The 230,686-nt window shown below is 63.8% G+C and carries 194 protein-coding genes, 8 tRNA genes and 2 pseudogenes (2 of these 204 cut by a window edge); 84 read left to right on the top strand and 120 right to left on the bottom strand.

The features are described 5' to 3' along the window. The 3 genes from A3AC_RS0118065 to A3AC_RS0118055 all read left to right on the top strand — a co-directional run. On the top strand, positions 1–1,288 hold the 3' portion of the coding sequence (locus A3AC_RS0118065; RefSeq protein WP_025600587.1) for an O-acetylhomoserine aminocarboxypropyltransferase. The gene continues 83 nt to the left of window position 1, outside the view; the window shows 1,288 of its 1,371 coding nt (coding positions 84–1,371); the start codon falls outside the window, past its left edge; it ends in the stop codon at positions 1,286–1,288. After that, a complete protein-coding gene (locus A3AC_RS0118060; RefSeq protein WP_025600585.1) occupies positions 1,285–2,118 on the top strand; it encodes an alpha/beta fold hydrolase in 834 nt (277 codons plus the stop codon). Before A3AC_RS0118065 ends, A3AC_RS0118060 begins: the two co-directional genes overlap by 4 nt. A 253-nt stretch (positions 2,119–2,371) precedes the next feature. Continuing rightward, the gene (locus A3AC_RS0118055; RefSeq protein ID WP_025600584.1) at positions 2,372–2,692 is read left to right on the top strand and encodes an Mpo1-like protein; all 321 of its coding nucleotides are present in this window, start codon (positions 2,372–2,374) and stop codon (positions 2,690–2,692) included. 48 nt (positions 2,693–2,740) lie between these two features. Here the strand turns inward: A3AC_RS0118055 and A3AC_RS29300 are convergent. Further along, positions 2,741–4,052: pseudogene (locus A3AC_RS29300) on the bottom strand (YihY family inner membrane protein); the annotation flags it as partial. A 154-nt stretch (positions 4,053–4,206) separates the two neighbouring features. Here A3AC_RS29300 and wrbA point away from each other — a divergent pair. The 4 genes from wrbA (at position 4,207) to A3AC_RS0118030 (ending at position 7,709) form a co-directional block, all read left to right on the top strand. Continuing rightward, positions 4,207–4,809, top strand: a complete 603-nt coding sequence (gene wrbA, locus A3AC_RS0118045; protein ID WP_025600583.1) for an NAD(P)H:quinone oxidoreductase — start codon at positions 4,207–4,209, stop codon at positions 4,807–4,809. Further along, positions 4,806–5,228 (top strand): DUF2069 domain-containing protein, encoded by a 423-nt coding sequence (locus A3AC_RS0118040; protein WP_025600582.1) that lies wholly within the window; start codon positions 4,806–4,808, stop codon positions 5,226–5,228. The genes wrbA and A3AC_RS0118040 overlap by 4 nt, the downstream gene beginning before the upstream one ends. Before the next feature lie 196 nt (positions 5,229–5,424). Beyond that, positions 5,425–6,843, top strand: coding sequence for an FAD-binding oxidoreductase (locus A3AC_RS0118035; RefSeq protein ID WP_025600580.1), 1,419 nt, complete (start codon positions 5,425–5,427; stop codon positions 6,841–6,843). Positions 6,844–6,890: 47 nt separating this feature from the next. Next, positions 6,891–7,709, top strand: a complete 819-nt coding sequence (locus A3AC_RS0118030) for a metallophosphoesterase (RefSeq protein ID WP_025600578.1) — start codon at positions 6,891–6,893, stop codon at positions 7,707–7,709. 89 nt (positions 7,710–7,798) lie between these two features. On the opposite strand, the gene A3AC_RS30450 is transcribed toward A3AC_RS0118030, so the two are convergent. Next, on the bottom strand, positions 7,799–8,128 hold the full coding sequence (locus A3AC_RS30450) for a hypothetical protein (protein WP_156924633.1): 330 nt from the start codon (positions 8,126–8,128) through the stop codon (positions 7,799–7,801). A 13-nt stretch (positions 8,129–8,141) separates the two neighbouring features. Continuing rightward, the gene (locus tag A3AC_RS0118020; protein ID WP_025600577.1) at positions 8,142–9,080 is read right to left on the bottom strand and encodes a LysR family transcriptional regulator; all 939 of its coding nucleotides are present in this window, start codon (positions 9,078–9,080) and stop codon (positions 8,142–8,144) included. 176 nt (positions 9,081–9,256) lie between these two features. Here A3AC_RS0118020 and A3AC_RS0118015 point away from each other — a divergent pair, with 176 nt between their 5' ends. The 4 genes from A3AC_RS0118015 to A3AC_RS0118000 are packed head-to-tail and all read left to right on the top strand — an operon-like array spanning position 9,257 to position 14,216. Beyond that, on the top strand, positions 9,257–10,930 hold the full coding sequence (locus A3AC_RS0118015; protein WP_025600575.1) for an efflux transporter outer membrane subunit: 1,674 nt from the start codon (positions 9,257–9,259) through the stop codon (positions 10,928–10,930). An 11-nt stretch (positions 10,931–10,941) separates the two neighbouring features. Continuing rightward, entirely contained in the window at positions 10,942–13,152 is a 2,211-nt protein-coding gene (locus tag A3AC_RS0118010; protein WP_025600574.1) for an FUSC family protein, read from the top strand. Next, positions 13,142–13,342 carry a DUF1656 domain-containing protein gene (locus A3AC_RS0118005; RefSeq protein WP_025600573.1) on the top strand — a complete coding sequence of 67 codons (201 nt, stop codon included), beginning with the start codon at positions 13,142–13,144 and terminating at the stop codon, positions 13,340–13,342. The genes A3AC_RS0118010 and A3AC_RS0118005 overlap by 11 nt, the downstream gene beginning before the upstream one ends. Positions 13,343–13,355: 13 nt before the next feature. Further along, positions 13,356–14,216, top strand: coding sequence for an efflux RND transporter periplasmic adaptor subunit (locus tag A3AC_RS0118000; protein ID WP_025600572.1), 861 nt, complete (start codon positions 13,356–13,358; stop codon positions 14,214–14,216). A 76-nt stretch (positions 14,217–14,292) separates the two neighbouring features. Here the strand turns inward: A3AC_RS0118000 and A3AC_RS0117995 are convergent, their stop codons facing one another. After that, the gene (locus tag A3AC_RS0117995) at positions 14,293–15,969 is read right to left on the bottom strand and encodes a methyl-accepting chemotaxis protein (protein WP_025600570.1); all 1,677 of its coding nucleotides are present in this window, start codon (positions 15,967–15,969) and stop codon (positions 14,293–14,295) included. A 402-nt stretch (positions 15,970–16,371) separates the two neighbouring features. On the opposite strand from A3AC_RS0117995, the gene A3AC_RS0117990 reads away from it, so the two are divergent. Together A3AC_RS0117990 and A3AC_RS0117985 are read left to right on the top strand one after the other, a co-directional pair. Continuing rightward, positions 16,372–17,664, top strand: coding sequence for an MFS transporter (locus A3AC_RS0117990; RefSeq protein ID WP_025600569.1), 1,293 nt, complete (start codon positions 16,372–16,374; stop codon positions 17,662–17,664). 213 nt (positions 17,665–17,877) lie between these two features. Next, on the top strand, positions 17,878–19,770 hold the full coding sequence (locus A3AC_RS0117985; protein WP_025600568.1) for a propionate--CoA ligase: 1,893 nt from the start codon (positions 17,878–17,880) through the stop codon (positions 19,768–19,770). A gap of 76 nt (positions 19,771–19,846) precedes the next feature. Here the strand turns inward: A3AC_RS0117985 and A3AC_RS0117980 are convergent, their stop codons facing one another. The 8 genes from A3AC_RS0117980 to A3AC_RS0117940 form a co-directional block, all read right to left on the bottom strand. After that, positions 19,847–20,695, bottom strand: a complete 849-nt coding sequence (locus A3AC_RS0117980) for a 5'-methylthioadenosine/adenosylhomocysteine nucleosidase (RefSeq protein ID WP_025600567.1) — start codon at positions 20,693–20,695, stop codon at positions 19,847–19,849. After that, complete coding sequence (locus A3AC_RS0117975) at positions 20,692–23,055, bottom strand: UvrD-helicase domain-containing protein (protein WP_025600564.1); 2,364 nt, start codon at positions 23,053–23,055, stop codon at positions 20,692–20,694. Before A3AC_RS0117975 ends, A3AC_RS0117980 begins: the two co-directional genes overlap by 4 nt. Before the next feature lie 188 nt (positions 23,056–23,243). After that, the gene (locus A3AC_RS0117970; RefSeq protein ID WP_025600563.1) at positions 23,244–24,998 is read right to left on the bottom strand and encodes a ShlB/FhaC/HecB family hemolysin secretion/activation protein; all 1,755 of its coding nucleotides are present in this window, start codon (positions 24,996–24,998) and stop codon (positions 23,244–23,246) included. Between the two features lie 787 nt (positions 24,999–25,785). Beyond that, complete coding sequence (locus A3AC_RS0117960) at positions 25,786–26,043, bottom strand: hypothetical protein (protein WP_025600562.1); 258 nt, start codon at positions 26,041–26,043, stop codon at positions 25,786–25,788. A gap of 3 nt (positions 26,044–26,046) precedes the next feature. Next, the gene (locus tag A3AC_RS0117955; protein ID WP_156924632.1) at positions 26,047–26,484 is read right to left on the bottom strand and encodes a hypothetical protein; all 438 of its coding nucleotides are present in this window, start codon (positions 26,482–26,484) and stop codon (positions 26,047–26,049) included. 11 nt (positions 26,485–26,495) lie between these two features. After that, a complete protein-coding gene (locus A3AC_RS0117950) occupies positions 26,496–27,227 on the bottom strand; it encodes a hypothetical protein (protein ID WP_025600559.1) in 732 nt (243 codons plus the stop codon). Positions 27,228–27,273: 46 nt separating this feature from the next. Then, positions 27,274–27,714: a hypothetical protein gene (locus tag A3AC_RS0117945; protein WP_025600558.1), complete on the bottom strand. Its 441-nt coding sequence runs from the start codon at positions 27,712–27,714 to the stop codon at positions 27,274–27,276. 15 nt (positions 27,715–27,729) lie between these two features. Next, entirely contained in the window at positions 27,730–36,867 is a 9,138-nt protein-coding gene (locus tag A3AC_RS0117940) for a hemagglutinin repeat-containing protein (protein ID WP_025600556.1), read from the bottom strand. Between the two features lie 582 nt (positions 36,868–37,449). On the opposite strand from A3AC_RS0117940, the gene A3AC_RS0117930 reads away from it, so the two are divergent. Both A3AC_RS0117930 and galU read left to right on the top strand, forming a co-directional pair. Further along, positions 37,450–40,359, top strand: coding sequence for a valine--tRNA ligase (locus tag A3AC_RS0117930; protein ID WP_025600554.1), 2,910 nt, complete (start codon positions 37,450–37,452; stop codon positions 40,357–40,359). Between the two features lie 70 nt (positions 40,360–40,429). After that, positions 40,430–41,311, top strand: a complete 882-nt coding sequence (gene galU / locus A3AC_RS0117925; RefSeq protein WP_025600553.1) for a UTP--glucose-1-phosphate uridylyltransferase GalU — start codon at positions 40,430–40,432, stop codon at positions 41,309–41,311. 167 nt (positions 41,312–41,478) lie between these two features. On the opposite strand, the gene A3AC_RS0117920 is transcribed toward galU, so the two are convergent. The 4 genes from A3AC_RS0117920 to A3AC_RS0117905 form a co-directional block, all read right to left on the bottom strand. Further along, entirely contained in the window at positions 41,479–41,706 is a 228-nt protein-coding gene (locus A3AC_RS0117920) for a sulfurtransferase TusA family protein (protein WP_025600552.1), read from the bottom strand. 154 nt (positions 41,707–41,860) lie between these two features. Further along, the gene (locus A3AC_RS0117915; RefSeq protein WP_025600551.1) at positions 41,861–42,916 is read right to left on the bottom strand and encodes a Gfo/Idh/MocA family oxidoreductase; all 1,056 of its coding nucleotides are present in this window, start codon (positions 42,914–42,916) and stop codon (positions 41,861–41,863) included. Then, complete coding sequence (iolG, locus tag A3AC_RS0117910) at positions 42,913–43,932, bottom strand: inositol 2-dehydrogenase (protein ID WP_025600549.1); 1,020 nt, start codon at positions 43,930–43,932, stop codon at positions 42,913–42,915. The genes A3AC_RS0117915 and iolG overlap by 4 nt, the downstream gene beginning before the upstream one ends. Beyond that, on the bottom strand, positions 43,925–44,806 hold the full coding sequence (locus A3AC_RS0117905) for a MurR/RpiR family transcriptional regulator (RefSeq protein ID WP_025600547.1): 882 nt from the start codon (positions 44,804–44,806) through the stop codon (positions 43,925–43,927). The genes iolG and A3AC_RS0117905 overlap by 8 nt, the downstream gene beginning before the upstream one ends. Positions 44,807–45,050: 244 nt before the next feature. On the opposite strand from A3AC_RS0117905, the gene A3AC_RS0117900 reads away from it, so the two are divergent. The 7 genes from A3AC_RS0117900 to iolB all read left to right on the top strand — a co-directional run bounded on the left by A3AC_RS0117900 (position 45,051) and on the right by iolB (position 54,160). Beyond that, the gene (locus tag A3AC_RS0117900) at positions 45,051–46,097 is read left to right on the top strand and encodes a sugar ABC transporter substrate-binding protein (RefSeq protein ID WP_025600546.1); all 1,047 of its coding nucleotides are present in this window, start codon (positions 45,051–45,053) and stop codon (positions 46,095–46,097) included. Between the two features lie 139 nt (positions 46,098–46,236). Then, complete coding sequence (locus tag A3AC_RS0117895) at positions 46,237–47,400, top strand: ABC transporter permease (protein WP_025600544.1); 1,164 nt, start codon at positions 46,237–46,239, stop codon at positions 47,398–47,400. Positions 47,401–47,413: 13 nt separating this feature from the next. Further along, the gene (locus A3AC_RS0117890) at positions 47,414–48,256 is read left to right on the top strand and encodes an ATP-binding cassette domain-containing protein (protein ID WP_025600543.1); all 843 of its coding nucleotides are present in this window, start codon (positions 47,414–47,416) and stop codon (positions 48,254–48,256) included. Between the two features lie 63 nt (positions 48,257–48,319). Then, complete coding sequence (locus A3AC_RS0117885; protein ID WP_025600541.1) at positions 48,320–50,389, top strand: bifunctional 5-dehydro-2-deoxygluconokinase/5-dehydro-2-deoxyphosphogluconate aldolase; 2,070 nt, start codon at positions 48,320–48,322, stop codon at positions 50,387–50,389. Then, positions 50,386–52,413 (top strand): 3D-(3,5/4)-trihydroxycyclohexane-1,2-dione acylhydrolase (decyclizing), encoded by a 2,028-nt coding sequence (gene iolD / locus A3AC_RS0117880; RefSeq protein WP_025600539.1) that lies wholly within the window; start codon positions 50,386–50,388, stop codon positions 52,411–52,413. The genes A3AC_RS0117885 and iolD overlap by 4 nt, the downstream gene beginning before the upstream one ends. 11 nt (positions 52,414–52,424) lie before the next feature. Further along, positions 52,425–53,363, top strand: coding sequence for a myo-inosose-2 dehydratase (gene iolE / locus A3AC_RS0117875; protein ID WP_025600538.1), 939 nt, complete (start codon positions 52,425–52,427; stop codon positions 53,361–53,363). After that, positions 53,360–54,160 (top strand): 5-deoxy-glucuronate isomerase, encoded by an 801-nt coding sequence (iolB, locus tag A3AC_RS0117870; RefSeq protein ID WP_025600537.1) that lies wholly within the window; start codon positions 53,360–53,362, stop codon positions 54,158–54,160. The genes iolE and iolB overlap by 4 nt, the downstream gene beginning before the upstream one ends. A 25-nt stretch (positions 54,161–54,185) precedes the next feature. On the opposite strand, the gene A3AC_RS0117865 is transcribed toward iolB, so the two are convergent. From A3AC_RS0117865 to A3AC_RS0117825, 9 genes and pseudogenes are all read right to left on the bottom strand, one after another. Further along, complete coding sequence (locus tag A3AC_RS0117865; RefSeq protein WP_025600535.1) at positions 54,186–56,483, bottom strand: hypothetical protein; 2,298 nt, start codon at positions 56,481–56,483, stop codon at positions 54,186–54,188. A gap of 283 nt (positions 56,484–56,766) precedes the next feature. Continuing rightward, positions 56,767–57,492, bottom strand: coding sequence for an ABC transporter ATP-binding protein (locus A3AC_RS0117860; RefSeq protein WP_025600534.1), 726 nt, complete (start codon positions 57,490–57,492; stop codon positions 56,767–56,769). Continuing rightward, positions 57,489–58,253 (bottom strand): ABC transporter ATP-binding protein, encoded by a 765-nt coding sequence (locus tag A3AC_RS0117855; RefSeq protein ID WP_025600533.1) that lies wholly within the window; start codon positions 58,251–58,253, stop codon positions 57,489–57,491. The genes A3AC_RS0117860 and A3AC_RS0117855 overlap by 4 nt, the downstream gene beginning before the upstream one ends. Further along, entirely contained in the window at positions 58,250–59,602 is a 1,353-nt protein-coding gene (locus A3AC_RS0117850) for a branched-chain amino acid ABC transporter permease (protein WP_025600531.1), read from the bottom strand. The genes A3AC_RS0117855 and A3AC_RS0117850 overlap by 4 nt, the downstream gene beginning before the upstream one ends. Beyond that, positions 59,595–60,533 carry a branched-chain amino acid ABC transporter permease gene (locus tag A3AC_RS0117845; RefSeq protein ID WP_025600530.1) on the bottom strand — a complete coding sequence of 313 codons (939 nt, stop codon included), beginning with the start codon at positions 60,531–60,533 and terminating at the stop codon, positions 59,595–59,597. The genes A3AC_RS0117850 and A3AC_RS0117845 overlap by 8 nt, the downstream gene beginning before the upstream one ends. 4 nt (positions 60,534–60,537) lie before the next feature. Then, positions 60,538–60,993 (bottom strand): acyl-CoA thioesterase, encoded by a 456-nt coding sequence (locus A3AC_RS0117840; RefSeq protein ID WP_025600529.1) that lies wholly within the window; start codon positions 60,991–60,993, stop codon positions 60,538–60,540. A 128-nt stretch (positions 60,994–61,121) separates the two neighbouring features. Further along, a complete protein-coding gene (locus tag A3AC_RS0117835) occupies positions 61,122–61,652 on the bottom strand; it encodes an NUDIX domain-containing protein (RefSeq protein WP_025600528.1) in 531 nt (176 codons plus the stop codon). A 47-nt stretch (positions 61,653–61,699) separates the two neighbouring features. Then, positions 61,700–62,251 (bottom strand): annotated as a pseudogene (locus tag A3AC_RS29290) (hypothetical protein). 116 nt (positions 62,252–62,367) lie between these two features. Beyond that, positions 62,368–63,876 (bottom strand): YbfB/YjiJ family MFS transporter, encoded by a 1,509-nt coding sequence (locus A3AC_RS0117825; protein ID WP_025600527.1) that lies wholly within the window; start codon positions 63,874–63,876, stop codon positions 62,368–62,370. A gap of 195 nt (positions 63,877–64,071) precedes the next feature. Here A3AC_RS0117825 and A3AC_RS0117820 point away from each other — a divergent pair, with 195 nt between their 5' ends. Further along, entirely contained in the window at positions 64,072–65,025 is a 954-nt protein-coding gene (locus tag A3AC_RS0117820) for a LysR family transcriptional regulator (RefSeq protein ID WP_025600525.1), read from the top strand. A 259-nt stretch (positions 65,026–65,284) separates the two neighbouring features. Here the strand turns inward: A3AC_RS0117820 and alaS are convergent, their stop codons facing one another. Next, the gene (gene alaS, locus A3AC_RS0117815; protein ID WP_025600524.1) at positions 65,285–67,909 is read right to left on the bottom strand and encodes an alanine--tRNA ligase; all 2,625 of its coding nucleotides are present in this window, start codon (positions 67,907–67,909) and stop codon (positions 65,285–65,287) included. 451 nt (positions 67,910–68,360) lie between these two features. Between alaS and A3AC_RS0117810 the strand changes: the two genes are divergently transcribed. Next, entirely contained in the window at positions 68,361–69,581 is a 1,221-nt protein-coding gene (locus A3AC_RS0117810; RefSeq protein ID WP_025600523.1) for a CaiB/BaiF CoA transferase family protein, read from the top strand. A gap of 148 nt (positions 69,582–69,729) precedes the next feature. Here the strand turns inward: A3AC_RS0117810 and A3AC_RS0117805 are convergent, their stop codons facing one another. Both A3AC_RS0117805 and ggt read right to left on the bottom strand, forming a co-directional pair. Then, on the bottom strand, positions 69,730–70,299 hold the full coding sequence (locus A3AC_RS0117805; RefSeq protein WP_025600521.1) for an RBBP9/YdeN family alpha/beta hydrolase: 570 nt from the start codon (positions 70,297–70,299) through the stop codon (positions 69,730–69,732). Positions 70,300–70,386: 87 nt separating this feature from the next. Next, complete coding sequence (gene ggt / locus A3AC_RS0117800) at positions 70,387–72,144, bottom strand: gamma-glutamyltransferase (RefSeq protein WP_025600520.1); 1,758 nt, start codon at positions 72,142–72,144, stop codon at positions 70,387–70,389. A 374-nt stretch (positions 72,145–72,518) separates the two neighbouring features. Between ggt and A3AC_RS0117795 the strand changes: the two genes are divergently transcribed. Continuing rightward, complete coding sequence (locus A3AC_RS0117795; protein ID WP_025600518.1) at positions 72,519–74,228, top strand: glutamine--tRNA ligase/YqeY domain fusion protein; 1,710 nt, start codon at positions 72,519–72,521, stop codon at positions 74,226–74,228. 204 nt (positions 74,229–74,432) lie between these two features. Here A3AC_RS0117795 and A3AC_RS0117790 read toward each other — a convergent pair whose 3' ends face one another. Together A3AC_RS0117790 and A3AC_RS0117785 are read right to left on the bottom strand one after the other, a co-directional pair. Beyond that, positions 74,433–74,882, bottom strand: a complete 450-nt coding sequence (locus A3AC_RS0117790) for an NUDIX hydrolase (protein WP_025600517.1) — start codon at positions 74,880–74,882, stop codon at positions 74,433–74,435. An 82-nt stretch (positions 74,883–74,964) separates the two neighbouring features. Next, positions 74,965–75,354, bottom strand: coding sequence for an RT0821/Lpp0805 family surface protein (locus tag A3AC_RS0117785; protein ID WP_025600515.1), 390 nt, complete (start codon positions 75,352–75,354; stop codon positions 74,965–74,967). A gap of 250 nt (positions 75,355–75,604) precedes the next feature. On the opposite strand from A3AC_RS0117785, the gene A3AC_RS0117780 reads away from it, so the two are divergent. Then, positions 75,605–75,844, top strand: a complete 240-nt coding sequence (locus A3AC_RS0117780; RefSeq protein ID WP_025600514.1) for a hypothetical protein — start codon at positions 75,605–75,607, stop codon at positions 75,842–75,844. Positions 75,845–75,917: 73 nt separating this feature from the next. On the opposite strand, the gene A3AC_RS0117775 is transcribed toward A3AC_RS0117780, so the two are convergent. Beyond that, positions 75,918–77,366 (bottom strand): cytochrome-c peroxidase, encoded by a 1,449-nt coding sequence (locus tag A3AC_RS0117775; protein ID WP_025600511.1) that lies wholly within the window; start codon positions 77,364–77,366, stop codon positions 75,918–75,920. Between the two features lie 212 nt (positions 77,367–77,578). Between A3AC_RS0117775 and A3AC_RS0117770 the strand changes: the two genes are divergently transcribed. Further along, on the top strand, positions 77,579–79,156 hold the full coding sequence (locus A3AC_RS0117770) for an acid phosphatase (RefSeq protein WP_025600509.1): 1,578 nt from the start codon (positions 77,579–77,581) through the stop codon (positions 79,154–79,156). A 166-nt stretch (positions 79,157–79,322) separates the two neighbouring features. On the opposite strand, the gene A3AC_RS0117765 is transcribed toward A3AC_RS0117770, so the two are convergent. Both A3AC_RS0117765 and A3AC_RS0117760 read right to left on the bottom strand, forming a co-directional pair. Then, positions 79,323–79,399 (bottom strand) — tRNA-Arg (locus A3AC_RS0117765). A gap of 70 nt (positions 79,400–79,469) precedes the next feature. Next, the gene (locus A3AC_RS0117760; RefSeq protein WP_025600508.1) at positions 79,470–80,300 is read right to left on the bottom strand and encodes an undecaprenyl-diphosphate phosphatase; all 831 of its coding nucleotides are present in this window, start codon (positions 80,298–80,300) and stop codon (positions 79,470–79,472) included. Positions 80,301–81,023: 723 nt separating this feature from the next. Between A3AC_RS0117760 and A3AC_RS0117750 the strand changes: the two genes are divergently transcribed. The 5 genes from A3AC_RS0117750 (at position 81,024) to A3AC_RS0117725 (ending at position 86,104) form a co-directional block, all read left to right on the top strand. After that, a complete protein-coding gene (locus tag A3AC_RS0117750; RefSeq protein WP_025600506.1) occupies positions 81,024–81,932 on the top strand; it encodes an aldose epimerase family protein in 909 nt (302 codons plus the stop codon). 203 nt (positions 81,933–82,135) lie between these two features. Next, complete coding sequence (locus A3AC_RS0117745; RefSeq protein ID WP_025600505.1) at positions 82,136–82,846, top strand: peptidoglycan DD-metalloendopeptidase family protein; 711 nt, start codon at positions 82,136–82,138, stop codon at positions 82,844–82,846. A 274-nt stretch (positions 82,847–83,120) separates the two neighbouring features. Further along, on the top strand, positions 83,121–83,447 hold the full coding sequence (locus A3AC_RS0117740) for a hypothetical protein (RefSeq protein ID WP_025600504.1): 327 nt from the start codon (positions 83,121–83,123) through the stop codon (positions 83,445–83,447). 993 nt (positions 83,448–84,440) lie between these two features. After that, on the top strand, positions 84,441–84,749 hold the full coding sequence (locus A3AC_RS0117730) for a DUF2288 domain-containing protein (RefSeq protein WP_025600501.1): 309 nt from the start codon (positions 84,441–84,443) through the stop codon (positions 84,747–84,749). Beyond that, positions 84,746–86,104 carry an MATE family efflux transporter gene (locus tag A3AC_RS0117725; protein ID WP_025600500.1) on the top strand — a complete coding sequence of 453 codons (1,359 nt, stop codon included), beginning with the start codon at positions 84,746–84,748 and terminating at the stop codon, positions 86,102–86,104. Before A3AC_RS0117730 ends, A3AC_RS0117725 begins: the two co-directional genes overlap by 4 nt. Positions 86,105–86,192: 88 nt before the next feature. Here the strand turns inward: A3AC_RS0117725 and A3AC_RS30720 are convergent, their stop codons facing one another. Beyond that, positions 86,193–86,360, bottom strand: a complete 168-nt coding sequence (locus A3AC_RS30720) for a hypothetical protein (RefSeq protein WP_198018004.1) — start codon at positions 86,358–86,360, stop codon at positions 86,193–86,195. Between the two features lie 156 nt (positions 86,361–86,516). Between A3AC_RS30720 and A3AC_RS30715 the strand changes: the two genes are divergently transcribed. The 5 genes from A3AC_RS30715 to A3AC_RS0117695 all read left to right on the top strand — a co-directional run bounded on the left by A3AC_RS30715 (position 86,517) and on the right by A3AC_RS0117695 (position 89,029). Next, positions 86,517–86,693, top strand: coding sequence for a hypothetical protein (locus A3AC_RS30715; protein ID WP_198018003.1), 177 nt, complete (start codon positions 86,517–86,519; stop codon positions 86,691–86,693). Positions 86,694–86,920: 227 nt separating this feature from the next. Continuing rightward, positions 86,921–87,079, top strand: coding sequence for a DUF3309 family protein (locus A3AC_RS30095; RefSeq protein ID WP_006051997.1), 159 nt, complete (start codon positions 86,921–86,923; stop codon positions 87,077–87,079). 72 nt (positions 87,080–87,151) lie between these two features. Next, positions 87,152–87,228 (top strand) — tRNA-Pro (locus A3AC_RS0117705). Positions 87,229–87,527: 299 nt separating this feature from the next. After that, positions 87,528–87,986, top strand: coding sequence for a phosphohistidine phosphatase SixA (sixA, locus tag A3AC_RS0117700; protein ID WP_025600498.1), 459 nt, complete (start codon positions 87,528–87,530; stop codon positions 87,984–87,986). A gap of 239 nt (positions 87,987–88,225) precedes the next feature. Continuing rightward, positions 88,226–89,029: a GNAT family N-acetyltransferase gene (locus A3AC_RS0117695; protein ID WP_025600497.1), complete on the top strand. Its 804-nt coding sequence runs from the start codon at positions 88,226–88,228 to the stop codon at positions 89,027–89,029. A 127-nt stretch (positions 89,030–89,156) separates the two neighbouring features. Here A3AC_RS0117695 and ppx read toward each other — a convergent pair whose 3' ends face one another. Next, positions 89,157–90,782, bottom strand: a complete 1,626-nt coding sequence (gene ppx, locus A3AC_RS0117690; RefSeq protein ID WP_035475332.1) for an exopolyphosphatase — start codon at positions 90,780–90,782, stop codon at positions 89,157–89,159. 202 nt (positions 90,783–90,984) lie between these two features. On the opposite strand from ppx, the gene ppk1 reads away from it, so the two are divergent. Further along, complete coding sequence (gene ppk1, locus A3AC_RS0117685) at positions 90,985–93,048, top strand: polyphosphate kinase 1 (protein WP_025600494.1); 2,064 nt, start codon at positions 90,985–90,987, stop codon at positions 93,046–93,048. A gap of 117 nt (positions 93,049–93,165) precedes the next feature. Here the strand turns inward: ppk1 and phoR are convergent, their stop codons facing one another. From phoR to A3AC_RS0117630, 11 genes are all read right to left on the bottom strand, one after another. Then, positions 93,166–94,479, bottom strand: coding sequence for a phosphate regulon sensor histidine kinase PhoR (phoR, locus tag A3AC_RS0117680; RefSeq protein WP_025600493.1), 1,314 nt, complete (start codon positions 94,477–94,479; stop codon positions 93,166–93,168). Positions 94,480–94,524: 45 nt separating this feature from the next. Further along, positions 94,525–95,226, bottom strand: a complete 702-nt coding sequence (gene phoB / locus A3AC_RS0117675) for a phosphate regulon transcriptional regulator PhoB (protein WP_025600492.1) — start codon at positions 95,224–95,226, stop codon at positions 94,525–94,527. Between the two features lie 26 nt (positions 95,227–95,252). Next, positions 95,253–95,957, bottom strand: coding sequence for a phosphate signaling complex protein PhoU (phoU, locus tag A3AC_RS0117670; RefSeq protein ID WP_020069441.1), 705 nt, complete (start codon positions 95,955–95,957; stop codon positions 95,253–95,255). A 27-nt stretch (positions 95,958–95,984) separates the two neighbouring features. Beyond that, the gene (gene pstB / locus A3AC_RS0117665; RefSeq protein ID WP_025600491.1) at positions 95,985–96,833 is read right to left on the bottom strand and encodes a phosphate ABC transporter ATP-binding protein PstB; all 849 of its coding nucleotides are present in this window, start codon (positions 96,831–96,833) and stop codon (positions 95,985–95,987) included. 17 nt (positions 96,834–96,850) lie between these two features. Continuing rightward, positions 96,851–97,747: a phosphate ABC transporter permease PstA gene (pstA, locus tag A3AC_RS0117660; protein WP_025600489.1), complete on the bottom strand. Its 897-nt coding sequence runs from the start codon at positions 97,745–97,747 to the stop codon at positions 96,851–96,853. Next, entirely contained in the window at positions 97,744–98,745 is a 1,002-nt protein-coding gene (pstC, locus tag A3AC_RS0117655; protein ID WP_025600488.1) for a phosphate ABC transporter permease PstC, read from the bottom strand. Before pstC ends, pstA begins: the two co-directional genes overlap by 4 nt. 203 nt (positions 98,746–98,948) lie before the next feature. Next, positions 98,949–99,980, bottom strand: a complete 1,032-nt coding sequence (gene pstS, locus A3AC_RS0117650; RefSeq protein WP_025600486.1) for a phosphate ABC transporter substrate-binding protein PstS — start codon at positions 99,978–99,980, stop codon at positions 98,949–98,951. A 313-nt stretch (positions 99,981–100,293) separates the two neighbouring features. Next, positions 100,294–101,652 carry a phosphoglucosamine mutase gene (gene glmM / locus A3AC_RS0117645; protein WP_025600485.1) on the bottom strand — a complete coding sequence of 453 codons (1,359 nt, stop codon included), beginning with the start codon at positions 101,650–101,652 and terminating at the stop codon, positions 100,294–100,296. A 26-nt stretch (positions 101,653–101,678) separates the two neighbouring features. Then, a complete protein-coding gene (gene folP / locus A3AC_RS0117640; RefSeq protein WP_025600484.1) occupies positions 101,679–102,491 on the bottom strand; it encodes a dihydropteroate synthase in 813 nt (270 codons plus the stop codon). Between the two features lie 166 nt (positions 102,492–102,657). Next, positions 102,658–104,547 (bottom strand): ATP-dependent zinc metalloprotease FtsH, encoded by a 1,890-nt coding sequence (gene ftsH / locus A3AC_RS0117635; RefSeq protein WP_013340014.1) that lies wholly within the window; start codon positions 104,545–104,547, stop codon positions 102,658–102,660. Between the two features lie 136 nt (positions 104,548–104,683). Continuing rightward, a complete protein-coding gene (locus tag A3AC_RS0117630; RefSeq protein WP_013340015.1) occupies positions 104,684–105,346 on the bottom strand; it encodes an RlmE family RNA methyltransferase in 663 nt (220 codons plus the stop codon). A 214-nt stretch (positions 105,347–105,560) separates the two neighbouring features. Here A3AC_RS0117630 and A3AC_RS0117625 point away from each other — a divergent pair, with 214 nt between their 5' ends. Further along, positions 105,561–106,100 (top strand): YhbY family RNA-binding protein, encoded by a 540-nt coding sequence (locus A3AC_RS0117625; protein ID WP_025600482.1) that lies wholly within the window; start codon positions 105,561–105,563, stop codon positions 106,098–106,100. Between the two features lie 196 nt (positions 106,101–106,296). Here A3AC_RS0117625 and A3AC_RS0117620 read toward each other — a convergent pair whose 3' ends face one another. The 6 genes from A3AC_RS0117620 to gloB all read right to left on the bottom strand — a co-directional run bounded on the left by A3AC_RS0117620 (position 106,297) and on the right by gloB (position 115,272). Next, positions 106,297–106,806, bottom strand: coding sequence for a DUF4149 domain-containing protein (locus A3AC_RS0117620; protein WP_025600481.1), 510 nt, complete (start codon positions 106,804–106,806; stop codon positions 106,297–106,299). A 20-nt stretch (positions 106,807–106,826) separates the two neighbouring features. Continuing rightward, on the bottom strand, positions 106,827–107,303 hold the full coding sequence (gene greA / locus A3AC_RS0117615; RefSeq protein ID WP_013340018.1) for a transcription elongation factor GreA: 477 nt from the start codon (positions 107,301–107,303) through the stop codon (positions 106,827–106,829). Between the two features lie 230 nt (positions 107,304–107,533). Further along, positions 107,534–110,788: a carbamoyl-phosphate synthase large subunit gene (gene carB, locus A3AC_RS0117610; RefSeq protein WP_025600478.1), complete on the bottom strand. Its 3,255-nt coding sequence runs from the start codon at positions 110,786–110,788 to the stop codon at positions 107,534–107,536. Between the two features lie 105 nt (positions 110,789–110,893). Further along, entirely contained in the window at positions 110,894–112,048 is a 1,155-nt protein-coding gene (gene carA / locus A3AC_RS0117605; protein WP_025600477.1) for a glutamine-hydrolyzing carbamoyl-phosphate synthase small subunit, read from the bottom strand. 605 nt (positions 112,049–112,653) lie between these two features. Continuing rightward, positions 112,654–114,324 carry a transglycosylase SLT domain-containing protein gene (locus tag A3AC_RS0117600; RefSeq protein WP_025600475.1) on the bottom strand — a complete coding sequence of 557 codons (1,671 nt, stop codon included), beginning with the start codon at positions 114,322–114,324 and terminating at the stop codon, positions 112,654–112,656. Between the two features lie 156 nt (positions 114,325–114,480). After that, positions 114,481–115,272 (bottom strand): hydroxyacylglutathione hydrolase, encoded by a 792-nt coding sequence (gene gloB, locus A3AC_RS0117595; RefSeq protein ID WP_025600474.1) that lies wholly within the window; start codon positions 115,270–115,272, stop codon positions 114,481–114,483. Between the two features lie 19 nt (positions 115,273–115,291). Between gloB and A3AC_RS0117590 the strand changes: the two genes are divergently transcribed. The 5 genes from A3AC_RS0117590 to A3AC_RS0117570 all read left to right on the top strand — a co-directional run bounded on the left by A3AC_RS0117590 (position 115,292) and on the right by A3AC_RS0117570 (position 119,924). After that, on the top strand, positions 115,292–116,167 hold the full coding sequence (locus tag A3AC_RS0117590; protein ID WP_025600473.1) for a class I SAM-dependent methyltransferase: 876 nt from the start codon (positions 115,292–115,294) through the stop codon (positions 116,165–116,167). Beyond that, positions 116,164–116,610 (top strand): ribonuclease HI, encoded by a 447-nt coding sequence (gene rnhA / locus A3AC_RS0117585; protein ID WP_025600472.1) that lies wholly within the window; start codon positions 116,164–116,166, stop codon positions 116,608–116,610. The genes A3AC_RS0117590 and rnhA overlap by 4 nt, the downstream gene beginning before the upstream one ends. Before the next feature lie 77 nt (positions 116,611–116,687). Then, the gene (dnaQ, locus tag A3AC_RS0117580; RefSeq protein WP_025600470.1) at positions 116,688–117,422 is read left to right on the top strand and encodes a DNA polymerase III subunit epsilon; all 735 of its coding nucleotides are present in this window, start codon (positions 116,688–116,690) and stop codon (positions 117,420–117,422) included. A 48-nt stretch (positions 117,423–117,470) separates the two neighbouring features. Then, a tRNA-Val gene (locus A3AC_RS0117575) sits at positions 117,471–117,545 on the top strand. A gap of 498 nt (positions 117,546–118,043) precedes the next feature. After that, positions 118,044–119,924 carry an ABC transporter ATP-binding protein gene (locus tag A3AC_RS0117570; RefSeq protein WP_025600469.1) on the top strand — a complete coding sequence of 627 codons (1,881 nt, stop codon included), beginning with the start codon at positions 118,044–118,046 and terminating at the stop codon, positions 119,922–119,924. A gap of 72 nt (positions 119,925–119,996) precedes the next feature. Here the strand turns inward: A3AC_RS0117570 and A3AC_RS0117565 are convergent, their stop codons facing one another. The 3 genes from A3AC_RS0117565 to A3AC_RS0117555 all read right to left on the bottom strand — a co-directional run bounded on the left by A3AC_RS0117565 (position 119,997) and on the right by A3AC_RS0117555 (position 122,808). Then, the gene (locus A3AC_RS0117565; RefSeq protein WP_025600467.1) at positions 119,997–120,461 is read right to left on the bottom strand and encodes a DUF2214 family protein; all 465 of its coding nucleotides are present in this window, start codon (positions 120,459–120,461) and stop codon (positions 119,997–119,999) included. A 148-nt stretch (positions 120,462–120,609) separates the two neighbouring features. Further along, positions 120,610–121,464 (bottom strand): hypothetical protein, encoded by an 855-nt coding sequence (locus tag A3AC_RS0117560; RefSeq protein ID WP_025600466.1) that lies wholly within the window; start codon positions 121,462–121,464, stop codon positions 120,610–120,612. Positions 121,465–121,743: 279 nt separating this feature from the next. Beyond that, positions 121,744–122,808 carry a glycosyltransferase family 4 protein gene (locus tag A3AC_RS0117555; protein WP_025600464.1) on the bottom strand — a complete coding sequence of 355 codons (1,065 nt, stop codon included), beginning with the start codon at positions 122,806–122,808 and terminating at the stop codon, positions 121,744–121,746. 680 nt (positions 122,809–123,488) lie between these two features. On the opposite strand from A3AC_RS0117555, the gene A3AC_RS0117550 reads away from it, so the two are divergent. Beyond that, on the top strand, positions 123,489–125,360 hold the full coding sequence (locus A3AC_RS0117550; protein ID WP_198018002.1) for an ABC transporter ATP-binding protein: 1,872 nt from the start codon (positions 123,489–123,491) through the stop codon (positions 125,358–125,360). A gap of 100 nt (positions 125,361–125,460) precedes the next feature. Here A3AC_RS0117550 and otsA read toward each other — a convergent pair whose 3' ends face one another. Together otsA and otsB are read right to left on the bottom strand one after the other, a co-directional pair. Further along, a complete protein-coding gene (gene otsA, locus A3AC_RS0117545; RefSeq protein WP_025600462.1) occupies positions 125,461–126,921 on the bottom strand; it encodes an alpha,alpha-trehalose-phosphate synthase (UDP-forming) in 1,461 nt (486 codons plus the stop codon). A 94-nt stretch (positions 126,922–127,015) separates the two neighbouring features. After that, a complete protein-coding gene (otsB, locus tag A3AC_RS0117540) occupies positions 127,016–127,765 on the bottom strand; it encodes a trehalose-phosphatase (RefSeq protein ID WP_025600460.1) in 750 nt (249 codons plus the stop codon). Between the two features lie 496 nt (positions 127,766–128,261). Between otsB and A3AC_RS0117530 the strand changes: the two genes are divergently transcribed. The 3 genes from A3AC_RS0117530 to A3AC_RS0117520 are packed head-to-tail and all read left to right on the top strand — an operon-like array spanning position 128,262 to position 130,286. Further along, complete coding sequence (locus A3AC_RS0117530; RefSeq protein ID WP_035475327.1) at positions 128,262–128,840, top strand: SCO family protein; 579 nt, start codon at positions 128,262–128,264, stop codon at positions 128,838–128,840. A 9-nt stretch (positions 128,841–128,849) separates the two neighbouring features. Then, positions 128,850–129,326 carry a copper chaperone PCu(A)C gene (locus A3AC_RS0117525; protein WP_232231956.1) on the top strand — a complete coding sequence of 159 codons (477 nt, stop codon included), beginning with the start codon at positions 128,850–128,852 and terminating at the stop codon, positions 129,324–129,326. Positions 129,327–129,344: 18 nt separating this feature from the next. Beyond that, positions 129,345–130,286, top strand: a complete 942-nt coding sequence (locus tag A3AC_RS0117520; RefSeq protein WP_025600455.1) for a cytochrome c oxidase assembly protein — start codon at positions 129,345–129,347, stop codon at positions 130,284–130,286. Positions 130,287–130,337: 51 nt separating this feature from the next. Here A3AC_RS0117520 and A3AC_RS0117515 read toward each other — a convergent pair whose 3' ends face one another. The 7 genes from A3AC_RS0117515 to uvrC all read right to left on the bottom strand — a co-directional run bounded on the left by A3AC_RS0117515 (position 130,338) and on the right by uvrC (position 135,551). Beyond that, positions 130,338–130,862, bottom strand: a complete 525-nt coding sequence (locus tag A3AC_RS0117515) for a GNAT family N-acetyltransferase (RefSeq protein ID WP_025600454.1) — start codon at positions 130,860–130,862, stop codon at positions 130,338–130,340. A gap of 144 nt (positions 130,863–131,006) precedes the next feature. Continuing rightward, the gene (locus A3AC_RS0117510; RefSeq protein ID WP_025600453.1) at positions 131,007–131,765 is read right to left on the bottom strand and encodes a TraB/GumN family protein; all 759 of its coding nucleotides are present in this window, start codon (positions 131,763–131,765) and stop codon (positions 131,007–131,009) included. A 160-nt stretch (positions 131,766–131,925) separates the two neighbouring features. After that, a tRNA-Cys gene (locus A3AC_RS0117505) sits at positions 131,926–131,999 on the bottom strand. A 98-nt stretch (positions 132,000–132,097) separates the two neighbouring features. After that, positions 132,098–132,173, bottom strand: a tRNA-Gly gene (locus tag A3AC_RS0117500). Between the two features lie 76 nt (positions 132,174–132,249). After that, a tRNA-Gly gene (locus A3AC_RS0117495) sits at positions 132,250–132,325 on the bottom strand. Positions 132,326–132,584: 259 nt separating this feature from the next. Next, positions 132,585–133,178: a CDP-diacylglycerol--glycerol-3-phosphate 3-phosphatidyltransferase gene (pgsA, locus tag A3AC_RS0117490; RefSeq protein WP_025600452.1), complete on the bottom strand. Its 594-nt coding sequence runs from the start codon at positions 133,176–133,178 to the stop codon at positions 132,585–132,587. A gap of 165 nt (positions 133,179–133,343) precedes the next feature. Further along, positions 133,344–135,551, bottom strand: a complete 2,208-nt coding sequence (gene uvrC / locus A3AC_RS0117485) for an excinuclease ABC subunit UvrC (protein WP_025600450.1) — start codon at positions 135,549–135,551, stop codon at positions 133,344–133,346. Positions 135,552–135,700: 149 nt separating this feature from the next. Between uvrC and earP the strand changes: the two genes are divergently transcribed. The 4 genes from earP (at position 135,701) to A3AC_RS0117465 (ending at position 140,035) form a co-directional block, all read left to right on the top strand. Then, positions 135,701–136,903, top strand: a complete 1,203-nt coding sequence (gene earP, locus A3AC_RS0117480) for an elongation factor P maturation arginine rhamnosyltransferase EarP (RefSeq protein ID WP_025600448.1) — start codon at positions 135,701–135,703, stop codon at positions 136,901–136,903. A gap of 390 nt (positions 136,904–137,293) precedes the next feature. Further along, positions 137,294–137,851, top strand: a complete 558-nt coding sequence (gene efp / locus A3AC_RS0117475; RefSeq protein ID WP_013589144.1) for an elongation factor P — start codon at positions 137,294–137,296, stop codon at positions 137,849–137,851. A 260-nt stretch (positions 137,852–138,111) separates the two neighbouring features. Then, on the top strand, positions 138,112–138,318 hold the full coding sequence (locus A3AC_RS0117470; RefSeq protein ID WP_025600446.1) for a CsbD family protein: 207 nt from the start codon (positions 138,112–138,114) through the stop codon (positions 138,316–138,318). 334 nt (positions 138,319–138,652) lie between these two features. Continuing rightward, positions 138,653–140,035 (top strand): sigma-54-dependent transcriptional regulator, encoded by a 1,383-nt coding sequence (locus A3AC_RS0117465; RefSeq protein ID WP_025600444.1) that lies wholly within the window; start codon positions 138,653–138,655, stop codon positions 140,033–140,035. A gap of 81 nt (positions 140,036–140,116) precedes the next feature. Here the strand turns inward: A3AC_RS0117465 and nagZ are convergent, their stop codons facing one another. The 22 genes from nagZ to A3AC_RS0117355 all read right to left on the bottom strand — a co-directional run bounded on the left by nagZ (position 140,117) and on the right by A3AC_RS0117355 (position 160,416). Further along, positions 140,117–141,145, bottom strand: coding sequence for a beta-N-acetylhexosaminidase (gene nagZ / locus A3AC_RS0117460; protein WP_025600443.1), 1,029 nt, complete (start codon positions 141,143–141,145; stop codon positions 140,117–140,119). Positions 141,146–141,209: 64 nt separating this feature from the next. After that, the gene (acpS, locus tag A3AC_RS0117455) at positions 141,210–141,665 is read right to left on the bottom strand and encodes a holo-ACP synthase (protein WP_025600441.1); all 456 of its coding nucleotides are present in this window, start codon (positions 141,663–141,665) and stop codon (positions 141,210–141,212) included. Positions 141,666–141,691: 26 nt separating this feature from the next. Continuing rightward, the gene (pdxJ, locus tag A3AC_RS0117450) at positions 141,692–142,456 is read right to left on the bottom strand and encodes a pyridoxine 5'-phosphate synthase (RefSeq protein WP_025600439.1); all 765 of its coding nucleotides are present in this window, start codon (positions 142,454–142,456) and stop codon (positions 141,692–141,694) included. After that, positions 142,453–143,373, bottom strand: a complete 921-nt coding sequence (gene recO / locus A3AC_RS0117445) for a DNA repair protein RecO (RefSeq protein WP_025600438.1) — start codon at positions 143,371–143,373, stop codon at positions 142,453–142,455. The genes pdxJ and recO overlap by 4 nt, the downstream gene beginning before the upstream one ends. Beyond that, positions 143,360–144,259, bottom strand: a complete 900-nt coding sequence (era, locus tag A3AC_RS0117440) for a GTPase Era (protein WP_025600437.1) — start codon at positions 144,257–144,259, stop codon at positions 143,360–143,362. Before era ends, recO begins: the two co-directional genes overlap by 14 nt. Before the next feature lie 54 nt (positions 144,260–144,313). Then, a complete protein-coding gene (gene rnc / locus A3AC_RS0117435; RefSeq protein WP_025600435.1) occupies positions 144,314–145,531 on the bottom strand; it encodes a ribonuclease III in 1,218 nt (405 codons plus the stop codon). Between the two features lie 210 nt (positions 145,532–145,741). After that, positions 145,742–146,635, bottom strand: a complete 894-nt coding sequence (gene lepB, locus A3AC_RS0117430; RefSeq protein ID WP_025600434.1) for a signal peptidase I — start codon at positions 146,633–146,635, stop codon at positions 145,742–145,744. A gap of 18 nt (positions 146,636–146,653) precedes the next feature. Continuing rightward, a complete protein-coding gene (lepA, locus tag A3AC_RS0117425; protein WP_025600433.1) occupies positions 146,654–148,447 on the bottom strand; it encodes a translation elongation factor 4 in 1,794 nt (597 codons plus the stop codon). A 212-nt stretch (positions 148,448–148,659) separates the two neighbouring features. Further along, the gene (locus A3AC_RS0117420; RefSeq protein WP_025600432.1) at positions 148,660–148,935 is read right to left on the bottom strand and encodes a glutaredoxin family protein; all 276 of its coding nucleotides are present in this window, start codon (positions 148,933–148,935) and stop codon (positions 148,660–148,662) included. Beyond that, positions 148,932–150,440, bottom strand: coding sequence for a DegQ family serine endoprotease (locus A3AC_RS0117415; RefSeq protein WP_025600431.1), 1,509 nt, complete (start codon positions 150,438–150,440; stop codon positions 148,932–148,934). The genes A3AC_RS0117420 and A3AC_RS0117415 overlap by 4 nt, the downstream gene beginning before the upstream one ends. A gap of 35 nt (positions 150,441–150,475) precedes the next feature. Continuing rightward, on the bottom strand, positions 150,476–151,519 hold the full coding sequence (locus A3AC_RS0117410) for a MucB/RseB C-terminal domain-containing protein (RefSeq protein WP_025600430.1): 1,044 nt from the start codon (positions 151,517–151,519) through the stop codon (positions 150,476–150,478). 4 nt (positions 151,520–151,523) lie between these two features. Continuing rightward, positions 151,524–152,192, bottom strand: coding sequence for a sigma-E factor negative regulatory protein (locus A3AC_RS0117405; RefSeq protein ID WP_025600428.1), 669 nt, complete (start codon positions 152,190–152,192; stop codon positions 151,524–151,526). 81 nt (positions 152,193–152,273) lie between these two features. Next, on the bottom strand, positions 152,274–152,873 hold the full coding sequence (gene rpoE, locus A3AC_RS0117400) for an RNA polymerase sigma factor RpoE (protein ID WP_025600427.1): 600 nt from the start codon (positions 152,871–152,873) through the stop codon (positions 152,274–152,276). 115 nt (positions 152,874–152,988) lie between these two features. Continuing rightward, positions 152,989–153,420 (bottom strand): protein YgfX, encoded by a 432-nt coding sequence (locus tag A3AC_RS0117395; RefSeq protein WP_332261477.1) that lies wholly within the window; start codon positions 153,418–153,420, stop codon positions 152,989–152,991. Positions 153,421–153,487: 67 nt separating this feature from the next. After that, a complete protein-coding gene (fabF, locus tag A3AC_RS0117390; RefSeq protein WP_025600424.1) occupies positions 153,488–154,726 on the bottom strand; it encodes a beta-ketoacyl-ACP synthase II in 1,239 nt (412 codons plus the stop codon). 242 nt (positions 154,727–154,968) lie between these two features. Further along, on the bottom strand, positions 154,969–155,208 hold the full coding sequence (acpP, locus tag A3AC_RS0117385) for an acyl carrier protein (protein WP_004197638.1): 240 nt from the start codon (positions 155,206–155,208) through the stop codon (positions 154,969–154,971). A 150-nt stretch (positions 155,209–155,358) separates the two neighbouring features. Further along, a complete protein-coding gene (gene fabG / locus A3AC_RS0117380; RefSeq protein ID WP_025600406.1) occupies positions 155,359–156,108 on the bottom strand; it encodes a 3-oxoacyl-ACP reductase FabG in 750 nt (249 codons plus the stop codon). A gap of 72 nt (positions 156,109–156,180) precedes the next feature. Beyond that, complete coding sequence (fabD, locus tag A3AC_RS0117375) at positions 156,181–157,116, bottom strand: ACP S-malonyltransferase (RefSeq protein ID WP_025600405.1); 936 nt, start codon at positions 157,114–157,116, stop codon at positions 156,181–156,183. 97 nt (positions 157,117–157,213) lie between these two features. Beyond that, positions 157,214–158,203: a beta-ketoacyl-ACP synthase III gene (locus A3AC_RS0117370; RefSeq protein WP_025600403.1), complete on the bottom strand. Its 990-nt coding sequence runs from the start codon at positions 158,201–158,203 to the stop codon at positions 157,214–157,216. Further along, positions 158,203–159,309 carry a phosphate acyltransferase PlsX gene (plsX, locus tag A3AC_RS0117365; RefSeq protein WP_025600402.1) on the bottom strand — a complete coding sequence of 369 codons (1,107 nt, stop codon included), beginning with the start codon at positions 159,307–159,309 and terminating at the stop codon, positions 158,203–158,205. The genes A3AC_RS0117370 and plsX overlap by 1 nt, the downstream gene beginning before the upstream one ends. A gap of 172 nt (positions 159,310–159,481) precedes the next feature. Further along, the gene (gene rpmF, locus A3AC_RS0117360; RefSeq protein WP_006051932.1) at positions 159,482–159,661 is read right to left on the bottom strand and encodes a 50S ribosomal protein L32; all 180 of its coding nucleotides are present in this window, start codon (positions 159,659–159,661) and stop codon (positions 159,482–159,484) included. Positions 159,662–159,762: 101 nt separating this feature from the next. After that, positions 159,763–160,416 (bottom strand): DUF177 domain-containing protein, encoded by a 654-nt coding sequence (locus A3AC_RS0117355; protein WP_025600391.1) that lies wholly within the window; start codon positions 160,414–160,416, stop codon positions 159,763–159,765. Between the two features lie 368 nt (positions 160,417–160,784). Here A3AC_RS0117355 and A3AC_RS0117350 point away from each other — a divergent pair, with 368 nt between their 5' ends. Next, entirely contained in the window at positions 160,785–161,402 is a 618-nt protein-coding gene (locus A3AC_RS0117350) for a Maf-like protein (RefSeq protein WP_025600389.1), read from the top strand. Then, complete coding sequence (locus tag A3AC_RS0117345) at positions 161,399–162,118, top strand: SAM-dependent methyltransferase (RefSeq protein ID WP_025600388.1); 720 nt, start codon at positions 161,399–161,401, stop codon at positions 162,116–162,118. The genes A3AC_RS0117350 and A3AC_RS0117345 overlap by 4 nt, the downstream gene beginning before the upstream one ends. 177 nt (positions 162,119–162,295) lie before the next feature. Here A3AC_RS0117345 and A3AC_RS0117340 read toward each other — a convergent pair whose 3' ends face one another. The 4 genes from A3AC_RS0117340 to A3AC_RS0117325 are packed head-to-tail and all read right to left on the bottom strand — an operon-like array spanning position 162,296 to position 165,459. Then, a complete protein-coding gene (locus A3AC_RS0117340) occupies positions 162,296–163,300 on the bottom strand; it encodes a S49 family peptidase (RefSeq protein WP_025600386.1) in 1,005 nt (334 codons plus the stop codon). 50 nt (positions 163,301–163,350) lie between these two features. Further along, the gene (locus tag A3AC_RS0117335; protein WP_025600385.1) at positions 163,351–163,773 is read right to left on the bottom strand and encodes a Rieske (2Fe-2S) protein; all 423 of its coding nucleotides are present in this window, start codon (positions 163,771–163,773) and stop codon (positions 163,351–163,353) included. Next, positions 163,770–164,429 (bottom strand): HAD-IIIA family hydrolase, encoded by a 660-nt coding sequence (locus A3AC_RS0117330; protein WP_025600384.1) that lies wholly within the window; start codon positions 164,427–164,429, stop codon positions 163,770–163,772. The genes A3AC_RS0117335 and A3AC_RS0117330 overlap by 4 nt, the downstream gene beginning before the upstream one ends. After that, the gene (locus tag A3AC_RS0117325) at positions 164,422–165,459 is read right to left on the bottom strand and encodes an RluA family pseudouridine synthase (RefSeq protein ID WP_025600382.1); all 1,038 of its coding nucleotides are present in this window, start codon (positions 165,457–165,459) and stop codon (positions 164,422–164,424) included. The genes A3AC_RS0117330 and A3AC_RS0117325 overlap by 8 nt, the downstream gene beginning before the upstream one ends. A 726-nt stretch (positions 165,460–166,185) precedes the next feature. On the opposite strand from A3AC_RS0117325, the gene A3AC_RS0117320 reads away from it, so the two are divergent. From A3AC_RS0117320 to A3AC_RS0117300, 5 genes are all read left to right on the top strand, one after another. Beyond that, positions 166,186–169,500: an Rne/Rng family ribonuclease gene (locus A3AC_RS0117320; protein WP_025600381.1), complete on the top strand. Its 3,315-nt coding sequence runs from the start codon at positions 166,186–166,188 to the stop codon at positions 169,498–169,500. 193 nt (positions 169,501–169,693) lie between these two features. After that, positions 169,694–170,803 carry a GTP 3',8-cyclase MoaA gene (gene moaA / locus A3AC_RS0117315; protein ID WP_025600380.1) on the top strand — a complete coding sequence of 370 codons (1,110 nt, stop codon included), beginning with the start codon at positions 169,694–169,696 and terminating at the stop codon, positions 170,801–170,803. 9 nt (positions 170,804–170,812) lie between these two features. Further along, entirely contained in the window at positions 170,813–171,451 is a 639-nt protein-coding gene (gene mobA / locus A3AC_RS0117310) for a molybdenum cofactor guanylyltransferase MobA (protein WP_025600378.1), read from the top strand. A 62-nt stretch (positions 171,452–171,513) separates the two neighbouring features. Further along, positions 171,514–172,815, top strand: coding sequence for a molybdopterin molybdotransferase MoeA (moeA, locus tag A3AC_RS0117305; RefSeq protein WP_025600376.1), 1,302 nt, complete (start codon positions 171,514–171,516; stop codon positions 172,813–172,815). 88 nt (positions 172,816–172,903) lie between these two features. Further along, the gene (locus tag A3AC_RS0117300) at positions 172,904–173,179 is read left to right on the top strand and encodes a hypothetical protein (RefSeq protein WP_006053283.1); all 276 of its coding nucleotides are present in this window, start codon (positions 172,904–172,906) and stop codon (positions 173,177–173,179) included. A gap of 82 nt (positions 173,180–173,261) precedes the next feature. On the opposite strand, the gene A3AC_RS0117295 is transcribed toward A3AC_RS0117300, so the two are convergent. The 5 genes from A3AC_RS0117295 to pncB all read right to left on the bottom strand — a co-directional run bounded on the left by A3AC_RS0117295 (position 173,262) and on the right by pncB (position 179,325). Further along, entirely contained in the window at positions 173,262–174,719 is a 1,458-nt protein-coding gene (locus A3AC_RS0117295) for a DNA recombination protein RmuC (protein ID WP_025600373.1), read from the bottom strand. Continuing rightward, entirely contained in the window at positions 174,716–175,705 is a 990-nt protein-coding gene (locus tag A3AC_RS0117290; protein WP_025600372.1) for a 2-hydroxyacid dehydrogenase, read from the bottom strand. The genes A3AC_RS0117295 and A3AC_RS0117290 overlap by 4 nt, the downstream gene beginning before the upstream one ends. Before the next feature lie 54 nt (positions 175,706–175,759). Next, a complete protein-coding gene (locus A3AC_RS0117285) occupies positions 175,760–177,175 on the bottom strand; it encodes a sodium:proton antiporter (protein ID WP_442856511.1) in 1,416 nt (471 codons plus the stop codon). A 94-nt stretch (positions 177,176–177,269) separates the two neighbouring features. Then, on the bottom strand, positions 177,270–177,932 hold the full coding sequence (locus tag A3AC_RS0117280) for a LutC/YkgG family protein (RefSeq protein ID WP_025600369.1): 663 nt from the start codon (positions 177,930–177,932) through the stop codon (positions 177,270–177,272). Between the two features lie 196 nt (positions 177,933–178,128). Beyond that, a complete protein-coding gene (pncB, locus tag A3AC_RS0117275; RefSeq protein ID WP_025600367.1) occupies positions 178,129–179,325 on the bottom strand; it encodes a nicotinate phosphoribosyltransferase in 1,197 nt (398 codons plus the stop codon). A 298-nt stretch (positions 179,326–179,623) separates the two neighbouring features. Between pncB and fdxA the strand changes: the two genes are divergently transcribed. From fdxA to A3AC_RS0117230, 8 genes are all read left to right on the top strand, one after another. Next, positions 179,624–179,947, top strand: a complete 324-nt coding sequence (fdxA, locus tag A3AC_RS0117270; protein ID WP_006052862.1) for a ferredoxin FdxA — start codon at positions 179,624–179,626, stop codon at positions 179,945–179,947. Positions 179,948–180,062: 115 nt separating this feature from the next. Further along, a tRNA-Asn gene (locus tag A3AC_RS0117265) sits at positions 180,063–180,138 on the top strand. Between the two features lie 62 nt (positions 180,139–180,200). Then, positions 180,201–180,276, top strand: a tRNA-Asn gene (locus A3AC_RS0117260). Positions 180,277–180,567: 291 nt separating this feature from the next. Further along, positions 180,568–181,068, top strand: coding sequence for a CreA family protein (locus A3AC_RS0117255; RefSeq protein WP_025600366.1), 501 nt, complete (start codon positions 180,568–180,570; stop codon positions 181,066–181,068). Between the two features lie 139 nt (positions 181,069–181,207). Beyond that, positions 181,208–182,038, top strand: coding sequence for a helix-turn-helix transcriptional regulator (locus tag A3AC_RS0117250; RefSeq protein ID WP_025600364.1), 831 nt, complete (start codon positions 181,208–181,210; stop codon positions 182,036–182,038). A gap of 49 nt (positions 182,039–182,087) precedes the next feature. Beyond that, entirely contained in the window at positions 182,088–182,852 is a 765-nt protein-coding gene (locus A3AC_RS0117245; RefSeq protein ID WP_051361647.1) for an AzlC family ABC transporter permease, read from the top strand. After that, positions 182,849–183,178 carry an AzlD domain-containing protein gene (locus A3AC_RS0117240; RefSeq protein ID WP_025600362.1) on the top strand — a complete coding sequence of 110 codons (330 nt, stop codon included), beginning with the start codon at positions 182,849–182,851 and terminating at the stop codon, positions 183,176–183,178. The genes A3AC_RS0117245 and A3AC_RS0117240 overlap by 4 nt, the downstream gene beginning before the upstream one ends. Positions 183,179–183,536: 358 nt before the next feature. Further along, the gene (locus A3AC_RS0117230; RefSeq protein WP_025600360.1) at positions 183,537–184,301 is read left to right on the top strand and encodes a DUF4088 family protein; all 765 of its coding nucleotides are present in this window, start codon (positions 183,537–183,539) and stop codon (positions 184,299–184,301) included. A 76-nt stretch (positions 184,302–184,377) separates the two neighbouring features. Here the strand turns inward: A3AC_RS0117230 and A3AC_RS0117225 are convergent, their stop codons facing one another. The 3 genes from A3AC_RS0117225 to A3AC_RS0117215 all read right to left on the bottom strand — a co-directional run bounded on the left by A3AC_RS0117225 (position 184,378) and on the right by A3AC_RS0117215 (position 187,888). Continuing rightward, the gene (locus A3AC_RS0117225; RefSeq protein WP_025600358.1) at positions 184,378–186,531 is read right to left on the bottom strand and encodes an ATP-dependent helicase; all 2,154 of its coding nucleotides are present in this window, start codon (positions 186,529–186,531) and stop codon (positions 184,378–184,380) included. 487 nt (positions 186,532–187,018) lie between these two features. After that, the gene (locus A3AC_RS0117220; RefSeq protein ID WP_025600357.1) at positions 187,019–187,300 is read right to left on the bottom strand and encodes a hypothetical protein; all 282 of its coding nucleotides are present in this window, start codon (positions 187,298–187,300) and stop codon (positions 187,019–187,021) included. A gap of 102 nt (positions 187,301–187,402) precedes the next feature. Further along, positions 187,403–187,888, bottom strand: a complete 486-nt coding sequence (locus A3AC_RS0117215) for a hypothetical protein (protein ID WP_025600356.1) — start codon at positions 187,886–187,888, stop codon at positions 187,403–187,405. A 324-nt stretch (positions 187,889–188,212) separates the two neighbouring features. Here A3AC_RS0117215 and A3AC_RS0117210 point away from each other — a divergent pair, with 324 nt between their 5' ends. From A3AC_RS0117210 to fumC, 5 genes are all read left to right on the top strand, one after another. After that, positions 188,213–188,431: an RNA-binding S4 domain-containing protein gene (locus A3AC_RS0117210; RefSeq protein ID WP_025600354.1), complete on the top strand. Its 219-nt coding sequence runs from the start codon at positions 188,213–188,215 to the stop codon at positions 188,429–188,431. A 271-nt stretch (positions 188,432–188,702) separates the two neighbouring features. Beyond that, positions 188,703–190,115, top strand: a complete 1,413-nt coding sequence (locus tag A3AC_RS0117205) for an MATE family efflux transporter (protein WP_025600352.1) — start codon at positions 188,703–188,705, stop codon at positions 190,113–190,115. 509 nt (positions 190,116–190,624) lie between these two features. Beyond that, a complete protein-coding gene (gene panS, locus A3AC_RS0117200; protein ID WP_025600351.1) occupies positions 190,625–191,584 on the top strand; it encodes a ketopantoate/pantoate/pantothenate transporter PanS in 960 nt (319 codons plus the stop codon). A gap of 417 nt (positions 191,585–192,001) precedes the next feature. Further along, positions 192,002–193,618 (top strand): phospholipase D family protein, encoded by a 1,617-nt coding sequence (locus tag A3AC_RS0117195; RefSeq protein WP_051361646.1) that lies wholly within the window; start codon positions 192,002–192,004, stop codon positions 193,616–193,618. A gap of 13 nt (positions 193,619–193,631) precedes the next feature. Continuing rightward, on the top strand, positions 193,632–195,032 hold the full coding sequence (gene fumC, locus A3AC_RS0117190) for a class II fumarate hydratase (protein ID WP_025600348.1): 1,401 nt from the start codon (positions 193,632–193,634) through the stop codon (positions 195,030–195,032). Between the two features lie 173 nt (positions 195,033–195,205). Here the strand turns inward: fumC and A3AC_RS0117185 are convergent, their stop codons facing one another. The 4 genes from A3AC_RS0117185 to A3AC_RS31185 all read right to left on the bottom strand — a co-directional run bounded on the left by A3AC_RS0117185 (position 195,206) and on the right by A3AC_RS31185 (position 198,847). Then, positions 195,206–195,712, bottom strand: a complete 507-nt coding sequence (locus A3AC_RS0117185; RefSeq protein WP_025600346.1) for an acyl-CoA thioesterase — start codon at positions 195,710–195,712, stop codon at positions 195,206–195,208. Positions 195,713–195,850: 138 nt separating this feature from the next. Beyond that, positions 195,851–197,203: a GlxA family transcriptional regulator gene (locus A3AC_RS0117180; protein ID WP_025600345.1), complete on the bottom strand. Its 1,353-nt coding sequence runs from the start codon at positions 197,201–197,203 to the stop codon at positions 195,851–195,853. After that, the gene (locus tag A3AC_RS0117175) at positions 197,203–198,480 is read right to left on the bottom strand and encodes an MFS transporter (RefSeq protein WP_025600344.1); all 1,278 of its coding nucleotides are present in this window, start codon (positions 198,478–198,480) and stop codon (positions 197,203–197,205) included. The genes A3AC_RS0117180 and A3AC_RS0117175 overlap by 1 nt, the downstream gene beginning before the upstream one ends. Positions 198,481–198,715: 235 nt before the next feature. Next, the gene (locus tag A3AC_RS31185; protein WP_269664706.1) at positions 198,716–198,847 is read right to left on the bottom strand and encodes a hypothetical protein; all 132 of its coding nucleotides are present in this window, start codon (positions 198,845–198,847) and stop codon (positions 198,716–198,718) included. Between the two features lie 428 nt (positions 198,848–199,275). On the opposite strand from A3AC_RS31185, the gene A3AC_RS0117165 reads away from it, so the two are divergent. Together A3AC_RS0117165 and A3AC_RS0117160 are read left to right on the top strand one after the other, a co-directional pair. Next, the gene (locus A3AC_RS0117165; protein WP_025600343.1) at positions 199,276–199,989 is read left to right on the top strand and encodes an ArsR/SmtB family transcription factor; all 714 of its coding nucleotides are present in this window, start codon (positions 199,276–199,278) and stop codon (positions 199,987–199,989) included. 171 nt (positions 199,990–200,160) lie between these two features. Beyond that, entirely contained in the window at positions 200,161–202,797 is a 2,637-nt protein-coding gene (locus A3AC_RS0117160; RefSeq protein WP_025600341.1) for a DUF6600 domain-containing protein, read from the top strand. Positions 202,798–202,887: 90 nt separating this feature from the next. Here the strand turns inward: A3AC_RS0117160 and A3AC_RS0117155 are convergent, their stop codons facing one another. Continuing rightward, a complete protein-coding gene (locus A3AC_RS0117155) occupies positions 202,888–203,859 on the bottom strand; it encodes a thymidylate synthase (RefSeq protein ID WP_025600340.1) in 972 nt (323 codons plus the stop codon). Between the two features lie 270 nt (positions 203,860–204,129). After that, complete coding sequence (locus A3AC_RS0117150; protein ID WP_025600338.1) at positions 204,130–205,524, bottom strand: sigma-54 dependent transcriptional regulator; 1,395 nt, start codon at positions 205,522–205,524, stop codon at positions 204,130–204,132. Between the two features lie 937 nt (positions 205,525–206,461). Here A3AC_RS0117150 and A3AC_RS0117140 point away from each other — a divergent pair. Next, a complete protein-coding gene (locus A3AC_RS0117140; protein WP_025600335.1) occupies positions 206,462–206,962 on the top strand; it encodes a dihydrofolate reductase in 501 nt (166 codons plus the stop codon). Positions 206,963–207,121: 159 nt separating this feature from the next. Here the strand turns inward: A3AC_RS0117140 and pmbA are convergent, their stop codons facing one another. Further along, positions 207,122–208,492 (bottom strand): metalloprotease PmbA, encoded by a 1,371-nt coding sequence (gene pmbA, locus A3AC_RS0117135; protein WP_025600333.1) that lies wholly within the window; start codon positions 208,490–208,492, stop codon positions 207,122–207,124. A gap of 255 nt (positions 208,493–208,747) precedes the next feature. Here pmbA and yjgA point away from each other — a divergent pair, with 255 nt between their 5' ends. Both yjgA and mog read left to right on the top strand, forming a co-directional pair. Beyond that, positions 208,748–209,359, top strand: a complete 612-nt coding sequence (gene yjgA, locus A3AC_RS0117130; RefSeq protein WP_025600332.1) for a ribosome biogenesis factor YjgA — start codon at positions 208,748–208,750, stop codon at positions 209,357–209,359. Further along, positions 209,340–209,996, top strand: coding sequence for a molybdopterin adenylyltransferase (gene mog / locus A3AC_RS0117125; RefSeq protein WP_051361649.1), 657 nt, complete (start codon positions 209,340–209,342; stop codon positions 209,994–209,996). The genes yjgA and mog overlap by 20 nt, the downstream gene beginning before the upstream one ends. A gap of 15 nt (positions 209,997–210,011) precedes the next feature. Here mog and orn read toward each other — a convergent pair whose 3' ends face one another. Further along, a complete protein-coding gene (gene orn / locus A3AC_RS0117120) occupies positions 210,012–210,623 on the bottom strand; it encodes an oligoribonuclease (protein ID WP_025600327.1) in 612 nt (203 codons plus the stop codon). Between the two features lie 155 nt (positions 210,624–210,778). On the opposite strand from orn, the gene A3AC_RS0117115 reads away from it, so the two are divergent. Genes A3AC_RS0117115 through A3AC_RS0117105 form a run of 3 tightly spaced genes read left to right on the top strand, consistent with a single transcriptional unit; the run spans position 210,779 to position 213,322 of the window. Then, on the top strand, positions 210,779–212,038 hold the full coding sequence (locus tag A3AC_RS0117115; protein WP_025600326.1) for a M48 family metallopeptidase: 1,260 nt from the start codon (positions 210,779–210,781) through the stop codon (positions 212,036–212,038). Continuing rightward, positions 212,035–213,000: a ribosome small subunit-dependent GTPase A gene (gene rsgA / locus A3AC_RS0117110; protein WP_025600325.1), complete on the top strand. Its 966-nt coding sequence runs from the start codon at positions 212,035–212,037 to the stop codon at positions 212,998–213,000. The genes A3AC_RS0117115 and rsgA overlap by 4 nt, the downstream gene beginning before the upstream one ends. A gap of 1 nt (position 213,001) precedes the next feature. Further along, positions 213,002–213,322, top strand: a complete 321-nt coding sequence (locus A3AC_RS0117105) for a putative signal transducing protein (protein ID WP_025600324.1) — start codon at positions 213,002–213,004, stop codon at positions 213,320–213,322. 105 nt (positions 213,323–213,427) lie between these two features. Here A3AC_RS0117105 and A3AC_RS0117100 read toward each other — a convergent pair whose 3' ends face one another. The 6 genes from A3AC_RS0117100 to rpsP all read right to left on the bottom strand — a co-directional run bounded on the left by A3AC_RS0117100 (position 213,428) and on the right by rpsP (position 217,808). Beyond that, positions 213,428–214,366, bottom strand: a complete 939-nt coding sequence (locus A3AC_RS0117100; RefSeq protein WP_025600323.1) for a CobD/CbiB family protein — start codon at positions 214,364–214,366, stop codon at positions 213,428–213,430. Positions 214,367–214,481: 115 nt separating this feature from the next. Continuing rightward, positions 214,482–215,201, bottom strand: coding sequence for a CoA pyrophosphatase (locus A3AC_RS0117095; RefSeq protein ID WP_025600321.1), 720 nt, complete (start codon positions 215,199–215,201; stop codon positions 214,482–214,484). 91 nt (positions 215,202–215,292) lie between these two features. After that, complete coding sequence (rplS, locus tag A3AC_RS0117090; protein WP_013340112.1) at positions 215,293–215,679, bottom strand: 50S ribosomal protein L19; 387 nt, start codon at positions 215,677–215,679, stop codon at positions 215,293–215,295. Positions 215,680–215,819: 140 nt separating this feature from the next. Then, entirely contained in the window at positions 215,820–216,587 is a 768-nt protein-coding gene (gene trmD / locus A3AC_RS0117085; RefSeq protein WP_025600318.1) for a tRNA (guanosine(37)-N1)-methyltransferase TrmD, read from the bottom strand. A gap of 38 nt (positions 216,588–216,625) precedes the next feature. Beyond that, entirely contained in the window at positions 216,626–217,408 is a 783-nt protein-coding gene (gene rimM, locus A3AC_RS0117080) for a ribosome maturation factor RimM (RefSeq protein WP_025600316.1), read from the bottom strand. Between the two features lie 145 nt (positions 217,409–217,553). After that, entirely contained in the window at positions 217,554–217,808 is a 255-nt protein-coding gene (rpsP, locus tag A3AC_RS0117070) for a 30S ribosomal protein S16 (protein ID WP_025600315.1), read from the bottom strand. A gap of 165 nt (positions 217,809–217,973) precedes the next feature. Between rpsP and A3AC_RS0117065 the strand changes: the two genes are divergently transcribed. Both A3AC_RS0117065 and A3AC_RS0117060 read left to right on the top strand, forming a co-directional pair. Then, the gene (locus A3AC_RS0117065; RefSeq protein WP_035475316.1) at positions 217,974–219,164 is read left to right on the top strand and encodes a PQQ-dependent sugar dehydrogenase; all 1,191 of its coding nucleotides are present in this window, start codon (positions 217,974–217,976) and stop codon (positions 219,162–219,164) included. A 272-nt stretch (positions 219,165–219,436) separates the two neighbouring features. Beyond that, complete coding sequence (locus A3AC_RS0117060) at positions 219,437–219,904, top strand: NINE protein (RefSeq protein WP_025600312.1); 468 nt, start codon at positions 219,437–219,439, stop codon at positions 219,902–219,904. Between the two features lie 16 nt (positions 219,905–219,920). Here A3AC_RS0117060 and A3AC_RS0117055 read toward each other — a convergent pair whose 3' ends face one another. Together A3AC_RS0117055 and A3AC_RS0117050 are read right to left on the bottom strand one after the other, a co-directional pair. Beyond that, on the bottom strand, positions 219,921–221,066 hold the full coding sequence (locus tag A3AC_RS0117055) for a PA0069 family radical SAM protein (RefSeq protein ID WP_025600311.1): 1,146 nt from the start codon (positions 221,064–221,066) through the stop codon (positions 219,921–219,923). Between the two features lie 86 nt (positions 221,067–221,152). Beyond that, entirely contained in the window at positions 221,153–221,653 is a 501-nt protein-coding gene (locus A3AC_RS0117050) for an Lrp/AsnC ligand binding domain-containing protein (protein ID WP_025600309.1), read from the bottom strand. A gap of 167 nt (positions 221,654–221,820) precedes the next feature. On the opposite strand from A3AC_RS0117050, the gene A3AC_RS0117045 reads away from it, so the two are divergent. Then, a complete protein-coding gene (locus A3AC_RS0117045) occupies positions 221,821–223,107 on the top strand; it encodes a D-amino acid dehydrogenase (RefSeq protein WP_025600308.1) in 1,287 nt (428 codons plus the stop codon). A gap of 153 nt (positions 223,108–223,260) precedes the next feature. On the opposite strand, the gene A3AC_RS0117040 is transcribed toward A3AC_RS0117045, so the two are convergent. The 3 genes from A3AC_RS0117040 to A3AC_RS0117030 all read right to left on the bottom strand — a co-directional run bounded on the left by A3AC_RS0117040 (position 223,261) and on the right by A3AC_RS0117030 (position 227,459). Further along, positions 223,261–225,051 (bottom strand): acyl-CoA dehydrogenase, encoded by a 1,791-nt coding sequence (locus A3AC_RS0117040; RefSeq protein WP_025600307.1) that lies wholly within the window; start codon positions 225,049–225,051, stop codon positions 223,261–223,263. A 206-nt stretch (positions 225,052–225,257) separates the two neighbouring features. Further along, on the bottom strand, positions 225,258–226,268 hold the full coding sequence (locus A3AC_RS0117035; RefSeq protein ID WP_025600306.1) for an AraC family transcriptional regulator: 1,011 nt from the start codon (positions 226,266–226,268) through the stop codon (positions 225,258–225,260). A gap of 288 nt (positions 226,269–226,556) precedes the next feature. Further along, positions 226,557–227,459, bottom strand: coding sequence for a LysR family transcriptional regulator (locus A3AC_RS0117030; protein ID WP_025600304.1), 903 nt, complete (start codon positions 227,457–227,459; stop codon positions 226,557–226,559). 230 nt (positions 227,460–227,689) lie between these two features. Here A3AC_RS0117030 and A3AC_RS0117025 point away from each other — a divergent pair, with 230 nt between their 5' ends. Beyond that, positions 227,690–228,370, top strand: coding sequence for a hydrolase (locus A3AC_RS0117025; RefSeq protein WP_025600302.1), 681 nt, complete (start codon positions 227,690–227,692; stop codon positions 228,368–228,370). Between the two features lie 70 nt (positions 228,371–228,440). Here A3AC_RS0117025 and A3AC_RS0117020 read toward each other — a convergent pair whose 3' ends face one another. The 3 genes from A3AC_RS0117020 to A3AC_RS0117010 all read right to left on the bottom strand — a co-directional run. Next, entirely contained in the window at positions 228,441–229,283 is an 843-nt protein-coding gene (locus A3AC_RS0117020; RefSeq protein WP_025600301.1) for a fumarylacetoacetate hydrolase family protein, read from the bottom strand. 34 nt (positions 229,284–229,317) lie between these two features. Continuing rightward, positions 229,318–229,683 (bottom strand): BON domain-containing protein, encoded by a 366-nt coding sequence (locus A3AC_RS0117015; RefSeq protein WP_025600300.1) that lies wholly within the window; start codon positions 229,681–229,683, stop codon positions 229,318–229,320. An 87-nt stretch (positions 229,684–229,770) separates the two neighbouring features. Beyond that, positions 229,771–230,686: the 3' portion of a porin gene (locus tag A3AC_RS0117010; protein ID WP_025600299.1), read on the bottom strand. Its footprint extends 164 nt past the window's final position; the window shows 916 of its 1,080 coding nt (coding positions 165–1,080); its start codon lies off the right edge, out of view; it ends in the stop codon at positions 229,771–229,773.

Here is a 230,686-nt window from a genome sequence, read left to right as displayed (position 1 = left end):
TTACCAGACCACTTCGTTCTCGTTTCGCGACGCCGACCACGCCGCTGCGCTCTTCAATATGGAGCGCGCCGGCCACGTCTACTCGCGCATCTCGAATCCGACCGTGGCCGTGTTCGAAGAGCGTGTCGCGGCGCTCGAAAACGGCGCGGGCGCGATCGGCACGGCAAGCGGCCAGGCCGCCTTGCATCTGGCGATCGTCACGCTGATGGGCGCCGGCTCGCATATTGTCGCGTCGAGCGCGCTGTACGGCGGCTCACATAATCTGCTGCATTACACGTTGCGCCGCTTCGGCATCGAAACGACCTTCGTCAAACCCGGCGATATCGACGGATGGCGTGCGGCGCTGCGCCCGAACACCCGCCTGCTGTTCGGCGAAACGCTCGGCAATCCGGGCCTCGACGTGCTCGACATCGCCACTGTCGCGCAGATCGCTCACGAGCACCGCGTGCCGCTTCTTGTCGACTCCACCTTCACCACGCCCTATCTGCTCAAGCCATTCGAGCACGGCGCGGACTTCATCTATCACTCGGCCACGAAATTCCTGGGCGGCCACGGCACGACCATCGGCGGCGTGCTGGTGGACGGCGGCACGTTCGATTTCGACGCCTCCGGGCGCTTTCCCGAATTCACCGAGCCCTATGACGGCTTTCACGGCATGGTCTTCAGCGAGGAAAGCACGGTTGCGCCATTCCTGCTCCGCGCCCGCCGCGAAGGCTTGCGCGACTTCGGCGCGTGCCTGCATCCGCAAGCTGCGTGGCAGCTTCTGCAAGGCATCGAAACCCTGCCTCTGCGGATGGAGCGGCACGTCGCCAACACGCGCCGCGTGGTCGAGTTTCTCGCTGGCCATGCGGCGGTCGAAGCCGTCGCGTATCCCGAGCTTCCGACGCATCCCGATCACGCGCTCGCCCAACGCCTGCTGCCGCGCGGCGCGGGTGCCGTGTTCAGCTTCAATCTGCGTGGCGACCGCGACGCCGGCCGCCACTTCATAGAAGCGCTGTCGCTGTTCTCGCATCTGGCCAACGTCGGCGACGCGCGCTCGCTCGTGATTCATCCTGCTTCCACCACGCACTTCCGGATGGACGCCGCCGCGCTCGCCGCGGCAGGCATCGCGGAAGGCACGATCCGGCTCTCCATCGGTCTGGAAGACCCGGACGATCTCATCGACGACCTGAAGCGCGGTCTGAAAGCTTCACAGAAAGCCTCGCAAAATGCCTCACAGAAAGCAGCGCAGCAACCCTCGCCGACCGGCGGCACCCCCGCTTCGCAACCGCGCCCGGAGTCCGCATGATCCTGACCGTTCAAGGCAAGACCGCCTATGCCTACACCGGCGGCAAACCGTTCGACCGCAATCTGCCGACGGCAGTGTTTATCCACGGTGCGGAGCACGACCATAGCGTGTGGGCGCTGCAAACGCGCTACTTAGCGCACCACGGCTTCGGCGTGCTGGCCGTCGATCTGCCGGGACACTGCCGCAGCGCCGGCCCCGCGCTGCACACGATCGAAGCGCTCGCAGACTGGCTCGCCGCCCTGCTCGACGCCGCTAGCGTCGAGCGCGCATTCGTGGCGGGCCATAGCATGGGCTCGCTGGTCGCGCTCGACTTCGCCGGCCGCTATCCTGGGCGGACCACGCATCTCGCCCTGCTCGCCACCGCCTTGCCCATGGCGGTCTCCGACAGCTTGCTGGCAGCCGCGCTGAACAGCGAGCCCGAGGCCATCGGCATGGTCAACCAATGGTCGCACTCGACGCTCGCGGCGAAACCTTCGTGCCCCGGCCCGGGCTTCTGGCTCCACGGCATGAACCAGCGGCTCATGGAACGCGTGTCGGCAAAGGGTGAGACCCAGCTCTTTCACACCGATTTCACTGCCTGCAACAGCTATGCGGACGGCCTCGCGCGGGCCGCCCAGGTCCGCTGCGCGACGCGCCTCGTGCTCGGCCGCCGCGATGCGATGACGCCGCCGCGCGCGGCCAAAGCGCTCGCCGATGCACTGGCCCAGGCCGGCAATCCGGTCGACACGATCACGCTGGAAGCCGGCCACGCGCTGATGACCGAGCAGCCCGACGCGACGCTCGACGCGCTGTTCAACTTCGCCTCGCAACCGGCACGCGCCGCGGGCTAGCGCCGCTTCGCCCGCTTGTCGCCTGTTCCACGTCGCAGCGTTAGTGGACTCACGATAGCGGCAGCGAAGCGGCGGCGCCATCGTCCGATTGGCCAGGTTGCGCCAGGCACACGATAGCCGCACAATGGATCGGACCTGTCCCTGTTCCGGGCACCGCCAATACTCCAACGGGGCGACGGGCCGACTGGCCGCGAAAACCAGTACGTAGCGTGCGCTCACGCAATCACCTCGCGTAGCAATCCGGGAGGCCATCATGGCTCATACCGCACATACCGATCACTTCGCGAACTTCGCGGAGTTTTACCCGTACTACCTGAGCGAGCATCGCAACCTGGTCTCGCGACGGCTGCATTTCGTGGGGTCGCTAGGGGTTATAGGCTGCCTCGCCATGGCGCTCGCTACCGGCGACTGGCTGTGGCTGCCCGCTGCCGTCGTCTGCGGATACGGCTTTGCATGGGTCGGGCATTTTTTCTTCGAGAAAAACCGGCCGGCAACCTTCCGCCATCCGCTCTACAGCCTGATGGGCGACTGGGTGATGTTCAAGGACATCTGCGTGGGCAAGATTTCGTTGTAGCGAGCGGGCGTCCAGCAAGCCGCCGCCTCGCTCAATGCCCGCGCGCGAGGCCGCCTGATGCGGCATGGAGGGAAGTGCCGCGCTCGTTTTCTTCGGCCGCCGCCGCGCGCGCGGCGGCGCGGGCCGCGAGCAGCGTCGCAAGCGTCACCTTCAGCCTGTCGTTCTCGAGCGCGGCGAGCAGCGTGGCGCCGTCCACGCGGGTGGACGCGAGTTGAAGCTGATATTCCAGTTCGGCGCGATCCATGACGAAGAGATCGTACAGTTGCTGCACGGTGATCTGCGCCGGATGCGCGAGCAGCAGGAAGTGCGGGCGCGAGGCGTCTTCCTGCAACTGCGCGATCCATTCGACCTGTTCGAGCTTTTGCAGCAGAAAGACCGTGGTGTCCATATCGCGGCGAAGCATGCGCGAAAGTTCGGTCACCGTATAACCGCGCTTGCCGGCATCGCGCGCCTCGGAAAGCCGCGCCAGCAGTTCGAGCGAATCGAACAGGTTACTTCCCTCGAAAGTCGGGCGATGAAACTGGCCGATGCGAATGGCCGGCAACGCGGACGCGATCATCGCGCCCGCGAGCGTGATGAACCAGCACAGGTACATCCACAGCAAAAACAGCGGCACCGCCGAAAATGCACCGTACACCGCGGTGTACGTAGGCATGCGCCGCACGTAATAGCCGAAGCCGCGCTTGGCGAGTTCGAACGCGATTGCCGCCGTGACGCCGCCAATCACCGCATCGCGCCATTCCACGCGGCAGTTCGGCAAATACACGTAAAGAATCGTAAAAGCGAGCGCCGTGAGCGGTAATGCCGTGCCCGCGAGTGCCCATTCGATCACAGGCGTCATGCGCTGGGCGGCGCTGAAGGTCATGGACTGCGTGAACAGATAGGACGAGATGGATAGACTCACGCCGATCAGGATCGGACCGAGCGTGATGATCGCCCAGTACACGAGGATGCGCTGCGCGATAGGCCGCGCCTTGCGCACGCGCCAGATCACGTTGAACGCGGATTCGATAGTCATCATGGTCATGACGCCGGTGAGAAACAGCAGCACCATGCCGATGGTCGTCAAACCCTTCGCCTTCGCCGCGAACTGATTCAGATACTTGAAGATCTGACTGTTCAGTTGCGCGGGCATCAGGTGATCGGCGAGGAAAAACTGCAGCGACTCCTGGAACGAACTGAACAGCGGAAACGCGGTGAAAAGTGCGAACGCAACGGTGGCGAGCGGCACCAGCGCGAGCATCGTGGTGAACGTGAGGCTGCCGGCTACCTGCGCAATACGGTCTTCGCTGCTGCGCTTCGCGGCGAATTGCGCGAGCCGCTTGAGCGTGTCGAGATCGAAACGCACCCTGGACAACAAACCTGCCTCCTTGCTTCGTCGAACCGTGTTTCGGGACCGCATGGCACTGCCCCGAACGCACTTTGCGCGAGGCCTGGCCGAATGGCTATGAACGGCTGGGAACGGCCTGTAGAGCGGACCCAAGCCCTATAATACCCGTTCACCGATGAGGCTTATGAAAGACATTCTCGTGCTCTATTACAGCCGTCACGGCGCCACGCGCGAACTCGCGCTGGCGATCGCGCACGGCGTCGACAGCGTCCCCGGCATGCAGGCGCGCGTGCGCACCGTGCCGCCAGTCTCGACCGTCTGCGAGGCGACGCAGCCCGACATTCCCGCCGAAGGACCACCTTACGTCGAATTGCGCGACCTCGAGGAATGCGCCGGTCTCGCGCTCGGTTCGCCCACCCGCTTCGGCAACATGGCCGCTTCGCTCAAGTACTTTCTCGACGGCACCACGCCGCAGTGGCTCTCGGGCGCGCTCGCCGGCAAGCCGGCCTGCGTGTTCACGTCCACCGGCAGTCTGCACGGCGGTCAGGAATCCACGCTGTTGTCCATGATGTTGCCGCTGCTTCACCACGGCATGCTGATCGTCGGCATTCCGTACACGGAAACAGTGCTGAGCACCACGCAAACCGGCGGCACGCCCTACGGCGCGTCGCACTTCGCGCGCGCGGGCAGCGCGGCACAAGGCATTTCCGCCGACGAGAAAACGCTCGCCGTTGCGCTCGGCGCACGCGTCGCGCGCACGGCGGCATCCATGAGCGAAAGGCCGTGAGTACCCAGCCACCGTCGCCAAACCGCCTTGCAGCGCTCGGCGCGACGGTGTCTCTCGCCGCGCTGATTGTTTTGTCGATTGCGTGGGAGGTGTGGCTCGCGCCGCTGCGTCCTGGCGGCTCGGCGCTCGTGCTCAAGGCTGTGCCGCTGCTGCTCGCGCTGCCGGGCGTGTGGCGGCAGCGTCTCTATACGCTGCAATGGGCGTCGATGCTGATCCTGCTGTACTTCGCCGAGGGCGTCGTGCGCGGCTGGAGCGACCGTGGCCCGAGCGCCGGCTTGGCTTGGCTGGAGGCCGCGCTCGCCGGTGTCTTTTTCATCTCGACGCTCGCCTATGTGGCGCCGTTCAAACGCGCGGCAAAGCGCGCCGGAAAAAACGGGCCGAAGCGGCGCAGCGAACGTCCGGAAAGCGCGGACGTCTGAAAGTAACGCGCCGGACTCGCTGCCCGACTTCCAGCCCGACTTGCTGCCCGAACCTGCTGCCCGAACCTGCTGCCCGAACCTGCTGCCCGAACCTGCTGCCCGAACCTGCTGCCCGAACTTCCAGCCCGAACTTGCTGCCCCACTTCCAGCCCGACTTCCAGCCCACTTCCCCGCCCGAATCCGCTGACCGACTCACATGACCCAAACCGCTTTCCTCGCTGCCTGCCGCGACGCCATCGGCGCCGCCCATGTGCTGACCGATGCACACGACACGGCGCCCTACCTCACCGACTGGCGCGGCCGCTACACCGGTGCGGCCTGCGGGGTACTGTGCCCCGCGACGTCTGCCGAAGTCGCGGCGCTCGTCCGGCTCGCCGCCCAGCACCGCGTCCCGCTCGTGCCGCAAGGCGGCAACACCGGTCTTGCCGGCGGCGCCACGCCGGACGCGAGCGGCGCGCAGGCAGTCGTCAGCTTGCGGCGGCTCAACCGCGTGCGCGATATCGACCCGCACAACAACACGATTACCGTCGAAGCCGGCGTGATCCTCGCCGAAGTGCAAAAGCGCGCGGAAGAAGCCGGCCGCCTGTTCCCGCTGAGCCTCGCTGCCGAAGGCAGTTGCACGATCGGCGGCAATCTCGCGACCAACGCGGGCGGCACCGGCGTTCTGCGCTACGGCAACACGCGTGAGTTGTGCCTCGGCCTGGAAGTGGTCACGCCACAGGGCGAACTCTGGGACGGTCTGCGCGGGCTGCGCAAGGACAACACCGGCTATGATCTGCGCGACCTGTTCATCGGCGCGGAAGGCACGCTCGGCATCATTACCGCCGCCGTGCTGAAGCTGCACCCGCAGCCCGCCGCGCGCGTCACGGCGCTCGCCGCGCTCGCCTCGCCGCATGCCGCGCTCGACTTTCTGTCGCTGGCCCAAAGCATCGCAGGGCCGTTGCTCACCGGCTTTGAACTGATGTCGGATTTCTGCCTGCGGCTGGTAGGCCGGCATTTCGAGCAGATGCGCTATCCATTCGCCGAATCGCACGCGCAAATCGTGCTTCTCGAATTGTCCGACAGCGAGAGCGAGGAGCACGCGCGCGCACTCTTCGAGCGTCTGATGGAACAGGCGCTCGAAGACGGGGTGGTGCAGGACGCGGTGGTCGCGGAAAGCCTTGCGCAATCGCGGGCGTTCTGGAATCTGCGCGAACATATTCCGCTCGCGCAGGCCGAGGAAGGCCTGAACATCAAGCACGACATTGCGGTGCCGATTTCGCGCATCGCCCACTTCATCGAGGAAACAGACGCCGCGGTTGCGCAGGCGGCGCCCGGCGCGCGCATGGTGACGTTCGGGCATCTCGGCGACGGCAATCTGCACTACAACGTGCAGGCGCCCGAGGGTGTGGACGCGAAGGCGTTTCTCGCGCAATACCAGAGCCCGATCAACCAGATCGTGTATGACAGCGTGCATCGGCATCGCGGCAGCATCAGTGCGGAACACGGACTCGGGCAGTTGAAGATCGACGAAGCCATGCATTACAAGCAGGACGTCGAAGTTCAGATGATGCGCGCCGTGAAACGCGCGCTCGACCCGCTGAACCTGATGAACCCTGGCAAAGTGCTACGCTGAAAGCGTCAAGCGCCGGGTCGAAACCCAGCCCTCCAAGGAGCCCTTTCGTGAAAATTCGCGTGCTGTCCGATCTGCATCTCGAGAATGACGAGCCGGAACTGATCCCGCATGCGCAAGCGGATCTGATCGTGCTGGCCGGGGACATCCACAATCACGCGGCGGGTCCGCGCTGGGCCGCGCAAGCCTTTGACGGCGCGGCGCCGGTGGTCTACGTGCCGGGCAATCACGAGTACTACGACGGCGAATTCGGCGCGCTCGAAAGTGCCTTGTACGACGCGGCGGCGCAGGTCGACAACGTGCACGTGCTGAACAACGCCGCGCTCATCGATCCGCAGGGCCGCTGGCGCGTGCTCGGCACGACGTTGTGGACAGACTTTGCGCTGTTCGGCGCGGACAGCGCCGCGCTGGAAGAGTCGATCGAGGCGTCGCGGCGCGTCATGCTCGACTTTCGCGGCCTGATTCAGATGAACTGGCCGCACGATCTCGAAGACTGCGCACATGACCAGACGCGCGACTTCGCGCCGAGCGACGCCCTCGCTCTGCATCGCGAGGCGCGTGCGTGGCTCGCGCACGAGCTCGCCAAGCCGTTTGCCGGCCAGACGATCGTGGTCACGCATCACGCGCCGCATCGGTTGAGTCTGGCGGAACGTTTCGCACAGGACCGCGCGTCCGCCGGCTTCGTCAACCATCTGCCGGAACTTGTGCGGGCGCCCGTCGCGCTATGGATTCATGGGCACACGCACACGCCGTTCGACTACACGGTGAACGGCACGCGCGTGGTGTGCAATCCGCGGGGCTATTACGACCGGCGCAGCGGACAGTGGGAAAACCCGCTGTTCGCGTGGGACAAGGTTGTCGAGATCTAGCGCAGCGGCCACTGCTGCGGCTGCGGGACCCGGCAATTCAGCCACGGATGCGCGGCCAGCTCGAAGCCCGAAGCTCGAACGATGACGGGCTACCGCCCGCTTTGCTGCTTCCCGGCTTCAGGACGCTCAACCTTGACCGGCGCAAGTTGCGGCTGCTGCTCGCGCAGGCGGCGCAGCAGGTCGCGAGATGCGGCAATGCCAATCAGTCCAAACATGACGGCCACGCCGATCATCAGATGCGTATCCATGAAATCCTCGTCCTTCGGTGATTGCGGTTGCCGAACGGTGGCGGCGGAAACAATGCGCTCGTCAGAGGCCGCGCATTGACGACACGTTAGCAAATCGATCCGGACGCGAAAGTAAGGAAATGTTGCGGCGCGGCGCCGATGTAACAGGCCGAGCCCCGCTGTCACCGGCATCGCGCTGCGCCGCCTAAGTCCGCGCAAACTGCCGCAACTCGGCCTGATCGACCGCGAGCGTCGCCGGAAGCTCCTCGCGCAAGTGCTCGATCCATGTACGGATCTTCGCATCCAGATACTGCCGCGACGGATACAACGCGTACAGATTCATTTCCTGCGATGTGTACTCCGGCAGCAGCCGCACCAGATCGCCTTTGCGCAGGCCGCTGATCGCCGAATAGATCGGAATCAGGCCGATGCCCATGCTGTTCGTCACCGCGACGGCCATCGCCTCCGCCACGTTCACCTGGAACGTGGTCGGGCCGAGCGTGATGGTTTCCTCGCCGTTCGGACCGTCGAAGGTCCACTTGTCCGGCGGAAACACCGGCGTGACGATTTGCAGGCAGGTGTGATGCGCAAGATCGGAGGGCGTTTGCGGCACGCCGTGCTTTTCCAGATAGCCCGGCGAAGCGCACGCAATGCTGAACGCGCTGCCCAGCCGCTGCGAGACGAGCCCCGAATCGGGCAATCCCGTGGCGAGCGTCAGCGACACGTCGAAACCTTCGTCGAGAAGATCGGGCATACGCTGCGCGAGCGTCAACTCGACCTGCACCTCCGGGTAGCGCTCCTGATAGCGGCCCACGGCCGGCACCACATAGTGCTGGCCGAAGCTCGTCATTGCGTGAACCTTCAGCTTGCCGGACGGACGCGCGTGCGCGTCGCTCGCCTCGGCTTCCGCCTGATCGACATACGCGAGAATCTGCTCGCAGCGCTGCAAGTAGCGCTCGCCCGCCTCGGTCAGCGCGATCCGGCGCGTGGTGCGGTTCAGGAGCCGCGTGCGCAGATGCGCTTCCAGGTCCGACACTGCTCGCGACGCATACGCGGTCGTCGTGTTCAGGTGCTGCGCGGCACCGGTGAAACTGCCCGCTTCGACGACGCGGACAAATACGCGCATGTTCTGAAGCGTATCCATACCTTTTCCTTACCCTTCCGCCCGGGTTGCGATTGATCGGTGCGATTGTTACACGGTTCGCAAAGACGATTATCACAATCCTCGTAAAAATCCCTTGCATCTTTACCGGTTATTCCTCAATCCGTCGGAAAATATAATTGCCCGATCGCTTCTATCGTCGAATTGTGGAGGAAATCGTGCAGTCTCCGGTACCAAAAAGGATCGCCGCAACTGCGGCTCTTACGATCCTATTAACAATTGCCGGCTGTGCAAGTACCGGAGGCATCGCCCCGCAAGCAACCCGTACCGACCCAGCGTCACTCGACGCGGGCGACGCGATCCGCGCAGCTGACGCCGACGCCCAGTGGCCCCCGGCCGACTGGTGGCGCGCCTATCGGGATCCGCAACTCGACGCGTGGATAGAAGCCGCGCAGGCCAACAATCCGAGCCTCGCGGCCGCGCAGGCGCGCGTGCGCGAGGCCATGTCGATGGCGGGCGTCGCACGCGCGGCGCTGGCGCCGCAAGTGAACGGAGATCTGTCGATCAAACGTCAAAAATGGGCCGACAACCTGTACTACGGGCCGGGCTCGCTCGCCGGCGAGCAGTCGTGGAACAACACCGGCACGCTCGCGCTCTCCTATCACCTCGACCTGTGGGGCAAGGACCGCAACGCCGCCGAGCGCGCGCTTGACGCCGCGCACGCGCGCGCCGCCGACGCCCGCGCCGCGCAGCTCGAACTGCAGTCAAACGTGGTGCGCACCTACATCGAGATGTCGCTCAACTACGCGCTGCTCGACATTGCCCGCGCCACCTTGCAGCAACAGCAGCAAATCGCCGACCTGGCCAACCGGCGTCTGAAAGGCGGCATTGGCACGCAGCTCGAAGTGAGCCAGGCAGAAACGCCGCTGCCGGAATACGAGCGGCAAATCGATGCGCTCGAGGAAAAGATCGCGCTCGGCCGTAACCAGTTGGCGGCGCTGGCGGGCAAGGGCCCGGGCGCGGGCGACTCGATCGGGCGGCCGGTGCTCTCGCTCGCCGCGCCCGCCGGCCTGCCGAGCGCGCTGCCCGCCGAGCTGATCGGTCATCGGCCGGACGTGGTCGCCGCGCGCTGGACCGTCGCGGCGCAGGCGCGCGGCATCGACGTCGCGAAGGCCGGGTTTTATCCGGACATCGACCTGCTGGCGTCGATTGGCGGCTACGCGGCCATGGGTCCGCTGTTCCAGTTTCTGAAGAATCCGTCGCATAGCTGGAGCGCCGGGCCGGCGCTGTCCCTGCCGATTCTGGACGGCGGCCGCCTGCGCGCGCAGCTCGGCGCGGCGTCGGCCGGTTACGACGAGGCGGTGCAGCAGTACAACCAGTCGATTGTCGGCGCGCTGAAGGACATTTCCGACCAGGTGATCCGCATTCGTTCGCTGACCACGCAGGCACAGGACGCCGAGCGGTCCGTGGCCGCCGCGCGCAAGAATTACGACCTGTCGCGCGAAGGTTATCGGCGCGGTCTGACCGATTACGTCAACGTGCTGATTGCGCAAAACCAGTTGCTGCGCGCGCAGGAAGGCGTGGCGAAAGTTCAGGCGGAGCGGCTCGGCGCGCACGCGTCGCTGGTCACGGCCTTGGGCGGCGGCCTGGACGAGCCGGCCAACGGCCCGCAAGCCAGCGAGATCCTGCCGGGGCAAGGGAACAGTCAAGGCAAGGGGCAAGCCGAAGGCCAAGGACAGACGGGCGGGACGTCTGTCAACGCCGCGCCCGCACAAGCGCCGCGACAGACGCCCGGACACCCGCCCGGTGCGGTCCCGGCACACGCCGCAGCACGCACGGCAGCGGCCGCCCAGAACGGCGTCGCCGCAGCCAGCGCGTCGGCAGTCCACTGAGGAAGCCCGTCATGTCAGCCTCCCCTGCTTCCGCCTCGCGCCCCGCTTCGTTCGCCGCCTGGTACAGCGCCGCCTCGGATTGGGCGCGCACGGACGGCCTAACGTGGATCTACCTCTTCAAGGCGCTCGCCGCCTGCTTCCTCGCGCTCGGCATCGCGATGAAGCTCGACCTGCCGCAGCCGCGCACCGCGATGACTACCGTCTTCATCGTGATGCAGCCGCAAAGCGGGATGGTATTCGCGAAGAGCTTCTACCGGATCTGCGGCACGCTCGTCGGACTCGTCGTGATGCTGGCGCTGATCGGGCTTTTCGCGCAGCAGCCGGAAATGTTCATCGCGACGACGGCGATCTGGGTCGGCATCTGCACCGCCGGCGCCGCGCGCAACCGCAACTTCAGGTCCTACGGCTTCGTGCTGGCCGGCTATACGGCCGCGCTGATCGGCATTCCCACCTCGCAGCATCCGGACGGCGCGTTTCTCGCCGCGCTCACGCGCGTCGCGGAAGTCGTGCTCGGCATCGTCTGCGCGGGCGCGGTGAGCGGTCTCGTGTTCCCGCAGTTCGCCGGCTTGCAGATGCGCGGCGCCGTGCGCGCGCGCTTCTCGGCGTTTGTCGACTACGTGTCGGCGTCGCTGGCCGGCCGTAACGACCGCGCGCAGATCGAGGCGACCAATGCGCGCTTCGTCGCGGATATCGTCGGCTTCGAGGCGGCACGCAGCGTCGCCGTGTTCGAAGGCCCGGACTCGCGCATGCGCGGTGGGCGTCTCGCGCGCCTGAACAGCGAGTTCATGACCGCGTCGACGCGCTTTCACGCGCTGCATCAGCTGATGAACCGCTTGCGCAGCGCCGGCACGCATGGCGCGGGCATCGCCATCGACGCGCTCGAACCGTACTTCAGGGAAATTGCGCCGCTGCTCGCGAAGTCCGGCGAACCGGTGCTGAGCGCCGCCGACGCCGCCCACGCCGCCGCGCAGCTCGACGCGTACAAGGCCGCGTTGCCGCGCCGTGTGCGTGCGACGCGCGTCGCGCTCGAAACGCATGCGGATGCGCCGCTGCTCGACTTCGACACGGGCGCGGAACTGCTGTACCGCTTCATCGACGATCTGCATGCTTACGCGGCCACTTACGCGTCGCTGGCCGTGTACACGCACGAGCGCGAGCGCTGGGTGGCGCGCTACGAGCCGAAGACCAACGCGCTCGCGGCGGGCGTGGCTGGCCTGCGCGCCGCGCTTGTGATGATCGTGCTCGGCGCCTTCTGGATTGCGACCGCGTGGCCGAGCGGCTCGACGCTTACGCTGAACGCGGCGGCAGTGTGCGCGCTGGCGTCGTCGTCGCCGGATCCGAAGCGCACCGTGTTCCAGATGGCCGGCGGCACGCTCGCGGCCTCGGTGGCGGGCATGCTCGCGGTGTACGGCGTGTTTCCGCGCATCGACGGCTTTCCGCTGCTGTGCGTGGCGCTCGCGCCGTTCCTGCTGTTCGGCGTTTTCATGACGACGCGGCCCGCGCTCGCCGGCTACGGCATCGGCTATTGCATCTTCTTCTGCTTTCTCGCCGGGCCGGACAACGTGGTGCATTACGACCCGAGCGGCTTCATCAACGACGCGATCGCGCTCGTGCTGTCCATGCTGGTGTCGTCGGTCGCGTTCGCCGTATTGCTGCCGCCGTCCACGCCGTGGCTGCGCAACCGGCTGCTCGCCGATCTGCGCCGTCAGGTTGTGCTGGCGAGCCGCGCGCGCATGAGCCGCGTGCGTTCGCGCTTCGAGAGCGGCGCGCGCGATCTGATGTTCCAGATCAACGCGCTCGCGCAGAACGACCCGGCGGCGCGGCGCGAGACCTTGCGCTGGCTGTTTCCCGTGCTCGAAATCGGCAACGCGGTGATCGATCTGCGCCGCGAGGTGGCCACGCTGCCCGCCGACACACGCTACGCGAAGACGATGCCGTGGCGCGCTTCACTGCGCGCCATGCGCGACGCACTGACTGCATTGTTCGAGCGGCCGCGCGCCGAGCGCTTCGAGCGCGCGCTCGCCGCCACCGGCGAGGCGATCAGCGCCGTGCAGTCGCTGCTCGCGAGCTTCGCGGGCGCGCGCGAGGAGCGCCACCAGCTGCAGCGCATCCTGAGCCACCTGCATTTCATTCGTACCGCGTTGCTCGACCCGCAGTCGCCGCTCGCACCGTTGACGGGCGCGCCGGCCGACGCATCGCAAGGAGTTCCTCATGCCGCGTGACATTGCCGTTTTCGACGCCTACGTGCCCACCATCGTGCTGCTGTTCATCGCGGGTGCGGCGCTCACCTGGGTGCTGGATCGCGTGATCGCCTATACGGGCGTCTATCGCGTGGTGTGGCACCCGTCACTGTTCCGGGCCAGCCTGCTCGTCTGTGTGTGCGGCGTGCTGGGGCTCGCCGTTTATCGTTGATCAGAGTCGAAACATGACCATCCGAAATCTTGTTGGCTTCGTCGCGACAGCCATTGTTTTTATCGTCGCGATTTTGCTTGGACGCGTGCTGTGGATCCATTACATGGACAAACCGTGGACGCGCGACGCCCGCGTGCGCGCCGAAATCGTCAACGTGGCGCCGGACGTGTCGGGCGCCGTCGTCGAGTTGCCGGTCAAGGACAACCAACTGGTGAAGAAAGGCGATCTGCTGATGCAGATCGATCCGTCGCATTACCAGATCGCGGTCGAGCAGGCGCAGGCCGCGGTGGCCGCGCGCAAGGCCGAACTGCAGATGAGGCGCGACGACGCACGGCGTCGTGCGGATATGGATTCGCTCGTGGTGTCGAAAGAGAGCCAGGAGAACGCGGCGCATACGGCATCGGCGGCCGAGGCTGCCTATCAGCAGGCGCTCGCCGCGCTCGACGCCGCGCGCCTCAATCTCGCGCGCACTCGCGTCGTGTCGCCCGTCGACGGCTACGTGACGAACCTGACCGTGTTTCGCGGCGACTACGCGACGGCCGGCGCGGCGAAGCTCGCGATTGTCGACAGTCACTCGTTCTGGGTGTACGGCTACTTCGAGGAAACCAAGCTGCCGCACGTGCATATCGGCGACAAGGCCGAGGTCCGGCTGATGAGCGGCGGCACGCTGCAAGGCCATGTGGAAAGCATCTCGCGCGGCATTTACGACCGCGACAATCCGCAAAGCCGCGAACTGCTCGCCGACGTGAACCCGACGTTCAACTGGGTCCGGCTCGCGCAGCGCGTGCCGGTGCGCGTGAAAATCGACGCGGTGCCGGATGGCGTCGTGCTCGCGGCGGGACTGACCTGCACGGTGGTCGTCAAGGAAAGCTGACGCGGCGATGACGCAGCCGCCTACCGGCTTCACAGCAACACGGCAGGCCGCGCGCCCGCCTGCCTGTCGCTGCGTTTTACAGCCTGAACTTGCCGACCATCTGCTTGAGACCGTGCGCCTGATCGTCGAGCGATCTGGCGGCCGCGGTTGCCTGCTCGACGAGTGCCGCGTTCTGCTGGGTGCCTGAATCCATCTGCGCGACGGCGAGGTTGATCTCCTCGATACCAGCGCTCTGTTCCGACGAGGCCGCGGAAATCTCGCCCATGATGTCGGTCACGCGCTTCACGGCCTTGACCACTTCGTCCATGGTCTGGCCGGCGTCCTGCGCGAGCGTCGAACCGTTGCTCACGCGCTCCACCGACGTGCTGATCAACCCCTTGATCTCCTTCGCGGCAGCGGCGCTGCGCTGCGCGAGGTTGCGCACCTCGGCGGCAACCACCGAAAAACCGCGGCCTTCCTCGCCGGCCCGCGCCGCCTCGACCGCCGCGTTTAGCGCCAGAATGTTGGTCTGAAACGCAATGCCCTCGATCACGCCGATGATGTCGCCGATGCTGCGCGCGCTGTCGTTGATCTCGTTCATCGTCGCGACGACGCGGCTCACCACTTCGCCGCCCTTCTCTGCAATCTCCGACGCGTTGTTGGCCAGGGTACTCGCCTGCTTCGCGTTGTCGGCATTCTGACGAACCGTCGAGGTCAACTGCTCCATGCTGGTCGCGGTGCGTTCGAGCGCCATCGCCTGCTGCTCGGTACGCTTCGACAGATCGAGGTTGCCCATCGAAATTTCGCTCGACGCGGTCGCAATCGCGTCCGCGCTCGACGCAATATCCGACACCGTCGTCGCAAGACCGCTTTGCATGTCGTGCAGTGCGTACAGCACGCTCGACTTGTCCTTGCGCCCGAGCGTGATGTGATTCGACAGATCGCCCGCCGCGATCCGGCTCGCGATTTCCTTCGCGTAGGCCGGCTCCCCGCCCAACTGGCGCGCGAGGCGCCGCACCACCCACTCGCTGATGAAGGCGGCGAGCACGATCAGCCCGATCGTCATGACCGCGAGCATCACGAACGACGAGTGATAGATGAAGCCCGACGCTTCGATGGTCGCCTTCGCGGCGGTGCCGCGTTCCTTGACGAGTTCGTCGACGAGCTTTTCGAGCTTGCCGGTTTCGACGAGCAGCGACACGTCCTGCGTGCCGACCTGCCAGTTCATCTGCGAAAGGTCGAGCGGCTGGGCTTTTACGAGCGTCACGAAGTCGCGCAGATGCGTGCTCCACGCGGTGACAGCGGCGGCGAATTTCTTCTGATGCTCGACGGCCTGCGCGTCGGACTTATCGACGTACTGTTGCAGCTTGCCGGTTTCCGCGGCGAGGCCGCTCAAGCCTTTGTCGATGTCCACGCCCAGTTCGTCGCGCTCCTTCGCGGTGGTCGCGGTGAGCAGCATTTTTTGCGCGCGGCTGGCTCGCAGCATGTAGCCGCGGGCTTCCTCGGCGGCGCGGCTCGCAACGTGGCCCTGATCGTAGATGGATTGCGCGGATGCATTCAGGCGGCTGATCTGCGTGAGCGAAAACACGCCGATTGCGAGGGTGCCGACCAGCAGCACCGCGAACGCGAGCCGCAACATTGCTTTGACCGACAGCCCCTTGAGCCGCACGGCTCGCGAACGGCTGCCCTTTCCCTGCGACGGCAACCTGCCCGCCGCTTCCGCGTCCGCGACAAAGCCCGCGCTCTTCCGGCTGCCCAGCGAAACTGCTTTCATATTCCCCGTCCCCACGTTCTAGAACCTGCCGCAAAGGTCTGTTCCGGCATTGCTTCTCTTCTCTTTCGGGTCTACGGCATTGGGGTCCACGATCTTTAGCTGGATTTGCCCGATGCCGGCCGTGTATCGCCCGGTCCGCTGCGCGCCGCTTTGTGAGCGCGCGCCGCGCCCGTTTTATACATGGCCAAAAATCCGCTTGTCTGATTTGTCTGGATGCACCGCCCGGATAAAGTCATGTCCGGTTCGCGACAAAACTTGTCCTTACATTTCAGCCAAGCCACATTAAACTGCGACAGATAGCTGAGCACACGCGACGCCGCGTCGTTATGCCGCAACGACGCAAGCCCCGGATCGCGACCTGCGCGCCAGCCATTGCCCCTTTCTTTTCCTTTCGACAAGCGTATGGAAACCAGCCTCGATAAACGCGCACTTGCCAGCGCGTCAGCCCGGACCGGCAGCGCCGCGCCGGCCGCAGCCGCAGCTTCGACCGCCACACCGTCAGCCGGACAACCGGCCGCCAAAGTGCAGCGCACGGTCTATTCCGTGCTCGGCGCGATCAGCTTTTCGCACCTGCTCAACGACATGATCCAGTCGTTGATTCTGGCCATTTATCCGATGCTCAAAGACAACTTCTCGTTGTCGTTCGGACAGATCGGTCTCATCACGCTCACTTATCAGATCACCGCGTCGCTGCTGCAGCCGCTCGTCGGCATCTACACCGACAAGCATCCGAAGCCCTACTCGTTGCCCGTCGGCATGGGCTTTACGCTTACCGGCCTGCTGCTGATGTCGATCGCGCCCAACTTCGGCGTGCTGCTGGTGGCGGCAGCGCTGGTCGGCTGCGGCTCATCGGTGTTTCATCCGGAATCGTCGCGGGTTGCGCGGATGGCCTCCGGCGGCCGTCACGGACTCGCCCAGTCGCTCTTCCAGGTGGGCGGCAATGCGGGATCGTCGCTCGGGCCGCTGCTCGCCGCGCTGATCGTGATTCCGCATGGCCAGCGCAGCATCGCGTGGTTTTCGGTGGCGGCGCTCGTCGCAATCGTCGTGCTCACGCAGATCGGCCGCTGGTACAAGCAGCATCCGTCGGTCAAGAAAGCGCGCAGCCACACCGCTCACGCGACGCTGTCGCGCAATCAGGTCATGTTCGCGATGGGCGTGCTGATCCTGCTGGTGTTCTCAAAGTACTTCTACCTCGCGAGCATCAACAGCTATTTCACCTTCTATCTGATCGACAAGTTCCACCTGCCGGTGCAGGCCGCGCAGATTCATCTGTTCGTGTTCCTCGCCGCCGTGGCCGCGGGCACGATGATCGGCGGGCCGGTCGGCGACCGGATCGGCCGCAAGTATGTGATCTGGGCGTCGATTCTCGGCGTGGCGCCGTTCACGCTGCTGCTGCCCTATGCGAACCTGTTCTGGACGGGCGTGCTGACGGTGATCATCGGCGTGGTGCTGGCCTCGGCGTTCTCGGCGATTCTCGTCTATGCGCAGGAACTGATTCCGGGCAAGGTCGGGATGGTCGCGGGACTCTTCTTCGGCTTCGCGTTCGGGCTCGGCGGCATCGGCGCGGCGGTGCTGGGCGAACTCGCGGATGCGACCAGCATTGCGTATGTGTACAAGGTCTGCTCGTTCCTGCCGTTGATCGGGGTGCTCACGGTGTTTCTGCCAGACGTGGAAGGCAAGCGCGCGAAGGCGTGAGCCGTTCCGGTCGGAAGCATGAGGAAAAGGCGCTGCGGCGCCTTTTCCTTTTGGTGAGGCGAGGCCGGCGCACGGCGCTCATGGTGAACCCGCGTTGTCCGCGACGCGGCGCGTACTCTATGCTTCTTTCACACGCGTCGCGCCGCCGCCATGCGCGGCCGCGGCGCGCCGCTTCTCGACGTTTGCTCACCCGCACCCGAAGGATCGCCGCAGATGACCCGCTACCGCGACTTCCACCGCCGTTCTATCGAAAATCCCGAGGCATTCTGGCGCGAGGAGGCGCGGCGCATCCATTGGGAAACGCCGTTCGAGACCGTGCTCGACCGCTCGAATCCGCCGTTTGCGCGATGGTTTGTCGGCGGACGCACGAACCTGTGTCATAACGCCGTGGACCGGCATCTCGTCGAGCGCGCCGACCAGAACGCGCTGGTGTATGTGTCGACGGAAACGGGCATCGAGCGGCGCTACACCTACGCCGAGCTGTACGCCGAGATCAACCGGATGGCCGCCGTCATGCGCTCGCTCGGCGTGAAGCGCGGCGACGTGGTGCTCGTCTACATGCCGATGATCCCCGAAGCGCTTTTCGCGATGCTCGCGTGCGCGCGGCTCGGCGCGATTCACTCGGTGGTGTTCGGCGGGTTCGCGGCGCCGAATCTGGCCGCGCGCATCGACGACGCAAAACCGGTGCTCATCGTGACCGCGGACGCCGGCGCGCGCGGCGGCAAGGTAATCGACTACACGCCGCTCGTCGACGAAGCGCTCGCGCGCGCGACTCACAAAACGCCGCGTGTGCTGCTGATCGACCGGCAGCTTGCGCCGGAGCGCCTGAACGCAAACTATCTGGTCGACTACGAACCGCTGCGGGAGCGCTTTTTCGACGCACACGTGCCTTGCGAATGGCTGGAATCCAGCGAGCCGTCGTATGTGCTCTACACGTCCGGCACCACCGGCAAGCCGAAGGGCGTGCAGCGCGACGTGGGCGGCTACGCGGTCGCGCTCGCGGCGTCGATGGAATACATCTTCGAGGGCAAGGCCGGCGACACGATGTTCACCGCATCTGACGTCGGCTGGGTGGTCGGCCACAGCTATATCGTCTACGCGCCGTTGCTTGCGGGGCTCACCACCGTGATGTACGAAGGCACGCCGATTCGCCCGGACGGCGGAATCTGGTGGCGCCTCGTCGAACAGCACCGGATCAATCTGATGTTCACCGCGCCGACCGCGCTGCGCGTGCTGAAAAAGCAGGATCCGGCGCTTCTGCAAAAAGCCGATCTGTCGAGCCTGCGCACGCTATTCCTGGCTGGCGAGCCGCTCGACGAACCGACTGCCTCGTGGATCGCCGGCGCGCTCGGCAAACCGGTGATCGACAACTACTGGCAAACGGAAACGGGCTGGCCGATGCTCGCGATTCCGCGCGGCGTCGAAACGCTGCCCACCAAGCTCGGTTCGCCTGGCGTGCCGTCCGCCGGCTTCGACCTGATCTTGCGCAACGAGTTGACCGGCGAACCGTGTCCGCCCGGCGAAAAAGGCGTGCTTACGCTGAACTATCCACTGCCGCCGGGCTGTATGTCCACGGTATGGGGCGACGATAGGCGCTTTGTCAGCACCTACTGGTCGAGCATACCGAACCAGCAGGTGTATTCGACCTTCGACTGGGGCATTCAGGACGAAGACGGTTACGTGACTATCCTCGGCCGTACGGACGACGTGATCAATGTCGCCGGTCACCGGCTCGGCACGCGCGAGATCGAAGAAGCGCTGTCGAGCCATCCGGCCGTCGCCGAAGTTGCCGTAGTGGGCGTGACCGATCCGGTGAAGGGTCAGGCGGCGATGGCGTTCGTAGTGTTGCGGGACGCACAGGCTTACGCGGACGCCGCCACGCGCGCGAAGCTGCAAGACGCACTCACGGCGACGGTCGACCGGCAGCTCGGCGCGATTGCGCGGCCCTCGCGTGTTGTGATCGTGTCGATGCTGCCGAAGACCCGCTCGGGCAAGCTGCTGCGCCGTGCCATCGCGGCGCTTGCGGAGGGACGCGAGCCGGGCGAGCTGCCAACTATCGAAGACCCGGCTGCGTTGCAGCAGGTGCGCGAGGGGTTGAGCGGTTAGATGGCTGTATAGCTGCGCGGCGCCAGATGCCGGCGTTGGGTGGCTTCGCCCGAACGCCGTTGGCTACTCCCGCCAATCACCTTGCGCAGCGCGCCCTCAGAAAGCGCGTAAGAATCGCATTCGAATACGCCCCCGCGATCTCCGCGAGAAACGAGACGAACGACGCCGGTGCGTGATCGTCGGCGGTATCGGAAATGGTGCGCACGACCGCGCACGGCACGCCATACTCGTGACAGACCTGCGCGAGCGCCGCGCCTTCCATTTCGACGGCGAGCGCGTCGGGCAATGCTTCGCGCAATGCCTGCACGCCCGCCGAACTCGCGACGAACTGATCGCCACTGACAATCAGCCCGCGATGCACTCGCGGCTTACGCGTGCCGAAACGCGCCGCCGCGGCCGCGCCCTCTTCCGCCACGAAACGCTCGCAGGCTTCGGCGAGTTGCGCGGCGAGCGTGGCGTCCGCGGCGAAGCGCGACATGCCGAGCAACGGCACCTCGAAGCGCGGAAAGAGCGGCGAGGCGTCCAGATCGTGCTGCAACAGCGCGTTCGCAACGACGATGTCGCCGACCCGCACCTCACCGCCGACACCGCCCGCGACACCGGTGAAGACAATGGCTTCGACATCGAACGCGTGAATCAGCGCGCTGACTGTGGCCGCCGCCGCGACTTTGCCGACGCGCGCCAGCGTGACGACGCATGGCGCGCCATGGACAGTGCCGAGATGGTAATCGCGCCGCCCATGCGTGACGGTGCGCACGCCGGATTCGGCGCGCATCGCGTCGATCAGATCGCCGAGTTCCTGCGGCAAGGCCGCGAGAACGCCAAGCGGACGCCGCTGGCTGTTCACACTGCTTGCCTGCGGATGCGGATCATGCTGCGGGCCCGCTGCCTCTGCCATGGTTTTGCCTTCCTGAATGCCGCTCATTCGACCGCCTGCAACTTGGCGACCGCGAGCGCGAGCCATTTCTCGCCGTGGCGCTTGAATTTGACCTGCGCCTTGGCGTCCGTACCGCCGCCTTCAAGCGCGGTGATGGTGCCCTCGCCGAACTTGGTGTGGAACACCTGCTGGCCCACGCGGAAACCCGTTTCCGCCGCGCGCTGCTCGTTGGCGAAAGCCGGCAACGGCGCCGCCGGGCTCGAAGCGCCACCGCCGTAGCCCTGCTGACGGTCGGGCCGCGCGAACCAGTCGCGCCCGTAGCCCGCGTTGTCCGAGCGGCCGCCCCAGCGTGCGCCCGCCTCGACTTTCGGCGTGAGCCACTTGAGGGTTTCCTGCGGCAATTCGTCGAAGAAACGCGAGCGGATGTTGTAGCGCGTCTGGCCGTGCAGCATCCGGCTTTGCGCGAACGACAGATACAGCCGCTCCTTCGCGCGCGTGATCGCCACGTACATCAGGCGTCGCTCTTCTTCGAGGCCGTCCGATTCCATCGCGCTGTTCTCGTGCGGGAACAGGCCCTCTTCAAGGCCTGTGATGAACACCGCCGTGAACTCCAGGCCTTTTGCCGCGTGCACCGTCATCAGTTGCACGGCTTCCTGGCCGGCCTGCGCCTGGTTGTCGCCCGCTTCGAGCGACGCGTGCGACAGAAAGCCCGCGAGCGGCGTCATGGTGTCGGGATTCTGCGCGGGCTCGGCGATGCCCGGCGCGTCGAGCACGACGGTGTTGGGATCGTCGGTGGCGACGGCCAGTTCCGGCGAGGCCGTAGCACCTGGGCGCAGCGGAATGGAGCGCGCGGGCGTGTCCATGCCGTAGCCCTCTTCACTGACGAACGCCGCCGCGGCGTTGACCAGTTCCTGCAAGTTTTCCAGCCGGTCCTGGCCTTCGCGCTCGTTCTGATAGAAGTCGGCGAGACCGCTAGCGCGCACCACGTATTCCACCGTCTCCGGCAAGCTCATCTGCTGCGTGTCCGCGCGCATCTTGCCGATCAGGTTGGCAAACGCCGACAGGCTCGAGCCCGCCTTGCCCGCGACATACGGAATCGCCGCGGCCATCGAGCAGTTGTAGAGCCGCGCGGCGTCCGCGAGCTGCTCGATCGAGCGCGCGCCAATGCCGCGCGTCGGGAAATTGACGACACGCGCGAACGCGGTGTCGTCGTTCGGATTGTCGATCAGGCGCAGATAGGCGAGCGCGTGCTTGACTTCCTGACGCTCGAAAAAGCGCAAACCGCCATACACGCGATACGCGATGCCCGCATTGACGAGCGTGTGCTCGATCGTGCGCGACTGCGCGTTGCTGCGGTAGAGCACCGCAATCTCACTGCGCGACGTGCCGGTGTTGATCAGCGCCTTGATTTCCTCGACGATCCAGCCGGCTTCCTGGGTGTCCGTGGCCGACTCGTACACACGCACCGGTTCGCCGTGGCCCGCGTCTGTACGCAGATTCTTGCCGAGGCGCCGCGAGTTGTTCGCGATCAGCTGGTTGGCGGCGTCGAGAATGTGGCCGTGCGAGCGGTAATTCTGCTCGAGCTTGATCAGATGGCGGACGTTGAACTCGTGTTCGAAGTCGCGCATGTTGCCGACGTTCGCGCCGCGGAATGCGTAAATGGACTGATCGTCGTCGCCGACCGCGAAGATCGCGTTCGTCTGGCCCGCGAGCAACTTCAGCCACGCGTATTGCAGCTTGTTGGTGTCCTGGAACTCGTCGACGAGAATGTGCCGAAAACGCGCCTGATAATGCGCGCGCAGCGGCGGATTGTGCGCGAGCAGTTCATAGCAGCGCAGCAGCAGTTCCGGAAAATCGACGACGCCTTCGCGCTGGCACTGCTGGTCGTACGCCTCGTAGAGTTCGACGAATTTGCGGTTGAAGTTGTCGGTGGCGTCGACGTCTTTCGGGCGCAGGCCCTGTTCTTTCGCGTTGTTGATGAAGTACTGCAGGTTTTTCGCCGGGTACTTTTCATCGTCGATATTCAGGCCCTTCATCAGACGCTTGATGGCCGAGAGCTGATCCGCGGTATCGAGAATCTGGAACGTGGCGGGCAGGCCGGCGTCGCGATGATGCGCGCGCAGCATGCGGTTGCACAGGCCGTGGAAGGTGCCGATCCACATGCCGCGCGTGTCGATGGGCAGGAGCGCCGAGAGGCGCGACATCATTTCGCGCGCGGCCTTGTTGGTGAACGTCACGGCCAGAACAGTGGCCGGCGACGCGAGACCATGCTGGATGAGCCACGCGATGCGCGTGATGAGCACACGAGTCTTTCCGCTGCCCGCGCCGGCGAGAATGAGCGCGGGCTCGTTGGGGAGCGTGACGGCGGCGTGTTGTTCGGGGTTGAGATTGGCTAGCAGGTCGGGCATTTTTTCGGAGGGACGGCGGGGTGTTCGTCATTATATGCCCCAGCGGGGGCTGGCTTTTTTTGCCTGCTTAGCGGGTTGGCGGCTTTTAACCGCCTTGGCTGCTTCCTTCGGTTCGTGATGGATCTGTTGCCCGCCGTGCCCGAACGCGCTCCCGTAGCCGCAGGGAATATGAAAGCGTGTGCTTCTGTTTAGAACTGCGCGGTCATCTGAAATCCGACCGTCACGCGCGCGGTCGGAAAGCGTGAGGGCTTGCAGATCGGCGTTCCGGCGAACAGATCATAGGCGAATCCGCCGATCCGCGTCCCGACGCTGCCGCGAATGCCGATCACCGCGCCAGCGAGTTGTGTCCCTGCGAGAAATGCCGTATTCGGTCCGAAGACGCGCCCATAGTCCACCCCCGCATACAACGCCTGTCCGGTCTGCCCAAGCGGCGTCTGTAGCTCATTACGCCAGTAAAAACCGCGTTCCGCGGCGAGCATCGCCTCGCCGTCGAAGCCGCGCACCGTGTAGCGGCTGCCGATGGTCAGGTCGTCGAGATAGAACAGCGTGTCGTTCGTGAACTGCCCGTGTACGGTCGTCACATAGCGAAGCGGCTGCGTCGCGATAGTGAACGGAACAGACAGGTTCGCATCGAGTACGGCCATGTGGAAGCGGTATGTGGGACCGTTCGCGTAGGGGTCCGCCGTCGCGCCCAGACCACCGACGCCCTGACGGTACGCGAGCGTGCCGTCGAACTGCGCCGCACCGAAGTAATGCCGGTCCGTCACGCCTGCCTCGATGAAGGTGTTGTTGCGCTTCTGCTGCGGAATGTCCGTGTCGTCGATGAAGCTGTCGCCGAAGCGCTTCGACAGCGTGAACTGCACGCCGAGTACGTCGTTCTGGCTGCGGCTGATAACGCGTTGCAGTTTCAGCGCCGCCGTCTGCGAGTTGCCGCTTGAGACAAACGTCTGGTTCACGCCGGCAATCTGCTGGTAGTAGGTGTTCGTGTTGCCGGACAGTGTCGCGGTCCAGTATCCCCACGGCAAAGAGTAGGAACTGTTGAAACCGTGCGAGCCCAGGCCCTTATCGTCAAATTCCAGGTCCTGACTCGCGCCTGCCGTGAAAACGTCGTTGAGTCCGAGCGGGTTGTCGATGCCGACGCTCAGATTGCCCTGGAGCTTACCGGTCGCGCGTGAGCCGGAATTGTCCACCGAGGCCACGACGCTCCACGGCTTTGCACGATTCACGGTCAGTACAACGTCGCTCTCGCCGGGCGTGTCGGTAGGCTCGATCTTCATGTTCACGTCCTGACTGCTGACGCGTTTCATCTGCTCCAGGCCCTGTTCGAGTGCGCGAAGGTTCAGCATGTCGCCGTCGCGTGACGGGAAGGCCGTTTTCCATGTGCCGCGTGCGGATGGGTCGGCGAAGCGCAGCTTGCGCACGACGCCCGGTACGAGCGCAAATTTCAGTTCTCCGGTTGACAGATCCTGTTGAGGCAACAGCACGCGCGTCGTGATGTAGCCTTCACTCAAGATAGCCTGCTGCAATCCTTTCGTGAGTATGTCGAGCCCGGCCTTGCCGACGCATTGCCCGCGGTAATGATTGAGCCATTCACGTGCGAACGCGAAGCGGTCCAGCGGCCGCTCTGATGCGCCCTGACTGCGTACTGCGTCCGGGAGGTTCGGCGGAACGTCGAGCGCGAAGGAGTCGATGCGAAAGCACGGTTTCTCTGTCGGCAGTTCGGGCCATCCGTTCACGCGCGGCACTTCTGAGCGCACGGCCGGTGCGTGCACGGTTGCGTCGCGTTGCTGCGCGTCGCGTTGTTGCTGGATCTGCTGGTTCTGTTCGGCATTGGCGCGTGCGGCTGCTGCGGTGTCCGCGGGAGTCGGTGCGTTCTGCGCCTGACCCGCGAGTGATACCAGGGCTGTGAGCGGCAGGGCCGCCAGCCTCTTGCGTAGCTTCATTGGTGATTTGCTCCCTGATGCTGCCAGTGGTGCGGGAAGTGGTCTCCCCGCCGTTTTTTTGAGGAATTGGAGCGACGTCGCTATCGGTTGGTTCGTAACGCCCTACCCTCGATGCTCGTCGAGTTCGACCTTTTTCAGCACGCCGGTTTTATCGTCAAAATAGAAATTCGCGACCTTGCTGGCTCCCGTCGGTACGGCTGCAAACGCAACCATTAGGTAGGCACTCGATTTATATGAATATGTCCAGACGTCCATAGACCCCCGCTGTTATCTTCCTATCAGGAGGCTCCAACCGGCCGACTACGTCGTCTCTGGTTGCAACGTCAGCCTTGAACTGACTAGCCAACGATTCCTGAGTGGCGTTTTCAAGTTTGAGATTGCCGCTCCTCTCTCCCGAATTGAAGGCACAACCCGACAGTGCGGTTACAACCAAAATCATCAAACTTTTCTTAAACATAAACGACTTCCTTAAGTTGCACTATCCGCACGCATCCTCCGTTTCACCACATGCTGATGTTATGACATGAAAAAACAAGCCTACTCGCGCTGGCTTGCTCGCCCGGTGGTTCTACAAGTAGAGCGACCAGGTTCACCGCTGGCATCCAGCAGTTTGCACCTGCTGAACACACGTGAGCGATGCCGGGCTGTTAGCGGCAGAGCCGCCAGCCTCTTGACTTCCATTGATGAATTGGTCTCTGATGCCCAATGCGACACTTCTCTCATTCACGACGTTGAAAGAACAAGACCAGCCTGAAGGCTGGGTCCGTTGTTTTTAACTAAAGAAGAATCAGTAGCCGAATACGGCATTACCGTCAATATTAGGTGTCTTTGTGAATCCGCCCAAACCCACTCCGAATTCAAACGCGGTTGATCCCCCGATGCTGTGGTTGGCACCTAGACATGCGCCGAAAGCGCATCTGGCCGCGCAGTGAACAAGCGCGCATCCAGCCGCTTCCATACGATGTTCCTTGTCGGCGTCGCCGTTGGCCAGATTTTTGATCACCTGCTTTTCATCGGCATGCAACTGCCGATTGAACCGGTTCATGGATTAGCCACAATAGTCTTTGGTCCCTGCGTTAAATTCCATGCTCACCAAGTAAGCAGTTTTCTCCGAACCATTCACAAAAATATGGTCAACTTTCCTGGAGATCGACGCTTTCATTTCGTTTTTGCACATTACGTACATGTGTGAATTTTCTTCCATAGACGTCCAACCTTTAGCGGCAAGATAATCCTTGAGCATCACCACCTTTTTTTCGTCCCAAGTCGAAGCATCAACCTTGTAAAGCGCAAGCGCGGCACCGGTTTTAGCATTTTCATATCGGCTCAGGACTGCCCCGTTCTTGAACATGAAATCTAAATCCGAAACCATTGTCTTCAATTTTTCTTCTGCCATCGTGTGGGGGGGCGTCCGCCCGACAATCCAAATCATCAGCGGGAGCCACAACATCAGCAGTATGAAATTCCTTGTGGGAAATTTTTTCACGCGCAGTCCTTTTATTGTTTCTTGAGTGGATTTGGAATATGGCCGGAGTAGCCGGATGCAGCATTGCCGTCAATATTAGGTGTCTTTGTGAATCCGTCCAAACCCACTCCGAACTCAAACGCGGTTGATCCCCCGATGCTGTGGTTGGCACCTAGACATGCGCCGAAAGCGCATCCACTTGCACCAACAGACAGACCAGAGAGAAAATCGTCCGTGAGCCTGCCCTTGTCGGGCAGGTTCTGACCCACGTTATCGGTTATAACTCCTGCCGTGACGGCTCCGCCCACCGAGCGCGATGCGGCAACAGATGCACCGTAATAGAGGTTTCCATTGTGAGTATTAATGGTTAAGCCGCCGCCCACGCCAGCACCGTATTGAATCGTCACATAATCGACCGACCCCGGTCGTTGTGCCGCCATTGCTGCAAGTGACGACTTTTGGTCAGCCTGCATGTCATCTGTGCTGTACTTGAACAAGTTGCTGCCCGGCGTTTGCCTCACCATGCCGCCATAGCCTGCCGCCGAGTATGAAGCGCCGTTGTAGTTCTCCAGTTGCGCCCGTTCGGTGGTGTAGCCAGCTCCCTCTGCCTCCAGCGCTGAATACCTGGCGTATTCCGCTGTACCCGGCGCAAATTCGGCCGCACAGTGAACAAGCGCGCATCCAGCCGCTTCCAGACGATGTTCCTTGTCAGCGTCGCCGTTGGCCAGATTTTTGATTGTCTGCTTTTCATCCGGGTCGAGCATTCGATTGTAGCGGTCCGTGCAGACTTGACTATCAGAAGTGTATCGATCAAGGGCCGCACTCGCCGATCGTCGCGGAGCTGTACTCGAAGCGCACTTCATATGTGTTGGTGGAGAGCGCAGGGAAGAATTCTGGCTTAATGTCGAGCGTCGCCAGCGCACCGAGTTTGCATGCCTGCCATTTTTCACTGTCGGTGTGCCGTCTGACTTTCCATCCTCGGTCGTCAAGCGCCATCTGATATCTGCCGAATAATTGATCCGTCCATGAGTCGGCGCTGATGTTTCGCGTCAGCGACGCTACGCTTCCGCGATCCAAGTCTTTTCGAAATACCACCTTCCCACCCATCTCGAGCATGTAGTCCATGTCCGACTTCATCAAACTAAACTTGCGCGAGACATCGGTTGGCTGTTTGAGCAGTACGCCATGAAAAAAGATGTATCCAAATACCAGCACAAGCAGCCCACCAATCCAGACTTTTAGATTTCGCATGTAAATACGCTCGAATCAATACGCAGGTAATTTACCAATACGATTGCCGTATCCTGTGCCGCCATACGCACTAGGATTAAGCGCCTTGGTTATCCCACCGGCGCCTACGCCTATCTCGAAGGCGGTATCACCGCCGATTCCGTGGTTCACGCCCCCGCAGACACCGAAGGCGCAGGCACCGCCTCCAGCAGATGCGCCCGCCAAAAAATCGTCGGTATTGCTTCCTTTCTGCCCCGCAGGTAATCCGGGGTTCGAAGCGACCATACCGCCAACAATTGACGCGCTTGGCACGACGGGCACCGATCCTGAGGCCGACAAGTAAACGTTGCCGTTATGAAGATTCACAGTTAATGCGCCGCCGACCCCGAGTCCGCCACCTTCGACAGTCAAATAGTCAACTGACCCGGGGCGCTGGGCCTCCATTGCGGCCCGCATTGCCTTGTTGTCAGCGGTCGAATCGGCTACAGGATATTGGAACAATCCCCCCGAGCTTTGCCGCACCATGCCACCATAGCCCGCAAGCGAGACAGACCTGCCGTTGTAGTTCTGCAACTGAGCCCGTTCGGGGGTGTAGCCAGCTCCCTCCTGCTCCAGCGCTGAATACCTGGCGTACTCCGCTGTACCCGGCGCAAATTCGGCCGCGCAGTGAACAAGCGCGCATCCAGCCGCTTCCAGACGATGTTCCTTGTCGGCGTCGCCGTTGGCAAGGTCGTGAATGAGTTTCTTTTCATCCGGGTGGAGCATTCGATTGAACCGGTCAACGTTGTACCCCGAGAACGCTCCCGCATTGCCGCCCACCGCAGCACCCGCACCGGTTGCGATTGCGTTCGCCACGATGTTCCCAAGCGCCTGGTTCATGTTCGCGTTCCCGGTCGGATCCGAGTCTGCAATCGCGTCGCTCATCTTGTTCAGGTTGCCCGCCGCGATCGACGCAATACCCGCACCCGCCGCGCCGCCGAGCGCATTACCGCCTGCAAGCCCGGTCACGAGCGCGGCACCCGCGGCCTGCATGATCGCGCGATTTGTCCCGCCTTCCTGCCAGCCGCCGCCGTCGCCGCCTGCGTCTCTCGCTTTGCGGTCCGCGTAGTCGCCAATCCGTCGTGAAACGGCTTCGCCGGCCGCACCGGCCGCGGCCATCATGTCCGACTGACGATCCAGCAGGTTGTTCACGTCCGGCAACTTCGCCACCATGCCGTTGGTGTTCGACGTGTCACGGTTCAGGCTTGCGATGCCCTGCGTCTGGTGGCCCACATCGGTCACGCTGATGGTGCCCGCGCTGATGCCGCTTTTCGTCGTCGCACTGTCACTGCCGTTATCGTTCTGGCTGAGCATCGGCGCGGGGCCGCCCGCGTTTGGTCCGTTCGATGTCGAGGCCGGACCGTGCGTGCCGTAGTTCGTGCCACCATCGCCGGTCGTCACGCCACCGCCGATCCCTCCCGAATGCGCGTTGTAGCTCGACGAGTTCTGGATGTCGCTATAGGTCAGCGTACCCGTTGCAAGCGTGTTCTTCGACGCGTCGGCATCGCTCGCGATTACCGCGCCTTTGAGGTCTGTATTGCCAGTGACCGAGACATGGAACCCGCCGTCGCCCGCGTGGATACCCGCCTGTTCATTCACGCCCGCATAGCTGCCGCTCGCGTTGGCATTCGTGTGGCTAAAGCTGGCGCTGCCGCCACCCTGACTGATCGCGAATCCACCGCCTGTGCTTTCCTGGTGCGCGGCCGAGGTCATCGTGTCCTGCACGCTTGCGAGGTTCAGGTTGCCGCCAACATCGGCGTTCACCTGACGGCCGTTGACATTCGCACCGATGACGTTCGTATCGCCGCCCGAGATAATCGTCGCGGTGTTCGCGGCCGTCACGTGCGTGTTGTTCTGCATCGCCGTGTCGCTGTTCGCGTTGCCGTGCGCCCTGGACATCGACGCGGACACGCCAAAGCCCTGTGTTCCGTATGAAATACCCACGCTCGCGCTGCTCGACTGGTTCGTGCTGCGCGTCGAATCCGTGTCGGTCGTGTTGACGAGATTCACCTGGTTCTTTGCTGCCAGGATCACGTCGTTGGCGTTCACGTTCGAGCCGGCGATTGTCACGTTGCCGCTGCCGGCGCCGTTGCCAGATGCGCCGTTGCCGGTCGCGACAAACGCGGCCGTGCCGCCCGCCGTTACGTTCGAGCCGCGATTCGTCCTACTGTCCTCGGAGTATGTATTCTCACTGTGGCTGCTGCCGTAGCTCAGTTCTATCTTGGCTTCGGGCGTCCCGCCGCTTGCCAGCGCGCCCACAAGACCAGCCGCTGCGCCCGCTGCATCCACTGCGCCGCTTGCCGCCGCCATCCCATGCAACGCCGCCGCACGATCGTCCTGACTGTGGCTTGCCGCGTGCGCCTCACCGACCGTGTTCGATATCGCGTCGATGACCGGCGCCTTGATTGCGAGCGTAAAGCCGCTCTTGCTGACCGTCTGCTTGTCGTCGTGGTGGTACGTATCCGTCGCCGAGTCGATGGTCACATTCGCGCCCGTACCTGTGACGTTCTTCGCCGCAATCAGGTCGCTACCTGTCACATGCAGGTCGTTGCCCGCGACGATGTTGAGGTTGCCATTCAGTGAGCCAATCGTGCTGCCCGTGTTCGTCACCTGCGACGTGCCGGCCGTGTTGGTCTGCGTCTGGCTGCCAACCGATATCCCGATACCGCCGCCCGTGCCGAAGCCGGATTCGTGTTTCTGGTAATAGCTCGACGTGGTCTGTGTGTCCTGCGAGGTCGTGATACTGACGTTACCGCCCGCTGCAAGATTCACGTCGTTCGTGCCGGCCACAGTCGCGCCTTTCACGGTCAGGTCTTTACCCGCGCGGATGTTGACCGAGTCGCCCGACACCGTACTCGCGACACCGATATTCGCCTGCGAGGCCTGGCTCGTGTCGGTAGTGGAACCGTGAAATGTACTGCCGCGCTTCGACTCGGTTGCCGTGTAGCTGTCGTGCTCTTCGCGCGCTTCATTGATGTTTACGTTGCCGGTCGCGACGATATTCGCCGCGCCGGTTCCCGTCGACAGTGACGAGCCCGTAAGCGTGACATTGCCCTTGCTCGCGTCGGCGCCGAGCGCGGCAAGCGTACCGCTGCCGCCGGCGGTAAAGGTCGTACCGACTGCCTGCTCGTCGTAACTGCGGTCCGTCTGTTTGCGCGTTTTGTCGTCGGTCGCAACGTTGTTATAGGTCGCGGTGTTCGTGACCGTGGTCGCCGTCAGGTTGCCGCCCGCCACCACGGCCATGTCGCCGCCCGCTGCGACCGTCGCCCCCTTGAACGTCATGTCGTTGCCGCTCTGCATCGCGAGGCTGCCGCCCGACGTGATCGCGCTGGTTTCGTTCACCGTGCCGGACGCTTCCCAATGATGGTTCGCGTTCTTCGTGACGGACTGCAACGTGTCCGCCTGCACCGTATCGACGCTGATATCGTGCCCGGCGGCGATCTGTGCGTTACCGCCAGCCGCGATGTTGGCGCCGTGAACCAGCAGGTCGTTGCCCGCCGCGATGACCATATCGCCAGTCGATGCAATCGTGCCCTGCGCACCGAGCAGCGTCTGACTGACCCGGCTGTTGCCGGCCGTTGAACTGACACCGACCGCGTCGACCAGTGTTGTATTGACGATATTGTGACCGGCCAGCACCGCCACACGGTTGCCCATGATCCGGCCAGATGCGTTGACCAGGTCATTCGTCGCGGAGACAACCGTCGTGCCGTTCTCGCCGCTACTACCAATTGTGCCGCCCCGGTTCAGGATATTGGTCGCGCTGATAACGGTCTGCGTGCCGCCCTTGATGACGCCCGAATTGGTCGCGCTGCCGGTCGCATGAATCTCGACATCGTCGGCGGTAATCAGTGCGCCGGTTGGTTGCAGGTCGTTTGCGTGAGCATGCGCGAGATACACGACGGGCGCCAGCACCTGCTGCATGCTGCCGTCCGGCAGGGTCACAGTCTGGCTGACGAGCCACACGATGTCACTGGTGAGCGCATCCATCTGCGCGGCCGTGAGCGCCATGCCCGGCTCAAGATTGAACTGCTGCGCGACGTTCACGCCACGGGTCATCAGCGCGCGGTATTCGTCCTCATTGCTCGTATAGCCTTGCAGATACACGCGGCCCGTAAGCTGCGTGATCTGGTTGCGCACAAGCTGTTCTTCATACGCGCCGTCGCCGAGTCGCTTGATGATTTTCGACGGATCGAGCCCGAGCGCGCCGAGCATGTAATCGCTGGAAATGAAACTCGTATAGCTGGTCAGGCGCGGATCGGTCACAACCAGATACGATGCGCCAGGCGACGTGTTGAACGTGTACAGGCCGCCCGACGGCAACGTGATATTGAGCGCCCCGGTCGGTCCTGCGATCGATTGTGGCGCGTTGATCGTCTGCGTCTGCCCGGTCGCAAGGTTGACGGTCTGCGCGCCGCCGCCCGTGACGCCGCCAACGGTGCCGTTCGCGCCAAGCGTGCCGCCAGTCGCACCCGTCGCCGAGTTGGCGGCCGCGACGTTCGTATTGTTGATGTCGGTGGCATTGATCTGTACCGCATTGTTCGCGATGATCGTGCCGCCAGTGCCACCGATCGCAACGGGAGACAGCACAATCGAGGGCTCTACTACCGTTCCAACGTCGCGCGAGATGTCTTCGTTCCACGCGTAGGTCGAAACGATATCCTGCTTCTGGTACTGGTAAAGCGTCTGGCCGGTGTTGTTCACGACCGTACCGCCATAGGCATCGCTGCCGATCGCGATGGCGCTGCCCGCGGCAATCGCGCTATATGCGTTGTTCACGGTCCCGACGTTGGCGAGCGTCAGGTTGGCGCCCGCGATTAGTTGCGCCTGCTGGGCCTGCGGCCCGCTTACCTGGTCCTGCTGTGTGGTGGTAGTCGTGTCGCGCGCTATCTCGACGCGCTGATAACCTTTGTGCGCATCGTTGCGCGACGCGTACTCGGTGGCCGGGTCATAGTTGACGTTCGGGTCGTAGCCATCCCAATAGCTAACGGTAATCGTGTTATCGGGATTAGTGGTGACCGTGTTGTAGTAAATCGTCTTGTTCTGGCCGTTGACGTTCACCACCAGCATGCGGTCAGTCGCGTTCGAGCCGACCTGTTCGGTGACGATCTGCGAAACGGCAAAGGTGGAGCTGACCGGCGCGATGTAGCCGTTGTCCCACATTGCCTGCGTGCAGTAACCCTTGTCGCTGTTGCCGGTGGCGCACGCCATGTACTTGTCGCGCTTGGTCTGATGGAGCGTGTCGACACCCGTCGTGACCGTTTCGACCGTGGGCGCGGGGCGCGTGTTGGTCAGCGTCTGCGCGGCGACTTCGATGTTGCCCTGCGCCTCGATCGTGGACTGGTCATTGGTGACGGAGTTGCTGCGGTTCGCGAGCAGCCCGTTTGCGTCGCGTGTGTCATTTGCCGCGATGTTGACGTCGCCGAGGCTGAATATGTTCGCGCCGCCCGTGTTGGAGATATCGCCGGGCGAATACAGGTTCAGTTGCGACGCTGCGGCAATCGCCGCTGCTGTGCCCGTGTTGGCGATCGAACCGGCGTTCAGCGTCACGGTATTGCCGACGACGGTGGCGGTATTGGTCAGCGACGCGCTGTGCGTGGTGACGCTGTCGCCTTCGATGCGGCCGGCGTTGGCAATCCAGCCCGCCGCATTGACGGTCGTGTTCGTCGAGTTGAGGTCCGCGCCGGCCTGGTTATCGACATTCGCGGCGTTCACCGTAAGAGCATTGACCGCGCCGAGCGTGCCCTGATTCGTGAAGCTGCCCGCCGTGGTAAAGCTCAGATCGTGGTTGGCCTGAATCCGGTTCGCACCGTCGAGCGTGTAATCGCCGTTGACTGTCACCACGCCGTCGTTGCCTGCGATGATCCGGCCGTCGCCGGTCAGCCGGTTCGTCGTGACGCTCAGATCCTGGTCGCTGCCGATCGCGCCGTTCTGGTTCGCGAGCGTACCGGCTGCAATTGCGATGCCGCCGCCGCTGCCCGTGTCGTTGCCGATTCTGCCCGATGTGTTGTCGAGCGAAGCGGCATCGAGCGCGATTGCACCGTTGCCATGAATGGAGCCGCCTGCGTTGATGATTGCCGCATTCGGGCCATTCAGCGTGACGTTATGCGCGCCTGACAGCGTGGCGTTCGTGTTGTCAGCGAGTTGTCCGATGCTCAGCGTCAGGTCGTGGCCCGAGACGATCTGCGCGCCGCCCGTGCTGGATAGCGTCTGCGCGTTGAGCGCCAGGTCGCCATTGCCGCCGATCGTGCCCGCGCCTGCGACGCCGCCGGCATTGCTGTTCGTGATTGCGGCTGCGCTGATTGTGGTCGCGCCGCTGCCGGTGTTCGCGATGCGGCCGTTCGTGTTGTCGAGCGATGCGCCTGATACCTGCATGGTCGCGTTCGCACCGTCCGCCTCGATCTGGCCGCCCGTGTTGTCGAGCGCGCCCTGAGCCGATGCGGTCACATTGCCGGTGCCCTGAATCATGCCGGCGCGGTTGCCGAGCGTGCTGCCGGACTGCACGGACGTGGCGCCCGCTGCCGTGATTGCGCCGCCCGAGTTGTCGATGCTCGCACCCGTTACGGACACGTCGCCATTGCCGCCAATCAGGCCGTTATTCGTGTTCGTCAGCGCGCCGGCCGCATTGACCGTCGTCGCGCCCGAACCGCCGTTGGCGATCGTGCCTCCATCGTTCGCCACCGACTGCGCGGATAGCGCCAGCGTGTCATTCGCCTGGATCGTGCCGCCCGCATTGCTGAGGACGCCCGCGTCCTTCACGCTCACGTTCTGCGCTCCGATGTAGCCGCCCGCGCTGTTGTCGAGTGAACCGACATTCAGCGCGGCTGACCACTGGCCCGCGAGCGTGCCGCCGCGGTTCGACACTGCACCGCCGTTGGGACCGCCGTCAATCGTCAGTGCGCCGTTGGTCGCGATCGTGCCGCCGTTGTTTGACAGCGATGCCACTTTCACCGACAGCGTGCCGCTGCCAGAACTGGAAATCGTGCCATTGTCGTTCACCAGCGTCGCGGGGCCGAGCGCGAGATTCGAGCTATTGGTCTGGAGCGTGCCGCCGACGTTGTCGAGCGTGCCGGCTACGTTGACGGTCGTCACGCCGCTGCCGGTCTGCGTGATCGCGCCACCGTGGTTGACGAGGTTCGTTGCCGCAAGCGTGAACTGGTCCGCGCTCGCCGAGCCGCCGCTGTTGTCGAATGTCGCAGCGCTGATGAATGCCTGCCTGCCGGCTGCGATCGTGTTCGCATTGCTCAGCGTCGTGCCGGCCGATGCGTTCACGTTTACGTTCGCCGCGAGCGTGCCGCTGTTGAACAGGGCTTGCACCGCTGCCGCAATCAGGTTCTGGACCGCCGAAATGGAGCCGGCGTTTGCAATCTGACCGGCCTGCACCGTGACGTTGCCATTTCCGCCGATGGCGCCAACGCCGGTGCCCCCTGCGCCGTTGTTCAGCAGCCCAGCCGCGGAGAGGCTCAGGCCGTCCGCATTGAGCGACGCGACGCGTCCCGCCGTGTTGTCGAATGGTCCGGCGCTCGCCGTGAACGCGCCCGCCGCCTGCATCGTGCCGCCCGCGTTCGACACCGCACCTGCGACGTTTTCCACGAGCGCGCCGCCCGCGACCATCTGGCCGCTGCGGTTCGACAGCGCGCCCGCGTTGACGGTCTGCGCAGCGCCCGACGAAAGGACGCCGTTGTCGTTCGTGAGCGTGCCGGCGGCGCTCGCCGTCAGCGTACCGCCTGCGGTCGTCGTCGCGCCAGAGTTGTTCAGGTCACCCGCCGTCGCGATGAGTGTCAGGTTGCCTTTGGCCGATGTGCTGCTGCCGGCCAGATTGACCGAGGCGCCCTCTACCGTCGCGCTGCCGCCCGCGGCATTGCGGCCGGTGGCCGTCAGCGCGCCGCTTGCGCTCAGGTTCAGTTCGCCGCCGGGGGCAATCGAGCCGTCGCTGTTGATACCGGCGCCGAGCGTGCCCGTCGATACGATGCTGCTGGCGGTAGCGGTTGTGTTCTGCTGCGCGGCGAGCGTGCCGCTGCTAGTCAGCGCGCCGGATGTATTCGCGCTGACTGACTGCTGCGCGTAGGTTGTGCCACTGTTATCGATGCCGTCGTGCGCACTGATCGCGATATTGCCGCTCGTACTGGTCTGTCCTGCAAGCACGAGCTTGCCCGCCGTGGTGAGCGTCAGGTCACCCGCCTGCGCAGCCAGCACCCCTTTTGTCGATACGCCCACGCCGTTCTCCGTGCCCACGAGAACGATGCGGTTTGCGTACATGCCCCCCAGATTGCTCACGTCGATGGAAACGCCCGGCGCCGGTCCGCTGCCCACGATGGGCGTGGCATTCAGCGTATCGTGATCGACGCTATTGGCGCCCGTGATGACGTTCAGGTTCTTCACATATATTGCGGCATTCGCCTGCACGGCGCGCGCAATCAGATCGACCTGGTCGACGTTACCGGCATTCAGGCCCGCGCCCTGCACGGTGATGTTCCCACCCGTCACGTTGAAACCTGCCAGGTTGCCGTCCGCGCCGTAGTTCGGCGTGCCGGTCGTGAGGATGGCGCGGGACGTGTTGATGAAGCCGCCGCCGTTCACGCTGATTCCGCTGCCGTTGGCAATGACGACTTCGGCTCGCTGGCCGGCGACTTCCAGATAGCCGTTGATCTGGCTCGCCGCGCTGCTCTTGACCTGATTGACGATGATCTTCGCGGACTGCCCGGCTGCGAAGTTCGGATTACCGTTGATCATGCCCGCCTGCTGGGTCTGCACGATGGTGGGCGAGTTGTTCAGGATCGCGCCGGGCCTCTGCACATCGAACTGCGAATAGCTGTTGACCGAGACACCCGCACCTGATGGTCGCGCGATGTTCACCTGCGGCAAGCCGTTCTGCGTCGACATGACCTGCGCGCCGGAGCCCGGTGCTGCGACAATCTGCGCCACAGTAACGGCCGGCACGGCGCCGAGCAGCACAAGAGCGGCAAGGACAATGCTTCGCAATGCGAATCGCGAGGTATGCGATGCCTCCATCTGCGGGTGCCGTGTTGCACTGATCTCGCCGTGCCCTTTGCCCGTCGCTGCGGCAGTTTCCTCGACCGCGACGAGCATGCCTCTCAGGCGGCTGAACACCAGCCTGTATGTTCTGTGGTTCATTGTTCTTGTATTACGAATCAGCAAAGACCTCGTAACGTACAGAACCCCAAGGCAAAAACTGTGAAGAATCGTCAAGGTTCGCGCCCACACAACGGATCACGCGAAATCAGCTTTTTCTGATTGCCGTTGCATTCCGCCGCACAGGCGGGCGTCAACTGATACGCTCGATCCTGCATGGCCGCATGTTTCACCTGTTGCATCTGGAATCTGTTCCCCGCAGATTCTGTGTGAGCGACAAGGCAGTGAGCCTCCGCGTCGCACTTCGTGATCGCCGGAACGGTTCGCTCAAAACCGACCGCGCGCCTTTCCTCGCGGCGAGGTCATCGGCTTCGCCTGGGGCGAACTACCAAGAGGTGTGCGCGGGCTCGCGCAGCGCGCGGCGGCGCCCCGAAGGAAGTCCCTTGGGGGACAAAGAAAGTAACTGCCGCTCGCACAGGGGCAACGCTAATACACCGCCGTGAATTCAAGGAAAGGCCAAGGGGTTAACAAAACCAGCCTCTAGCCAGAAACCCCAAAACCCAAACCGCGCCCCCGGCGCCCTTTATAATCGAACATTCTCCGCATTTACCAGCCGATCGACACATGAGCGAGACCCCGAGCGACACCCAGCCCGACATTCAGCGCGACACCCAGAGCGCCTCCACCCTTGCAAAGAGCTTCGAGCCGCACACCATCGAAGCCCACTGGGGCCCGGAATGGGAAAAGCGCGCCTACGCGGCGCCCTCCTTCAACGGGAACGGCAAGGACTTCTCGATCCAGCTGCCGCCGCCGAACGTCACCGGCACGCTCCACATGGGCCACGCGTTCAACCAGACCATCATGGACGGCCTCGCCCGCTATCACCGCATGCTCGGCGAAAACACGCTGTGGGTGCCGGGCACTGACCACGCGGGCATCGCCACGCAGATCGTCGTCGAACGGCAACTGGACGCCAAAGGCGTGTCGCGCCACGACCTCGGCCGCGAGAAATTCGTCGAACGCGTCTGGGAATGGAAGCAGGAGTCCGGCTCGACCATCACGAACCAGGTGCGGCGCCTTGGCGCCTCCATCGACTGGTCGCGCGAATACTTCACGATGGACGACAAAATGTCGGCCGCCGTGCGTGACGTGTTCGTGCGCCTCTACGAACAGGGCCTGATCTATCGCGGCAAGCGCCTCGTGAACTGGGACCCGGTGCTGCTCACCGCCGTGTCCGATCTCGAAGTCGTCAGCGAAGAGGAAAACGGCCACCTGTGGCACATCCAGTACCCGCTCACCGACGGCTCGGGCCACCTGACGGTCGCCACCACGCGTCCCGAAACCATGCTCGGCGACACCGCCGTGATGGTCCACCCGGAAGACGAGCGCTACGCGCACCTGATCGGCAAGACTGTCACGCTGCCGTTGTCGAACCGCGAAGTGCCGATCATCGCCGACGATTACGTCGACCGCGAATTCGGCACGGGCGTCGTCAAGGTGACGCCCGCGCACGACTTCAACGACTACCAGGTCGGCCTGCGCCACAAGCTGCCGCAAATCGAAATCCTCACGCTCGACGCGAAGATCAACGCGAACGCGCCGGAAAAATACCGCGGCCTCGACCGCTTCGAAGCCCGCAAGCAGGTCGTCACCGACCTCGAAGCACTCGGCGCGCTGGAATCGGTCAAGCCCCACAAGCTGATGGTGCCGCGCGGCGACCGCACCGGCGTCGTGATCGAGCCGATGCTCACCGACCAGTGGTTCGTCGCCATGAGCAAGCCGGCGCCAGAGGGCACGTTCAATCCGGGCAAGTCGATTGCCGAAACGGCGCTCGACGTGGTCCGCAACGGCGAGATCAGGTTCGTGCCGGAAAACTGGACGACCACGTACTACCAGTGGCTCGAAAACATCCAGGACTGGTGCATCTCGCGCCAGCTCTGGTGGGGGCATCAGATTCCGGCGTGGTACGGCGAAAACGGCGAAATCTTCGTCGCGAAGACCGAGGAAGGCGCGCGCGAGAAAGCAGCTGAAGCCGGCTACACAGGCCCGCTCAAGCGCGACGAAGACGTGCTCGACACGTGGTTTTCGTCCGCGCTCGTGCCGTTCTCGTCGCTCGGCTGGCCGAACGAAACGCAGGAACTGAAGCACTTCCTGCCGTCGTCGGTGCTGGTAACGGGCTTCGACATCATCTTCTTCTGGGTCGCGCGCATGGTCATGATGACGACGCACTTCACCGGTAAGGTACCGTTCAACACGGTCTACGTGCACGGCCTGGTGCGCGACGCCGAAGGCCAGAAAATGTCGAAGAGCAAGGGCAATACGCTCGACCCGATCGACATTGTCGACGGCATCGGACTTGACGCGCTCGTCGCCAAGCGCACCACCGGCCTCATGAATCCGAAGCAGGCGGCGTCGATCGAAAAGAAAACCCGCAAGGAGTTTCCGGACGGCATTCCTGCCTTCGGCACGGACGCGCTGCGTTTTACGATGGCGTCAATGGCCACGCTCGGGCGCAACGTCAACTTCGATCTTGCGCGTTGCGAGGGCTACCGCAACTTCTGCAACAAGCTGTGGAACGCCACGCGCTTCGTGCTGATGAACTGCGAAGGCCACGACTGCGGCTTCGGCAAGCCGGCCGAATGCGGCGAATGCGGGCCGCAGGGGCATCTGCATTTCTCGTCCGCGGACCGCTGGATCGTTTCGCTTCTGCAGCGCGTGGAAGCCGAGGTCGCCAAGGGTTTTGCCGACTATCGCTTTGACAATGTGGCCAACGCCCTATACAAGTTCGTGTGGGACGAATACTGTGACTGGTATCTCGAACTCGCCAAAGTGCAGATCCAGACGGGTCAGCCGAACCAGCAGCGCGCCACGCGGCGCACCCTGCTGCGCGTGCTGGAGACGGTGTTGCGCCTCGCGCATCCGGTGATTCCGTTCATCACCGAGGCGTTGTGGCAGAAAGTTGCACCGTTGGCCGGGCGTTATCCCGCGGGCAAAACCGAGGGCGAAGCGTCCATTATGGTGCAGCCGTATCCCGTTGCCGAGATGTCGAAGATCGACGAAGAAGCAGAGCAATGGGCGGCCGACCTGAAGGCGGTGATCGATGCGTGCCGGAATCTGCGCGGCGAAATGAATCTCTCGCCGGCGGTTAAGGTGCCGTTGCTCGCCACCGGCAACGCGGAGCGTCTCTCCACTTTCGCTCCGTACGCCCAGGCATTGGCTCGTCTGTCCGAAGTGCAGATCATCGCCGACGAGGCAACACTCGACGCGCAGGCAGATGGCGCGCCAATTGCTATTGTAGGAAGCGACAAGCTCGTGCTGAAGGTGGAGATTGACGTCGCGCTCGAGCGCGAGCGTTTGTCGAAGGAGATCGCGCGGTTGAGCACGGAAATCGTCAAGTGCAACGCCAAACTGCAGAACGAAAGTTTCGTCGCCAAGGCGCCGCCCGCAGTCGTCGAGCAGGAGCAGAAAAGGCTGGCGGAATTCGAAGCAACTGTCGGCAAGCTGAAAGCGCAGTTCGCGCGCTTGCCGGCCTGATCGACGCTCCATGCCCGCCCGCGCGGCGGCACGGACTGATAGCTAAACCAGAGGACTCAGGGTAAATCACATGCTAAAAGTTACAAAGGCGGTATTTCCGGTAGCAGGTCTTGGCACCCGGTTCCTCCCTGCCACGAAGGCAAGCCCGAAGGAAATGCTGCCCATCGTCGACAAGCCGCTGATTCAGTACGCGGTGGAAGAAGCCATGGCGGCCGGCATCACGGAGATGATCTTCGTCACGGGCCGCAGCAAACGCGCGATCGAGGACCATTTCGATAAGTCGTACGAAATCGAAGCCGAACTCGAGGCACGCGGCAAGGACAAGCTGCTGGAACTCGTGCGCAGCATCAAGCCGAGCCATGTCGACTGTTTCTACGTGCGTCAGCCGGAAGCGCTCGGCCTCGGCCACGCGGTGCTGTGCGCGGAAAAGCTGGTGGGCGACAACCCGTTCGCCGTGATTCTCGCGGACGACCTGCTGTACGGCACGCCGCCCGTCATGACGCAAATGATCGAGGTGTTCGACCACTATCACAGCTCGGTAATCGGCGTGGAAGAAATCCCGCCGCAAGAGACCAAGTCGTACGGTATCGTCGACGGCAAGGAGTGGGAAGACTCGATCATCAAGATGTCGGGCATCGTCGAAAAGCCAGAGCCGAGCGTGGCACCGTCCAACCTCGGTGTAGTCGGCCGTTACGTGCTGAAGCCGCGCATTTTCGACCACATCCGCGCGATCAAGCCGGGCGCGGGCGGCGAATTGCAGCTCACGGACGCGATCCAGTCGCTGCTCGCCGACGAACAGGTGCTCGCGTACAAATATCACGGCACGCGTTTCGACTGCGGCAGCAAGCTCGGTTATCTGAAGGCGACGGTGGAATTCGCGCTGCGCCATCCGGAAGTAGCCGCGGATTTCGAGGAATATCTGCGTACGCGTTCGCCGGTGCTGGAAGGCTAAGGCTTTGCGCGAGAGGCCCGGCCGCTGCTTCGCGCCGGACAGAAGCGAAAAAGGCGCTGTGCTCCGCTTTGGCGGGCACAGCGCCTTTTGTTTGCCGACGCGCGCTGAATGAGCGCTGAATGAGCGCCGGGTGGGCGCGTCCGCCGTGGCGCGACTCGGCACGTGTTTTAACGGCGTTTCATCAGAAACGTGAACACCTTGTCGTGTGCCGAGCTCTCGACAATCTCATTGCCGGTCTGCTTCGCGAACGCGGCAAAATCGCGCTGCGAGCCCGGGTCGGTGGCGAGCACCTTGAGAATCTGGCCGCTTTCCATGTCGGCGAGCGCCTTCTTGGCGCGCAGGATGGGCAGCGGGCACATCAGCCCGCGCGCATCGACTTCCTTGTGAACCTGAATTTGCATCGACGATGACCTTCGGGACGAGGCGCCGTGTGCGACGCCGGACAGAGGGTCAAATTCTACCGCAGCCTCCGTCGCCTTGCCGGTGCCGCCATCGCTGATTGCGCGGCCGACGTCGCCGTGCTGACAAAGCCGCCGCGCAAGCCCCGCGCTACAACGTCACCGCCTGCCCACTTTGCAGCGACTGCCGCAGCGCATTGCCGATGCGCGTCGCCTCGAGCGCATCGGCGAGCGTCGCACCGGCTTGCACGTTCGATGCCACCCCGCCCTGCACTGAACCGACAAACGCTTGCGCCTCGCGCAAAAACGCCTCTTCGAAACGATCGAAAAAGTTCGGCGTGCATTCGTTGCGAATACCGCCCGCGTCGTAAATCTCCACGCGATTCGCGCGCGGATTGCGGCCAATGGCGAGCGCGCCCGTCGTGCCGATTACTTCGCTGTGCGTATCATTGCCGTGCGCCTGGGTACGCGACGCGTAGAACATCGCGAGCTTGCCACCCTCGAACTCGCAGATCGCGACACCGTTGTCGACGTCGCCGAACTCGCGCAGGCCCTCATGCAGCGCAGTCGCGCCGGCCGCGAACACGCGCGTCGCGCGCGGCTTGCCGAGCAGCCAGCGCGCGATGTCGATGTCGTGCACCGTGCAATCCAGGAAAATGCCGCCGGAAGTCGCAGCAAATTGCACGAAAAAACCATCGGTATCGTTTTTGTCGGCGGTCTGCGAGCGCACCAGAAACGGCCGACCAATCGTGCCCGCGGTGATCTTGTCGAACGCGTCCTGATAGCTCGGATCGAAACGCCGCATGAAGCCGATGGTCGCCTGAAGATACGGAAAGCGCGCGGCCTCGGCCAGCACGCGCTCGCATTCGGCGAGATCGAGCGACAAAGGCTTTTCGCAGAACACGTGCTTGTCGGCGCGCAAAGCGTCCACGATCTGTTGCGCGTGCAGCGACGAGGGCGTGACGAGCCACACGGCGTCCACGTCGCTGTCGCCGAGCAGCTTTGCGTAATCGTCGTAGAGGCGCGGCGACGGCAAAGCCTCGCGCGCCCACGCCCGCTCTTCTTCGAGCGGACTGCACGCGGCGACGAGTTCCGCGCCCGGCACGCGATACGCCAGATTCTCCGCGTGACGCTTACCGAGCCGCCCGAGACCGACCACGCCGATATGAAGGGGCCGGGCGGACGCGGCTGCCGGTGCCCCATTCATTGCGCGGCCTCCCCGAGCTTCACGGCCCGGCCCTCGCGCCACGAGCGCGTTGCCGCCTCCGCGAGCTCGAGCGCCTTCACGCCGTCCGCGACGGTGGTTCGCACCGGCTTGCCCTGCGTCACCGCCTCGAAGAAATGCGCGATTTCCAGTGCGTAAGCCGCGCGATAGCGTTCGAGGAAAAACGCCTCGGGCACGTCGCTGGACACTTCGGTCTTCGAGTACGCGGTGACTTCCGTGGGCCGCACGTTGCCCGCTTGCAGCATGCCGGTGCTGCCCAGCACTTCAAAGCGCTGATCGTAACCATACGCGGCGCGCCGCGCGGTGTTGATCTGGCACAGCCGGCCGCGCTTCGTGCGGATCGTCACCGCGGTGGAGTCGATGTCGCCCGCATCCGCAATTGCCGGATCCGCGAGGCAACTGCCGGTGGCATGCAGCGTGTCGGCTTCGTCGTCGAGAATCCAGCGGAAGATGTCAAAGTCGTGGATCAGCATGTCCTTGAAGATGCCGCCCGAATGACGGATGTATTCGACAGGGGGCGGCCCCGGATCGCGGCTCGTCACCACGAGTATTTCCGGCGTGCCGATCTCGCCCGCGTCGAGGCGCGCCTTCAGCGCGGAAAACGTCGGATCGAAGCGGCGCTGAAAGCCGATCATGCATACCACGCCCGCGCGTTCCACCGCGTCGGCGCAGGCGCGCGCGCGCTCCAGCGTGAGGTCCACCGGCTTCTCGCAGAACACGTGCTTTCTCTGCGCGGCGGACTTGATGATCAGGTCCGCATGCGTGTCGGTGCTCGAACATATCACCGTTGCACCAACGGACGCGTCGCCGATGGCGCCGTCGATATCCGCCACTTGCGCGCCGTGCGCGGCGGCCAGCGCGGCCGCCGCCTCGCGGTTGACGTCGACCACATACTTGAGCCGCACGCCCGGCTGCCGCGCGAGGTTGGCCGCGTGAATCCTGCCGATGCGGCCCGCGCCGAACACCGCGACGTCGATCGGTTTTGCTGCGTCAGTCATCGTATCCTCCAGTGTCTTTGGCTTCTTCCACGTTCAATTCGAGCTTGTACGCAAGCGCAATGAAAAGCGCCTGGCACAGGCAGATCGTGCTGGTCAGCGAGCGGAACGCGAACGCGCTGCCCTCTTTCACATACAGTTGAGTGCTGGCGTAGCGCGCGAGCGGAGATAGTTGGCTGTCCGTAATAACCAGCGTCTTCGCCTGATGATGGTGCGCTACGCGCAGGCAGTACTGCGTTTCCTTCGCATAGGGCGCGAAGCTGATTGCGATCACCACGTCGCCCTTCTTCACGCTGCGAATCTGCTCGCGATACATGCCGCCGAAACCCGATACGAGGTGCACGCGTTTGGGCGTGTGCTGCAGCGCATAGACAATGTAGCTCGCCACCGGAAACGAACGGCGCACGCCGATTACATAGATGTTGTCCGCCTGCTGCAGCATTTTCACGGCGGCGTCGAACTGCTTGTCGTCGAGGCCCGCTTCGAGTTCTTCCAGGCCGCCGCGCGAAGCCGCGATGAATTCGCGCGCCACCGCGCCGCCGGACAGCGCACCGGGCTTCTCGTCGATCAGCTTGCGAATGCGCTGCTGATAACTCGGTGACGAAGCGCCCTGCCCCGTATACGCCTGACGAAACACCGCCTGCAAGTCGGAAAAGCCGGAAAAGCCGAAGCGCTGCGCAAAGCGCACGACCGCCGACGGATGCACGCCGCAGCTTGCGGCAATGTCGCTTGTGCGATCCACCATCACGCTCGAACGATGCTGCTCGATATACGTCGCGACGCTCTTCAATTGACGTGGCAGCGCCTCGTAGTTTTCCGCGATGCGCTGCATCAATTCTTCGACGCTCGGCAATTCTTCGGTGCTCTCTTCCGCCATGGCTCTCTCTTCGGTGCTTTCTCGCAGTGCGGCAGACGCTTCACGTCACGCGCCGCACCGCATGTTTGACGTTGCCGATTATAGGCAGCGCACCGCATAAATGGAACGCATTTTCCATTTTTCTTCACCGTGAAATTTCTATTGCACCACCTTCGAAGATGACCTAATCTTGGTCGTGAGCGATGGCGCTTCGGCGAACGTGCGTCGCTCCTTTCAATAACGACAGACCGAGAAAGGTGGAGACATGAGACTTTGCAAGGGCAAGGCTACGCTCAGGATTCTGGTGACGGCTTTGACGTTGGCGACGGGATTCGGAGCGGCCACGGCCGCCCGCGCGGCTGACGCTCATTTCGTGCTGATCAGCCACGCGCCGGACTCCGATTCGTGGTGGAACACCATCAAGAATGCAATCAAGCAGGCCGACGAGGACTTCAACGTCGAGACCGACTATCGCAATCCACCGAACGGCGACATCGCCGATATGGCGCGCCTCGTCGAACAGGCCGCCGCGCGCAACTATGACGGCGTGATCGTCACCATCGCCGATTACGACGTGCTGAAGAGCTCGATCAACAAGGTCACCGCGAAGAAAATTCCGCTCGTCACGATCAACTCCGGCACCGAGGAACAGAGCGCGCAACTGGGCGCGATCATGCATGTCGGCCAACCTGAGTACGTCGCAGGCAAGGCCGCGGGCGAAAAAGCGAAAGCCGCCGGCGTGAAGTCGTTCCTGTGCGTGAACCACATCGCGACCAACACGGTTTCGTTCGACCGTTGCCGCGGTTTCGCGGAGGCACTCGGCGTCGACTACAAGGCGTCCACAATCGATTCCGGCCAGGACCCGACCGAGATCCAGTCGAAGGTCAGCGCCTATTTGCGCAACCATCCCAACACTGGCGCAATTCTCACGCTCGGACCGACGCCCGCCTCGGCCACCCTGAAAGCCGTTCAGCAAATGGGCCTTGCCGGCAAGATCTACTTCTGCACGTTCGACTTCTCGGACGACATCGCCAAGGCCATCCAGAACGGCACAATCCAGTTCGCGATCGACCAGCAGCCCTATTTGCAGGGCTACATTCCGGTCGCCGTGCTCGCCATAGTGAAGAAAGAGCACACCACCGACCCCGCGAAAATCCGCCAGATTCTCGAAGCGAATCCCAAGTTCAAGGCGCGGCTCACTACATACGGTCTTGCGCCGTCGTATGGGCCGAAAAACATTCGCTCGGGGCCGGGCTTCATCACGAAGGAAAACCTCGACAAGGTCGTCAAGTACGCAGGGCAGTATCGCTGATTCTTTTTACTAGCTAGTCACGCGCGCGGCGGGCGTCGCTCCCGCCAGGCGGCTTCGCCGCCAGCGCGCACTTCACCGGCTGTCGTTCTCGCACCGCATTTCCGCTGGGGAGACGCACAGCCGGCTCCAAGGAGACATCATGGGTGTAGCCGGCAAACACTTTCCACCGCACGTCGACTCGAACAACGCCGCTTCGCATAACGCGGCGTCGCGACCCGAGACGGACGAGCGCGTGCGCAAGGAATCGTGGTTCGGTCATTTGCTGAACCGCCCCGAGTTCGCCGCGATTTCCGGCGCGGTACTGGTGTTTCTCGTTTTCGCGCTGACCGCCGGCAGCTCCGGCATGTTCAATCTCGACGGCGTGATGAACTGGTCGCAGGTGTCTGCCTATCTCGGCATCCTCGCGGTGGGCGCGTGCCTTCTGATGATCGCGGGCGAGTTCGATCTCTCGATAGGTTCGATGATCGGCTTTGCCGGCATGATGGTCGCGATTCCCACCGTCTACTTTCACTGGCCGATTTGGCTTGCGATCCTGTTTGCATTCGTCGGCTCCATGCTGCTTGGCGCGCTCAACGGCTATCTGGTGATGCGCACGCGGCTGCCGTCGTTCATCGTCACGCTCGCCTTCCTGTTCATTCTTCGCGGCCTCACGCTCGCGCTGTCGATCATGTTCGCGGACCGCACCATCGTGTCCGGCGTTGGCGATATCGCACAGCAGGACTGGCTCGCCAACACGCTCTTTCACGGCGTCGCACTGCAAGCGCTCTTCACGATGCTCGCGCATCACGGCATCGGCACGCTGCTCGATAACGGCCATGCACTCGTGCCCGGCATTCCGAAGGTGATTCTGTGGTGGTTCGGCCTCGCCGCGATCTGCGCGTTCGTGCTCGCGAAAACGCGCGCCGGCAACTGGATTCTCGCCGTGGGCGGCGACGCCAACGCGGCAAAGAACGTGGGTATTCCTGTGCGTCGCGTCAAGATTCTGCTGTTCGTTCTGACCGCCTTCTGCTCGTGCCTGTTCGCCGTGCTGCAAGTGTGCGACATCGGCTCGGCTGCGGCAGACCGTGGCTTGCAGAAGGAATTCGAAGCGATCATCGCGGCGGTGATCGGCGGAACCTTGCTGACGGGCGGCTATGGATCGGTGATCGGCGCCTGCTTCGGAGCGCTGATCTTCGGCGTGGTGCAAATCGGCATCACCTATACCAACGTGAGCTCCGACTGGTTCCGCGTGTTCCTCGGCGTGATGCTGCTGATCGCTGTGCTGTTCAACCACTACGTGCGCCGTCGCGTGTCGCAGTCGTAACGAGGAGACGAACATGTCCGATACCAGCAACGTGACTCAGTCAGCTTCCGTCGCGAGCGCCGCCGGGCCGCAGGAAGACGTAATCCTCGCGCTCGAAAACGTCAGCAAGTACTTCGGCAAGGTCATCGCGCTGAGCGGCGTGACCTTGCGCCTGAAGCGCGGCGAAGTGCACTGCCTGCTCGGCGACAACGGCGCGGGCAAATCGACGCTCATCAAGACGCTCGCCGGCGTACATCAACCGTCGTCGGGCCAGTATCTTGTCGACGGCAAGCCGGTGCTGTTCGAGTCGCCGAAAGACGCGCTCGATCTCGGCATTGCCACCGTCTATCAGGACCTCGCGCTCGTGCCGCTTCTGTCTGTCGCGCGCAACTTTTTCATGGGGCGCGAACCGCAAAAGAAACTATTCGGGTTCCTGAACGTCATGGACCTTGAAACGAGCGCCGCCACCGCGCGCGACAAGCTCGCCGAAATGGGCATACATGTGCGCGATCCGCATCAGCCGATCGGCACGATGTCGGGCGGCGAGAAGCAGTGTCTCGCGATAGCGCGCGCCATTCACTTCGGCGCACGCGTGCTGATTCTCGACGAGCCGACCGCTGCGCTCGGCGTGAAGCAGAGCTTCAACGTACTCAAGCTCATCCACAAGGCGCGCGCGAAAGGCATCTCGGTGATCTTCATCACGCACAACGTGCATCACGCTTACCCGATCGGCGACTCGTTCACGCTGCTCAATCGCGGCAAATCGCTCGGCACGTTCACCAAGGAGACCATCAGCAAGGACGAAGTGCTCGACATGATGGCGGGCGGCGCCGAGATGCAGAAGATGATCGGCGAACTCGAAGGCGCAACGATCTGATTCATTCGCGCGGCGGCTGCTGCCGTGGCACCGCTCGCCGCGCTCCGTCATTCAGGGATATTCATGGCTCATTCCAGTACATTCAGCGGTACGCCGGCGCAAGGCTCGGGCGAAACCGCGGGCGTATCCGGCGCGAACGCCGGCAGCCGCTTCGCGCCGGGCCGCAGCCGCGACATCGTGTGCCTTGGCCGCCTCGCCGTCGATCTGTACGCGCAGCAGGTCGGCGCGCGCCTCGAGGACGTGTCGAGCTTCGCGAAGTATCTCGGCGGTTCGTCGGCGAATATCGCCTTCGGTTGCGCGCGGCTCGGGCTGGCGGCGGCGATGCTCGCGCGCGTCGGCAACGACCACATGGGCCGCTTTCTCACCGAAACGTTGACGAGAGAAGGCTGCGACGTGAGCCACGTGCGCGTCGATCGGGACCGCCTGACCGCGCTCGTGCTGCTCGGGCTCAAGGACCGCGATACGTTTCCGCTGATCTTCTACCGCGAGAATTGCGCTGACATGGCCGTGGACGAAGCCGACTTCGACGAGGCGTTCATCGCTTCATCCAAAGCGCTGCTGATTACCGGCACACACTTCTCCACCGAACAGGTGAACCGCACGAGCCGCCGCGCACTGGATTACGCGCGGCGCAACCAGGTGCGCACTGTGCTCGATATCGACTATCGCCCGGTGCTTTGGGGCCTCACGGGCAAAGCGGACGGCGAGACTCGCTTTGTCGCGAGCGAAGGCGTCACCGCGCATTTGCAGCGCATTCTGCCCTTGTTCGATCTCGTGATAGGCACGGAGGAAGAGTTTCGCATTGCCGGCGGCAAGAGCGAGCTGGTCGACGCGCTCGCCATGGTGCGCGCGGTCACGCCGGCCACGCTCGTGCTCAAGCGCGGGCCGATGGGTTGCCAGATCATCGACGGCAACGTGCCAGCCTCGCTCGATGAACTGCCGGTTCACGGCGGCGTGGAAGTCGAAGTGTTGAACGTGCTGGGCGCGGGCGACGCGTTTGCATCGGGCTTTCTCTCCGGATGGTTGCGCGATCAACCGCTCGACGCATGCGCGCGCGCCGCGAATGCGAGCGGCGCACTGGTCGTGTCGCGTCACGCCTGCGCGCCGGCCATGCCCACGCCCGCCGAACTCGACTACTTCCTGCGCGAGGCGAAAGCCGACCCTGAGCGCATGCGCCGCCCGGATCGCGACGCCACGCTGGCGCGCCTGCACCGCGTGACGCCCGCGCGCAAGCAATGGAACGAAGTACTCGGTTTTGCATTCGACCATCGCAATCAGTTCTTCGAACTCGCACAGCAGACCGGCGCCAGCGAGGCCCGTATCGCGCGACTCAAGGGCCTGTTCGTCGACGCGGTCGCGCAAACCGAAAGTGCGCTGGGCCTGCAAGGCCGCATCGGCGTATTGATCGACGACCGTTATGGGCAGGAGGCGCTCAATGCCGCGACCGGCCGCGGCTGGTGGATCGGCCGCCCGGTCGAATTGCCGGGCTCGGTGCCACTCGTGTTCGACCACGGCCGCTCGGTGGGCACGACGCTCGTGACGTGGCCGCACGAGCATGTCGCGAAATGCCTCGTGCAATTCCATCCCGACGAACCGATCGAACAGCGTCTGGAACAGGAAGCGCAATTGCGCGCCCTCTACGATGCAACCCAGACGAGCGGTCACGAGTTGCTGCTCGAGGTGATTCCGCCGAAGCACGCGAGCTTGCCGCAAGGGCCGAACGTCGTGTATCGCGCGTTGAAGCGGCTCTACAACATCGGCATCTACCCTGAGTGGTGGAAGCTGGAACCGATGGACGCCGCGCAGTGGCGCGAGATCGACGCACTGATCGCCGAGCGCGATCCGTATTGCCGCGGCGTGGTGCTGCTCGGTTTGTCGGCGGGCGTCGAGCAGTTGAACGAAGGCTTTCGCGCGGCGGCGCGCTCGTCGACGTGCCGCGGATTTACCGTGGGCCGCACGATCTTTCACGAGCCGAGCCACGCATGGCTCGCAGGCGAGATCGGCGACGACGAACTGATCGCGCGCGTGCGGCGCATTTTCGAAACGCTGATCGCATCATGGCGCGCGGCGCGTGACTCCGCCGCTGCGGAACGCGACGCGAACACGCATGTTCATCAGGAGCAGGCCGCATGAATCAGCGCTTTTCAGAGCACAAAGATCAGGATGACGAAGCAGTAGCGGGCGGCGCAGTTTCAGGCGGCACCATCCGCCTGACCACCGCGCAGGCGCTCGTGCGCTATCTGGCCGCACAACGTGTCGCAACAGAAGACGGGCTCGGCACCGAGCCGCTCTTTGGCGGCGTGTTCGCGATCTTCGGTCATGGCAACGTCGCCGGCATAGGCGAGGCGCTGTACCAGCATCGCGACGAACTGCCGACGCTACGCGCGCATAACGAACAGGCGATGGCGCATAGCGCGATTGCATATGCGAAGGCGCATTTCCGCCGCCGCATGATGGCGGTCACCACCTCCATCGGCCCGGGCGCCACCAATCTGCTGACCGCCGCGGCACTCGCGCACGTCAACCGTCTGCCGGTGCTGCTATTGCCGGGCGACATTTTCGTCTCGCGCGCGCCGGACCCCGTTTTACAGCAGCTTGAAGACTTCCACGACGGCGGCGTTTCCGCGAACGATGCGTTCAAGCCCGTGTCGCGCTACTTCGATCGCATCGTCCATCCCGCGCAATTGTTGAGTGCACTGCCGCGTGGGCTACGCGTGCTCACCGACGCAGCGTCGTGCGGCCCCGTCACGCTCGCACTGCCGCAAGACGTTCAGGCGCAGGCGTGGGACTTCCCCGCCGATTTCTTCGCGCCGCGCGTCGTGATGTTTTACTCGCCCGCACCGCGCGCGGACGAAATCGGCGCTGCGATCGAACGTTTGCGGCGCGCGCAGCGTCCGCTGATCGTCGCGGGCGGCGGCGTGCTGTACGGCCGCGCGACCGATGCGCTGCAACGCTTTGCCTCCGCGCACGGCATTCCTGTCGCGGAGACGCAAGCAGGCAAAGGTGCCCTCGCATGGGACGATCCTTTTAACGCCGGCGCATTGGGCGTGACGGGCTCGCCTGCTGCGAACGCGCTCGCGCGCGAGGCCGATTGTGTGCTCGCGCTCGGCACGCGCCTACAGGACTTCACCACCGGCTCGAATTCGCTTTTCACGCAGGCGCACGTTATCGGCATCAACGCGAATGCATTCGACGGCCTCAAGCATCGCGCGCAAGTGGTGGAAGCCGACGCACACCTCGCGCTCGACGCGCTCACCGCGGGCCTGCAGGACTGGCATGCGGAGCACGCGTGGACTGCGCGCGCCCGCGAACTCGCGGCCACCTGGCGTGACACGGTGCATGCGCTCACGCACGCGCCGCAGCGCGAGGCCGTGCTGCCCTACGAGGGCGATTTGATCGGCGCCGTACAACGTTCCAGCGCCAACTCGCCGATCCATGACATTGTGGTCTGCGCGGCGGGCACCTTGCCTGCGGAGCTGCATAAGCTGTGGCGTGCGGGTACGCCGGGCGCCTATCACGTCGAATACGGCTACTCGTGCATGGGCTATGAAATTGCCGGAGGGCTCGGTGCGAAACTGGCGCGACCGGAGCGCGAAGTGATCGTGATGGTAGGTGACGGCAGCTATCTGATGATGAACAGCGAGATCGCCACGTCGGTGATGCTCGGCGCGAAGCTGATCGTCGTGGTGCTCGACAATCGCGGCTACGGCTGCATCAATCGGCTGCAGCAGGCATGCGGGGGCGCGCCGTTCAACAACCTGCTCGAAGACTGCAGGCAGGGTCCGCTTGGCGCGCCGCGCATCGACTTCGCCGCGCACGCGCGAGCGCTCGGAGCGCACGCGGAACATGCGGCGAACATCGCAGAACTCGAAGTGGCATTGCAACGCGCACGCGCGGCGGACCGCACCTACGTGATCAGCATCGACACCGACCCCGCGCGCACCACGGCCGAGGGTGGCTGGTGGTGGGAAGTCGCGGTGCCCGAAGTATCACCGCGAGCGGGCGTGCTCGATGCGCGAGCGAACTATGAGGCGCAGGTTGCGGCGCGCGGCAAACCGCAGGGTGCGATGGAGCACAACGGCAAGGGCAACGCGAACGCCAAGGGCGATAACAACGAGGCCGGCAACCCTCTCCCCAACCACGAAGCCAATAACTGAGGATCGCTCGCATGACAGCTTTCAACGTACGCATCGGCATCAACCCGTTGTCGTGGATGAACGACGACCTGCCCTCGCTCGGCGGCGAGACGCCGCTGGAAGTCGCATTGACCGAGGGTCGCCAGATCGGCTATCAGGGCTTCGAACTCGGCAACAAGTTTCCGCGTGAGCCACAGGCATTGAAGACGCTGCTCGCGCAATACGACCTCGCGCTCGTCTCGGGATGGTATTCGGGACGTCTCGCGCGGCGCAGCGTCGAAGAAGAAATCGCGGAAGTCGGCCCGCACCTCGAACTGCTCGCGCAAAACGGCGCGACTGTCATGGTGTACGGCGAAGTGGCCGATTCCATTCAGGGTGCGCCAAGGCCGCTCTATCAACGGCCGCGTTTTTTCGGCGACGCGCAATGGGCCGCGTATGCCGCGCGCGTCGATGAATTCGCGCGCTATACGCTAAGCCGCGGCGTGCGGCTTGCGTACCATCATCACATGGGCGCCTACGTCGAAACGCCGGCCGACGTCGATCAGTTGATGTCGCGCACGAGCGACGTAGTCGGTCTGCTGTTCGACGCGGGACACATCACGTTCGCCGGCGGCGACCCGCTCAGCGTGCTCGACAAACACATCGGCCGCGTGTGCCACGTGCATTGCAAGGACGTGCGCCCCGCCGTCATGAAGCTCGCGCGCAATCGCAACTGGAGTTTTCTCGACGCGGTAATAGCAGGCGCGTTCACCGTGCCGGGCGACGGCGCGGTCGATTTTCCGTCGATCATCGCGCGGCTGAAGCAGCACGGTTATTCAGGCTGGCTCGTGGTCGAAGCAGAACAGGACCCGGTTGTCGCGCCCTCGTTCGAATACGCGCAAAAAGGCTTCAGCACATTGCGCGCGTTGGTCGACGCACCGCTCGACACGGCCGCGAGCAACAAGCCGCGCAATACGCAGGAGGCAGCATGAGTCTATTGGTGAAGGCCGAGCGCGAAGGCCAGACAATCGCGCGCGTAACACCGCAGTCGGCGTGCTGGCGATATGTCGGCTTTGCCGCTTATCGTATGGGTGCGAGTGAGGTCGTGCACGTATTCGAGCCGTCGCGCGAGGTGTGCATCGTGGTGCTTGCGGGCGCGGTGGACATTGAAACGCAGCACGCGAAGTGGTCTTCGCTGGGCTCGCGCGACAGCGTGTTCGAAGATGCCGCGCCCTACGCAGTGTATTTGCCGCCCGGCATGCGCACCGCCGTGCGTGCGTGCCGCGACGCCGAGATCGGCGTGGCGAGCGCGCCCGCGAAGGGAGAGTTTTTCGCGCGCCTGATCGAGCCGTCTTCCATGAAGCGCTCCACACGCGGCAAGGGCCTCAATACGCGATACGTTTGCGACATTCTTCCGCAAACCGAACCTGCCGAGTCGCTGCTGGTCGTCGAAGTGCGAACGCCTGGCGGACACGCTTCGAGCTATCCGCCGCACAAGCACGATACCGACAACGTGCCCCACGAGAGTTCGCTCGAAGAGACGTACTACCATCGGTTGAATCCGCCGCAAGGTTTTGCGTTTCAACGCGTGTACACCGATATGCGCGACATCGACGAATCCATGGCCGTTGAAGATCACGACGTCGTGATGGTGCCGCGCGGCTATCATCCGGTGGTCGTGCCTTATGGTTACGACTCGTACTATCTGAACGTGATGGCGGGCGCGCAGCGCGTGTGGCACTTCCGCAACGATCCGGCGCACGAGTGGATCATCAATAAAGAAGAGTGAGTTGTGCCGCTTGCCGCGCGCTGAGTCATTTGCCGCGCGCGGCGAGATCCACGTCGAGCGCACCGTCGGTGCCCATCCGCACCGTGCCTTTGGAAACGTCCCGGCGATAGCCGTACAGATCGAACTTCATCGCGCCCGAGTTCGAACTGTCCTTGATGAAGGTTCGCGCGTTGGTGACGAGCGAGTTGAACATCTTCACGTCGCCGGACTCGATCCATACATAGCTCTTTGCAGCGCTCTTTCCACCGTTGTCCGGCGGCCGCGCGAGAGCAACGCCGGTCTCGCGTTTGAACTTGAGAACGAGGCCGTCGTCGGTCACCGTCGCGCTCGCGAGGCGCCCTTGCAACACCGGCGGTGGAAATACGGTGTACTGATCGAATACGAGTTCGTTGCCTTGCAGCGCGACGCCCTTGCGCGTGAACGGTGTCAGCGAGGCAAGCGGAATGTCGAGCGCGCGCAGCAATGCGGCCTGCGGCACGCCAAGCACCTTCACAGAAGTCGGCTGATACACGAGGTGCCGCTCGTCTCTCGCGACGATCGTGCCGCTCATCGTCGTGGGCAGCCATACGCCAGGAAAGTGATTCCACAGCTTGATGCCGCCCGTGACTTCGAGCTTGCCGTCCATCGGTTTCAATTGAAGGTCGTTGAGCGAGCGTGGCTCGTAATCGAGCAGATAGTCGTTAAATAGCGCAGCCATCGCGGGCCACGGCTCGACCACCTCCCCGCCGATGATACGTATGTCGTACTGCCCCGGATCGTCGAGATCGACCGGTTGGCCCGGCGTCTTCGGGACCATCTGCGCGTCGAGTGAGCGCACGTGAAAGCCGATGCGCCCCGCTACGTAGAAGTCCACGTTTTCGACGTGAATCAGCGCGGTAGTACCGGGCGAATGACGCTCGTCGTTGGGTGTAGGGGTTCGAGTCCCCTGCGCGCGGCCGGACAATGCCGCGCGCAGGCTGACAGGCATCGCGCGCGCCGCCGACGCGCTTTGCAAGCTCTGCGGTACGTGTTGCCAGACGAGCCGCGCCTGTGCGAGCGACGCCTGCTGCGCGCGAATGAAGCTGTCGTTAAAGCGCGCGTTCGCGCTGCCGATCTGCTGCGGCGGCTCGTTCGCCACGCTCGCAACGGCGGTGAACGAAGGCAGGTGAACGTCCAGCGCACCGGCTTCGTCGAACGTGAAATAGCCGGCGGCCATCTGATCGCGATAGTGGTACAGATCGAGCACGAACGGCGTGCCGGCGTCGATGGGCGTCAACGCCATGTCGATGTTCATCGGCATGGAGCGCATGAACTTCACATCGCCGCCTTGCAGCAGCATGCCGCGCGCGGGCATGTTCGCGGGCCAGTCGATCTTCGGCAGCGTGCCGTCGTCGAGCGTGAAGCGCACGCCCGCCGCGCTCGTCGCGATGTTCGCGATGCGCATGCGCAGCGCGGGCGGCGGTGTCAGCTTCGCGACCTGCATCACGACGTCGTCGCCGTCGAGGCGCGCAATCGGCGTATGAACTCTGAGCAGGTCGGCCATCTTCACATGCGCGGCCTGCATCAACTTGTCGGCGGCCACGCCCGCGACCTCGACGTGATCGGCATGGAACACGAGTTCGTCGGCACTGCGCATCGCGAGCGATCCCGACAGCACGATCGGCACCCACGTGTCGCGATGCATCTCGCCGGTAATGCGCAAGCTGCCGCCATCCTGCGGCACAACGCGCATGTTGCGCAGCGGCGAGCCCTGGTAACGAAACAGATAACGGTTGAAGATGGCGGTGAGCTTCGCGCTGTCGAGCGTGACTTCGCCGCGATGCACGTCGATCATTACGCTCGTCGGGTCATCGAAGACGATCGGCTCGCCGGCGCGCGCCGGCACCAGCGTCGCCGCCATATCGTGAATCATGAAGCCGATGTCGCCGGTCACGCGGAAATCGACGTCGCGCGCGAACATCAGCGAACCGTCGATGCCTGAGTCGCGCAGCGTCAGCGCGCGGCTGCGTTTCATGCTCATGCCGCTCGCGGCCGGCACGCGCTCTGCGATGCTTTGCTCAAAAGCGAGTTGTTGCGCTTTTGCGGCTTCTATCGCTGGGCGCGGCGATGAAGTGGCTTGCGCACCCGAGGCGCTCGAACCTGGCAGGTCCGCGGAGGGCGCGGCGTTCATCGTGGAAGTCGCGCCGGCGCACGCCGACATGAAAAGCACCGCGCTCAACAACGCGACGGCTGCGCGCAGCGGCACTCGCCAGCCACTCGTGGATGCCACCACGCATGCTCGATGCCCGCGTGCCGCCCATGGCTTGCATCTGGGCTTGTCGCGGAAAGCGTCTTTGTCTTTCATGATGTCTCCTCCTGAAGCCGCGACGCATCCGGCGGACGCGCTTGCCCGCGCCGGCGCCGCGCGCCTTCGAATGATTGTCTTTATTTGTCCGCGTGCTGCCGACAACATTTCTGGAGGATGCTCACCAAACAATCAAGCGTTTGAATCGCCGTGTGCGGTCGGCGCAAAGCCGCGCAGGCTGGTCGCGAGCGCGGTGTCGACCATCGGATTTCAAACGCGAATTGCGCCGTCGCTTTTGAGCGAGCGCCCGACTCGCCTGGAAAGAAAGATCATGCGAGCCGATTCAACCCACGCCGAGCCATTCGCGCATGACGTCGGCGCGTTGCAGGAACGCGTCAAGCTCGCCGTCGAAGACGATCTCGCCATGCCCCATCACCGCGACGCGGCGCGCAATGTCGCGTGCGATCACAAGGCGCTGTTCGATCAGCAGCATCGCCATGCCGCGCTCGCGCAGCACGCGCAGACATTGCGCGACCTGCTGCATGACCGAGCTTGCGAGGCCCTCGCCCGGTTCGTCCACCACGAGCAGATCCGGGTCGCCGAGCAACGCACGCGCGAGCGCGAGCATCTGCTGCTCGCCGCCCGACAGTGCGCCCGCACGCGTGCGCTTGCGCTCGCGCAGCACGGGGAAAAGCGTGTACGCATCGTCGATGGTAAAGCGAGCAGGCTCTGCGCGCCTGCTTTCGCGCCGACGCGGCACGACGCCCAACTCGAGGTTTTCGCCGACGCTCAACGTAGGAAACACATCGCGATGCTCGGACACGTAGCCGATGCCGAGCCGCGCGATTTCGTACGTACGCAGTCCGGCGAGCGAGCGGCCCGCGAAGCGCAGCTCGCCGTCGCATTGCACGAGGCCCATGATCGCGCGGGCGAGCGTCGAGCGTCCGGAGCCGTTGCGGCCGACGAGCGCGAGCACTTCGCCGGCGTCGATCCGCAGGCTCACGCCGTGCAATGCCTGGCTCAGGCCGTACCATGCGTCGAGTCCGCGAATGTCGAGCAAAGGCGTCATACGCCGCCTCGCTCATCGAACCCGTCGCCCAGATAGGCCGCGCGTACCGCGGCGTCGGCGCGAATCGCCGTGGGCGTGCCGGTCGCGATAATGCGCCCTTGCACAAGCACTGAAATGCGATCGGCGATGGCGAACACCGCGTTCATGTCGTGCTCGACCATCAGCAGCGTGCGACCCCCGGTGGTCTCGCGGATCAGTTCGATCGCGCGTGCCGCCTCGGCGCGATTCATGCCGGCGGTGGGCTCGTCGAGCAGCAACGTATGCGCGCCGCCCGCGAGCGCAATGCCGAGGTCGAGCGCGCGCTGCTCCGCATAGCTGAGCGTGCCGGCCGGCACTTGCGCGCGCTCGCCGAGGCCGACCGCCTCGAGCACCTGCCACGCGCGTGCATCGACCGTGGATGAACCCGCAAAACGCTGCCACCAGCGCGTGCGGTCGCGCTCGGCAAGCAGTGCGGCGCAGCGCAGGTTGTCAAAGACGCTCAGGCGCGCGAAAACGCTGGTGCTCTGGAAACTGCGCGCGAGGCCGCGGCGCGTGATGGCCGCCGGCGCAAGCCGCGTGATATCCGCGCCGAACAGATGGATGCGCCCCGCGTTGGACCGCGCGCCGCCGGCGATCAGATTGAACAGCGTGGATTTGCCCGCGCCGTTCGGCCCGATCAGCGCATGGCGTTCGCCCGGTTCGATGGCGAGATTCACGCCGCGCAGGATCTGCGTGGCGCCAAAACGTTTTTCGACGCCATACAGCGCGAGCGCCGGGATCATCGCGCGTCTCCGGTGTTTTGCAGCACGCGCACCTGCGCGGCAAGACGGCCTTGTGCCCGGCGCGCGGCTAATGCCGCCAGCGTGCCGCAAGCAGCCAGGACCACAATCGCGAGGCCAAGCCGCAAAGTCGACGACGCGACGAACGATAGCAGCGAAGGCCCGGCGGTCGCGCGCAGCGCAGCGCCTTCGTCCGCGCCGAATTGCGCGGCGTACGCCCACTGCACCGCGAGCACGACGGCGGCGCTCCACAGAAGAAGCGCCGCCGTGCCGGCCAGATAGAGCGCACGACACTGCCGCCAGCCATACCGTACGAGCCGCGCCACATGCCGCTCCATGAAACCGGCGAGCCCATCCGGTGCAGCCACCACGATCACGACAAAGAACAGCCCGAGATAAAAGAGCCAGGCGCGGGTGACGCTGGCCACCGCCACGCTGAAAAACGTCAGCATGACCGCGCCCGCGACCGGCCCAAAAAAGGCGCCCGTGCCGCCGGTCACCGTCGCGATCAGCACAGTGCCGGAGCGCACCATGCTCACGCTTTCCGTCGACACCAGCTCGACATTGATTAGCCCAAGCGTGCCCGCGACGCCCGCAAAAAACGCCGACATCACCACGACGCCATGGCGGATCCGGCGCGGATAGCAGCCGATGGCCGCGGCGCGCGCCGGGTTGTCGCGCACGGCGTTGGCGAGGCGCATGAACGGCGTGCGCGTCAGCGCGAACATCGCCGCGGCGGCGAGCAGACACCACAGCGCGATCAGCGCATACGCCTCGCGGGCCGGGCCGAATGTCCACGCGCCGAACGTCGGTCCGCTCGCGCGGTCGATTGCGACGCCTGCCTCGCCGCCGAACCAGCCGGGCAAGGTCCACGCGGCGGCGGCGACGAGTTCGCCGATGCCGAGCGTGATCATCGCGAACGCCGTGCCGGCGCCGCGCGTCGAAATGAAACCGAGCAGCGCGCCGCATAGCGCGGCCCCTGCTCCGCCGATGAGCGGCAGCAGCGCGAGCGGTACGCCGGCACGGTTGAACACGTGCGCGGCGATCAGTGCGCCGAGGCCGGAGTAAGCCGCATGTCCGAACGACAACAGTCCTGTTTCGCCGAGCAGCAGGTTGTACGAGAGCGCGAAGACGATCATCGTCGCGGTCTGCGCGAGGTAGGCGAGCAGCCAGCTTTGCCGCCAGATGAAGGGCGGCAGCGCAAGCAGCAGAACCAGCGCGAGCCACGGTAACAGACGGCGCCACGTGACGGACCTGACGCGCCCGGCCTGCAGGGCTTGAGCGGCTCGCGCATCGGCCTCCGGCCTTGACGTCGCGGCGACTCGTGCGGTGGGCTTGAAGAGTTCACGCATGGTCGTCACGCCGTCCGGATAGTCCGCGCGGGCGCAGCGCCAGCATCGCGACGAGCAGCAGATACGGAATCAGCGGCGCGAGCTGTGCGAGCGTGAGCGTGTCCCATTCGCGCGGCAGGGAAGCGTCGAAGATGGCGAGCACGTCGCCGAGCGATACGTCGCTTGCAACCGCGAGCGTCTGCACACAGCCGATCAGCAGCGACGCTGTGAGCGCGCCGCCCAGCGACCCGAGCCCGCCTATCACGACGACCACGAACACGATCGAGCCGAGCGATTCGGCCATCGCCGGTTCGATCACAGAGAGCGGCGCGCCGATCACGCCGGCCAGCGCGGCCAGCGCCGTGCCCGCCGCAAACACGCCGGTGAAGACACGCGGCACGTTGTGACCGAGCGCTTCGACGGCGCTCGCGTGCGTGAGTGCCGCGCGAACGATGAGCCCCGCTTTCGACACCCGCAGCACCGCGTACAGGAGCGCCAGCATGCCGAGCGAAACCGCCATCATGAATGCGCGATAACGCGCAAAGGTCGCGCCATACAGCGTGAAAAGCGGACCGTCGAGCGCCGCGGGCACGCTTGCGCCGAGCGGACTCAAGCCCCAGCCGAGCTTGACGAGTTCGCCGAGCACATAGGCGGCGCCGAAGGTCAGCAGCAACTCGGCCAGATGTCCGTGGCTTCGCACGCGGCGCAATAGCCAGCGTTCGAGCGCGGCACCAATCAGCCCGACGGCAAGCGGCGCGATCACGAGCGCGGCCCAGAAGCCGGCTCGCGCCGCGACCGAGTAGCCGACGTAAGCGCCCAGCATGTAGAAGCTCGCGTGCGCGAAGTTGAGCACGCCGAGCATGCTGAAAATCAGCGTCAAGCCGGCCGACAGCATGAAAAGCAGGAGGCCGAAGCTGATTCCGTTCAGCAGATTGATGACGAACGACTGCACGTGCCTAGTCCGCCGCCGCGTTGCTGGCGACGCAAAGCGGCTCCAGCGCCGCACGCAGTGCATCCGGCAGATTCACCGGACGGCGCGTGACGCGGTCCACATACACGTGCACGAAGTGTCCTTGCGCGGCGGCTTCGTCGTCGCCTTCGCGAAAGAGGCCCACTTCATAGCGCACGCTCGAGGTGCCGAGCCGCGTCACGCGCAGGCCCGCGTCGACGCGCTGCGGGAACACCAGCGGCGCGAAGTAGTTGCAATGCGTTTCGACCACAAGTCCGATAGTCGCGCCGCGTTCGAAGTCGAGCACGCCGGCGCGGATCAGATACTCGTTCACGACCGTATCGAAGTAGCTGTAATAGACGACGTTGTTCACGTGGCCGTAGACGTCGTTGTCCATCCAGCGCGTGGTGATGGTGAGAAAGTGTGGATACGAGCTTCGTGCGGAGGGTGCGGGTTTGGACATGGGCGTGAGCTCGAACGTGTGTGGCTGTCAGGCGCTTATGGTTATCCGGCGAATCGCGGCGCGCCGCTGTGTCGGTGGTCGATGCCGCTGCATGAGCACTGCATTCGACGAACGCGGCTCGCGCTCCTTTACTGCCCAGGCTTGTCGACGAATTCGAACGGCAAACCGCGCCGCCGCATCCATTCGCCGAGCGCCTGACCGGTGCCCGCGCGCCACGGCCGCAGTTTGGCCGGCTCGACCAGCCGGTATTCGAGCAACTCGGGCGACAACGAAATGGTGCCGTGCGCCTTCACGTGATACGCGATGATCAGTTCGTTCTTGCGGATGAACTCGTACACGCCGATCAGTTCCACCGACTCCGCGCGCAACGACGTCTCTTCCCACACCTCGCGCGCAATGCCCTCTTCCGGTGTCTCGCCGTTTTCGAGGAAGCCAGTAATCAGCGCGAATACGCCCTCGGCCCACGCCGCGTTGCGCGCGAGCAGGATTTTGCCTTCGTATTCGACGATCGCCGCGACCACCGGCAGCGGGTTGTTCCAATGGACGTAGCCGCAATCCGCATCGGGACAGGTCTGGCGGATGCGGCCGCCTTCGTGCACGGCGTCGGCCCGCTCGATGAGAGGCGTCGAGCAGCGGGGGCAAAATCGGTAGTCGGTCATGGTGGGGTTGTGGTTTTATGCGCGTTGTGCACCCAGCGCCTGCAATCTTACGCTGCGCATAGCTCGCGTACTTCCGCTGCGAAGCGCTCCACGGTCTCCGGCTGCGTGTCCCACGCGCACATCAGCCGGCAACCGCCCGCGCCGATGAACTCGTAAAACTTCCAGCCGCGCGCGCGCATCACTCTGGCGGCTTGCGCGGGCAACTGCGCGAACACCGCGTTCGACTCGCGCGGAAACATGATGCTCACGCCGGGAATTTCCTGCAAGCGCGTTTGCAGCAGCCCGGCCATTGCGTTCGCATGACGTGCGTTGCGCAGCCACACGTCGTTATCGAGCAGGCCGAGCCAGGGTGCGGAGATAGCGCATTTTCGATGCAAGCTGGCCCGCCTGCTCGAGGCGATATACGAAGTCGTCGGCGAGCGCGCGGTCGAAGAACACTTCGCAGTCGGTCTGGAAAGTTCGCGCAGACGGTCGCAGACCTGGTTGGTGCAGGAGTCGTCGCCGTAGGCCGGTTCGTGGCCGCTGTTGTTGGCGGCGATCAGCGCCTCCAGCGCTTCAGGGCAGATGCCGGCATAGTTGTCGGACGCGAAATGTTGCATGACGGACGGCGCGACCGGCGACAGACGCGCGGGGATGACGGAAAGCGGTCATTTTAGTGCGCAAGGGGGGTGTTTGGTCATCTGTGCGCGGGTGGGTTGCGTGGGTTTGCCTGGGTTCAGCCGCAACCGCAATCTGCCATACGTTCTCGTGCGCGAGGTACGCGCGCCACGACCACCAGCCCCACGGCGCCGAGCAGCAACACGCCGGCCGCCAGCCACAACGCGGGCGAAAACGAGCCGGTGTGCGCGGCAATCGGTGCGGCCACCAGCGGGCCGACGATCTGGCCAAGACCATAAGCAGCCGTCGCGTAGCCCATGAGACCGGCCGCATCGTCGCCGCGCAGACGCCGCGCCTCCCGCATCGCAAAGAGCGTGATGGCAGTGAACGGGACGCCGATCAGAACGCTTCCGAGCGAAAAACCGCCCGCCGTCGGCCAGACGATTCCCAGCGCGATACCAGCCGCCTGCAACACATAGCTGCCCGCCAGCAACACGCGGTTGTCCAGGTGCAGCGGCAGGCGCGCGGCCAGCAATGCACCGACGATCAGCGCGGCGCCGAACATCGGCCAGAACAGGTCGGGCCACGGCGAGCCCGGCAACGCGTGGCGCGCGATCACCGGCAAAAACGTCGCGGTGATGATGTAGCCGAAGCCAGGCACACCGTACAGCACCACTAGCCAGAAGGCGTCGGCGCGGTGGGTGGCAGGAATGCTGTCAGACGCCGGGCGGCCGGTTGCGGCGGCAGTGGTTCTGGAGCCGGGGCTTTGAAGCCTCTCGGGGCTTTGGACGCTTTCGGCACTTTCGCGGCTTGCAGTGCTGCCGGCAGTTCCAGCAGTTCCAGCAGTTCCAGCAGTTCCAGCAGTTCCAGCAGTTCCAGCAGTTCCAGCAGTTCCGGCAGTTCCAGCAGTTCCGGGACTTGCGGGCCCGCCACGTCCACCTGGCGTCGCAGCGACAGCGCCCTTTGCTGCCGCGGTGACCGGCGCCGCAGCGCCGTTGGCCTCCGCACCCGCGGCTGATGTCACGCCGCTCCCGAACGCCGGCCAGACTGCCGCCGCGAGGACCGCCGAGATCAAGCCAAAGCCGATCCATCCCGCCGTCGCGCCATAACTGCCCGCCGCGCTGACCAGCAACCCGGTCCCGACAATGCCGACGCCCGGCCCTGTATAAATCACGCCGCCCCATGCCGGCTGTACGAGTTCCGCGAGCCGCCGCAAGCCCCACTGCGACGCGAAAACAAAAGTCCACGCGCTGACCGCTCCTGCAACGAAGCGCACCACCGCCCATATCCAGAAGTGACTTGTGACGCCCATTGCCAGCGTCAACATCACAGTCAGCGCGAGCCCCGCGCGCACCACCCGCGCGGGCTCGACTCGCAACGCCGCGCAGCTGAGCGCACCCACGAAATAGCCTGCGTAATTGAACGACGCCAGCCAGCCACCATGCTGGATGTCGATTGGCGGCTGACCGAACGCGCCGCCGTGCAGCATCAACGGCAGGAGCGGCGTGAACGCGAACCGTCCGACGCCAAGCGCGACGGCGAGCGTCACCATGCAGGCAAGCGCGGCGCGCCGTGCCGCCTGAGGCTCCGCTAGAAAGCGTTGGGCGTTGGAAGCGAGATCGTTCATGGCCAGCCGTTCAGGAGAGTGAGGGAGCGCAGGAAACCACGCGGAGACCGCATCAGCCGCCGCGCAGTAAGGCAAAGACCAGGCAAGACAAGGCTAGATCGACAGCCCCGTCCAGACAGGCCGTTCCATATTAGCTTGACGATTCAATCATGAAAAATGAATAATTTGGATACCATCCATCGCCGGGAGAGAATCGTGGACTTGGCCGCCTTGACGATTTTTCGGGCCGTCGTGCGCGAAAACGGCGTGACGCGCGCCGCTGCGAAGCTCAATCGCGTGCAATCGAACGTCACTACCCGGATCAAGCAACTCGAAGAGCAGCTCGGCGCGGAGCTTTTCATCCGCGACGGGCGGCGCCTCGTGCTGACGCCGGCCGGTGAGACGCTTCTGCCTTATGCCGAACGGCTGCTCGCTCTAGCGGACGAAGCGCGTCATGCCGTGCGCGCGGACCGTCCGAGCGGACGCCTGCGTTTGGGCACCATGGAAAGCGTCGCGGCAACGCGTCTTCCGGGACTGCTCGCCCAGTATCACCAGCAATGGCCCGATGTCGCGCTCGAGCTCGAGACCGGCACGACCGGCAAACTGATCGAGCGTGTTCGCGAATTCGAGGTGGACGCCGCGCTGGTAGCCACGCCGCTCGACCCCGCCGCCCTCGGCGAACTGTTCGAGACGGTGCCGGTCTTCACAGAGGAACTCGTGATGCTGACTCCGCGCGGACATCGGCCGATTCACGAGGTGCGCGACATCGCGCTGTCGACGCTCGTGGCGTTCGAGCGCGGCTGCGCCTATCGGGCTTACATCGAGAAATGGTATCTGGAGCACGGCGTGAGGCCGGCGCGTGTGCTGGAACTCGGCTCATATCACGCAATCGTGGCATGCGTCGCCGCCGGTGCGGGCGTGGCGGTGGCGCCCCGCTCGGTGCTGGGTTTGGCCGCCGACGCGAGCAATATCGCCGTGCATGACCTGCCCGACATCGGCACCGTAGAGACGCTGCTCGTCTGGCGGCGCGGGCATTTTTCGTCAGCACTCAATGCGCTGAAGCAGACGCTGACGGGGCACAGCGGCGTGCGCAGCGTCGGAGAAACGGACCACGGGGCTCTGGATGCGGCCTCCGGCGTTCAGGCAAGCGTAGGCGCTGACGTCGCCTGATCTTTGCGTCAAGCGCTGGCGGAGTCTGCGGCTGTTTGGCATGAGTCGCGGCCGTCATGTGGACGCGTGCGAGTTCCACGGTTAAACGCCTAAGTAGTCGCGCTCGTGGAAAAAACATTGGGCCACGTAACGCGCCGGCAACCAGGCGCCCTACGTGGCCCAATTTGGCCCAAACTGGCCTTGTCTCGAGCTCTTTAATGCGCTTCAGCGAGCCTGCCAGAGATAACCGGTCGGCTCGCACTCCGAGCTTGACGACGGATCAAAGCTGCGCTTCGACCCAACCCTTCACGCCGGCGAGCGCCGCAGGCAGATTCGCCGGCTCCGTGCCGCCGGCTTGAGCCATGTCCGGCCGGCCGCCGCCCTTTCCGCCAACCTGCTGCGCAACGAAGTTGACCAGTTCCCCGGCCTTGACCTTCTTGCTCGCCTCCGCGGTCACACCGGCAATCAGGCTGACCTTGCCTCCTTCGACGGAAGCCAGCACGATTGCCGCGCTCTTCAGCTTGTCCTTGAGCTTGTCCACCGTTTCGCGCAGCGTCTTCACGTCAGCGCCTTCGAGCGTAGCCGCAAGGACCTGCACGCCGGCGACTTCGATTGCCTGACCGGCAAGCTCGTCGCCCTGGCTCGACGCCATCTTCGACTTGAGCGCGCTCAATTCTTTTTCGAGCTGCTTCACCTGATCCTGCACCTGGCTGATGCGCTGCGTGAGCTCGGACGGCTGAGCCTTCAGCACCGCGGCCGCGGCGTTGATGCGCGCGTCCAGGTCCTGCACGAAGCGCACGGCGTTGTCGCCGGTGATGGCTTCCACGCGACGGATGCCCGCCGCCACGCCGCCTTCCATCACGATCTTGAAGAGACCGATGTCGCCAGTGCGATGCACGTGCGTGCCGCCGCACAACTCGCGCGAAAAGCCCAGATCGAGCACACGTACTTCGTCGCCGTACTTTTCGCCGAACAGCGCCATTGCGCCGCCCTTCACCGCTTCGTCGAACGGCATGACGCGCACGATGCCGGGGGCGTTCGCCAGCACTTCCGCGTTGACGATTTCCTCGACGCGGCGAATCTGCTCGTCTGTCATGGGCGCGTTGTGCGCGAAGTCGAAGCGCGTCTTGTCAGGATCGACGAGCGAGCCCTTCTGCTGCACGTGCGAACCGAGCACTTCGCGCAGCGCCTTGTGCATCAGGTGCGTGGCCGAGTGGTTGCGAGCCGTGCGCGCGCGGCGAACCGCGTCGATTTCAGCCTTGACCACGTCGCCTACCTTCAGCGTGCCCTGCTCGAGCGTGCCGTGATGGCCGACCACGTCGGCCTGAACCTTCAACGTGTCGGTTACCGCAAAGCGCACGCTTGCGTTCGCGAGCAAGCCCTGGTCGCCGACCTGGCCGCCCGATTCCGCGTAGAACGGCGTGTGGTCGAGCACGACGACCGCCTGCTGACCATGCGCGACTTCCTGCACCGACGCGCCGTCCGCATACAGCGCCACGACCTTCGCGTCGTCGAAGACGATTTCCTCATAGCCATGGAACGTCGTTTTCGCGCCCGAGTATTCGAGGCCCTGCGACATCTTGAACTTGCCGGCCGCACGAGCCTGTTCGCGCTGACGCGCCATAGCTTCGTCGAACGCGGCTTCATCCACGGTGACTTCGCGCTCGCGGCACACGTCTGCCGTCAGGTCGAGCGGGAAGCCGTAGGTGTCGTGCAGCTTGAACGCGAGTTCGCCGTCGAGCGTCTTGCCGCCCTTCTTTTCGAGCTCTGCGAGCGCGTTTTCGAGGATCGACATGCCGTGCTCGATGGTCTCGAAGAAGCGCTCTTCTTCCTGGCGCAGCACGTCGGTCACGCGCGCCTGGGCGTCTTTCAGTTCCGGATAGGCGCCACCCATCTGCTCGACGAGGTCGGCCACCATGCGATGGAAAAACGAGCCCTTCTTGCCGAGCTTGTAGCCGTGGCGGATAGCGCGGCGCACGATACGGCGCAGCACATAGCCGCGGCCTTCATTGCCGGGAATCACGCCGTCCACAATCAGGAACGAGCACGCGCGGATGTGGTCGGCGATCACCTTCAGCGAGTTGTTCGTGAGATCGCTCACGCCCGTTTCGCGCGCCGCGGCCTTGATGAGCGCCTGGAACAGGTCGATCTCATAGTTGCTGTGCACGTGCTGCAGCACCGCCGCGATACGCTCGAGACCCATGCCGGTGTCGACGCACTGCTTGGGCAGCGGCGTCATGTTGCCCTGCGCGTCGCGGTTGAACTGCATGAACACGAGATTCCAGATCTCGATGTAGCGGTCGCCGTCTTCTTCCGGCGATCCCGGCGGGCCGCCCCACACGTCCGGGCCGTGGTCGTAGAAAATTTCCGAGCACGGGCCGCACGGACCGGTGTCGGCCATTTGCCAGAAGTTGTCCGACGCGTAACGCGCGCCCTTGTTGTCGCCGATCCGGATGATGCGCTCGACCGGCACGCCCACTTCTTTCGCCCAGATGTCGTGCGCTTCGTCGTCTTCGTGATAGACGGTCACCCACAGCTTTTCTTTCGGCAGCTGGTACACGCCTGTCAGCAATTCCCACGCATAGTGGATCGCGTCGCGCTTGAAATAGTCGCCGAACGAGAAATTGCCCAGCATTTCGAAGAACGTGTGGTGACGCGCGGTGTAGCCGACGTTTTCCAGATCGTTATGCTTGCCGCCAGCGCGCACGCTGCGCTGCGCGGTCGTGGCGCGCGAATACGGCCGCGATTCCGCGCCGAGGAACACATCTTTGAACTGCACCATTCCCGAATTGGTGAAGAGCAGTGTCGGGTCGTTGCCGGGCACAAGGCTCGACGAGCGAACAATCGTATGGCCCTTCGATTCGAAGAACTGGAGGAATTTCTCGCGGATTTCGGCGGCTTTCATGGCGTGCGGGGGACGGTCCTGACTGATCCTGACTTTTACCGGCGGCATCGTGAGATGCGCCAACTGTTTGTTTCTTAAACGACTGATTATACGGGATCGGCGCGCTTGCGCGGCAGCGCCGCGGGCGCGTCGGCCGTTTGGCCAGGCCTGGCCAGGCGTTTGTCTGTGCGGTTTGTCCGCGCGGTTTGTCCGTGCAGTTTGTCCGCGCTGTTTGTCCGTGCAGTTTGTCCGCGCTGTTTGCACCGCCCCTCAGACATCGCTCCACATCCTGGTCATACGCGCCTTGGCGTGCCGTCCATGCCTCGTTCGTTGCGCCTCCCGCGTCCAGCGACGGCGCCTGATTCGTCCTATGACGTTTGGCCGACTGCGCCGGCTCGCGTGAATCGCTTAAGATTGCCCACATCCGCGGCGCCTCGCGTGCCGCCTGCTTACATTGGAGACACAGACAAACATGGGCGCTCTCAGTCATATCCGCGTGCTGGATCTCACCCGCGTGCTCGCCGGCCCCTGGTGCGCGCAGACGCTTGCCGATTTCGGCGCGGACGTCATCAAGATAGAACGCCCGGAGGTGGGCGACGACACGCGCCACTGGGGGCCACCGTACCTGAAGACGCCTGAAGGCGCGGACACGCGCGAGGCGGCCTACTACCTGGCGGCGAACCGCAACAAGCGCTCGGTCACCGTGGATATCGCCTCGCCCGAAGGCCAGCGGATCATTCGCGAGCTGGCCGCGCAAAGCGACGTGGTGCTCGAGAACTACAAGGTCGGTCAGTTGAAGAAATACGGCCTGGACTACGCGTCGCTGAAAGAAGTGAAGCCCGACCTGATCTATTGCTCGGTGACGGGTTTCGGGCAGACCGGACCGTATGCCCAGCGCGCGGGCTACGACTTCATCGTGCAAGGCATAGGCGGATTCATGAGCATTACCGGCGAGCGCGACGGCCAGCCGGGCGGCGGCCCGCAGAAGGCGGGCGTGGCCATTGCCGACCTGATGACCGGCATGTATTCGACCATCGCGGTGCTCACCGCGCTCACGCATCGCGACCGAACGGGCGAAGGTCAATATATCGACATGGCGCTGCTCGACGTGCAGGTCGCCATGCTCGCCAATATGAATTCGAACTACCTCGCGAGCGGTCAGCCGCCGGTGCGCTGGGGCAATGCGCACCCGAACATCGTGCCCTACCAGACTTTCCAGACGAGCGACGGGTGGATCATCGTCGCAGTCGGCAACGACGGACAGTTCCGCAAGTTCGTCGAGGTGGGCCAACGCGCCGAACTCGCCGACGACGAGCGCTTCGCGACCAACCCCGCACGCGTGCGTCACCGCGACGTGCTCGTGCCGATCCTCGCGGAGATGGTCCGCCTGCAGGGCAAGCAGCAATGGATCGCGGCGCTCGAAGCGGCGGGGGTGCCTTGCGGGCCGATCAACGATCTCGCAGAAGTGTTCGAGAACGAGCAGGTGGTGGCGCGCGGCATGCAGGTGGATCTGCCCCATCCTTCGGGCGGCACTGTCAAGCTGGTGCGCAATCCGATCAATATGACGGGCACGCCGCCGCAGGCGCTCGCTCATCCGCCGACGCTCGGGGAGCACACGGAAAGCGTGCTACGCGATGTGCTCGGTTATAGCGACGAACGGATCACGGCGTTGCGCGCGCAAGCGGTGATATGAAGGCGGGAGGCGACGCGCTGCGGCGGCGACGCGTTCGCAGTTCGCCGACGCGCATCCGTCGCCGACTAACTACCGACTAACTACCGACTAACTACCGACTAACTACCGACTGACTGCCGGCCGACTGCCGACTGCGCGCCGTCCTGCTTCAGCCCAACTTGCAAAGCGCGGACAGCCACCGGCGCGCCTCGTCCCAATCGCCGAGTCCGCTGTCGGCATTGATGTGTCCGCGCGGGCCGATGTCGATCCAGCGGCTGCCCCAGGCTTTTGCGCAGGCTTGCGAGAAAGGCACGCCGCCGTAGGGGTCGTCGGTGCTGCATACGACAATGCTCGCGAACGGCAAGCGTTCGAGCGGTACGGGCGCAAAGCCGCTGGCGTCCTGCGGAAAGTGCGGTTCCGCTGGATCGGGCACGGCCACCAGCAGCACGCCGGCGACCTTGGCGAGTTGCCCGGCGCTCGCATACTGCGCGGCCCAGAAAGCGGTCGTCAGGCAGCCGAGACTATGGGCCGCGAGCAGGATCGGCGAGTCAACGTCCGCGACGGCCGCGACTGCGGCGTCCAGCGCGCGGCACCAGGCGTCGCGCGCGGGATGATCCCAGTCAGGCATCTGCACGCGCGTGAATGCCGGATCGAGTGTCTCCCAGCGAGTCTGCCAATGCCCGGCGCCCGAGTTCTGGTAGCCCGGCAGTACGAGTACGTTGGTTTTTGGTGCGCTCATGGTGTTCCCCGTAACCTGTTTTTGGCGATGCGTTTGCGAAGCTGCCGGGAACCGCTACATCCCGTTGCGGCCCCCCTTCCAGCGCGCTCAACGTATCACGCGACCGACGCCCACGCCACGCGGATCAGCGGCCGGCTCGAGCGTCGTGCCGTCGGCGCGGATCATCTGCACATCACCGTTGAACGACTGCCCTTCCAGCACATAGCCCATGGCTTGCAACTGGGCGGCGAGTTCGCCGGCAATCGGGCGGTAGGGTTCGAAGTAGATCGTCTTTTGCGGCAGCAACTGGTGATGAAAGCGCATGGCCGCGAGCGCGTCCGCAGGCGTCATGTTGAAGTCGTACAGATCGGTCATGACCTGAAAGATCGAGGTCAGAATGCGCGAACCACCCGGCGTGCCGATCACCAGCGACACCTTGTTGTCCTTCAGCAAGATGGTCGGCGTCATCGACGAAAGCGGGCGGCGGCCCGGCAGCACCGTGTTGAGATTCCCGCCGCCGCTTGCGGCTGACTCACCTGAGGCGGTGGGCCTCGTCACGAAGTCGTCCATCGCGTCGTTCAGCAGGAAGCCGGCACCGTCAACGACCACGCCCGAACCGAATTCGCCGTCGAGCGTGGTGGTGTTCGACACCGCGTTACCCCATTTGTCCACCACCGAGAAGTGCGTCGTCTGCGCCTTCTCGGGCGGCGCGTCGCCAGGAGCCGGCTTGATCGCCGTCGCGCCCGGCACTTCGTCGGCTTTGACCTCGTCGGCGCGTTGAGCGAGGTAGGCGTCGTCGAGCAGTTTGCCGACGGGCAGTTTGTACGAGTCCGGGTCGCCCATGTATTGCTGCCGGTCGGCGAACACGCGGTCTTCGATTTGCGCAATCAGATGAATATACGGCGCGGAATTCAGTTCGAGCCCGTCGAACGCCTGCTGCAAATGGGCCTTCATCTTCAGCATCTGTATCAGACCCACACCGCCCGAACCTGGCGGCGGCGCGGTGAGCACCTGGTAGCCGTTCCAGTTCGCCATGAGCGGCTGGCGCCAGACAGCCTTGTACTGCCGCAAATCGGCCTTCGTGACAAGACCATGGCCGTACATCTGCTGCGCGATCAGATCGGCGGTGCGTCCTTCGTAGAACTCGCGGCCGCCGTCGCTCGCAATGCGCGCGAGGGTTTGCGCGAGCTCCGGCTGGCGGTACGTGGTGCCGGCTTTCAGGCTCGCGAAATAGGCGTCGAAGTTGGTCTTGCCCGCGAAGTTCTTCGCCGTAGCCTCGCGCCGCTGCTGGAGCCAGGGGTCGACCTGAAAGCCGTCGGTGGCGTATCGGATCGCGGGCGCGAGCACCTGTTTCCACTTCAGCCTGCCGAAACGCTGCTGCGCCTGCCACATGCCGTCGACGGTGCCTGGCACGGCCACCGCGCGATGGCCGACTGCGCTCATGCCCGGCACGACGTTGCCTTTGTCGTCGAGATACATGTCACGGGTCGCCTGTTGCGGCGCGCGCTCGCGGTAGTCGAGAAAATACGGCTTGCCGTCGACGAACAGCGTCATGAATCCGCCGCCGCCGAGATTGCCTGCGTCGGGGCGCGTCACGGCGAGCGCGAAGGCGATGGCCACGGCTGCATCGACCGCGTTGCCGCCGGCGGCGAAGATCTGCTGCGCGGCGTCAGCGCTGTAGCGGTCGGGCGTCGCGACCGCGGATGCATCGAATACCGCTTTCAGCGGCGGCGTTTTGGCGAGCGCCGAAGCCGGTGCCAGCACGCCCGCCGCAACCGTGGCGACTAGCGCGGCGGCCGCGACATGTCGCGCGAAAAAGGTGAAGGGATAAGGCGCGCGAGGCGCGCCGTGCGTCGGCATTGACATCCGAGAAACTCCGGCACTGAGGGCACACTGAGGGCAAACTAACGGGGAAACCGAGGACAAAACTGAAGACAAACCGAAGGCGCCATGGTGCGGGAACCCGAGCTTTCACGCGAGCGCCGTCACGAGCGGCAGGCGCGCCGCACGCATGCTAAGTCGCGCGGCAGCGCCGAAACGAACCGATTTACCTCCTGTTACAGCGCGCATTGACACGATGCCGCGCGCGAGCCACCACGCCAGTTCGCACGAAACTCAACACGAAACCCGCTGGAGCGCCGGCGGCACGCCGCACTCGCCTGCCGCATCCAGCCTCGTCAGGTAGAATTGTCGGATAAGTGGGCGCACTGCGCGCCCCCGACAGACTTTCACCATCTCGCATGAATACCGAACGCAACGACGCGCCAGCGGCATCCAATTTCATCCGCAACATCATTGACGACGACAACCGCACCGGCAAGTGGAATCAGCGCGTCGAAACGCGCTTTCCGCCCGAGCCGAACGGCTATCTGCACATTGGTCACGCAAAGAGCATCTGCCTGAACTTCGGCGTGGCGCGCAGCTACGGCGGCGTGTGTCACCTGCGCTTTGACGACACCAATCCGGAAAAGGAAAGCGTCGAATACGTGGACTCGATTATCGACGCCGTGCGCTGGCTCGGCTTCGAATGGCAGAAAGACGGCAAGGATCATCTGTACTACGCGAGCGACTATTACGACAAGCTGTACGAATTCGCCGAGCTGCTGATCGAGCGCGGCAAGGCGTATGTGGACAGCCAGTCGGCGGAAGAAATGCGCGCGAACCGCGGCTCGGCCACCGAAGTCGGCACGCCCTCGCCCTTCCGCGAACGCTCCGTGCAGGAAAATCTCGATCTGTTCCGCCGCATGAAGGCCGGCGAGTTCAAGGAAGGCGAGCACGTGCTGCGGGCGAAGATCGACATGTCGTCGCCGAACTTCAACATGCGCGATCCGGTGCTCTACCGTATCCGCTTCGCGCATCACTACCGTACCGGCGACAAATGGTGCGTGTACCCGATGTACGACTACACGCACTGCATTTCCGACGCGCTGGAGAACATCACGCATTCGCTGTGCACGCTCGAATTCGAAGACCATCGTCCGTTGTACGACTGGATTCTGAACGAGCTCGCCGATGCCGGCATTTTCACGCGCCCGCTGCCGCAGCAAATCGAATTCTCGCGCCTGAACCTCACATACGCGATCACGAGCAAGCGCAAGCTGTTGCAACTCGTGAACGAAGGCCACGTGGACGGTTGGGACGACCCGCGCATGCCGACCATCGTCGGCGTGCGGCGGCGCGGCTTCACGCCGGAGTCGATCCAGCTGTTCTGCGAGCGCATCGGCGTCACCAAGGTCGATTCGTGGATCGACATGAGCGTGTTCGAAGGCGCGCTGCGCGACGATCTCGACGAGAAGGCGCCGCGCATTGCCGCGGTGCTCGACCCGCTGAAGCTCGTCATCGACAACTTCCCCGAAGGTCTTACCGAGCCGTGCAGCGCGCCAGTGCATCCGCATCACCCCGACATGGGCGTGCGCGAGTTTCCGATTTCGCGCGAGCTGTGGATCGAGCGCGAAGACTTCACGGAAACGCCGCCGAAGGGTTACTTCCGTCTCTTCCCGGGCAACAAGGTGCGCCTGCGTTACGGCTACGTGATCGAATGCACGGGTGCGGAGAAGGATGAGAACGGCAACATCGTCGCGGTGCATTGCAACTACTTCCCGGACAGCAAGTCGGGCACCGAAGGTGCGAACAACTACAAGGTCAAGGGCAATATCCACTGGGTCAGCGCGGCGGCCGCGTGCCCGGCCGAAGTCCGCATCTACGACCGTCTGTTCAAGGAGCCGCAACCGGACGCCGGCGGCCGCGATTTCCTCGAAGCGCTGAACCCGGACTCGAAGCGCGTGGTCAACGCCTACCTCGAACCGGGCGCACACGGCGCGCTGCCGGAACAGCGCTATCAGTTCGAGCGGCACGGCTACTTCGTCGCGGATCGTGTGGATTCGAAACCGGGCAAGCCGGTGTTCAACCGCATCGTGAGCTTGCGCGACAGTTGGGGTAAGCCGGCGTGAACCACAGCCGCATGAGAGCGCGTTAGTCGCGCATCGACTGATCGGAGAGGGCGTGCATCTGCTGGTTTGCGGATGCACGCCTTTTTCTTTGCGCAATCAGGCTTCGTGCTTCGTGCTTCGTGCTTCGTGCTTCGTGCTTCGTGCTTTGGGGCTGGTGGCGCGGCGCTTGCCTCTGCACTCACCGTTGCACTCACAAGATCGCTGCTACAGCGAGCGATGCAGTTCCGTCAGCGAAAGCGTGGTCTGAAAAAGCCGCGCGAGGCTACGGCTCGCGTACTTTTCCACCTCGTCGGGCGCGGTCCAGCGATACGCGTCCATCTCGGGAATCAGCTTGCCGTCCGAGCGCCGCGGAAACAGCGACGTGCAGGTACACGGACCGAGGTCGAGTTCATCGGCGGTGGCGCGCGCGGCGAACAGATGCAGATCCTTGTCGCGCCGATAAACAAACAGACCCAGGTCTTTCAGACGCTCGGGCTTCAGCGCGATACCGGTTTCCTCGAACATCTCGCGCAGCGCGGTGACGTGCGGCGCCTCGCCCTCTTCGCCATGTCCTTTTGGAATGTCCCAGTGCGAGGTGTCCGTAGCATGTGCAAGCAGCACGCGACCTGCGGGATCGAGCAGGACGATGCCGCACGAGACGACCCGCGGGCTCATCGCCGCACGGGCTGCGCCCGGCGCGCGGCTTGCGCGTGCGCCGGCGAGCCGCTCGCGCGTCTCCTCGCGACAGAGCGCATGGTCAACGCTTTTTCTGCAACTGCCATTTGCCGCTGCCCTCTTTGCAGAACTGCGGGCGCAGGTTCATCGACTGTCCCTTTGCATTGAGCACGACGCCCAGATCGCGACAGGTGCGCTCGCCGTCCTTCGACGTGCGCGCGACAGTAATGGTCGCGTCGATCTTCACGCTGTTGCGGGTGCCTTCGTTGACCCAGTTGGCGCTTTCGCCGTCCTGCTTTTCATCGAGTGCGGTGAAGACGGCCTGCTTGATCGAGTCGACGTCGCGCTGCTTCATGTAGCTGATCGGCGTGTCGTTCAAAAAGCCGAGGTTCGCCGCTTGCGCGCCGATCGCCGCGCCAAGCAGCAAGCCTGCGGCAGTCAGTTGACGGAAAGCACGGGTTCGCATCGACATGAAGGGTTCTCCTCGGAAACGTTTCGGGCGGCCACGAACGCTCGCTGCGGCTCGTGATCTGGACCCCAAAAGCATAGCATGCCGTTCGTGCGAGCCCGGCCGCGCGGCGCGCGGCGCAATCGTTCAGACCGCATGAGCGCGAGCCGCAAGCTTTCTCATTTTTAGGATGGCTCCCATATCCCCGCGCGGCGCGTATTCCTATGATTGGCCGTATTGCGCCCTGGCGCTAGGTAACTTCACACGCCCCATCATGGAACTCCCCGTTGCGCTGGAAATCGTTGCCGTCACACTTGCGCTTTTTTGCGTCGCGCTCGTGCCAGTGGCGCTTCGACGCGATCCCGGTCTCGCGCGCCCAATCGTGCGAATCGACGGGCTTCGCCGCCCACGCTGGCCCAACTTCGTGACGCGCGCGGGCATTGCATGCCTGCTCATTTCTTTTGCGCTGCTGCTTTGCGCCTGCTATTGCATGCTCGCCGACGCGCGCATCTGAGCAGGCACACGGCTACCGTCAATCATCTCCAGCCGGCCACGCAGACGCTCCCGCGTCCTGCGCCCCCGAGCCCTCAATTTCCTGCCTTATAACCATCGGTGAGCGTGTTCAGAAACGCCACCACGTCCTTTATTTCGGCGTCGTTCAGCGCGGGCTGGTCGCCCGGCTTGCGGTCGAACGGCGGCTCCGTGTTCAGGTTCGCCCAATAGCGCCGCGGCAGATCGTCGAACTTCTGCACCTTGCCTTTCACGACCGGATAGAACTTCCCGGGATTCGTGTCGCGCTCGGCATAGAAGTGCAACACCTGTTCCAGCGAATGGTAGATGCCGTTGTGGAAGAAGCTCTTCTTCAACGCGACGTTGCGCAGCGTCGGCGTACGGAAAATGCCGCAGAACTCCGCGCGTCCTTTCAGATCGGTGCGCTCCGGACCGCACGCGCCGAGGTCATGGAAACGGGGATCGCGGTTCACCGGCAGCGCGCGATTGCGCGGCACGCCGATCGCTATCAGGCCAAAGTCGCTGAACTGCGGCGGCGCGCCGCCCAGCGTGCGCTGGCTGATGTGGCAGCTCGCGCAATTGCCCTTCTTCTCGTCGTTGAAGAGCTCCAGACCGTGCAATTCGGCTTTCGTGAGTTGCGCCTTGCCTGCCAGATAGGCGTCGTATTTGCTGCTGTAGGGATAGAAGAGTTCGGGCGTCTGCTCGAACGTTTCGAGCGCCTGCAGGACCGCCTTGAAGGTCGCGTCTTCGCTATCGAAAATATGTTCGCCAAAGGCCGCGCGAAAATCCCCGGCGTACGGCGCGGCCTTGACTGCCGCGGTGACTTTGGCCGGCGAACTGCCCATTTCGAACGACGACAACAGCGGAATGCGCGCCTGGTCGCTGCCGCGATCCACGCGACCGTCCCACGTCAGGCCGCCCGTGGGACCCGCGTCGACGCTTTCGTCGCCATCGTCGTCGGACTCGTGATAGTGCTCGGCGAACGCCGGCACCGATTGCAGATACTTGAGCGTCGGGGCCGCGCGCATGCCGGTGCGATGCATGTCGCTGCCACCAAGTTGCACCGACAACGCGTTGCCAGGCGAAAACGCGTGGTCCGGGCTGTGGCACGACGCGCACGCGAGCTTGCCCGAGCCGGATAGCGACGGGTCGAAGAACAGTTGCTTGCCAAGCGCGGTCGTCTTGCGTACGGACTCGTAGACTTGCGCGCGCGTTTGACCGCCGCCGGTTGCCGCTTCATGAGCGGCTTTATGATCCGCTCGATCGGCCGCATCACGCGCCGCCACCTGCACCGCCGATGCGCCTCGGTCCGCCGACGTCGACGCCTGCGCGGCGCTCGCGTCTGCCTGCGCTGCCACCGCCGGCGCGCCGGAATCGCAGCCGGCGAGACTCGCGCTCACTGCAACGGCCGCGAACACAGCCGCCAGCCAGCCCACGCACGCTCCATGCGTTTGCGCCGGCTTCGCGCCGGGTCGCGCCGCCACATGTCCTGTTGTTTTCCGGATCCCCGTCAGACCGAGCCGCATATGAATGATGTGATGTGCGATATCGAAGTTCGCGAGGGTATGTCATCTCTATGTCGTTCAAATGACATACAGCCGACGACAATCGCAAACTCAAAAGCAATCCGTAATGAATACATCGTTCTGTCAAATTGCCTCGCCACACTTTCGCACGCGGTCGCTGAGGTATGCGATGCACTCGGTCCGTCCCCAACGAGAGAGAGAGAACCTAATCAATGAACAAGAAACTGATCTGCGCGGCGCCGCTGGCGATCGCCGCAGCGCTAAGCCTTTACGCATGCGGCGGCAACGAGGTCACTCAACCCGACATCACGTCGATCAAGACGGTCGTGGTGATCTACGCGGAAAACCGCAGCTTCGACAACCTGTACGGCAACTTCCCGGGCGCAAACGGTCTGCAGAATGTCAGTGCGGCAGCCGCGAAGCAGCTGGACCGCGACGGCTCCGCGCTCGCGACGCTGCCGCAGGTCTGGAACGGCCTCACGCAAACCGGCGTGACACCGGTTGTCACGCAAGCCATGACGGCCAACTTGCCGAACAGCCCGTTCGCAATCGACGACCCCAACGGTTTCAACACGCCGATCACCGCGACGACACGCGATCTGTATCACCGCTTCTATGAGAACCAGATGCAGATCGACGGCGGCAAGAACGACAAGTTCGCCGCGTGGGCCGATTCAGGCGGACTCGTCATGGGCCACTACACGCTCGACGCCGACAAGCTGCCGCTGTGGAAAATCGCGCAGCAATACACGCTCGCGGATAACTTCTTCATGGGCGCGTTCGGCGGCTCGTTCCTGAACCACCAGTGGCTCGTGTGCGCGTGCACGCCGATCTATCCCAACGCGGACAAGAGCCCGGCGGCCGGCTCGATTTCGGCAGTCGAAAGCGACGGCGTGACACTGAAGCTCGCGTCGAACTCGCCGGCGTCGGCGCTGAACGGTCCGCCCAAGTTCGTGCTGTCCGGCAACCTCACGCCTGACTTCTACGCGATCAACACGATGCAGCCGCCGTATCAGCCGAGCGGCAACAAGGCGGCCTCGGGCGGCGACGCGAATCTCGCCGATCCGTCTGTGGCCACCACGTTGCCCGCGCAGACGCAGCAGCACATCGGCGATCTGCTGAACAACGCGAAGGTGTCGTGGGCGTGGTACGGCGGCGCGTGGGGCGCGGCCGTGTCGGCGGCACAGAACGGCACCTCCAATGTGATCTACGGCGCGAATCTCACGGCGCCGAACTTCCAGCCGCATCATCAGCCGTTCAACTACTTCGCGGATCTCGCGCCGGGCACCACCAACCGCTCGCAGCATCTGCTCGACGGCGGTCTCGCCGGCTCGGAGTTCATCAAGGCGATCGACAGCGGCACGCTGCCGCAAGTGTCGTTCTACAAGCCGCAGGGCAACCTGAACGAGCACGCCGGCTACACGGACGTCGCGTCGGGTGACCAGCACATCGCGGACGTGATCTCGCATCTGCAGAAGAGCCCGCAGTGGAACAACATGCTGGTCGTCGTCACGTACGACGAAAACGGCGGCTTCTGGGATCACGTCGCGCCGCCCAAGGCCGATCGTTGGGGCCCCGGCACGCGCATTCCGGCGCTCATCATCTCGCCGTTCGCGAAGAAGGGTTTCGTCGATCACACGCAATACGACACGACGTCGATCCTGCGCTTCATCACGCATCGTTTCTCGCTGCCGACGCTGCCTGGCATCGCGGCGCGCGACGCGGCGCTCACCGCCAACGGCGGCAAGCCGATGGGCGACCTGACCGCTGCGCTGAACATCAAGCAGTGATCGCGAGCAAGGAACGCGTGACGGCACAACAGCAACGGTAAGCAACAGCCACCCTCGCGGGCGGCTTTCAACGGGCAGCTTCGGCTGCCCTTTTTTATGGGCTACTTTGGCCATAAAAAAATCCCATCACCGTTTGTTCGGTAGATGGGATTCTTCATGCAGGCAATGGCGCGGCGGGCGAGGATCGAACTCACAACCTCAGGTTTAGAAGACCTGTGCTCTATCCAATTGAGCTACCGCCGCACAAGGCTGGGCCCGGATTATAACCGATCGCCTCACGCCCGCCAGAACGCAGCGGGCATCGTCGACATTATCAGACCGGTTGGGGATGCACCGCGAACCAGCCGAGGAACGCGACGCCCGCGATCACGCAGTACAGGCCGAACGAAGCGAGACGTCCGCGGCCTTCGAAATAGCGCATCAGGAAACGCACGCTCAGGTATGCAGCGATGGCGGTCAGCACGCCGCCGAGCAGTGCGTCCGCGAGCTGGCCCGGCGCATGGAAGAGCTTGGGCAGTTCGAGCAGCCCGGCCGCGAAAATGATCGGCGTACCGAGCAGGAACGAGAACTCCGCGGCCTTCTCCGCGGTGAGACCAGCCGCGTTGCCTGCGATCATCGTAAGACCGCTGCGCGAAAAGCCCGGAATCAGCGCGCCGATCTGCGCGAGGCCGACAAGAAACGCCTGGCGGAAATTCATTTTCTCGGGTGCCTGATGCGCGCGCGAGCGCTGCAGGCGGTCGCCGAGCCACAACAGCACGCCGTTGACGATCAGCGCAATGGCAACGATGCGCAGGTCGTGGAAAATCCGTTCGAGCCGCTTTTCAAGCAGCAGGCCGACGAGCCCCGCCGGAATCGTGCCGATGATGAGCGCCCACATCATGTGCGCGTCATCGTTGCGGCGTCCACCGAACGACGAGAAGAAGCCCCGCACGAGCGCGCACCACCGCTCGCGGAAATACCAGAGCAACGCGAACGCCGTACCGAGGTGCAACGCGACGAGAAACGGCAGCAACTGCGGCGCGTGTTTATCTATATGCATACCGAACAATGCAGGCAGCAGCAGCGTATGGCCGAGACTGCTGACCGGAAAGAGTTCGGTCACGCCTTGCAGCACGCTCAGGAAGATTAGAAACGAGAGGTTCACGCGGCGGTCCTTGTAAGGAAAATGTCGGGGACAGCGCGCCGCACAACGAGTTACCCGGCGCGTCAAAAGGCGCACCGATTATGCCTGGCTGCAAAGTCACCGCCAAGCGTTTGGGCCACATTCGGGGAAATTTTGACGCGCTGCGTCACGATGCGAAACGCGCGTTTCGCGAAACCCAGCGAAAAGGGCCGCCTACCAACAGCAGCCCTTTCATTCATCTGACGGCGCAGCGCCAGATCAGCGCGTTCGGGAAGGCGTCACGCTTACGAATCGCAAGCGCCAGGCCGCAAGCCGCGAAGTGCGTCTGCGATGCGGCGCGTCTTGCGGGCGGCGAGCGGCATGCCCGGCAGACAGCCTCAGGAAGCGCGGCTCAGCGCTCGAGCTTGTAGAAGAAATAAACCGTACTTGCGGTGAACATGCCGAAAAGCGCGACACCCATTGCCATTGCGAGATCCATGACGCCTCCTGAGCGATCTCGCCCGGCGGTAGATTTCACCGGGCAGTGAGACGGATTATCGGCAAGAACCGCCTGCTCGCGAACTCGCAATTTCCCGAGAAGGGTTTCCCCGTAGCGCAAAGCAGAGCAAAATCGTCGTCTCGGCCAGCCCCGTCCTGCCTGTGGCGCAGGCGCAAGCCGTGCTCGCGCACATTCGGCGGGCCGCTGCTGGACCATCTTCAGCCGGGCTCGCCCGGGCCCAACATTGACTCATCACGCCATCGACCATGCCTCTTTCACCGCAGCAGGACATTCTCGAAATCGCCCAGGACGCCTCCGTGCTCCGCTTCGCGCCGCAAGCCGGCGGCCGTCTGCTCTCGTGGATCATCGACGGCGAGGAGGTGATCCATTGGCCGGAACACGCCGACTGGAGCCAGCCCGCGCGCATCCGCGGCGGCAATCCACTGCTGTTTCCGTTTCTCGGACGCCATCGCGTGGACGGCAAGATCGGTTACTGGCGCGGCGCGCAGGGGACGGTGCGCGAGTTGCCCATGCACGGCTTCGCGCGCGATCTGCCGTTCGACGCCCACGCCGACGTGCACGGCGCGGGCCTGCGCCTCGTGCTGACCGATAGCGAGGCAACGCGCAGCGGCTACCCATTCGGCTTTCGCTTCGAAGCGGCATACACGCTCGTCGACGCCCACACGCTCGACGTCACGCTCACTACCACCAATACCGGCGACGCAGCGCTGCCCTATTATGCCGGCCATCATTTTTACTTCACGCTGCCGCACACTCAGCGCGGCGCGACATCGCTCGAACTACCGCCTACCGAGCGGCGCTTCCAGCAGGCCGACGGTTCGATCAGCGCGGCCGAGCCCGGCGAAGCGCGCTACACGCTGGACGAAGCGCGCATCCACGACCGCTTCCATTGCCTGACCGGCGTGCCGCATCAGCCGGTGAAGCTGAACGCGCCGGGCCTCGGCCGAGTTATCACTATCGACCTGAACCGTCCGAACTCCGTGCCGTGGTACGCGGTGACGACATGGACTGAAGCAGCCGAGTCGAACTTCTATTGCGTGGAGCCGTGGCTCGGCCTGCCCGATGCGATCCATAACGGCATGGGGCTGCGCTGGCTCGAACCGGGCAAGACCGAAGTGGCCGCGTTGCGGATTCACGTTGCGAAGCTGGGATGAATGGCGTGGGCTTGCGGTCCGAGTCTGGGCGATGCGCCGGCCGCGCATGAGCGAGCGCAAGCTGGCAGCGCTCTTGCTCGCGTCGCCAACGAGGTCGATGCTCGTTTTCCCGATGCTGCGACGCAAAACCGTTAGAATCGGACGCTTTGTATCTACCTGCCGCGTGATCGGGATCGGCGCGCGGCAGCGCTTTGCGAGGTCCAATGCCTGAAACAACAAGAATGATCAAACGACTCGCCGGCGTCTCGCTGGTTGCACTGATCGCCGCGTGCGGGTCGGCGCCGGTCGGTCCGGGTTTCTATCGCGTCGAACGGGGCGATACGCTGTCGAAGATCGCGCGCAGTCACCGGCAATCGGTGCAAAGCATCGCACGCTGGAACAACCTGACCAATCCCGACAGCATCGAGGTCGGCCAGGTGCTGCGCGTCGAACCGCCCAACGGTGCGGCCGCGACGAGCGGCGCCGTGCGCAGTAACGGCAACGGCAGTGCTTCTGCCGCGCCGCGCCCCGCGCCGGGCGACAATGCGTCCTCGGCCGCGCCGGCGTCGTCGATTTCGCTCGTGTGGCCGACCAGCGGCAACGTCATTCGCAGCTTCGACGGCGCAAACTCGAAGGGCATCGATATTTCCGCCCCAGTCGGTACACCCGTGGTCGCGGCGGCAGCCGGCACGGTGGTGTACGCGGGCAACGGGCTGCGCGGTTACGGCAATCTGCTGATTCTCAAACACAACGCCGAATATCTGACCGCGTATGCGCACAATCGCTTGCTGCTCGTAAAGGAAGGCGAGACTGTCGCTCAAGGCCAGAAGATCGCCGAGATGGGCGACACCGACACGAACCGCGTCATGCTGCATTTCGAACTGCGCTATCAGGGCCGCTCGATCGATCCTTCGCGTGCGCTGCCGCCGCGATAGGCCGGCACGTGTTGCGGTCGCGCGCTGAGGGGACCGCTTTCTGTTTGCCTCGGCCGCACCACGTGGCCTCTACCGTGTTGGGCGGGCCGCGTGTTGCGTCTACGCGCAGTCTGCCTGCGTATTTCCATGCGGCCGACGCTTCGCCCCGCCGCCTTGCCTCACGCGGCACCGCCGCGGCGCGTCGGCGGCTTGGGGAACCCCGCGTGCTATAAACGCTCAATCCCGCACACGTGGCCTCGCGCCACGTCTTTCACATCTGTTAAAGGAATCTGCAATGAAGAGCGCATTGGCGTCCATGGCGACGGCCGCGGCGATCGGTGTCGGCCTGCTGGCACTGGGCAGCCTGGCGGGCTGCTCCACGACCACCACCATGACCTATTTGCCGAGCGGCGACACTGGCTTCGCGATCAACTGCAGCGGCAGCGATGCGAGCACCAGTTGGGCCGAATGCTACAAACGCGCGGGCGAAGTCTGCGGCAATTATGGCTACGACGTCGTATCGAAGGACGTGGATAACGGCGCCACCTCGGGCGGCACCGTGGGCGGCATTTTCGGCGCGAACGTAAAAAACCGTTCGATGGTGGTTCGCTGCAAGCAATAGGACGAAGAGGCTGTGCTCGCGGATCGCGCCGAATCCGGGCGGCCGCGAAGCCAGCGCCCCGAGCGCGGCTCGATGCGCACGGCGAAGGCCAGCAGCGCCGCCAACGCAACGGGCCACAGCGCGATAAAAATGATTACCAGCCTCATAATCGACGAAAGTAAAAGTAAGTTTTATGATCTGCGCGGCGTGTGTACGTGCAATGACTGCGGGTAAAAATCAGGCAAAAAAAGCCCGGCGCGAGGCCGGGCTAACGGGGGTTCGGCGCATATCGGCAAAGGACCGGTTCACCATGCGCCAGAACCAAATTTAACAACGCGGTTTTACAAGCGCAATATATTAATTTCCCGGACAATGTGCTGCGACGCACCGATTACGCGTTGTGTGAAGCGCAAATCCGGCGAATAAAAGGCGGCCTACATGCGCTGAACGATCGATTATTGTTCAATCGACGAACCGATTAATGCGCCCGAAACCCGCATGTAGCAAGGCTGGTGCCACTGGCGAGCTATTCGGCTGACAAAAATCCGCCAGCGGCCTGAAGCGAGCGCGAGAGTGGCGGTTTGCCCGGTTAATCGCTGCTCAAGGGCTTGGTGCGCCAGCGCACCCTTTCGATTAAATAGTCGCATCCGCCATACTCGCGGCGGCGCAATACGGCAGACGTGATTCGCAAATAGCGGAACACAAGGCATTAAATCCACCGACAAATATCAATTCCTTAAAATCGATCATCTGCTGATTGACTAATTATCAGATGTTATTCATTAGCGTCACGCCGCACAAGTCGGCCGAAAGTCATAATCCACCCACTCGGCAGTGGTTTTTACATTCCGTGCTCATGACGTCGGCCCCGCGCAAATCCGCACCATTGAATCGAGCGCGTTGAAGGTTCAGAATCGGCTGAATCGCCCGGCACTGAGGCGTGCCCGAACGCGCGCCGCGCAGACTGCCCACCCCGATGGTTTATAGTATCGACCCCGCCAGAACCCGCTTAAGATGACTTCCAACGACGCCACCCATAGCCCCCTTTACGCCAAGCTCCTCGCCGAAACCGCAAAAATCGGCTGGCCGGAACTGGAGCGCTTCTTTGCGCGCGGCATGCTGCTGCGCGTCGCCAGCGACCTGGATCTGGTGAGCGTCGCCGAAGCCATCGCCAATGACGACACCACGCAAGTCACGCAGTGGCTGTCGGCCGGGCTCGTCGAGCGCGTGCAAAGCGAAACCGCCGCCGACTTCGCCGCACGCGATCCGGACCTGTGGGCAGTGGTGGTCTCGCCGTGGGTGTGCGTGCAGGAGCGCCATTGAGCGAAGCGGCGTCTGCCGTGCCCGCGGCGCCCGCGCTACCGGTGCGCTGGCACCGCCGCGTGCTCGCACTGGCGTTTCCTATCGTCCTCGCCAATCTGACGCAGCCTATTCTCGGCGCTGTCGATACCGCCGTCGCCGGGCATCTGAGCAATGCGTCGTATCTGGGCGGCGTGGCGCTCGGTGGACTCTTCTTCAACTTCGTGTTCTGGGGTTTCGGCTTTCTGCGCATGGGCACGACGGGCCTCGTCGCGCAGTCCCACGGCGCCGGCCAGCATGCCGGACTGCGCGATGACGTGGTGCGCGCGCTGTTGCTCGCGGCCGTGATCGGGGCCGCGGTGCTCGCGTTGCAAGCGCCGCTGATCGACTACGCGTTGCGCGCGCTCGGCGGCAGCGACGCCGTGCAGCACAGCGCCCGCCTGTACTGCCACGCGCGCGTCTGGGCCGCACCCTTCGCGCTCGGCAACTATGTGGTGCTCGGGTGGCTACTGGGCACTCAGCGCGTGCGGCTCGCGCTAATGTCGCAAGTGTTCATCAACGGTGTGAACATCGCCGCCGTGCTTCTCTACGTGTCTGTATTCGATTGGGGGGTCGCCGGAATCGGCGCGGCCACCGCCACCGCGGACGTGCTCGGCTTTGTACTCGGCGCACTGCTGCTGTGGCACGGCAGGCCACGCGGCCTGCCCGCGCCGACCCGCCGCGCGCTCTTCGACGCGGCGGCGCTCAGGCGGCTTGTCACGCTCAATCGCGACATTTTCGTGCGCACGCTGTGCCTGCTGCTGTCGTTCGGCTGGTTTGCGCACCTGGGCGCGCGCCAGGGCGACGCAACGCTCGCCGCCAATGCGCTGCTGCTCAACTTCCAGACCTTCATGGCTTATGGACTCGACGGCTTCGCGCACGCCGCCGAGGCGCTCGTCGGCGCAGCGATCGGCGCGCGCGACCGGCATGCGTTCGTCCAGGCGGTCAAGGTGACGGCGTTATGGTCGGCGCTCGGCGCGCTCGGCTTTGCGCTCGTGTACGCCGGCACCGGTGCATGGATCGTCGAACGTCTGACAGATCAGGCAGCCGTGCGCGCCACCGCCTACCTGTATCTGCCGTGGGCGGCGTTTTCGCCGGTGGTGTCGGTGGCAGGCTATGTACTGGACGGCGTGTTCATCGGCGCAACGCGAACGCGCGAACTGATGACCTCGATGATCGTGTCGTTTGCGATCTTCGTCGGCGCGTCGTGGATGCTGCTCGCCGCATATGGCAACCATGGACTGTGGGCCGCGCTGCTCCTCTTCATGGCTGCGCGCGGCGTGACGCTCGGGCGCCATCTGCCGGAGCTCGTTCGCGGCCTGGGCGCTACGGGCGCATAAAGGAAGGCTGCATAAGCGCGGGCAGCTTTGCGTAGATCACAAACCCCAGCGCATCCGCATCCACCCTTCGCTACAACCGCGCCCGGCGCTAGCGCGCGACCGGCGCAGGCACCATCGCGGGCGGATGGGTGTCGGTGGGCACGCCGTGGTAATCGGCGGGATCCTGCGGCGGGCCAGCACGGTGCCCGGACGGCCCGTTTGCACAGCCGGCGACACCGGCGGCGAGCAGCAATGCAATCATCGAAACGCGGAACATGGACGCAAATCTCTCTAACGAAAAGGGAACGGACGACGGCAGCGCGGAAGTCTACCCGCAACGCGCATTCCATGACGCCGCGCGCGCAGTCGGCTCTGCCATTTCGCGATGCGTGACCTACTATGAAGTCACAGCCGGACGTCAAAGGAGACTGCCATGGACGCTGAATCTATCGCGGGTCTGGTCGGACTCGGAGTAGGTCTTGTGGTGCTGCTCGCACTGTCAATCTTCGAAACGCGGACTTATCGGCGCGAACACGGCGAAGGCATGCTGCATCACTGGATGACGCATCAGCATGTGCATATGCCGCACTGGATGCGTCGGCGGCATTGAAACCGGCGGTTGCCTGATTCGTCTGCGGTGGGCCCCGCGCTCGCGGAGGGTGCCGCTTTGCTCGCGTTGTTGTCTGCCCAAGGCACGGCTGATGATCAGGCACGTGCGTTGCTGAACCCGTGGCTGCAAGGAGCGCGTGCGTTGCGCGTCGCTTGCCGCGGCAAGCAATGTGCGTCGGATCAACTACGCGGCCCACCATCTTCTGCGGCCGGACAGGGAGAACTCAAATGACGATCGGAACCATCCTGCTCATCGTGCTTATCCTGCTGCTGATCGGCGCGCTGCCGACCTGGCCATACAGCAGCGGCTGGGGCTACCGCCCGACCGGCGTGCTCGGCGTCGTGCTGATCATCGTCATCGTACTGCTGGTTCTGGGACGCATATGACGCAGAGTTTTCGCCCCGGCGCAATTCGAGATTGACTCTGGCACTCGAAGCCACGTAGAATCTCGGATTCGTCGGAGCGTAGCGCAGCCTGGTAGCGCATCTGATTTGGGATCAGAGGGTCGAAGGTTCGAATCCTTTCGCTCCGACCACGAAAAAAGCAGCAAGCAGAGCAACAAACAGGTAACAAGCATCACGAAACCCGCGTAGCCTTCGGCTTCGCGGGTTTTTGTTTTTTAGGGCTGCAGCCGCCCGGTGCAGGATCGTGGTCTGCTACAGCATCCAGACGCGCGAGGCAACGGGACACTGACCACGCACCCGCACAACGCCTGCAAGCGCGAGCCGCCCCCACGACTTGCAGCCCGCCGCACGCTCATGCGACAGTGGACAGCGCAACGGTCAAGCCGACACCACAACGTCCACTCGCCGCACTCAGACTCAAGGAGCCCGCATGAATCTGATTCTCTGGCGTCACGCCGAAGCCGAAGACTATGCCGCCACGGATCTCGCCCGCGCGCTGACCACTCGCGGCCGCAAGCAGGCGCAAAACGTCGCGAAATGGCTGCGCACGCGGCTGCCCGATGACGCCGTGGTCCTCGCAAGCCCCGCCGTGCGCACCATCCAGACTGCCGAGACGCTGAGCGACCAGTACCGCGTCGTGCGCGAACTCGCGCCGAATGCAAGCGCGGCGGACGTCCTTGATGCGGCAGGGTGGCCTAAAGGCATGGCGGAAACGGTGGTGATCGTCGGTCACCAGCCGACGCTCGGCCATGTCGCGGCAAAACTGCTCGCCGGCAGCGACGCAAGCTGGCCGGTCAAGAAAGCCGGCCTGTGGTGGATCGCGAGCCGCGAGCGTCACGGCGACGATCAGGCGGTGCTGCTCGCGGCCATGACACCCGATCTCGTCTGATGCGGTCCGCGCGTCGCGCGCGCACGACACCAGCGAACCGCGGCGGCTTGCGACATGGCATGGCATGACCCGACACGAGGTGTCGCGCCGCACGCGGCTCATCAAGCATGCGTGCCGGATAGCGAAGCGAACGGCTTACATACAGTCATCCAATCGTCACAGCATTGCCATGCGAGCGTCACCGGGCGTTACTACATTGGCGAAAAAAGACTCATCCTTTTTTCGACCAGGACGCCCCAATGCGAGAACTGCCGACGCCTACCCTGCCCCTCGCTTCGATCTTCGAGTCCCGTCGCCTGCCGCGCGCCGAAGAGACAGTTACCGCGCAACATCGGCTGCGAGTCACGTGGGCTCGCACCGACGAAGAGCTTCGCGAGGCGCAGCGTCTGCGTTACCGTGTGTTCGCCGACGAAATGGGCGCACGCCTTTCCGGCCCCGCGGGCCTCGACGTCGATTCGTTCGATCCGTACTGTGATCACCTGCTGGTCCGTGATCTTGACACGCTGAAGGTAGTCGGCACCTATCGCGCGTTGCCGCCGCATCAGGCGGCGCGCATCGGACGTCTGTACGCCGAAAGCGAGTTCGACGTTTCGCGCCTCACGCACCTGCGCGCGAAGATGGTCGAAGTGGGACGCTCGTGCGTGCATCCCGACTATCGCAGCGGCTCGGTCATCATGTCGCTGTGGGCCGGGCTCGCCGCGTACATGAAGCACAACGGCTACGAAACGATGCTCGGCTGCGCGAGCGTCGCGATGGTCGACGGCGGTCACTATGCGGCGAACCTGTATTGCTCGCTGCGCGACAGCGCGCTGACCGCGCCGGAATATCGCGCGTTTGCTCACACGCCGCTGCCCGTCGACGAGTTGCAAACCGGCGTGGAGGTCGCGCCTCCGCCGCTCGTCAAAGGCTATCTGCGTCTCGGCGCAAAGATTTGCGGCGCGCCGGCGTGGGATCCCGACTTCAATACGGCCGATTTCCTGACGCTGTTCCGTCTGTCGGACATCAACGCACGCTACGCCCGCCACTTCCTCGGCGAGGCATAGCCGCGCCAGGGCCAGGAAGCGCCCACGCGGCAACCAGGCGCATCAACAGAAAAGCCCGGAAAAACCGGGCTTTTTCTCATCCGCAAGCCGCGTCGCCTAAGAACCGGCATAGCGCAACACACGTGCATCACTCGTCCGTATAGACCACTCGATACGGAATGCCGACTTTTTCCCACTCCGCGGCTTCCTGAATCAGGCTGTAGTCGGTAAGCGGATTATTGGCGACCCATTCGTTGGGCAAGCGCACTTCATAACCGCCGTTCGCCTGGGCGACCGTAATGCCGGGCAGACCGACATCCGCACGGCGCCGGCACAACAGCGCCGCAAGCCGCAGACAGAACAGCAACGGCCATTCGACCTCGCGCGTTTGCGACAGCTTGCCGAGCTTGCCCGCATGACCGAGCACGAGCGCTGCCAGCCGCGCCTGGTCGGTGCGCGAAAAACCCGGCATGTCCGCGTTGCTCGCAATGTACGCCGAATGCTTGTGATACGCGCTGTGCGAAATGGACAGGCCGATTTCATGCAGCGCCGCCGCCCAGCCGAGAAACATGCGGTTCTCTGCGCGGCGTTCTTCGTCGGGCTCCGCGAACTGATCGTAGAAGCGCACCGCCAGCTCGCCGATGCGCCCCGCCTGCGCGCGATCCACGCCATAGCGGCGCATAAAGCCTTCCACGGTGACCGTGCGCATGTCTTCGTGCTGCGAGCGGCCCAGCAAATCGTAGAGCACGCCGAGGCGCAATGCGCCGTCTGTCGTATCGACATAATCGACGCCCAGTTCGTCGAACACCGCGATCATGATCGACAGGCCGCCAGCAAGCACGGGAATGCGGTCGGCCTTCAGCGCGACAAGCTTCAGCCGGTTGACGTTCTCGGCCTTGATCAACGCGCGCTTGAGGCGCTCGAGCCCGCCGCGCGAAATGCCGTGCGTGACGCCGGGGTCGTTGAAGCCGTTTGCCTCGACGAGTTCAGCAAGCGCGCGCGCCGTGCCCGACGAGCCGATGGCCTGCTCCCAACCCGTCTTCTTGTATTCCGACGAAATGATCTGGATTTCGCGGCCGGCGGCGAGTTCGGCCTGACGCATCGTGTATTCGTCGACGTTGCCAGCGGGGAAAAACGCACGGCTATGGCTCACGCAGCCGATATACAGGCTTTCCATCTTGATCGGCGTGTAATGCGAACCGATGATGAATTCCGTCGAGCCGCCGCCGATGTCCACCACGAGCCGCTTGCCGGGACTCGCCGGCACCGAGTGCGCGGCGCCGGCGTAGATGAGCCGCGCTTCCTCGCGGCCGGCGATCACTTCAATCGGAAAGCCGAGCGCCGCTTGCGCTTCGCCGAGAAATTCGCCGGCATTCTTCGCGATGCGCAGCGTGTTGGTGGCGACCGCACGCACATGATCGGGATGAAAATCGCGCAGCCGTTCGCCGAAGCGCTTGAGCGCGTCCCAGCCGCGCACCTGCGAGGCGCGGTCGAGCATCTTGTCGCGCGACAGACCGGCGGCGAGCCGCACCGGCTCGCGCAACGCATCGACCTGGTAGATCTGGCTGCCGGCGTCGGTTTCCTCGACCCGGCCGACGATCAGCCGGAAGCTGTTCGAACCGAGATCGACGGCAGCAAGGAGTTGTGGGGTATTGACCATCGAGTATGCGGACTCCATGCGCGCAAGCGCGGCGGCGTTGTATGCAAGCAAGGACTGACTTCTGCCGGAAGCACGAGGCGCCTTGCGACCGGCCGCGCTGTTCAAAGACGCCATTCTAAGCGTACCGGAGCTCACCATGTCACCTCGCGCAGATGGGGGTGCCCCATGGTCCCATACGGACTGCGTCATATTGACGACAGGCGAGCAATACAGCGTAGAATCGATGACATTGAAAGTGTCATAACAATGTAACCGTACTGTGAGAATTTCCGAGCGTCTTTCCGCCTCCATATCTGAAATTCCATTCTCGCTGCCGATGTCCATCCGCTACCCCTTATTGAATCGCGAGCTGGGCATTCTGGGTTTCAACGAGCGTGTGTTGGCTCAAGCCGCCGACCCCGCCGTCCCTTTGCTCGAACGCCTGCGTTTCATCTGCATCACGAGTAGCAATCTCGACGAATTCTTCGAAGTCCGTATGGCCGGACTGCAGGAGCAGATGCGCGACAACCCCGGCGCACTTTCGCCCGACGGCATGTCGCTGCAGCATGTCTACGACCTCGTCGTCGAGCGTGCGCAAAAGCTCGTGCATCGGCAGTACACGATGCTGCACGACACCGTGCTTACCGCGCTCGAAGAGGAAGGCATCTATTTTCACGGCACGGAGGCATGGAGCGAAGCGCAGACCGAATGGGCGCGCAATTATTTCTTCGACGAACTGCTGCCTGTGCTCACGCCGATCGGCCTCGATCCGGCGCATCCGTTTCCGCGCGTGCTCAACAAGAGCCTGAACTTCGTCGTCGAACTGGAAGGCAAGGACGCCTTCGGCCGTCAGGCGATGATGGGCATCGTGCAGGCGCCGCGCGCTCTGCCGCGACTCGTGCGCATGCCGCAGGAACTGTCGGGATATCCGCATGGCTTCGTGCTGCTCAGCTCGCTGTTGCAGCGCTTTGTCGGGGAGCTGTTTCCGAATCTCGTGGTGCGTAGTTGCAATCAGTTTCGCATCACGCGCAATAGCGAACTCTTCGTCGACGAAGACGAAATCACCAATCTGCGCGTCGCCTTGCAGGGCGAACTGCCGGCGCGCCATCTGGGCAACGCGGTGCGGCTCGAAGTGTCCGCGGAGACGCCCGCACATGTGGTGCGGCGTCTGCTCGACGAAAGCGGGCTTAGCGACAAGGACTGTTATCACGTCGACGGTCCCGTCAACCTCGTGCGCCTCATGCAGCTGCCGGAGATGGTTGATCGGCCCGACCTGAAGTTCGTGCCGCATATTCCGGCCATTCCCGCGCCTATCGCGAATGCCGCAAGCATGTTCGACGTGATCGATCAGGGCGACGTGCTGCTGCATCATCCGTACGAGAGTTTTCAGCCGGTGCTTGAACTGCTGCTGCAAGCGGCCAAGGATCCGAGCGTGGTCGCGATCAAGCAGACCATCTACCGCACCGGCACCGACTCTCCGCTGATGGACGCGCTGATGCAGGCCGCGCGCAACGGCAAGGAAGTCACGGTGGTGGTCGAACTGCTGGCGCGCTTCGACGAAGAAACCAACATCAACTGGGCTTCGCAGCTCGAAGCGGTCGGCGCGCATGTCGTGTACGGCGTGGTCGGCCACAAGTGCCACGCAAAGATGATGCTGATCGTGCGACGCGCGACGGTGAGCGGCAAGATGACGCTCAAGCGTTACGTGCATCTTGGCACCGGCAATTATCATCCGCGTACCGCGCGTCTTTATACCGACTTCGGTTTGATGACCGCCGACCCGCGCATCTGCGAGGACGTGCATCATGTGTTCCAGCAACTCACCGGCATTGGCGGCGAACTGAAACTGCACGAGTTGTGGCAGTCGCCGTTCACACTGCATCCGAAGCTGGTCGACGCAATCCGCGCCGAAGCCGAGCATGCGCGTGCGGGCAAGAAGGCGCGCATCGTCGCGAAGATGAACGCGCTGCTGGAACCCACGGTGATTGCGGAGTTGTACGAAGCGTCGCAGGCGGGCGTGAAGATCGACCTGATCGTGCGCGGCGTCTGTTCGTTGCAGCCGGGCGTGCCTGGCCTCTCCGAGAACATCACGGTGCGCTCGATTGTCGGGCGCTTTCTCGAACATCATCGCATCTATTACTTCTACGACGACGGCCGCGAACAGGTGTATCTATCGAGCGCGGACTGGATGGATCGCAACTTCTTTCGCCGCGTCGAAGTCGCGTTTCCGGTCAACAACCGGCGGCTCAAGCGCCGCGTGATCGCGGAGGGTCTGTCGGCGTTTCTCGGCGACAATCAGTCCGCGTGGCTCATGCAAAGCGACGGGCATTATCGCCGGCGGCGGCCGGGTAAGTCGTCGCGCAATGCACAGATGAGTCTGCTGGCGAAGTTCTGCTCGTGAGCGGCGCCGCTCGCTGCGGCGGGCGGCTCGAGCGTCGAACAAAGCAACAAAGCAACAAAGCAACAAAGCCCGCCTGAAGCATGAGCTCAGGCGGGCTTTTTTATGAGCTGCGAGCGGCTATGCGTGCGCCGGTTGCCGCCGCGCCGTGCGATACAGCGGAAACCTCACGCTAAACGTACTGCCGCGCCCTTCTTCGCTTTTCACTTCGAGTTGCGCATCGTGCCGTTGCAGCACGTGCTTGACGATCGCGAGTCCGAGGCCGGTGCCTCCGGTGTCGCGCGAGCGGCTGCGGTCCACGCGATAAAAGCGCTCCGTGAGGCGCGGAATGTCGGCCGCGGGAATGCCAAGGCCGCTGTCGGTCACCGAGAACACCGCTGTGCCGCCCTGCGCCTGCCAGCTCACCTTGATCGCGCCGCCGTCGGGCGTATAGCGGATCGCGTTGGTCACGAGATTGCCGAACGCGCTCAGAATCTCGGTTTCGACGCCCGTCACCGTCAGCCCTTCGTCCGCTTCGAAGACGATTTCGTGGTGGTCGCTCGACAGGCTTTCGGCATCGTCGCGCAGATGGCGCAACACCGCGCGCATGTCGATCATGTGATCGCTCGGCGGCTTGTTGTCGCCCTCCAGTTTGGCGAGCACGAGCAGATCGTTCACGATATGACGCATGCGCGACGCCTGCTGCTCCATCAACTCCAGATAGCGCGCGCGTTCCGCTTCCGCGAGCGGCAACTCGCGCATCGTCTCGAGAAAACCCGAGAGCACGGTAAGCGGCGTCTTCAATTCGTGGGAAACGTTGGCGACGAAATCGCGCCGCATCGCGTCGGTGCGCTCGAGCTCGGTGATGTCCTGCGACAGCACCAGCTTGCGGTTTTCGCCGTAAGGAAACACCTGCACGGACAGCACGTTCTGCCGTTTCTCGCCCATGCCGCGCATGATCAGCATCTCTTCGTACTCGTGCGAATTCAGGTAACGCACGAATTCCGGCTGACGTACCAGATGCGTGATGTGCTGACGCAGATCGCGCTTCGCGTCGAGCCCGAAATGTACTTCGGAGATGGCATTGCACCATTCGATCTGATCGTGGTCGTCGAGCATCGCCACGCCGTTCGGCGACGCCTGAATCGCCTGGATGAAGCGCGAGTGCTGCTGCTCGACCTGGCGCACCTGCGCATGCCAGCGCTTCGCGAGCTTGTGCAGACGGTAGTAGATTTCGCCCCAGATGCCGGGCGCACTCGGCACTTCGCCGTACACCGGCGCGTCCAGCAGACGCCACAAACGCTCTTTATGAAACGTGCCGGAGAGACTCTGCACGAGCAGCATGACGACCGCGAGGACCAATGCTGCCTTGACATTCACTAATGCGCCGACCACCACGCAGAGTATGGCGAGCAGCACGATCGAAACGATGGAGCGCGCCCAGATGATGTTCATGGTCTAGACAATCGAAGAGAACGGCGTGCGCGCCGCCGCAAGAGATCAGGCGTTCTTGGCGAGGCGATAGCCACTGCCGCGGACCGTCTCGATCATAGCATCGCAACCCGCCGGCTTGAGGGCCGCGCGCAGACGCTTGATATGCACATCCACCGTGCGCTCTTCGACGAACACGTGGTCGCCCCACACCTGATCGAGCAGTTGCGTGCGGCTGTGCACGCGCTCGGGGTGGGTCATGAAAAAGTGCAACAGACGGAATTCGGTCGGACCAAGATCGAGTTTGATCTCGCTGCCTTCCGCGTGCGCGGCCACCCGATGCGTCGCCGGATCGAGCTTCAGACCGTTGATCGCGACCACGTCCTCGGTGAGCTGCGGCGCACGGCGGCGCAGCACCGCCTTGATGCGCGCCATCAGTTCCTTCGGCGAAAACGGCTTGGTCACGTAGTCGTCCGCGCCGATCTCGAGGCCGAGCACCTTATCCTGCTCGTCGCCGCGCGCGGTCAGCATGATGATCGGAATGTGCTTCGTGCGTTCGTTGTTGCGCAGGTCGCGCGCGAACGCGATGCCAGACTTGCCCGGCAACATCCAGTCGAGCAGGACGAGGTCGGGCAATACGTCGCTGATCAGGTTCTGCGCCTGCTCCGCGTTGTACGCGCGAATCGGGCAGTGTCCGGCGTGTTGAAGATTGACCGAAATCAGTTCGGAAATTGCGGGCTCATCTTCAATGACGAGAATGCTGCTGGGCATCGGCACCTCTGATCCTTATCTCTGGATTAACTGAGCGCTTCGCGTTCGAGCGCGTCGCGCGACTTGTGCCGCACGTCCGTGCCCTTCACGATGTAAATGATGAACTCCGCGATGTTCTTCGCGTGGTCGCCAATCCGCTCGATTGCTTTCGCGATGAACAGAAAATCGAGGCCCACCGAAATGGAGCGCGGATCTTCGGTCATGTACGAAATCAGCTTGCGCACGAACGCGCGGAATTCCTCGTCGATCGCCTTGTCGTCGCGCACGATCTGCGCGGCGGCGACTGTGTCGAGACGCGCGAACGCGTCGAGCGCGCGGCGCAGGATCGACACCGCCATTTCGCCCGACAATTTGATCTCGGCAATGTTGATGGTGCGCGACGCGCCGTCTTCCATCAGACGCTTGGTTCGCTTGGCGATTTTCTCCGCCTCGTCGCCGGCGCGTTCGAGATTGGTGATGGTCTTCGAAATCGCGATCAACAGGCGCAGGTCGCGCGCGGCCGGCTGACGGCGCGCGATGATGTTGCTGCACTCCTCGTCGATCTCGACTTCCATCGTGTTCAGGCGGTCTTCCGCGGCGATCACCTGCTCGGCGATATCGAGGTCGAATTCGTTGAGCGCCTGCATCGCCTTGACGATCTGCGATTCCACGAGGCCGCCCATTTCGAGCACCTTCGAGGAAACCAGGTTCAGGTCGGCGTCGAACTGGCTGGAGAGGTGTTTATCGGACATGTCGTACTCCGTTGTTTGCCCGGCGAATCAGCCGAAGCGGCCAGTAATGTAATCTTCGGTTTCCTTACGGACTGGCTTGATGAAGATCTTTTCGGTGTCGCCGAATTCAATCAGTTCGCCAAGGTACATATACGCAGTGTAGTCCGAACAGCGGGCCGCCTGCTGCATGTTGTGCGTGACGATCACCACCGTGTAATCGCTCTTTAGCTCCGCGATCAGTTCCTCGATGCGGCCCGTCGAAATGGGGTCGAGCGCCGAGCACGGTTCGTCGAGCAACAGCACTTCCGGACGGATCGCGATGCCGCGTGCAATGCACAAACGCTGCTGCTGCCCGCCTGACAGACCATAGCCGCTCTGGCCAAGCTTGTCCTTCACTTCGTTCCAGAGCGCCGCCTTGGTGAGCGCCCATTCGACGCGGTCGTCCATTTCCGAGCGCGGCAGCGACTCGAACATCTTCACGCCAAACGCGATGTTGTCGTAGATGGACATCGGGAACGGCGTCGGCTTCTGGAACACCATGCCGATGCGGGCGCGCAGCAGCGAAATATCGCGCTTCGAGGTCAGCAGGTTTTCGCCGTCCATCAAAATCTCGCCTTCGGCGCGTTGCTCCGGATAGAGCGCGTACATCTTGTTGAACGTGCGCAGCAACGTCGACTTGCCGCAGCCCGACGGGCCGATGAACGCGGTCACCTTGCCTTCCGGAATCTGCAGGTTGATGTTCTTCAGAGCGTGATACTTGCCGTAGAAGAAGTTGAGGTCGTTGACCTCGATTTTCGGACGCGACGGCGACGGCTCCTGGCCACCTTGTGCGGGATCGAAACCGGCGGGCGCAGTCGGGCGCGAAGCTGTGTTGAATTGAGTTTCTGCCATGTTCATCGGATTACACTCCGCCCTTACTTTTTCGAAAAGATCGCGCGCGCGAGGATGTTCAGTCCCAGCACCGCGAGCGTGATCAGGAAGACGCCGGCCCACGCGAGCGATTGCCACTGCGCGAACGGGCTCATCGCAAACTTGTAGATCGTCACCGGCAGATTGGCGACCGGCTGGCCGAGATCCGTCGAAAAAAACTGATTCGACAACGCGGTGAACAGAAGCGGCGCGGTCTCCCCGGCGATACGGGCAACCGCGAGCAGCACACCGGTGACGATGCCGGCCACCGACGCCTTCAGCGTGATCGACAGCACCATCTTCCACTTCGGCGTGCCGAGTGCGAACGCCGCTTCACGCAATGCGTTCGGCACCAGTTTCAGCATGTTTTCCGTGGTGCGGATCACGATCGGGATCTGCAGCAGCGCGAGCGCGAACACGCCGGCCCAGCCGCTAAAGTGGCCCATCTTCGCGACAACGAGCGCGTAGACGAACAGACCGACGACGATAGACGGCGCCGACAGCAAAATGTCGTTGATGAAGCGCGTGACGCTCGCGAGCCAGCGTTTCTGCCCGTATTCGGCGAGATAGACGCCAGCGAGAATGCCGATGGGCGTGCCGACGAAGGTTGCGAGCACAACGAGCAGCAGACTGCCGACAATCGCGTTGGCGAGACCGCCGCCGTCGGTGTTCGGCGGCGGCGTGGACTGCGTAAACAGTTCGACCGACAGGCCGCCGATGCCAAGGCGCAGCGTCGTGTACAGAATCCAGATCAGCCACAGCAGACCGAACGCCATTGCCGCGAGCGACAGCGTCAATGCGATTGCGTTTTGCGTGCGGCGGCGGCCTTGCAGACGCACGCGCATTTTCTCGAGCGCGACGGCGTCGTTCGAGCCCGGCATGTTCAAGGTGGACTGGCTCATTTCGCGCCCTCCCCTTTCTCCAGACGAAGCAGCATCATCTTCGAAATGGCCAGCACGATGAAGGTGATCACAAAGAGAATCAGGCCGAGTTCCATCAGCGCCGAGGTGTGCAGGCCCGGATCCGCCTCAGCGAATTCGTTGGCGAGCGCCGAGGTGATGCTGTTGCCCGGCGAAAACAGCGAGACATTATCGAGCAGGTTCGTATTGCCGATCACGAATGTGACGGCCATCGTCTCGCCGAGCGCGCGGCCGAGGCCGAGCATCACGCCGCCGATCACGCCGCTCTTCGTGAAGGGCAGCACGATCTTCCACATGACTTCCCACGTCGTGCAGCCGATGCCATATGCCGATTCCTTCAGCAGGACCGGCGTCACTTCGAACACGTCGCGCATCACCGAAGCGATGTACGGGATGATCATGATCGCGAGAATCACACCCGCGCAGAGAATGCCGATGCCGATGGGCGCGCCCTGGAACAGCGCGCCGACTATCGGAATGCCGCCCAGCACCGCGCCGAGCGGCTTTTCGAACCACGTCGCGAAGATGGGCGCGAACACGAGCAGGCCCCACATGCCGTAGACGATCGACGGAATCGCGGCGAGCAGCTCGATCGCGATGCCGAGCGGCCGGCGCAGCCATGCGGGCGAAAGTTCGGTCAGAAAGAGCGCGATGCCGAAGCTGACGGGCACCGCGATGATGAGCGCAATGATCGAAGTGGCGATCGTGCCGTAGATCGGCACCAGTGCGCCGAACTGCTTGCTGGGCGGATCCCACTGCGCGCTCCACAGGAAGCCGAGGCCGAATTGCTTGATGGACGGCATGGAAGCGATGACCAGCGAAACGATGATGCCGCCGAGCAGCAACAGCGTGACGACGGCGGCGAGGCGCGCAAGGCCGCCGAAGATCACGTCGCCGGCGCGGCTGGGCGCTCTCTGCTGCGACGCGCCGCCAGGCGGGGTTGCCCTCGACGCGCCAGACGCTAATTGGATGTCGGACATAAGAGCCTGATGGACCTTTTCCAGTTGCCATGCGACGTATGTCGCGCGGCGAGTCATGCATATGCGCACAGTGGCACTGGCGCTGGCCGCTGTGGGCCAATATCGGCTGATAAAACGGCGCCGGTCAATGCCATTGGCCGTCCTCGGACGAGGACGGCCAATGTGTTACATGAAGCTGTTGCGTGTTATCGCGTGAGCAACGCTTACTCGGCGAGCGGCTTGCCCGAAGCGTCCTTCACCTTCGACTTCCACTGCGTCTTGATCTCCGACACAACCGAATCCGGCAGCGAGATGTAGTCCAGTTCGTTCGCGGCTTGCGTGCCGTTCTTGAACGCCCAGTCGAAGAACTTCAGCGTTTCCGCGCCTTGCGCCGGCTTTTCCTGCGCCGTGTGCAGCAGCACGAACGTTGCGCCGACGATCGGCCATGCGTTCTTGCCCGGCTCGTTCGTCAGGATCTGGTAGAACGACTTCGACCAGTCTGCGCCCGCTGCCGCTGCCTTGAACGTTTCCGTCTTCGGCTCGACGACCGTGCCGGTCGAGTTCTTCAGCGCGACGTAGGTCATGTGGTTCTGCTTCGCGTACGCCCATTCCACGTAGCCGATTGCGCCCGGCAGGCGTTGCACGAATGCGGCGACGCCGTCATTGCCCTTGCCGCCCGTACCGGTCGGCCAGTTGACCGTCGAACCTTCACCGACCTTCGACTTCCATTCGTTGTTGACCTTGGACAGGTAGTTCGTCCAGATGAAGCTCGTGCCCGAACCATCGGCGCGGCGAACCACGGCGATGTCCGTGTCCGGCAGCTTAGCCTTCGGATTCAGCGCAACGATCGCCGGATCGTTCCACTTCTTGATCTTGCCCAGATAGATGTCGCCCAGCACTTCGCCCGACAGCACCAGTTCAGCCGGCTTCACGCCCGGCACGTTGACGACCGGCACGACGCCGCCGACCACCGTCGGGAACTGGAACAGGCCGTCCTTCGCGAGTTCGTCGTCCTTCAGCGGAGCGTCCGAGCCGGCGAAATCGACGGTCTTGGCGATGATCTGCTTCACGCCGCCCGACGAGCCGATGCCCTGATAGTTGACCTTGCCGCCGCCGGACTTCTGATAGGCGTCGGCCCATTTCGTGTAAATCGGTGCTGCGAAGGTGCTGCCCGCGCCGGTGATGTCTGCTGCCTGGGCTGCCATCGCGAAGAACGCGCCAGCGACGCCAGCGAACACGGTTTGCATCAATTTCATCGAAACCTCCAAGGTGTGAGCGGTGTGTAACGTGAACACCGCGAAGCTTAGGGGCTCTTTGTGACAGTAACGTGACTAACCGTGAAACTCGTGTGACAGTGCGTTTACTAAGGTGAAAGGCGTTCCAGCGGAGAAGTCACCGGTTTGACGGCGTTTTCGCCGATGCCTGTACAGATTAGACGAAAAAGATGGGGCGCGAACGTTTGCGGGCAGGTGGCGCAGGTGCGCGTTCTTACGCCGCTGGTAGTGCGGACCTGGCAGACTTCAGCGGGGCGACCGAGGGTCGGCCCCGCCTTCGCATATAAGCAGACGCTTAAGCCGTTGCCTGCGTCACAGCTGCGGCGATCGACTCAGCATGGCGAACTGCGTCGTCGACGTGCTCGGCCTCGACCATCACACGCAGCACGGGCTCCGTGCCCGACGCGCGAATCAGCACGCGCCCACGGCCATTGAGCGCCTCTTCGGCGCCGGCGATGGCGCGCCGGATCGCGTCGCTGCCCTTCCAGTCCGCGTCCGGCTTCATGCGCACGTTGATCAGCTTCTGCGGGAACAGCGTCACGCCGTCGAGCAGTTCGGCGAGCGTTTTGTCGCTGCGCTTCATCGCCGCGAGGACGAGCAGTGCCGAAACGATGCCGTCGCCCGTCGAATGACGGTCGAGCGACAGAATGTGGCCGGAGCCCTCCGCGCCGAGCTGCCAGCCGTGCTCGCGCAACTGCTCGAGCACATAGCGGTCGCCCACCGCCGCGCGCACGAACTTCACGCCCGCCGCCTGCAGCGCGACCTCGACGGCCATGTTGGTCATGAGCGTGCCGACCGCGCCTTCAACCTTGCCGTCGGTCGCAATGCGGTCTTTCACCAGCACGTACAGCAGCTCGTCGCCGTTGTAGAGGCGCCCTGCTGCGTCGACGACCTGCAGACGGTCCGCGTCGCCGTCCAGCGCAATTCCGAGATCCGCGTGATTGGCCCGCACGGCGCGCACCAGCGCGTCGGGCGCGGTCGCGCCGACGCCGTCGTTGATATTGAAGCCGTTCGGCGCGACGCCGATTGGAATGATCTCCGCACCGAGCTCGTGAAACACGTGCGGCGCGACGTCATACGCGGCGCCATGCGCGCAATCCACCACCAGCTTCAGCCCGCGCAGGTCGAACGCCGCTGGGAAAGTGCTCTTGCAGAATTCGATGTAGCGGCCGGCCGCGTCATCCAGACGCCGCGCCTTGCCAAGCTGCTCCGACGCCGCGCAGGCGAGCGGCAGCTCGAGTTGCTCTTCGATCTGCGATTCGACGTCGTCGGGCAGCTTGTTGCCGTCGGCGGAAAAGAACTTGATGCCGTTGTCGTAATACGGATTGTGCGACGCGCTGATTACGACGCCCGCCGCGAGCCGCAGCGCGCGCGTCAGATACGCGATGCCGGGCGTGGGCATCGGGCCGGCCAGCATCACGTCGACACCCGCGGCGGAAAAACCTGCCTCGAGCGCCGCTTCGAGCATATAGCCCGACACGCGCGTGTCTTTGCCGATCAGCACCGTGGGCCGCGTACCCGTGCGCGCCCAGCGGTCTGCGCCGACGAGCACCTTGCCGGCCGCATAGCCGAGCCGCAATACAAATTCCGGCGTGATGGGCCCTTCGCCGACCTTGCCCCGAATTCCGTCCGTGCCGAAATAACGACGTGCCATCTTATGTGTTCCTCCTTGCTTTTGGCTTAGCCGCGCGGGCCGGCGAGGTTCGCCGCGTCGCGCAGGGCTGCCCATACTTTCAATGCGTCTACTGTTTGGGCGACGTCGTGCACGCGCAGGATTGCCGCGCCACGTTCGGCGGCCAGAACCGCTGCCACGATGCTGCCCGCGACGCGCTCCGGCGCCGGGCGTCCAGTGACCGCGCCGATCATCGATTTGCGCGACATGCCCGCAAGGATCGGATACGGCGGCTCGGCCCGCGGCGCGGTGTCCGCAAGACGCGCGAGCAGCGCGTAATTGTGCTCGACCACCGCCTTGCCGAAACCAAAGCCCGGGTCCACGCTGATCCGCTCACGCGCGATGCTCGCCTGCGTGAGCGCCGTCACGCGCTCCTCCAGAAACTCCCTGATTTCGCTCACTACATCGCCGTAAGCCGGCTCGCCCCGTTGCATCGTCTGCGGCTCGCCCAGCATATGCATCACGCATAGACCACAGTTGCTGTCGCGCACGGCGTCGATCGCGCCGGGCATGCGAAAGCCCCAGATATCATTGATCAGGTCGGCACCGGCGCTCAGTGCGCGCCGCATCACTGCGGGCTTATAGGTGTCGACGGAAAGCGGCACGTTCGCGCCGTGCAGTTGTTCGATGAGCGGGATCACGCGCTCGAGTTCTTCGTCGAGCGGGACCGGCGGAGCACCGGGGCGCGTCGATTCCCCGCCAATATCGATGATGTCCGCGCCCTCGAGCATCATGCGCTCGGCCTGGCGCAGCGCGTCGCCGCGCATCGCGTACTGGCCGCCGTCGGAGAAAGAATCGGGCGTGACGTTCAGGATGCCCATGACCAACGGGCGTTCGAAGCTCAGCTTGAACCGGCCGCACTGCAACGGCTCGGGGATGGGAGGAGAGAAAGCGGTTGTGGGCACGTAGCGTTACATCAAATAGACGAATAAATGCAAACGGGCCGGTGTGGAAACACACCGGCCCGCACTTTCTACCGACAACCGATCAGGCCGGCGCGGTCGCGCTGCCCGGCTTGACCTCAGTACCGGGGCTGCCGCCCGAAGACGCGTCGCTCGCGGACGGCGGCGAGCTCTTGGGCGAGCGCGGCGGACGTCCGGCCATGATGTCGTTGATCTGATCGGAGTCGATCGTCTCCCACTCCATCAACGCAGCGGTCATTGCTTCGACCTTGTCGCGGTTTTCTTCCAGCAGGCGCTTCGCGAGGTTGTACTGCTCGTCCAGCACCCGGCGGATTTCCGCGTCGACCTTCTGCTGCGTCGCTTCGGAAATGGTGCGCGTAAAGCCGCGGCCAAACGGCGTGGCGTCGTTTTCGTCGTCCACGTAGACCATCGGTCCCAATGCGTCCGTCATGCCGAAGCGGGCCACCATGGCGCGCGCGGTTTGCGTGGCCTTGTTGAAGTCGTCCGACGCGCCCGTGCTGATCAGGTTCAGAAACAGTTCTTCCGCGACACGGCCACCGAACAGAATCGCGAGACGATCAAGCAGATAGTCTTTCGAATACGTTTCGTTGTCGTGCTCCGGCAACTGCCACGTGACGCCCAATGCGCGGCCGCGCGGAATGATCGTGACCTTGTGCACCGGATCGGCCTTCGGCAAAAGCTTGGCGATAACTGCGTGGCCCGACTCGTGATACGCGGTAGCGCGCTTCGACTCTTCGCGGATCACGGCCGACTTGCGCTCCGGACCCATGAAGATCTTGTCTTTCGCATCTTCGAAATCCGTCATTTCGACAATGCGCTTGCCCCGGCGCGCCGCGAACAATGCCGCTTCGTTCACGAGATTGGCCAGATCGGCGCCCGAGAACCCCGGCGTGCCACGCGCGATCACCGCTGCGTCGACGTCGTTCGAAATAGGCACCTTGCGCAGATGGACCTTCATGATGTGTTCGCGGCCGCGGATATCCGGCAGACCCACATACACCTGACGGTCGAAACGGCCCGGACGCAACAGCGCTTTGTCGAGCACGTCCGAACGGTTCGTTGCCGCGATCACGATGACGCCCGAGTTCGCCTCGAAGCCGTCCATTTCCACGAGCATCTGATTCAGCGTCTGCTCGCGCTCGTCGTTGCCGCCGCCCATGCCGGCGCCGCGATGACGGCCGACCGCGTCGATTTCGTCGATGAACACGATGCACGGCGCGTGCTTCTTGGCTTGCTCGAACATGTCGCGCACGCGAGCCGCGCCGACACCGACGAACATTTCCACGAAGTCCGAACCCGAGATGCTGAAGAACGGCACTTTCGCCTCGCCGGCAATGGCGCGTGCGAGCAGCGTCTTACCCGTTCCCGGCGGGCCGACGAGCAGCACGCCACGCGGAATACGGCCGCCCAGCTTCTGGAACTTCTGCGGGTCGCGCAGGAAATCGACCAGTTCGGAGACTTCTTCCTTCGCTTCGTCGCAACCGGCGACGTCGGTGAAATTGATTGCGTTGTTATTTTCGTCGATCAGCCGCGCGCGCGACTTACCGAACGAAAAGGCGCCGCCTTTCCCGCCCCCCTGCATCTGTCGCATCATGTAGAACCAGAAACCGATGATCAGGATCGTCGGCCCGAGGTAATACAGCGCGGACACCAGCGCATTGGGCTCGTCGTCAGCCTTGCCGCTCACCTGAACGCCATACTTCATCAGATCGCCGACCATCCAGATGTCGCCGGGCGATACGATCTGGTACTTCTGGCCGTCTGCTGGAGTGACCGTGAGGTTCCGCCCCTGGACAATGACGTTCTTGACTTTGCCGTTCTTCGCGTCGTCCATGAACTGCGAATAGGAAACGCCTTCCTGGACACGGGGCTTGTCGAACTGCTTGAACACCGTAAATAGCACCAGTGCGATAACCAGCCACACTGCTGCTTTCGAAAACATATTGTTGTTCAAAGCACCACTCCTTCACTTAGACGGGCGCCTACATTTGCCTTGCGGCACCACGAAAGCATTCTAATCCAGTCCGCAGACCCCTGCCATAAGGTTTCACTACCATAGAAACAGCACGGCGGGGACTGCGCGGAACGCCCTACGCGGGCTTCTTCAGATGCTTACCCAAAATAAACGTTTCTGACGACTTGTCCCGCGAAGCCTTCGGCTTGCGGGCAGCCACCACCTTGAACTGGCGCTTGAACTTTTCGACAATCTGGCTGTAACCGCTGCCGTGAAAGCATTTGACTAAAAGGGCTCCATCCGGTTTCAGGTGATTTTGCGAGAATTCCAGCGCGAGATCGCACAAGTGCTCGATTCGCGCGGCATCCGCCACCGCCACTCCCGACAGGTTGGGCGCCATATCCGAAATTACAAGATCGACCTGCCGCTCGCCGACAATTTCTTCCAGCTGGGACAACACGGAGTCTTCGCGGAAGTCGCCCTGAATGAAGTGGACGTCGGCCACAGGCTCCATCGGCAGGATGTCGAGCGCGATGATCGTGCCGTCTATCCCGCCTTCGCGCTCGGCGTCGCGCTGCGCGCCTTTCGCGAGCTTGTTGCGCGCGTACTGGCTCCAGCTGCCCGGCGACGAACCCAGATCGACGATCACCTGCCCCGGCCGGATAAGCTTGTCCTGCTCGTCGATCTCCTTCAGCTTGTAGGCCGCGCGGGCGCGATAGCCTTCCCGCTGCGCCATTTTCACGTACGGATCGTTGATGTGGTCATGCAGCCACGCCGTATTGAACTTGTTTTTTGCCATTAAACGTTGAACTCTTGCTGCGTCATGTCACGCTTTAGCGGATAATACGCGGTTAATTCGCGCGGCTACCGCCAGGAAACTGGCTATTATCCGCGATTCTGTAGGTCTGACGCGCCGCCTGCCGTAGTGTCCCAATCATGTTCCGCTCCAACGCGTCGAACGACGCGATCGGGGAACGCAGGCGCCGCCATTTTAGTCGAGTCTCCCACTTCACATGCCCGCCCTCAAAGTCTCTTCCGACCAACGCGCCGAGTTGCGCTCCCAGGCACATGCGCTCAAACCGGTCGTGCTCGTCGGCGCCGAAGGTCTGACCGATGCTGTGCTCGCCGAAATCAAGGTTCACCTCGCCGCCCATCAGTTGATCAAGATCCGCGTGTTCGGCGACGAACGCGAAGAGCGCATTGCCATTTACGAACAGATCTGCGACAAACTGAACGCCGCACCCATCCAGCATATCGGCAAGCTGCTGGTCATCTGGAAGCCGGAAGCGGCGGCGCAGCCCGCGGCGAAAGGCAAACGCGGTGCATCGTCCACCGCATTGCCAAGCGCGCGCGAAGCCGCGGTAGAAGCCAAAGCCGGCAAGGGGCGCGCCCCGCGCGTGGTCAAGGTCGTGAAGCCCAGCGAAGTGCCCATGCGCAAGCCCAAGGCGAAAGCCGTGCTGGTGCGCGGCAACGAGCGGGTCACGCAAGGCGGCAACATCAAGCGCGCGAAGAAGCGGCAAACCAGCAGCAAGCGCGCGCATCAATCGAAATAAGCTAGTGGGCAACGCGTCAGCGGTGCGGCAAAATTCCGCACCGTGGCTGTGGGCGGCTCGCGTTTTGCGGTTTCGCCCCGCTCGCTTTCTTCGCGTGGCGCATTAAGTCGCAAGCTGACGTTGCCTCTATCCTCGAACGCGCGGGAACGCGTACAACCCTCTTGCAAACGCCCCGCCCCGCGACGCGCCAGCTTTACTAGCCGACAACTTTGCCGGAAACATCGCGAGCGCCTTGTTGTGCGACGCCGGCTCCGCTGCCCACCGGCAACTTCCACACAAGCGCCAAGCCGAGCAGGCTTTCGATCAGATAAAACACGCTGGAAATGCCGTGCAGCATGCCAAAGCGCGCTGCATACGCGGAATGCGCAATGTCCGTCCCTGCTTCGAGCGCGGCGACACGCATCGCGTTCATGAAAGGCTGCAACGCAAAGTACCCCACCAGCACGCAGATCAACATGCCGGCCACCAGCCAGCGCAAGCGCCGATAGGCGCTGCCGCCGCGCCGGATCACCACGTTGGCAAGACCGAGCAGCAAAATGCCGCAGACGGCACCCAGCACGCCTTCGATGCGAAACAATAGCGCCGCCACCGCGCCCGCCGTCGTCCGGTCAAGCGAACTGAACAGCACCGGTGCAACGGCATAGCCGATAGTCAGCAGGCTACCGACCCACACGACCGTGAGCAGACGAAAGATTCGATGCGGCATCAGGGACACCGGAGCCGCCTTTAAACGTAGCTAACGGCGATGATTTCGTACTCGCGCACGCCGCCCGGCGCCTGAACCGACGCGACGTCGCCTTCCGATTTGCCGATCAGCGCGCGCGCAATCGGCGAGCTGATGGAGATCAGACCGTGGTCGATGTCCGCTTCGTCGTCGCCGACAATCTGATATTTGACCGATGCGCCAGAGTCCAGGTCCTCGAGTTCGACCGTCGCGCCAAACACCACCCGGCCGTCGGCTTCCACTTGCGACGGGTCGATCACCTGCGCGCCCGCGAGCTTAGATTCGATTTCGGCGATGCGGCCTTCGATAAAGCCCTGCTTTTCTTTCGCGGCATCGTATTCCGCGTTTTCGGACAAATCGCCCTGTGCGCGCGCTTCCGCGATCGAGTTGATCACGGCGGGACGCTCAACGGATTTGAGTCTCTGCAATTCGTCGCGCAGCATGTCTGCGCCGCGCTTGGTCAATGGAATAGTGCTCATAAACAACTCTCGAGAAAACGCCGGGCCGCCTCAAAACTTTCCTGGCCCTTTTTGGGAATCCGGCGCAAAAGCGGCAGACAGGAGCGCTTTGGAATAAAAACGGCCGCAAAAAAAATCACCGCGGTTAAGTGCATTTCGCGGAGGCCGGTTGCCGGGGAAAACCCAGGCCACAGCACCTGCGAAACGCCGCTTAACCGCGGCACTTACATCCAAGACAGGTATTCGAAGCCTTAGTTTAGGCGAGCGTGCAAGCCTTGTAAATCATAGACTTCGAGGTCCTTCAGGTAGCGCAGACCTTCGACGGCCGCGCGCGCACCCGACATGGTCGTGTAGTACGTGACCTTGTTCGCCTGCGCGCTCATGCGGATCGAGCGCGAATCGGCAATCGCGGCGCGCGTTTCGTCGACGGTGGTGAAGACCAGCGCGATCTCGCCGTTCTTGATCATGTCGACGATGTGCGGACGACCGTCCTTCACCTTGTTGACGACCTTCACCGGCACGCCGGCCGCTTCGATAGCGGCCGCCGTGCCCTTGGTGGCCACGATCGGGTAGCCGAGCTCGTGCAGCATGCGCGCGACTTCGACGGCCTTCGGCTTGTCCGCGTCCATCACGGTCAACAGCACCGTGCCCGACTCCGGCAGACGCGAGCCCGCTGCGAGCTGCGACTTGAAGAGCGCCTCGCCGAACGTGCGACCCACGCCCATCACTTCGCCGGTCGAACGCATTTCGGGTCCGAGGACCGGATCCACCGCGGGGAACTTGACGAACGGGAACACCGCTTCCTTCACGCTGAAATACGGCGGCTCGACTTCCTTCGTCACGCCTTGCTGCGCGAGCTTCTGGCCGACCATGGCGCGCGCCGCGATCTTCGCGAGCGGCAGGCTGGTCGCCTTCGACACGTACGGCACCGTGCGCGAAGCGCGCGGGTTCACTTCGAGCACGTAGATGACGTCCTGCTTTGAACCGTCAGCCTGCGGAACCTGCTGGATCGCGAACTGCACATTCATCAGACCCACCACGTTGAGCGCCTTGGCCATCGCGCCGGTCTGACGCTTCAGTTCAGCCACGGTTTCCTTCGACAGCGAATACGGCGGCAGCGAGCAAGCCGAATCGCCCGAGTGCACGCCCGCCTGTTCGATGTGCTCCATCACGCCGCCGATGAACACGGCTTCGCCGTCCGAAATGCAGTCCACGTCGCATTCGATCGCGTCATTCAGGAAGCGGTCGAGCAGCACCGGCGAATCGTTCGACACCTTCACGGCCTCGCGCATATAGCGCTCGAGGTCGCGCGGCTCGTGGACGATTTCCATCGCGCGGCCGCCGAGCACGTACGACGGACGCACCACCAGCGGATAGCCGATTTCGTCGGCGAGCTTGAGCGCTTCGTCTTCGGCGCGCGCTGTGCGGTTCGGCGGCTGGCGTAGGCCGAGGTCCTGCAGCAGCTTCTGGAAACGCTCGCGGTCTTCGGCCGCGTCGATCATGTCTGGCGACGTGCCGATGATCGGCACACCATTGGCTTCCAGATCTAGCGCGAGCTTCAGCGGCGTCTGGCCGCCGTACTGCACGATCACGCCGACCGGCTTTTCCTTGTCGACGATTTCAAGCACGTCTTCGAGCGTCAGCGATTCGAAGTACAGACGGTCGGACGTGTCGTAGTCGGTCGAAACGGTTTCGGGGTTGCAGTTGACCATGATGGTTTCGTAGCCGTCTTCGCGCATGGCGAGCGCGGCGTGCACGCAACAGTAGTCGAACTCGATACCCTGGCCGATCCGGTTCGGGCCGCCGCCCAGCACCATGATCTTCTTGTTGTTCGTTGGGTTCGCTTCGCACTCTTCCTCGTAGGTCGAGTACATGTACGCGGTTTTCGTCGCGAACTCGGCAGCGCAGGTGTCAACGCGCTTGTACACCGGCCGCACGTTCAGCTCGATACGACGCTGACGCACTTGCGCCGGCTTCGCGCCGAGCAGTTTCGCGAGACGCCGGTCAGAAAAGCCGCTCTGTTTCAGATACTTCAACTCTTCCTTCGAGAGGCTTGCCAGCGTGCGGCCGGCCAGCGCCTTTTCCTTCAGCACGACCTGCTCGATTTGCGCGAGGAACCACGGGTCGATCGACGTCTCTTCGAAAATTTCCTGCGCCGTCATGCCGATGCGGAATGCGTCGCCCACGTACCAGATGCGGTCCGGGCCCGCCTCGCCGATCTCGCGGATGATCTCGTCGCGATTCGTGGTCTTTTCGTCCAGACCGTCGACGCCGACTTCCAGACCGCGCAGCGCCTTCTGGAACGATTCCTGGAACGTGCGGCCAATCGCCATGACTTCGCCGACCGACTTCATCTGCGTGGTCAGGCGCGAATCGGCTTCGCGGAATTTCTCGAACGCAAAGCGCGGGATCTTCGTGACGACGTAGTCGATAGTCGGTTCGAACGACGCCGGGGTCTGGCCGCCGGTGATTTCGTTCTTCAACTCGTCCAGCGTGTAGCCGACTGCCAGCTTCGCCGCGACCTTCGCGATCGGGAAACCGGTTGCCTTCGACGCCAGCGCCGACGAACGCGACACGCGCGGGTTCATTTCGATCACGATCATCCGGCCGTCTTTCGGATTGATCGAGAACTGCACGTTCGAGCCGCCCGTGTCCACGCCGATTTCGCGCAGCACCGCCAGCGACGCGTTACGCAGCACCTGGTATTCCTTGTCCGTGAGCGTTTGCGCCGGCGCGACGGTGATCGAGTCGCCGGTGTGGATGCCCATTGGGTCCAGGTTTTCGATCGAGCAGACGATGATGCAGTTGTCCTTCTTGTCGCGGACCACTTCCATCTCGTACTCTTTCCAGCCGAGCAGCGATTCTTCGATCAGCAGCTCGCGCGTGGGCGACAGGTCGAGGCCGCGCTTGCAGATTTCCTCGAACTCTTCGCGGTTGTACGCGATGCCGCCGCCGGAACCGCCAAGCGTAAACGACGGACGGATCACGACCGGATAGCCGCCGCTGCCGGTTTCCGCGGCGATACGCGCGTGGACCTGCAGCGCTTCTTCCATGGAATGCGCAGTGCCCGACTTGGCCGAACCGAGGCCGATTTTCGTCATCGCGTCTTTGAACTTCTGGCGGTCTTCCGCCTTGTCGATGGCTTCCGGCGACGCGCCAATCAGCTCGACGTTGTACTTCTCGAGCACGCCGTGCGCGTGCAGATCCAGCGCGCAGTTCAGCGCGGTCTGGCCGCCCATGGTCGGCAGGATCGCGTCCGGGCGCTCCTTCGCGATGATGCGCTCGACCACTTCCCACGTGATGGGCTCGATGTAGGTCACGTCGGCCGTGTTCGGGTCGGTCATGATCGTCGCCGGATTGCTGTTGACGAGAATGACCTTGTAGCCTTCCTCACGCAGCGCCTTGCATGCCTGCGCGCCCGAATAATCGAACTCGCACGCCTGGCCGATGATGATCGGACCCGCGCCGATAATGAGGATGCTCTTGATGTCTGTCCGCTTGGGCATAACGCTCTCGCTAAATATTCCTGAATTCTTTCCGTCTGCGCGCGCCGCCTGTGAGTCACAAGTGGCGCGCGCTTTGCCTCTCGCTGCTTTTCGCCGGGCTGCTGTTTATGCGGCTGCCGTCTTGCCGGCCTTCTTCGCGTCCATCAACGCGGTGAAGCGGTCGAACAGATACGCGATGTCGTGCGGACCCGGCGACGCTTCCGGATGGCCCTGGAAGCAGAACGCCGGCTTGTCGGAAAGCGCGAAGCCTTGCAGCGTGCCGTCGAACAGCGACACGTGCGTAACCTTGGCGTTGGCGGGCAGCGTGTCGGCATCTACAGCAAAGCCGTGGTTCTGCGACGTGATGACCACGCGGCCGTCTTCCAGATCTTTCACCGGATGGTTCGCGCCGTGGTGACCGGTCTTCATCTTGACGGTTTTGGCGCCGAGCGCGAGACCCATGATCTGATGGCCGAGGCAAATGCCGAACGTCGGAATGCCGCGCTCGATCAGCTCTTTAGTGGCCTCGATAGCGTAGTCGCACGGCTCCGGGTCGCCGGGGCCGTTCGAGAGGAAAATGCCGTCCGGATTGAGCGCGAGCGCGTCGGCCGCCGAGGCTTGCGCCGGCAGCACGGTGACGTGGCAGCCGCGCTCGGCCAGCATGCGCAGGATGTTGTACTTCACGCCGTAGTCGAACGCGACCACGCGGTACTTCGGCGCGTTCTGCTTGCCGTAGCCGTCACCCAGGCGCCATTCAGTCTGCGTCCACTCGTAGGTTTCCTTCGTCGACACGACCTTCGCGAGGTCCATGCCCGCGAGGCCCGGGAACGAGCGTGCGAGTTCGATGGCCTTTGCTTCGTCGTCCGAACCGGCGACGATCGCGCCGTTTTGCGCACCCTTGTCGCGCAGAACGCGGGTCAGCTTACGGGTGTCGAGCCCGGCGATGGCGACCACGCCTTCGTCCTGCAGGTACTGGGTGAGCGTGCGCTCCATGCGGAAGTTCGACGCGAGGACCGGCAAATCGCGAATGATCAGCCCGGCGGCATGGACTTTCGTCGCTTCGACGTCTTCGGCATTGACGCCGACGTTGCCGATATGCGGATACGTGAGGGTCACGATCTGGCGCGCGTAGCTCGGGTCAGTCAGGATTTCCTGATAGCCGGTGATAGCCGTATTGAAGACGACTTCGCCGATGGTATGCCCGGGGGCGCCGATCGAATAACCACGAAAGACCGTGCCGTCGGCGAGCGCGAGCAGAGCGGGAGAAAATGACGGCAACACGGGAGACTCCTTGGGGGAACACCCTGTTGCCGACCTGCCTATCCGGTTTGCGAGCCGCAGCGGACAGCATCGTGAGATGCGCGCGCAGACTCGCTCGCGTACTGCCATTGACGTCGCAAGGGGCGCGCGATGGGTCCATGGTGTGGACGAATCGGCCAGGTGCGGGCCCTTCTTGCTACGCCTGTGGCGCGCGGCGGATGAACGGTATGGGAGAGGTAGGCGCTAGGGTGCGGGTTGATAAGCTCAAACCTTGTAATTATAGCCTGAAACCGCCTTCGGCTCCAAATCTGAGATGGCTCGGCGGGCGCACGCCGGTACTCGCTGAACCGGTGAAAGCCTTACTGTAAGCGGCTTGCGCCGTACCTGACCGGATCGGCGCCAGCCGATTCGAGACAGCGTCCGAGTGCATCTTCCCAGTTGCTTGAGATACGCATCAACGGTCCCGCTGCGCACAATCGACGGCGGGCGCCGCCGGTTGATGGCTGGGCCGCCACTACACCGCGCGCAATGAAAAACGCCGTCACACGCGGTGACGGAGTCAAAAAACATGTCAGAGGACGGTAGGATCGTCCGCCGGCAGAAGCCTCAACGGAGGTCTTGCCGCATCACTTGCTCTTCTTCGTGCTGGCCGCGCTCTTCGTCGCCTTGCTGGACGTGGAAGCCGACACCTTCGTCACCTTGCCCGCAGGCACTGCAGCCGCTTTCGATTTAGCGGATTTCGCGACCGGCTCGGACACCTTCACCACGGCGGAGTGACCCCTGCCCTTCTTCGTGTCGTTGCGCGATTCGTGCTTCGAGCCTCCGACGCGCGTGCCGATCTTCTGCACGCCGCCACCTTCGACGTCGGTCGCGATGCGCTCAGGCCCCGGCTCGCTCGGGATAGCCTTGCCGACCGGCACGTGCAGAACGACGACCTGGCCGCGCGACACGCTATCGCGATGCGTGCGGTTCCACGCCTTCAACTGGCCGACGGACACGCCGTAACGTAGCGCGATAGCCGCCATCGACTGATTGCGGCGCACGCGGATCAGCATCTTGCGGGTATCGGGAACGTCCGGCTCCATTGCTAGCACGGCGCTTTCCGCGACGTCGGCGCTGATGTCCTCGTCATCGTCAGAACCACGCGGCACGACGATCGTCGAACCGGGCTTCAGACGCATGCCCACTGGAATCTTGTTCACTTCCATCAGCGTATCGGCGTCCACGCCGATTTTTTGCGCGATTGCCGCCGGCGCCGAACGCTCGGTGACCGTATAAGTGGTCCACGACGACAGCGAACCCGAGTACGTTTTCAGATTGCGCTCGAACGCGCTGGCATTGTCGAACGGCAGCAGGATCTGCGGCTGTGTCGCGCCGAGAATCACCGGCTTCTTGAACGACGGGTTCAGCGAGCGGAATTCGTCGAGCGACAGGTTGGCGAGCTTGGCGGCCATGTCCACGTCGATATCGTGCGAGGTGGTGACCGTCACGAAATACGGGTGATTCGGAATGGACGGCAGCGTGAGCCCGTACACTTGCGGGTTCATCACGATGTTCTTGACCGCCTGCAGCTTCGGCACGTAGTTGCGCGTCTCGTTCGGCATGCGCAGGCTCAGATAGTCTGTGGGCAGGCCCGCCGCTTCGTTACGCGCGATGGCGCGCTGCACATTGCCCTCGCCCCAGTTGTACGCGGCTAGCGCAAGCTGCCAGTCGCCGAACATGTCGTGCAGACGTGACAGGTAGTCGAGCGCTGCGCTGGTGGACGCGAGCACGTCGCGGCGCTCGTCCTGCCACATGTTCTGCTTGAGGTTGTAAGTGCGGCCGGTGCCCGGCATGAACTGCCACATGCCGGCCGCCTTCGCGACCGACAAAGCCTGCGGACTATACGCCGACTCGATGAACGGCAGCAGCGCGAGCTCGGTCGGCATATGGCGCGCCTCGAGTTCCTCGACGATGTGATACAGGTACTTCTGCGAGCGCTCGGTCATGCGCTGCACGTAGTCGGGACGCTGCGCATACCAGTTGGCCTGCATGTCGACCAGGTCGGTCTGCAAGTCGGGCATCTGGAAACCGCGCCGGATACGGCTCCATAAATCGGCGTCCGCGCTCGTCAACTGCGTGACGGAGCCCTGGTCGACGTTGATGGTTTCTTTGGCGGTGGCTGTCTTGCGGAGTGCGTCGGCTACGGCTTGCTGGCTGGCGGGATTTGTTGCGGTGGTGGGGCTGACCGTCGTTGGCCCCTGGCTCGCGCAGGCGGCGAGCGTCAGGACCAGCAACGCACTAAAGATAAATCGCATGAACGTCTCGGCTTCCACAAGGGCTGGAATTTGCAGCCGATAGTACGAAACCGCAACCTAAACGTCAATCGGAAATTGACAAAAAAATCAAGCAAATCTAGGGCTTGGCGAATTCTTCCGATTCTTCGCTTGAGCAAGACCCCAAAGCCGGTCAGGTCAGCGGAAGCGGTTTTTCCATTCGCGCATCAACGTGAATGCTGCCAGCCGGTCGGATACCTTCTCGTGCAGTTGTGCCTCAAGGGATGCCCGAACAGCCGGACTGTCCGCTCGCAAGAAGGGGTTCACCGCGCGTTCGTGTGCGATGGTGGTGGGCAGCGTCGGCCGGTTGCGCGCCCGCAAGTCGCTCGCCGTGTCGCGCCAGGCCTGCAGTTGCGCATTGCCCGGCTCGCAGGCGAGCGCAAAGCGGATGTTGGACAAGGTGTATTCGTGCGCGCAATGAACCTGGGTCGCGCCCGGCAGTGCGGCGAGCGAGTCGAGCGACGCGAGCATCTGCGCCGGCGTGCCTTCGAAGAGCCGGCCACATCCGCAGGCAAACAGCGTGTCGCCGCAGAACACGTGAGGCGTGCCGCCCGGATCAGCCGCCTGAAAATAGGCGATGTGGCCGCTCGTGTGGCCGGGCACGTCGAGTACGCTGAACTCCAGCGCGGGCTCGGCAATCTTGAGCCGATCGCCATTTTTCAGACGATGCGTGACATGCTCGATCGCTTCGCCGGCGGGCCCGTAGACGGGAACGGCCTGGCCATTCAGCAGATCGGCTACCCCGCCGACGTGGTCTTGATGATGGTGCGTGAGTAAAATAGCGCTCAGCCGCCATCCGCGTTTGGCCAGATAGGCGCGAACCGGAGCGGCCTCGCCCGGATCGACGACTACCGCATGGTGTCCGTCGGAAACGACCCAGATGTAATTGTCTTCAAACGCCGGGACCGGTACGTACTCGAGCGCATTCATAGGCGACGCATTCTTTGATATGACTGACCGAGCGATTATAGACTGGCCCGCCTGGACGAATTCGCCGCCTGGCCGCTACGTGCTCGAGTGGGAACAGACCCAGCTCGACCGGGTGGTCTCGGACGTTTTCGGTTACCACGCGCTGCAACTGGGCCTGCCGCAGCTCGACGCGTTGCGCGAAAATCGCATGCCCTGCCGCGGGCTGGTGCTGGACGCCGCCAGCGGCGCGAGCGCGCCCTACAGTTTTCCGCGGGCGGCTACGCATGCCGGGAACGGAGCGGGCAACGGGGTGGACCACGGCGCGCTGCACGGGCCCGCGCGCGGCGCCTTCGCGCCCCTGCCCGCGCCTGGCGGGCGCAGCGCTGTCTGGTGCGACCTGCTCGACCTGCCTTTCGAGGCGCAAAGCGTCGATCTGATCGTGATGCCGCATACACTCGAATTCACCAGCGACCCGCACCGCCTGCTGCGCGAAGCCGAGCGCGTGCTGATGCCGGAAGGCCAGCTGATCATTCTCGGCTTCAACTCGCTGTCGCTGTGGGGCGCCCGGCAATCGGTCGGCAAGATGACCGGCCGGCCGTTCGTGCCCGCGGCCGTCGACCTGATCGCCTTCACGCGTCTGAAAGACTGGATCAAGCTGCTCGGCTTCGACCTTGAGCGCGGGCGCTTCGGCTGCTATCGTCCGCCGCTCGACAGTGAGCAATGGCTGTCCCGCTACGGTTTCATGGAAGCCGCCGGCGACCGCTGGTGGCCGATCTTCGGCGCGACCTACATGATCAAGGCGATCAAGCGCGTGCGCGGCATGCGCCTCGTCGGGCCGCTGAAGGTGAAAAAACCCGTCCTCGCCGCGGGCCTCACGCCCGCCGCCACTCCGAATACACGCAACCACACTCAATGACCGCAAACATCATCGACATTTATACCGACGGCGCCTGCAAGGGCAACCCAGGCCCCGGCGGCTGGGGCGCGCTTTTGCGTTTCGGCGATCAGGAAAAAGAGCTGTTCGGCGGCGAAGCCAATACCACCAACAACCGTATGGAACTGATGGGCGTGATCTCCGCGCTCGAAGCGCTCAAGCGTCCGTGCAAGGTCGTCGTGCATACCGATTCGCAGTACGTGCAGAAAGGCATCAGCGAATGGATTCACGGCTGGAAAAAGAAAGGCTGGGTGACCGCCGCAAAGCAGCCGGTGAAGAACGCGGACTTGTGGAAGCGGCTCGATTCGCTTGTCGCGCAACACGAAATCGAATGGCGCTGGGTACGCGGTCACAACGGCCACCCGGAGAACGAGCGCGCCGATCAGCTCGCCAACCGCGGCGTCGCGTCGCTCGCGGAACTATGACGCGAAGCCGCCGGCGCGGCGCGCTCATCTCTCCCGCTTATTTCCGGCTGCAACTTCTGAGGCAAAGCTAATCCGACATGCGTCAACTCATTCTCGACACCGAAACCACTGGCCTCAATGCCCGCACCGGCGACCGCATCCTCGAACTCGGTTGCGTCGAGCTGGTGAACCGGCGGCTCACCGGCAACAACCTGCACTTCTATATCAATCCTGAACGCGACAGCGATCCTGGCGCATTGGCGGTGCACGGCTTGACTACCGAGTTCCTCAGCGACAAGCCGAAGTTCGCGGAAATCGCCGACCAGTTTCGCGACTTCATCCAGGGCGCGGACCTGATCATTCATAACGCGCCGTTCGACATCGGCTTTCTGGATGCGGAATTCGCGTTGCTCGGCCTGCCGCCCGTGAGCACCTATTGCGGCGAGATCATCGACACGCTCGCGCGCGCCAAGCAGATGTTCCCCGGCAAGCGCAATTCACTCGATGCGCTGTGCGATCGCTTCGGCATCAGCAATGCGCACCGCACGCTGCACGGCGCGCTGCTCGACTCGGAACTGCTCGCGGAGGTTTATCTCGCGATGACGCGCGGCCAGGAAAGCCTCGTCATCGACATGCTCGGGGAATCGCATGCCGGCGGCGAAGCGCATGCGCCGCGGGTGTCGATCGACTCGCTGGATCTCGTGGTTATCCGGGCAAGCGACGAGGAGTTCGCCGCGCATCAAGCCGTGCTCGACGGGCTAGACAAGGCGATCAAGCGCACGAGCGTTTGGCGCCTCGAACCCGCACCGGTCTCGGATGAGCAAGCCGCTTAAAAAATGCTGGACGAGCGCGAAAATCGCTGACATAATCTCAATCTCTTCGGGTGGTTAGCTCAGCGGTAGAGCACTGCCTTCACACGGCAGGGGTCACTGGTTCGATCCCAGTACTACCCACCAGATTCTTGGTGTGTCGATCACCGAAGACAAAGGGCTCATGCAGAAATGCGTGAGCCCTTTTCCGTTTTGGTTTTCACTTTTGCTCAGGCGGTATCGTTTGGTGGTTCTGCGGCTGTTCTGCAATTAGCAGCGCCGTCAACACCGAAACCTCGTCGATTGCGAGGGCAAAACGGTGCTGATATAGTCAGTGCTCGGGCATTCGCTCGGTCTACTTTCTCCACCTCATTGACTACAGGGAGGCGTCACATGTTCGCAGTGCATATGGCCGTCCCTGACATAGTCCCGCGACGCTCCTGCCTGTCGCTGGCTGGTCGCTGACTCAGCCTTTTCCGCGGCGCAGCCTGAAAAGGCGCTCCGCGCAATTCCAGATAGTCCACGGCTCGCTTTGCAGCTCATTGCTTGCAGCTTGATTGCCGTTCGGCAGCGCGCTTCCACTATCTCTTCATCCTGCTTTTGACTGGAACCCCGCTGCGCCACGCGCTCTCGGGTTGTCACAAAATGACCGGAAAAAAACTCGACTTTCGCGGACAAGCCTTCAAGGACGTCCTCGGCTTCACCTTCCATCACTGGGCGCAACAGCCGTGGCGCATCGTCGTGATTGCGGCGCTCGTCATGCTCGCCGCTGTGGCTGACGTGCTCACGCCGATGTTCGCCGGCCACCTCGTCGACGCCATTGCGTCCGGCCCGGCCGCGCGCGGCAGCGCATGGCAGGCGGCCATCACGGCATTCTGCGTGCTCGCCGCGCTTGGGCTCGGCGCGACTTTGCTGCGCCAGGGCATGTACTTCAACATCATCAAGCTGACGCTCAAGATGATGAGCGAGATCGCCGCCAACGCGTTTCATCGCGTGCAACGGTTTTCGACCGACTGGCACGCGAACAGCTTTGCCGGCTCGACGGTGCGCAAGATCACGCGCGGCATGTGGGCGCTCGACCTGCTCAACGACACGCTGCTGATCGCGCTGTTCCCGTCGCTCATCATGCTCGCGGGCGCGACGCTGCTGCTCGGCTGGCGCTGGCCGATGATGGGCGCGGTGGTCGGCATCGGATCCGTGCTCTATATCGCGGTGACGGTCGCGCTGTCGCTCGGCTATGTGGCGCCCGCCGCACGCCTCGCCAATGCGTGGGATACGCGCATGGGCGGCGCGCTCGCGGACGCCGTGAGTTGCAACGGCGTAGTCAAGGCGTTCGGCGCCGAAGCGCGCGAAGAACTGCTGCTCGCGCGCGTGATCGACAAGTGGCGCGACCGCACGCGGCGCACGTGGACCCGCGGCACGATCAACGGCGGCGTGCAGGGCGCGATGCTGGTGGCGATCCAGACCGCCATTCTTGGCGCGGCTCTGGTGCTGTGGTTGCGCGGCGAGGCGAGCGTCGGCGACATCACGTTCGCGTTGACGATGTTCTTCATGCTGCAAGGCTATCTGCGCGATGTCGGCATGCACATCCGCAACCTGCAGCGCTCCGTCAACGACATGGAGGAATTGGTGTCGCTGGAGCGTCAGCCGCTCGGCATTGAAGACCGGCCGGGCGCCGGTCCCATCGCGATCGGCAAAGGCGAGATCCGCTTCGAGGACGTCACGTTCCACTATGGCGCGAACGCCGCCCCGCTCTATCGCGACTTCTCCGTGCGCATTGCGCCCGGCGAACGCGTTGGGCTGGTGGGCCATTCGGGCTCGGGCAAGACCTCCTTCATCAAGCTCATTCAGCGTCTCTACGACGTGTCGGGAGGCCGCATCACGATCGACGGCCAGGACATCGCGCGGGTGAAGCAGGCGTCGTTGCGCAGCCAGATTGCCATCGTGCAGCAGGAGCCGGTGCTGTTTCACCGCTCGCTGGCAGAGAACATAGCGTATGCGCGGCCCGACGCGACCCGCGCCGAGATCGAGCAGGCCGCGCGGCTTGCGAACGCGCACGACTTCATCAGCGCCCTGCCCCATGGTTATGACACGCTGGTCGGCGAGCGCGGCATCAAGCTCTCGGGCGGCGAACGCCAGCGGGTAGCCATCGCGCGGGCGTTTCTCGCGGACGCCCGCATCCTGATCCTTGACGAAGCGACCTCGAGCCTCGACAGCGAAAGCGAAGTGCTGATCCAGCAGGCAATGGAGCGGCTGATGCTGGGCCGCACGACACTGGTCGTCGCCCACCGCCTTTCGACTGTGCGCGCGCTCGACCGCCTGCTCGTGCTCGACAAGGGCAAGGTGATCGAAGAAGGCAGCCATGAAACGCTGATCGGTCTCGAGAACGGCGTGTACCGCCGGCTCTTCGAGCGTCAGGCGTTGGAGTTGATCAAGGGCTTGAGCGAACCGCCGCCGGTTAGGCATCAAACACCGCGCGTGCGGAGCGCCGCCGTCGACGATTCGAGCTTGCTGGTTGGCAAGTAAGAACAGCAAAGCGGGCGCGCGTCACGCGGAACTGCCTTTATTGAAGGCCCATTGCGCAGGTGCGCCGCCTGTTCACACCGCGCCCGAAGGCAAACCGATGCCGCGCGCCATGCCGGTCGCCGCGAATACCATCAGCACCAGCAGGACGGTCTGGATCACGCTCAGGTGCGCATAACGGCGCGCGTTGTGCAGATCCGGCGCCTCGTTTTTTCGTATCGACGCGCGCCAACGCATCAATGCGAGCATGGACGGCACTTCGAGCGCGAGAATTGCCACAAGCAGCGCCATCTTGACGTGAAAGAGCGGCTCGTGGAGATAGTAGTCGGCGCCCTTCTCGTACGAACCGAAAACCCGCATCAGTCCAGTGATGATTAGCACCAGTGCGGACAGACCCCACCGTGTATCCGCACGGAACACCGAGCGCAACGCGGCCGGCACCGCCGCGCGGCGCAGCGACCACGTGCGCCGCAGAATCGACGCAAGCGCAAAGCCATAAGCAAGCAGATGAAGAGCGGCAAGTAACCAGCGAACCAGCATAGCGACTCCTGCAAACGACACGGCACATCGATTGTTATCGCCCGCGCAGCGTCGGGCGCGGGCGGCATCTTCGTTTCATTATCGACCACGGCTTACTTTACAACGCGTTCATCGGTCAGAACATGTGACCGACTGCACACAGCAGCCTTTAGACCTGTCGCAACGTGCTGTCGAGCGCGCGTGCGGCCACGCGATCGCCTTCGGTCGTCAACGCGGCGCGGAATACCGTTTGCCGGTTGTGACCCGCCGCAGCCGGCGAATCCCACAGCAATTCGATTTTCGGACGCCGGCCGAACGCCGCGCGCGCGAGCGACGGCGCGCCGCTGCTGTGCGGGGGCGCAGCCGTTGCGAGGGTATCGCCCGCGGCGTGGAGCGCGACCAGCGGCGCGGGCGACGACGCAGAGCGCGTGCCTGCACCGTCCGCCCAGCGCACCGAGAGTTCGCGCGCATCGTACTGCCCCACCTTGCGACGCTCGGCCCACACGCTCACGGTACGCGTAAGCGGATCCAGCGAGACGGCGTAGCGCCCGATCGCGAAACGGCGCGCGGCAATGTTGGTGCGCCACAGCGCGCGCGGCCGGCAGATCCACAAAACCGCCGCATACATTGCCGGCGCGGCCAGCAGCCAGCCGTTCGTCGCCGCGACCGTTTGCGCGGCGCGGCGCCAGCCGGCGCTAACGGCGAATGCGCTGACGGTCCACACCGCGAACAGAAACCCAAGGAACGCGAAGAGCCGCAGCGCTTGCCGCAGCCACTGTGGCAACGGATGAAACGGACGCTCTGCAACCGCTCGCGCGCCCGGCAGAAAGATCAGCAGGAACAGGAAGACCAGGTTGATGCAGGCCCACGGCGACGACGCCATGGCCGAAAGCGACGACGTCAGATCCATGTCCGACATCGAAAACAGCCAGCGGGCGAGGAGCACGAGACCGATGGCGCGCAACGCGAAAATCGTTCCGGCGCCGGGCGCGGCATTCGCACGCGTCTCTTTCGTTCTCGCCAAGGCATCCTCCTGTCGTCGGCGGCGCCGCAGCCAAATTTGCGGCTCGGCCATTATAGGGATATTACGAAAGGTGGCTGGCTCTGGCCGCCTGAAACACCCAGTTTGCATCGCGGAACGCGAAAAAACGCGGCGTGCACGCAACAACGCCCCGCGAGCGGCTTGCAAGCGGGGCGTTGCGGGTGGCGGGCGAAGCGCCCAAAGGCGCCATATCCGCCGAACCTGTTTGCCTGACCGGCAGCTTCCGGTCCGGCGCGCGCTTAGTTCGCGCTTGGTTCGCGCTTAGTTCGCGTTCACTTCGCGCAGCACCGTGCGGTGCTTCTGACGCAGCAGCTCTTCGTACGTGGCGACGTAGTTCCGCGCCATCACCTTCGACGAGAAGCGCGCTTCGAACGCCTTGCGCACCGTTTCGCGCGGCAGCGTATGCAGGCGCTTGAGCGCCGCAACAGCGCTGATTTCGTCTTCGACGACGAAGCCCGACACGCCGTTTTCGATCACTTCCGGCACCGAGCCGCGATTGAACGCGATCACCGGCGTGCCGCACGCCATCGCTTCGATCATCACGAGACCGAAGGGCTCCGGCCAGTCGATCGGGAACACGAGTGCATGCGCGTTGCCGAGGAACTCGCGCTTTTCAGCTTCGCCGATTTCACCGATGTACTCGACATGCGGCAGCGCCATGAGCGGCTTGATCACTTCTTCGTAATAAGCGCGGTCGGCCTTGTCGATCTTGGCTGCCACTTTCAGCTTCATGCCTGCCTGGCCAGCGATGCGGATCGCGCGGTCAAGGCCCTTCTCCGGCGAAACGCGGCCGAGGAATGCGAGATAGCCGGGCTCGACGTTGGGGATCGGCCGGAGCACGTCTTCCGGCAGGCCGTGATACACGGTTTGCAACCAGTTCGCCTGCGGCAGCGGAATGCGCTGGTTGTCCGAAATCGACACGACCGGCACGTCCCTGAACGTGTTGAAGATCGGCTGCAGTTCCGGCAGATCGAGACGGCCGTGCAGCGTGGTCAGGAACGGCACCGGCTGACGCGCGAACAGCGAGAACGGGTAATAGTCGATGTGGAAATGCAGCACGTCGAATTCTTCCGCGCGGCGGCGCACTTCTTCGAGCAGCAGCATGTGCGGCGCCATTACGTCGCGGATGGTGGGATCGAGGCGCAGCGCTTGCGGCCAGAAGGCTTCGAGCTTTGCCGAGGTTTGCGAATCGCCGCTCGCAAAGAGCGTGACGTCGTGGCCCTGCTCGACCAGCGCTTCGGTCAGATAGGAGACCACACGTTCCGTACCACCGTACAGCTTGGGAGGAACCGCCTCGTGCAACGGAGCGATTTGAGCGATTCGCATAATGGAAAACTCCTCGTAAAAACCGGCAAAAGTACTGCGTTTGGTAAAAGCGACTCGCTTGCTCGCCAGGGCAGTCGGGCCGCACACGCCGGCGCGGGCCTGATTCTCTCGAGATATCCTGCGATAGATCGCTTCAGTTTAAGTAGCCCGGACGGCGATCGCCGTCCATGCCTGTGCGGTAAACGCACAACCGTGCCCGACGTTGACAAACTGTCAGAAATTTCCGCAAGGGTTTAGAGCGCATGCATTATCGGTGCCGGGGTCCTTGCTGCGCCACAACATTTCAAAGTCTTTACCTTGTTACAAGGGGGATACACTTTGCAAACCCTTGTTTTGAAAGACAGTTCTACAGTAGCGACTGGCCCCCGACGCGAGCCTCGCGAGTCTCACGCCGCTCGCCGGCCTCGCCTTGCAAGCGCTTTGTGCCAATCTTGCCGGCACCGGTTGAAGAGAGTCCAGCGCCCGGGCTGAATGCAATTTGTAAGTATATCCCGAACATTCCGCGATCAGCGTGAACCCTTGCCGCTGCAGTCTGTCGAGCAAGAGGTAGATCGCGGACGTCCATCGCGACATCAATCGCGCCAAAAGCCCGGATACACAGGGCGCAATCGTCTTTGCATGTTTACAATGCGAAGCATTGGCTTCGCCGCGAAGCTTTTATCGCGTGGCCCATGCCTTGCATGCACACCCCCGAACCACACCGACCTCTCGATCAATTGGAACATTTGACCATCGCCCAGCGCAACGCCCAGAACGCAAAGCTCGCGAGCTATGCGCACAGGCCGCTTGCGTTCGTTTTCCGTTTTATCCGCCGCCATCCGCTCGCTCATGCGACCGTGCTGTGCAGCGTGATAGCGGCCGTGGGCTGTGCGCTCGCTTCGCAGTACGCGATCAAGCATCTTATCGATGTGCTCGGCACCGGCCGGCATCATCCTGGGCCGCTGTGGGGCGCGTTCGCGATCCTCGTCGGGCTGATCGCGGCAGACAACCTGCTGTGGCGGGTCGGCGGCTGGGTCGCGGCCCACACGTTCGTGGCCGTGACCGGAGACTTGCGGCGCGACCTCTTCCAATATCTGAGCGGGCATTCGCCGACCTACTACTCGGAGAAGCAGCCCGGCATGCTGGCAAGCCGGATCACTGCGACTTCGAACGCGGTCTACACGGCGGAAAACACCACTGCCTGGAATGTGCTGCCGCCGTGCATCGCCGTGCTCGGCGCGATCGTCATGATCATCGCGGTGAACCCGCTGATGGCGGGCGGCCTGATGCTGTGCTCGGCGATACTGTCGGTGGTCCTCTACAAGCTCGCCGGCCGCGGTTCGGTGCGGCACCATCACTTCGCGACGCGGGCGGCGTCAGTGGACGGCGAGCTCGTCGACGTAATCAGCAACATGGGCCTCGTGCGCGCGTTCGGCATGACCTTTCGCGAGCAACAGCGGTTCGGCGCGACCGTCAAGGCGGAGATGGACGCGCGTCAGCAAAGTCTTCTGTATCTGGAAAAGCTGCGCCTTCTGCACGCCGTGATCACCGCGCTGCTGTCGGCGGGTCTGCTCGGCTGGGCGCTCGTGCTGTGGGATCAGGGTAAGGCGACTTCGGGCGACATCGTGCTCGTCAGTTCGCTCGGCTTCACGATTCTGCACGGCACGCGCGATCTGGCGGTCGCGCTGGTGGACGTCACGCAGCACATTGCGCGTCTCGCGGAAGCCGTGCGCACGCTGCTCGAGCCGCACGGCATGCCCGATCGCGACGGCGCCACCGAACTCGTGCCGCAAGGCGGGCGTGTCGACTTCGAAGGTGTGACGTTCGCGTATCCGCGCCGCCGGCCGATTCTCGATCATTTCGATCTGCACATTGAACCGGGTCAGCGCGTTGGACTGATCGGCAAGTCGGGCGCGGGCAAGTCGACGGTGCTCGCCCTCTTGCAGCGTTTCTATGAGACGCAGGGCGGCGCGATCAAGATCGACGGCCAGGACATCGCCACCATCACGCAGGACAGCCTGCGCCATACGATCGCACTGGTGCCGCAGGATATCTCGCTGTTTCACCGCACGGTGTACGAGAACATTGCGTACGGCCGCCCCGAAGCGACCCGAGAGGAAGTCCTGGCGGCGGCGCGCGAAGCGCGCTGCACGGACTTTATCGAGGCGATGCCGGAAGGCTTCGATACGATTGTCGGCGACCGCGGCGTGAAGCTCTCCGGCGGACAGCGCCAGCGCATCGCGATCGCACGCGCAATCCTGAAGAACGCGCCGATCCTGTTGCTCGACGAAGCCACGTCGGCGCTCGACAGCGCATCGGAAGAAGCGATTCAAAAGGCGCTCGACCGGCTCATGGTAGGCCGCACGGTGATTGCGATCGCGCACCGCCTGTCCACGCTGCACAACTTCGACCGCATCATCGTGATGAGCGCGGGCAAGGTGATCGACGACGGTAGCCCCGACGAACTGCGCCAGCGCCCCGGCCTCTATCGCGATCTGCTCTCGAAGCAATACGGCAAAGGCACGACGCTGCACATCGGCGGCAAGAAGGTCGACGAACAGCATGTGATCTGAGCCGCGCGCCGCCCGCAACGACCGCGAGGCGGCTCGATCGCCAACAGAAAAGCCGCTTTTCAGCGGCTTTTTCGTTTTCCGAACGCGTGCCTGCGCGCAGCTAGCTCGCGAGAAGTTCGCGCGCGGTTTTCTTCCCAACCCGGGCGCGCGAGCGCGCGCTCGCGGTGCGCGTTGCACCATCGGCGCGCTGCAGATCGCGCATGAAGTTGTCGCGCCAGACCGAAACATTGTTCTCGCGCAATTGCGCCATCATGTCCCGATGTCGTGCCTGGCGCTCCGCAAGCGGCATCTCGAGCGCTCGCGCGAGCGCGTCGGCCATGCCGTCGATGTCGACAGGATTCACGATCAGCGCGCCGTCCAGTTCCTGGGCGGCGCCGGCAAAGCGCGACAGCACGAGCACGCCCGGATTCTCCGGATCCTGCGCCGACACGTACTCTTTTGCGACGAGGTTCATGCCGTCGCGCAAGGGCGTCACATAGCCGACGTGCGCGGTGCGAAACAGCGCGGCGAGCACCGAGCGTTCATATTGCTTGTGGATGTAGAGAATCGGCGTCCAGTCCAGCTCCGCGAAGCGCCCGTTGATGCGGCCCGACTCGCCTTCCAGTTGCAACCGGATGTCCTGATAGGCATGCATGTCGGCACGCGTAGGCGGCGCGATTTGCAGAAACGACACCTTGTTGCGCTGCGCCGTTGCGTGCTCGAGCAGACGCTCGAACGCGCGGAAACGCTCGACCAGTCCCTTCGAATAATCGAGGCGGTCCACGCTCATGATGAGCTTGCGCGAATGCAGCGTCGCTTTCATCGTGCGCACCGGCTTGCCGCGCTCGCCCGCTTTCGCGAGTTCGGCGATCTCGTCCGGATATACGCCGATGGGGTAGGCCGCGGCGCGCAAGGTGCGGCCAAACGCATGAATGGCGAGTGGGCCGTCCGACGATGCGTCCACCGTACCGTTCGCCTCGTTGACGATGTAGTCGCAGAACGCGCGCAGATCCGGCGCCGTCTGAAAGCCAAGCAGATCGAACGAACAGAGGGCTTCCACGAGTTCGCGATGCGGCGGCACGGCAAGCAGCACTTGCGAGGCCGGAAACGGAATATGCAGGAAAAAGCCGATGCGGTTCTTCACGCCGGCCGCACGCAGCGCCTCGGCAAACGGAATCAGATGATAGTCGTGGACCCAGATGACGTCGTCTTCGCGCAGAAGCGGCACGAGTTGCTGCGCGAGCCACGCATTCACGCGGCAATAGCCCTCGAAATCATGCCGGTCGTAATGCAGCAGATCGGCCCGATAGTGGAAAGCCGGCCACAGCGTGGCGTTCGAAAAACCGCGGTAGTACTGGTCGTAATCCCGGCGCATCAGCGCGATGGTCGCGAACGTCACAGGGCCGCGCTCTTCGACCTTGATCTGCGGCTGGCCGGAGCTCAGCACATCGCCGCTCCAGCCGAACCACATGCCGCCGGTTTCCTTGAGTGCGTCGTACACGCCGACCGCCAGACCGCCCGCCGCCGGGCCGCCCTCCGAGATCGGCGCGACCCGGTTCGAAACGATAATCAGTCGGCTCATGAAGCACTGTCCCCGATGTAATACGTCGTTGTCCTGCTATATCACGTGCTATGTCGTGCGCGTCGCAAGCGTTGCTGCCCTGGCGACCCGCGCGTCATGCGTCGCGCGCGGCCGCAACCACTGCCTGCAGCCAGTCGAGCAGCGCGGTCACCGACTCGATGCGCGCCTGCGCCGTCGTCTTGCCCGCGCCGACCTTGATCGACAGTCCGGCGCGCTCGTTGACGACCGCAAAGCCTTTCTCGTCGGTCAGATCGTCGCCCGCAAAAACGGGCTTGCGTCCGACGAACGGCGGCTCGTCCAGGAACGCACGCAGCGCGCGGCCTTTGTCCACATCCTTCGGCTTGATTTCGTAGACCATCTTGCCGGGCTGCAGCACGTACGAGTTCGGATAGTCCGCGACCAGCCGCTGGGTTGCCTCGCGCGCCGCCGGCTCGCGGTCCGGCGCGTTGCGATAGTGGAGCGCAAGCGCCGCGCCCTTGATCTCTAGCAGCATGCCGGGGTTTGCGTTGACCACCTCGGCCAGCACCTGCTCCATGCGCAGCAGCCGCTCGTCGTGAAAGCCGATGCGTTGCGTGTCGCCGTTCGCATCGCGCCGCTCGGCGCCGTGCAAACCGGCAATCGGCAGGTCCGGCATGTTGAGGAAAGCGTCGATGCTGTCGATGCCGCGCCCCGACACCACCGCGACGGCGCCGTTGGTCAGGCGCCGCAGTTCGCCAAGCAGTTCGATGACGCGAGGTTGCACCTGCACGCCATCGGGCGTGGGCGCGAGCTCGACGAGCGTGCCGTCGAAATCGAAGAAAAACGCGGTCTCGCTCGGAGACAGAAAAGCTGGAAGTGCCTGCATCGGGTCATTTTGCCTTTCGGCCTTATGCAGCCGGAAAAGTGTGCGCATCTTACCGCGCATCCATCAATTTTTCGAGAAAGGAAGCCGGGCCGCAAATGCCGCAGCGCGGAGCAGCGGCTGAATCGTGGCGCGCCCGCGCGAATTGCGTTCAAAACGGCAACGATCCGGCTTCAGCCAGCTTTCAACCATGTGCGTCAAATTGCCTCGCAAGCCACGCGCCAGTGGGCGTGCGGCGACGCCATCCGTCATTTTGCGATACAGTCGCAGCCACACGGGACTTTGGCGTTACGGCGATTTTTGTCCACTATCGCAATCTGCTCGCGCCGCGACGCGTAGGCCCGGGCTGGGCCAGAGTGAACGCCCGGTGGCAACGCGCCGCTCTTCAATCGAGTCATTGACAACCGCTTTGTTCCCGATCATCTCACTGCGACGGCTGCAACCTGGCCTGGCCTCCGCGCCGGGCGCTAGCCGTGCGCGCCGGTCGGCGTCGACGGTCATGGCCGCCGCATTGCTCACCATGATTGCGCTCGCCGGCTGCACCAGTCGCGCGGAGCCGTGGCATCTGACGAACGTAAGCGGTCATTTGCCCGACCTCGATTTCTCGCTGACAGGCGACGACGGCCGCCCCGTCACTGGCGCTTCGTTCAAGGGGCGCACGTCGCTCGTCTACTTCGGCTACACGCATTGTCCGGACGTCTGCCCTGAAACTATGGGACGGCTGATGCAGGTGCTCGACAAGTTGGGCCCCGACGCGCAGAAGGTGCGCATTCTCTTTATTACCGTCGACCCGGCGCGCGACACGCCGCAGGCCCTGCACGACTACGTCGGCGCATTCGACTCGAAGCATGCCGAGGGTCTCACCGGCACCGACTGGCAGATCGAGTCGCTCGCCAAGCGCTACCGGGTTGCCTATCAGATGGAGAAGCGCGACCCGAACGGCAATTACGAAGTCACACATAGTTCCGCCGTCTACGTGTTCGACGCGCAAGGCCATGCGCGCCTGCTCGCCACTGATACAGACACGCCCGATGCGATCGCACAAGACCTGCGCCGCATCGTCGATCAACGCTCCTGACCTTTAACCATGATCCAGATCACGACCAAAGTTCGCACCCTGTCCGCGTTTGCCGGCGCCGTTGCCCTCTCGCTCTCGCTCGCGTTCGCGAGCCACGCCCAGGCTGCCGGCTTGCAAGCGATCACCGCCAAAGACGCTTGGGTGCGCTGGCTGCCGAACAACCTGCCGGCGGCCGGCTACGTGACGCTCGTGAATGCCGGCGACAAACCGGTGGATCTGGTCGATATATCGAGCAGCGATTATGGCGACGCGATGCTGCATCAGACGGTGTCGAGCGGCTCGTCGCAGAAAATGGTGATGGTCGACAAGCTGACGGTGCCCGCGCACGGCCAGGTCGCGATCGCGCCCGGCGGCTATCACGTGATGCTCGAAGACGCGAAGCATAAGATTGCACCGGGCGACACCGTGCACCTGAAGCTCAAATTCTCCGACGGCGCCACGCTCGACACGCCCTTCGCGGTCAAGTCGCCCGCGCAGACCAAGTAAGCAGCACCCGGCGCAGCAATGAACCTGCTCTACTGGCTTGATCCTTGGGAATTTTCGCCGACGGTCGTGATCGCGCTGCTCGTGCCCGCGATTCTGTTCGTGCGTGGCGCGCGCAAGGCGAAGCTGTCGATGGCGCGGCGCATCTCCTTCTGGTTCGGGCTGGTGGCGTTGTACGTCGCGTTGCACACGCGACTCGATTATTTCTTCGAGCATGAGTTCTTCATGCATCGCGCGCAGCATCTGGTGCTGCATCATCTCGGGCCGTTCTTTATCGCGCTGTCGTATCCGGGCGCGGCATTGCGCGCGAGCATTCCATTTGGCTGGCGCCAGCAGTTTGTACGGCCCGCACTGGCGACGCCGGCCGTGCGCAAGGTGCTGGATGTCGTCATGCATCCGGTGGTCGCGGTAGTCCTCTTCGTCGGGCTGATCTACTTCTGGCTGATGTCGCCGGTCCATTTTGTCGCGATGCTCGACTGGCGGCTTTATCGCGTCATGAACTGGAGCATGGTGATCGACGGCCTGTTGTTCTGGTGGCTCGTGCTCGATCCGCGCCCCGCGCCGCCCGCGCGTCTGTCGCCCGGCAAGCGCGTGCTGGTGGTGATCGCCGCGATTCCGCCGCAGATCGTGCTCGGGGCGTTGATCTTCTTTACGCCGCGCGAACTGTATCCGATCTATTCGATCTGCGGCCGCGCATTCACATGGCTGAGCCCGATGCGCGATCAACAGATCGGCGGGCTACTGCTGTGGATTCCCGGTTCGATGATGAGCGTAATCGGCGCGCTGGTGGCTCTGCGGCACTGGATGCGTTTGTCCGCGCGTGGACGCTTGCACGGCGAACGTCGCGTGACGGCCGGCAACAGTGCCAGCGCTGCCGACGCAACCAATGCCGCGAATACAACGAACGTTACCAATGCGCTTGCCGCGAAGACCGCTTCGGCAACTGAAGCAAGTCGCGGGTAGCCCGCGGCTAGCGAGTCGCCGGAACGGGCGCCGATGTCAGGTCAATAGCCCTCAGGCCGAACGCATCCAGACATGTGGAATGCCGTCTTCCTCGTGAATCTCGGACACCGGCTCGAAACCAAACGCGCCGTAGAAACGTTGCAGGTGCGCCTGAGCATGCAGGCGAATCGGCGTGCCGGGCCATTGCTTGCGAATTTGCGCGACGGCGCGCTCCAGCATCGCATTGCCAAGACCGATGCCGCGAAACGCCGCGGTAGTCAGCACGCGGCCGATGCGGATGTCGGCGTCGCCGGCGTCGGGCAGCAGCACGCGCAGATAGCCGGCGAGCGGCGCTCGCGCCGTGCCTGTTGTTGCTTGCGAATTTGCCGCCGGGGATGAGCCGAACGCGAGGAGATGCCACGCGTCGAGATCCAGACCGTCTATATCGCCATACAGGCAGTTCTGCTCGATCACGAAGACAGCGCTACGCGCGGCCAGCATCGCGTAGACCTCGGCGCTCGTCAGATTGTCGAACGCCTTCCAACGCCATTCGAGTGCCGCGAGCCTGGCTGCGGCGGTTTGCTGCGGTTCAGTCATGAGAAGATGTTTTGAGAGAAAGAGACGCGCTTTAAGGGGTGTTAGCGCACACAACAGGACGGGCAACGGCAACCACGCAATTATGCCGCGCGCGGCGGCATCCGGAACGTGATTGCGTTTGTTCGAGACACGCGAATCATGCCGCTACTCGCTCCCAACCACCGGCCGCACAGGGCGCGCCAGACACTCGACAAGATTGCCCGGCCCGCATAGATGCAACGCGCCGATCACCACCAGCGTTCGTTCAGGCCGCGCGAACAGCTTGCTCACGCGCTGCGCCCAAAGGCGGTTGCGGGTATCGAGAATCGCGCGCCGGATCCCGGGCAACGTGAACATCGGCGATTCGACGGCGATGCGATGCACGGCCGACAGGTCGCCTTCGAGCCACGCCGCATGCATGCGCTCGAGCGTGCGCTGCGGCTCGCCAAGGTCGGTCATCAGCGCGGCGAGCACAGTGGCAACGACGTCGAGCGGAATGGTTTCGAGTGCGTCAGCGATTTCACTCGCCGTCTCCAGATATTCATAGGGCTTGCCGTGCGCCATCGCCCAGCGCAGCATGCGCGGCTCGACGCCGTCGACGAGTTGCTGGAACAGCGTCGGCGCAACGATCAGCGTGGCCCACGGACGAAGCTCGGCGAGCGGAGCCAACGGGCCGTCGCCAGGCCACGCGGCTTGCAGACGCGTCCAGGCGTCGACGGAAAGAAGCGGTTGCAGGTGTTGCGCGGCGCTCTGTCCATCCGCTTTCAGGAAAGGCAGGATTGTCGGCGGATCCGATTCGAATACCAGCGTTTCGGCCCAGTCATAGGCTTCCTCGATCCAGGGCGGCGTTCTGCGGCTCGCCGCGGGAAAGAGATGCATGGAGCCAAGCAGGCGCACATTCGTGCCGGGGATGTGTAGATACATGCGCGTTCGGTAGCGAGGAGCAAAGACGCCATTGTGCGCCATGTCGTTTGCGGGGCGCGCGTGTGGCAATGCGCGTCGCACGCTGTCTCCATTGGTACCGATTGCGAACGCGCAAAAAGAAAAGCCCCGACAGGTCGGGGCTTTTCTGCACTTCAACTACTGGAGGCGCGAGCCGGAGTCGAACCGGCCTAAACGGCTTTGCAGGCCGCTGCATAACCGCTTTGCTATCGCGCCGCAAGCGGATGGGAATCTAGCTGCAGATTCGCTGATTTGTCTCGTGGACAACCGTCAGTCCACCAAACAAAAAGGGAAGCGTTGCTTCCCCTGATGTATGGAGCGGGAGACGAGGCTCGAACTCGCGACCTCAACCTTGGCAAGGTTGCGCTCTACCAACTGAGCTACTCCCGCATTGCACTGCTTCGCAACGCCTTGCACTTTAACTTTGCTAAACCACTCTACTGAACAACGCGCTGCTTCAAAATTCTGGAGCGGGAGACGAGGCTCGAACTCGCGACCTCAACCTTGGCAAGGTTGCGCTCTACCAACTGAGCTACTCCCGCGTAGTACTGCTTGGTGTTGCTTTATGTTGCTTAAAGACCTTACCGCCGCCTTCTTGCTCTTACTGCATCCGACGTTTTGAACTGCGTGCATCGGAGAAACGAGATTATGGAGAAACGACTGAAACGTGTCAACCCCTTTTGCCCATCTCTTTAACTGAACAGATTTCGCTCACGAAGTCACCGCCCTTTAGCGTCTTTCACTGCCTCTCACCGGCATGCACGCCGACATTGGAGCCGCCACGCAGGTGAGCGCGCCCGTTCACACGGCGCCGCCGCGCTCGCGAATTTGCGGCCACGCGAGCTTCATGTAATAGAGCATCGACCAGATGGTCAGGAATGCCGCAAGATAAATGAGCCACAGACCCCAGGTGCGCGTGTCGATCGCCACGCCGCCGCCGAACGACAAAGGGCCGTTGAACAGCAGCATCGGAATCGCCACCATCTGGCAAGCGGTCTTGAATTTGCCGAGCGAATTCACGGCGACGCTCTTCGACGCTCCGATCTGCGCCATCCATTCCCGCAACGCCGAAATGGCGATCTCGCGTCCGACGATCACGAGCGCGATCGCCGAGTCGATGCGCGCGAGCTGCACCAGCACGAGCAACGCGGCCGTCACCATCAGCTTGTCTGCGACCGGGTCGAGAAACGCGCCGAACGCCGAAGTCTGATTCCACTTGCGAGCCAGATAGCCGTCGAACCAGTCCGTCAGCGCGGCCAGCACGAAGATGGTCGCCGCCGCGAGATTGCGGTGCGCGGGGCTCATCATCATATCCGGCAGATAGAACACGCCGACGACGAGCGGAATCAGAACGATCCGCAGCCAGGTCAGGAAAATCGGGAAATTGAACGGCATGGGCAGGCGCAACGTCTGACAGGAGAGATGCAATTGTGCCGTGTCACAGTGCCTGCCACAAGCAAAGCGGCGCCGCGAGCGAGGCGCGCGCGCCGCATGCGAACCTCTTTGGCGACGCGCACGCCCGCCTTTCGGGTGAGCGCCTTCTCGAGCGTTCGTCTGCGGTCAGTGCAATTGCCGGTAGATCTGCTCGGCGAGCGCCTGCGAAATGCCTTCAACGCTCGCGAGGTCTTCGACGCTTGCCGCGACCACGCCGCGCAGCCCGCCGAAGCGCGCCAGCAACCGCTGGCGCCGTTTTGCGCCCACGCCCTCGAGTTCCTCCAGCCGCGAGGTCTGGCGCGTCTTGCCGCGCTTCGCGCGCATGCCAGTGATGGCGAAGCGGTGCGCCTCGTCGCGGATCTGCGCGACCAGCATCAGCGCGGCGCTCTCCTTGCCGAGTTCGAGCGGCGCGCGGCCGTCGGCGAAAATCAGGGTTTCCAGGCCGACCTTGCGCCCCTCGCCCTTCGCGACTCCGACCAGCATGCCGGTGTCGAGTCCAAGCTCGGTGAACACCTGCCGCGCGATTTCGACCTGGCCCTTGCCGCCGTCGATCAGCACGATGGTCGGCAACACGCCGCCCGACGCCACCGGCTCCGCGGCCTCCGGCGTCAAGGACGGATCCGCGGCCGCGTCGCTTTGCAGTTCAGCGGCTTCGTCTGCGGCGTTCGCGGCGGCTTGCGCCACCATCTTCTCGTAGCGGCGCGTGAGGACCTGACGCATCGCCGCGTAGTCGTCGCCGGGCGTGATGCCGGTGATGTTGTAGCGGCGATATTCCGACGACTGCATCTTGTGATGGTGATACACGACGCACGAAGCCTGCGTCGCCTCGCCCATCGTGTGACTGATGTCGAAGCATTCGATCCGCACGTGCGCCAGGTCGTCGCACTCCATGCCGAGGGTGTCGGTGAGCGCACGCGTGCGGGCCTGCTGCGAGCCTTGTTCCGAGAGCAGGCGTGCGAGCGCGAGCCGCGCGTTCTGCTCGGCCATTGCTAACCACGCGCGCCGTTGACCTTGCGGCTGACGCAGCACGGTGACCTTGTGGCCGGCCTGCTCGATCAGTACGTCGACGAGCTCGCGCGTGGCCGGCGCATGGCTGACCACGAGCACCGGTGGCACGCGGTTGCCGAGGTAATGCTGCGCGATGAATGCCTCGAGCACTTCTGATTCGATGCCGGCCGGCGTGCGGCGTTTGCGCCCTTTCGCCGGTTCTTCGCCGGCAGCCGAATCCGCATCCGTATCGCTCATGTCGTCTTCTTCGGGCGGCAGCTCCTGTGCGATGGCGAGCGCATCGGCATCAGGCGACTTTGCATAGTTGTCTGCGTCGTCGGTCGCCCCGTTGTCCGCGTCGTCGGCCGCCTCCTGGACGACCGGCGAAGCCCCATCCGACGCAATGTCAGCGAGCAGATCGTCACCTTCGCCGTCTTCAAGCCCGCCCTCTTCCGCGGTCAGCGCGCTTTCCACATGCGCGGGGAAATACGCCTTGTCGCCGAGATGCCGCCCGCCGCGCACCATCGCAAGATTCACGCAGACGCGGCCGCCGAGCGCGACCACCGCGAGAATATCGACGTCGCTGTCGCTGCCCACTTCGATCGCCTGCTGATGCAGCACCGTCGATAGCGAGCTCATCTGATTGCGCACCGCCGCCGCCTGCTCGAACTTCAGCTCGCTCGCGAACGCATGCATCTTCTGCTCGAGCTCCTTCATCACTTCGCCCTGGCGGCCAAGCAGAAAGCGCGACGCGTTCGCGACGTCGCGCGCATAGTCCTCTTCGCTGATGTTGCCGACGCAAGGCGCCGTGCAGCGCCCGATCTGATGCAGCAGACACGGCCGGGTGCGGTTGTTGAACACCGAATCCTCGCAGGTGCGCAACTGGAATACGCGCTGCAGGATCTGAATGCTCTCGCGCACGGCCCACGCGCTCGGAAACGGCCCGAAGTACTGGTTCCTGCGATCCACGGCGCCGCGGTAATACGCCATGCGTGGGAACTTGTGGCCAGTCAGCTTCAGGTACGGATACGACTTGTCGTCGCGAAACAGAATGTTGTAACGCGGCGCGAGTGCCTTGATCAGATTGTTTTCGAGCAGCAGCGCTTCGGCCTCGGACCGCGTGACGGTCGTCTCTATGCGCGCGATGCGCGTGACCATCATCGCGATGCGCGGCGACAGTTGCGTCTTGGTGAAATAGCTCGAGACCCGCTTTTTCAGGTCGCGCGCCTTTCCGACATACAGCACGGCGCCGTGCGTATCGTAATAGCGATAGACGCCTGGCAGATGCGGCAATTGGGCGAGCACTTTCCTCGGCTCGAATTCAACGCTTGCTTCGGGTTCGGTCATGCAGGATCGGCTGGGTGGACTGTCTCGCGAAGCCTGGCGCCGTAGGCCGCGCCGCATGCACGCCGGCACGGCACAATCCGACGAGGGCTTCGTACGAGTGCTTTAGAATCGCCAGTTTAGAACATTCCGCGTCCGCCCGAGCCTTGCCGATGTCCTCAACTGCGCCGCTCACCGCTTTATCCGTCGCGCTGCCCGCCGAACCGTGCGCGGCGATAGCCTGCGACATTTTCTGCGCGGTAATCGACAATTTCGGCGATATCGGCGTGTGCTGGCGCCTCGCGCGGCAACTGGCGAGCGAGCACGGCTGGCAGGTGCGTGTGTTCGTCGACGATCTGCATGCGTTCCAGAAACTGTGCCCTTCGCTCGCGCTGGATCGCGCGCAGCAGACGGTCGGCGGAATCGTCGTCGAGCATTGGCACACGCCCGCGCATGCGGGCGACACGCTGCAGGTCGCGGACGTCGTGATCGAGGCATTTGCCTGCGAGCTGCCGCCCGTTTACGTGGCGGCCATGGCGCAGCGGGAGCGCGCGCCCGTGTGGATCAACCTCGAATACCTGAGCGCCGAAGACTGGGTGGCCGACTTTCATCTGCGGCCGTCGCCGCATCCGCGCTATCCGCTCGTCAAGACATTCTTTTTTCCTGGCCTCGGGCCGGGCACCGGCGGCGTGCTGAAGGAACGGGGTCTGGATGCCGCGCGCGACGCGTTCCAGGCGTCGCCGGCCGCGCGCGACGCCTGGTGGCGCACAACCGTCGGCCAGGCGCCGCCCGCCGGCGCGACGGTCGTGTCGCTGTTCGCCTACGAGAATCCCGCCGTCGACAGCCTCCTCGAACAGTGGCGCGACAGTGTCCAACCGGTCATGTTGCTGGTACCGGAGGGCCGCATCTCCGGCGCCTTGGCGCGCTTTTTCGGACTGCCTTCGTTTGGCGCTGGCGCCCATGCGGAGCGCGGCGCCCTCAGCGCGCGCGGCCTCGCGTTCACGGAGCAATCTGACTACGACGCGCTGCTGTGGGCCAGCGACCTCAATTTCGTACGCGGCGAAGACTCCTTCGTGCGCGCGCAGTGGGCGGCGAAGCCCTTCGTCTGGCACATCTACCCGCAAGCCGATGACGCGCATCTACCCAAGCTCGACGCCGCGCTCGCGCACTACGCCCGCACGCTTCCCGAGGACTGCGCTGCGGCTCTCGCGCGCTTCTGGCATGCCTGGAACGGCGCCGGCACGCCCGACTGGGCGGCACTGTGCCGTCACTCCCCCGCGCTGCAGCGGCGCGCGGTCGAATGGGCCGCCGAACTCGCGCAAGTTGGCGACCTCGCGGGAAATCTGGCCTTGTTCACAAAAACTCAGTTAAAATAAGCGGTTATCCAACGGCCGACGACGCAAGCGCGGCCCGATCGCAGCAAAAAATCCTGGTCTTTGCGGTTTGTCCGGCGTGAAAAACCCGCGCCAAACCGCGTAATCCTGCGCCAGGACCAGGCTGCCGACCGGCGCCACTCGTGTACACGCCCGCATCGGGTAAAAAACAGGTAACGGACTGCGGGGACTGCGGGAATGGCAGAGTGCGCTGCATCGGCAACTCTGTCGGCAGCGCCCTCGCGAATCCCGCGGCAAGCCAACCACGCTTCATGCACCGCTTCTCGCCGGGCCGTCCCGGCGCAGCGCGGCGTGCATGAAATGTCGAAGCCGCTTGCGCCGTATGCCGTTGAGCACCAGTTACAGCTACTTATTTCGTACAGGACAGTTTTTATGAAGACCGCACAGGAACTCCGCACCGGCAACGTCGTGATGATCGGCGCAGACGCCATGGTCGTGCAAAAGGCCGAATACAACAAATCGGGCCGCAACTCCGCCGTCGTCAAAATGAAGTTCAAGAACCTGCTGACCGGCGCAGGCATGGAAAGCGTGTACAAGGCAGACGACAAGTTCGACGTCGTCGTGCTCGAGCGCAAGGAAGTGACGTATTCGTACTTCGCCGACCCGATGTACGTGTTCATGGACGCCGACTACAACCAGTATGAAGTCGAAGCCGAAATGATGGGCGACGCGATGAACTACCTCGAAGACGGCATGGCTTGCGAAGTCGTCTTCTACAACGACAAGGCCATCTCGGTCGAACTGCCGACCACGCTGGTCCGCGAAATCATCTACACGGAACCCGCTGTCAAGGGCGACACGTCGTCGGGCAAGGTGTTGAAGAACGCCAAGCTCAACACCGGTTTCGAACTGCAAGTGCCGCTCTTCTGCAACATCGGCGACAAGATCGAAATCGACACGCGTACCCACGAGTACCGTAGCCGCGCCTAAGCGCCGGCCACTTCTCCCCGCGCGCCGCAGCGCGCGCCGGGAAAATCAGGAAAGCGCCCACATTGGGCGCTTTTTCTTTTTTGGGCCGCCGGGTATCGTTGAGGAAAACTTTACCGGCAATTTTCTCCAAATTGCCGGCCGCCGCGCTCGTTCTTGCCGGCTTGCGCAGAGGTAAGCCCTTGATCTAGCGAGTCAAAGCGCATTGGCACAAGTCATGCTAGTCAGCATTTACCTTATGTTTCTAACTGCGGAGAGTCGAGATGAACAACGACATCGCTGAAGGCAAGTGGAAGCAGCTGCTTGGCAAAGCCAAGGCCGCATGGGGCGAACTGACCGACGACGAATTGACGAAGGCCGAAGGTCGCGCCGACCGTCTCGCGGGCCTGATCCAGGAACGTTATGGCAAGAGCCGCGAAGACGCAGAGCGCGAAGTGCGCCGCTTCTTCGACAGCAACCGGGATTTCTGACAGCAGAAGTGAAGGTAAGTACCGGTGCCCTTGCCCGCCACATTGTGGCCGGGAGGATGCCGGTGAATTTGGACCGGGGCAGCGCGACGCGAATCGCTGGGTCGCGAACCGCCCCTTTGCTACAGCAAAGGACCAGAACTACGTGAGTCGACTCGCCGCCCGCTTCGCCTGCACCTGCCGACTGGAGGGCCGCCATTGCGCCGCCTCGGCTGCCGGCGCGCGCGCGGTGGCGCATCCGACCGACAGTACCGGCCAGCCATCGTGCTCGCGCCGCGCGCCGCAGTCTCCGGGCGCAGAAGCGGGTATTCCATCCATTTAAAAAGTTGCGCTCGCCATGCCACACGCCCTGATTGTTGAAGACGATCCCAATAGCCTGTCGGGCCTGTCCGCCATACTTGCCGCCGACGGCTTTTCCGTCGACACGGCGACGACGCTCGCCGAGGCGCGGGCCGCGCTCACGCGCTTCATTCCCGACGTCGTGCTGGTCGACCTGAATCTTCCGGACGGCAGCGGGCTCGACCTGTTGCAGCATCTGCCCGCGCATCCGCCAGGCGGCGCATTGCCCGTCATCGTCATGACCGGCAACGCGACCGTCGAAAGCGCGATCGAGGGTTTGCGGCACGGCATCTGGGACTATCTGCTGAAGCCCGTCAATATTCCGCGGCTGCGCAGCCTGCTCGCGCGCATTCCGCGGCCCTACGAGCTGACCGAAGAGGTCCAGACGCTGCGCGCGTCGCTGCGCCAACTGGGCCGTTTCGGCTCGATGCTGGGCCGCAGCGGCCCCATGCAGCACGTGTACGACACGATCGAACACATCGCGCCCACAGAAGCCGCCGTGCTCATTTCCGGCGAAGCCGGCACCGGCAAGCAGGTCGCGGCCCGCACGATGCACGACATGAGCCGGCGCCGCAAAGGCCCGTTCGTGACGCTCGACTGCCGGAGCGCGGGCGGCGCGGTGGCACTGCGTTCCCTGGACAGCGTGTTGTTCGGCCACGAGCGCGGTGCCTTCAGCGGCGCGGAGCAGCGCGAGCCGGGCCTGTTCGAGCAGGCGAGCGGCGGCACGCTTTTCATCGACGAAATCGCGGAGTTACCACGTGCGCAGCAGGAGGCGCTGCTGCGCGCGCTCGATTCGCAGACGTTTATGCGCGTGGGCGGCACGAGCCAGGTAGTGACCGATTTCCGCCTGATCGCGTCGACGCGCAAGGTGCCGCGCGCCGCGGTCGCCGACGGCAGCCTGCACCAGGACCTCGCGCTGCGCCTTGAAGCCGCGGCCGTGACCTTGCCGCCGTTGCGCGAGCGCGGCGAGGATCCGGCGCTGTTGGCGCAGGCCATCGTCGACGAACTGAATCACGACGCTGCCGCGCGCGGCGTCTCCGAGGTCGCGAAACAGATCGGGCCGAATTTCCTGCGCGAATGCCTGAGCTACGAATGGCCTGGCAACGTGCGTGAACTGCAGGACCGCGTGCGGCGCGCCTATCACGCGTCCGGTGACGTGCTCGAGTCGCTGCGCGCGGACGAAGCGGGCTCCGTCAATGGCCGCGATCTGAACGGCAGCCGCGTGCAGGTCACGGTCGGCACGCCGCTCGCGGATGTCGAAGAAATGCTGATTCGGGCCACGCTCGATGCGGTCGGCGGCACGCGCCATCGCGCGGCATCGCTGCTCGGCATCAGTCCCAAAACGCTTTACAACAAGCTGCAGCGCATGCGGCTCAACTGACGGGCGCGAACCGCCAGCGCGCATCGAATGGAAAACGGCGTCTCACCTGGAGACGCCGTTTTTCTGGCTGCTGCCCGCCGCTCAGGCGAAGGTACTGCGCAGCAACGCCTGCGCTTGCAGATACTGCGGCTGCGCGACCAGCTTGCTCCACTTCAGCGCCTTGCCGCGCGGGCGCATCCGTTCGATCCGCTGCTGCGATTCCTTCGACGGCGTAAAGCGCAATTCATCAAGCACCTGTTCCGCCTGTTCCGGCTGATTACAGATCAGCACCATGTCGCAGCCGGCTTGCAGCGCCGCCGTTGCGCCCTCGGTCAGCGTGCCGCCCTGGCGCGCGGCTTCCATTGAAAGGTCGTCGCTGAAAATCGCGCCTTCGAAGCGCAGCTTGCCGCGCAGGATGTCCTGCAACCACACGCGAGAGAAACCCGCCGGCTTCGAGTCGACTTGAGGGTAGACCACATGCGCCGGGATCACCGAGCCGAGCGACAAGCCAAGCCAGTCATACGGCGCGACATCGTCGCGCAGGATCTGGTCGAGCGAGCGATCGTCGACGGGCATCGCGACGTGCGAGTCGGCGTGCGCGAAACCGTGCCCAGGGAAATGCTTGCCGCAGTTACTCATGCCCGCAAGCGCGAGACCGTGGTTGAGGCTTTTCGCGAGCAGCGTCACCACGCGCGGGTCGCTATGAAACGCGCGATCGCCGATCACCTGCGACTGCCCGTAATTCAGATCGAGCACAGGCGTGAAGCTCATGTCGATACCGCACGCGCGCAGCTCCGAGGCGAGGATATAGCCGACCGCCGTCGTGACCTTGGTGGCGTGCAGCACGTCGCTGTCCCACAGCGCGCCGAGCTTGCCCATCGCGGGAAGCACCGTGAAGCCGTCGGTCCGGAAGCGCTGCACGCGTCCGCCTTCGTGATCGACAGCGATCAGCAGATCCTCGCGAATCGCGCGAATCGAATCGGTCAGCGCGATGAGTTGCGCGCGGCTCTCGTAGTGGCGCGCGAACAGGATCACGCCGCCGGTCATCGGGTGGGCAAGGCGGCGCCTGTCGTCGTCGTTCAGCGTTTTGCCGACCACGTCGAGCATCACCGGTCCGGGAATGGTTTTCATCGAATTCCGCTTTGAAGAATGCGTGGAGCAAGGAAAGACGCGGCCGCGCGGGCCGCGGTTCCGATTATTTTTTATCGGCAGGACTGGCGGAAAATGACGGGCTGGTGCCCTCAGGCTCCTGAGCCCGTGCGCATTCGGCGATCACGAACGACACCGCGTAATCGCGCTCGTCGCTGATCGTGACGCGCGCCGTAATGCCGCGCGCCTCGAGCCATTCGGCGAGTTCGCCCGAGGCGACGACCATCGGCTCGCCGCTCGGCTTGTTGAGCGTTTGCAGCGCGCGCCATGTCATCGGCCAGTGCATGCCGAGACCGATTGCCTTCGAGAACGCTTCCTTCGCCGAGAAGCGCGTGGCGAGAAAGGCGAGGCCGCGCGCCGCCGAACGCGCGTTGCGCGCGTGATAGACGCGCAGTTCGTCCGGCCCGAGCACCTTCTCGGCAAAGCGGCCGTTGGTGCGCTGCATGACCGCAGCGACGCGGCTCACCTGCACGACGTCTGTACCGATGCCGTAGATCGCCATATGCGTGAGCGGCTCGTCGGGCGGCATCAGGCGCGTGCGCCGAGACGCGCGGCGACCATGATCGCCTTCATCTCGCGCACCGCGTTGTCCCAGCCGGCGAAGATCGCGTGCGCGACGATCGCATGACCGATGTTCAGCTCGACAATGCCGTCAATCGCCGCGATCTGCTGGACGTTCGTGTAATGCAAACCGTGGCCGGCATTGACCTTGATGCCGAGCGTCGCGCCGAACTCGACCGCGCGGACGACGCGCTCGTACTCGCGCTGCTGTTCCGCGGGATCGTGCGCTTCGGCGTAGCGTCCGGTATGCAGCTCGATTACCGGCGCGCCGGCTTCGTGCGCGGCGCGAATCTGCGTCTCGTCGGGATCGATGAAAAGCGACACGCGCGAGTTCGCGTCCGCAAGCTGACGGCACGCGGCGCGCACGGCCTCGAACTGGCCGGCCACGTCAAGACCGCCTTCGGTCGTCAATTCCTGGCGCTTTTCCGGCACCAGACAAACGTCGTGCGGCTGCACCTCGCACGCGATGTCGAGCATTTCCTGTGTGACCGCGCATTCCAGATTCATCCGCGTCTTCAGCAGCGGACGCAGCGCGCGCACGTCCGCGTCCACGATATGGCGGCGGTCTTCGCGCAGATGCAGCGTGATCGCGTCGGCGCCCGCCTCCTCTGCCATCAGCGCGGCGCGGATCGGGTCGGGGTATGACGTGCCGCGCGCGTTGCGCAGCGTGGCGACGTGGTCGATATTCACGCCGAGATCGATCACATTCGGCGACGTTAGAAAGAAGCTCATAAGTTCTGCAAGTCGATCAGAATCTGGCGCGTCGCGAGCGGCGTGCCGCCAAGGTAGGTGTTGAGCAGAAAGCGCATCAGCGTTTTGCTTTGCGCCACGGTCTGCGCTCGATGGTAATCGTCCTGTTCCATATCGAGCAAGGTTTGACCCGCAACCACTGGCCATTGCGCCGGCAAGTCGTCGGAGGCTTCGCGCACGCCGCGCTCCGGGTCGAACACGTAGCGGCTGCCGGCTTCGACCGGCTTGCGCGTTACCGTGCGATCCAGCGACATCGCGTAACCGGTCTCGCGCAACAGCACGCGCTCGAACGAGCGCAGCACCTGGACCGGTGGCTCATCGTGCGCGAGGCGCGTCATGGTGACCACGTAGTGATGGAACAGTTGCGGATGCGGGTCTTCGCGCGCACAGAACTTGACGAGCAGTTCGTTCACGTAGAAGCCGCACAGGAGCGCGTCGCCCGTCAAAGGCAACATGCCGCCGACCCATTCCGCGCCGGTCAGCGTGCGCACCTCCGACTTGCCCGACCACGACAGCGCGAGCGGCTGGAACGTCTGCAACACGCCGCGCAACGCGGAGTGCGGGCGCTTTGCGCCCTTCGCGACGAGCGCGAGGCGGCCGTGATCCCGCGACAGCACGTCGATGATCAGACTGGTCTCGCGGTACGGATAGCTGTGCAGAACGAACGCCGGCTGCTCCGCGATCCGGTATTCGGACGCCGAACCGGAACCGCGCGACGACTTGCGCGCCGGCGCCTTGCGCGGCTCTTCGCCGGCAGTGGCGTCAGAGGTATTTTTGGTGGAGGATTTGCGGCTACCGCGAGCGGCCCGGGTGGAGCGCTCGCGCGACGGCTCGGCCGGCTCGGAATCGTCCGGGTCGGTGTTGGAATTCAGCGTGACCCACGCGTCATTCGTACCCATACGCACGAAGTCCCGCTTCGTTGTCGGCCCAACCGCTCTTCACCTTGATGAAGGTTTCGAGATACACCGGGCCGTCGAACAGCTTCTCCATGTCAAGGCGCGCCTCGCTGCTGATCTGCTTAAGCTTGGCGCCCTTCTGCCCGATGATCATGGCCTTGTGCGTGTCGCGTTCCACAAGGATCGTCGCGAAGATTCGGCGCAGACGCCCTTCTGTCTCGAACTTGTCGATCAGCACGGTGCTCGTGTACGGCAGTTCGTCGCCGGTCCAGCGGAAAACCTTTTCACGCAGAATCTCGGCGGCGAGAAAGCGTTCGCTGCGATCGGTGAGATCGTCCTCGCCGTAGATCGGCGCGCCTTCCGGCAGGTAAGGCTTGACGGTCGCCATCAGACGTTTGATGTCGTCCGGGTTCTTCGCCGACAGCGGCACGATTTCGCTGAAGGGACGCAGCGCGCTCATCTGCTGCATGAACGGATACAGCGAGTCTTTGTCCGACACGCGATCAAGTTTGTTCGCGATGAGCAGCGCGGGCACCGACGGCGGAATCAGGTCGAGCACCTTCTGATCGTCCGGGCCGAAACGGCCGGCTTCGATCACGAACAGGATCGCATCCACGGCGGTGAGCGTGGACGTCACAGCACGGTTCAGCGAACGGTTCAGCGCGCTGCTGTGCCTGGTCTGGAAGCCGGGCGTGTCGACGAAGATGTATTGGGCATCTTCAAGCGTGTGAATGCCGGTGATGCGATGGCGCGTGGTCTGCGCCTTGCGCGAGGTAATGCTGACTTTCTGGCCGACCAGCGCGTTCATTAGCGTGGATTTGCCGACGTTCGGACGGCCGACGATTGCGACCATGCCGCAGCGAAAACCAGTGGGAGTGGGAGCGTTCATATTCGGGCTACGGCAGGTTCGGATCGACGCCCGATGTTGGCGCGCCGACGGCAATCAATGGCCCGCGTCGGCGACGCGCGTTTGTACCGCGTCGGCCACGCCGGGTTCGTGTTCGGTGGGCGCCGCAGCGCTCGTTGCGGGCGAAGCGGCGCTGGCCGGTGCCTCGCGCGTGCGATGCGGTTTGTCGGTGACGCGGGCGGCGGGTTCGGCGGTTCGGGGGTCGGCGGTTTTTGCTTCTATGACCTTCTGGTCCGCGGCTTTGTCCGTCTTATCGGCTTTGTCTGCCCTTTCGGACTTCTCGGCCTTATCCGCACGTTCCGCTCGCTCAGGCGCGCTGTACTCGACGTGCGCGGCGCGAATCACGGCGAGCGGCGCAGCGGCGCTCGCCACTGCCAGCACCGTGCGTTCGCCCAACGGCTCGGCGCCCGGCGCCACTCGCGTGGCGTCGCCCCGCGCCGCGGCGCGTTCGTTCTTGCGCTCGGGGCTGCTGCGCAGATCCAACGCTGCCTGTACGCCCGTTACGCCCGGCACGACCTCCGCCTCGGCCTTTTTCGCCGCGCGGGCGCCCTTTGATCGCTTCGACCTGGAAACGACCGCCGGTGCGGCGGCCATCACTTCGTCGAGCGCCTTTTTTGCGGCTGCCTGCTCTGCCGCGCGGCGGCTCGCGCCAGAGCCGGACACCTTCACGTCCAGCTTGGGGACCGTGCATTCGACTTCGAATTGCTGATTGTGCGCCGCGCCATGCGTAGCCACGACGGTATAAGTCGGCAGAGCGATCTTGTGCCCTTGGAGATATTCCTGCAGAAGCGTCTTCGCGTCCTTGCCGAGCGTGCGCGGGTCGATATGATCGAGAATCGGCACGTAAAGGCGCTTGATGACGGTCTGCGCAGCCTCAAAGCCGCCGTCGAGGAAAACGGCGCCCAATACGGCTTCGAGCGTATCCGCGAGGATGGACGGCCGACGAAAGCCACCACTGCGCAACTCGCCCTCGCCAAGGCGAAGTCCTTCGGAAATATTCAGGGCCTGAGCAATTTCGTACAGCGACTGCTGCTTGACCAGGTTCGCACGCACGCGCGACAGATCGCCTTCGTCCAGCTTGCCGAAACGTTGGAACAAAAGCGCAGCCACCGCGCAATTCAGAACGGAGTCGCCGAGAAATTCGAGCCGTTCGTTGTGCGTGGAGCTATGACTGCGGTGCGTTAAAGCCTGGCGCAGCAATTCCGCATTGCGAAATTCGTAGCGCAGACGGCTTTCCAACGGAGATGAGGGCATGGGCAGAGTATAACGCGGGCGCCGTACCGGGCGAAAACGCGGTACGGCCAGCGGAAAAAGCGTGGTGAAGCGACGTTACCGGAGTTTCTTAAAGTGGCGTGATAACACGCCGCCGCTCTGAAGGTCGCGCTGGCGATCGCTGATTGCGACTAGTAGCGATCGATCACAAGGCAGCCCTGCTTGCGACGGGTGATGCCGTTCAGACGCAGCTCACTGGAACGAACCAATGCGCTTAAGATTGCTGAAGTTCATCCAGATAAAAAACGCGCGGCCGACAATATTTTTATCCGGCGCAAAGCCCCAATAGCGGCTGTCCGCGCTGTTATCGCGGTTGTCGCCCATCATGAAGTAATTGCCCGGCGGCACCTTGCAGATAACACCGCGTGCGTTGTAGGTGCAGTTATCGCGATATGGATAATCTTCGGCGCCTACGATAAACGGCGGCACCGCGGGATTGTTCAGAATCGCGTTCTTGCGGCCCTCGAGATTCTCTTCGAACTGCTTCGCGTAGCCGAGACGTTCTTCGTCGAGATAGTCCGGCAGCGGCGTTTCAGGCACCGGCTTGCCGTTGATCGTCAGTTGCTTGTCCTGATAGGCAACGATGTCGCCCGGCAAGCCGATCACCCGCTTGATGTAGTCAACGGACTCGTCTTTCGGATAGCGGAACACCACCACGTCGCCGCGCTGAAGCGGACGGCCTTCAGTGATTTTCGTGTTGACGATCGGCAGGCGGATGCCGTAATCGAATTTATTGACGAGGATGAAATCGCCCACCAGCAGCGTGGGCACCATCGAGCCCGACGGAATCTTGAACGGCTCGACGACAAACGAGCGCACCACGAACACCACCAGAATCACGGGGAAAAAGCTCGCCGAATATTCTAGCCACCACGGTTGGCGCAGCTTGTCGTCACGCAGACGCGCGCGCGTTTGCGCGGCGTTCTCGTCGGCGAAACGCTCGCCTACGCGTTCCTGCTGCCGGTCGAACTCCGCGACTGCGGCTTCTGCCGCGCGCCGCCGTTGCGGCATGAAAACCAGTTTGTCTGCGACCCATGCGACGCCCGTCAAAATAACGAGCACAAAAAGAATCAGCGCAAAATTCATAGGGTTCCGTTGTTCGTCTTATTTGTCTTCGACACGCAGGATGGCGAGGAAAGCCTCTTGCGGAATCTCGACGGACCCCACCTGCTTCATTCGCTTCTTGCCTGCCTTCTGCTTTTCCAGCAGCTTCTTTTTACGTGTAATGTCGCCGCCGTAGCATTTTGCCAGCACGTTCTTACGCAACGCTTTAATGTTTTCACGCGCGATGATGTTCGAGCCGATGGTGGCCTGAACCGCGACGTCGTACATTTGACGCGGAATCAGTTCACGCATTTTTGCCGCCACTTCGCGGCCGCGATACTGGCTTTGCGAACGGTGCACGATGACCGACAGTGCGTCGACCTTGTCGCCGTTGATCAGCATGTCGACCTTCACGACGTCTGACGCGCGATATTCCTTGAACTCGTAGTCCATCGACGCATAGCCGCGCGAAATGGACTTCAGACGGTCGAAGAAGTCGAGCACGACTTCGCCCATCGGAATCTCATACGTGAGCTGCACCTGGCGGCCGTGATACTGCATGTTGATCTGCGTGCCGCGCTTTTGCGTGCACAGCGTGATCACCGGGCCGACATAGTCTTGCGGCATGTACAGATTCACCGTGACGATCGGCTCGCGCACTTCTTCGATCTTCGACGGCTCCGGCATTTTGGCCGGGTTCTCGACCATCAGGACCGTGCCGTCGCGTTGCACGACTTCGTACACCACGGTCGGCGCCGTGGTGATCAGGTCCATGTCGAACTCACGTTCGAGACGTTCCTGCACGATCTCCATGTGCAGCAGACCGAGGAAGCCGCAGCGGAAACCAAAGCCCAGCGCTTGCGAAACTTCCGGCTCATATTGCAGCGACGCGTCGTTGAGCTTCAGCTTTTCGAGCGAGTCGCGCAGCGCGTCGTACTGGTTCGCCTCGACCGGATAAAGGCCCGCGAACACCTGCGGCTTCACTTCCTTGAAGCCCGGCAGCGGCTCTTCAGCCGGACGATTCACGAGCGTCACGGTATCGCCCACTTTGGCCGCGGCCAACTCCTTGATGCCGGCGATAATGAAGCCCACCTGCCCGGCCGACAACGCTTCCAGATTCTTCGACTTGGGTGTGAATACGCCAACGTGTTCGACCGGATACTGCGCACCGGTGGCCATCAGGCGGATCTTGTCTTTCGGACGCAGCGTACCGTTGACGATACGCACCAGCATGACGACGCCGACATAGTTGTCGAACCAAGAGTCGATGATCAGCGCCTGCAGCGGCGCGTCCGGGTCGCCCTTGGGCGGCGGCACTTTCGCGATCAAAGCCTCGAGCACGTCTTCGACGCCCAGACCGGTCTTCGCGCTGCAATGCGTGGCGTCCGTCGCGTCAATGCCGATCACGTCTTCGATCTCGGCAATTGCGTTTTCCGGATTCGCGGCCGGCAAGTCGATCTTGTTGAGCACCGGAATGACGTCGACGCCAAGTTCGATTGCCGTGTAGCAGTTGGCGACCGTTTGCGCTTCCACGCCCTGGCTCGCGTCCACAACGAGCAGCGCGCCTTCGCATGCGGACAGCGAGCGGCTGACTTCGTACGAGAAGTCGACGTGGCCCGGCGTGTCGATCATGTTGAGGTTGTAGACCTTGCCGTCGCGCGCGCGATAGGTCAGCGCCGCGGTTTGTGCCTTGATGGTGATGCCGCGCTCGCGCTCGAGATCCATTGAGTCGAGCACCTGAGCTTCCATCTCGCGGTCAGACAGACCGCCGCAAAGCTGGATGATGCGATCGGCGAGCGTCGACTTGCCATGGTCGATGTGCGCAATGATCGAGAAGTTACGAATATGATCCATTCAGTGCCGATCAAGCAAAAAAGGCGCGCTCGGACAATAGCGGAGCACGCCTTGTAAGTAGGTGAAAAACTTATCTATTTTAGCCGAAAAGGCCGACGCCCGGCGCATCTTGCGAGGTTCGGACGGCGTGGCGCCCGGCAAATGACGCCCGGCTCGAGCCAGGAGCACATCTGCAAAGCGCGTGCATTGCCTTACGCACAGCCTGACCGGTTTCAGGACGCTGCCGCTTTAGCATCGGCGGCGCGGGCCGCGAGTGCACCGCGCACGCGGGATTCGTGAAGATGGTAGTGACAGAGTTCGACACCGTCGCACAACAGAACCGGTACTCGTTCGTTGTAGCGCGCTTCGAGCAAGGGATCGCTATCCACGTCGATCACTTGCACCTGCGCGTCGAACTCGGCCAGCAAGGGCTCGAGCGCGGCGCGCATGTCGTCGCACAGATGGCACCACGCGCGCCCGTAGAGCGTGAGCGGCGCCAGTTTCGTCATTTCTGCACGCTGCGCGGGCGAATCGGCACGAACTGCGTGTTCTCGCCGCGGCGGACCAGCAGCGCGACCATCTTCTGCGAGTCCAGATGCGAAGTCACTTCGTCGAACTGCTTGGCGCTCGTAATGTCCGTATCGCCCACACGCAGGACGATGTCGCCCTTCTGCAACCCGACACGTGCTGCGGGGCCGTCCACAGCGTCGATCTGCACGCCATTGCGCAGTTTCAGCGCGCGCAACTGATCGGCGGGAATATCGCTGACGGCAAGGCCCAGCGCGTTCGTGGCACGCTGCTTCGGCGGCTGCGGCTTCTTCTGGTCGGCTTTTGAAGTCTTGTCCGGCTGCATCTCGGCGATCGTGACAGGCAGGTCGCGGGTTTGGCCCTTGCGCCAGACGGTGATGGTCGCCTTCGTGCCCGGCTTCGTGTCGCCGACCATGCGCGGCAGGTCTGTCGCCGTATCGACCGAATGGCCGTTGAACTTCAGGATGATGTCGCCTGGCTGCACGCCCGCCTTGTCCGCCGGGCCACCCGGCTCGACGCTGCTGACGAGCGCGCCCTGCACCTTCGGCAGGCCGAGCGAATCGGCAACGTCTTTCGTCACTTCGCCAATCGCCACGGCGATCCGGCCGCGCACCACCTTGCCGGACGCCTTCAGCTGGTCGGCCACGCGCATCGCCTCATCGATCGGAATCGCGAAGGAAATGCCCATAAAACCGCCGGTGCGGCTGTAGATTTGCGAGTTGATGCCGATCACCTCGCCCTGCATGTTGATGAGCGGCCCGCCCGAATTGCCCGGATTGACGGCCACGTCGGTCTGGATGAACGGCAGATAGTCGCCGGTGTCGCGCCCCTTGGCGCTGACAATGCCGGCTGTCACCGTGTTCTCGAGGCCGAACGGCGAACCGATTGCGACGACCCACTCGCCCACGCGAACCTTGTTCGAGTCGCCGATGGTGATAGTCGGCAGATTGGCGGCACTGATCTTCACGACCGCGACGTCGGTCCGATCGTCCACGCCGATGAGCTTTGCCTTGAATTCGCGCTTGTCGGTCAGCGTGACGTAAATGGTGTCCGCGTCGTCGATGACGTGCGCGTTGGTCATCACATAGCCGTCGGCCGACAGGATGAAGCCCGAGCCGACGCCGCTGTTCTGCTCGAGGTCGTTGTTGTCCGGCGAGTCCTGGCTGCCGCCGCTGCCACCGTTGTTGCCGCCGCGCGGCACGCCGGGCGACTGCGGCGATTGCGGCATCGGAATACCGAAAAAGCGCCGGAAGAACTCGGACATGTCGCCGTCGTCCATGCCGGGGGGCAGTGCGCCGCGCGGGCCGCTGCTGGTCACGCGGGCGGTCGTGCGAATGTTGACGACCGCCGGACCGACCTTGTCGACGAGGTCGGTAAAGTCAGGCAGGTTGGCTGCGGAGGCCGCCGACGCCGTGTGCGGTGCAAACGGCAAACATGCCACCACCACCGCAGCCGCGAAGAATTTGCGCAGCGAGAAAGTCGTCATAGTGTAGGAAACCGAGGGATTCAGGATTCGGAGAATTACTTCGGAGCCTTGTATTCTATGGCAGACGCAAATTGCTGCAACGTAGCCTGCGGGACTTCACCGAGCAGGGTAATCCAGAAGTCGCCTCGCCGCTTGACCAGCACGTGCGTCGCGCCGCTGCTGCCCGCGCCTTCCTTGCGCGTATTGTTCTCGACCGGCTCGATGAATACCGAGACTGCGGCGAGACCATCCGAGAATACCGCCTGATCGACCGGAATGGTGGGTTGACCGGCTTCACGCGCCGCCATAGGCCGGCGCAATTCGCGGATCTTGTGAAAGCCCGGCACTGCGGAGCCGAACTGCCAGCCTTGCGCGGCCATATCGACCGGCTCGATAGGCGGATGCACTACCGTCCAGCCGCCGGTATTGCGTATTCCGTTCACGATACCCGTCTTGTCGACCGGCACGCCAATGCGGATTTGCGAAAACGACAATTGTTCGAGCACCTGGCCGCTCGGGTCGAGCGTTTGGGCGCGCAGCAGCAGACCCGTTTTCTTGTCGGCCCACAGTTTGTAAGCGAAACGATAGGCGTCTTTCGGATCGAGTTCGATCACCTGGCTTTCGACACCGGCCACGCGATCGTCGCCGAGCAGTTTGGGCTCATACACGGACAGGACCTGCTCGCCGCTTACCGCCAGCAACGCGGGGAACGAGTCTTTGTTCTGGCGCTTTTCGACCACGCACAAATGGCGTTCCGGCACGAACGTGTAGAGCTCGTCGTTATGACGGAGCATTTTGCGCGGCTTGCCGTCCAGGCTTTCCAGCTGCTCGAATTCGCCGTCGGCACGGGTCGCGTAATGCGCGATCCGCGAGGTTTGAACGAAATTGCCCCGTTGATAGACGAACGCGCCCTCGTAGTTCTGCTGCTGCGCGGCCTGATGAATGCGATCGAGGAGATCAGCGGCCGTGCGGCGCGCGACGAGCGGGTCGTCGGTTTGTGCAAATACCCGCGGTGTAGCGGACAACAATACGGCTGCGCAGAACAGAAATGCCGGCAGCCGCCCCCAGATAGTCGTTTTATTGAACCGCGGAGTCTGCATCAAACTATTGGCCTTGCGTGGAAACGGCGGCAGCCCGGATGAGCGGCATGGAACCCGGCATGACCGGTTGCTGCGCGAATTGCTGGTGTGCTTCCAGATACTGGTCGAGGCTCGCGTCGCGAATGATGTTGGCGTCTTGAACGACCGGCATGACGTTCGCAGCGGGGACCGACGCCATCGCCACTTTCTGCAGTGCGTCGCCGTGCGAGGACACCGAGGCGACCTGCGTTGCGCCGGGGCCGCCGGGCACGCCTTGCAGTTGCGGCACGACGATCCACGTGAGGGTGGCGGCTGCGGCAGCCACGGCGAAGGCCGGCACCACCCGACGACGCATCGACAGCAGACGGTGCGTGATCGGCTGTGAAGCCGGCTGTGAAGCCGGCTGTGAAGCCGACTGTGAAGCCGGCGCGAGCAGATGCGGCTCGCTTTCGAGGCGCGCAGCGAATCCGCTCAGAAAGGCATGGCTTGCCGCGGAACTGACCGCGAGATCGTCCGAACGCAATGCGTCGCCGATCAGGTGATAGCTGGACCACGCGGCGCGATCTTCGCCGTCCAGCTCGGACAGAAACTTGTCCACATTCAGATGCTCTTCGCCGAACAGCTCACCGTCGACAAAAGCGGACAGACGCTCGCCGCGCGAACTGGCTTGCGATTGCATCGAGACCGACCCCATGATGCTCCCCATCTTACGAAAATCCCGTAGTGACACCACTAATCCAGATATTGCACCCGCGCCCCGTTCGGCTCGCCGGGCTTACCAGCGCTTGCCTTCAGGTGTGTCAAGCAACGGACGCAATTTTGCCGCAATGGCTTCGCGAGCGCGGAAAATTCGCGATCTGACGGTGCCGATCGGGCAGTTCATCATCTCTGCGATTTCCTCGTAGCTCAGACCTTCAATTTCACGAAGAGTAATGGCGGTACGCAGCTCTTCCGGTAAAACCGCCATCGCAGCATTGACCGTCTCGGCGATCTGCTTGCTCATCAACATCGACTCAGGCGTGTTGATATCCCTTAGTTGGTCGGCGTCCGAGAAAGTTTCAGCTTCTTCAGCATCTGCTTCCGTCGATGTCGGCGCGCGCCGGCCCTGGGTCGCAAGGTAGTTCTTCGCCGTGTTGACCGCAATCCGGTACAACCACGTATAAAAAGCGGATTCCCCCCGAAATTGCGGCAACGCGCGGTAGGCCTTGATGAAAGCGTCTTGCGCAACGTCTTCCACCTCGGCGGGGTCGCGCACGAGGCGCGAGATCAGCCGGAGAATCTTGCGGTGGTATTTGGAGACCAGAAGCTCGAACGCGGCCTTGTCGCCCTTCTGGACGCGCTCGACCAGCACCTGATCAATTTCTTTTTCGCTCACCTGATAAATCCGTTAACTTAAGGGCGCATGACGGGGGCACCATTGTAGCGTCCCCCTCGACGGGGCAAGTTACGCAGCACATGACGCGCGGTAACAGCGGTTACAGTCGTTACAGTCACGCGCCGGCGCGCCGCCTGGCACGCACCGCCAGTTCGCGGAAGACAGCCGGGGGGACTGTGTCGGCGGGAATCAGCAGCGTTTGCCGACATCCCTCTTCCGGCTTCAGCACAAGCACCAGCAGACGGTCGCTCCAGTGAGCGCAGCCGGCTATGCGACCTTGTACGAGCAGAATGCCGGCCCGCCCCCACGCAGTGAGACCCTCGCGTCCCATTGTCAGCGCCACCGGCTGCGCCCGGTCGTGCCTCACCGAGCAAAGCGCGAGGAGCGCGAACGCGGCAAGCGTCAACGGAACCGCTTGGCCAGCGCCCAGCCACGACGACATGCAGCTATAAACCGCCGCGGACGCCGTCGCCGTGAAAACAGCAGTCGCAACGCGCATCGTGAAAGAGCGCCGCAGCGCGATTCGCTGCGGCGCTCTTTCGGACATGGCCGTTTCAGTGAAAGGCACCGGCGAGACCGGCGCCGACAGCTGGCGCGTCACCCGGTTGCGACCCTCAGGCGCGCTTGAAGACGAGCGTGCCGTTCGTGCCGCCGAACCCGAACGAGTTCTTCAGCGCGACGTCGATCTTCATCTCCCGCGCGGTGTTGGCGCAGTAGTCCAGGTCGCACTCGGGGTCCTGGTTGAAGATGTTGATGGTGGGCGGCGACACCTGATGATGCACGGCAAGCACCGTGAACACCGACTCCAGACCGCCGGCGCCGCCGAGCAGGTGACCCGTCATCGACTTCGTCGAATTCACGACGATGTTTTTGGCGTGGTCGCCGAACGCGCGCTTGATGCCGGTCGTTTCAGCCAGATCGCCTAGCGGCGTGGACGTGCCGTGCGCGTTCAGATAATTCACCTGATCGGCGTTGACGCCCGCGTTTTTCATGGCTGCGAGCATGCAGCGGCGCGCACCGTCGCCGTCTTCGAGCGGTGCGGTCATGTGATACGCGTCGCCGCTCATCCCATAGCCGCCGACTTCGGCGTAGATCTTCGCGCCGCGCGCCTTAGCGTGTTCGTACTCTTCGAGCACCATGACGCCGGCGCCTTCGCCGAGCACGAAACCGTCGCGATCCTTGTCCCACGGGCGGCTGGCCGTAGCCGGGTCATCGTTGCGTTGCGACAGCGCGCGCGCCGCCGCGAAGCCGCCGATGCCGAGCGGCGACACCGTCGATTCCGCACCGCCCGCGATCATGACGTCGGCGTCGCCGTATTCGATCAGGCGCGAAGCCTCGCCGATACAGTGCAGACCCGTCGTACATGCGGTGACGATAGCGAGATTCGGACCCTTGATGCCGAACTTGATCGACAGGTGACCCGAGATCATGTTGATGATCGACGCCGGCACGAAGAACGGCGAGATGCGGCGCGGGCCACGATTGAGCAGTTCGGTTTGCGTGACTTCGATCATCGGCAGACCGCCGATACCCGAACCGACAACGACGCCGATACGCTCCGAATTTTCGTCGGTGACTGTAAGGCCGCTGTCCTGCATCGCCTGGATGCCTGCGGCCACGCCGTAATGGATGAACGTATCCATGTGGCGCGCTTCTTTACCGGGAATGTAGTCCTCGATATTGAAGCCCTTCACCTCGCCGGCGAAACGAGTCGAGAAGTTCGATGCGTCGAACTTCGTGATATTGGCAATACCCGACTTGCCGGCGACCAGATTGGCCCAGCCGTCGGCAACATTATTGCCAACAGGCGAAATCAGCCCCAGGCCTGTAACAACAACACGACGGCGGCTCACGGTAACCCCTTTTTCATAGATGACAAAAGCAAAAGCCACAGCGGCCACAGGAACTGCCCTGTGTGCCCTGTGGCTGTTAAGTCGGCAATCGCGCGGAAAATTGCGCTGTCAACATTGCTGGCTCCTGCATGACAACTCTTGCGGCAAGCGGCGCGGCAAAAAACGCCAGCCCCGATAGCGTCGGCAACCGACGCGGCAGGGCGTCATACGACGCGAACGCAGAAACGCAGGCGCGAATGACCTTAGGCCTTGACGTTTGCGCGAGCGTAGTCGATCGCTTGCTGAACGGTGGTGATCTTCTCGGCTTCTTCATCCGGAATTTCCATGCCGAATTCGTCTTCGAGGGCCATCACGAGTTCAACCGTATCCAGCGAGTCGGCGCCGAGGTCGTTCACGAACGAAGCTTCGTTCTTGATTTCAGCTTCGGCCACGCCCAGTTGTTCTGCGACGATCTTCTTGACGCGCTGTTCGATATTGTCCATTACCCCTCCAAGGGAAAGAAGTTCAAAAATACAGGTGCGCGCATTTTATCAGGTTTGATCCGGCAAAAAAGCGGCGCATCAGGTTGCTGTCAAGGCATGCGCCTTACGCATTTGCAAACGCATCAAGGCGCGGATAGTAACCGAATTTGGTTACGACATGTACATTCCGCCGTTCACATGCATCGTCGTGCCGGTGATGTAACCGGCTTGCGGCGACGCGAGGAAAGCGACAGCGTGTGCGATATCTTCCGGGCTGCCGAGACGGCCGAGCGGAATCTGCGTTTTCAGCGCGGTTTGCTGCTCTTCGGGCAAGGTGCGCGTCATGTCGGTGTCGATAAAGCCAGGCGCCACGCAATTCACCGTAATGCCGCGGCTGCCGATTTCGCGTGCGAGGGCGCGCGTCATACCGGCCACGCCCGCTTTCGCCGCGGCGTAGTTGATCTGGCCCGGGTTGCCCGCCGAACCGACCACCGACGTGATGTTGATGATGCGGCCGCCCTTCGCCTTCATCATCGGACGCAGCACCGCGCGCGACAGACGGAACACCGACTTCAGATTGGTATCGATCACCGCATCCCAGTCGTCGTCTTTCATACGCATGGCCAGCTGGTCCTGCGTGATGCCGGCGTTGTTCACGAGCACGTGCAGCGCACCGAATTCCTTCACCGTGCCGTCGATCAGCGCTTCCGCAGCGGCCGCGTCGTTCACGTCGAGCACCGCGCCGCGGCCGCTCACGCCGGCCGCACTGAACGCTTCACTGATGGCCGCCGCGCCGCTTTCGCTGGTCGCCGTTCCGATCACGGTCGCGCCCTGGCGCGCGAGTTCCATTGCAATGGCGCGGCCAATGCCGCGCGAGGCGCCCGTTACGATTGCGATCTGCTTGTCGAGATTGTTTTCCATCTGTCGATCCGAATGCCCTTCGGAGGGCTGATTGATTGCTGATGCCGGTACCGCGTCTGTGCGTTGTCGCACTTAGCTTGCTGTCACGAGCTTGAGCGTTTCTTCGAGCGAGGCCGGATCGAACACGGACGCGCCCGCCAGATTGCCGTCGATGCGCTTTGTGAGGCCCGCAAGGACCTTGCCCGGCCCGCACTCGACCACATGCGTCACGCCCCGCGCCGCCATGGCCTGCACGCTCTCGACCCAGCGCACGGCGCCTGCCGCCTGGCGCACCAACGCGTCTTTGATCTGCGCCGGCTCGTTGACGATGGCGACGTCGACATTGTTGATGACGGGGATGGACGGCACCTGAACGTTGACGCTAGCCAGGTATTCGCGCAGTTGATCCGAAGCGGGCTTGAGCAGCGACGAGTGGAACGGCGCCGACACCGGCAGCGGCAGCGCGCGCTTTGCGCCCTTCGCCTTCGCGACTTCGCAAGCCTTCTCGACGGCGGCCTTGTGGCCGGCGATCACGACTTGCGACGGTGCATTGAAATTGACCGCTTCGACGACGCCCGCGACCGACGCTTCCGCGCACACCGCGCGCACCGTGTCGTCGTCGAGACCGAGAATCGCCGCCATGCCGCCTTCGCCGACGGGCACGGCCGTTTGCATAGCCTGCGCGCGGAAGCGCACGAGCGGCACGGCGTCGCGAAACGCGATCGCGCCGGCCGCGACGAGCGCCGTGTATTCGCCGAGGCTATGGCCCGCGACGATGGCCGGCGTCGGGCCGCCCGCCTGCTGCCACGCACGGTAGATCGCGTAGGCCGCCGTCAGCATGACCGGCTGCGTATTGGTGGTGAGATTCAGATCTTCGGCGGGACCTTCGGCGATCAGCTTGCCGAGGTCCTGATTGAGCGCGTCGGACGCTTCCTGAACCGTCTCGTGCACAACGGCGTGATCGGCGAAAGCGTTGAGCATGCCGACGGATTGCGAACCCTGTCCAGGAAAAACGAACGCAAATTTCATATCGCCCCCAAAGTCGATTTAGTCAGATGTAGGCGCGCGGCGGGAAAGCACGCGGCGCGGGGCGCCTGGAACGGCGCCGCCCGAAGTCAGCCGGCGATCAATAACGGATGACCGACGCGCCCCACGTGAAGCCGCCGCCGACGCCTTCGATCAGCACGTTCTGGCCGCGCTTGATGCGGCCGTCGCGCACTGCGACGTCGAGTGCGAGTGGAATGGACGCAGCCGACGTATTGCCGTGCTCGCCCACCGTGACGACCATGCGTTCCTGCGGCAAGCCGAGCTTGCGGCAGGTGCTCTGCATGATGCGGATATTGGCCTGGTGCGGAATCAGCCAGTCGATCTGGTCAGCCGACAGATTCGCTTTCTCGAGCGCCTCGACCGCGACTTTCTCCAGCACGTTGACGGCCAGCTTGAACACCGCTTGCCCGTCCATATGCAGGAACGCGCTGCCCGCCACCACGCCGCCGTTTACATTGCCCGGCGTGCAGAGAATGTTCGAATGGCTGCCGTCCGCGTGCAATGCGCTCGAGAGCACGCCCGGTTCTGCCGACGCCTGCAGGACCACAGCACCCGCGCCGTCGCCGAACAGCACGCAGGTGGTGCGGTCGTTGAAATCGAGAATGCGCGAGAAGGTCTCCGCGCCGACGACGAGCGCCGTGCGATGCTGGCCGCTGCGAATCAGGCTGTCCGCGAGAGAAACGGCATAGGCAAAGCCGGAGCACACGGCCTGCACGTCGAATGCCGCACCGTGATTCTTGATGCCGAGCTTGTTCTGCAGCAGGCATGCCGTGCTCGGAAACACGAAGTCCGGCGTGGACGTGGCGACGATGATCAGGTCGATGGCTTGCGGATCGAGGTCCGCCGCTTCGATTGCGCGCTGCGAGGCGATCTGCGCGAGGTCGCTCGTCGTGACGTCCGGGTCCGCGAAGTGACGCGCATGGATACCCGTGCGGGCCACGATCCATTCGTCGCTCGTCTCGACGCCCTGCTTGGCGAGCCGCTCAGCAAGGTCCTGATTGGTGACGCGCGCGGGCGGCAGATAGCTGCCGGTTCCGAGGACGCGGGAATAAATTGTCGATTGAGCCATTATGCCTTCGAGGATTGCGCAGCGTAGGGCTCGGCCGGCTGGCCTGCGATGGGGCTTGCGTGACCCGCACCGCTTGCGTCGCGCGCCGCCTGTTCAAGAGAACCTGCGTTCTCTTCCATCGCTTGCGCAAGGCGCTCCAGCACGCCGTTTTTGACGGCATCATACCCGCGTTTGATAGCCCACTCAAACCCGTAGGCATCCGCGGAACCGTGGCTTTTGATCACCAGTCCGCGCAGACCCAGCAGCGCGGCACCATTGTATTGCCGATGATCCACGCGCTTCTTGAAGCGCATCAATACCGGCAGCGCGAGCACGGCCATCACCTTGGTGAGCCACGAACGGCCGAACTCTTCCTTGATGATGTTCGAGAGCATCTGCGCGAGGCCTTCGGACGTCTTCAGCGCAACATTGCCGACGAAACCGTCGCACACGATCACGTCGACCGTGCCCTTGAAGATGTCGTTGCCTTCCACATTGCCGTGAAAGTTCAGCGTGCTGGCGCGCAGCAATTCTCCGGCGCGCTTGATTGTGTCGTTGCCCTTGATGACTTCTTCGCCGATATTGAGCAGCCCGATGGTGGGCCGCTCCTTACCCTCGAGCGCGGACACGAGCGCGTGCCCCATCTCCGCGAATTGCAGCAGGTGCTGCGGTTCGCAGTCGACGTTGGCGCCCAGGTCGAGCATCATCGTGTAGCCGTTGGGGTTGGGCAAGGCGGACGCAATCGCCGGACGCTCGATGCCTGCCAGCGTTTTCAGCACGTAGCGCGATACCGCCATGAGCGCGCCGGTATTGCCAGCGGAAATGCAGGCTTGCGCCTCACCTTCCTTGACGCGATTGAGCGCCACGCGCATGGATGAGTCTTTCTTCTTGCGCAGCGCGACTTCGACCGGATCGTCCATGGCGACGATCTCGGAAGCGGATACGACCGTCAACGCCGGCAGGTCCTGAGCCTTCAACTTCTTCAGCTGCGCACGAATCGCACTTTCAATGCCGACGAGCAGCAACTGCGCGTCGGGATGCGAGCGAACGAAGTTGACGGCAGCGGGAACGGTCACGGACGGGCCGTGGTCGCCTCCCATGCAATCTATCGTGAGCTTTACTGTCATGGAGTGCGGCGAATTTCAGGCGCTCTGCATGGGACCGCAGTAAGCGCTGAAGCTGCAACTGCGATCGACACAAAAAAGCGGCAATTCAATGCCGCCTTTTTGCCGAGCCGGGAAGATGTCAAGCGAGCTGATCGCCACGCGAAACGCCGGTGGGCGCAACGCAGTGAAACGATTAGTCGTTCTTCGTCTTGACGACTTTCTTGCCGCGATAGTAGCCGTTCGGGCTAACGTGGTGACGCAGGTGCACTTCGCCCGTGCTCGGTTCCACAGCCAGCGGCGCTGCCGTCAGGAAATCGTGCGAACGGTGCATGCCGCGCTTCGACGGCGACTTCTTATTTTGTTGAACTGCCATGACTAACTCCTAAAAATTTTCCGAATTCTAACACAGCCCGACGCGGTGTCCGCCACTGGCCGAATGGCCAATGCGCCCGCCTCGCGCTCCCATGCAACTGTTCAGTGCTTCTTGTCGTCCGGCTCGCCGCGCTTGAGACTTTCGAGCGCCGCGAACGGATTCGGCCGCTCGGGTTCGGCGCCTTCGCCCGCACCGCCGGCTTCGTCCAGCGCGGCTTCGTCGCCCTCGCCCTCGTTACCGGCCGCACCAGAGACGAGACTCTCGTGCACCTCGGGACACACCTCGTGCTTGGGCACGAGCGGCAAGGAAAGCAGCAACTCTTCTTCGATCAGGTCGATGAGATCGAACTGGCGCGAGCCCACGATCACTTCGACTTCATCCTCGTCGAGCGGAAACTCTTCGGCTTCCGCCTCCGTGTTGACGATCCGATAGGTCGCGTCGACATTGAACGCCTGCGAGTACGGTGTCATGCACCGCTGACATTCGAGCCACGCAGCGCCGTGAATCGCCATCCTCAAATAAGGCTGGGGACCCTCGGTTCCGTCGTCCTGCAATTCCGGCTGCGTCGCCCCTTCGGCCTGCCAGGTGAACGCGGTGTCGCGGTCTGGCGCTTCTACCGGGACTTCGTTTAACATGCGCGGCAGTTGCGAGACACGCACGACACCCGCGGCCTGCCGGCCGCTCCGCGCAAATTCGAACAGATCGAGTTCATGCGGGTCGGACAGACCTGCAGGTTTGCCAGGATGTCGAGTCATGTGCGCTCCTGCGTCGGCAAGAATTCGCCGTTAGATCACGGGATAAACCAGTTTGCGAGAAAGCCCGCGTACCTTCAGTGATGCGCCTGTAGCCGTGCAGCTATTTTCGTGCAGCTATTTTTCTTGCCGCATTTCTGCTGCTGCTTTTGCCGCTGCTTCTTTGCCGCTGGGTCTTTACAGCCTTTACAGCATTAGACGCCACCAGCCACTACCGCTCCGGCTCACACCAAGGCCCGCCTGACGCAAGCATACCGATGAAAAGCCCAAAATCATATCCGTTTTGTCTTTTCGAGTCAAACACTTAAGCCCGTACCGGCGCGATCTGCGCGCAACCGCGTACATCCCGCCCATCTAGCCGTTAATCGACCATGTCAGATTCCCTCAAAAGCCCGCCACGCCTGATTCTGGCGTCGAGTTCGCCGTATCGCCGCGAGTTGCTCGAACGCTTGCGTATTCCTTTTGAAATGGCCGTTCCCGCCATCGACGAAACCCCGCATGCCGGTGAAACGCCGCAAGCCACGGCACTGCGGCTCGCCGTGGCAAAGGCGCGCGCGGTGGCCGGGGCGCTTGCTCCAAATGAAGCCGCGCTGGTGATCGGCTCAGACCAGGTCGCCACTTACGACGGCCTGCAGATCGGCAAACCAGGCACTCACGACAAGGCGCTGGCGCAGTTGCAGGCGATGCGCGGACGCGAGGTGCTGTTTCATAGTGCGCTGTGTCTCCTCGACAGCCGCTCTGCAGCGGTGCAGACCGCCGACGTCATCACTCGCGTGCGCTTTCGCAATCTGCCGGACGCGGCGCTGGAAGCCTATCTGCGCGCCGAAACGCCGTATGACGTGGCCGGCAGCGCAAAATCCGAGGGACTCGGCATTACGCTGCTCGACGCAATCTACTCCGACGACCCGACCGCTCTCGTCGGTCTGCCGCTGATTGCGCTTTCGGGCATGCTGCTGACGGCGGGCTATCCGCTATTGGGGGCGCGATGAGCGGCACGCTGTATCTGATTCCGAACACGCTCGGCGAAGGCGACGCCGACGCGCTCGACGCCGTGCTGCCCGCCCCGGTGCGCGCCCGCGCCGCGGCGCTTCAGTATTACATCGGCGAAAACGCGAAGACGACGCGTGCGTTCCTGAAGAAAGTCGGCACCGAACGGCCGATTCAGGAAATCGAGATTCGCGAACTGAACGTCAACACGCCGGCCGGCGAGATCGACAAGCTGCTCGCGCCCGTGCTGGCCGGCACTGACGCCGGACTGGTCTCGGAAGCCGGCTGCCCGGCGGTCGCCGATCCTGGCGCACTGCTGGTGCGTCGCGCGCACGAGCGCGGGGTCAAAGTCGTGCCGTTCGTGGGACCGAGCTCCATCTTGCTCGCGCTGATGGCTTCGGGGCTCAATGGGCAAAGCTTTGCGTTCCACGGCTACCTGCCGGTCGATGCAACTGAGAGGGCCAGGCGCTTGCGCGATCTCGAGATGCAATCGCGCAAGGGCAAACAGACCCAGATTTTTATTGAGACGCCGTACCGCAACCGGGCGCTGCTGGACACATTGCTGGCAAGCTGCGCGCCTTCGACACTGGTGTGCGTCGCCGTGGATCTAACGCTCGACACTGAAACGATCCGCAGCCACACGGTGGCGGACTGGAAGAAGAAACCGGCGATCGACCTTCACAAGCGGCCCGCGATTTTTCTGATTCTGGCGGCGTGAGGCTCAGCGGTGGCTGCATTGGAACGTGACGCTGGGCGGATGATTGGGTCGTTGGATTAAGCGGGTGAGGCTGCGCGGCAGTTGATTGGGCGTGCGAAACCGGGCGGCAGAGGCCGGGCGGTTCACCCGGCCCTTGATTGCGCGACCAATTGGGCAGTTGCCGATGGCAATCCCGCCTCAACGCAAGCCCATCTTCCCGCCTGGCGCCAACGCGTGTACAGCCCCACTGCCGACGGCGGCGCCGAACTTGCGCGCGACGCGGTCCGTAATGCTCTCCTTGACCGTGTAATCGATGATCTCCGGCGCCTTGATCACTTCTCGCGCGACGTAATTGGCATCGCCGAAACCGTCCGCCAAGCCCAGCTCGACGCTCTTCTCGCCGGTCCAGAAAAGGCCGGAGAACATGTCCGGCGTCTCGTGCAGGCGCTTGCCGCGCCCCTGACGCACGGCCTCGATGAATTGCCCATGGATCTGGTCGAGCATTTCCTGCGCATGCTGGTCCATCTTCGCGGTTTCAGGAGAGAACGGGTCGTAAAACCCCTTGTTTTCGCCTGAAGTATGCAGCCGGCGCTGAATGCCGAGCTTGTCCATGAGGCCGGTAAAACCGAAACTGTCCATCAGCACGCCGATCGAGCCGACGATACTTGCCTTGTCGACGTAAATCTTGTCGCCGGCCGCAGCGGCGTAGTAACCGCCCGAGGCGCACATATCGCCCACCACCACGTAGAGCGGAATTGACGGATGTTTGGCGCGCAATCGCCGCATTTCCTCGTAGATAATGCCCGCCTGCACCGGGCTGCCGCCGGGACTGTTGCAACGCAGGATCACGCCGGCTGTGCCCGCGTCGTCGAACGCGCTCTCGAGCGCCGCGGCCACATCCTCGGCATTGGCGCGCGTATCTGCCGATATCTCGCCGTCAAGTGCAATCATCGCGGTGTGACGACCGGAAGCCGCGAGCTTGTCGCCGGAAAAATCGAACACGGCCCAGACGACCATGCCCAGCACGGCCAGAAACAGCAGGCGAAAAAAGATTTTCCAGCGCCGCGCGGCGCGTTGTTCCTTGATGGCAGCGAGGGCGATACGCTCGAGCGCCGCACGTTCCCAGCCGGGTTCCTCGGCGGAAGCACGGCTGCGGCCGCTCATGGACGGTTCCTTCGTTTCGGGCGTCAAATTGTCGGACATGCGGGCTTCTGGAATAGTCGAAAAAGCGGGCCAAACGCGGGAAATGCCAATCAGGACACGGCGGGCTGCAATTCGCCGTCGGGGAGCCAGAAAACGGCGCGGCCTTCGGGCGTCTCGCGCTCGTCGACCTGGAGGGCACGCAACCGCCCGCCACGGCACGGACCGCCTACGCATTTGCCGGTATCCGGTGCGTAAATTGCCCCGTGGGTGGCGCACATCAAGTATAAACCGGACGATTCGAAGAACTGGCCCTCGGCCCAGTCGAGTTCCATCGGCACGTGCGCGCAGCGGTTCAGGTAACCATACGCGCGGCCATCATAGCGGACGAAAAACACCACGACCTCTTGCGCGCCGATTCTCGCGGCATGCCGAACGCCCATGCCGCCATCGACCAATTCCTCGGATCCGCACACCCGCACCGGCTGCGCAGCGAGTTCTGTTGACGGCCCGCCTGCCTCCCGCGCCGAACTCATGCGTTTTCCCTCAGCCAGCCCGACAGTGCGACGACGCTCGAAGCCACATATTTCGGTGACAGCGCGCTCAGCGAGTCGGCGGGATGAGCACCGTACGTCACGCCGATGCCCGCGACGCCCGCGTTGATCGCCATCTGCAGATCATGTGTCGTGTCGCCGACCATGACCGTGCGCACCGGATCCTGCCCCAGTTCACGCGTCAATTCATGCAACATGGCCGGATGCGGTTTGGAAAAGGTTTCGTCCGCGCAGCGCGTGCCGTCGAACAGGCTGGTGAGCCGCACCTGATCGAGCGCGCGGTTCAGGCCGACGCGGCTCTTGCCCGTGGCCACCGCGAGCAGATAACCCTGGTCGCGCAGTTCCTGCAGCATCTCGCGCACACCGGCGAACAACTCCGTGGTCTGGTCTTTCACCAGATAGTGGAACCGGTAGCGCTCGGCAAGCCGCGGATAGTCGGCTGGGTCGAGCGTGGGCGCGGCGATTTGCAGCGCGTCGCGCAAGCCGAGGCCGATGACGTAGCTGGCCGCTTCGTCGGCGGGCACCGGCAGACCGAGATCGCGGCACGCCGCCTGGATGCTGCGCGTGATGTGCGCAGTGGAATCCATCAGCGTTCCGTCCCAGTCGAAGACGATCAGATCAAATTGCTCTCTAGCCATGCGGTGCCGTCTCCGGGTGTGACCCATTTCGTAATTCGTTCAGCTGCGCGATGAAGTTGCGGCATTCGGCCGGCAACGGCGCTTCCAGTTGCAGCGGCGCGCCCGTTGCCGGGTGCGTCAGCTTTAGGCGGTAAGCGTGCAGGAACATGCGCTTGAGTCCAGGCTTTGCGTTCGCGCGGGCCAGCGCCTTGTTCAGCGCAAAGTCGCCGTATTTGGCATCGCCGACAATCGGCAGTTCCAGATGCTGCAAATGCACGCGGATCTGGTGCGTCCGGCCCGTCTTCAGCTCAGCTTCCAGCAGCGCGTAGTCCGGCCAGCGGTCGATCAGATTGAAAACCGTGTGCGACGCGAGACCGTCGGCCTGTACGCGCACACGCCGCTCGCCGTCGGCGGTCAGGTATTTGTGCAGCGGCTCCTTGACGGCGCGCCGGCTGCCCCAGTCGCTCGCCCATTCACCGTGGACGCACGCATAGTAGCGCTTGTCCATCCGGTTTTCGCGGATCTGGTCGTGCAGATTCACGAGCGCGGAGCGCTTCTTGGCAAGCATCAGGATGCCGGACGTTTCGCGATCCAGCCGATGCACCAGCTCGAGAAATCTGGCCTGCGGCCGTGCCTCACGCATCTGCTCGATCACGCCGAAGGCCACGCCGCTGCCGCCGTGAACCGCGACGCCAGCCGGTTTGTCGATGACAAGCAGATGTTCGTCTTCGAAAACGATTCTGAACTGCGCGCTGGGCACCGGCGCGTGAGCGGCTGCTTCGTCATGCTGTGCGACGCGGATGGGCGGCACGCGCACCAGATCGCCGAGTTCGAGCCGGTATTGCGCGTCGATCCGGCCCTTGTTCACCCGCACCTCTCCGCTGCGCAGGATGCGGTAGATATGGCTTTTTGGCACGCCTTTACAGACCCGCAACAAAAAGTTGTCGATGCGCTGTCCGGCCGCGCTGTCGTCGATCTCGATCACCGACACCTGATCGCTTGCGACCGCACCTGTTACCGATTTCTGGGATATTTTGCCTAACTCTTTCATTCTGAATATAATTTGCCCAGCAGTCTGCGGCGGCCGGCGCAGTGTCCGGAATTCGGGCGGACTGCGCAGGTGCAAGCGTAAATCGTTATTTTACTTGCGCCGGGGTCTGGTTGCTCACCCTGAAAATGAGATGCAACAAGTTGCACGCACGAAGTCAGTGCCCGGCAGGGACGGCGCCCACAGGCGCGTTCGGTCAAGGCCGGCTTCGACGGTAACGGAATTTTGGTCAAAAAGAATTTGACCTCCAGCTTCGGTTCGGGCGGCATCACGCCCGGCTGTACGAAGCTGCAGGTTGCGAAAATACGGCGTGCGCCCATGGCGTCTTGTAGAAAGTACAAGGCTTGGCGACGTCAAAATGAGGCGAGACACCCCCAGCAGGAAAAGACGCGCCGCTTGCGCGAACTTCCCGTTGCGGCATGACCGCAGCCTTGACCCTCCGGTCCCGCGCCCAGTTGGCGCGCCGGCGAGAGGGACGGGGCTTACGAAGGTCTGCCGGCAGAACCCGCGGCGTGTCGGGTCGTTATTTGAAGCCGTGTTCGCATGTGCCCTGCGGCACCGTGCCCCGCCGTTTATGGGGCAGGGCCCTCTCAGGCAATTCTCCCGCCATTCTTCCCGCTCCAGCGTGCTTGTGAAAACACAATAAGGCGCGGCATGCCGCTGCTTCTCGCTCGCGCGACTGACAACCGCGCGAGCCGGAGGCCGGCCGAGCCGCTCTGGAGCCGTTCAATGAAACGCATGTTGTTCAATGCGACGCAGCAGGAAGAACTGCGCGTCGCCATCGTCGATGGGCAAAAACTCATCGACATCGACATCGAAACCGCCGGGCGCGAACAGCGCAAAGGCAATATTTACAAGGGCATCATTACCCGCATCGAGCCCTCGCTCGAAGCCTGTTTCGTCAACTACGGCGAGGACCGCCACGGTTTCCTGCCGTTCAAGGAAGTCGCCCGCCAGTATTTCCGTGACGGCGTCGACATGCGCTCCGCGCGCATCCAGGACGCGCTGAAGGAAGGCCAGGAACTGATCGTTCAGGTCGAAAAGGAAGAGCGCGGCAACAAGGGCGCGGCCCTCACCACCTTCATCTCGCTCGCCGGCCGCTATCTGGTCCTGATGCCGAACAACCCGCGCGGCGGCGGCGTGTCGCGCCGCATCGAAGGCGACGACCGTCAGGAACTGCGCGAAACCATGGCGCAGCTGCAGTTGCCCGAGGGCATGAGCATCATCGCGCGCACGGCCGGCATTGGCCGTTCCGCCGAAGAACTGCAGTGGGACCTGAACTACCTCATGCAGCTGTGGCGCGCCATCGAAGCCGCGTCGCAAAGCGGCTCGGCCGGCCAGCCGATGCTGATCTATCTCGAATCGAGCCTCGTGATTCGCGCGATTCGCGACTACTTCCAGCCGGACATCGGCGAAATTCTGATCGACACGACCGAAATCCATGACCAGGCGCGCGCCTTCATGGACATCGTGATGCCGGACAACGTCAGCAAGGTCAAGCGCTATCACGACGACGTGCCGCTGTTTTCTCGCTTCCAGATCGAGCATCAGATCGAAACGGCCTACTCGCGCACCGTGCCGCTGCCGTCGGGCGGCGCGATCGTGATCGACCACACCGAAGCGCTCGTCGCGATCGACGTGAACTCGGCTCGCGCCACCAAGGGCGCCGACATTGAGGAAACGGCCGCGCGCACCAACCTGGAAGCCGCGGACGAAGTCGCCCGCCAGTTGCGCCTGCGCGACCTGGGCGGCCTGATCGTGATCGACTTCATCGACATGGAGTCGGCGAAAAGCCAGCGCGAAGTCGAACAGCGCCTGAAAGATGCGCTCAAGCACGACCGCGCGCGTGTGCAGATGGGCAAGATCTCGCGCTTCGGCCTGATGGAACTGTCGCGTCAGCGTCTGCGCCCGGCGCTGTCGGAAGGCAGCCACGTGACCTGCCCGCGCTGCAACGGCACGGGCCACATCCGCGATACCGAATCGTCCGCGCTGCAAGTGCTGCGGATCATTCAGGAAGAAGCGATGAAGGAAAACACCGCGGCGATCCATTGCCAGGTGCCGGTCGAGGTGACCGCTTTCCTGCTGAACGAAAAGCGCTCTGAAATCAACAAGATCGAATCGCGCTTCAAGGTCAATGTCGTGCTGGTGCCGAACAAGCACCTCGATACGCCGCATTACAAGCTGGAGCGTCTGCGTCACGACGACGCCCGCCTCGACGAACCGCGCGCTTCGTGGAAGATGGCCGAGGAAGCAGCGCGCGAGCTGGAGTCGGAAACCGGCTACAGCAAGCGTACTGAGGAAGTGAAGCCGAAGCAGGAAGCAGCGGTCAAGGGCATCACGCCTGAAAAGCCGGCGCCGAGCGCGCCGGTTCGTCCGGCGGCAGCGCCGGCTCCCGTCGCAGTGACGCCGGCGAGCGGCGGCTTCATCGGCTGGTTGAAGAACCTGTTCGGCATGCAGCCGGCCGCGCCGGCGCCTGCCGTCCCGGCTACGCCCGAAAAACCGGTGCGTCCGCAGCGCGGCGAGCGCACCGAGCGCGGTGAGCGCACCGGCGAGCGCGGCGGCGACCGCAACCGCAATCGCCGTGGCGGCGCGGGCGGCCGCGATGCGGCGGCGCGTGGCGAAGGTGCGAACGGCGGCCGTCAGGGCCAGCAGCCGTCGCAGCGTCGCGAGGAACGCGAGCCGCGCGAAAGCCGTGAGGGCCGCGAAGCACGTGAACCGCGTGAGGGTCGTGAGCCGCGTGAGGCTCGCGAAGCTCGGGAACCGCGCGGCAGCCGCGAATCACGCGAATCACGCGAAGGACGCGAGGCACGTGAGCCGCGTGAGGCACGCGAGGGGCGCGAAACGCGCGAACGCGACAATCGCGGCGGCGACCGTGCCGAGACGGTGGAAAGCGCACCGCGCGGCGAACGTCAGGAACGGGGTGAGCGCCGCGACCGTGGCGAGCGCGCGGAGCGCGGCGAGCGTCGCAAGCAGCAGACGGAACCCGCTGATGCGTTGACGCAAGCCGACACGCAAACCGCTGAAGAACTGGCGCAAAACCAGGCTGCCGTCGTCGAAAACGCTGTGCCCGCCGATCAGGAAGCGGTGGCGCGTGAGGGCGAAGAGCGTCGTCGTCGCCGTCGCGGCCGTCGCGGCGGTCGTCGTGAGCGTGAGGAAGACGTGAACGGCAACCTGGCTGCGGACGTCGCGGAAGCGGAAGGCGACAACGCCAACGTCAGTGAAGAAGCCCCAGTGCGGGTTGCTCAGCCAGCGGAACGCAAGCCGGAAGCGGACGAAGTTAGCGTAGCCAAGGAAGATGTGGCGCCAGTCGAAGTCGTGGTTGCCGCTGTCGCGACTGAGAAGGCCGTCGTCACGGAACTGCACGCCGCCACGGAAACGCCGGCACTTGCCGCCGAAAAGGCAGCCAAGACGGAAACTGTCGTGCCGGTCGCTGAAGTGCCGGCGGCTGCGCCTGCCGTCGAGCCGGTTGCAGAAGTGCCCGTCGCGCAAGCCGCAACGCCGGTCGAACCGGCGCAGACCGCACCCGCGGCTGCGGAGACGGTATCGCTCGTGGAGCCGGTCATTCGCGAAGAAGCGCCGGCTGCTGCGCCGGCCGCCGCGGCGCACGCCGCACCGGCTCAGGTCGAGCCCGCTGCTCCGGCTGAAGTAGTCGCCGCCCCGGCCGCGGAAGCTCCGACGCAAGCGGAAATCGTCGAACCGAAGCCGGTTGTCGCGGCAGTGGCGCCGGCGGCGGAGCCGGCAGCTGTAGCCGTCGCGTCGCAAGCAGCAGAAGCCGCGCAGGCCCCGCAACACGCAGAGACGCCACACGCGGCCAAGCCGGTTGAGGCGTCGCTCAAGGGGGAAGTTTCGGCTGAAGCGCTGAAGCCGGTGCTGGAAAAAGCCGGTCTCGTCTGGGTCAACACCGACGCCGACAAGCTGCGTGCCGCGCAGGAAGCCGCCGCGCAAACGGTGAAACCGCCGCGCGTGGTGCGCGAGCGCAAGCCGTTGCCGCCGGTCGACAGCACGCCGATGCAGCAAGTGGAAACCGGCAGGCACCCGCAGTAACTCTCAGCAAATCTGTACGCCGCCTCGAAAAGCCCGCCCTCACCGGCGGGCTTTTTTTTCGCGCGGAAACCTCCCCAAGAGCCGGCCAGCCTCCCCGTAAACCCCGACAGCGCTTGCCGTCGCCCAGCCACAACATGCATTTCCGATAGAATGAAGAACTCGCCTTGCCGGTTAGACGCAACCAAAGCAACCCATGTCCCGACGCATCATCCCTGTTGCCGATCTCAGCGCGGTGCCGGTCATCTCCGGCCCGCTGCAGACGCCTAGCGGCGCGCTGCACGACGCGCTCGCGCGCCCGCTCAGCGATCTGCGCATTTCGGTGACGGACCGGTGCAATTTCCGCTGCGTCTACTGCATGCCGCGCGCCGTCTTCGACAAGGACTACGCGTTCCTGCCGCACAGCGCGTTGCTGAGCTTTGAGGAAATCGAACGCCTCGCGCGGCTCTTCGTCGCGCATGGCGTCGAAAAGATTCGCCTGACGGGCGGTGAACCGCTGCTGCGCAAGAATCTCGAATTCCTGATCGAGCGGCTCGCGCAGCTCACCACGCCCGCCGGCTATCCGCTCGACCTGACGCTGACCACCAACGGCTCGCTCCTTGCCCGCAAGGCCCAGAGCCTCAAGGACGCCGGCCTCTCGCGCGTCACCGTCAGCCTCGACGCGCTCGACGACACCCTGTTCCGCCGCATGAACGACGCGGACTTCGCAGTCGCCGACGTGCTCGACGGAATCGCCGCCGCGCAGGCCGCGGGCCTCGCGCCCGTCAAGGTCAACATGGTGGTCAAGCGCGGTACGAACGACAGCGAAATCGTGCCCATGGCGCGCCATTTCAAAGGCTCCGGCGCGGTGCTGCGCTTTATCGAATACATGGACGTCGGCACGTCGAACGGTTGGAACATGGCTGAAGTGCTGCCGTCCGCCGAGGTCGTCGCGCGCATCGCCGAGCATTTCCCGCTTGCGCCGCTCGAAGCGCACAGCGCCGCCGAAACTGCCCAACGCTGGGGCTACGTGGACGGCAGCGGCGAGATCGGCGTGATTTCGAGCGTAACGCGCGCCTTTTGCGCGAGTTGCACGCGCGCGCGCCTTTCGACGGAGGGCAAGCTGTACCTGTGCCTGTTCGCGTCGGCGGGCCATGACCTGCGCGCGTTGCTGCGCGGCGGGGCGAGCGACGCAGACATCGCGACCGCCGTCGCGGAAATCTGGCAAGGCCGCAGCGACCGCTACTCGCAACTGCGCGGCAGCAACGCGGCGGAGCCCGGCGCGCAGGAAGCCCGCCGCGTCGAGATGTCGTACATCGGCGGATAACCGGCAAGCATGCAGCCAACCAGGCGACCGACACGCGACCAGCTCACCGGCCTCGTGCTCGCGGGCGGGCGCGGCATCCGCATGGGCGGCGTGGACAAAGGCCTGCAAGCGCTGCATGGCGAGCCGCTCGCGGCCCACGTGCTGAGACGCCTTGCCCCGCAGACCGGCGCGCTGCTGATCAGCGCCAACCGTCACCCTGACATTTACGCGGCACTCGGCGCACGGTTCGGCGCGAAGATCGTCGCCGACACCCTGCCCGAATTTCCCGGACCGCTGGCCGGTTTGCTCGCCGGTTTGCGCGCGGCCCACAGCGATTACCTGCTGAGCGCGCCCTGCGACACCCCGTGGCTGCCCGCGGACCTGGCCGAGCGCCTGGCAGACGCATTCGCGGCGAACGGCGCCGACATTGCCACCGTCACCACGTCGGACGCCGAGGGCAAGGTCTCGCTCCATCCTGTATTTGCGCTGCTGCGCACCGGTCTCGCCGACGATCTCGCGGCTTTCCTCGAAGCCGGCGAGCGCAAGGTGCGCGCGTGGTACGCGCGCCACAAGACCGTGGAAGTCGCCTTTGCCGACGAGCGCGCGTTTTACAATATCAATTCTTTACAAGAACTCGCCGACCTCGAGCATCTTCCGGGTCCCGGCTGAAATCCCGCTCCGCCGCACGGCAAGTGCCACTCCCGCCGCCGGCCGCGACGTCCAGCTTTTTCATGACCACGCATAACGAATTTTCCCGCTGCGTCGCGCAGTACGATCCTCACGCGCTGCCCGTTTCGGCTGCTCAGGCGATCACTCGCGAGTGGGCCACGCCAGTCGCGGCCGTGGAGCGCGTGGCCTTGCGCGACGCACTCGAGCGCGTGCTCGCCGCAGACATCGTCTCGCCGATCGACGTGCCGTCGCACGACAATTCGGCGATGGACGGCTATGCGTTCAATGGCGCCGCACTAGCGGGCGGCACGCCGTCCGTGGAACTGACGGTGGCCGGCAAGGCGTTGGCGGGTCATCCGTTCGCGGGCCGCATCGAAGCCGCGCAATGCGTGCGCGTGATGACGGGCGCCTGCATGCCGGACGGCTGCGACACGGTGGTGCCGCAGGAACTCGTGGAGCGCAGCGCCGATTCCCCATCGATCCGCTTTGCAGCCGACGCGGTGCAGGCAGGCGCGAACCGGCGCCTCGCCGGCGAAGATCTGGCTCGCGGCCATGCGGCGTTGCGCGCGGGCCGCGTGATCCGCGCGTCCGACCTCGGCTTGCTGGCTTCGCTTGGTATCGGCGAGGTCAATGTGCGGCGGCGTTTGCGCGTCGCGTTCTTTTCGACCGGCGACGAATTGCGCTCCCTCGGCGAGCCGCTCGACGCGGGTTCCGTCTACGACAGCAATCGCTACACGCTGTTCGCCATGCTGCGGCGTTTGAACGTGGACGCGCTCGATCTGGGCGTGATCCGCGACGAACCGGCCGCGCTCGAGGCCGCCCTGCGCAGCGCCGCCGCAAGCGCCGACGTGGTGCTGACCTCGGGCGGCGTCTCCGTGGGCGAGGCGGATTTCACGAGGCAACTGTTGCAGACATTCGGCGACGTCGCATTCTGGAGTCTCGCCATGCGCCCGGGCCGCCCGCTCGCGTTTGGCCGCATATGGTCCGGCGAACGGCCGGGTGTCGGGCTACCTGCGTTATTCTTCGGGCTGCCGGGCAATCCGGTGGCCGTCATGGTGACGTTCTATCAGATCGTGCGCGAGGTCCTGTTGCTCATGTCGGGCGCAACGCCGCAAGCGCTGCCGGTGATTCATGCGGCGAGCCAGCGGCCGATCCGCAAGCGGCCCGGGCGAACCGAGTTTCAGCGCGGCATCGCCACTCAGGACGCCGACGGCCAGTGGCACGTCACGCCGACAGGCTCGCAGAGCTCGGGCGTGCTGAGTTCGATGAGCGAGGCCAATTGTTTCATCGTGCTCGGTCATGACGAAGGCGACATTGCCGAGGGCGAACGCGTCAATATCATGCTGTTCCACGGCCTGATCTAGCCGTTCCGAGAGCTTTCACGACCCGGCGCTTTCATCGCGGTCACGTTTTGCTTTACCCATTACCACTACGACATGCGGGTTTGACTACATGAAAAAACAGATCTCGTTCATTGCACCGGGACAAACGGCCAAAGCACTTATCCTCGTCTACCTGACGTTCTCCGTGCCTATCGTGCTGTTGGGCGTGCTGGTCGCGTTCGTGCGCTACGGTTCGGTCGAACTGAGTACTGTGTTCAGCGCGCTGCTGTTGAATGCCATTCTCGGCTTCATTCTTTTGTGGATTGCCTGCCACGCATACAACTGGGTGGCTTCGCGCTTCGGCGGCATTGAAATCCAGTTGACCGACGCGCCGGAAGAAGCCTGACGCGTGTTCGGTTGCGCGTCGTTGGGCCGGGCTGGCGCCGATTACTGACGCCGACGTTGGCATTCCCGCGCCGCGGCCCGCCTCACTGCTCGTCGGGATCGATGCCTGGCAATGCACCGCCTATCAAGCCATTCGCCTCTTCGCCAGGCAGCGCCTCCACGTCGCGGAGCTTGCGGTTCATGACGCGAGTGCGCGTCTCCGCCGCCTCGATGGAGCGCGTGACCGTTTCCAGCTGCGCCTTCGTCTTCGCAAGCACGTCGCCGAATTTGCCAAACTCCGTCTTGACCGCCCCGAGCACCTGCCACACCTCGCTCGAGCGCCGCTCGATGGCAAGCGTGCGGAAACCCATCTGCAAACTGTTGAGCAACGCGGTCAGCGTAGTGGGGCCGGCAATCGTCACGCGATAATCGCGCTGCAGCAGATCAGAGAGTCCCGGTCGACGCAGCACTTCGGCGTACAGACCTTCGGTTGGCAGAAACAGCAGCGCGAAGTCAGTCGTGTGCGGTGGCGCCACATACTTCTCGGCGATGCTGCGCGCCTCGGCGCGAATCCGCGCTTCGAGCGCGCGCGACGCTTCTTCTACCGCGAGCGGATCGGCTCGTTCCTGCGCGTCGATCAGGCGCTCGTAGTCTTCGCGCGGAAACTTCGCGTCGATAGGCAGCCACACCGGCGCGCCCGCCCCGCTCGCCCCGCTCGCCTCCAAGCGTCCCGGCAAACGAATAGCGAACTCGACGCGCTCTGAGCTCTTCGGCACGGTGGCCACATTCTTCGCATATTGATCCGCAGTGAGCATCTGCTCGAGCAACGCTTCCAGTTGCACTTCACCCCACGTGCCACGCGTCTTGACGTTCGTCAGCACCTTCTTCAGATCGCCGACGCCGGCCGCGAGCGTCTGCATTTCGCCGAGTCCGCGATGCACCTGCTCGAGCCGGTCGGAGACGAGCTTGAACGACTCGCCAAGGCGTTGTTCGAGCGTGGCATGCAGTTTTTCGTCGACGGTGCGGCGCATTTCCTCCAGCTTGCTCGCGTTGTTCGACTCGATGTCCTTGAGCCGCTGCTCGATGGTTGCGCGAACCTCGGCAAAGCGCCGATCGTTCGCCTCGGTGAGTTGCCCGAGTTGCAGGCTGAGCGTGTCGCCGAACTGCTTGAGCGAGCGACCCTGTTCGTCGCGCGCCTGCTGCGCCTGTTGCTGCAGACTGTGGCGCACCGCGTCCAGCTGTTGCGCGAATCCATCGATCTTGCCGGCCTGCACCGTCGTCATGCTGCTGAATTGCGCGGCGAGCGTTTGTTGAAAGTGCGCGAAGCCGCTGCTCTGCTCGGTGCGCGACACACGCGCCGTCTCGGCGATGTCGTTGCGCAATTGCCGCTCCAGACGCTCATACGCGTGCGCCTGCACCTCGGCTGCCGCGTCGACGCGCTCGGTCAGCAGTTCGAACTGTTCGTGCTCGCCGGCGCGACCCGGGCCGCGCATCAGCAAGGCGAGAGCGAGCACCAGAGCGACCGCCAGCACGGCGACGGCCGCGACCAGAATCATCGTCATGCACGCGCCCGGCCGATCACTTCGGCATTGATCGGATTAGACGGCTGGCCCGCGCGCGGACCTTCGCCGAGACCGGCAATCAGATTGTCCGCGGCGAGGTTCGCCATCGCGCGGCGCGTCGCTTCGGTTGCGCTGGCAATATGTGGCGTCAACACGACGTTCGGCACCGTAAGCAGGTCCGGGTTCAGGTTCGGCTCGCCTTCGTACACATCCAGGCCAGCCGCGGCGATCTGCTTCGCGCGCAGCGCCTTGACGAGCGCCGCATCGTCGACGATGCCGCCGCGCGCGATGTTGGTCAGCGTGGCAGTCGGCTTCATCAGCGCGAGCTCGGCGGCGCCGATCGTGTGATGGTTCTCCTTCGTGTAGGGCAGAACGAGCACGACATGATCGGCGCGACGCAAGAGGTCCTGCTTCGACATGTATTCGGCGTTCAGTTCGGCCTCGATTTCCGGCGCGACACGCGAACGGTTGTGATAGACGACGTGCATGTTGAAGCCGCGGGCGCGCCGCGCGAGCGCCTGGCCGATCCGGCCCATGCCGATCACGCCCAGTGTCGAGCCGTGGAGATCGCTGCCGAGAAAGCTATCGTACGACCATTTCTGCCACTTGCCGGCGCGCAGCCAGTGCTCCGATTCCGCGATGCGCCGCGCGGCGGCCATCATCAATGCCCAGCCGAAGTCCGCAGTCGATTCATTGAGCACGTCCGGCGTATTCGTGCCGAGCACGTTCGCCGCGTTGAACGCAGCCATGTCGAAGTTGTTGTAGCCCACCGCCATGTTCGATACCACGCGAAGACGCGGCGCAGCCGCGAGAACGTCCGCGCCGATCGGATCGCCGGCCGTCAGCGCGCCGTCCTTGTCGGCGAGGCGGCGCGTCAACTCTTCCGCGGACAGCACGTCGCCCTGATTCCAGTCGACATCGAAATACCGTTGAAGCCGTTCGATCACATCGGGAAAGATCGGACGGGCGACGAGTATCTTCTGCATTGCAATTCTCCGTGTAGCGTGTCGAGTTCGACGGCCTCGGCAGCAAGCTCAGTATCAGAAAAACAGCCAGCCGGTGACGAGAAAAAGCGGCATCAACACCGCACCCGACCAGCCCAGATAAGCGAAAAAACTCGGCATGCGCACACCGCGCGACTCCGCGATGGCCTTGACCATGAAGTTCGGCGCATTGCCGATATAACTGTTTGCGCCCATGAATACCGCGCCCGCCGAGATCGCGGCCAGCGTGGTGGCGCCCGCGGTCATGAGCGACGCGGCATCGCCCCCGGCGAGGTTGAAGAACACGAGATACGTGGGCGCGTTGTCGAGAAACGAAGATAGCAGGCCTGTTGCCCAGAAGTACATCGCGTTATGCGGCTGCCCTGCCGAATCGTTGACCAGATGAACGACGCCGGCAAATGCGCCTGCTTCGCCTGCGCGCAGCATCATGATCACCGGCGCAATGGTCACGAAGATACCGGCAAAGAGCTTGGCGACTTCTTCTATCGGCGCCCAGTTGAAGTCATTGCCCGCGCGCGCCGCACGCGGCGTCCACGCGAGAGAAAGCAAGGTGACGCCGATGAGCGCCACATCACGCACGGCGTTCTGCAAGGCGACATGGGTGCCGAACACGTCGAAGCTCACGCCGGGCTTCCATAAGCCGCTCATCAGCACGAGGCCGACAACCGCGCCGAGCAAAACAAAGTTGATCTTGCCGTCGATACCGAGCTGAGGCGAGTCGGGCGTGGGGTCCAGAAAACGCGCGCGCTCCTCTTCCCGTCGATGGAAATAATAGGAATCCAGGCAATAGAACGCGACGAGCAGCACGCCGCAAACGAACAGCATTGGCAGAGCGAGATGCGTAGTGGTCCAGAAGAACTCGACGCCTTGCAGAAAGCCGAGGAAAAGCGGCGGATCGCCCAGCGGCGACAGCGAACCGCCGGCATTGGCCACCAGAAAGATGAAGAACACCACCACGTGAACGACATGCCGGCGATTGTCGTTCGCGCGCAGCAACGGCCGGATCAGCAGCATGGCCGCGCCGGTCGTACCCATTACGCTCGCGAGCAAGGTGCCTAGCGCGAGAATCGATGCGTTCAGGCGCGGCGTGCCGTGCAGATTGCCGCGCACGCAGATGCCGCCCGCCACCGTGTAGAGCGCGGTCAGCAGCACAATGAACGGAATGTATTCTTCGAGCAGGGCATGCATGAGCGTGCCGAAGGCTATGCTTGCGCCGAATGCCAAAGCGAACGGCACGAGAAACGCCAGCGCCCACGCCGCCGCGATCTTGCCGAAGTGGTGATGCCAGAAAGCCGGCGCGATAAGCGGAAATACGGCAATGGAGAGCAGAACGCCCGCGAACGGCAGTGCCCATAGCGGGGAAAGCGACGCACCGTTAAGAGTGGCGGCGCACGCGAGCTGAGGCCAACTGGTGAGCATCAATGCAGCCACGAGCACCATGCTCGACGGCATGGCACGTCGAATCATATTCTTGAAGTCCTCTTCTGAAATGGCAACGGATAGCGCGAACCGCACGCTTAAGACAAAGAAACAGCCGCCGCCCAGCTCACGCGCCGAGTACGACGATCACGTGCACGCGGTAAGGTCCATGCGCGCCCAGCACGATGGTCTGTTCGATATCGCCGGTACGTGACGGCCCCGAAACGAAGTTGACCGCACGCGGAAGCTCGCCCCGCTCGCTACGGATCAACGCGAACGCTTCTTCATGTCCTGCCACGATGCGCGAGGCCGGCACAATTGCAATGTGCGTTTCCGGCAGCAGGCCCGCTGACGCATACGTCTGCGGGCCGGAGAGCAACACGAGCGAGCCCGTCTCGGCAGTCGCGCAGAAGCAGCCGGTCAGGCCTACAACGTCGCCGTCGCGCGGCTTGCGGAATTCGACGCTGACACCCGCGTCGTTCCAGTTCAGATCCTGCAGCGTTTGCCACGCAATGGCTTGCAATGGCAGCGCATGTTGAACGAGATAACGATACGCGGCGGCCGGTACATCGGCGAGCGACTCGACCGTGTCCACGGTAGTCGCCAGCTTTTGCGCTTCTTCGATAAAGCGCGCGGCGAGATCGGCAGGCATGTCCGGGCGCGGTCCCTGCGGATGGCGCGCGAGGTAATCCGCCGCGGCCTCGCGCTCGGACGCTGACGGCTCCAGCTCGCGGCCTTGTGCCGCGCGGATGCGCGCCAGAATGTTGCGGCGGGCAGTCGATGTGTCCATATGCGAAAGTCCTCGGGAGTCCTCGTGCGACAGCCGTGCGATATGCAAGCTTTGCATGCCGGGAATTATACCGGCCGCCCTCCACGCGAACACCCTGGCCGGACGGCCCAGGAGCGCGTAGTACACGCGACCAACGCTTTTTCGTGCGCTCGTTCGCGTGTCCTTTCGTGCGCTCGTTGGTGTGCCTTTTCGTGCTCTACTTCGCGGGCTCTTCCTCGGGCTGCGCGATGCCGAACACCTGGCGCAGATAGGCCAGATAAGCCTTGTCCTCGCACATGTTCTTGCCAGGCGAATCCGACAGCTTCGCCACCGGCTGCCCGTTGCAGCGGACCATCTTGATCACGATCTGCAGCGGGTTGTAGCCGAGGTCGTTGGTGAGATTGGTGCCCACGCCGAACGCGAGCTTGCAGCGGCCGCGAAAGCGCTCATACAGTTGCAGCACCTTCGGAATGTCGAGCGCGTCGGAAAACACGAGAATCTTCGTGCGCGGGTCGCAACGGTTCGCCTCGTAGTGCTTGAGCAGGCGCTCGCCCCAGTCGAACGGGTCGCCCGAATCGTGACGCGCGCCGTCGAACAGCTTGCAGAAGTACATGTCGAAATCGCGCAAAAACGCCTGCATGCCGTAGACGTCGGACAGCGCAATGCCCAGGTCGCCGCGATACTCCTTCGCCCACATTTCGAAGCCGAAAATCTGCGAATCGCGCAGCCGCGGACCGAGCGCCTGACACGCCTGCAGATACTCGTGCGCCATCGTCCCGAGCGGCGTGAGGCTGTGCTTCATCGCGTAGAAGACGTTGCTCGTGCCGGCGAACTGCTCGCCCAAACCATCTTTCAGCGTCAGGATGACTTCTTCATGCCACTCTTTCGAGAAGCGGCGCCGCGTGCCGTAATCGGCGATTTTGCAGTCGGCGAATTCCGGGCGCGCGCCGAGAAGTTTCATTTTTTCGACGAGGCGTCCGCGACCTTCGCTGTAGTCCGGTTCCTGTTGAGTGTTGCGGAAGTAGACTTCGTTGACGATCGCCAGCATCGGAATTTCGAACAGGATCGTGTGCAGCCACGGGCCTTTGATCTCGATGTCGATTTCGCCGTTGTTCTTAGGCGATGGCTCGATCGAAATGTACTTCTCGTTCAGATGAAAGAGCGCGAGGAATTCGATGAAATCGCCCTTGATGAAGCGCATGCGCCGCAGGTAGTCGAGCTCGTCGTCGGCAAAGCGCAACTCGCAGAGCTTGCGCACCTCGTCGCGAATCTCGCCGATGTACGGCACGAGGTCGACGTTGGGCGTGCGGCAACGGAAGCGATACTCGACGTTGGCCGCCGGGAAGTGATGCAGCACGACCTGCATCATCGTGAACTTGTACAGATCGGTGTCGAGCAGCGAAGTAATAATCATGATGGTGCGAACTGGACCGCGGGAAGTACGGAAGGCCTGACTCAACCCATGCATACGGCGCGCCTCGTGCGCACCGCTTGACGCATGTTACCCGAATGCGCCGCGCCTCAGGCTCCAGCGCGCGGGCCGCCGACCGCCCTCTCGCCCGCTCCGTTGGACTCCTTGCCGGCGCAATAAACTAATCACGAAAACATATAAAAGGCAGGGTGCGATGCTGCATGCGCCTCTTGACGTTACGTTACAATAGCGCTTTTGGCGTTTGCCGCCTTCCCTGATTCTGCATGCAGGAGTTGCCTGAATGACTCACGTTGTGACCGAGAGCTGCATCAAGTGCCGCTATACCGACTGCGTCGATGTGTGCCCGGTGGACTGCTTTCGCGAAGGTCCCAACTTCCTCGCGATCGACCCCGATGAATGCATCGACTGCGCCGTCTGCGTGGCCGAATGCCCGGTGAACGCCATCTATGCCGAAGAAGACGTGCCGGGCGACCAGCAGAACTTCATCGAACTGAATGCCGATCTTGCCAAGAACTGGCCGAGCATCACTAAGACCAAGGCGCCGCTGCCGGAAGCCGACGAGTTCAAGGACGTCAAGGAAAAGCTCGCGCTACTGGTGCGCTGAGCATTTCGCGCCTGTCTCACCCCTGCCCGCTTCTATCAATTTGAGATGAACGCGAGGTATTGACAGGCGCCCGAGCTGATCCTACAATTTCGTTTCTCTGCTGTTGTTGTTCTGTTCCTCGATAGCTCAGTCGGTAGAGCGCCGGACTGTTAATCCGTAGGTCCCTGGTTCGAGCCCAGGTCGAGGAGCCAAGAATTGCAAAAGCCCGTTAACCACGACGGGCTTTTTTATGTAGATCAAGTTGTACTGCTGTTCCTCGATAGCTCAGTCGGTAGAGCGCCGGACTGTTAATCCGTAGGTCCCTGGTTCGAGCCCAGGTCGAGGAGCCAAAATTTGAAAGGCCCGCATCCGTGCGGGCCTTTTCTTTTTGTGCGCTGCAAGGCACAGGTGGGTCATGCTGCGTGCGCTGGTTGGCGCTGGTTGGTTTATGCGCTCATCTGCCGTCTGGTTCAGCTCCACCTGTTTCGCCGCCGCGTTGATTCGCCGCGGCCCTGCCATAACATTCTTGCGCGGGTGGCTTTGCGTGTCATCGCGCGAACGCCGCAGCGGTATACGATGGCGGCTTCGCAGCGCGCAAACAGCGCTGCCCAACGCCCCCTTGCTCATCAGTCGGCAATCTCATGAAACTCGCTCCGTTGCGCATCGCGCTTTCAGCCCCGCTTACCGCCGCGCTTGCATTGGCCTCCACCATCCTCGTGCCTTTGGCGCATGGCGAAGAAGTCGGCAGCGTCAATACCAATTTCCACATCACGGGTTCGGACCGCGTGGTGGTCGAGGCGTACGACGATCCGCTCGTGCAAGGCGTGACCTGCTACGTGTCGCGTGCCCGGACCGGCGGCGTCAAGGGCACGCTGGGTATTGCGGAAGATCCCACGGAGGCGTCCATCGCCTGCCGCCAGGTCGGCACAATCCATTTCAGCGGACCGCTGAAGCAGCAAGCCGATGTGTTCTCGGTCAGCATGTCGTTGATCTTCAAGGCATTGCACGTGGTGCGCGTGGTCGACACCAAACGCAACGCGCTGGTGTATCTCACGTACAGCGACCGGGTAGTAAGCGGCAGCGCTAAAAACAGCGTCAGCGCCGTGCCGATGCCGGCCGGCATCACGATCCCGCTCAAGTAAGCGAACAGCGACGACGCAATGCCCGACCCGAGCTGCGTCCTACGAAAAAGCGCACGGCTCGTACGGCGCCGACGCGCGCGCTGCCCTGCCGGCCAGTGCCTCGCCGCGCTAAACTGAGCGGCTGTGCGAGAGCCCTGCCATGACCGCTGTCCATCGTTTCCGCAATTCCGCCCGTTACTGGCGCACGCCGCTTCTACCCGGCGCGGACCTGCTCACGGCCGAATATCACGACCACGAATTCTCGCCGCACTGGCACGACGCGTACACGATCCCGGTAATCGTCGCGGGCGCCGAGGGTTACCGCTATCGCGGCTCCGACTATGTAGCCGAAGCGGGCGGCGTGCCGATCATCAATCCGGGTGAACTGCACACCGGCTCGAAGGCGGTGGAGGCAGGCTGGCGGTATCGCGTGATGTATGCGCCAGTGCGATACATTCACGAACTCGCCGACCAGGTCGCCGGCAAGCCGCAGCCGCTGCCATGGTTCGCGCCGGGCGTGATTCGCGATCCCGATCTCGCCGTGCGGCTCGCGAACGCGCACCGTCTGCTGGAAGCAGGTACCGACGCCCTCGCCGCCGAAGCCGCGATGCTCGACGCGCTGTCCACGCTGCTCGTGCGCTACGCGCAGACACAGCCAGAGCCTTCGCGCGTCGCGCCTGACGACGCCCGCGTCGCCGTGATGAAAGAGCGTTTGACAGGCGACCTGCTCGAGTCCGTCACGCTCGCTGAGCTCGCGCAGGCCGCCGGACTGTCGCCGTTCCATGCGGCGCGCCTGTTCAACCGGACCACTGGCCTGCCGCCGCACGCATGGCGCAATCAGGTGCGCTTGCAGCGCGCGCTCGCGCCGCTGCGCGCGGGCGTTGCCGTTACCGACGTGGCGGCCGCCAGCGGCTTCACCGACCAGAGCCACTTCACGCGGCATTTCCGGCGCATGTTCGGCGTGCCGCCCGGACGCTGGCAGGGAGCTTGAGCTTCGTTCGTCCGCAAGAACGTACAAGCCCCGCCGCGGCTCGCCCGCTATGCTTCCCGACTCAAGGAGGCAAGTCTTGACCCAGTCGAACCATCTAAAGGAATTCACCGCTGGCGCACGCGACATCATCCCGATGATGGTCGGTGCGGCGCCCTTCGGTGTGATCTACGGCACGCTTGTGGCGTCCGGCCCGCTGCAGTTGTGGCACGGCGAGTTGATGTCGCTCGTCGTATTCGCCGGCTCGGCGCAGTTCATCGCACTCGGGCTCATTGCCGGTCACGCGAGTTTCGCCGTGATCCTCGCCACCACGTTCGTCGTCAATCTGCGTCACGTGCTGTACAGCGCGACGCTGGCGCCGCATGTCGCGCATCTGCCGGCGCGCTGGCGCTGGGCCCTCGCCGCACTCCTCACCGACGAGGTGTTCGCCGTCGCCTGGGAACACTATCGCAACCGTGAGCCGGGCACCGTGGGCCCGCATTACTTCTTCGGCGCGGGTCTCGCCATGTATCTGAACTGGCAGTGCTGGACAGTGGGCGGTTTGCTGTTCGGCGCGGCGTTCCCCGGCCTGCAATCGCTCGGGCTCGATTTCGCGATGGTCGCGACCTTCATCGCAATCGTTGTGCCGCAGCTCGTCGCGGTGCGCTATATGGCGGCCGCGGCGACTGCGGGGACGCTCGCTTTCCTCTGGCAGGCGTGGCCGTACAAACTCGGTCTGCTCGCCGCGGTGTTCGCGGGCGTCGCCGTCGGCGTTGTGCTGTCGGCGCCGGGGCTGCGCTCGCGGCGCGGGCGCCGATCCGCGGAGGCATCGCGATGAACTACGTGATTCTCATCTTCGGCATGGCGCTCATCACGTGGGTGATCCGCGCCGCCGTCTTCGTGTTCGGCGACCGGCTGGTGTTCCCGCCGCTGGTGCGCACGGCCCTTGGCTTCGTGCCGGTCACCGTGCTGACGGCGATCATCGTGCCGATGGTCGTCTCGCCGCATGGCGCCGACGCCGGTGCCGAGCTGACCTGGCGCAATCCGCAACTGGTCGGCGCACTGGCCGCAATCGCGGCGAGCGCACTGACGCGGCGGCCGCTTGTCACCATCGCGATCGGGCTGACGGTGTTTTTCGTCTGGCAAGGCGCGGTGCTCCGGTAAAGCCTGGGCCATCGCCCTGGTAAGTGCCTACTCGCGCGGCAAGGCGCGAATATCGCACGGCTGAGCGTCGCAGCGCCATCGACCATGAGCGTTGGCCGACGCCAGCGTCCGTCTGCGCAGCGCATTGCGCGGCGCTCCTTGCACGGCCCTGGCCGAAACGGGCAACCCGACAAATCCCTTAAGTTTCCCGTCAATCCGCCGATATGCAGTCGAGGTCCGCTCGTCGGCATACGTCCCGCCAACGACGCGGCAACAGGCAGGAATCAAGCGCGCGGCCATCGCGCGTCGCATCCTCCGGGTCCGCTTGCGACCGGAGCACTCGACAAGGCCGCGCGGCAGGACCAAACGGGAAACACACATGGGTCAAATCACCCTCACGCTCAAAGACGAGACCATTGCGACGCTGCGCAAGGATTTCGACGCTTTTCTGCGCGTATCGCTGAAGCTCGATCCGCAGTTCGCGACGCCGTCGTTCGAGGACTTTTTGCGCGCCAAGCTGCTCGACAACATGGTGCCGCTGACGGAGCACGCGGTTCAGCGAATGTTGCAGGGCGGCCAGTATGCATGGGCGAAACGCACGCTGGACAAGGAGTTTCCCGACGTCGTCGCGATCCTGATGCGGCAGGCGGGCGAATTCGGCTTCGGCTTCGCTGCGCGCTCCGAATGGACGCCCGAAGAACTGGCCAAGCAATGCCGCGACTGGGCAGCGGCGATCGTCAAGGAAGCCGAAGGCGACGCCGTGCTGGTCGACCCGCTCGCCGCGCAGATCAAGGGCGCGGTGCAAGACATCCAGGCGCTCGAAGAAATCATGCAGACGCCGGCATGGCGGCTGGTCGAATCGCTGCGTCAGCGCGTGTACGAGGCGAAGGTGGCTTGCGAAACGACTGTGGGCAGCACGGCGCGCGAAAAGCTTGGCGAACTGCGCGGGCTGTTGCGGCTCGGCATTTCGCACGGCTCGTTCCAGAAGCAGGAAGCTCAACAGATCATGGAATATCTGCGCCTGCTGAAACCCGAAATTTTCGTGGAAGAGCCGTACGACGTGTTCTCGCGCATGGCCGCATGGCTGCGCAACTTTTTCGTCCCGCCGCGTCCGACTGCGCAGCAGCAACGTCAGTCGCGCTGATCCACGGCTCGCGGGTGCCCCGCCTTTAGCTTCCGGCCGACCGGCAGCCGCCGGGCCGCCTTTTGCCCAGCCCCGGTTAGTCCCACATCTTCCTGAGCTTCGCGCCGATTTCCAGCTTTGCCTGCGCCGCGGCGGCCAGTCCCGCGGCGGTCGGCGCGCTCGGCACGGCCACGCGCGGCCACGCATAGGCGTCGAACAGGGGCATCAGATGCGCGGGAATGAAGCGCGTGCGCGACGCCCATACATGGCGGTCGCCCAGGTGCGTCTGGTTGTGCACGTAAAAGCGCTGCGGCACGACGATATGCAGGTCTTCCTTCGCGCGCGTCATCGCTACGTAGAGCAGGCGGCGCTCCTCGTCGATTTCCTCCTCGCTGCCGGTGCCCAGGTCGGACGGAATGCAGCCGTCCACTCCATTCAGCACGAATACGTTGCGCCACTCCTGCCCCTTCGCCGAATGGATGGTGGACAGGATCAGATAGTCTTCGTCGATGAGCGGAACGCCTGACTCGTCGCTGGTGGCGTCGGGCGGATCGAGCGTGAGTTCGGTCAGGAAGCGTTCGCGCGATGCATAGGTGCCCGCGATGCTTTCCATCTGCAGGACGTCGGCATGGCGGATCGCGGCGTCTTCGTGATTGCGCGCGAGATGCGGCTCGTACCAGCGCCGCACCATCTCGAATTCCGCGGGCCACGGCGTCTGGCGCCCGTACACGCTCGACATCAGCTTGACGAACGGATGCCAGTCCTCCTGCGCGCGCGGCGGTGGTGCGAAGGCCGCGAGCACGCTGGCGGCTGGGTTGGCGGCCAGGTTGATGCCTGCGCCGCCAACATCACCGGCGCCCACGCGGGCGACGATTCCGTCGAGCACCTTCGCGGCCGTGGCCGGCCCGACGCCCGGCAGCAGTTGCATGACACGGAAACCGGCCACACGGTCGCGCGGATTCTCGGCCCAGCGCAGCACCGCGAGCACGTCTTTCACATGCACGGAATCCAGAAACTTGAGCCCGCCGAACTTCACGAACGGAATATTGCGCCGCGTGAGTTCGATCTCGAGCGCGGCGCTGTGGTGCGCGGCGCGAAACAGCACCGCCTGCGACTTCAGCTTCATCCCCTGCTCGCGCGCTTCGAGAACCTGTTCGACGACGTAGCGCGCCTGGTCCGCCTCGTCCGCGACAGTCACGAGACGCGGGCGCTGCGCCGACGCCTTGTCGGTCCACAAGTTCTTCGTGTAGCGCTCGCTGGCCAGTTCGATCACCGCATTCGACGCGGCGAGAATCGGCTGCGTCGAGCGGTAATTGCGCTCGAGCGTGACCTGCGTGGCAGGCGGATCGAACTGCGCCGGGAAGTCGAGAATATTGCGCACCGTGGCGCCGCGAAACGAATAAATTGACTGCGCGTCGTCGCCGACTACGGTCAGGCCGCGCCCGTCGGGCTTGAGCGCGAGCAGGATAGACGCCTGCAGGCGATTGGTGTCCTGATACTCGTCGACCAGCACGTGGTCGAAGCGCGCCGAAAGGTCCGCGGCAATGGCCGGTTCGGCGGCCATATGCGACCAGTAGAGCAGCAAGTCGTCGTAATCCAGCACGCTTTGCTTCTGCTTCGCGTCGACGTAAGCGGCGAACAGCATGCGCAGATCGGCCTCCCACTCGCGACACCACGGAAACGCGCTGTTGAGAACCTGGCCAAGCGACGCGCCGGTGTTCACAACGCGCGAGTAGATCGCGAAGCAGGCGCCCTTGGCCGGAAAGCGCCGCTCTTTCGCCGATAGCCCCAGTTCGTGGCGGACGAGGTTCATCAGGTCGGCGGAATCCTCGCGGTCGTTGATCGTGAACGCGGGCGCGAGGCCAATGAGTTCGGCGTATTCGCGCAACAACCGCGCGCCGACGCTATGGAAGGTGCCCGCCCACGTTAGTCCTTGCGCGAGCGCGGCGCGCGTGCCGAGCGCCGCCGTGGCGATGCGCGTGACACGGCGCGTCATTTCCTGCGCCGCCCGGCGCGAGAACGTGAGCAGCAGAATTCGGCGCGGATCCGCGCCTTTGACGACCAGATTAGCGACACGATGCGCGAGCGTGTTCGTCTTGCCCGAACCCGCGCCTGCGATTACAAGCAGCGCGCCGGGCGGGGCATGAGGCGTCTGTGCGCCGTGTTCGACGGCTTGCCGCTGCGCGATGTTGAGCTTCGCGAGCCAGGCGTTGGCGTCGGATGGCGGCGGAGATTCGGCGACGGGAAGCACAGTTGGTTTTTGCAGGCGTTGGACGGATCGGGAATGGCGACGCATACTGTATATCCATACAACGTTGGCGCACAAGCGCCCTTTTTTTGGGGCGCTGGGCGCTGGGCGCTGGGCGCTGGGCGCTGGGCGCTGGGCGCTGGGCGATGGGCGATGGGCGTTGGGCGTTGGGCGTTGGGCGTTGGGCGCTGGGGGCGTTGGGGGCGTTGGGCGTTGGGGCGCGGAGGACGCGGGAGACGCTGAAAGACGGAGCGCCCAAAGCCCGGAGCCCGGAGCACCGAAGCCGACAGCCGGGGCACTTCGGGCACCGCCAGCACCCAAAGCCCCGCGAACCCTGGCATGGCCCGGTCGCCACTTCTCACTCCGCGTCGCCAGTCCCTCCGCCGCATAAAGAACAACGGCCCGTTCGCCTGCGCGCAACGGGCCTCGACGATCCAACCAGACTTCCCTGCTCATTCAGAAAGCCCAGACTCGCCAGCCAACAAGCGATTTATTGCTTTTTGGCGTCCTTCAGATTGGCTTCGGCGTTGGCTTTGTCAGCGTCGGCCTGAGCCTCGGTTTTTTCCTTATCGGCCTTGGCTTGGGCGACAGCCGCCTTCTTGTCGGCCTTTGCCTGCTGTTTCGCGGCCTTCTTGTCGGCATGCGTGACCGGCGCGGCGGCCGGATCGCTCGCCTGCGCGAACGCAATCGACGACAGACAACCGGCAATCAACAGCGCTCCGAGCCGGCTCACGGCGAATTTCGCGGACTTCGTAGATTGACTATTTTTCATGCGATAACTCCTTGCCAAAGCGCTCAAAACCAGGCGGGAGCGCGTCCCGCCCGAGCGTGAATCCAGCTAAGCCAGGCGCGCTGCGCCCGGCTTCGAACGCGATTAGTGCTTGACCTCGCCGCCGTCGGTCTGCTCGCCGGCCTGACCTTGCATGTTCATCTTCATTTCGTTGCTGGCGGCCTGCTTGTCCGCCTTCATGTTGATCTTCGCGTCGCGCACCTGCTCCTTGTATTCGGACTTGGCGGCCTTTTGCTGCTGCTTCAACTCGGCCTTCGACGCCTTCTTCGACGCACGATACTCCGCACTGGCCTTCGCGTTGGCTTCGCGCTTTTGCACCAGCGGGTCCGTCGAGCCCGGCGCGGTCAGGCGGGTCGGCGCCGGCGTGACGGGCTGCACCGGTTGGACGCCCTGCGCTGCCGGCGCGACATCGGCGCCCGGCGTCTGCACTTGCGTCTGCATCTGCGCTTGTGCGTTCACGCCCGCAGCCGGCTGCACCGGTTGGATGGGCTGCGTGGTCTGCGCCATTGCGGCGGCAGCCGAGAAAGCGGTCATGGCGGTACCGATCAGGAGCGTACGAATCTTAGTCATGGCTATTTCCTCTCTAAAGTTGTCGTGGCGCGGGCGGAGCTTCCGGCACCGAGTCGCTGCGGTGTGCGGGGCACCCTTCCGGTCTGCTCACAGCCGAACTGGAGCCGGCAAGCTTTGCTGCTGAGAGCCACTTTACGAGTCGAGTCGTTTCGCGGCGACCGGTGTTACGCAACGTTTCACTTTCCGACAAACGCATAACATCTACTTGCATTTGCTTTCGATGCGCTCGTTGGCTCACGGCGATGCGGGCCCGGGACAACGCGTCTTCTTCAGGGCAAGCTTGTGGCTTATGATGCGAACCCCTGGCCTGAAAGTGCAAAGCCCATGCCCAACCTTGATTTCATGCTGACCGGCGACTACGTCGAACTCCACAATCTGCTGAAGATTACGGGGCTCGCGGAAAGTGGCGGCCAGGCAAAAATGATGGTCGCGGACGGTGCGGTGACCGTCGATGGCCGCGTCGAAACGCGTAAAACGTGCAAGATCCGCGCGGGTCAGGTGGTGCTGCTCGGCGACACGCGGATCGCTGTCCACGAAGCGTGAGACGGCGCGGCTGGGACCACGAGAATCCGCAGGCGAGCGGCGCACCAAAAACGTGCGTTGTCCATCGACATTGCAGCGGCTACACAATAAGCTGCTAGCTTCGCCACGCAGGGCGATTGAGTGGCACGGCGGGGGCCGGTTCCAGCGCGCGAGGCGTGACGCCGCCTGGCGCCACCTTTGCAGCTGTAGCCAAAGCCGCCGCCAAAGCCCTGCAGTCGAAAGCCGCTGTGGCCGCACCCGCCGTCTCCCATACGCATAACACGCACGCTCCATGACTCAATCCGGCTTCACCCGTGCCGCCGCCCGCCCGCCGACTCTCTCGCGCCACGCCGCCGACACCGCGCGGCTCGCCGCGCCGCTTGCCATCGCGCAACTGTCGCAAATGGCGATGAGCGTCACCGACACGATCCTGCTCGGTTCGCTCGGCCCTGACGCGCTCGCGGCCGGCGGCCTCGGCGCGAACCTGTTTTTCGTCGTCGTGACGCTGCTGCAGGGCGTGCTGACATCCGTCAGCGTGAGCGTTTCGCATGCGCGCGGCGCGCAGGACGAAAGCCGCGTGCCGCATATCTACTGGACCGGTTTCATGCTCTCGGTGCTGCTCTCGCTGCCGGCGTTCGTGCTGCTGTCGTTTGCTGCGCCGATCCTGCTGGCGTTCGGCGAACCCGCGCTGCTTGCGCACAACGTCGGCGAATATGCGGCGGTGCTGCGCTGGGGCGCGCCCGCCAGCCTGATCGGCGTGGGGCTGATGCGCTCGTTTCTGCCCGCAATCGGCGCGGCGCGGCGGCTTCTGTGGGTGTCGATCGCGAGCGTCGGCGTGAACGGCTTTCTGAACTACGGACTGATCCACGGCGCCTACGGCCTGCCGCGGCTCGGCTTTCTCGGCTCGGCCGCCGCGACTTCCATCACCGTCTGGCTCACGGCGCTCGTGCTGATGGCGCTGCTGCACCTGCGGCCGCGCTACCGCCACTTCGTGGTCGCCACGCGCCCCAATGTGCCGCTGATGGGCGAACTGTTCGGCATCGGCTGGCCCGTCGCGATCACGTACGGCGTCGAGTCCACACTGTTTCTGGCGACCGGCCTGATGGTCGGTCTGCTCGGCGAGTCGCAACTGGCCGCGCATCAGATTGCGTTGAACGTCGCGTCGGTGGCGTTCATGGTGCCGCTCGCGATCGGCCAGGCGGCCAATGTGCGAGTCGGCTTCTGGTCCGGCGCGGGGCAACCGCTCGCCGCCCGTCACGCGGGCTTTGTCGCGCTCGCGCTCGGCGTCGGCTTCATGACGCTGTCGGGCATCGTGCTGATCGCGGCGCCGCACTGGATTGTCGGCCTGTACCTACATCTGGACGATCCGGCGAACGCCGCGACCGTCGCGCTCGCCAGTTCGCTGCTCGGCGTGGCGGCCATTTTCCAGATCGTCGACGGTATGCAGACTGTGGGCTCCGGTTGCCTGCGCGGCCTGAAAGACACCCGCATACCCATGATCGCGGCCGCCTTCGGTTACTGGGTAATCGGCTTTCCGACCGGTTACACGCTCGCGTTTCATTTTGGGCTCGGCGCTCGCGGATTGTGGTGGGGACTCGCGGCAGGCCTCGCAAGCGTCGCTTTGCTGATGACGCTGCGCTTTCACAAACTGAGCCTGCGACGCGTGCCCGCGACGGCGGATGCGCCGCCCGCTGCATCGGTCTGAAGCGCGGAGAGTGAGCGGGTTCAGTCGAGCGGCGAAACGCGAGGACAAGCGGGAGCCAGCCATACGCAATCGGCGTAGCTGCCGCGGCGAGCCGCCTTAACGTACCGCACCGAACGCTTACACCTTCATCTGCTGAGCGCTGAGCGCAAACTGGTTGCACGCGCAACGAGCCGCTCAGCACGCCCGGCGCCCTAACTGTAAAATGCCGTGTTTTCAGCGCGAGTCGCGCGGTGAGTCGCACAAGCGCGCACCGCTGCGCTGAAATCCGCTCGCGCGCCCCACAAAGGACTGCGCCGCAGGCAAGTCCGCCATCCGCTGACGCACTGCCCTTCTCTTGCCAGAACCCACAGCAACCGCCGCGACGCACAAGCGCTGTACAGGCGGCTGACGCGCCCGCTGACATCCGTAACGCGCTAATGCTGCGCAGACCGTCGCGCGCTCAAGCCTCGGCGCTCGTTGGCGCTACGCCCTCGCTTCTCACGACAAGACATAACCAGGGACCTCACCTCATGCTTGCCCGCATCACCCGTCTCTTTCCGCTTTGGGCCGTGCTCATCTCAGTGGCCGCGTATTTTTCACCAGCTTCGTTTGCCGGCATTGCGCCGCACGTCACCACGCTTTTGACCATCATCATGCTGGCGATGGGCGTCACGCTATCCGTCGCGGACTTTCAGCGCGTCTTCACGCGGCCCGCGCCGGTGATCGCGGGCATTGTGCTGCATTACCTCGTGATGCCGCTCGCCGCCTGGGTGATTGCGAAGGCGTTGCGCATGCCGCCCGATCTGACCGCCGGCATGGTGCTGGTCGGCAGCGTGGCGAGCGGCACCGCGTCGAACGTGATGATTTATCTGGCGCGCGGCGACGTCGCGCTCTCCGTCACGATCAGCGCGTTGTCCACTCTCGTCGGCGTATTCGCAACGCCGCTGCTCACGCGCCTTTACGTGGATGCCTCGATCGCCGTCGACGTCCACGGCATGTTGATGAGCATTCTGCAAATCGTCGCGCTGCCGATTGTGGTCGGTCTGGTCGTGAACCATCTGTTCGGCAAGGCGGTTCGCAAGGTCGAGCCCGTGCTGCCGCTGGTGTCGATGGTCGCGATTCTGCTGATCATCGGCGCGGTGGTGGGCGGCACGCAAAAGAGCATTGCATCGGTCGGCCTCGTCGTGATGCTCGGCGTGGTGCTGCATAACGGCATCGGTCTGCTCGGCGGTTATTGGGGCGGCCGCCTGCTCGGTTTCGACGAGGCTGTCTGCCGCACGCTCGCCATCGAAGTCGGCATGCAGAATTCGGGCCTCGCGGCGACGCTCGGCAAACTCTACTTCACGCCGATCGCCGCGTTGCCGGGCGCGTTGTTTTCGGTGTGGCACAACCTGTCGGGCTCGCTGCTGGCCGGCTTCTGGGCAGGACGTCCGGCGCGAGGCTCGACGCATGCCGACGGCGAACGCGTGGTCGACGCAGAGCGGGTTTGACGCGCTGCGGCCGCGCCAACCACGGTTCGGCTAACGGCTATCGCCTGCTGAACGCCGAACCCGCCCGACGCACAGAGGCCATTGCGCGACGAAGCTTCGACTAACCGCGAGCGCCTGGCGAACACCGTACACCGGACACGTCCGGCGCGTCACCCGCCTTCGACTCTCGGCGATCGCCAGCACATCGGCCATCGCCGCCGACCTCCTTCACCGCCAGCGGACCACGCTCGATAAGCGCCGCCTGATCTTACCGACCGCAGGCCCCGCTTCGTGCAGCGGTGCACAGCCCGGCGGCGCGATTCCCCTTAGAATGGATTTCCCGGCAGCGTGCGTCCAGTCACCGCGCCGCCGCACGAAAAGCCTGAACAACAAAGGGGAAGAAGCGTGCAGTGGCATTCACAACAAAAGCAGACCGCAATGCAGCGCAAGCGCGCAATCGGTTCCGCCAGACATTTGTTCCTGCTGTGTTGCGCGTCGGCATTTCTGACCGCGTGCGCAACCAGGCCGCCCGCCACCGCGTTCGACCGCCCGGTCACTCACGCGCTGCCCGCCACCACGACCACGCCGCTTCGCACAGCGCTCCTGCCGCTCGAAGCCGCTCATCCTGGCGAGTCGGGTTTTCGCGTGCTCTCGAGCGGGACCGATGCCTTGCAGATGCGCATCGCACTCGCCCGCGCGGCGACGAAAACGCTCGACATGCAGTACTACATCGCCAACGAGGACACCACCGGCAAGCTGCTGCTCGGCGCGGCGCTCTACGCAGCGGATCACGGCGTGCGCGTGCGCATGCTGGTCGACGACCTGAATTTCAAGGACATCGACCGCCTCATGGCGGGCCTCAATTCGCATCAGAACATCGAGATTCGCGTCTTCAATCCGTTCGGCAGCGCGCACGAGGGCGTGTTCGAACGCACCACGAATCTGTTTACGCAGATCGGCCACTTCACGCGCCGCATGCACAACAAGGCGATGATCGCGGATAACCAGTTGGCGATTGTCGGCGGCCGCAATCTCGGCGACGAATACTTCAGCGCAAGCGAGGTGCTGCAGTTCCGCGACATCGACGTGCTCGCCGCCGGCCCGATCACCGCCGATGTCTCCGCAAGCTTCGACGACTACTGGAACAGCAGTCTCGCGTATCCGCTGCGCGCCCTGAACAAGCAGAAATTCGCCCCGCAGGAGCTCGACCAGACGCGCGACGATCTTCGCCACCACTGGCGCACGAATGCCGACCCATACAACGCGAAGCCGTTGAACGCCACGCCGCTCGCCGCACAGATCGCCGGCAGGCAGCTCGGCCTGACATGGGCGCAAGCGGAGTTCGAGGCGGATCAGCCGGAGAAAATCGAGAACCCGTCGCCGGATTACGTCAGTCCGCCCATGAAACGGCTGGGCGAACTGATGAAGGACGCGCACAAGGATTTCCTGATCGTGTCGCCCTACTTCGTCCCACACGATGCGGGCGTCAAGGCGCTCGGCGAACTCACTCACCGTGGCGTGCGTGTAGCTATCCTGACGAATTCGCTTGCCGCCACCGATGCAGTCGCCGTGCAGGCCGGCTACAGTCCGTTTCGCGTGCCGCTGCTCAGGCAGGGCGTCGAACTATATGAATTCCGGCCACGCCAGGAAACGCCGCCGGCGGGCTTCGCCGGGTCGCGATCGCGCGCGAGCCTGCATGCGAAGACCTATGTAATCGACCGCCGCATTCTCGTGATCGGGTCGATGAATCTCGATCCGCGCTCGGCGCATCTGAATACTGAACTCGCGCTCGTGATCCACAGTCCGCAACTCGCGTCGCAGGTCGCCGACGGCTTCGAACGCGCGATCCGTCCCGAACAAAGCTATCGCGTCACACTGGCCGACGACGCCCAACTCGCCTACCTGCGTTCGATCGGCGCGCCGCTGTCGCCGCTCGTGTGGACGGATGTGGAGAACGGCGCGCCCCGCACGTACATTTTCGACCCGCAGGCGGGGTTATACCGGAATGCGCTAACCGGGCTATTCTCCCTATTGCCGGTCAACGCAGAACTTTAACGCGGAGCTGAACATGACTGAAGACGTACGAATGGAGCGCGACACGTTCGGTGAAATCACCGTGCCGAATGCCCGCCTGTGGGGCGCGCAAACGCAGCGCTCGCTGCAGAACTTCCGCATTTCCACCGAGAAGCAGTCGCCCGAACTGATCACCGCGCTCGCCGTCATCAAGCGCGCCGCGGCCGAGGTGAATCTGGGCCTCGGCATGCTCGACGAAAGCAAGGCGCGCGCGATCATGCAGGCAGCCGACGAGATCATCGACGGCAAGCATGCCGAAGAATTTCCGCTCGCGGTCTGGCAGACCGGCTCCGGTACGCAGACCAATATGAACCTGAACGAGGTGATCGCGAATCGCGCGAGCGAGCTGCTCGGCGGCGAGCGCGGCGAGGCGCGCAAAGTCCATCCGAACGACGACGTGAATCGCGGGCAATCGTCGAACGACGTGTTTCCTACGGCCATGCACGTGGCCGCCGCGCATGGCATCGTCAAGCATCTGCTGCCCGCGTTGAAGACGCTGCGCGATACGCTCGACGGCAAGGCTAAAGCGTTCGCCGACATCGTCAAGATCGGCCGCACGCATTTGCAGGACGCTACGCCGCTCACGCTCGGCCAGGAGTTTTCGGGCTATGTGGCGCAGCTCGACCAGGGCATCCGTCATGTCGAATCGGCGTTGCCGCATCTGTATGAACTGGCTCAGGGCGGCACGGCAGTGGGCACCGGCCTGAACGCGCATCCGCAGTTCGCGCAGAAAGTCGCGGCGGCGATTGCGCAGCTGACCGGCGTGCCGTTCGTTTCGGCGGCCAACAAGTTCGAGGTGATGGCCGCCGCCGACGCGCTCGTGTTCGCGCACGGCGCGCTGAAGACGGTGGCCGCGAGCCTGAACAAGATCGCGAACGACATCCGCTGGCTCGCGAGCGGCCCGCGCTGCGGGCTTGGCGAGCTGTCCATTCCGGAGAACGAGCCCGGCAGCTCGATCATGCCGGGCAAGGTCAACCCGACGCAGTCCGAAGCCTTGACGATGCTCTGCGCGCAGGTGTTCGGCAACGACGTCGCGGTGAACATCGGCGGCGCGAGCGGCAACTTCGAACTGAACGTGTTCCGCCCGATGATCGCGCACAACGTGCTGCAATCCATCCGTCTGCTGACTGACGGCGCGCATAGTTTCAACGAGAACTGCGCGGTCGGCATCGAGCCGAATCGCGAGCGGATCGACACGCTGCTCAACGAGTCGCTGATGCTCGTGACGGCGCTCAATCCGCACATCGGCTATGACAAGGCCGCGCAGATCGCGAAGAAGGCGCATAAGGAAGGCACCACGCTGAAAGCCGCCGCGCTCGCGCTCGGCCATGTGACCGGGCAGCAATTTGACGAATGGGTGCGGCCGGGGGATATGGTGGGGCACTCGGCGCCGTGATGGGCGCCTGGTGATGGGCGCCTGGTGTTGGGCGGCTCGGGGCGAGTCTGGGGCGAGTCGCCCGGGTTGGGGCTGCGGGCTTTGAACTGCGGGTTTTGAACTGCGGGGCTTGAACTGCGGTTAGCGAGCCGCAGCCTCGCAGCCTGGCGCTCACCGCCGGCACGCTTCGTTTCTCAGATCTTGCCCTGCGCCACTTCTTCAGGCTTGAGTTCAACGATGGCGTCGAGCGCTTCTTTCACGTCCATCGCGTACCTGGCGAGGCGCTTCTGCTCGTCGGTTTCCGGCATGAACGACGGCACCTGCACCGGGTGGCCGTTCTCGTTGACGGCGACCATCACGACGAGGCAATCCGTGGTCTGCAGCAGCTCGCCGCCCTTCGGGTCGCCGGCCTGCACCGACACGTGAATGTGCATGCTGGTGCGCCCCGTCGCCACGACGCGTGCGCGCAGTTCGACGAGATTGCCGACCAGAATCGGCCGACGAAAACGGATATTGCCAACGCTCACCGTCACGCAATAACGCCCCGACCATACGGCCGCGCACGCATACGCGGTTTCGTCGATCCATTTCATCAGCGCGCCGCCGTGCACCTTGCCGCCGAAGTTAACCGAGCTGGGTTCGGCGAGAAAACGAAATGTGGTTTCGGAACGGTCCAGCGGCGCTGAGGGATGGCTGCTCATCTTGACTCCGGTCAATCGGATGCATTGAAAGGAGGCGATTATACGAGGGCAATATTGACAGCGTGGGCACTTATCGGTCGCGTGCCGCGGCTGGCCGCCGTAGGTCAACTGCAACCGTCCTCGCAGCCGCCGAAGCATTCAGCCCGCTTCGAAGCCGATGCCGTCCGCGGCGATGACGCCGCGCGCCGGCGGCGTCATCGCCGACATGAAGCGTTCCCGATACTCGAGCGGCAGCACGCCGAAGCGCCGCACGAACGCGCGCCGCAAGTTCTGCTCGCTGCCGAAACCGCAGTCGAGTGCGATCCGCTTGAGAGGCCGGCGCGATTCGGCCAGCGCCTGCGAAGCTGCTTCGAGACGCAGCGCCGACACGGTTTTGGCCGGCGTGCGCCCCACTTCGTCGACGTAGCGGCGCGCGAAAGTGCGCGGCGTCATCCGCGCGCGCTCGGCAAGCCGCTCGACCGTCAGATCTTCCCGCAGATGCGCGGCCATCCAGCTATGCAAGGCTTCGAACGGCCCGCCCGCCGACGCCTGCGCCGCCAGCGCCGCGCTGAACTGCGACTGCCCGCCGGGCCGCTTCATGAAGACGACGAGCCGCCGCGCAGCCTGCATCGCAACTGCATGACCCAGGTCTTCTTCGATCAGCGCAAGCGCGAGATCGATCCCCGCGGTCACGCCCGCGGAGGTCCAGATGACGCCGTGATGCTGGCTTGCGCTGCCGGCTGCGCCGGCGCCAGCGCCGGCGTCGCGGATGAAAATCGGATCGGCATCCACCTGCACATTCGGAAAGCGGCGCGCGAGTTGCGCCGCTTCGCGCCAATGCGTGGTCGCACGCCGGCCGTCGAGCAGTCCGGCTGCCGCCAGGTAAAACGCGCCCGTACACACCGAACACACACGGCGGGCGCGCGGCGCGTTGCGCCGGATCCATGCGACCAGTTCGGGCTGCAGCGTGCAGTGCGGGTCGATGGGAACGCCGGGGACGATCAGCGTGTCGATCGGCTCGGCGTCGAGCGAATCGAGCCGTTCCGTGACGACCGGCAAGCCGGGGAACGTCTGAAGAACGCCGCCGTCGATGGACGCAATCGTCGTGCGGTAGGCTACAGGGCGCGTAGGTGGCGACGCTGGCGTCGACAACGCGCTATGGGTGTTGCTGTTGGTGTTGCCCGTGCCGGTGCGATTGCCGGTACCCGCGCTGGCGCTGGCGCTGCCGGTGCTGGTGCTGGTGCTGGTGCTGGTGCTGGTGCTGGTGCTGGTGCTGGTGCTGGTGCCGGTGCCGGTGCCGGTGCCGGTGCCGTTGCCCTTGCCGTGGCCGTGGCCGTGGCCCTTGCCGTGGCCGGGGCCGTGGCCGTGGCCATGGCCATGGCCATGATCCTGCCCATGACCGCCGCCCTCAGCCATAGCCAATTCCGCGCGCCAGAAAGCCTCCAGCGGGCCGCATGCGTCGAGCAGCACGAGATCGGGCGCGACGGCGAACACGACATGACGCACGCCCATCACGCGACTCCCGGGGCCGCGCGGCGCTTCGACGCGCGCGCGTAGGCCAGTGTGGCAAGCGCCGCTACACCGAGCAGCGGAAAGATAGCCGCATTGATCGTCGCCCAACCGAAGCGCGTCAGCAATTGCCCGGCGAACAGCGAACCGAGCGCGGAACACGCAAAGGTCGTGAATTCGCTGGTGGCCTGAGTCTTGGCGCGTTCGGACGGCCGGTACGATTGCGCGAGCAGCGTCGAGCCGCCGACGAACATGAAGTTCCAGCCGACACCGAGACACGCGAGCGCGGCATAGAAATGCGGAAGATCCGTCGAACGCAGCGCGAAAACGCCGCACAGAGCCGACAGCACAATGCCCGCACCAATCACCGGCAACACGCCAAAGCGCTTGATGAGCCGGGCAGAAAACAGCGACGGCGCGAACATGCCGACCAGATGCCACTGAATGATCGCCGCACCGTCGCCGATGCTGTGTCCACATGCGACCGCCGCAATCGGCGTCGCGGTCATCACGAACATCATGACGGCATAGCCGAGCGCATTGTTGGCGAGCGCCGCCGCGAAGATCGGCTGACGCACGATCTCCCCGAGGGGCCGCGCGGCGTCATGGGGCGTCGCCGCGGCGGGCGCGGGCGCGATGTCGCGATAAAGCAGCATCAGCAGCACTATCGACGCGAGCCCGAGCCCGGTCACGAGCGCATACGAGCCCGCGAACGCCACCGGCGCGAGCCAGTCCTTGCTCCACGCGGCGAGCAGCGGCCCACACACGGCGGCGACCACGCCGCCGGTGAGCACCGTCGAGATAGCGCGGCTCTTGGCGTCGAGTCCGACGGCGTCGGCGGCGGCGAGCCGGTAGTACTGCGCGAACGCCTGGAACACGCCGACCGTCGCGGTCCCCGCGCAAAAAGCCCAGAAGTCGTGGTGAAAGATCGCCCATACCGACACCGCGCCGCCCAGCGCGCCGACACCCGCTCCGAGAACGAAACCGGCGCGGCGGCCAATGCGCGCCATCAGGAAGGACGCGAAGATGGTCGTGAGCGCGGCGGCCACGGTGATCAGCGAGAAAGGCAGTGTGGCGAGCGCTTTGTCGTCAGCGAGCGTGTAGCCGACCAGACCCGTCAGCGTGAGATCGATCGACACCGACGACGTGTACAACGCCTGGCAAACAGCCAGTACGCGTGCCGCGCGGCGGCCGTGTGGATCGGGGCCGCGCAGGTTTGCTGGCTGGTCTGGGAACGTCGAGGCTGTGCTGGTCGGGCTGGCAGAAGTGGCAAGCGGCATGGATCGGTCCCGGGCGGCGGAATGGGCTTTGGCGGTCACTGCGGTCGCTGCGGTCACCGCGGTTATGGCGGCTAAAGCGGCCGCAGCCGCCTTTCCAGCCGCCTGACCGGGTGGCATGAATGACGAAAACCCCATCGTCACATGTCCGCGCGTGGCAGTCATGACAATGATGCATCACTTACTGCCATTTCAGCCACACCGGAACCGCGGAAGCCTGCTGCGGCCAGCCGATCCGTTACTTGTGGAAAGTAATGCCTTCGTCGATCGTGCCGTACATCGTCACGCTGCCGCCGCCGGACGCCGCGCCGCCCTGCGCGCATGCACCCAGCAACATGATCGACGCCACCAAGGCCAATACAATTTTCATAACTGCGTTTCCTGCAAAGACAGGCGTCGATTCTAGCCTGGCGGCGCGCGCGCTCGCGCAAGCGGATGGCTGTTGGGCTGGGCTGGCGGGCCGGTGGGGCTCGCGGGCTCGCGGGGCTCGCGGGGCTCGCAGGGCTCGTGGGCTGGTGGGCTGGTGGGCTCGTGGGCTGTTGGACTCCCGAGCTCCCGGGCTCCCGGCCTGCTTCGCTGCTGGGCTGTCAGACCGACGGTCCGTGGGCCTGCCACCCTGTCTGTTGAACTGTCCCCCTGGCAGTCAGCGGCGTTGGCTGACCAAGCCGGATTTTCGTAGCGGCCGCAATCGACCGTTCACGCTAAGCTGAAACATCGAGTGAACGCGCCGCGTACAGTGACTGCATCACGCTTTGCGCGGCCCGCGCAGCGCAGACTCGACTGACCATGGAGTGCCCTATGTCCGCCATCCTCGCAGACGAACACAATCACTTTCCCGGCCTGAGCCGGATCGGCGCGCTGCTCGCGGATCCCGGCCGCGCAGCCATGCTGTGGGCGCTGATGGACGGCAGCGCCCGCCCCGCCGGTGAATTGACGATGATCGCGGGACTGTCGCCGTCGGCGGCCAGCGCCCATCTCGCGCGTCTGACCGAGGGCGGCCTGCTCGCGCTCGAAGTGCGCGGGCGGCATCGATACTTCCGCATTGCGTCGGCGGATATCGCGGCGTCCATAGAAGCGCTCGCCAACGTCGCGCAAGTCAGCGCGCCGCAACGTCCGACGCCGCGCCCCGCGCGCACCGTGCCAACCGAAATGCGCTACGCGCGCACCTGCTACGACCACATGGCCGGGGAATTGTCCGTGCGAGTGTTCGAGCGGCTCGTCGAGCGCGGGCTGCTGAGCCTGCAAGGCACATCGCTCGAAGCCACGCCGGAAGGCGCTGCCCGCTTTACCGACTGGGGCATCGACCTGTCGGCGCAGCGCAGCCGCCGGCGCCGCTTCGCCTGCACCTGTCCCGACTGGAGCGAGCGCCGCCCGCATCTCGGCGGCGCGCTCGGCGCGGCGTTGCTGGAGTCGTGGGCGGCTCGCGGCTGGGTCGAGCGAACCGAGCGGCCGCGTATTCTGCGGATCACGCCGGCGGGTCATCGGCATTTCGACGCGTTTCTGGCGCAGTGAGCGAGGCGGCGAAGTAACGGCAAGCCGCGTGGAAGAGTCTGACGAAGCCCATCGAGACCTTTTGTTACCGCTGGCGAGCCGGCCTTACAAATGTGGGGGCCTTGAAACAGGCGGCGCGGGTAGAGTGATTCACGGACACCGCATCTTCATGCGTCCGTCGGAGCACAAGACATGAGAGCCATAACCCCACGCTTACCGTCAGGACATCGCCCGGTTGGCTACACGCTGATCGCCACGGCGGCGCTTCTGTTCGCGACTCAGTGCGCGCTCGCGCAGCAGGCCGTCCCCGCGCCGCAAGGCGTGGCCACGCAGAACACGGATCCGCCGGGACGCGTCGCGCGTCTGAACTACATGGCCGGAACCGTGACGACGGAGCCCGCAGGCGCCGCCGACTGGTCGTACGCCCAGATCAACCGGCCGCTCACCACCGGCGACCAGTTGTGGAACGATCAGAACGCACGCTCCGAACTGCATATCGGCTCGACGGCCGTGCGGCTCGGCCAGTCCACCAGCCTCGACCTGCTCAATCTCGACGACAACAGCGCACAACTCAAGGTCGCGCAAGGCACGCTGTCGGCGCATGTGCGGGAACTGCCGCCGGGTTCGTCGTATGAGATCGACACGCCTAACCTCGCGCTCGGGCTGAACGGGCCGGGCGACTATCGCGTCGACGTCGCGCCGGACGGCAGCAGCACCACCGTCACGGTACGCAGCGGCAGCGCGACGGCTTACGGCGACGGCACTCAGATGCCGATCGCCGCAGGACAGTCGATGCGCTTTGCCGGCACCGGTCTACAGACGCTCGCCGGGAACGGCGCACCGGGCCCTGACGCCTTCGATCAATGGACCGCGAGCCGCGACGCCGCCGAGGACCGCTCGGTGTCGGCACGGTATGTCTCGCGCGAAATCCCGGGTTACCAAGACCTCGACGCCAACGGCACATGGCGCAGCAGCGCGCAGTACGGCGAAGTGTGGATGCCGCGCGCGACGCCCGCCGGCTGGGCGCCCTACCATGACGGCCACTGGGTATGGCAGGCGCCGTGGGGCTGGACCTGGGTCGACGACGCGCCGTGGGGCTTCGCGCCCTACCACTATGGCCGCTGGGCTTATGTCGACGATTCCTGGGCCTGGGTGCCCGGCCCCGTCGTGGTGAACGCGCCGCCGGTCTATGCGCCGGCGTTGGTGGCGTTTGTCGGCGGCGGCGGCGGGGTCGACTGGGGCGTGAATCTGGCGATCGGCGGCGCGTTGGCGGCGGGCGTCGCGTGGTTCCCGCTCGGCCCCGGGGAACGGTGGCATCCGCAATGGGGCGGCCGCGACAACTGGAGCCCGCGCTACTACGAACGCGTCAATCAGACGACGGTCGTCAACAACTACAACATCACCAACGTCCACAACACGTACATCAACTATCGGGCGCCGCGAGCCGTGACCGCGGTGCCGGCGACGGCTTTCGTGCACGGACAGCCAGTCGGACGCTTTGCGCAGAGGGTGGATCCGGCACAGTGGCGCAACGCCCGCATCAACCCGGGTGCGCCGGGCATCGCGCCGGTGCGCGAGAGTTTCGGACCCGGCCAGCGCAACGCGAATTACCGGCCGCCAGCGCAGGTCATGACGCGTCCGGTGGTGGCCACGCGCAGTCCGTCATTGCCGCCCGCCTATCGCGACGGCCTCGCCCAGCGTTTCGCGCAAAGCGGTGGCCGCGTGCCTGGCGCGGGGCAGCCGATCGTGCGGACGTCGGTGCCGGCACACTTCGCCGGCGGACCCGGTGCGTCGCCAGTGCAGAACGTGCGGGTGGTGCAATCGCATCTTCCAGGCCGCATGCCCGGCGCGGCAGCGGGCGCGCCGGTGCCTCAGCCGGAGCCCGGCGGACGGGCCGCGCCAGGCGTCATGAATCGCGCCCAACAAGCCGGACCCGGTCCGGGCGAGGCGCCTACCATAGGACAACCGCAGCATCCGGACATGCAGCAGGCGCGGCCCGGCATGCTTGAACAGGCGCACGGGCCGCAGCCCGGCACGGCGCGCGCACCGTCGAACGGCGTGCCGCGTCCGCCGCGTCAGAACGGAGGCAATGCGCCAGGCTTCGCACAGCAACACGGTACGGCTCAGCAAGCGGCGGCAGATGGCCGCCACGAGCCCGTGTGGACCCAGCCGCATACGCCCATGGCGCAGCAAGCGCAGCCGGGCCGGCTGCAAGGCAGTGAAGGATCGCAGAAGGCGGCGCCGGGTGCCGGACAAGCAGCTGGCGCGGACGCGAATGCAGCGATGCGCCAGCGCGAGGTGCCACATCCCGTGGAAAATCCGGCGCTGGCACAGCAGCCGCGAGCGGTGCAGGCTCAAGGGCACCAGCCGGGGCAACGGGCGCAGCAGGCGTATCAGCCGCAAGCAGTCGAGCGGCCGCAGGTTCAACAGTTGCCGCGCCAGCAGGTTCAGGCGCAGCCTCAGGAACTGCCCCGGCAGCAAATGCGCTCACAGCAGGCACAGCCGGGCCCCGACGCGCGGGTGCAGCAGCAGGCTCGTGCCGAGGTTCATCCGCAGCAGATGCAGCCGCGTCCAGAGCCGCGTCCTCGGCCACAGGTGGAGCAGCAGCCCCGTCCTGAGTTTCATCCGCAGCAGATGCAGCCGCGACCGGAACCGCGTCCTCAGCCGCAAGCGCAACAACAGCCCCGTCCGGAGTTCCATCCACAGCAGATGCAGCCGCGTCCCGAGCCGCGTCCGCAGCCGCAGGCGCAGCAGCCCCGCCCTCAGCCCCAGCCGCAGCACGGCGAACAGCATTCGGGCGGTGGCCACGACGAGCATCATCGCGGCTAACGGCGTCTCGTCTCAGACACCGCCTGCACTCGCCGGCATAAGCAAAAGCCCCCGCGACTCGCATCGCGGGGGCTTTTCATATCGCGCGCATCAAACGGCCATTGGCGCTGTCAGCGGCTCATGATGCCGGTAGCCGACCAGCGAAAAATCCGACGGCTCGATCTTCTCCAGCCATTCCGGCTCATAGACGCCGGTCTTCGCGTAGTCCGGCACGCGGTCGGAAATGGCCAGCGTGGGGCTTTCATAAGGCTCGCGCGTGAGCTGCTGCTGCAGCATGTCCAGCTGATTCTCGTAGATGTGCGCGTCGCCGATAAAGTAGATGAACCAGCGCGGCGTATAACCCGTCAGGCGGCCGACCAGATGCAGCAATGCGGCGCCCTCGGTGAGATTGAACGGCGTGCCGAGCCCGACGTCGTTGCTGCGAATGTACAGGCACAGCGAAATCTCGCGACGCGCGACGTTCGGCAGGAACTGATACAGCAGATGACAAGCCGGCAACGCGATCTGGTCCAGCACCGCCGGGTTCCACGCATGAAACAGAATGCGCCGGTCCGACGGGTTCTGCATGATCGTGTCGAGGCACTGGCGCAGCTGATCGATGGCCTTGTACAGCAGCACCTTGCGGCTGCCGTTTTCTTCGAATTCGGTGATGACATGGAAGCCTCGCGCGCTCGCGTCGGCAAGCTGGGCGCTCGCAGCGGCGTCCAGCACCTTGTAGGCCGGCCACTGGCGCCATTGCACGCCGTATACGTCGCCGAGATCGTCCGGACCCTCGCGATACGGGTTGGCGAGCCACTGCGGATTCTGATTCGCGTTCGCGTCCCACACCTTGCAGCCGAGGTCGCGGAAATCGGCCGCGCTGCGCGACGCGCGCAGGAAGCCGACGAGTTCGCCGACGGCCGATTTGAACGCGAGTTTTTTCGTCGTAACCGCCGGGAAACCCTGCTGGAGATCGAAGCGCAACATGGCGCCCGGCATGCTGATCGTGCGAATGCCGGTGCGATTCTCCTGCCACGTGCCAGTGTCGAGAATCGTGCGGACGAGGTCCAGGTATTGTTTCATGCGGGTTCCTTCGACCGGCGCGCGCCTACGCAAGCTACAGGACAAGCTGCAGGCAGCGCACCGCGAGATTGAGCGGAAAACCCGATTTTACCAAGCGCGGCCCTCCGGCGCCGACGCACACGCTACGCGCAATATGCGGAAGACGTGGGCGTTGGCCAGCCGGGAACCAGCATACGACGCAGCGGGAAACCGCGCGCGCCAGCCGCCGATTGCAACCGCCCGGCTGTTCGAGTCACCGGGACGGCCTGCACAACCGCGCGGCGCCGCCCGTCAGAGATGCGGCACCGACGCCGGCAGGCTGCCATGCGACGACGAAAGCGGCTCGCTTTCCATATGACGCATGCCATGCGAGCAGAGCAGACGGTACAGCGTGACGCGCGAAATGCCGAGCTCCTGCGCCGCGTCGCCAAGACGGCCGCGATGACGCAACAGCGCAAGTTCAATGGCCTGACGCTCGGCGGCTTCGCGCGCCTGCGCGAGCGACACCGGGACGATCTCGACATACTCGGCCAGTTCGAGATCGCGCGCCGTGATCGCGCGTCCTTCTGACATTACGATCGCCCGCCGCACGCGGTTGATGAGCTCGCGCACGTTGCCCGGCCAGCCGTAATTGTGCAGAGCCGCGATGGCGTCCGGCGCGAAACCGCGCAGCCGCCGGCTTGCGTCTTTCTTGAAACGTTCCAGCATGTGACGGGCAAGCAGCTCGATGTCCTTGCCCCGGGCGCGCAGCGGCGGTTCGTCGATCTGCAGCACGCACAGGCGGTGATACAGATCGGAGCGGAAACGTCCTTCGATCATTGCGGCCGTCATGTCCACGTGCGTCGCGGAAATGATCCGCACGTCGACGTCGATCGCGCTATGGCCGCCCAGCCGCTCGACCTTGCGCTCCTGCAGGAAGCGCAGCAGGCTCGCCTGGCTTTCCAGCGGCAGGTCGCCGATTTCGTCGAGGAAAAGCGTGCCGCCGTTGGCCGCTTCCACCCGGCCGATCTTGCGCTGGTTCGCGCCGGTGAAGGCGCCGCGTTCGTAGCCGAACAGTTCGGACTGCAGCAGGTGCGGCGGGATGGCGCCGCAGTTGATCGGCACGAACGGCGCGTTGCGCCGCGCCGAGCGTTCGTGAATCGCGACTGCCGTGAGTTCCTTGCCGGTGCCCGATTCGCCGGAGATGAAGACCGGCGCGTCCGTCATCGCGACTTTGCGGATCGAGCGGAAGAGCGCGAGCATGGCGTCGCACGAGCCGACCATTTCGCCTTCGGCGCCCTGCGAGGCGTCGTTGGACGCCGGTTCGCCTAGCGAAATCATGCCGTACGCATGACCGACGGAGTCGACGATCCGGTCGCCGGAATAAGGCACCGTCACATAGTCGAAACAATAATCGCGCACGAGCCGGCGCAGCGCCGCGTCCTGAAGTTGACCAGGCATGGTTGCGGCGACCCAGCCGACGTTGGGCATGGTCAGGCAGGATTCGAAAGCGGCGATTTCATGCGGCTGGAAATGACTGGACAGATCGAGCAGGCCACCCGCTGCCGACCCGGCGCGTACGGCCCGGCGCGCGTCGCGCGCCGATCCCACCACTTCCACATGCCAGCCGCGCTGGTGGAAGCGGGTGTTCAGCTCCGCGCTCGGCTCGCGCGAAACGTAAATCAGTTGCCGCGTTGCGGGTTCCATTATTCAGATCCTCTCGTCAACGAACGTTAAGGATGATGCACGCACCTGAACCGCAATTCAGACACGCTGGCACATTCGGGATTCGCAAATAGCAAAAACCGAACGGCCATTCCATTCCGTGCGGACAGCTGATCCCCAGAAAGCGGCGTGTGTGTTTGAGACGGCCCGTTAGCGGGCTTTTTTAAATTTGGAGCTCTTTTCCGAGAGCTTACTATACGCGCGCCGCTTGGAAAACAATTATGCGAATTTAATCCGCCTGCCCTTGCCCAGCAAGGCGCGCCGGTCGATAAATAAGTAATCAGCTTACGAATAACGAATTGAGGTCGCGCTTTTCTCATACGTAGCCGCACAGGTAGTTCGTACCGTTCCAATTACCGCTTTATAGGTATTTCCTTCTCGCCGTTTCAGACATGAAACGTTTCCAGCCGATTCTTTTAATTGGATTGCGGGAGCGGCGAGTTGCAAGCTGATGTCTCAAGGGATTTGGCGCCATGGCACGTGTTTCGCTAATGGTCATGCACGAGGAGACCGATCATGCAATTACCATTGTTGCGTGGCGATTGGACGTGGATTGTGCTTTGTGCGACGCCTTTCCCGGCATTGCGCCAGGCTGCGGGTGCCGCGGGACCGCATCCGCCGCCGAATCGCGCGTGCGGCTCAAGTGCGACGGTGCGGCCGCCGCAACACAAGCTCGCGAGCGGCGCGCGCGTGACGCTATGGGACGAAATCGCACCACCGCCGCCGCCCTTGCCCTTGCCTCTGCCACTTCCGTCGGAGGCCGTCAGCAGCGTGCAGCGCGGGGCGGCGGACGATCTGCGCAAATAACCGGCGCCGCACGACACAGCCCGGCCGCGCAACCGGTGCGCGGCAGGCCACGCAGCGAACCGGCTGGCTGCGTCAGGTAGAATCGGTCCGGTTACATTCCCCCTTCCATTCGATGACGACGCTCACCCTGATCGTCGCTCGCGCCAATAACGGCGTGATCGGCCGCGACAACCAGTTGCCCTGGCGACTTCCCGAAGACCTCGCGTTTTTCAAGCGCACGACCATGGGCGCGCCCATCATCATGGGCCGCAAAACGCATGAGTCGATCGGCAGGCCGCTGCCGGGACGCCGCAACATCGTCGTGACACGTGACGCGACCCGGCGCTTCCAGGGGTGCGACGCGGCCACCACGCTTGACGAAGCGCTCAAGCTTGCCGCGCAGGATCAGGCGCCGGAAGCGTTTCTCATCGGCGGCGCGCAGCTGTATGTGGAAGGGCTGCGTCTCGCGGACAAGCTGATCGTTACCGAGATTTCGGCCGATTTTAAAGGCGACGCGACTTTCCCGGCGGTCGATCCAGACGAGTGGGAAGAGGTCGCGCACGAAACGCATCGCGCGCACGCGCCGAACGATTTCGACTATGCGTTTGTGACGTACAAGCGCAAAGGTCATTGAGTCCTGAGCGTCGTAAGCGCCGGGCGTCTGAGCGCCTGTGAGCGCCGCGAAGCACCACCAGGCGGCTCATAAAAAGCCAACGCCACGCAAGTCTGAACTGCGTGGCGTTTCTGTTTGCAGCGTCTGTGGCGCCCGGCGCGACCGAACGGGAAAACCCGCTTACTGCCCCGCGATAGTCATCCGTTCGATGAGCACCGAGCCGGTCTGCTTGGTCCCTCGCGTGATGGTATCCGCACCAATTGCGACGATATGCCGGAACATCTCCTGCAAAGTGCTCGCGACGGTGATTTCCTCGACCGGATACTGAATCTTGCCGTTCTCGACCCAGAAGCCCGACGCGCCGCGCGAATAGTCGCCCGTCACGTAGTTCACGCCCTGCCCCATCAGTTCGGTCAGCAGAAGCCCGGTGCCGAGCTTGCGCAGCATCTCCTCGAAGTCGTCCTCGGCGCGCGTGTCCGAACTCTGCAGCGACAGGTTGTGCGAGCCGCCGGCGTTGCCGGTGGTCTGCATGCCGAGCTTGCGCGCCGAATATGTCGAGAGAAAATAACCTTCTACGACGCCGTTCTTCACCACCGAGCGTTGCCGCGTGCGCACGCCTTCTTCGTCGAAAGGCGCACTGCCCATTGCGCGCGGCACATGCGGATCTTCGACGATCTGCACATGCGGCGCGAACACCGGCTTGCCGAGACTGTCGACGAGAAACGACGTCTTGCGATACAGCGCGCCGCCGCTCGTGGCCTGCACGAAGGCGCCGAGCAGACCGGCGGCGAGCGGCGCTTCGAACAGCACCGGCACCTTGCGCGTATCGAGACCGCGCGCGCCGATGCGCGCAAGCGCCCGCTGCGCCGCGTAACGGCCCACCGCTTCGGGATCTGCCAGTTGCTCAGCGTTGCGCATGGACGTGTACCAGTCGTCGCGCTGCATGTTGCGGCCGCTGCCGGCAATCGGCGCGCACGCGATGTAATGGCGCGAGTACGGATAGCCCGCGAGAAAACCGCGCGACGTGGCCAGCACGAACTGCGAATGCTGCGCCGACACGCTCGCGCCTTCCGAATTCCTGATCTGCGGATCGGTCGCGAAGGCGGCGTCTTCCGCGCGGCGGGCAATTTCCACGGCTTCGTCGGCGGACAGATTCCACGGGTGATACAGGTCGAGATCGCGTGGCTCCGTTTCGAGCAATTCGGCTTCGGCGAGACCCGCGCAATCGTCTTCCGCGGTGAAGCGGGCAATGTTGTATGCAGCCGCGACCGTGTCCTTCAACGCCTGCGACGAGAAGTCCGAGGTGCTCGCATTGCCGCGCTTGTTGCCGATGAACACCGTCACGCCGACCATCTTGTCGCGGTTGTGCTCGATCGTCTCGACTTCGCCGCGCCGCACGGAGACGGACAGCCCGTCGCCTTCGGAAATTTCGGTCGCCGCGTCCGTGCCGCCGAGCGACTTCGCGTGACGAAGGATGTCCGAGGCGATTTCCTTCAGTTCATCCTGGGTATGCGGAAAAAAGCGCTGCTTGACGTCCATGTCTGCTGCCATTGTCGTTGCCGTCCTTTGGGGGCCGAGCGGCCCGGTGTTCGTCCATGCGCGCGTCGCACAGGCCGCGCGACCCGCGTGCGCCTCGTGTGCGCCTATTGCGAATGACACACGCATGAGCATCGTTGAAGCATCCCGCGATCATAGCAAGCTAAGCGCTGGCGCACCTGGCATTCGCAGCACGGTTTTTCGCACGCACGCGCCGCTGCCGGCGCCGCCGCGGCGGGTTTGCCGGGCCCGGCACGCTACAATATCGGCATGACACGCAAAACCCGCATTCAACCCATCGAATCCGCCGAGCCGGAAGTCGACGAGAACGGCTACGACCGTCCAAGCAAGTCCCAGTTGAAGCGCGAAATGCACGCGCTGCAGGAACTGGGCGAGGCGCTGATCGCGCTGCCCAAAGACGCGCTCAAGCGCATGCCGATGCCCGAGAAGCTCGACGACGCAGTGCGCGAGGCGCGCCGCATTACCGACCACGAAGGCAAGCGCCGTCAGCTTCAGTACGTGGGCCGCGTGATGCGCTCGCTGCTCGACGAGGAAACCGCCGCGCTGCGCACCGCGCTCGACACGTACAACGGCATCAACAAGGCGGAAACGGCTAGGCTGCACTGGATCGAGCGCACGCGCGAAAAACTGCTCGCCGACGACGCCGCGCTTACCGAGTTCATCCGCCAGCATCCGGACGCCGATCCGCAGCAAGGCCGCACGCTGATTCGCAACGCTCGCAAGGAAGCGCAGCAGAACAAGCCGCCGCGCTACTTCCGCGAACTGTTCCAGTGGATCAAGAACGCGGACGGCCCCGCGGCTTCGACCGACTCCGCTCATGACGACGCTGAGGAAGACGACGATGACGACCGCGACGCCTGATTCCATTCAGAAGCTCAAGCGCAGCCACCCGGACGAGATTCTGATCGGCCTCGTGTCGATCAGCGACCGCGCATCCACCGGCGTATATGAGGACAAGGGCATTCCGGCCTTGCGGGAATGGCTGGGCGCCGCGTTGAGTTCGCCGTGGCAAGTCGTCACGCGGCTGATTCAGGACGACGCGCCGACCATTTCCGCGACGCTCACTGAGTTGGTCGACGAAGTCGGTTGTGATCTCGTGCTGACCACGGGCGGCACCGGCCCCTCCCGCCGCGATGTGACGCCGGAGGCCACACTGGCGGTGGCCACCAAAGAAATGCCGGGATTCGGCGAGCAGATGCGGCAGATCAGCCTGAATTTTGTGCCGACCGCGATCCTGTCGCGCCAGGTGGCGGTGATCCGCGAGACGGCGGACCACGCGGCTTTGATCATCAATCTGCCGGGCCAGCCGAAGTCGATCAAGGAAACGCTGGAAGGCTTGCGCGATGCCGAAGCTGGCGGTGCGGTGAAGGTGCCGGGCATCTTCGCCGCAGTGCCTTACTGCATCGATCTTATCGGCGGGCCGTATGTCGAGACCAACGCCGAAATCGTGAAAGCGTTCCGGCCGAAGAACGCGGTACGCGCGCCCCGACCGGCCTGACTTTGGTCGCGCGGCTTACTCGGCGTTCATCGAAGCGTCGGGCGGCGGCGGAATGAGGAAGTGCTCGCGGTAATACTTCAGCTCGTCGATCGATTCGTGGATGTCGGCCAGCGCCGTGTGCATCGCGCGCTTCTGGAAACCTTTGTAGATGGTCGGCTGCCAGCGGCGGCACAGCTCCTTGAGCGTGCTGACGTCGAGATTGCGGTAATGGAAAAAGGTCTCGAGCTCAGGCATCCAGCGCGCCATGAAGCGCCGGTCCTGGCAGATCGAGTTGCCGCACATCGGCGATTTGCCCGGAGGAACATACGCGCTGAGAAAATCGCGGATCAGGACGATGGCATCGGCTTCAGTCACCGTCGAGGCCTTCACGCGGTCAATCAGCCCCGACCGCCCATGCGTGTTCTGATTCCACTGGTCCATTTTGGCGAGCGTCTCGTCGCTCTGATGAATAGCCAGAACCGGGCCTTCGGCCATTCTGTCGAGCGTCGAATTCGTCACCACCACCGCGATTTCGATGATGCGGTCATTGTCCGGGTCGAGCCCGGTCATTTCCATGTCCAGCCAGACGAGATTCATGTCGCTGCGCACGAGCGGCGGCTGCTGGGCGGATTCGAGGATGTCAGTCATGAAGGCAACCCTGATGGCCGGGCCGAAAGCTTTTCTGCAAGCCTTGACGCCGCGGCCATCGTTCGTTTGAGATGGTTAGAGATGGTTTGAGCAGGTCCCCGCTGCGAGGCGGGAAGAAACATATAATTCTCGCATAGATACCACGGAATCCACGGATGCCCACCCTGTACTTCACCGTTCTGTTCGTCGTCGCCGTCGTGGCGATGGTCGGCACCAAGCTGTGGCTCGCGTCGCGGCAAATCCGCTTTGTCGCGGGCCATCGCGAGCAGGTGCCGAGCCAGTTTGCCGGCACCATCGCGCTCGCCGCGCACCAGCGCGCCGCCGACTACACCGTCGAGCGCACGCGTCTCACCATGATCGAAATCGTCGTCGGCGCCGCGCTGCTGATCGGCCTCACGCTGCTAGGCGGCGTGCAGGCGCTCGATCTCGCTCTGACGGACTGGCTCGGCCGCGGCTACATCGGCCAGATTGCGCTCGTCGCGGCAGTGATCGCGATCACCGGCGCGGTCGACCTGCCGTTCGACTACTACCGCCAGTTCGTGATCGAGCAACGCTTCGGCTTTAACCGGATGAGCATGCGCATTTTCATTGTCGACCGTCTGAAAGGGGTGCTGCTTGGCGCCGCGTTCGGCCTGCCGCTGCTTTTCGTCGTGCTGTGGCTGATGAACCAGGCGGGCAGCTTCTGGTGGCTATGGACGTGGATCGTCTGGGTCGTCTTTCAGATGCTTGTGCTCGTGCTCTATCCGTCGTTTATCGCACCGCTTTTCAACAAGTTCGAGCCACTCAAGGACGAAGCGCTGAAAAGCCGCATCGAAGCGCTGATGAAGCGCTGCGGCTTCGCCGCCAAGGGTCTCTTCGTGATGGACGGCAGCCGCCGCTCGGCGCACGGCAATGCCTATTTCACGGGGTTCGGCGCGGCCAAGCGCATCGTGTTCTTCGACACGCTGCTTGCGCGCCTGTCGGGCAGCGAGATCGAGGCCGTGCTCGCGCACGAGCTCGGCCACTTCAAGCGCCGTCACGTCATAAAGCGGATGCTCGTGACTTTTGCGATCAGCCTGGCGATGCTCGCGCTGCTTGGCTGGCTCACGCAGCAGGTCTGGTTCTACGAAGGGCTCGGCGTGCGGCCCTCGCTCGTCGGCGGCAATAGCGCGCTTGCGCTCGTGCTGTTCTTCCTCGCGTTGCCGGTGTTCGTCTTCTTCGTCACGCCGCTTGGCAGCCTGACTTCGCGCAAGCACGAGTTCGAGGCCGACGCGTTCGCGGCCACGCAAACGGACGCCCAGGACCTCGTGAACGCGCTCGTCAAGCTGTACGAAGACAATGCGTCCACGCTGACGCCCGATCCGCTCTACACCGCGTTCTATTACTCGCATCCGCCGGCCTCGCAGCGGATCGACCGACTGTTGCGGCACGCATGAGCGGCCGCTCCCAAAAAGCGCCGCGCGCGGCATCCAGCACGCGCGTAGGTGGCCTCGTTGTGGCCGCGCATGGCCGCCACTATCTGGTTGCTCCTGAAGACGGCGGGCCGATGCTTCAGTGCTTTCCGCGCGGCAAACGCAGCGAGGTGGCGGTCGGCGACCGGGTGATCTACGAGCCGACGTCCGCCGACCAGGGCGTGATCGTCGAAATCGGCGAGCGGCGCAATCTGCTCTATCGCTCGGATCAGTACAAGTCGAAGCTCTTCGCCGCGAATCTCGATCAGTTGCTGATCGTGCTCGCGACCGAACCGCACTTCAGCGAAGACCTGCTCGGGCGCGCGCTCGTCGCCGCCGAGGCTAACGAGCTCAAACCGCTGATCGTGCTGAACAAAATCGACAGGACCGATGCGCTCGAAGGCGCTCGCAGGCGGCTCGAGCCGTATCGCGCGCTCGGCTACACGGTCGTGGAAGTGTCGATCAAGATGCAGCCCGAGGCGGCCCGAGCGGCGTTGATCGAGCACTTGCACGGTCACTCGACACTTTTGCTCGGCCAGTCGGGCATGGGCAAATCCACGCTTGTCAATCTGCTGATTCCGGACGCCGAAGTCGCCACACGCGAGATTTCGACCGCGCTCAACAGCGGGCGCCATACAACGACCTTCACGCGGCTTTATCCGCTGCCGGGTGCGCTCACTGGCGGCGAAGGCGCTGGCATGAACGGCGCGCTGATCGACTCGCCCGGCTTCCAGGAATTCGGCCTGCATCATCTGACCGAGGGCCGGCTCGAACGCGCCTTTCCGGAGTTCCGGCCGCTGCTGGCCAACTGCCGCTTCTACAATTGCCATCACTTGCACGAGCCCGGTTGCGCGATTCTCGAAGCGGTCGCCGACGGCCGCATCCGCCGCGAACGGCATGCGCTGTATGCGCAGCTCGTTCACGAAGCCAGCCAGATTGTGCGCTGACATGAAGCTGATGCGCGCGCCGAACCTCATCATCGGACAGCATTGGGTCAATGTGCTCGAGGCGGCCGGCATTGCCTGCGAACTGCACAACCGCTATCTGAACGGCGCACTCGGCGATATTCCCGCGGATCAGTGCGCGCCTGAACTATGGCTCGTGGATGACCGCGACGAGGCGCTGGCGCGGCGCCTGATCGAGGCGGCGTCGCACGGTCCGGCGGCAGGTTCGCCCGGCTGGCAGTGCCGTCAGTGCGGCGAGAAACTGGAAGCGCAGTTCACTGTCTGCTGGCAGTGCGGGACGGCGCGCGATCCTTTGGATGGGTGAACTGCGGTTGCGAAGCGGCAGCGCCTTGATAAACAGATTCTGAGTCGAAAAAAACGGGCGATTGCCCGTTTTTTTTGCTGCTACTACGCGTCGCCCCTCGTGGCCTCAGGCCAGCCACACCGCGATGGTGAGCATGAGCAACAGAATCATCCACAGCACGACCGCACGCCAGACAAGGCCCACCGCCGATTGCAGCGTGCGCGGCGTGCAGTCGTCACCGACCTGCATCGGACCGCCGTCGCCGGTGGCGAGTGCATCAAGGCTCGACTGTTCGGCAAGCGGCCCGGCGAGACGTGCGCCGAGCGCCCCGCTGCCTGCGGCGAGCAGCACGCCGTCGTTCGCATCCGGCCACTGCCGCGCATGATTGCGCCACGCATAAATCGCGTCTTCGAAATTGCCGACGATCGCAAAGCCAAGCGATGTGAGCCGCGCCGGAACCCAGTCGATCACGAAGAACGCACGCTGCGCGAAGCTCGAAAACGCCAGGGTGCGATCGTCGACCGGACGCGCCCACGTGCGCGACAGATATTCGGCGATCCGGTACAGCACGGCGCCCGCCGGCCCCACTGGAATCAGAAACCAGAAGAACACGCCGAACACGTGACGATGCGATGCGACCACCGCGTGAATCAGCGTGTGCCGCACGATCTCGCTGACGGGCATGTCAAGCGTCTCGAGCCCGGTCCATTCGTTAAGAATTTCGCGGGCGCGCGGCACGTCGTCGTTATTCAGCGCGAGATGGATGTCCGTAAAGTAATGGCTGAACTGGCGAAAGCCGAGCGTGAAGTACAGCACCGCGACGTTCCAGAGGAACGCCAGCACGAAATGAATGTTGTAGAGAACGTAGTAGATGAGCGCGACGGCCAGCGTCCACGGCACCACTACGACTAGCCATGCAAGCAGGCCGTGCTTCGGCTTGCCGGCATCGAATCCGTGCGCCGCCGACTCCGCATGGTATTGAAGCAGCGCAGATACCGGATTGTTCGGCGACAGCGCGCGTACCTGTTCAATGATCAGAGCCAGCAATACGGAAAAAAAAGTCATGCGATGCGCCGTGCTTTTCGAGTTTTACGATTGTTTCGTAACGATAGCACAGGGTCGGATGCCGCTGAGCGGGGACGTTGCCAAACACTCAATCGGCACACGCGGGACGTCCGTCTCAGGCCGCGAGAAAGCGATAAAAGTTGCGCAGCATCGCGGCCGTCGCGCCCCAGATGAAATAGTGGCTGCCTGTGCTGCTTCCGCCTTTCTCCGCTGCTTCGAGCGATGCTCCGCGCGGATACGGCATCGCGAAAAAACGGCGCTCGCCGCCTTCATACCGGAACACGCGCTCTTCGTGATGCGCCGGGTTCATCAGGAACGCAAGCGGCACTTCGAAGACTTCCGCGACCTCGAGCGCATCCGCTTTTAAAGCGAACGGCGGATGGACAAGACCGATTACCGGCGTGACGCGAAAGCCCGTGCCCGTCAGATAGTCGGGCAGCGCACCCAGCACTTCGACGCGTGAAGGCGCGAGCCCGACCTCCTCTTGCGCTTCGCGCAAGGCAGTCGCCGTTGCATCGGCATCGAACGGCTCCTGACGGCCGCCCGGAAAACTGACCTGACCCGCATGGTCGTTGAGATGATCTGCTCGCTGCGTGAGCAGTACCGTGAGGCCGTTGGCGCGAATCACGAGCGGCACCAATACGGACGCAACACGCGGATCGGCTTGAATGTCACGCCACGGCGCCTCGACGATCGGCTCGGGCGTCCAGAAAAGAGGTTGCTTGAAACGGGCGCGCAGGGCCTCGGGCGTAAGACGCTCCGCGGCTACCGGCGGCAGGTGGGCACCCGTTGCTTCGACGGGCAGCGCTTCAGGTTCAAAGACGGGGCGGATCAACGGATCTCTCAAGTGAGCGGATAAGGCGATGCCGCTATTTTGACCTGGCAAACAAAAAAGCACCCGCGAGGGGTGCTTTTTCTTACAGCATTTACGCCTGGGAAGCAGCGCGGTCTTTCGAGACCAGCTTTTCCTTGATTCGAGCCGACTTGCCCGAACGGTCGCGCAGGTAGTACAGCTTCGCACGACGCACATCGCCACGACGCTTCACGACGATGCTTGCCAGCAGCGGCGAGTACGTCTGGAACGTACGCTCGACACCTTCGCCCGACGAAATCTTACGGACGATGAACGACGAATTCAGACCACGGTTACGCTTGGCGATCACGACGCCTTCGTAAGCCTGAACACGCTTACGCGTACCTTCAACCACGTTCACGCTGACAACCACCGTGTCGCCCGGAGCGAATTCGGGGATGGTCTTCTCGCCGAGGGCGCGCGCGATTTCTTCCTGCTCGAGTTTTGCAATCAGATTCATCACTGACTCCTAAGTCCATCTTGTCGGCGTTCGTACCTGCCTTGCATGAAAGGCTACGGCCCCGATAGAGGATGGGTTCACATCAGGCGCCGTACACGCATGTGCGGCGCCGCCTGTCGTCCGCTCGAAAGACCGGGGCTTCAAGCCTTCGGCTCTTCCTTCGCGAGACTTGCAAGCCATGCCTCGTCGGCACGGCTCAACATCTTGTTCTTTCTGGCCTTGACGATCAGGTCAGGCCGTTTGCGCAGCGTATTGCGCAGCGCTTCACGCCGCCGCCATGCCTCGATCTCCGCATGATGGCCGCCAAGCAGCACATCGGGAACACGCACGCCGTGGTATTCCTCGGGCCGCGTGTAGTGCGGACAGTCGAGCAGCACGTCGACAAAACTGTCCTGTACCGCCGACTGCGAATCATTGAGCACGCCTGGCAACTGGCGCACGACTGCATCCATCAACGCCATGGCCGGCAACTCGCCGCCTGACAGCACGAAGTCGCCAAGACTGACTTCTTCGTCCACAACACGGTCGAGCAGGCGCTGGTCGATCGCCTCATAACGGCCGCAAAGCAGGATCAACCCGGGTTGCGCGGCGAACTTCATGACACGTTCGTGATTCAGCGTGGCGCCCTGCGGCGACATCATCACGACACGCGGCGCGCTAATACCCTGTTCCGCCTGCGCCGCCTTGGCCGCCGTGATCGCATCTTCCAGCGGCCTTGCCAGCATGACCATGCCGGGGCCGCCGCCGTACGGGCGATCGTCGATTGTGCGGTAGTTGTCGGTCGTGAAATCACGCGGATTCCACGTGCGCAACCCATAGCGTTGCTGCTTGGCTGCCCGGCTGGTAATGCCCCAATCGGTCAGCGCGCGAAACATTTCTGGAAAGAGCGTGACGACATCGAACTGCATCGCTCTCTCCGTTTTAGCGAACTCGATTTGCTGAACTATCAATAATCGGCTTCCCAGTCGACGGTGATCTGCTTCGCCGCCTGGTCCACCGTTTTGACAAACACACCGACGAACGGGATCAAACGCTCGCCGGTGACCGGCTTGCCGCTTTTGTCGGCCGCCGGATATTCGACGCGCAACACTGAGTGCGCGCCGTTGTCGATCATTCCTGCGACCTTGCCGAGGTTCACGCCGGCAAGGTTCACTACATCAAGGCCGAGCAGGTCGACCCAGTAAAATTCGTCGGCTTCCAGCGCCGGGAATTCGCTGCGGCTGATATAGACCCGGGAGCCGCGCAGTGCCAGCGCTGCATCGCGGTCAGCGACGCCGCCCAGATGGGCCACCACGCTGTCGCTGTGCGTTTTTGCCTGCAATGACGGCGCCGATTGGCGCTCGCGGCCCTTCAGGAGCCACCAGCGCTTTGCGCTCAGCAAAGCGTCGCCGCCTTGTCCGGCATCCGCATGCGCGGCTACCTTGACCCAGCCCTTGAGACCGTAAGCGTCGACGATTGCGCCGACTTCCACCGCGTCCGCCGGCCAGCTCTCCGCCGTTTCCGGACGCATGGCTGCTGCCTCGGAACCGGCGGTTGCAACATTGGCTTTCGCCTTGCCTCCGGCCCGCTCACCCGGCTTGCGGACGAATGCACCGAACGGCGCCTGACCAGACATCTTTGCGTGCGGGCTTGCCTCTGGGCTGGCGCCTTTTGCTGGCTGCTTTGCTGGCTGGCTTGCCGGCGCCTTTGCCTTCACGCGACCTGAACTGCCGGAATCACGCTCAGACATAATTGAACCTCAGATTGAGCCTCGCCACGAACTTCGACGCCTGCTTCAGCAAAACATCTTGCGCATCGGACTGCTTACGCAAGCTGCGTGAGCCGCCGGCCAGACCAACGACAATACCCATGCAAGCTACCCATGCAAGCTACCATTAGGCAGCAGGCTGCGCCTTTTGCGCTTCTTTCACGAGACGCTCGACGGTCGGCGACAGTTGTGCGCCAACGCCTTGCCAATACGTCAGGCGGTCTTGAGCGATACGCAGAGCTTCGCCCTTCGTAGCGACCGGGTTGTAGAAGCCAACGCGCTCAATGAAGCGGCCGTCACGACGGTTACGCGAGTCGGTTGCGACGATGTTGTAGAACGGGCGCTTCTTGGAGCCGCCACGAGCCAAGCGGATGATGACCATACTAGAATCCTTGAAAACCGGGGTTCGGAACGACTGAAACACGCGATTATAGCGGGAAACTGACGCCATAACAAACACTTACCGGCATAAACTGAGCAATCGGGTTGCGCCGCCCATACAGCGCGGGCTCGCGACCTCACGCAAACGCCTGAAGAACCTGACGGAATGCCCGTGAAATCTCTGCCGCGAACCGCCCTTGCGCTTTTCTGTTCCGCCCGCCGGACAGTGTTTGTCTATCTTTCGCGCGTTTGTCTTCCACATGTTTCGCGCCCCGCGGCGGCGGTGCTGCTGGCGGCCTTTGCCTGCAGCGTAGCCGCCGCACCGCCTGTCGAGCGCATCAAACTGCCGCCGGGCTTTCACATCGAAGTCCTGTCAGACGCGGTGCCGAGCGCGCGCGCCATGACGTTCTCGCCAAAGGGCGTTCTCTATATAGGCAGTTTCGACGGCCACGTCTACGCGCTGGAGCTGCAAGGCACACGGGTCGCCGCGCGACATGTCGTGGCCGCGGGGCTCGAAGCCCCGGTCGGCGTGGCCTGGCACAATGGCGCGCTGTATGTCTCGGCGGTGTCGCGAATTTTACGCTTCGATTCGATCGACACTCGCCTGACCGCGCCGCCACAGCCAGCCGTGGTCACGGACAAGTTGCCCGCCGAGACCAGTCACGGCGCCAAATTCATCGCTTTCGGACCGGACGGCAAGCTCTACGTCCCGCAGGGGGCGCCGTGCAACGTCTGCCTCAAAGACCGCGACCGCTACGCGATGATCGGCCGCATGGACCCGGACGGCAGCCATTACGAAGTGGTCGCGCGCGGCGTGCGCAACTCGGTGGGCTTTGCGTGGCATCCGGCGACGCACGAGCTGTGGTTCACCGACAACGGCCGCGATCTGCTGGGCGACGACGTACCGGACGACGAACTGAACCGCGCCCCGCGGGCTGGCCTGGATTTCGGCTTTCCATACTGCCACGCCGGCACGGTAGCCGATCCGGAGTTCGGCGCCGGCCATCCCTGCAGCGGGTTTGCGCCGCCGGTGGCGAAACTGGGCGCGCACGTCGCCGCGCTCGGCATGCGCTTTTACAGCGGCTCGATGTTCCCGCCCGAGTACCGCAACAACATTTTCATTGCCGAGCACGGTTCCTGGAACCGCAGCAAGAAGTCTGGCTACCGCGTGGTGCGGGTCGTCACGGAACCGGACGGCAGTCATGCGCGGCAAGAAGTATTTGCCGAGGGATGGCTTCAGTCCGGGGAAACCGTTTGGGGCCGCCCTGCCGATGTCCTGCCGCTGCCTGACGGCTCCCTGCTTATCAGCGACGACTACGCCGGTGCGATCTACCGCGTCACTTACTCGGCGCCTTGAGCGCCCGCCACTGCCGGACACGTGCCCGAGTTGCTGCCAGGCCAAGCCCGACCTGCAGCACGCAGATGCGGACGTTGCCAGCAAAAGCGGCAGCGCGCCTATCACTCCGGCTCTGATCACCCAAGCAGCGCTGAGGCGGAGCGCGGCGTGACCAGTCGTTCGCGGGCGGCGTAGAATGCGCGACGGTCCGCCGCGCAACGGTGCACCGCTTCTTTTCCCCACCTGTTGCCGAGCGCCGGTTCTTGACCGCTTGTGCCTCTGACCACCTCTCCATGTCCACTGCTGCTTCGACCTCAACTTACTTCCGCTCCAAAACAATTACTGCTGCCCTAGCCTTTTTCCTGGGCACGCTAGGCGCCCACCGCTTTTATCTGTATGGACCGCGCGACATTTACGGCTGGGCTCATGTAATTGGCACGCTGATCGGCATTCCCGGCGCAATGCTGCTGGTGGCCAGTGAACGCTCTTCAATGCTGGGCTGGGTGCTGGCATTTCCCGGCGCGGTTTCGATTCTGGCCGCATTTCTCGCCGCGATCGTCTACGGTCTGCGCCCGGACGACAAATGGGACAGGCAATTCAACGCGCACACGCAGCACAAAAGCCGTTCGGGCTGGACCGTTATCTTGGTGGTGATCTTTTCGCTGCTGATCGGCGCCTTTCTGTTGATGACCGGTCTTGCCATTGCCTTCCAGACCTACTTTGAAACGCAAGTGCAGGCGGCGAAGGAGTTGTCGCAATAGCGCGCCGCCGAGCGTGCTAGAAAAGATCGAGCTGTGGGCTGTCGCGATTCGCCGCCTGGCGCCGCGGCGCCTCCTGACGCCGGAAGTGCGACATATCCAGAATACCGCGGTCGCGCTGGTTCAGCCCTAAACGGCGCACCGCATTATGGAAGCGCTGCTTGAGCAGATCCGCCCACAGGCCTTCGCCCTTCATCCGGGTCGAGAAAGACGAGTCGTAATCTTTCCCGCCGCGCATGTCGCGTACGCGCGCCATGACCCGTTCAGCGCGATCAGGGAAATGCGCGCCGAGCCAGTCTTTGAACAGCGGCGCCACTTCCCACGGCAGACGCAGCACGATATAGCTCGCGTTGGAGGCGCCCGCTTCCGCGCAAGCCTCGAGGACGCGCTCCATATCCTGCTCAGTGACAAATGGGATGACTGGCGCGATGCTCACGCCCACTGGAATGCCCGCCTCGCTCAACGTGCGAATTGTGCGCAAGCGCCGGGATGGCGTGGCCGCGCGAGGTTCTAGCGTGCGCGCGATGTCGGCGTCGAGCGTGGTGATGGTGATGGCCGCCATGAACTGGCCGCGAGCCGCCATGGGCGCGAGCAGGTCCAGGTCGCGCTCGATCAGCGACGACTTCGTAATAGCGGCAAACGGATGGTTGCGCTCGCTCAGAACCTCGACGACGCGCCGCGTGAGCCGCCACTCGCGTTCAGCCGGCTGCCACGCGTCCGTATTGACGCCAAGCGCAATGGGCTCCGGCTCATATGATTTTTTCGACAACTCGCGCTCGAGCAGTTCGGGCGCGTTTACCTTCGCGTAGATCCGGCTCTCGAAGTCGAGCCCCGGCGAGAGGCCGAGGTAACTATGCGTGGGCCGCGCAAAGCAATAGATGCAGCCGTGCTCGCACCCGCGATATGGATTGAGCGACACGCCAAACGGGATGTCCGGCGACCTGTTCCGCGTCAGAATGCTTTTCGCCCTTTCCTCGAATACCCGCGTGCGCAAGACCTTTTGCGGTTCATCGTCGTCCGGTGCGGCTACCCAGCCGTCGTCCACCGCTTCGCGCTGGTCGACTTCATAGCGGCCTTGCAGGTTCGTTACCGCGCCGCGGCCCTTGCGGGGTGCCGGCGGCGCGATGGGATACTCGGCGGTGGAGTGGGCACGGGGTTCAGTCACGGTCGTTCAGAAGCAGGTGGAAAACGGCGCAAACACCTGTATAAATATACAGTGTTTACACCGTTTGTCGAGCCCTGATCGAACGCCTAGCGCGCTGCTTCGTCCCCCACCGGAATGGTCAGCGTTTCCTTGATCTCCTCCATCACTACATAGCTTTTCGACTGCACCGCGCCGGGAAGCTGAAGCAGGATATCGCCGAGCAGCTTGCGGTAGTCGGCCATTTCGCCAATGCGCGCCTTGATCAGATAGTCGAAATCGCCGGACACCAGGTGGCATTCGAGCACCTCCGGGATCTTCTGCACCTCGCGTCGAAACTGGTCGAACATGTTGCCACTTTTATGGTCGAGCGTGATTTCGACGAACACCAGCAGCGCCGCGCCCAGCTCCGCCGGATTCACGCGCGCATAGTAGCCGGTGATCACGCCGTCGCGCTCCATGCGCTTGACGCGCTCGATACACGGCGTGACCGACAATCCCACCTGCTCCGCGAGGTCTTTCATGGCCATGCGGCCGTCCTGCTGCAGCAGGCGAAGAATCCTGTGATCTAGCTTGTCGAGCGCTCGGACCGGTTGACGTTGGGTGCGCATGGTCTTTTTTCTAAAAATCGCAAAAATACGATAACAAAACCTACTAGCTCGCCAATAGTATAGCGGTTAACACTGGGCGCCCGGCATTACACGTCGTGAATCGAATGAATTCCAACGAAACGACGCAAGCACCGCCCTCGAATCCTTGAGAATTTTCTGGAGCAGCTATGCGAGTCGTCGTTTTGGGAAGTGGCGTCGTTGGGGTGACGAGTGCGTATTATCTGGCGCGCGCCGGTCACGACGTGACCGTGATCGACCGGGAGGCGGGCCCGGCGCTCGAAACGAGCTTTGCCAACGCCGGCCAGATCTCGCCGGGCTATGCGTCGCCGTGGGCAGCGCCGGGCGTGCCGTTGAAAGCCGTCAAGTGGATGTTCCAGAAGCACGCGCCGCTTGCCATCCGCCTCGACGGCACGCAGTTCCAATTGCAGTGGATGTGGCAGATGCTGCAGAACTGCACTGCTTCGCGTTATGCGGTCAACAAAGGTCGTATGGTCCGCCTCGCCGAATACAGCCGCGATTGCCTGCAAGCACTGCGCGCCGAAACCGGCATTCAGTATGAAGGCCGCACCGGCGGCACACTGCAGGTGTTCCGCACGCAGCAGCAATTCGACGGCGCAGCGAAAGACATCGCCGTGCTGCGCGAGGCAAACGTGCCGTTCGAACTGCTTTCTGCGGCTGAACTCGGCCAGGCCGAACCGGCGCTGGCCGCGGTGTCGCATAAGCTGACGGGCGGCCTGCGCCTGCCGGGCGACGAAACCGGCGATTGTCAGATGTTCACCACGCGCCTCGCCGCGCTGGCCGAAGAGATGGGCGTCAAATTCCGCTACAACACGCCGATCGACGCGCTCGCCATGGCCGGCGACCGCATTGCGGGCGTGCAATGCGGCAAGGAACTCGTGCGCGCCGATTCGTTCGTCGTCGCGCTCGGTTCTTACTCGACGAAGTTTCTCTCCGGCCTCGTGAAAATTCCGGTGTACCCGCTGAAGGGTTACTCAATCACGGCCCCTATCGTCAACGAGGCCGCAGCACCGGTTTCCACGGTGCTCGACGAAACCTACAAGATCGCGATCACGCGCTTCGACAACCGGATTCGCGTCGGCGGCATGGCGGAGATTGTCGGCTTCGACAAGTCATTGCGGCAAGCTCGCCGCGAAACGCTCGAACTGTGCGTGAACGATCTGTTCCCCGGCGGCGGCGATACGTCAAAGGCGAGCTTCTGGACCGGCCTGCGCCCCATGACGCCGGACGGCACGCCGATCGTCGGCCGCACGCCGGTGCCGAATTTGTTCCTGAACACCGGCCACGGCACGTTGGGCTGGACGATGTCCTGCGGTTCCGGCCAATTGCTGGCCGACGTCATGTCCGGCAAGCAGCCCGCGATCAAGGCAGACGACCTGTCGGTGCATCGTTATCTCGGTGAGACGGGCGTCACGCCTCGCCCGGCCTACGCGTGACGCGCATGACGCGTGCCGCGTCGGGCGTCCTGCCTGGCGCGTCACCAGGCGGTTTGTGACCACACAAGCCAGCTTTCCGAAAGAACAAACGGCGCCTTCCTACAAGGCGCCGTTTGCATTCCGACTGCAGCTTCTATCAGGTCGCGAGCCGCGTCAGAACTGATCGGCCGACAAACCCAACATTCCCTCGCCGCCCTTCGCACTGACAATCGACGCCTCCAGCGCGCTCGCGAGCGGCAGCACATGCTCCGCGTAAAACTGCGCGGTCGCGATCTTGGCGCCGTAAAACTGCGGGTCNTCGTCGNGCTTCTCGCTGGCAACCAGCAATGCGCGCGCCATTTGCCAGCCNCCCAGCACGATGCCCGCGAGCTTCAGATANGGCACGCTGCCGGCAAACACCGCGTTCGGATCGCCCTTCGCGTTCGCGACGACAAAGTCCACCACCGCGCTCAACGAGCGCTGACCCTGCGCGAGATATTTGCGCATCGATTCGAACGCCGCGCCTTGTTGTGCACCGAGCGATTCGACCGTTTCAGCGACACTCTCAAGCAGCGATCTCGCGACCTTGCCGCCGTCGCGCAGCGTCTTGCGGCCGATCAGATCGTTCGCCTGAATCGCGGTCGTGCCTTCGTAGATGGGCAGAATGCGCGCATCGCGGTAGTACTGCGCGGCGCCCGTCTCTTCGATGAAGCCCATCCCGCCATGCACCTGGACGCCGAGGCTCGTGACGTCGATCGACAACTCGGTGCTCCAGCCCTTCACGATCGGCACGAGGAATTCGTTGATCGCCTGATGTTCGGCGCGCTTCCCCTCGTCTGGATGGCGATGCGCGATGTCGCTGTGCGCGGCCGCCACATAGGCGAGCGCGCGCGACGCTTCGGTGAGCGCACGCATCGTCGAGAGCATGCGGCGCACGTCCGGGTGCTGGATGATCGGGACAGGCTGTTTCGCGGAGCCATCGACAGGGCGGCTCTGCACGCGCTCCTTCGCATAGGCCACCGCCTTCTGGTACGCACGGTCGGACACGCCCACGCCCTGCATACCCACCGCAAAGCGCGCCGCGTTCATCATGATGAACATGTACTCGAGNCCGCGGTTTTCCTCGCCGATCAGATGCCCGATCGCGCCGCCGTGATCGCCGAATTGCAGCACCGCAGTCGGGCTCGCCTTGATGCCGAGCTTGTGCTCGATCGACACGCAATGCACGTCGTTGCGCTCGCCGAGCGACCCNTCNTCATTNACNAGGAATTTCGGCACGATGAAAAGCGAGATGCCCTTCACGCCTTCNGGCGCGTTGGGCGTGCGCGCCAGCACGAGATGCGCGATGTTCTTCGCCATGTCGTGCTCGCCCCANGTGATGAAAATCTTCGTACCGAACAGCTTGAACGAGCCGTCGCCTTGCGGCTCGGCGCGCGTGCGCACAAGCGCGAGGTCCGAGCCGGCCTGCGGCTCGGTGAGGTTCATGGTGCCGGTCCATTCGCCGGAAATGAGCTTCGGCACATAGGCCCGTTTTTGCGCGTCGCTGCCGGCGGTCAGGAGCGCCTCGATTGCGCCGTCGGTCAGCAACGGACAGAGCGCGAACGACAGATTCGACGCGTTCAGCATTTCCACGCAAGGCGTGGCGATGAGCTTGGGGAGGCCCTGCCCGTCATAGTCGACGGGATGCTGCACGCCTTGCCAGCCGCCTTCGGCAAACTGNCGGAANGCNTCCNTGAAGCCNGGNGTNGCGGTCACCACACCNTCTTTCCAACTGCTCGGATTGCGGTCGCCCTCGACGTTCAGCGGAGCCAGCACTTCGCCACACAATTTCGCCGACTCTTCGAGCACGGCCTGAGCGGTATCGAGGTTCGCGTCCTCGAAGCCCGGCAGTGTCGCGATCTGTTCGAGGTCCGCCAGTTCCTTCATCACGAACAGCATGTCCTTGATGGGCGCAATGTAACTCATGGTTGATCTTCCACGGGAACGGTAAACGATTCAGTGCACGAGGCCAAATACGAAGAAAACGGCCGCGCGGTGACGACGCCGATGATCGTACCGACGTATCTCGTTCGCAGACTGTCCAAACGGGCCCACATAGTGACAAATCTGGCCATTGCGAACGTGTCAGCTGACCGCTTTGACCTCCACACGGCCGCCAATCGCCGGTTTCATCAGTCCCGCAGAGGCCGACGGTATGTTCCTGGCGTGCTGCCCGTCCAGTGGCGGAAAGCGCGGTGAAAGGCGCTCGGATCATCGAATCCGAGATCGCCGGCGACAATGGCGATTGCGTCCCGCGTCTCAGTCAGCCGCTGAATAGCTATATCGCGTCGCAACTCGTCCTTGAGTAACTGAAATGAAGTTTCCTCAGCGGCGAGGCGTCTGCTCAGGGTACGGACCGAGCAATTGAGATCTCGCGCGGCCTGCTCGACGGTAGGCAAATCCGGCAGCTTGCCGGCGAGATGCTGGCGCACGCGGTGGCTAAGGAGTCGCTCATTAAACGATTCGAAAATCCACTCCCCCGGCGAACGTGCGAGAAACTTGCCGAGATTGCGCTTGTTTTGCCTGATCGGCATGTCCAGATATGACGCGCCAAAACGCATCAGCGTGGAATTGCAGTTGAAACGCACCGGCCCGGAGAAGAAATATCGGTGATCGAGCGCATGCGGCGGCCGCGGACATGCGAAATCCACCTGGAGCAGCGGTATCTTCTGCCCGGTCAACCACGACATGACGCCGTGTGCGAGCTTGAGCATTAGTTCCTGCCCAAGCGGCCCGATCGGGCCGTAAGCGGGGTCCATACATAGTTCTGCCTCGCAGATGAGCTCGTTACGCCGTGATGCGAAACGAAAATCGTCGAGCACGATATGAAAGAACTGACCGAAACGATAGAGCGCCGTTTCCAGGTTTCGGGCGTCCAGTAGACTCAAACAAAGGAACTTCAGCGTGCCACTGCGAAACGGGCGGCTGAAAATCCCAGGCATTTCGTCGTCCAGCTCGATCGCAAGCGTACGGTACAGTGTAGAAAACTGTTCCTCAGTCACTCGCGCACCAGGCTCGCCGCACAGTTCTGGCGGGACTCCCGCACGGTCGAGGTACAACAGGGCCAGTTTGGGTTTCACGCCAGCAGCAGCCAGAAAGCCATTGACAAGCGATATCGGGACGGTCGCACTTGGCGCTTGCATATTCGAACACTCCTGATGCGGACTCCAATCTTGAAGTTCGGCACCTCATCTGCAATAGATTCACTCGTCGATGGCCGTTGGATTCTCCGTACGGTTATGACGCGTGAAGCCTGGTGGCGCATGCCATTGGGGGACGTACAGCGCGCGAATCAGCACTTGGTCAAAATCAACGAGAGCATTACGGTCCGCCCTGAGAACGGACAGGCCCTCAGGCCGCGTCTCCAATGCCGAGGGCACGATCGGTTCAGGTCTAGGCGGCGCGCGCACGTGGAATCGCTGCTAAATGGGTCACTGTTCGTCGACCCGCGCAAACGCATCAACCAAAAAGTCGAGCAAGGCGCGCACGGACGGGCGAACCCCGCGACGGGACGGGAACACCGCGTGGATGATGCCGCTTCGCGGCAACCAGTCCGGCAATACCCGGACAAGCTCCCCGCGCCGGACCTCGTCGCTCACTATCATCATGGGCAATTGGACAACGCCGGCACCGGCAATCGCGGCTTGCCGCAAGGCAATCATGTCGTCCGTCACGAACCGGGGCACGTGCCGGATCGTCGTCTGAACACCATCGGGGCCGGTTAGCTGCCACGCATGCTGCGGCTGCGGCGGACCAAAATCAAGAATCGGGCAGCCTGCAAGATCTGTCGGCGCCGCAATATGGTGCCGCCGCACGAGTGCAGGACTGGCAACGAGACACCAGGCGCGCTCGCCCAGCATGCGCATCATGAGGTCGCTGTCCTTCAATGGCGGCGGACGTACGCGAAGGGCGACATCAACTCCCTCGCCGATCACGTCCACGACCCGGTTACTTGCTTCGAGATGGATCGTGACGCGCGGCGTGCGGGCCATGAATTCAGCCAGCATCGCGCCGACACGCGCGTGCAACAACGCGACCGGGCAGACCAGCCGGATCACGCCCTGCGGCTCCGCACGCATTTGCTCGATCGCGTCCTGCGCCGCCTCGGCCTCCGCAAGCATCGCCTTGCAGTGATTGTAGTAATGCTGACCGATATCGGTGATCGAGAACTGACGCGTGGACCGCTGGACGAGCCGCACGCCGAGTTGCTGCTCGAGCAGCGCGATGCGCCGGCTCAATGTCGATTTCGGAACACCCATGGCGCGGCTCGCGGGTGCAAAGCCCCTGTGGTCGACCACCTGCGCGAAGAAATAGAGATCGTTGAGGTCTTGCATCAGTGTGGTTGACCGTTCCGCAAATGGGACACTGAGGACAATTCGCGCAGTCTACCGGCGCAAAAAGTCCTCCTCTACGCTTATGTGGTCGAGCGGCCCTTTGAGTCGCGCCGACATGATCGGATCTTCCCTGCGCGGGCGCACGAGCGACCGTGACCGGCGAGCACCGGGGAAAGCAGCGCGATCGCTAACCCACGACGCGGTCTCGGCCGCACTACAGGAGTATTCCCATGAGCGTACCCGCAAACTTCAATGGCCAGCCTCCCTTCATTGACCCGAACGATACAGCTATGCTGCTGATCGACCATCAGAGCGGCCTGTTCCAGACGGTCAAGGACATGGAGATGACCGTCCTGCGCAAGCACGCGACCGCGCTGGCCAGGATGGCAACGCTCTGCAAGATGCCGGTGATCACCACCGCATCGGTTCCGCAAGGCCCGAATGGTCCGTTGATCCCCGAAATCCACGAGAGCGCGCCGCATGCCCAATATGTCGCACGCACGGGACAGATCAACGCCTGGGACAATCCCGCATTCGTCGAGGCCGTCAAGGCAACGGGGCGCAAGACGCTGATCATCGCCGGTACCGTCACCAGCGTCTGCATGGCCTTCCCCGCCATCTCGGCCGTGCAGGATGGCTACAAGGTCTTCGCGGTGATCGATGCGTCCGGCACGTACTCGAAGATGGCGCAGGAGATCACACTCGCTCGCATCGTCCAAGCCGGTGTGGTTCCGGTCGACACGGCAGCCGTCGCGTCCGAATTGCAGAAGACCTGGCATCGTCCCGATGCCCAGGAATGGGCGAAAGTGTACGAGATGGTTTTCCCCCCGTACCAGCTGCTGATCGAGAGCTATATCAAGGCCCAGGACGTTCTGAAGAACAACGAGCAGCTCGATTCGGAACGAACGTAACGCATGCGGCGGTGCCGGCACACCAATGCCGGCACCGCTGGCGTATCCCGCTGGCGCGTTGACGCGCTGGTCAATCCCCGGATTTCACGGTTTGCGTCTGCACGCCGAGCCCGTCGATACCAACCTTCATCGTGTCGCCGGGCTGCAGGAATACCGGCGGCTTGGCCCAGAGGCCCACGCCCGCCGGCGTGCCGGTCGCAATCACGTCGCCCGGGTACAGGGTCATATAGCGACTGATATATGAAACGAGTTTCGCGACCGGGAAAATCATTCCGCTGGTATTGCTTTGCTGCATGCGCTTGCCGTTGACTTCGAGCCACAGACCGAGCTTCTGCGGATCGGGGACCTCGTCGCGCGTGACCAGCCACGGACCGATCGGGCCGAACGTATCGCAGCTCTTGCCCTTGGTCCATTGCGAGGACTGTAGCTGGTAGTCGCGCTCCGATACATCGTTCACCACACAATAGCCGGCCACGTAGTTCAGCGCATCCGCCTCGGAAACGTCTTTGGCCTTCTCGCCCATCACGATGCCAAGCTCCACTTCCCAATCGAGCTTGGCCGCGCCGCGCGGGCGCACGATATCGTCGCACGGTCCCGTGATGCAGCTGATGGCCTTCATAAAGATCACCGGCTCGTCGGGAATCGGCAGGCTGGCTTCCTCCGCATGATCGATGTAATTCAGGCCGATCGCGATGAACTTGGACGTGCCCTTCACCGGCGTACCCAGACGCGGCGTGCCGCCGACGACCGGCAGTTCGTCGAGGCTGACGTCGCGCAGAAGCTGCAATGCCCGTTGCGACAGATTCGCGGGCCCGATGTCGTCGAGGTGACCCGACAGGTCGCGGATTTTCCCGCGTTCATCGACGAGTCCCGGTCTTTCTTCGCCGGGGTTACCATATCGACACAGTTTCATACCTTCTCCATAAAAGATGTGATGATCGTCGCGATCACGCCCCTTCGGGCCTGATCGTCAGGTCATTCCGTACTTCGCTTACGCCGCTCACGGCTTTAGCTGCCGAAACAGCAAGGTCGATCTGTTCCGCCGCGGGAACCGACCCGGCCAGGGTCACCACGCCACCTCTCGCTACGACCAGGATGTTGCTCGCATCGAGCCTTCGCGTGTGCGAGAGAGCGCGCACCACGGTCTGTTGCAGCTTGCGATTCGCCGCCCTGAGCGCCTTGTTATTCGTGCCACTGCTCACCGCAGTAGCCGGCTCCGCATCGCTTCCGAGCCCTTGGGCATGTGCGCAGGCCACCGAACCGACCATGACCAGCGCGCCCACCACTGCCCTAAACGTTTTGATATTCCGCACTTTGTTTCACTCCTTGATAAACCAACTGCGCTGCTCTGTCCCGCCGATGCATTGCGTCTGTGTTACATAGCATGGGCGCTCGGACGTTCAGAACGTGTGCCGGATGCCAAGCACGGCGCCGACCGAGGTGCCTGGCACCTCATACAGCGCCCCAATCATTGACAGACCCGTATTCATTGCACCGTGGTTGTTCACGACACCCACCTGTGCATAGAGCGTCGTTGCCTTTGATAGAAAATAGTCCGTGCCGAGCGCTCCAAGAATGGAATGGTTGGATGTCCGGTTGCGATCGCTCGTCACCCAGACGCCCCCATTGACGTCCAGCGTCGGGAGTACATACCAGGTAAGACCGCCCCCATAGACATTGTTATTGAACGACCCGGCAACTTTGTAGTTGACGAAGGAAGCCTTCGCTGTCACTGAGCCAAACTGATATCCGACGCCAACGAGCCGGCCTTCGTACTGTACGGTTGTCGGTACCGGTGTCTGAGCAGTACCGCCGCTGTTGCCGTCGTAGATCGCGGCATTGACGGTCATGCCACCCAGCTGGTATTTGAGTCGGACCGCGTACTGTCGCCCCGCCCGAAAGTCCCCAGCCTTTCCGCCGAACGCATATAAGGTGCTGACCTGCAGGCCGCTGATAGTCGGGCTGATATACGACACTGCGTTCGCGTTGAAGATGCCCGTGCCGAGCACGTTGTCCACCAAGTGGATCGATCCGCTGCCGAACAACGACAAGCTGCGCGGATCGGTGTCATAGACGGCGAGGAAGAAGGGCGAAAACTGCAGGCCCAACTTGAACTGCCCAGCCGGCGCATCGATACCGACCCAGGCCTCGCAGCCGAACAGATTGCCATTGCAGTGAAGCAGCCCACCATTGGCGATATTCAACCCGCTTACCAGCCGGAACGTTGCCTTGACTCCGCCGCCAAGATCCTCCGTTCCGGTCAGGCCAAATTGCGAATAGTACGAGCCACCGTCAATGACGGCAACCTGCCTGCCG

It is taken from the genome of Burkholderia sp. WSM2230, from assembly GCF_000472445.1.
Taxonomy (GTDB): Bacteria; Pseudomonadota; Gammaproteobacteria; order Burkholderiales; family Burkholderiaceae; genus Paraburkholderia.
Note: the sequence above shows the minus strand (reverse complement) of the source record. Positions and strands in the feature narration are given on the sequence as shown.

What these genes read in the sequence shown, in the direction of transcription:
- A3AC_RS0117230 (WP_025600360.1), top strand. Translation starts at nt 183,537, where the DNA reads ATGGGTCAAATCACCCTCACGCTCAAAGACGAGACCATTGCGACGCTG.
- A3AC_RS0118000 (WP_025600572.1), top strand. Translation starts at nt 13,356, where the DNA reads ATGACCATCCGAAATCTTGTTGGCTTCGTCGCGACAGCCATTGTTTTT.
- A3AC_RS0117740 (WP_025600504.1), top strand. Translation starts at nt 83,121, where the DNA reads ATGAAGAGCGCATTGGCGTCCATGGCGACGGCCGCGGCGATCGGTGTC.
- A3AC_RS0117790 (WP_025600517.1), bottom strand. Translation starts at nt 74,882, where the DNA reads ATGAGCCCGCGGGTCGTCTCGTGCGGCATCGTCCTGCTCGATCCCGCA.
- A3AC_RS0117180 (WP_025600345.1), bottom strand. Translation starts at nt 197,203, where the DNA reads ATGGGCGTGCGTCATGTCGTGTTCGCCGTCGCGCCCGATCTCGTGCTG.
- A3AC_RS0118010 (WP_025600574.1), top strand. Translation starts at nt 10,942, where the DNA reads ATGTCAGCCTCCCCTGCTTCCGCCTCGCGCCCCGCTTCGTTCGCCGCC.
- A3AC_RS0117630 (WP_013340015.1), bottom strand. Translation starts at nt 105,346, where the DNA reads ATGGCAAAAAACAAGTTCAATACGGCGTGGCTGCATGACCACATCAAC.
- A3AC_RS0117185 (WP_025600346.1), bottom strand. Translation starts at nt 195,712, where the DNA reads ATGAGCAGCCATCCCTCAGCGCCGCTGGACCGTTCCGAAACCACATTT.
- A3AC_RS31185 (WP_269664706.1), bottom strand. Translation starts at nt 198,847, where the DNA reads ATGAAAATTGTATTGGCCTTGGTGGCGTCGATCATGTTGCTGGGTGCA.
- A3AC_RS0117300 (WP_006053283.1), top strand. Translation starts at nt 172,904, where the DNA reads ATGAAAAAACAGATCTCGTTCATTGCACCGGGACAAACGGCCAAAGCA.
- A3AC_RS0117330 (WP_025600384.1), bottom strand. Translation starts at nt 164,429, where the DNA reads ATGGCTAGAGAGCAATTTGATCTGATCGTCTTCGACTGGGACGGAACG.
- rpsP (WP_025600315.1), bottom strand. Translation starts at nt 217,808, where the DNA reads ATGGTCATCATCCGCTTGGCTCGTGGCGGCTCCAAGAAGCGCCCGTTC.
- A3AC_RS0117565 (WP_025600467.1), bottom strand. Translation starts at nt 120,461, where the DNA reads ATGCTGGTTCGCTGGTTACTTGCCGCTCTTCATCTGCTTGCTTATGGC.
- A3AC_RS30720 (WP_198018004.1), bottom strand. Translation starts at nt 86,360, where the DNA reads ATGTTCCGCGTTTCGATGATTGCATTGCTGCTCGCCGCCGGTGTCGCC.
- A3AC_RS0117620 (WP_025600481.1), bottom strand. Translation starts at nt 106,806, where the DNA reads ATGCCGCATCGAATCTTTCGTCTGCTCACGGTCGTGTGGGTCGGTAGC.
- A3AC_RS0117960 (WP_025600562.1), bottom strand. Translation starts at nt 26,043, where the DNA reads ATGAACCGGTTCAATCGGCAGTTGCATGCCGATGAAAAGCAGGTGATC.
- A3AC_RS0117025 (WP_025600302.1), top strand. Translation starts at nt 227,690, where the DNA reads ATGAGCGTACCCGCAAACTTCAATGGCCAGCCTCCCTTCATTGACCCG.
- rpmF (WP_006051932.1), bottom strand. Translation starts at nt 159,661, where the DNA reads ATGGCAGTTCAACAAAATAAGAAGTCGCCGTCGAAGCGCGGCATGCAC.
- A3AC_RS0117600 (WP_025600475.1), bottom strand. Translation starts at nt 114,324, where the DNA reads ATGCGATTTATCTTTAGTGCGTTGCTGGTCCTGACGCTCGCCGCCTGC.
- A3AC_RS0117975 (WP_025600564.1), bottom strand. Translation starts at nt 23,055, where the DNA reads ATGCCCGACCTGCTAGCCAATCTCAACCCCGAACAACACGCCGCCGTC.
- A3AC_RS0117245 (WP_051361647.1), top strand. Translation starts at nt 182,088, where the DNA reads ATGCTTCCCGACTCAAGGAGGCAAGTCTTGACCCAGTCGAACCATCTA.
- A3AC_RS0117175 (WP_025600344.1), bottom strand. Translation starts at nt 198,480, where the DNA reads ATGCCGCTTGCCACTTCTGCCAGCCCGACCAGCACAGCCTCGACGTTC.
- A3AC_RS0117050 (WP_025600309.1), bottom strand. Translation starts at nt 221,653, where the DNA reads ATGCGCACCCAACGTCAACCGGTCCGAGCGCTCGACAAGCTAGATCAC.
- A3AC_RS0117770 (WP_025600509.1), top strand. Translation starts at nt 77,579, where the DNA reads ATGAACAAGAAACTGATCTGCGCGGCGCCGCTGGCGATCGCCGCAGCG.
- A3AC_RS0117885 (WP_025600541.1), top strand. Translation starts at nt 48,320, where the DNA reads ATGGCTCATTCCAGTACATTCAGCGGTACGCCGGCGCAAGGCTCGGGC.
- A3AC_RS0117405 (WP_025600428.1), bottom strand. Translation starts at nt 152,192, where the DNA reads ATGGGGTCGGTCTCGATGCAATCGCAAGCCAGTTCGCGCGGCGAGCGT.
- A3AC_RS0117810 (WP_025600523.1), top strand. Translation starts at nt 68,361, where the DNA reads ATGGGCGCTCTCAGTCATATCCGCGTGCTGGATCTCACCCGCGTGCTC.
- rimM (WP_025600316.1), bottom strand. Translation starts at nt 217,408, where the DNA reads ATGTCTGAGCGTGATTCCGGCAGTTCAGGTCGCGTGAAGGCAAAGGCG.
- A3AC_RS0117115 (WP_025600326.1), top strand. Translation starts at nt 210,779, where the DNA reads ATGCCCACCCTGTACTTCACCGTTCTGTTCGTCGTCGCCGTCGTGGCG.
- A3AC_RS0118035 (WP_025600580.1), top strand. Translation starts at nt 5,425, where the DNA reads ATGACCCAAACCGCTTTCCTCGCTGCCTGCCGCGACGCCATCGGCGCC.
- orn (WP_025600327.1), bottom strand. Translation starts at nt 210,623, where the DNA reads ATGACTGACATCCTCGAATCCGCCCAGCAGCCGCCGCTCGTGCGCAGC.
- A3AC_RS0117520 (WP_025600455.1), top strand. Translation starts at nt 129,345, where the DNA reads ATGAACCTGCTCTACTGGCTTGATCCTTGGGAATTTTCGCCGACGGTC.
- A3AC_RS0118060 (WP_025600585.1), top strand. Translation starts at nt 1,285, where the DNA reads ATGATCCTGACCGTTCAAGGCAAGACCGCCTATGCCTACACCGGCGGC.
- A3AC_RS0117410 (WP_025600430.1), bottom strand. Translation starts at nt 151,519, where the DNA reads ATGCAGACTCCGCGGTTCAATAAAACGACTATCTGGGGGCGGCTGCCG.
- sixA (WP_025600498.1), top strand. Translation starts at nt 87,528, where the DNA reads ATGAATCTGATTCTCTGGCGTCACGCCGAAGCCGAAGACTATGCCGCC.
- A3AC_RS0117555 (WP_025600464.1), bottom strand. Translation starts at nt 122,808, where the DNA reads ATGCGAATCGCTCAAATCGCTCCGTTGCACGAGGCGGTTCCTCCCAAG.
- A3AC_RS0117240 (WP_025600362.1), top strand. Translation starts at nt 182,849, where the DNA reads ATGAACTACGTGATTCTCATCTTCGGCATGGCGCTCATCACGTGGGTG.
- glmM (WP_025600485.1), bottom strand. Translation starts at nt 101,652, where the DNA reads ATGGCACGTCGTTATTTCGGCACGGACGGAATTCGGGGCAAGGTCGGC.
- A3AC_RS0117795 (WP_025600518.1), top strand. Translation starts at nt 72,519, where the DNA reads ATGAATACCGAACGCAACGACGCGCCAGCGGCATCCAATTTCATCCGC.
- A3AC_RS0117905 (WP_025600547.1), bottom strand. Translation starts at nt 44,806, where the DNA reads ATGGCGGAAGAGAGCACCGAAGAATTGCCGAGCGTCGAAGAATTGATG.
- A3AC_RS0117165 (WP_025600343.1), top strand. Translation starts at nt 199,276, where the DNA reads ATGTCCGCCATCCTCGCAGACGAACACAATCACTTTCCCGGCCTGAGC.
- A3AC_RS0117785 (WP_025600515.1), bottom strand. Translation starts at nt 75,354, where the DNA reads ATGTCGATGCGAACCCGTGCTTTCCGTCAACTGACTGCCGCAGGCTTG.
- ppx (WP_035475332.1), bottom strand. Translation starts at nt 90,782, where the DNA reads ATGGCGTCTTTGAACAGCGCGGCCGGTCGCAAGGCGCCTCGTGCTTCC.
- rplS (WP_013340112.1), bottom strand. Translation starts at nt 215,679, where the DNA reads ATGAATCTGATTGCAAAACTCGAGCAGGAAGAAATCGCGCGCGCCCTC.
- A3AC_RS30095 (WP_006051997.1), top strand. Translation starts at nt 86,921, where the DNA reads ATGACGATCGGAACCATCCTGCTCATCGTGCTTATCCTGCTGCTGATC.
- lepB (WP_025600434.1), bottom strand. Translation starts at nt 146,635, where the DNA reads ATGAATTTTGCGCTGATTCTTTTTGTGCTCGTTATTTTGACGGGCGTC.
- A3AC_RS0117970 (WP_025600563.1), bottom strand. Translation starts at nt 24,998, where the DNA reads ATGAAGCTACGCAAGAGGCTGGCGGCCCTGCCGCTCACAGCCCTGGTA.
- A3AC_RS0117470 (WP_025600446.1), top strand. Translation starts at nt 138,112, where the DNA reads ATGAACAACGACATCGCTGAAGGCAAGTGGAAGCAGCTGCTTGGCAAA.
- iolB (WP_025600537.1), top strand. Translation starts at nt 53,360, where the DNA reads ATGAGTCTATTGGTGAAGGCCGAGCGCGAAGGCCAGACAATCGCGCGC.
- A3AC_RS0117285 (WP_442856511.1), bottom strand. Translation starts at nt 177,175, where the DNA reads ATGCCGTCGAGCATGGTGCTCGTGGCTGCATTGATGCTCACCAGTTGG.
- A3AC_RS0117160 (WP_025600341.1), top strand. Translation starts at nt 200,161, where the DNA reads ATGAGAGCCATAACCCCACGCTTACCGTCAGGACATCGCCCGGTTGGC.
- A3AC_RS0117215 (WP_025600356.1), bottom strand. Translation starts at nt 187,888, where the DNA reads ATGACTAAGATTCGTACGCTCCTGATCGGTACCGCCATGACCGCTTTC.
- phoR (WP_025600493.1), bottom strand. Translation starts at nt 94,479, where the DNA reads ATGAACATCATCTGGGCGCGCTCCATCGTTTCGATCGTGCTGCTCGCC.
- ggt (WP_025600520.1), bottom strand. Translation starts at nt 72,144, where the DNA reads ATGTCAATGCCGACGCACGGCGCGCCTCGCGCGCCTTATCCCTTCACC.
- moeA (WP_025600376.1), top strand. Translation starts at nt 171,514, where the DNA reads ATGACCACGCATAACGAATTTTCCCGCTGCGTCGCGCAGTACGATCCT.
- acpS (WP_025600441.1), bottom strand. Translation starts at nt 141,665, where the DNA reads ATGGCGATCTACGGCATCGGTACAGACGTCGTGCAGGTGAGCCGCGTC.
- nagZ (WP_025600443.1), bottom strand. Translation starts at nt 141,145, where the DNA reads ATGAAAACCATTCCCGGACCGGTGATGCTCGACGTGGTCGGCAAAACG.
- A3AC_RS0117950 (WP_025600559.1), bottom strand. Translation starts at nt 27,227, where the DNA reads ATGCTCGACCCGGATGAAAAGCAGACAATCAAAAATCTGGCCAACGGC.
- A3AC_RS0117590 (WP_025600473.1), top strand. Translation starts at nt 115,292, where the DNA reads ATGACTGACCGAGCGATTATAGACTGGCCCGCCTGGACGAATTCGCCG.
- A3AC_RS0117060 (WP_025600312.1), top strand. Translation starts at nt 219,437, where the DNA reads ATGTCCACTGCTGCTTCGACCTCAACTTACTTCCGCTCCAAAACAATT.
- A3AC_RS0117395 (WP_332261477.1), bottom strand. Translation starts at nt 153,420, where the DNA reads ATGTCCGAAAGAGCGCCGCAGCGAATCGCGCTGCGGCGCTCTTTCACG.
- A3AC_RS0117280 (WP_025600369.1), bottom strand. Translation starts at nt 177,932, where the DNA reads ATGGACACATCGACTGCCCGCCGCAACATTCTGGCGCGCATCCGCGCG.
- A3AC_RS0117255 (WP_025600366.1), top strand. Translation starts at nt 180,568, where the DNA reads ATGAAACTCGCTCCGTTGCGCATCGCGCTTTCAGCCCCGCTTACCGCC.
- A3AC_RS0117915 (WP_025600551.1), bottom strand. Translation starts at nt 42,916, where the DNA reads ATGAATGGGGCACCGGCAGCCGCGTCCGCCCGGCCCCTTCATATCGGC.
- A3AC_RS0117205 (WP_025600352.1), top strand. Translation starts at nt 188,703, where the DNA reads ATGACTCAATCCGGCTTCACCCGTGCCGCCGCCCGCCCGCCGACTCTC.
- fabD (WP_025600405.1), bottom strand. Translation starts at nt 157,116, where the DNA reads ATGAAATTTGCGTTCGTTTTTCCTGGACAGGGTTCGCAATCCGTCGGC.
- A3AC_RS0117020 (WP_025600301.1), bottom strand. Translation starts at nt 229,283, where the DNA reads ATGAAACTGTGTCGATATGGTAACCCCGGCGAAGAAAGACCGGGACTC.
- iolG (WP_025600549.1), bottom strand. Translation starts at nt 43,932, where the DNA reads ATGACTGACGCAGCAAAACCGATCGACGTCGCGGTGTTCGGCGCGGGC.
- A3AC_RS0117825 (WP_025600527.1), bottom strand. Translation starts at nt 63,876, where the DNA reads ATGAACGATCTCGCTTCCAACGCCCAACGCTTTCTAGCGGAGCCTCAG.
- uvrC (WP_025600450.1), bottom strand. Translation starts at nt 135,551, where the DNA reads ATGACCGAACCCGAAGCAAGCGTTGAATTCGAGCCGAGGAAAGTGCTC.
- A3AC_RS0117840 (WP_025600529.1), bottom strand. Translation starts at nt 60,993, where the DNA reads ATGTCCAAACCCGCACCCTCCGCACGAAGCTCGTATCCACACTTTCTC.
- A3AC_RS0117930 (WP_025600554.1), top strand. Translation starts at nt 37,450, where the DNA reads ATGAGCGAGACCCCGAGCGACACCCAGCCCGACATTCAGCGCGACACC.
- A3AC_RS0118020 (WP_025600577.1), bottom strand. Translation starts at nt 9,080, where the DNA reads ATGGATACGCTTCAGAACATGCGCGTATTTGTCCGCGTCGTCGAAGCG.
- greA (WP_013340018.1), bottom strand. Translation starts at nt 107,303, where the DNA reads ATGAGCACTATTCCATTGACCAAGCGCGGCGCAGACATGCTGCGCGAC.
- A3AC_RS0117335 (WP_025600385.1), bottom strand. Translation starts at nt 163,773, where the DNA reads ATGAGTTCGGCGCGGGAGGCAGGCGGGCCGTCAACAGAACTCGCTGCG.
- A3AC_RS0117415 (WP_025600431.1), bottom strand. Translation starts at nt 150,440, where the DNA reads ATGACGACTTTCTCGCTGCGCAAATTCTTCGCGGCTGCGGTGGTGGTG.
- A3AC_RS0117515 (WP_025600454.1), bottom strand. Translation starts at nt 130,862, where the DNA reads ATGACTGAACCGCAGCAAACCGCCGCAGCCAGGCTCGCGGCACTCGAA.
- A3AC_RS0117525 (WP_232231956.1), top strand. Translation starts at nt 128,850, where the DNA reads ATGATCCAGATCACGACCAAAGTTCGCACCCTGTCCGCGTTTGCCGGC.
- rnhA (WP_025600472.1), top strand. Translation starts at nt 116,164, where the DNA reads ATGACCGCAAACATCATCGACATTTATACCGACGGCGCCTGCAAGGGC.
- A3AC_RS0117890 (WP_025600543.1), top strand. Translation starts at nt 47,414, where the DNA reads ATGTCCGATACCAGCAACGTGACTCAGTCAGCTTCCGTCGCGAGCGCC.
- panS (WP_025600351.1), top strand. Translation starts at nt 190,625, where the DNA reads ATGCTTGCCCGCATCACCCGTCTCTTTCCGCTTTGGGCCGTGCTCATC.
- A3AC_RS0117900 (WP_025600546.1), top strand. Translation starts at nt 45,051, where the DNA reads ATGAGACTTTGCAAGGGCAAGGCTACGCTCAGGATTCTGGTGACGGCT.
- alaS (WP_025600524.1), bottom strand. Translation starts at nt 67,909, where the DNA reads ATGAAAGCCGCCGAAATCCGCGAGAAATTCCTCCAGTTCTTCGAATCG.
- pstS (WP_025600486.1), bottom strand. Translation starts at nt 99,980, where the DNA reads ATGAAATTGATGCAAACCGTGTTCGCTGGCGTCGCTGGCGCGTTCTTC.
- A3AC_RS0118005 (WP_025600573.1), top strand. Translation starts at nt 13,142, where the DNA reads ATGCCGCGTGACATTGCCGTTTTCGACGCCTACGTGCCCACCATCGTG.
- A3AC_RS0117550 (WP_198018002.1), top strand. Translation starts at nt 123,489, where the DNA reads ATGCACACCCCCGAACCACACCGACCTCTCGATCAATTGGAACATTTG.
- mog (WP_051361649.1), top strand. Translation starts at nt 209,340, where the DNA reads ATGACGACCGCGACGCCTGATTCCATTCAGAAGCTCAAGCGCAGCCAC.
- A3AC_RS0117035 (WP_025600306.1), bottom strand. Translation starts at nt 226,268, where the DNA reads ATGCAAGCGCCAAGTGCGACCGTCCCGATATCGCTTGTCAATGGCTTT.
- A3AC_RS0117350 (WP_025600389.1), top strand. Translation starts at nt 160,785, where the DNA reads ATGTCAGATTCCCTCAAAAGCCCGCCACGCCTGATTCTGGCGTCGAGT.
- gloB (WP_025600474.1), bottom strand. Translation starts at nt 115,272, where the DNA reads ATGAATGCGCTCGAGTACGTACCGGTCCCGGCGTTTGAAGACAATTAC.
- A3AC_RS0117775 (WP_025600511.1), bottom strand. Translation starts at nt 77,366, where the DNA reads ATGCGGCTCGGTCTGACGGGGATCCGGAAAACAACAGGACATGTGGCG.
- pncB (WP_025600367.1), bottom strand. Translation starts at nt 179,325, where the DNA reads ATGATTATTACTTCGCTGCTCGACACCGATCTGTACAAGTTCACGATG.
- A3AC_RS0117195 (WP_051361646.1), top strand. Translation starts at nt 192,002, where the DNA reads ATGCAGCGCAAGCGCGCAATCGGTTCCGCCAGACATTTGTTCCTGCTG.
- A3AC_RS0117290 (WP_025600372.1), bottom strand. Translation starts at nt 175,705, where the DNA reads ATGCAGAAGATACTCGTCGCCCGTCCGATCTTTCCCGATGTGATCGAA.
- A3AC_RS0117355 (WP_025600391.1), bottom strand. Translation starts at nt 160,416, where the DNA reads ATGACTCGACATCCTGGCAAACCTGCAGGTCTGTCCGACCCGCATGAA.
- pstC (WP_025600488.1), bottom strand. Translation starts at nt 98,745, where the DNA reads ATGTCCGACATCCAATTAGCGTCTGGCGCGTCGAGGGCAACCCCGCCT.
- A3AC_RS0117745 (WP_025600505.1), top strand. Translation starts at nt 82,136, where the DNA reads ATGCCTGAAACAACAAGAATGATCAAACGACTCGCCGGCGTCTCGCTG.
- A3AC_RS0117805 (WP_025600521.1), bottom strand. Translation starts at nt 70,299, where the DNA reads ATGAGCGCACCAAAAACCAACGTACTCGTACTGCCGGGCTACCAGAAC.
- A3AC_RS0117420 (WP_025600432.1), bottom strand. Translation starts at nt 148,935, where the DNA reads ATGACGAAACTGGCGCCGCTCACGCTCTACGGGCGCGCGTGGTGCCAT.
- rnc (WP_025600435.1), bottom strand. Translation starts at nt 145,531, where the DNA reads ATGCCCTCATCTCCGTTGGAAAGCCGTCTGCGCTACGAATTTCGCAAT.
- A3AC_RS0117030 (WP_025600304.1), bottom strand. Translation starts at nt 227,459, where the DNA reads ATGCAAGACCTCAACGATCTCTATTTCTTCGCGCAGGTGGTCGACCAC.
- pgsA (WP_025600452.1), bottom strand. Translation starts at nt 133,178, where the DNA reads ATGCCGTTCAATTTCCCGATTTTCCTGACCTGGCTGCGGATCGTTCTG.
- lepA (WP_025600433.1), bottom strand. Translation starts at nt 148,447, where the DNA reads ATGGATCATATTCGTAACTTCTCGATCATTGCGCACATCGACCATGGC.
- A3AC_RS0117625 (WP_025600482.1), top strand. Translation starts at nt 105,561, where the DNA reads ATGCCCGCCCTCAAAGTCTCTTCCGACCAACGCGCCGAGTTGCGCTCC.
- A3AC_RS0117105 (WP_025600324.1), top strand. Translation starts at nt 213,002, where the DNA reads ATGAAGCTGATGCGCGCGCCGAACCTCATCATCGGACAGCATTGGGTC.
- fumC (WP_025600348.1), top strand. Translation starts at nt 193,632, where the DNA reads ATGACTGAAGACGTACGAATGGAGCGCGACACGTTCGGTGAAATCACC.
- A3AC_RS0117155 (WP_025600340.1), bottom strand. Translation starts at nt 203,859, where the DNA reads ATGAAACAATACCTGGACCTCGTCCGCACGATTCTCGACACTGGCACG.
- A3AC_RS0117210 (WP_025600354.1), top strand. Translation starts at nt 188,213, where the DNA reads ATGCCCAACCTTGATTTCATGCTGACCGGCGACTACGTCGAACTCCAC.
- A3AC_RS0117940 (WP_025600556.1), bottom strand. Translation starts at nt 36,867, where the DNA reads ATGAACCACAGAACATACAGGCTGGTGTTCAGCCGCCTGAGAGGCATG.
- A3AC_RS0117220 (WP_025600357.1), bottom strand. Translation starts at nt 187,300, where the DNA reads ATGAAAAATAGTCAATCTACGAAGTCCGCGAAATTCGCCGTGAGCCGG.
- A3AC_RS0117695 (WP_025600497.1), top strand. Translation starts at nt 88,226, where the DNA reads ATGCGAGAACTGCCGACGCCTACCCTGCCCCTCGCTTCGATCTTCGAG.
- A3AC_RS0117370 (WP_025600403.1), bottom strand. Translation starts at nt 158,203, where the DNA reads ATGGCTCAATCGACAATTTATTCCCGCGTCCTCGGAACCGGCAGCTAT.
- A3AC_RS0117730 (WP_025600501.1), top strand. Translation starts at nt 84,441, where the DNA reads ATGACTTCCAACGACGCCACCCATAGCCCCCTTTACGCCAAGCTCCTC.
- A3AC_RS0117895 (WP_025600544.1), top strand. Translation starts at nt 46,237, where the DNA reads ATGGGTGTAGCCGGCAAACACTTTCCACCGCACGTCGACTCGAACAAC.
- otsA (WP_025600462.1), bottom strand. Translation starts at nt 126,921, where the DNA reads ATGAGCCGACTGATTATCGTTTCGAACCGGGTCGCGCCGATCTCGGAG.
- iolD (WP_025600539.1), top strand. Translation starts at nt 50,386, where the DNA reads ATGAATCAGCGCTTTTCAGAGCACAAAGATCAGGATGACGAAGCAGTA.
- A3AC_RS0117065 (WP_035475316.1), top strand. Translation starts at nt 217,974, where the DNA reads ATGCCCGTGAAATCTCTGCCGCGAACCGCCCTTGCGCTTTTCTGTTCC.
- phoU (WP_020069441.1), bottom strand. Translation starts at nt 95,957, where the DNA reads ATGTCCGATAAACACCTCTCCAGCCAGTTCGACGCCGACCTGAACCTG.
- plsX (WP_025600402.1), bottom strand. Translation starts at nt 159,309, where the DNA reads ATGACAGTAAAGCTCACGATAGATTGCATGGGAGGCGACCACGGCCCG.
- rsgA (WP_025600325.1), top strand. Translation starts at nt 212,035, where the DNA reads ATGAGCGGCCGCTCCCAAAAAGCGCCGCGCGCGGCATCCAGCACGCGC.
- folP (WP_025600484.1), bottom strand. Translation starts at nt 102,491, where the DNA reads ATGGGCATCCTGAACGTCACGCCCGATTCTTTCTCCGACGGCGGCCAG.
- A3AC_RS0117855 (WP_025600533.1), bottom strand. Translation starts at nt 58,253, where the DNA reads ATGATCCCGGCGCTCGCGCTGTATGGCGTCGAAAAACGTTTTGGCGCC.
- acpP (WP_004197638.1), bottom strand. Translation starts at nt 155,208, where the DNA reads ATGGACAATATCGAACAGCGCGTCAAGAAGATCGTCGCAGAACAACTG.
- moaA (WP_025600380.1), top strand. Translation starts at nt 169,694, where the DNA reads ATGTCCCGACGCATCATCCCTGTTGCCGATCTCAGCGCGGTGCCGGTC.
- A3AC_RS0117990 (WP_025600569.1), top strand. Translation starts at nt 16,372, where the DNA reads ATGGAAACCAGCCTCGATAAACGCGCACTTGCCAGCGCGTCAGCCCGG.
- recO (WP_025600438.1), bottom strand. Translation starts at nt 143,373, where the DNA reads ATGGGTACGAATGACGCGTGGGTCACGCTGAATTCCAACACCGACCCG.
- A3AC_RS0117320 (WP_025600381.1), top strand. Translation starts at nt 166,186, where the DNA reads ATGAAACGCATGTTGTTCAATGCGACGCAGCAGGAAGAACTGCGCGTC.
- otsB (WP_025600460.1), bottom strand. Translation starts at nt 127,765, where the DNA reads ATGCAGGCACTTCCAGCTTTTCTGTCTCCGAGCGAGACCGCGTTTTTC.
- galU (WP_025600553.1), top strand. Translation starts at nt 40,430, where the DNA reads ATGCTAAAAGTTACAAAGGCGGTATTTCCGGTAGCAGGTCTTGGCACC.
- A3AC_RS0117835 (WP_025600528.1), bottom strand. Translation starts at nt 61,652, where the DNA reads ATGACCGACTACCGATTTTGCCCCCGCTGCTCGACGCCTCTCATCGAG.
- A3AC_RS0117100 (WP_025600323.1), bottom strand. Translation starts at nt 214,366, where the DNA reads ATGACTTTTTTTTCCGTATTGCTGGCTCTGATCATTGAACAGGTACGC.
- A3AC_RS0117860 (WP_025600534.1), bottom strand. Translation starts at nt 57,492, where the DNA reads ATGACGCCTTTGCTCGACATTCGCGGACTCGACGCATGGTACGGCCTG.
- dnaQ (WP_025600470.1), top strand. Translation starts at nt 116,688, where the DNA reads ATGCGTCAACTCATTCTCGACACCGAAACCACTGGCCTCAATGCCCGC.
- pstA (WP_025600489.1), bottom strand. Translation starts at nt 97,747, where the DNA reads ATGAGCCAGTCCACCTTGAACATGCCGGGCTCGAACGACGCCGTCGCG.
- A3AC_RS0117150 (WP_025600338.1), bottom strand. Translation starts at nt 205,524, where the DNA reads ATGGAACCCGCAACGCGGCAACTGATTTACGTTTCGCGCGAGCCGAGC.
- A3AC_RS0117850 (WP_025600531.1), bottom strand. Translation starts at nt 59,602, where the DNA reads ATGCGTGAACTCTTCAAGCCCACCGCACGAGTCGCCGCGACGTCAAGG.
- A3AC_RS0117995 (WP_025600570.1), bottom strand. Translation starts at nt 15,969, where the DNA reads ATGAAAGCAGTTTCGCTGGGCAGCCGGAAGAGCGCGGGCTTTGTCGCG.
- A3AC_RS0117140 (WP_025600335.1), top strand. Translation starts at nt 206,462, where the DNA reads ATGACGACGCTCACCCTGATCGTCGCTCGCGCCAATAACGGCGTGATC.
- A3AC_RS0117325 (WP_025600382.1), bottom strand. Translation starts at nt 165,459, where the DNA reads ATGAAAGAGTTAGGCAAAATATCCCAGAAATCGGTAACAGGTGCGGTC.
- iolE (WP_025600538.1), top strand. Translation starts at nt 52,425, where the DNA reads ATGACAGCTTTCAACGTACGCATCGGCATCAACCCGTTGTCGTGGATG.
- efp (WP_013589144.1), top strand. Translation starts at nt 137,294, where the DNA reads ATGAAGACCGCACAGGAACTCCGCACCGGCAACGTCGTGATGATCGGC.
- carB (WP_025600478.1), bottom strand. Translation starts at nt 110,788, where the DNA reads ATGCCCAAGCGGACAGACATCAAGAGCATCCTCATTATCGGCGCGGGT.
- A3AC_RS0117045 (WP_025600308.1), top strand. Translation starts at nt 221,821, where the DNA reads ATGCGAGTCGTCGTTTTGGGAAGTGGCGTCGTTGGGGTGACGAGTGCG.
- A3AC_RS0117750 (WP_025600506.1), top strand. Translation starts at nt 81,024, where the DNA reads ATGCCTCTTTCACCGCAGCAGGACATTCTCGAAATCGCCCAGGACGCC.
- trmD (WP_025600318.1), bottom strand. Translation starts at nt 216,587, where the DNA reads ATGCAGTTCGATGTCGTCACGCTCTTTCCAGAAATGTTTCGCGCGCTG.
- pstB (WP_025600491.1), bottom strand. Translation starts at nt 96,833, where the DNA reads ATGAACATGGCAGAAACTCAATTCAACACAGCTTCGCGCCCGACTGCG.
- A3AC_RS0117570 (WP_025600469.1), top strand. Translation starts at nt 118,044, where the DNA reads ATGACCGGAAAAAAACTCGACTTTCGCGGACAAGCCTTCAAGGACGTC.
- pmbA (WP_025600333.1), bottom strand. Translation starts at nt 208,492, where the DNA reads ATGGCAGCAGACATGGACGTCAAGCAGCGCTTTTTTCCGCATACCCAG.
- wrbA (WP_025600583.1), top strand. Translation starts at nt 4,207, where the DNA reads ATGAAAGACATTCTCGTGCTCTATTACAGCCGTCACGGCGCCACGCGC.
- A3AC_RS0117250 (WP_025600364.1), top strand. Translation starts at nt 181,208, where the DNA reads ATGACCGCTGTCCATCGTTTCCGCAATTCCGCCCGTTACTGGCGCACG.
- fdxA (WP_006052862.1), top strand. Translation starts at nt 179,624, where the DNA reads ATGACTCACGTTGTGACCGAGAGCTGCATCAAGTGCCGCTATACCGAC.
- A3AC_RS30450 (WP_156924633.1), bottom strand. Translation starts at nt 8,128, where the DNA reads ATGCCGGTGACAGCGGGGCTCGGCCTGTTACATCGGCGCCGCGCCGCA.
- A3AC_RS0117980 (WP_025600567.1), bottom strand. Translation starts at nt 20,695, where the DNA reads ATGAGCGGCATTCAGGAAGGCAAAACCATGGCAGAGGCAGCGGGCCCG.
- A3AC_RS0118055 (WP_025600584.1), top strand. Translation starts at nt 2,372, where the DNA reads ATGGCTCATACCGCACATACCGATCACTTCGCGAACTTCGCGGAGTTT.
- A3AC_RS0117345 (WP_025600388.1), top strand. Translation starts at nt 161,399, where the DNA reads ATGAGCGGCACGCTGTATCTGATTCCGAACACGCTCGGCGAAGGCGAC.
- era (WP_025600437.1), bottom strand. Translation starts at nt 144,259, where the DNA reads ATGAACGCTCCCACTCCCACTGGTTTTCGCTGCGGCATGGTCGCAATC.
- A3AC_RS0117780 (WP_025600514.1), top strand. Translation starts at nt 75,605, where the DNA reads ATGGAACTCCCCGTTGCGCTGGAAATCGTTGCCGTCACACTTGCGCTT.
- A3AC_RS0117295 (WP_025600373.1), bottom strand. Translation starts at nt 174,719, where the DNA reads ATGACGATGATTCTGGTCGCGGCCGTCGCCGTGCTGGCGGTCGCTCTG.
- A3AC_RS0117530 (WP_035475327.1), top strand. Translation starts at nt 128,262, where the DNA reads ATGGCCGCCGCATTGCTCACCATGATTGCGCTCGCCGGCTGCACCAGT.
- phoB (WP_025600492.1), bottom strand. Translation starts at nt 95,226, where the DNA reads ATGCCCAGCAGCATTCTCGTCATTGAAGATGAGCCCGCAATTTCCGAA.
- yjgA (WP_025600332.1), top strand. Translation starts at nt 208,748, where the DNA reads ATGACACGCAAAACCCGCATTCAACCCATCGAATCCGCCGAGCCGGAA.
- A3AC_RS0117465 (WP_025600444.1), top strand. Translation starts at nt 138,653, where the DNA reads ATGCCACACGCCCTGATTGTTGAAGACGATCCCAATAGCCTGTCGGGC.
- earP (WP_025600448.1), top strand. Translation starts at nt 135,701, where the DNA reads ATGTCCTCAACTGCGCCGCTCACCGCTTTATCCGTCGCGCTGCCCGCC.
- mobA (WP_025600378.1), top strand. Translation starts at nt 170,813, where the DNA reads ATGCAGCCAACCAGGCGACCGACACGCGACCAGCTCACCGGCCTCGTG.
- ppk1 (WP_025600494.1), top strand. Translation starts at nt 90,985, where the DNA reads ATGTCCATCCGCTACCCCTTATTGAATCGCGAGCTGGGCATTCTGGGT.
- A3AC_RS0117945 (WP_025600558.1), bottom strand. Translation starts at nt 27,714, where the DNA reads ATGCGAAATCTAAAAGTCTGGATTGGTGGGCTGCTTGTGCTGGTATTT.
- A3AC_RS0117985 (WP_025600568.1), top strand. Translation starts at nt 17,878, where the DNA reads ATGACCCGCTACCGCGACTTCCACCGCCGTTCTATCGAAAATCCCGAG.
- A3AC_RS0117510 (WP_025600453.1), bottom strand. Translation starts at nt 131,765, where the DNA reads ATGTATCTACACATCCCCGGCACGAATGTGCGCCTGCTTGGCTCCATG.
- A3AC_RS0117865 (WP_025600535.1), bottom strand. Translation starts at nt 56,483, where the DNA reads ATGAAAGACAAAGACGCTTTCCGCGACAAGCCCAGATGCAAGCCATGG.
- fabG (WP_025600406.1), bottom strand. Translation starts at nt 156,108, where the DNA reads ATGGAAAACAATCTCGACAAGCAGATCGCAATCGTAACGGGCGCCTCG.
- pdxJ (WP_025600439.1), bottom strand. Translation starts at nt 142,456, where the DNA reads ATGAGCTTCTTTCTAACGTCGCCGAATGTGATCGATCTCGGCGTGAAT.
- A3AC_RS0117340 (WP_025600386.1), bottom strand. Translation starts at nt 163,300, where the DNA reads ATGTCCGACAATTTGACGCCCGAAACGAAGGAACCGTCCATGAGCGGC.
- A3AC_RS30715 (WP_198018003.1), top strand. Translation starts at nt 86,517, where the DNA reads ATGGACGCTGAATCTATCGCGGGTCTGGTCGGACTCGGAGTAGGTCTT.